This window comes from Vibrio sp. PSi01, from assembly GCF_054960695.1.
The window spans coordinates 1-230,686 of sequence record NZ_JBHNYN010000005.1; the positions used below are offsets into that span (position 1 = coordinate 1).

At 43.6% G+C, this 230,686-nt stretch carries 214 protein-coding genes, 2 tRNA genes and 3 pseudogenes (1 of these 219 cut by a window edge); 75 read left to right on the forward strand and 144 right to left on the reverse strand.

What is annotated here, in order from left to right; genetic code table 11:
• The 4 genes and pseudogenes from ACFI6G_RS09025 to ACFI6G_RS09040 all read right to left on the reverse strand — a co-directional run.
• Positions 1-84 (reverse strand): annotated as a pseudogene (locus tag ACFI6G_RS09025) (flagellin); the annotation flags it as partial.
• A gap of 296 nt (positions 85-380) precedes the next feature.
• Positions 381-1,514: a flagellin gene (locus ACFI6G_RS09030; protein WP_010436622.1), complete on the reverse strand. Its 1,134-nt coding sequence runs from the start codon at positions 1,512-1,514 to the stop codon at positions 381-383.
• 121 nt (positions 1,515-1,635) lie between these two features.
• Positions 1,636-2,559, reverse strand: a complete 924-nt coding sequence (locus ACFI6G_RS09035; protein WP_462710253.1) for a Dyp-type peroxidase — start codon at positions 2,557-2,559, stop codon at positions 1,636-1,638.
• A gap of 65 nt (positions 2,560-2,624) precedes the next feature.
• Positions 2,625-3,086 (reverse strand): DUF2919 domain-containing protein, encoded by a 462-nt coding sequence (locus ACFI6G_RS09040; RefSeq protein ID WP_016796163.1) that lies wholly within the window; start codon positions 3,084-3,086, stop codon positions 2,625-2,627.
• Positions 3,087-3,195: 109 nt separating this feature from the next.
• Here ACFI6G_RS09040 and ACFI6G_RS09045 point away from each other — a divergent pair, with 109 nt between their 5' ends.
• Together ACFI6G_RS09045 and ACFI6G_RS09050 are read left to right on the forward strand one after the other, a co-directional pair.
• Positions 3,196-3,540: a DUF2956 domain-containing protein gene (locus ACFI6G_RS09045; RefSeq protein ID WP_010436613.1), complete on the forward strand. Its 345-nt coding sequence runs from the start codon at positions 3,196-3,198 to the stop codon at positions 3,538-3,540.
• A 12-nt stretch (positions 3,541-3,552) separates the two neighbouring features.
• Positions 3,553-3,885, forward strand: coding sequence for a DUF4156 domain-containing protein (locus tag ACFI6G_RS09050; protein ID WP_010436610.1), 333 nt, complete (start codon positions 3,553-3,555; stop codon positions 3,883-3,885).
• 80 nt (positions 3,886-3,965) lie between these two features.
• Here the strand turns inward: ACFI6G_RS09050 and ACFI6G_RS09055 are convergent, their stop codons facing one another.
• Positions 3,966-4,253, reverse strand: coding sequence for a winged helix-turn-helix domain-containing protein (locus ACFI6G_RS09055; RefSeq protein ID WP_004741665.1), 288 nt, complete (start codon positions 4,251-4,253; stop codon positions 3,966-3,968).
• Between the two features lie 205 nt (positions 4,254-4,458).
• Here ACFI6G_RS09055 and ACFI6G_RS09060 point away from each other — a divergent pair, with 205 nt between their 5' ends.
• The 4 genes from ACFI6G_RS09060 (at position 4,459) to ACFI6G_RS09075 (ending at position 6,980) form a co-directional block, all read left to right on the forward strand.
• The gene (locus ACFI6G_RS09060; protein ID WP_010436602.1) at positions 4,459-4,806 is read left to right on the forward strand and encodes an ArsC family reductase; all 348 of its coding nucleotides are present in this window, start codon (positions 4,459-4,461) and stop codon (positions 4,804-4,806) included.
• A gap of 99 nt (positions 4,807-4,905) precedes the next feature.
• Complete coding sequence (gene dapE / locus ACFI6G_RS09065; RefSeq protein ID WP_016787736.1) at positions 4,906-6,042, forward strand: succinyl-diaminopimelate desuccinylase; 1,137 nt, start codon at positions 4,906-4,908, stop codon at positions 6,040-6,042.
• Between the two features lie 45 nt (positions 6,043-6,087).
• Positions 6,088-6,762 (forward strand): M15 family metallopeptidase, encoded by a 675-nt coding sequence (locus ACFI6G_RS09070; protein WP_016787737.1) that lies wholly within the window; start codon positions 6,088-6,090, stop codon positions 6,760-6,762.
• A gap of 8 nt (positions 6,763-6,770) precedes the next feature.
• Entirely contained in the window at positions 6,771-6,980 is a 210-nt protein-coding gene (locus ACFI6G_RS09075; protein WP_010436593.1) for a DUF2897 family protein, read from the forward strand.
• Positions 6,981-7,135: 155 nt separating this feature from the next.
• On the opposite strand, the gene bamC is transcribed toward ACFI6G_RS09075, so the two are convergent.
• Both bamC and dapA read right to left on the reverse strand, forming a co-directional pair.
• On the reverse strand, positions 7,136-8,182 hold the full coding sequence (bamC, locus tag ACFI6G_RS09080; RefSeq protein WP_016767915.1) for an outer membrane protein assembly factor BamC: 1,047 nt from the start codon (positions 8,180-8,182) through the stop codon (positions 7,136-7,138).
• 49 nt (positions 8,183-8,231) lie between these two features.
• The gene (gene dapA / locus ACFI6G_RS09085) at positions 8,232-9,110 is read right to left on the reverse strand and encodes a 4-hydroxy-tetrahydrodipicolinate synthase (RefSeq protein ID WP_010436589.1); all 879 of its coding nucleotides are present in this window, start codon (positions 9,108-9,110) and stop codon (positions 8,232-8,234) included.
• Positions 9,111-9,482: 372 nt separating this feature from the next.
• Here dapA and ACFI6G_RS09090 point away from each other — a divergent pair, with 372 nt between their 5' ends.
• On the forward strand, positions 9,483-10,025 hold the full coding sequence (locus ACFI6G_RS09090) for a glycine cleavage system transcriptional repressor (protein ID WP_010436587.1): 543 nt from the start codon (positions 9,483-9,485) through the stop codon (positions 10,023-10,025).
• Between the two features lie 12 nt (positions 10,026-10,037).
• Complete coding sequence (gene bcp / locus ACFI6G_RS09095) at positions 10,038-10,508, forward strand: thioredoxin-dependent thiol peroxidase (RefSeq protein WP_010436585.1); 471 nt, start codon at positions 10,038-10,040, stop codon at positions 10,506-10,508.
• 104 nt (positions 10,509-10,612) lie between these two features.
• Here the strand turns inward: bcp and ACFI6G_RS09100 are convergent, their stop codons facing one another.
• Positions 10,613-11,689, reverse strand: a complete 1,077-nt coding sequence (locus ACFI6G_RS09100; protein ID WP_010436584.1) for an AI-2E family transporter — start codon at positions 11,687-11,689, stop codon at positions 10,613-10,615.
• The gene (locus ACFI6G_RS09105; RefSeq protein ID WP_010436581.1) at positions 11,682-11,921 is read right to left on the reverse strand and encodes a sulfurtransferase TusA family protein; all 240 of its coding nucleotides are present in this window, start codon (positions 11,919-11,921) and stop codon (positions 11,682-11,684) included. The genes ACFI6G_RS09100 and ACFI6G_RS09105 overlap by 8 nt, the downstream gene beginning before the upstream one ends.
• A 178-nt stretch (positions 11,922-12,099) precedes the next feature.
• Between ACFI6G_RS09105 and bepA the strand changes: the two genes are divergently transcribed.
• The 4 genes from bepA (at position 12,100) to ACFI6G_RS09125 (ending at position 15,059) form a co-directional block, all read left to right on the forward strand.
• Positions 12,100-13,554 carry a beta-barrel assembly-enhancing protease gene (gene bepA, locus ACFI6G_RS09110; protein WP_016789590.1) on the forward strand — a complete coding sequence of 485 codons (1,455 nt, stop codon included), beginning with the start codon at positions 12,100-12,102 and terminating at the stop codon, positions 13,552-13,554.
• A gap of 120 nt (positions 13,555-13,674) precedes the next feature.
• Positions 13,675-14,025, forward strand: a complete 351-nt coding sequence (arsC, locus tag ACFI6G_RS09115) for an arsenate reductase (glutaredoxin) (RefSeq protein WP_010436575.1) — start codon at positions 13,675-13,677, stop codon at positions 14,023-14,025.
• 6 nt (positions 14,026-14,031) lie between these two features.
• On the forward strand, positions 14,032-14,625 hold the full coding sequence (gene wrbA, locus ACFI6G_RS09120) for an NAD(P)H:quinone oxidoreductase (protein ID WP_010436572.1): 594 nt from the start codon (positions 14,032-14,034) through the stop codon (positions 14,623-14,625).
• Complete coding sequence (locus ACFI6G_RS09125; RefSeq protein ID WP_016767573.1) at positions 14,622-15,059, forward strand: DUF2069 domain-containing protein; 438 nt, start codon at positions 14,622-14,624, stop codon at positions 15,057-15,059. Before wrbA ends, ACFI6G_RS09125 begins: the two co-directional genes overlap by 4 nt.
• A gap of 130 nt (positions 15,060-15,189) precedes the next feature.
• On the opposite strand, the gene ACFI6G_RS09130 is transcribed toward ACFI6G_RS09125, so the two are convergent.
• Entirely contained in the window at positions 15,190-16,455 is a 1,266-nt protein-coding gene (locus ACFI6G_RS09130; RefSeq protein WP_010436567.1) for a DUF2066 domain-containing protein, read from the reverse strand.
• Between the two features lie 277 nt (positions 16,456-16,732).
• Here ACFI6G_RS09130 and ACFI6G_RS09135 point away from each other — a divergent pair, with 277 nt between their 5' ends.
• Positions 16,733-17,971, forward strand: coding sequence for a uracil-xanthine permease family protein (locus ACFI6G_RS09135; RefSeq protein ID WP_010436565.1), 1,239 nt, complete (start codon positions 16,733-16,735; stop codon positions 17,969-17,971).
• Between the two features lie 141 nt (positions 17,972-18,112).
• Here ACFI6G_RS09135 and upp read toward each other — a convergent pair whose 3' ends face one another.
• Entirely contained in the window at positions 18,113-18,739 is a 627-nt protein-coding gene (gene upp, locus ACFI6G_RS09140; RefSeq protein WP_010436563.1) for a uracil phosphoribosyltransferase, read from the reverse strand.
• Positions 18,740-18,908: 169 nt separating this feature from the next.
• Here upp and purM point away from each other — a divergent pair, with 169 nt between their 5' ends.
• Together purM and purN are read left to right on the forward strand one after the other, a co-directional pair.
• Positions 18,909-19,949, forward strand: coding sequence for a phosphoribosylformylglycinamidine cyclo-ligase (purM, locus tag ACFI6G_RS09145; protein ID WP_010436562.1), 1,041 nt, complete (start codon positions 18,909-18,911; stop codon positions 19,947-19,949).
• A 132-nt stretch (positions 19,950-20,081) separates the two neighbouring features.
• Entirely contained in the window at positions 20,082-20,756 is a 675-nt protein-coding gene (gene purN / locus ACFI6G_RS09150; RefSeq protein WP_010436560.1) for a phosphoribosylglycinamide formyltransferase, read from the forward strand.
• Between the two features lie 100 nt (positions 20,757-20,856).
• Here purN and ACFI6G_RS09155 read toward each other — a convergent pair whose 3' ends face one another.
• Both ACFI6G_RS09155 and lpcA read right to left on the reverse strand, forming a co-directional pair.
• Complete coding sequence (locus tag ACFI6G_RS09155; protein WP_010436557.1) at positions 20,857-21,702, reverse strand: class II glutamine amidotransferase; 846 nt, start codon at positions 21,700-21,702, stop codon at positions 20,857-20,859.
• A 64-nt stretch (positions 21,703-21,766) separates the two neighbouring features.
• Positions 21,767-22,342, reverse strand: coding sequence for a D-sedoheptulose 7-phosphate isomerase (lpcA, locus tag ACFI6G_RS09160; RefSeq protein WP_010436554.1), 576 nt, complete (start codon positions 22,340-22,342; stop codon positions 21,767-21,769).
• Positions 22,343-22,670: 328 nt separating this feature from the next.
• Here lpcA and fadE point away from each other — a divergent pair, with 328 nt between their 5' ends.
• A complete protein-coding gene (gene fadE, locus ACFI6G_RS09165) occupies positions 22,671-25,136 on the forward strand; it encodes an acyl-CoA dehydrogenase FadE (RefSeq protein WP_065101113.1) in 2,466 nt (821 codons plus the stop codon).
• A gap of 197 nt (positions 25,137-25,333) precedes the next feature.
• On the opposite strand, the gene ACFI6G_RS09170 is transcribed toward fadE, so the two are convergent.
• Both ACFI6G_RS09170 and dnaQ read right to left on the reverse strand, forming a co-directional pair.
• On the reverse strand, positions 25,334-26,581 hold the full coding sequence (locus ACFI6G_RS09170) for a TIGR03503 family protein (RefSeq protein ID WP_016767576.1): 1,248 nt from the start codon (positions 26,579-26,581) through the stop codon (positions 25,334-25,336).
• A 9-nt stretch (positions 26,582-26,590) separates the two neighbouring features.
• On the reverse strand, positions 26,591-27,358 hold the full coding sequence (dnaQ, locus tag ACFI6G_RS09175) for a DNA polymerase III subunit epsilon (RefSeq protein ID WP_010436546.1): 768 nt from the start codon (positions 27,356-27,358) through the stop codon (positions 26,591-26,593).
• Positions 27,359-27,414: 56 nt separating this feature from the next.
• On the opposite strand from dnaQ, the gene rnhA reads away from it, so the two are divergent.
• Positions 27,415-27,879 (forward strand): ribonuclease HI, encoded by a 465-nt coding sequence (gene rnhA / locus ACFI6G_RS09180; protein ID WP_010436543.1) that lies wholly within the window; start codon positions 27,415-27,417, stop codon positions 27,877-27,879.
• A gap of 116 nt (positions 27,880-27,995) precedes the next feature.
• On the opposite strand, the gene ACFI6G_RS09185 is transcribed toward rnhA, so the two are convergent.
• Entirely contained in the window at positions 27,996-28,778 is a 783-nt protein-coding gene (locus ACFI6G_RS09185; RefSeq protein WP_010436540.1) for a class I SAM-dependent methyltransferase, read from the reverse strand.
• A 53-nt stretch (positions 28,779-28,831) separates the two neighbouring features.
• On the opposite strand from ACFI6G_RS09185, the gene gloB reads away from it, so the two are divergent.
• The 3 genes from gloB (at position 28,832) to ACFI6G_RS09200 (ending at position 31,915) form a co-directional block, all read left to right on the forward strand.
• A complete protein-coding gene (gene gloB / locus ACFI6G_RS09190; protein WP_010436538.1) occupies positions 28,832-29,590 on the forward strand; it encodes a hydroxyacylglutathione hydrolase in 759 nt (252 codons plus the stop codon).
• A gap of 70 nt (positions 29,591-29,660) precedes the next feature.
• Positions 29,661-31,232: a LysM peptidoglycan-binding domain-containing protein gene (locus ACFI6G_RS09195; RefSeq protein WP_010436536.1), complete on the forward strand. Its 1,572-nt coding sequence runs from the start codon at positions 29,661-29,663 to the stop codon at positions 31,230-31,232.
• Positions 31,229-31,915 carry a YIP1 family protein gene (locus ACFI6G_RS09200; RefSeq protein WP_010436533.1) on the forward strand — a complete coding sequence of 229 codons (687 nt, stop codon included), beginning with the start codon at positions 31,229-31,231 and terminating at the stop codon, positions 31,913-31,915. The genes ACFI6G_RS09195 and ACFI6G_RS09200 overlap by 4 nt, the downstream gene beginning before the upstream one ends.
• A 110-nt stretch (positions 31,916-32,025) precedes the next feature.
• On the opposite strand, the gene ACFI6G_RS09205 is transcribed toward ACFI6G_RS09200, so the two are convergent.
• The 21 genes from ACFI6G_RS09205 to rpsB form a co-directional block, all read right to left on the reverse strand.
• Complete coding sequence (locus ACFI6G_RS09205; RefSeq protein WP_010436530.1) at positions 32,026-32,868, reverse strand: endonuclease/exonuclease/phosphatase family protein; 843 nt, start codon at positions 32,866-32,868, stop codon at positions 32,026-32,028.
• Between the two features lie 59 nt (positions 32,869-32,927).
• A complete protein-coding gene (gene glnB, locus ACFI6G_RS09210; RefSeq protein WP_004738609.1) occupies positions 32,928-33,266 on the reverse strand; it encodes a nitrogen regulatory protein P-II in 339 nt (112 codons plus the stop codon).
• A 130-nt stretch (positions 33,267-33,396) separates the two neighbouring features.
• The gene (locus ACFI6G_RS09215) at positions 33,397-33,708 is read right to left on the reverse strand and encodes a c-type cytochrome (protein ID WP_010436524.1); all 312 of its coding nucleotides are present in this window, start codon (positions 33,706-33,708) and stop codon (positions 33,397-33,399) included.
• 58 nt (positions 33,709-33,766) lie between these two features.
• On the reverse strand, positions 33,767-35,107 hold the full coding sequence (gene tilS, locus ACFI6G_RS09220; protein ID WP_372020349.1) for a tRNA lysidine(34) synthetase TilS: 1,341 nt from the start codon (positions 35,105-35,107) through the stop codon (positions 33,767-33,769).
• A gap of 124 nt (positions 35,108-35,231) precedes the next feature.
• On the reverse strand, positions 35,232-36,191 hold the full coding sequence (accA, locus tag ACFI6G_RS09225; RefSeq protein WP_010436520.1) for an acetyl-CoA carboxylase carboxyl transferase subunit alpha: 960 nt from the start codon (positions 36,189-36,191) through the stop codon (positions 35,232-35,234).
• Between the two features lie 45 nt (positions 36,192-36,236).
• On the reverse strand, positions 36,237-39,716 hold the full coding sequence (gene dnaE, locus ACFI6G_RS09230) for a DNA polymerase III subunit alpha (protein ID WP_010436518.1): 3,480 nt from the start codon (positions 39,714-39,716) through the stop codon (positions 36,237-36,239).
• 161 nt (positions 39,717-39,877) lie between these two features.
• The gene (gene rnhB, locus ACFI6G_RS09235) at positions 39,878-40,498 is read right to left on the reverse strand and encodes a ribonuclease HII (RefSeq protein ID WP_016785005.1); all 621 of its coding nucleotides are present in this window, start codon (positions 40,496-40,498) and stop codon (positions 39,878-39,880) included.
• 36 nt (positions 40,499-40,534) lie between these two features.
• A complete protein-coding gene (gene lpxB / locus ACFI6G_RS09240) occupies positions 40,535-41,731 on the reverse strand; it encodes a lipid-A-disaccharide synthase (RefSeq protein ID WP_010436514.1) in 1,197 nt (398 codons plus the stop codon).
• 128 nt (positions 41,732-41,859) lie between these two features.
• Positions 41,860-42,648: an acyl-ACP--UDP-N-acetylglucosamine O-acyltransferase gene (lpxA, locus tag ACFI6G_RS09245; RefSeq protein WP_010436512.1), complete on the reverse strand. Its 789-nt coding sequence runs from the start codon at positions 42,646-42,648 to the stop codon at positions 41,860-41,862.
• 1 nt (position 42,649) lies between these two features.
• The gene (fabZ, locus tag ACFI6G_RS09250) at positions 42,650-43,102 is read right to left on the reverse strand and encodes a 3-hydroxyacyl-ACP dehydratase FabZ (protein ID WP_009847408.1); all 453 of its coding nucleotides are present in this window, start codon (positions 43,100-43,102) and stop codon (positions 42,650-42,652) included.
• A 91-nt stretch (positions 43,103-43,193) separates the two neighbouring features.
• Positions 43,194-44,225 (reverse strand): UDP-3-O-(3-hydroxymyristoyl)glucosamine N-acyltransferase, encoded by a 1,032-nt coding sequence (gene lpxD / locus ACFI6G_RS09255; protein WP_010436510.1) that lies wholly within the window; start codon positions 44,223-44,225, stop codon positions 43,194-43,196.
• Positions 44,226-44,231: 6 nt separating this feature from the next.
• Positions 44,232-44,732, reverse strand: a complete 501-nt coding sequence (locus ACFI6G_RS09260; RefSeq protein ID WP_016767578.1) for an OmpH family outer membrane protein — start codon at positions 44,730-44,732, stop codon at positions 44,232-44,234.
• 27 nt (positions 44,733-44,759) lie between these two features.
• Positions 44,760-47,165 (reverse strand): outer membrane protein assembly factor BamA, encoded by a 2,406-nt coding sequence (bamA, locus tag ACFI6G_RS09265; RefSeq protein ID WP_010436504.1) that lies wholly within the window; start codon positions 47,163-47,165, stop codon positions 44,760-44,762.
• 48 nt (positions 47,166-47,213) lie between these two features.
• The gene (rseP, locus tag ACFI6G_RS09270; protein ID WP_065101114.1) at positions 47,214-48,572 is read right to left on the reverse strand and encodes a sigma E protease regulator RseP; all 1,359 of its coding nucleotides are present in this window, start codon (positions 48,570-48,572) and stop codon (positions 47,214-47,216) included.
• Positions 48,569-49,777: a 1-deoxy-D-xylulose-5-phosphate reductoisomerase gene (gene ispC, locus ACFI6G_RS09275; RefSeq protein WP_010436498.1), complete on the reverse strand. Its 1,209-nt coding sequence runs from the start codon at positions 49,775-49,777 to the stop codon at positions 48,569-48,571. The genes rseP and ispC overlap by 4 nt, the downstream gene beginning before the upstream one ends.
• Positions 49,778-49,828: 51 nt before the next feature.
• Complete coding sequence (locus tag ACFI6G_RS09280; RefSeq protein ID WP_016787751.1) at positions 49,829-50,671, reverse strand: phosphatidate cytidylyltransferase; 843 nt, start codon at positions 50,669-50,671, stop codon at positions 49,829-49,831.
• Between the two features lie 15 nt (positions 50,672-50,686).
• On the reverse strand, positions 50,687-51,439 hold the full coding sequence (locus ACFI6G_RS09285) for an isoprenyl transferase (protein WP_010436491.1): 753 nt from the start codon (positions 51,437-51,439) through the stop codon (positions 50,687-50,689).
• A 98-nt stretch (positions 51,440-51,537) separates the two neighbouring features.
• Positions 51,538-52,095, reverse strand: coding sequence for a ribosome recycling factor (gene frr, locus ACFI6G_RS09290; protein ID WP_009847417.1), 558 nt, complete (start codon positions 52,093-52,095; stop codon positions 51,538-51,540).
• Positions 52,096-52,193: 98 nt separating this feature from the next.
• A complete protein-coding gene (pyrH, locus tag ACFI6G_RS09295; protein ID WP_009847418.1) occupies positions 52,194-52,925 on the reverse strand; it encodes a UMP kinase in 732 nt (243 codons plus the stop codon).
• Between the two features lie 158 nt (positions 52,926-53,083).
• Positions 53,084-53,929 carry a translation elongation factor Ts gene (gene tsf / locus ACFI6G_RS09300; protein WP_010436487.1) on the reverse strand — a complete coding sequence of 282 codons (846 nt, stop codon included), beginning with the start codon at positions 53,927-53,929 and terminating at the stop codon, positions 53,084-53,086.
• A 138-nt stretch (positions 53,930-54,067) separates the two neighbouring features.
• On the reverse strand, positions 54,068-54,799 hold the full coding sequence (gene rpsB, locus ACFI6G_RS09305; RefSeq protein WP_009847420.1) for a 30S ribosomal protein S2: 732 nt from the start codon (positions 54,797-54,799) through the stop codon (positions 54,068-54,070).
• 457 nt (positions 54,800-55,256) lie between these two features.
• On the opposite strand from rpsB, the gene map reads away from it, so the two are divergent.
• The 3 genes from map (at position 55,257) to ACFI6G_RS09320 (ending at position 59,460) form a co-directional block, all read left to right on the forward strand.
• On the forward strand, positions 55,257-56,135 hold the full coding sequence (gene map, locus ACFI6G_RS09310; protein WP_010436481.1) for a type I methionyl aminopeptidase: 879 nt from the start codon (positions 55,257-55,259) through the stop codon (positions 56,133-56,135).
• A 137-nt stretch (positions 56,136-56,272) separates the two neighbouring features.
• Positions 56,273-58,894 (forward strand): bifunctional uridylyltransferase/uridylyl-removing protein GlnD, encoded by a 2,622-nt coding sequence (gene glnD, locus ACFI6G_RS09315; protein WP_010436479.1) that lies wholly within the window; start codon positions 56,273-56,275, stop codon positions 58,892-58,894.
• 182 nt (positions 58,895-59,076) lie between these two features.
• Positions 59,077-59,460 (forward strand): DUF3461 family protein, encoded by a 384-nt coding sequence (locus ACFI6G_RS09320; RefSeq protein WP_010436477.1) that lies wholly within the window; start codon positions 59,077-59,079, stop codon positions 59,458-59,460.
• A 121-nt stretch (positions 59,461-59,581) separates the two neighbouring features.
• Here ACFI6G_RS09320 and truC read toward each other — a convergent pair whose 3' ends face one another.
• Both truC and ACFI6G_RS09330 read right to left on the reverse strand, forming a co-directional pair.
• Positions 59,582-60,331 (reverse strand): tRNA pseudouridine(65) synthase TruC, encoded by a 750-nt coding sequence (gene truC, locus ACFI6G_RS09325; RefSeq protein WP_016784999.1) that lies wholly within the window; start codon positions 60,329-60,331, stop codon positions 59,582-59,584.
• On the reverse strand, positions 60,331-60,645 hold the full coding sequence (locus ACFI6G_RS09330; RefSeq protein ID WP_016784998.1) for a YqcC family protein: 315 nt from the start codon (positions 60,643-60,645) through the stop codon (positions 60,331-60,333). The genes truC and ACFI6G_RS09330 overlap by 1 nt, the downstream gene beginning before the upstream one ends.
• A gap of 87 nt (positions 60,646-60,732) precedes the next feature.
• Between ACFI6G_RS09330 and ACFI6G_RS09335 the strand changes: the two genes are divergently transcribed.
• Together ACFI6G_RS09335 and ACFI6G_RS09340 are read left to right on the forward strand one after the other, a co-directional pair.
• Complete coding sequence (locus ACFI6G_RS09335; RefSeq protein WP_010436470.1) at positions 60,733-61,776, forward strand: DUF3549 family protein; 1,044 nt, start codon at positions 60,733-60,735, stop codon at positions 61,774-61,776.
• 84 nt (positions 61,777-61,860) lie between these two features.
• Entirely contained in the window at positions 61,861-62,169 is a 309-nt protein-coding gene (locus ACFI6G_RS09340) for a DUF3301 domain-containing protein (protein ID WP_016786808.1), read from the forward strand.
• Here ACFI6G_RS09340 and ACFI6G_RS09345 read toward each other — a convergent pair.
• Entirely contained in the window at positions 62,135-62,653 is a 519-nt protein-coding gene (locus ACFI6G_RS09345) for a GNAT family N-acetyltransferase (protein ID WP_010436467.1), read from the reverse strand. The genes ACFI6G_RS09340 and ACFI6G_RS09345 overlap by 35 nt on opposite strands.
• Before the next feature lie 776 nt (positions 62,654-63,429).
• Here ACFI6G_RS09345 and ACFI6G_RS09350 point away from each other — a divergent pair.
• The 3 genes from ACFI6G_RS09350 (at position 63,430) to ACFI6G_RS09360 (ending at position 65,074) form a co-directional block, all read left to right on the forward strand.
• Positions 63,430-63,717, forward strand: a complete 288-nt coding sequence (locus ACFI6G_RS09350; protein ID WP_065101115.1) for a hypothetical protein — start codon at positions 63,430-63,432, stop codon at positions 63,715-63,717.
• Positions 63,718-63,771: 54 nt separating this feature from the next.
• A complete protein-coding gene (locus ACFI6G_RS09355; RefSeq protein WP_010436462.1) occupies positions 63,772-64,215 on the forward strand; it encodes a YaiI/YqxD family protein in 444 nt (147 codons plus the stop codon).
• Positions 64,216-64,333: 118 nt separating this feature from the next.
• Positions 64,334-65,074, forward strand: coding sequence for a MipA/OmpV family protein (locus ACFI6G_RS09360; RefSeq protein ID WP_462710254.1), 741 nt, complete (start codon positions 64,334-64,336; stop codon positions 65,072-65,074).
• Between the two features lie 105 nt (positions 65,075-65,179).
• Here the strand turns inward: ACFI6G_RS09360 and ACFI6G_RS09365 are convergent, their stop codons facing one another.
• The 3 genes from ACFI6G_RS09365 to ACFI6G_RS09375 form a co-directional block, all read right to left on the reverse strand.
• Entirely contained in the window at positions 65,180-66,766 is a 1,587-nt protein-coding gene (locus ACFI6G_RS09365; protein WP_010436458.1) for an AbgT family transporter, read from the reverse strand.
• Positions 66,767-67,154: 388 nt separating this feature from the next.
• A complete protein-coding gene (gene ykgO, locus ACFI6G_RS09370; protein ID WP_010436457.1) occupies positions 67,155-67,280 on the reverse strand; it encodes a type B 50S ribosomal protein L36 in 126 nt (41 codons plus the stop codon).
• Positions 67,280-67,540 (reverse strand): type B 50S ribosomal protein L31, encoded by a 261-nt coding sequence (locus tag ACFI6G_RS09375; RefSeq protein ID WP_010436456.1) that lies wholly within the window; start codon positions 67,538-67,540, stop codon positions 67,280-67,282. The genes ykgO and ACFI6G_RS09375 overlap by 1 nt, the downstream gene beginning before the upstream one ends.
• A 123-nt stretch (positions 67,541-67,663) precedes the next feature.
• Here ACFI6G_RS09375 and tsaA point away from each other — a divergent pair, with 123 nt between their 5' ends.
• The 6 genes from tsaA (at position 67,664) to ACFI6G_RS09405 (ending at position 72,213) form a co-directional block, all read left to right on the forward strand.
• Positions 67,664-68,359, forward strand: a complete 696-nt coding sequence (tsaA, locus tag ACFI6G_RS09380) for a tRNA (N6-threonylcarbamoyladenosine(37)-N6)-methyltransferase TrmO (RefSeq protein WP_016767588.1) — start codon at positions 67,664-67,666, stop codon at positions 68,357-68,359.
• Positions 68,360-68,460: 101 nt separating this feature from the next.
• Positions 68,461-70,179 (forward strand): proline--tRNA ligase, encoded by a 1,719-nt coding sequence (locus ACFI6G_RS09385; RefSeq protein WP_016767589.1) that lies wholly within the window; start codon positions 68,461-68,463, stop codon positions 70,177-70,179.
• 185 nt (positions 70,180-70,364) lie between these two features.
• On the forward strand, positions 70,365-71,060 hold the full coding sequence (locus tag ACFI6G_RS09390; RefSeq protein ID WP_065101117.1) for a tellurite resistance TerB family protein: 696 nt from the start codon (positions 70,365-70,367) through the stop codon (positions 71,058-71,060).
• 186 nt (positions 71,061-71,246) lie between these two features.
• Entirely contained in the window at positions 71,247-71,450 is a 204-nt protein-coding gene (locus ACFI6G_RS09395) for a YaeP family protein (protein WP_016767591.1), read from the forward strand.
• A 1-nt stretch (position 71,451) separates the two neighbouring features.
• A complete protein-coding gene (locus ACFI6G_RS09400; RefSeq protein WP_016767592.1) occupies positions 71,452-71,643 on the forward strand; it encodes a DUF4250 domain-containing protein in 192 nt (63 codons plus the stop codon).
• 243 nt (positions 71,644-71,886) lie between these two features.
• Positions 71,887-72,213 carry a hypothetical protein gene (locus ACFI6G_RS09405; RefSeq protein WP_010436435.1) on the forward strand — a complete coding sequence of 109 codons (327 nt, stop codon included), beginning with the start codon at positions 71,887-71,889 and terminating at the stop codon, positions 72,211-72,213.
• Between the two features lie 505 nt (positions 72,214-72,718).
• Here the strand turns inward: ACFI6G_RS09405 and glyA are convergent.
• Entirely contained in the window at positions 72,719-73,969 is a 1,251-nt protein-coding gene (gene glyA / locus ACFI6G_RS09410) for a serine hydroxymethyltransferase (protein ID WP_010436432.1), read from the reverse strand.
• A gap of 347 nt (positions 73,970-74,316) precedes the next feature.
• On the opposite strand from glyA, the gene ACFI6G_RS09415 reads away from it, so the two are divergent.
• Positions 74,317-74,919, forward strand: a complete 603-nt coding sequence (locus ACFI6G_RS09415; protein WP_016791316.1) for a YitT family protein — start codon at positions 74,317-74,319, stop codon at positions 74,917-74,919.
• Between the two features lie 182 nt (positions 74,920-75,101).
• Here ACFI6G_RS09415 and treC read toward each other — a convergent pair whose 3' ends face one another.
• The 5 genes from treC to gmhB form a co-directional block, all read right to left on the reverse strand.
• Entirely contained in the window at positions 75,102-76,787 is a 1,686-nt protein-coding gene (gene treC, locus ACFI6G_RS09420; protein ID WP_016784985.1) for an alpha,alpha-phosphotrehalase, read from the reverse strand.
• Positions 76,788-76,928: 141 nt separating this feature from the next.
• On the reverse strand, positions 76,929-78,353 hold the full coding sequence (gene treB / locus ACFI6G_RS09425) for a PTS trehalose transporter subunit IIBC (protein WP_016784983.1): 1,425 nt from the start codon (positions 78,351-78,353) through the stop codon (positions 76,929-76,931).
• 204 nt (positions 78,354-78,557) lie between these two features.
• On the reverse strand, positions 78,558-79,502 hold the full coding sequence (gene treR, locus ACFI6G_RS09430) for a trehalose operon repressor TreR (protein WP_016787758.1): 945 nt from the start codon (positions 79,500-79,502) through the stop codon (positions 78,558-78,560).
• A gap of 91 nt (positions 79,503-79,593) precedes the next feature.
• Entirely contained in the window at positions 79,594-79,914 is a 321-nt protein-coding gene (locus tag ACFI6G_RS09435; protein WP_462710255.1) for an MliC family protein, read from the reverse strand.
• A gap of 80 nt (positions 79,915-79,994) precedes the next feature.
• Entirely contained in the window at positions 79,995-80,546 is a 552-nt protein-coding gene (gene gmhB / locus ACFI6G_RS09440; protein ID WP_032544876.1) for a D-glycero-beta-D-manno-heptose 1,7-bisphosphate 7-phosphatase, read from the reverse strand.
• A gap of 240 nt (positions 80,547-80,786) precedes the next feature.
• Here gmhB and metN point away from each other — a divergent pair, with 240 nt between their 5' ends.
• The 3 genes from metN (at position 80,787) to ACFI6G_RS09455 (ending at position 83,370) form a co-directional block, all read left to right on the forward strand.
• The gene (gene metN, locus ACFI6G_RS09445) at positions 80,787-81,821 is read left to right on the forward strand and encodes a methionine ABC transporter ATP-binding protein MetN (RefSeq protein ID WP_372035349.1); all 1,035 of its coding nucleotides are present in this window, start codon (positions 80,787-80,789) and stop codon (positions 81,819-81,821) included.
• Complete coding sequence (locus ACFI6G_RS09450; RefSeq protein WP_004734372.1) at positions 81,811-82,494, forward strand: methionine ABC transporter permease; 684 nt, start codon at positions 81,811-81,813, stop codon at positions 82,492-82,494. Before metN ends, ACFI6G_RS09450 begins: the two co-directional genes overlap by 11 nt.
• Positions 82,495-82,560: 66 nt before the next feature.
• Complete coding sequence (locus ACFI6G_RS09455) at positions 82,561-83,370, forward strand: MetQ/NlpA family lipoprotein (RefSeq protein WP_010436416.1); 810 nt, start codon at positions 82,561-82,563, stop codon at positions 83,368-83,370.
• Positions 83,371-83,460: 90 nt separating this feature from the next.
• Here ACFI6G_RS09455 and ACFI6G_RS09460 read toward each other — a convergent pair.
• The 3 genes and pseudogenes from ACFI6G_RS09460 to syd all read right to left on the reverse strand — a co-directional run bounded on the left by ACFI6G_RS09460 (position 83,461) and on the right by syd (position 86,400).
• A pseudogene (locus ACFI6G_RS09460) lies at positions 83,461-84,664 on the reverse strand (carbohydrate porin).
• A 409-nt stretch (positions 84,665-85,073) separates the two neighbouring features.
• Positions 85,074-85,850 carry a Zn-ribbon-containing protein gene (locus ACFI6G_RS09465; protein WP_010436409.1) on the reverse strand — a complete coding sequence of 259 codons (777 nt, stop codon included), beginning with the start codon at positions 85,848-85,850 and terminating at the stop codon, positions 85,074-85,076.
• A 4-nt stretch (positions 85,851-85,854) separates the two neighbouring features.
• Positions 85,855-86,400 (reverse strand): SecY-interacting protein, encoded by a 546-nt coding sequence (gene syd, locus ACFI6G_RS09470; protein WP_462710256.1) that lies wholly within the window; start codon positions 86,398-86,400, stop codon positions 85,855-85,857.
• A 131-nt stretch (positions 86,401-86,531) separates the two neighbouring features.
• On the opposite strand from syd, the gene queF reads away from it, so the two are divergent.
• From queF to xni, 5 genes are all read left to right on the forward strand, one after another.
• The gene (gene queF, locus ACFI6G_RS09475; RefSeq protein ID WP_016767598.1) at positions 86,532-87,377 is read left to right on the forward strand and encodes an NADPH-dependent 7-cyano-7-deazaguanine reductase QueF; all 846 of its coding nucleotides are present in this window, start codon (positions 86,532-86,534) and stop codon (positions 87,375-87,377) included.
• A gap of 58 nt (positions 87,378-87,435) precedes the next feature.
• The gene (locus ACFI6G_RS09480) at positions 87,436-89,694 is read left to right on the forward strand and encodes a tetratricopeptide repeat protein (RefSeq protein WP_010436402.1); all 2,259 of its coding nucleotides are present in this window, start codon (positions 87,436-87,438) and stop codon (positions 89,692-89,694) included.
• A gap of 118 nt (positions 89,695-89,812) precedes the next feature.
• Entirely contained in the window at positions 89,813-91,378 is a 1,566-nt protein-coding gene (locus ACFI6G_RS09485; protein ID WP_016767599.1) for a GGDEF domain-containing protein, read from the forward strand.
• 312 nt (positions 91,379-91,690) lie between these two features.
• Complete coding sequence (gene ppnN / locus ACFI6G_RS09490; RefSeq protein WP_010436397.1) at positions 91,691-93,055, forward strand: nucleotide 5'-monophosphate nucleosidase PpnN; 1,365 nt, start codon at positions 91,691-91,693, stop codon at positions 93,053-93,055.
• Positions 93,056-93,200: 145 nt separating this feature from the next.
• Positions 93,201-93,974: a flap endonuclease Xni gene (gene xni, locus ACFI6G_RS09495; RefSeq protein ID WP_010436394.1), complete on the forward strand. Its 774-nt coding sequence runs from the start codon at positions 93,201-93,203 to the stop codon at positions 93,972-93,974.
• 81 nt (positions 93,975-94,055) lie between these two features.
• Here the strand turns inward: xni and rlmM are convergent, their stop codons facing one another.
• The 7 genes from rlmM to pomA form a co-directional block, all read right to left on the reverse strand.
• Positions 94,056-95,147, reverse strand: a complete 1,092-nt coding sequence (gene rlmM / locus ACFI6G_RS09500; RefSeq protein WP_010436393.1) for a 23S rRNA (cytidine(2498)-2'-O)-methyltransferase RlmM — start codon at positions 95,145-95,147, stop codon at positions 94,056-94,058.
• Positions 95,144-95,542, reverse strand: coding sequence for a DUF423 domain-containing protein (locus tag ACFI6G_RS09505; RefSeq protein WP_010436391.1), 399 nt, complete (start codon positions 95,540-95,542; stop codon positions 95,144-95,146). Before ACFI6G_RS09505 ends, rlmM begins: the two co-directional genes overlap by 4 nt.
• A complete protein-coding gene (locus ACFI6G_RS09510) occupies positions 95,532-96,155 on the reverse strand; it encodes an alpha/beta fold hydrolase (RefSeq protein ID WP_016784972.1) in 624 nt (207 codons plus the stop codon). The genes ACFI6G_RS09505 and ACFI6G_RS09510 overlap by 11 nt, the downstream gene beginning before the upstream one ends.
• Entirely contained in the window at positions 96,148-97,056 is a 909-nt protein-coding gene (locus ACFI6G_RS09515; protein ID WP_010436387.1) for a transcriptional regulator GcvA, read from the reverse strand. The genes ACFI6G_RS09510 and ACFI6G_RS09515 overlap by 8 nt, the downstream gene beginning before the upstream one ends.
• Before the next feature lie 661 nt (positions 97,057-97,717).
• The gene (gene thiI / locus ACFI6G_RS09520) at positions 97,718-99,166 is read right to left on the reverse strand and encodes a tRNA uracil 4-sulfurtransferase ThiI (RefSeq protein ID WP_016767601.1); all 1,449 of its coding nucleotides are present in this window, start codon (positions 99,164-99,166) and stop codon (positions 97,718-97,720) included.
• 318 nt (positions 99,167-99,484) lie between these two features.
• Positions 99,485-100,432, reverse strand: coding sequence for a flagellar motor protein MotB (locus ACFI6G_RS09525; protein ID WP_016767602.1), 948 nt, complete (start codon positions 100,430-100,432; stop codon positions 99,485-99,487).
• A gap of 12 nt (positions 100,433-100,444) precedes the next feature.
• Positions 100,445-101,209 (reverse strand): flagellar motor protein PomA, encoded by a 765-nt coding sequence (pomA, locus tag ACFI6G_RS09530; RefSeq protein WP_004734406.1) that lies wholly within the window; start codon positions 101,207-101,209, stop codon positions 100,445-100,447.
• Positions 101,210-101,507: 298 nt separating this feature from the next.
• Here pomA and xseB point away from each other — a divergent pair, with 298 nt between their 5' ends.
• The 3 genes from xseB to dxs are packed head-to-tail and all read left to right on the forward strand — an operon-like array spanning position 101,508 to position 104,560.
• Complete coding sequence (gene xseB / locus ACFI6G_RS09535; RefSeq protein WP_010436379.1) at positions 101,508-101,750, forward strand: exodeoxyribonuclease VII small subunit; 243 nt, start codon at positions 101,508-101,510, stop codon at positions 101,748-101,750.
• Positions 101,751-101,770: 20 nt separating this feature from the next.
• The gene (gene ispA, locus ACFI6G_RS09540; RefSeq protein WP_010436376.1) at positions 101,771-102,655 is read left to right on the forward strand and encodes a (2E,6E)-farnesyl diphosphate synthase; all 885 of its coding nucleotides are present in this window, start codon (positions 101,771-101,773) and stop codon (positions 102,653-102,655) included.
• A 21-nt stretch (positions 102,656-102,676) separates the two neighbouring features.
• A complete protein-coding gene (gene dxs, locus ACFI6G_RS09545) occupies positions 102,677-104,560 on the forward strand; it encodes a 1-deoxy-D-xylulose-5-phosphate synthase (RefSeq protein ID WP_065099640.1) in 1,884 nt (627 codons plus the stop codon).
• Positions 104,561-104,693: 133 nt separating this feature from the next.
• On the opposite strand, the gene ACFI6G_RS09550 is transcribed toward dxs, so the two are convergent.
• The 15 genes from ACFI6G_RS09550 to ACFI6G_RS09620 all read right to left on the reverse strand — a co-directional run bounded on the left by ACFI6G_RS09550 (position 104,694) and on the right by ACFI6G_RS09620 (position 118,083).
• On the reverse strand, positions 104,694-105,053 hold the full coding sequence (locus tag ACFI6G_RS09550; RefSeq protein ID WP_016767605.1) for a putative quinol monooxygenase: 360 nt from the start codon (positions 105,051-105,053) through the stop codon (positions 104,694-104,696).
• A 50-nt stretch (positions 105,054-105,103) separates the two neighbouring features.
• A complete protein-coding gene (gene pgpA, locus ACFI6G_RS09555; protein ID WP_010436368.1) occupies positions 105,104-105,610 on the reverse strand; it encodes a phosphatidylglycerophosphatase A in 507 nt (168 codons plus the stop codon).
• Complete coding sequence (gene thiL / locus ACFI6G_RS09560; RefSeq protein WP_010436366.1) at positions 105,610-106,584, reverse strand: thiamine-phosphate kinase; 975 nt, start codon at positions 106,582-106,584, stop codon at positions 105,610-105,612. Before thiL ends, pgpA begins: the two co-directional genes overlap by 1 nt.
• 291 nt (positions 106,585-106,875) lie before the next feature.
• Positions 106,876-107,343: a transcription antitermination factor NusB gene (gene nusB, locus ACFI6G_RS09565; protein WP_004734399.1), complete on the reverse strand. Its 468-nt coding sequence runs from the start codon at positions 107,341-107,343 to the stop codon at positions 106,876-106,878.
• Positions 107,343-107,813, reverse strand: a complete 471-nt coding sequence (gene ribH / locus ACFI6G_RS09570; protein WP_004734398.1) for a 6,7-dimethyl-8-ribityllumazine synthase — start codon at positions 107,811-107,813, stop codon at positions 107,343-107,345. The genes nusB and ribH overlap by 1 nt, the downstream gene beginning before the upstream one ends.
• 294 nt (positions 107,814-108,107) lie before the next feature.
• Entirely contained in the window at positions 108,108-109,217 is a 1,110-nt protein-coding gene (ribBA, locus tag ACFI6G_RS09575) for a bifunctional 3,4-dihydroxy-2-butanone-4-phosphate synthase/GTP cyclohydrolase II (protein WP_016790437.1), read from the reverse strand.
• Between the two features lie 108 nt (positions 109,218-109,325).
• Positions 109,326-109,982 carry a riboflavin synthase gene (locus tag ACFI6G_RS09580; protein ID WP_004734396.1) on the reverse strand — a complete coding sequence of 219 codons (657 nt, stop codon included), beginning with the start codon at positions 109,980-109,982 and terminating at the stop codon, positions 109,326-109,328.
• A 46-nt stretch (positions 109,983-110,028) separates the two neighbouring features.
• Positions 110,029-111,117: a bifunctional diaminohydroxyphosphoribosylaminopyrimidine deaminase/5-amino-6-(5-phosphoribosylamino)uracil reductase RibD gene (gene ribD / locus ACFI6G_RS09585; protein ID WP_462710257.1), complete on the reverse strand. Its 1,089-nt coding sequence runs from the start codon at positions 111,115-111,117 to the stop codon at positions 110,029-110,031.
• A gap of 40 nt (positions 111,118-111,157) precedes the next feature.
• A complete protein-coding gene (nrdR, locus tag ACFI6G_RS09590) occupies positions 111,158-111,607 on the reverse strand; it encodes a transcriptional regulator NrdR (protein WP_004734394.1) in 450 nt (149 codons plus the stop codon).
• Positions 111,608-111,763: 156 nt separating this feature from the next.
• Positions 111,764-113,014, reverse strand: coding sequence for a glutamate-5-semialdehyde dehydrogenase (locus tag ACFI6G_RS09595; protein ID WP_010436356.1), 1,251 nt, complete (start codon positions 113,012-113,014; stop codon positions 111,764-111,766).
• A 92-nt stretch (positions 113,015-113,106) separates the two neighbouring features.
• Positions 113,107-114,291, reverse strand: a complete 1,185-nt coding sequence (gene proB, locus ACFI6G_RS09600) for a glutamate 5-kinase (RefSeq protein WP_171343695.1) — start codon at positions 114,289-114,291, stop codon at positions 113,107-113,109.
• A gap of 76 nt (positions 114,292-114,367) precedes the next feature.
• The gene (gene crl / locus ACFI6G_RS09605; RefSeq protein ID WP_010436351.1) at positions 114,368-114,757 is read right to left on the reverse strand and encodes a sigma factor-binding protein Crl; all 390 of its coding nucleotides are present in this window, start codon (positions 114,755-114,757) and stop codon (positions 114,368-114,370) included.
• 144 nt (positions 114,758-114,901) lie between these two features.
• Entirely contained in the window at positions 114,902-116,155 is a 1,254-nt protein-coding gene (gene frsA, locus ACFI6G_RS09610; protein WP_010436349.1) for an esterase FrsA, read from the reverse strand.
• Between the two features lie 89 nt (positions 116,156-116,244).
• Positions 116,245-116,709, reverse strand: a complete 465-nt coding sequence (gpt, locus tag ACFI6G_RS09615; protein WP_010436346.1) for a xanthine phosphoribosyltransferase — start codon at positions 116,707-116,709, stop codon at positions 116,245-116,247.
• Between the two features lie 84 nt (positions 116,710-116,793).
• Entirely contained in the window at positions 116,794-118,083 is a 1,290-nt protein-coding gene (locus tag ACFI6G_RS09620) for an NCS2 family permease (protein ID WP_010436344.1), read from the reverse strand.
• Between the two features lie 1,087 nt (positions 118,084-119,170).
• On the opposite strand from ACFI6G_RS09620, the gene ACFI6G_RS09625 reads away from it, so the two are divergent.
• Entirely contained in the window at positions 119,171-120,643 is a 1,473-nt protein-coding gene (locus ACFI6G_RS09625; protein WP_102418152.1) for an aminoacyl-histidine dipeptidase, read from the forward strand.
• Between the two features lie 136 nt (positions 120,644-120,779).
• On the opposite strand, the gene ACFI6G_RS09630 is transcribed toward ACFI6G_RS09625, so the two are convergent.
• A complete protein-coding gene (locus ACFI6G_RS09630; protein WP_010436340.1) occupies positions 120,780-121,319 on the reverse strand; it encodes a DUF3332 domain-containing protein in 540 nt (179 codons plus the stop codon).
• 270 nt (positions 121,320-121,589) lie between these two features.
• Here ACFI6G_RS09630 and ACFI6G_RS09635 point away from each other — a divergent pair, with 270 nt between their 5' ends.
• Positions 121,590-122,636, forward strand: a complete 1,047-nt coding sequence (locus ACFI6G_RS09635) for a succinylglutamate desuccinylase/aspartoacylase family protein (RefSeq protein WP_010436338.1) — start codon at positions 121,590-121,592, stop codon at positions 122,634-122,636.
• Positions 122,637-122,809: 173 nt separating this feature from the next.
• Here the strand turns inward: ACFI6G_RS09635 and ACFI6G_RS09640 are convergent, their stop codons facing one another.
• On the reverse strand, positions 122,810-123,124 hold the full coding sequence (locus ACFI6G_RS09640) for a DUF3622 domain-containing protein (protein ID WP_010436335.1): 315 nt from the start codon (positions 123,122-123,124) through the stop codon (positions 122,810-122,812).
• Between the two features lie 355 nt (positions 123,125-123,479).
• On the opposite strand from ACFI6G_RS09640, the gene ACFI6G_RS09645 reads away from it, so the two are divergent.
• On the forward strand, positions 123,480-124,490 hold the full coding sequence (locus ACFI6G_RS09645) for an adenosine deaminase (protein ID WP_462710258.1): 1,011 nt from the start codon (positions 123,480-123,482) through the stop codon (positions 124,488-124,490).
• Between the two features lie 77 nt (positions 124,491-124,567).
• On the opposite strand, the gene ACFI6G_RS09650 is transcribed toward ACFI6G_RS09645, so the two are convergent.
• Entirely contained in the window at positions 124,568-125,752 is a 1,185-nt protein-coding gene (locus ACFI6G_RS09650) for an NnrS family protein (protein WP_016791372.1), read from the reverse strand.
• Between the two features lie 305 nt (positions 125,753-126,057).
• Here ACFI6G_RS09650 and ACFI6G_RS09655 point away from each other — a divergent pair, with 305 nt between their 5' ends.
• The gene (locus ACFI6G_RS09655) at positions 126,058-126,612 is read left to right on the forward strand and encodes a gamma-glutamylcyclotransferase family protein (protein WP_010436312.1); all 555 of its coding nucleotides are present in this window, start codon (positions 126,058-126,060) and stop codon (positions 126,610-126,612) included.
• Positions 126,613-126,692: 80 nt separating this feature from the next.
• On the opposite strand, the pseudogene ACFI6G_RS09660 reads toward ACFI6G_RS09655, so the two are convergent.
• Positions 126,693-127,014 (reverse strand): annotated as a pseudogene (locus ACFI6G_RS09660) (tRNA-binding protein).
• Positions 127,015-127,212: 198 nt separating this feature from the next.
• Between ACFI6G_RS09660 and ACFI6G_RS09665 the strand changes: the two are divergent.
• Positions 127,213-128,211, forward strand: coding sequence for a substrate-binding domain-containing protein (locus ACFI6G_RS09665; RefSeq protein WP_010436305.1), 999 nt, complete (start codon positions 127,213-127,215; stop codon positions 128,209-128,211).
• A gap of 133 nt (positions 128,212-128,344) precedes the next feature.
• Here the strand turns inward: ACFI6G_RS09665 and galM are convergent, their stop codons facing one another.
• From galM to galE, 4 genes are all read right to left on the reverse strand, one after another.
• Positions 128,345-129,424, reverse strand: coding sequence for a galactose-1-epimerase (galM, locus tag ACFI6G_RS09670; protein WP_010436301.1), 1,080 nt, complete (start codon positions 129,422-129,424; stop codon positions 128,345-128,347).
• A 121-nt stretch (positions 129,425-129,545) separates the two neighbouring features.
• Positions 129,546-130,706 carry a galactokinase gene (galK, locus tag ACFI6G_RS09675; RefSeq protein ID WP_372260701.1) on the reverse strand — a complete coding sequence of 387 codons (1,161 nt, stop codon included), beginning with the start codon at positions 130,704-130,706 and terminating at the stop codon, positions 129,546-129,548.
• A gap of 189 nt (positions 130,707-130,895) precedes the next feature.
• Positions 130,896-131,951 (reverse strand): UDP-glucose--hexose-1-phosphate uridylyltransferase, encoded by a 1,056-nt coding sequence (locus ACFI6G_RS09680; RefSeq protein WP_016787772.1) that lies wholly within the window; start codon positions 131,949-131,951, stop codon positions 130,896-130,898.
• 248 nt (positions 131,952-132,199) lie between these two features.
• Positions 132,200-133,210: a UDP-glucose 4-epimerase GalE gene (galE, locus tag ACFI6G_RS09685; protein WP_010436291.1), complete on the reverse strand. Its 1,011-nt coding sequence runs from the start codon at positions 133,208-133,210 to the stop codon at positions 132,200-132,202.
• A gap of 393 nt (positions 133,211-133,603) precedes the next feature.
• On the opposite strand from galE, the gene ebgR reads away from it, so the two are divergent.
• Complete coding sequence (ebgR, locus tag ACFI6G_RS09690) at positions 133,604-134,587, forward strand: transcriptional regulator EbgR (RefSeq protein WP_102418431.1); 984 nt, start codon at positions 133,604-133,606, stop codon at positions 134,585-134,587.
• A 706-nt stretch (positions 134,588-135,293) separates the two neighbouring features.
• Here the strand turns inward: ebgR and ACFI6G_RS09695 are convergent.
• The 4 genes from ACFI6G_RS09695 to ACFI6G_RS09710 all read right to left on the reverse strand — a co-directional run bounded on the left by ACFI6G_RS09695 (position 135,294) and on the right by ACFI6G_RS09710 (position 141,766).
• Entirely contained in the window at positions 135,294-138,410 is a 3,117-nt protein-coding gene (locus ACFI6G_RS09695) for a beta-galactosidase (protein WP_102418430.1), read from the reverse strand.
• Positions 138,411-138,581: 171 nt separating this feature from the next.
• The gene (locus ACFI6G_RS09700; RefSeq protein ID WP_016786422.1) at positions 138,582-139,808 is read right to left on the reverse strand and encodes an ABC transporter substrate-binding protein; all 1,227 of its coding nucleotides are present in this window, start codon (positions 139,806-139,808) and stop codon (positions 138,582-138,584) included.
• Positions 139,809-139,994: 186 nt separating this feature from the next.
• Positions 139,995-140,846, reverse strand: a complete 852-nt coding sequence (locus ACFI6G_RS09705) for a carbohydrate ABC transporter permease (protein WP_010436280.1) — start codon at positions 140,844-140,846, stop codon at positions 139,995-139,997.
• Entirely contained in the window at positions 140,846-141,766 is a 921-nt protein-coding gene (locus tag ACFI6G_RS09710) for a carbohydrate ABC transporter permease (RefSeq protein WP_010436277.1), read from the reverse strand. Before ACFI6G_RS09710 ends, ACFI6G_RS09705 begins: the two co-directional genes overlap by 1 nt.
• Positions 141,767-142,062: 296 nt before the next feature.
• Here ACFI6G_RS09710 and ACFI6G_RS09715 point away from each other — a divergent pair, with 296 nt between their 5' ends.
• Both ACFI6G_RS09715 and ACFI6G_RS09720 read left to right on the forward strand, forming a co-directional pair.
• Positions 142,063-143,145, forward strand: coding sequence for an ABC transporter ATP-binding protein (locus tag ACFI6G_RS09715; RefSeq protein WP_010436275.1), 1,083 nt, complete (start codon positions 142,063-142,065; stop codon positions 143,143-143,145).
• 281 nt (positions 143,146-143,426) lie between these two features.
• Complete coding sequence (locus tag ACFI6G_RS09720) at positions 143,427-144,767, forward strand: MATE family efflux transporter (RefSeq protein ID WP_065099643.1); 1,341 nt, start codon at positions 143,427-143,429, stop codon at positions 144,765-144,767.
• 97 nt (positions 144,768-144,864) lie between these two features.
• Here ACFI6G_RS09720 and ACFI6G_RS09725 read toward each other — a convergent pair whose 3' ends face one another.
• Together ACFI6G_RS09725 and ACFI6G_RS09730 are read right to left on the reverse strand one after the other, a co-directional pair.
• Positions 144,865-146,559 carry a solute:sodium symporter family transporter gene (locus tag ACFI6G_RS09725; protein ID WP_010436271.1) on the reverse strand — a complete coding sequence of 565 codons (1,695 nt, stop codon included), beginning with the start codon at positions 146,557-146,559 and terminating at the stop codon, positions 144,865-144,867.
• 100 nt (positions 146,560-146,659) lie between these two features.
• Positions 146,660-148,762 carry an alpha-galactosidase gene (locus tag ACFI6G_RS09730; RefSeq protein WP_016789369.1) on the reverse strand — a complete coding sequence of 701 codons (2,103 nt, stop codon included), beginning with the start codon at positions 148,760-148,762 and terminating at the stop codon, positions 146,660-146,662.
• Positions 148,763-149,010: 248 nt separating this feature from the next.
• On the opposite strand from ACFI6G_RS09730, the gene ACFI6G_RS09735 reads away from it, so the two are divergent.
• Positions 149,011-150,078 (forward strand): LacI family DNA-binding transcriptional regulator, encoded by a 1,068-nt coding sequence (locus tag ACFI6G_RS09735; RefSeq protein ID WP_010436267.1) that lies wholly within the window; start codon positions 149,011-149,013, stop codon positions 150,076-150,078.
• Positions 150,079-150,321: 243 nt separating this feature from the next.
• Here ACFI6G_RS09735 and ACFI6G_RS09740 read toward each other — a convergent pair whose 3' ends face one another.
• The gene (locus ACFI6G_RS09740; protein WP_016798322.1) at positions 150,322-151,236 is read right to left on the reverse strand and encodes a LysR family transcriptional regulator; all 915 of its coding nucleotides are present in this window, start codon (positions 151,234-151,236) and stop codon (positions 150,322-150,324) included.
• A 101-nt stretch (positions 151,237-151,337) separates the two neighbouring features.
• On the opposite strand from ACFI6G_RS09740, the gene chrA reads away from it, so the two are divergent.
• Positions 151,338-152,480 (forward strand): chromate efflux transporter, encoded by a 1,143-nt coding sequence (chrA, locus tag ACFI6G_RS09745; protein WP_016789368.1) that lies wholly within the window; start codon positions 151,338-151,340, stop codon positions 152,478-152,480.
• Between the two features lie 41 nt (positions 152,481-152,521).
• Here chrA and ACFI6G_RS09750 read toward each other — a convergent pair whose 3' ends face one another.
• The 18 genes from ACFI6G_RS09750 to ACFI6G_RS09835 are packed head-to-tail and all read right to left on the reverse strand — an operon-like array spanning position 152,522 to position 168,593.
• Entirely contained in the window at positions 152,522-153,241 is a 720-nt protein-coding gene (locus ACFI6G_RS09750; protein WP_010436262.1) for a class I SAM-dependent methyltransferase, read from the reverse strand.
• Between the two features lie 9 nt (positions 153,242-153,250).
• On the reverse strand, positions 153,251-154,180 hold the full coding sequence (locus ACFI6G_RS09755) for a glycosyltransferase family 2 protein (protein WP_010436260.1): 930 nt from the start codon (positions 154,178-154,180) through the stop codon (positions 153,251-153,253).
• A complete protein-coding gene (locus ACFI6G_RS09760; protein WP_462710259.1) occupies positions 154,177-155,940 on the reverse strand; it encodes a hypothetical protein in 1,764 nt (587 codons plus the stop codon). Before ACFI6G_RS09760 ends, ACFI6G_RS09755 begins: the two co-directional genes overlap by 4 nt.
• A 33-nt stretch (positions 155,941-155,973) precedes the next feature.
• Positions 155,974-156,978, reverse strand: coding sequence for a tetratricopeptide repeat protein (locus ACFI6G_RS09765; protein WP_462710260.1), 1,005 nt, complete (start codon positions 156,976-156,978; stop codon positions 155,974-155,976).
• A complete protein-coding gene (locus tag ACFI6G_RS09770; protein ID WP_016767627.1) occupies positions 156,975-157,946 on the reverse strand; it encodes a type II secretion system F family protein in 972 nt (323 codons plus the stop codon). The genes ACFI6G_RS09765 and ACFI6G_RS09770 overlap by 4 nt, the downstream gene beginning before the upstream one ends.
• Positions 157,947-157,949: 3 nt before the next feature.
• A complete protein-coding gene (locus ACFI6G_RS09775) occupies positions 157,950-158,915 on the reverse strand; it encodes a type II secretion system F family protein (protein WP_010436253.1) in 966 nt (321 codons plus the stop codon).
• 9 nt (positions 158,916-158,924) lie between these two features.
• Positions 158,925-160,376, reverse strand: a complete 1,452-nt coding sequence (locus ACFI6G_RS09780; RefSeq protein ID WP_010436252.1) for a CpaF family protein — start codon at positions 160,374-160,376, stop codon at positions 158,925-158,927.
• Between the two features lie 33 nt (positions 160,377-160,409).
• On the reverse strand, positions 160,410-161,624 hold the full coding sequence (locus ACFI6G_RS09785; protein WP_010436251.1) for an AAA family ATPase: 1,215 nt from the start codon (positions 161,622-161,624) through the stop codon (positions 160,410-160,412).
• 23 nt (positions 161,625-161,647) lie between these two features.
• A complete protein-coding gene (locus tag ACFI6G_RS09790; RefSeq protein WP_010436249.1) occupies positions 161,648-162,139 on the reverse strand; it encodes a TadE/TadG family type IV pilus assembly protein in 492 nt (163 codons plus the stop codon).
• A complete protein-coding gene (locus tag ACFI6G_RS09795; RefSeq protein WP_010436248.1) occupies positions 162,139-162,567 on the reverse strand; it encodes a TadE/TadG family type IV pilus assembly protein in 429 nt (142 codons plus the stop codon). Before ACFI6G_RS09795 ends, ACFI6G_RS09790 begins: the two co-directional genes overlap by 1 nt.
• A 2-nt stretch (positions 162,568-162,569) precedes the next feature.
• On the reverse strand, positions 162,570-163,838 hold the full coding sequence (locus ACFI6G_RS09800) for a Tad domain-containing protein (protein WP_010436247.1): 1,269 nt from the start codon (positions 163,836-163,838) through the stop codon (positions 162,570-162,572).
• A 16-nt stretch (positions 163,839-163,854) separates the two neighbouring features.
• Positions 163,855-164,124, reverse strand: coding sequence for a hypothetical protein (locus tag ACFI6G_RS09805; RefSeq protein WP_010436246.1), 270 nt, complete (start codon positions 164,122-164,124; stop codon positions 163,855-163,857).
• Positions 164,114-165,568 (reverse strand): type II and III secretion system protein family protein, encoded by a 1,455-nt coding sequence (locus ACFI6G_RS09810; RefSeq protein ID WP_010436245.1) that lies wholly within the window; start codon positions 165,566-165,568, stop codon positions 164,114-164,116. Before ACFI6G_RS09810 ends, ACFI6G_RS09805 begins: the two co-directional genes overlap by 11 nt.
• A gap of 8 nt (positions 165,569-165,576) precedes the next feature.
• Positions 165,577-166,326: a Flp pilus assembly protein CpaB gene (cpaB, locus tag ACFI6G_RS09815; protein ID WP_010436244.1), complete on the reverse strand. Its 750-nt coding sequence runs from the start codon at positions 166,324-166,326 to the stop codon at positions 165,577-165,579.
• Positions 166,319-167,668, reverse strand: coding sequence for a P-loop NTPase family protein (locus ACFI6G_RS09820; protein ID WP_462710261.1), 1,350 nt, complete (start codon positions 167,666-167,668; stop codon positions 166,319-166,321). The genes cpaB and ACFI6G_RS09820 overlap by 8 nt, the downstream gene beginning before the upstream one ends.
• 37 nt (positions 167,669-167,705) lie before the next feature.
• On the reverse strand, positions 167,706-168,236 hold the full coding sequence (locus ACFI6G_RS09825; RefSeq protein ID WP_010436242.1) for an A24 family peptidase: 531 nt from the start codon (positions 168,234-168,236) through the stop codon (positions 167,706-167,708).
• A 9-nt stretch (positions 168,237-168,245) separates the two neighbouring features.
• On the reverse strand, positions 168,246-168,398 hold the full coding sequence (locus ACFI6G_RS09830; protein ID WP_139130251.1) for an LITAF-like zinc ribbon domain-containing protein: 153 nt from the start codon (positions 168,396-168,398) through the stop codon (positions 168,246-168,248).
• A 6-nt stretch (positions 168,399-168,404) separates the two neighbouring features.
• On the reverse strand, positions 168,405-168,593 hold the full coding sequence (locus ACFI6G_RS09835) for a Flp family type IVb pilin (RefSeq protein WP_010436241.1): 189 nt from the start codon (positions 168,591-168,593) through the stop codon (positions 168,405-168,407).
• Between the two features lie 195 nt (positions 168,594-168,788).
• Here ACFI6G_RS09835 and ACFI6G_RS09840 point away from each other — a divergent pair, with 195 nt between their 5' ends.
• The 3 genes from ACFI6G_RS09840 (at position 168,789) to ACFI6G_RS09850 (ending at position 171,600) form a co-directional block, all read left to right on the forward strand.
• The gene (locus ACFI6G_RS09840; protein ID WP_016789363.1) at positions 168,789-169,532 is read left to right on the forward strand and encodes a helix-turn-helix domain-containing protein; all 744 of its coding nucleotides are present in this window, start codon (positions 168,789-168,791) and stop codon (positions 169,530-169,532) included.
• 88 nt (positions 169,533-169,620) lie between these two features.
• Entirely contained in the window at positions 169,621-171,309 is a 1,689-nt protein-coding gene (locus tag ACFI6G_RS09845; protein ID WP_065100275.1) for an AMP-binding protein, read from the forward strand.
• Positions 171,310-171,456: 147 nt separating this feature from the next.
• On the forward strand, positions 171,457-171,600 hold the full coding sequence (locus ACFI6G_RS09850) for a hypothetical protein (protein ID WP_016790418.1): 144 nt from the start codon (positions 171,457-171,459) through the stop codon (positions 171,598-171,600).
• Positions 171,601-171,655: 55 nt separating this feature from the next.
• Here ACFI6G_RS09850 and ACFI6G_RS09855 read toward each other — a convergent pair whose 3' ends face one another.
• On the reverse strand, positions 171,656-171,862 hold the full coding sequence (locus ACFI6G_RS09855) for a DUF1127 domain-containing protein (RefSeq protein WP_010436235.1): 207 nt from the start codon (positions 171,860-171,862) through the stop codon (positions 171,656-171,658).
• Between the two features lie 103 nt (positions 171,863-171,965).
• Between ACFI6G_RS09855 and ACFI6G_RS09860 the strand changes: the two genes are divergently transcribed.
• From ACFI6G_RS09860 to ACFI6G_RS09890, 7 genes are all read left to right on the forward strand, one after another.
• Positions 171,966-172,922 (forward strand): LysR substrate-binding domain-containing protein, encoded by a 957-nt coding sequence (locus ACFI6G_RS09860; protein WP_016796734.1) that lies wholly within the window; start codon positions 171,966-171,968, stop codon positions 172,920-172,922.
• A gap of 39 nt (positions 172,923-172,961) precedes the next feature.
• Positions 172,962-173,177 (forward strand): VF530 family protein, encoded by a 216-nt coding sequence (locus ACFI6G_RS09865; RefSeq protein WP_010436225.1) that lies wholly within the window; start codon positions 172,962-172,964, stop codon positions 173,175-173,177.
• Between the two features lie 231 nt (positions 173,178-173,408).
• Positions 173,409-174,047: a helix-turn-helix domain-containing protein gene (locus ACFI6G_RS09870; protein ID WP_010436223.1), complete on the forward strand. Its 639-nt coding sequence runs from the start codon at positions 173,409-173,411 to the stop codon at positions 174,045-174,047.
• Between the two features lie 190 nt (positions 174,048-174,237).
• Positions 174,238-174,822 carry a hypothetical protein gene (locus tag ACFI6G_RS09875; protein WP_010436221.1) on the forward strand — a complete coding sequence of 195 codons (585 nt, stop codon included), beginning with the start codon at positions 174,238-174,240 and terminating at the stop codon, positions 174,820-174,822.
• An 89-nt stretch (positions 174,823-174,911) separates the two neighbouring features.
• The gene (locus ACFI6G_RS09880) at positions 174,912-175,592 is read left to right on the forward strand and encodes a fimbrial biogenesis chaperone (RefSeq protein ID WP_010436219.1); all 681 of its coding nucleotides are present in this window, start codon (positions 174,912-174,914) and stop codon (positions 175,590-175,592) included.
• Between the two features lie 10 nt (positions 175,593-175,602).
• Entirely contained in the window at positions 175,603-177,993 is a 2,391-nt protein-coding gene (locus tag ACFI6G_RS09885; RefSeq protein ID WP_372035330.1) for a fimbria/pilus outer membrane usher protein, read from the forward strand.
• A gap of 3 nt (positions 177,994-177,996) precedes the next feature.
• Positions 177,997-178,848 carry a hypothetical protein gene (locus ACFI6G_RS09890; RefSeq protein ID WP_016787787.1) on the forward strand — a complete coding sequence of 284 codons (852 nt, stop codon included), beginning with the start codon at positions 177,997-177,999 and terminating at the stop codon, positions 178,846-178,848.
• Positions 178,849-179,090: 242 nt separating this feature from the next.
• On the opposite strand, the gene fusA is transcribed toward ACFI6G_RS09890, so the two are convergent.
• A complete protein-coding gene (gene fusA, locus ACFI6G_RS09895) occupies positions 179,091-181,178 on the reverse strand; it encodes an elongation factor G (RefSeq protein ID WP_010436214.1) in 2,088 nt (695 codons plus the stop codon).
• Between the two features lie 234 nt (positions 181,179-181,412).
• Positions 181,413-182,792 (reverse strand): DNA repair protein RadA, encoded by a 1,380-nt coding sequence (gene radA / locus ACFI6G_RS09900; protein ID WP_010436213.1) that lies wholly within the window; start codon positions 182,790-182,792, stop codon positions 181,413-181,415.
• Between the two features lie 161 nt (positions 182,793-182,953).
• Here radA and ACFI6G_RS09905 point away from each other — a divergent pair, with 161 nt between their 5' ends.
• On the forward strand, positions 182,954-185,302 hold the full coding sequence (locus ACFI6G_RS09905; RefSeq protein WP_010436212.1) for a PilZ domain-containing protein: 2,349 nt from the start codon (positions 182,954-182,956) through the stop codon (positions 185,300-185,302).
• Positions 185,303-185,408: 106 nt separating this feature from the next.
• On the opposite strand, the gene serB is transcribed toward ACFI6G_RS09905, so the two are convergent.
• Positions 185,409-186,389, reverse strand: a complete 981-nt coding sequence (gene serB / locus ACFI6G_RS09910; protein WP_010436210.1) for a phosphoserine phosphatase — start codon at positions 186,387-186,389, stop codon at positions 185,409-185,411.
• Between the two features lie 108 nt (positions 186,390-186,497).
• Between serB and ACFI6G_RS09915 the strand changes: the two genes are divergently transcribed.
• The gene (locus ACFI6G_RS09915; protein ID WP_010436208.1) at positions 186,498-187,109 is read left to right on the forward strand and encodes a YtjB family periplasmic protein; all 612 of its coding nucleotides are present in this window, start codon (positions 186,498-186,500) and stop codon (positions 187,107-187,109) included.
• Positions 187,110-187,236: 127 nt separating this feature from the next.
• On the opposite strand, the gene deoD is transcribed toward ACFI6G_RS09915, so the two are convergent.
• The 12 genes from deoD to ubiT form a co-directional block, all read right to left on the reverse strand.
• Positions 187,237-187,956: a purine-nucleoside phosphorylase gene (deoD, locus tag ACFI6G_RS09920; RefSeq protein WP_010436206.1), complete on the reverse strand. Its 720-nt coding sequence runs from the start codon at positions 187,954-187,956 to the stop codon at positions 187,237-187,239.
• Between the two features lie 63 nt (positions 187,957-188,019).
• Positions 188,020-189,240, reverse strand: coding sequence for a phosphopentomutase (locus tag ACFI6G_RS09925; RefSeq protein WP_016798219.1), 1,221 nt, complete (start codon positions 189,238-189,240; stop codon positions 188,020-188,022).
• A gap of 76 nt (positions 189,241-189,316) precedes the next feature.
• Positions 189,317-190,645: a thymidine phosphorylase gene (gene deoA, locus ACFI6G_RS09930; RefSeq protein WP_016789356.1), complete on the reverse strand. Its 1,329-nt coding sequence runs from the start codon at positions 190,643-190,645 to the stop codon at positions 189,317-189,319.
• Positions 190,646-190,755: 110 nt separating this feature from the next.
• Positions 190,756-191,532: a deoxyribose-phosphate aldolase gene (gene deoC / locus ACFI6G_RS09935; RefSeq protein WP_010436196.1), complete on the reverse strand. Its 777-nt coding sequence runs from the start codon at positions 191,530-191,532 to the stop codon at positions 190,756-190,758.
• Positions 191,533-192,052: 520 nt separating this feature from the next.
• Entirely contained in the window at positions 192,053-193,315 is a 1,263-nt protein-coding gene (locus ACFI6G_RS09940; protein WP_010436193.1) for a NupC/NupG family nucleoside CNT transporter, read from the reverse strand.
• Positions 193,316-193,519: 204 nt separating this feature from the next.
• Positions 193,520-194,401, reverse strand: a complete 882-nt coding sequence (locus ACFI6G_RS09945; protein WP_102392497.1) for a TatD family hydrolase — start codon at positions 194,399-194,401, stop codon at positions 193,520-193,522.
• Positions 194,331-194,486 carry a DUF5363 domain-containing protein gene (locus ACFI6G_RS09950; protein WP_228006017.1) on the reverse strand — a complete coding sequence of 52 codons (156 nt, stop codon included), beginning with the start codon at positions 194,484-194,486 and terminating at the stop codon, positions 194,331-194,333. Before ACFI6G_RS09950 ends, ACFI6G_RS09945 begins: the two co-directional genes overlap by 71 nt.
• A gap of 104 nt (positions 194,487-194,590) precedes the next feature.
• The gene (prfC, locus tag ACFI6G_RS09955) at positions 194,591-196,171 is read right to left on the reverse strand and encodes a peptide chain release factor 3 (protein WP_010436189.1); all 1,581 of its coding nucleotides are present in this window, start codon (positions 196,169-196,171) and stop codon (positions 194,591-194,593) included.
• Positions 196,172-196,343: 172 nt separating this feature from the next.
• Positions 196,344-196,799, reverse strand: coding sequence for a ribosomal protein S18-alanine N-acetyltransferase (gene rimI, locus ACFI6G_RS09960; RefSeq protein WP_010436187.1), 456 nt, complete (start codon positions 196,797-196,799; stop codon positions 196,344-196,346).
• Positions 196,792-197,190: a DNA polymerase III subunit psi gene (locus tag ACFI6G_RS09965; RefSeq protein ID WP_010436184.1), complete on the reverse strand. Its 399-nt coding sequence runs from the start codon at positions 197,188-197,190 to the stop codon at positions 196,792-196,794. Before ACFI6G_RS09965 ends, rimI begins: the two co-directional genes overlap by 8 nt.
• A 159-nt stretch (positions 197,191-197,349) precedes the next feature.
• Entirely contained in the window at positions 197,350-197,853 is a 504-nt protein-coding gene (locus ACFI6G_RS09970) for a GNAT family N-acetyltransferase (RefSeq protein WP_010436181.1), read from the reverse strand.
• A complete protein-coding gene (ubiT, locus tag ACFI6G_RS09975; protein ID WP_022570642.1) occupies positions 197,837-198,364 on the reverse strand; it encodes a ubiquinone anaerobic biosynthesis accessory factor UbiT in 528 nt (175 codons plus the stop codon). The genes ACFI6G_RS09970 and ubiT overlap by 17 nt, the downstream gene beginning before the upstream one ends.
• 258 nt (positions 198,365-198,622) lie before the next feature.
• Here ubiT and ACFI6G_RS09980 point away from each other — a divergent pair, with 258 nt between their 5' ends.
• The 3 genes from ACFI6G_RS09980 to ACFI6G_RS09990 all read left to right on the forward strand — a co-directional run bounded on the left by ACFI6G_RS09980 (position 198,623) and on the right by ACFI6G_RS09990 (position 202,750).
• Entirely contained in the window at positions 198,623-200,662 is a 2,040-nt protein-coding gene (locus tag ACFI6G_RS09980; RefSeq protein ID WP_462710262.1) for a sensor domain-containing protein, read from the forward strand.
• Positions 200,663-200,839: 177 nt separating this feature from the next.
• Positions 200,840-201,853 (forward strand): ubiquinone anaerobic biosynthesis protein UbiU, encoded by a 1,014-nt coding sequence (gene ubiU / locus ACFI6G_RS09985; RefSeq protein ID WP_016767827.1) that lies wholly within the window; start codon positions 200,840-200,842, stop codon positions 201,851-201,853.
• An 18-nt stretch (positions 201,854-201,871) separates the two neighbouring features.
• Complete coding sequence (locus ACFI6G_RS09990; protein ID WP_016767826.1) at positions 201,872-202,750, forward strand: U32 family peptidase; 879 nt, start codon at positions 201,872-201,874, stop codon at positions 202,748-202,750.
• A gap of 86 nt (positions 202,751-202,836) precedes the next feature.
• Here the strand turns inward: ACFI6G_RS09990 and ACFI6G_RS09995 are convergent, their stop codons facing one another.
• The 17 genes from ACFI6G_RS09995 to rlmE form a co-directional block, all read right to left on the reverse strand.
• Positions 202,837-204,174 carry an MATE family efflux transporter gene (locus tag ACFI6G_RS09995; RefSeq protein ID WP_010436152.1) on the reverse strand — a complete coding sequence of 446 codons (1,338 nt, stop codon included), beginning with the start codon at positions 204,172-204,174 and terminating at the stop codon, positions 202,837-202,839.
• A gap of 87 nt (positions 204,175-204,261) precedes the next feature.
• Positions 204,262-204,669 carry a MarR family winged helix-turn-helix transcriptional regulator gene (locus tag ACFI6G_RS10000; RefSeq protein ID WP_010436149.1) on the reverse strand — a complete coding sequence of 136 codons (408 nt, stop codon included), beginning with the start codon at positions 204,667-204,669 and terminating at the stop codon, positions 204,262-204,264.
• 140 nt (positions 204,670-204,809) lie between these two features.
• Positions 204,810-205,742, reverse strand: coding sequence for a lipoprotein NlpI (nlpI, locus tag ACFI6G_RS10005; RefSeq protein WP_016791874.1), 933 nt, complete (start codon positions 205,740-205,742; stop codon positions 204,810-204,812).
• 124 nt (positions 205,743-205,866) lie between these two features.
• On the reverse strand, positions 205,867-207,987 hold the full coding sequence (gene pnp / locus ACFI6G_RS10010) for a polyribonucleotide nucleotidyltransferase (RefSeq protein WP_010436145.1): 2,121 nt from the start codon (positions 207,985-207,987) through the stop codon (positions 205,867-205,869).
• A 379-nt stretch (positions 207,988-208,366) separates the two neighbouring features.
• On the reverse strand, positions 208,367-208,636 hold the full coding sequence (gene rpsO / locus ACFI6G_RS10015; RefSeq protein ID WP_010436144.1) for a 30S ribosomal protein S15: 270 nt from the start codon (positions 208,634-208,636) through the stop codon (positions 208,367-208,369).
• Positions 208,637-208,854: 218 nt separating this feature from the next.
• The gene (truB, locus tag ACFI6G_RS10020; protein WP_010436141.1) at positions 208,855-209,808 is read right to left on the reverse strand and encodes a tRNA pseudouridine(55) synthase TruB; all 954 of its coding nucleotides are present in this window, start codon (positions 209,806-209,808) and stop codon (positions 208,855-208,857) included.
• On the reverse strand, positions 209,808-210,221 hold the full coding sequence (gene rbfA, locus ACFI6G_RS10025) for a 30S ribosome-binding factor RbfA (protein WP_010436137.1): 414 nt from the start codon (positions 210,219-210,221) through the stop codon (positions 209,808-209,810). Before rbfA ends, truB begins: the two co-directional genes overlap by 1 nt.
• A gap of 134 nt (positions 210,222-210,355) precedes the next feature.
• Complete coding sequence (infB, locus tag ACFI6G_RS10030; protein WP_010436135.1) at positions 210,356-213,046, reverse strand: translation initiation factor IF-2; 2,691 nt, start codon at positions 213,044-213,046, stop codon at positions 210,356-210,358.
• Between the two features lie 22 nt (positions 213,047-213,068).
• Positions 213,069-214,556, reverse strand: coding sequence for a transcription termination factor NusA (nusA, locus tag ACFI6G_RS10035; protein ID WP_010436132.1), 1,488 nt, complete (start codon positions 214,554-214,556; stop codon positions 213,069-213,071).
• A 35-nt stretch (positions 214,557-214,591) separates the two neighbouring features.
• Positions 214,592-215,047, reverse strand: a complete 456-nt coding sequence (gene rimP, locus ACFI6G_RS10040; RefSeq protein ID WP_004738265.1) for a ribosome maturation factor RimP — start codon at positions 215,045-215,047, stop codon at positions 214,592-214,594.
• 234 nt (positions 215,048-215,281) lie between these two features.
• Positions 215,282-215,358 (reverse strand) — tRNA-Met (locus tag ACFI6G_RS10045).
• 53 nt (positions 215,359-215,411) lie between these two features.
• Positions 215,412-215,496 (reverse strand) — tRNA-Leu (locus ACFI6G_RS10050).
• A 16-nt stretch (positions 215,497-215,512) separates the two neighbouring features.
• On the reverse strand, positions 215,513-215,845 hold the full coding sequence (gene secG, locus ACFI6G_RS10055) for a preprotein translocase subunit SecG (RefSeq protein ID WP_010436124.1): 333 nt from the start codon (positions 215,843-215,845) through the stop codon (positions 215,513-215,515).
• Positions 215,846-216,122: 277 nt separating this feature from the next.
• Entirely contained in the window at positions 216,123-217,463 is a 1,341-nt protein-coding gene (gene glmM, locus ACFI6G_RS10060; protein ID WP_016767299.1) for a phosphoglucosamine mutase, read from the reverse strand.
• A 21-nt stretch (positions 217,464-217,484) separates the two neighbouring features.
• Complete coding sequence (gene folP / locus ACFI6G_RS10065) at positions 217,485-218,315, reverse strand: dihydropteroate synthase (RefSeq protein WP_016767298.1); 831 nt, start codon at positions 218,313-218,315, stop codon at positions 217,485-217,487.
• A gap of 88 nt (positions 218,316-218,403) precedes the next feature.
• The gene (gene ftsH, locus ACFI6G_RS10070) at positions 218,404-220,368 is read right to left on the reverse strand and encodes an ATP-dependent zinc metalloprotease FtsH (RefSeq protein WP_016767297.1); all 1,965 of its coding nucleotides are present in this window, start codon (positions 220,366-220,368) and stop codon (positions 218,404-218,406) included.
• 107 nt (positions 220,369-220,475) lie between these two features.
• Complete coding sequence (gene rlmE, locus ACFI6G_RS10075) at positions 220,476-221,105, reverse strand: 23S rRNA (uridine(2552)-2'-O)-methyltransferase RlmE (RefSeq protein WP_010436116.1); 630 nt, start codon at positions 221,103-221,105, stop codon at positions 220,476-220,478.
• A 114-nt stretch (positions 221,106-221,219) separates the two neighbouring features.
• Here rlmE and yhbY point away from each other — a divergent pair, with 114 nt between their 5' ends.
• Positions 221,220-221,516 carry a ribosome assembly RNA-binding protein YhbY gene (gene yhbY, locus ACFI6G_RS10080; RefSeq protein WP_004734509.1) on the forward strand — a complete coding sequence of 99 codons (297 nt, stop codon included), beginning with the start codon at positions 221,220-221,222 and terminating at the stop codon, positions 221,514-221,516.
• Positions 221,517-221,650: 134 nt separating this feature from the next.
• On the opposite strand, the gene greA is transcribed toward yhbY, so the two are convergent.
• Positions 221,651-222,124, reverse strand: coding sequence for a transcription elongation factor GreA (gene greA, locus ACFI6G_RS10085; RefSeq protein WP_010436111.1), 474 nt, complete (start codon positions 222,122-222,124; stop codon positions 221,651-221,653).
• A gap of 513 nt (positions 222,125-222,637) precedes the next feature.
• Between greA and ACFI6G_RS10090 the strand changes: the two genes are divergently transcribed.
• Together ACFI6G_RS10090 and dacB are read left to right on the forward strand one after the other, a co-directional pair.
• Positions 222,638-223,690 (forward strand): porin, encoded by a 1,053-nt coding sequence (locus ACFI6G_RS10090; RefSeq protein WP_010436108.1) that lies wholly within the window; start codon positions 222,638-222,640, stop codon positions 223,688-223,690.
• A gap of 114 nt (positions 223,691-223,804) precedes the next feature.
• Positions 223,805-225,238, forward strand: a complete 1,434-nt coding sequence (gene dacB / locus ACFI6G_RS10095; RefSeq protein WP_102392501.1) for a serine-type D-Ala-D-Ala carboxypeptidase — start codon at positions 223,805-223,807, stop codon at positions 225,236-225,238.
• Positions 225,239-225,364: 126 nt separating this feature from the next.
• Here the strand turns inward: dacB and ACFI6G_RS10100 are convergent, their stop codons facing one another.
• Complete coding sequence (locus tag ACFI6G_RS10100) at positions 225,365-226,210, reverse strand: magnesium transporter (protein WP_016790778.1); 846 nt, start codon at positions 226,208-226,210, stop codon at positions 225,365-225,367.
• A 424-nt stretch (positions 226,211-226,634) separates the two neighbouring features.
• Positions 226,635-227,822: a tyrosine--tRNA ligase gene (tyrS, locus tag ACFI6G_RS10105; RefSeq protein WP_004734518.1), complete on the reverse strand. Its 1,188-nt coding sequence runs from the start codon at positions 227,820-227,822 to the stop codon at positions 226,635-226,637.
• A 129-nt stretch (positions 227,823-227,951) separates the two neighbouring features.
• Between tyrS and ACFI6G_RS10110 the strand changes: the two genes are divergently transcribed.
• Positions 227,952-229,241, forward strand: a complete 1,290-nt coding sequence (locus tag ACFI6G_RS10110; protein WP_010436072.1) for a peptidoglycan DD-metalloendopeptidase family protein — start codon at positions 227,952-227,954, stop codon at positions 229,239-229,241.
• A 72-nt stretch (positions 229,242-229,313) separates the two neighbouring features.
• On the opposite strand, the gene ACFI6G_RS10115 is transcribed toward ACFI6G_RS10110, so the two are convergent.
• Positions 229,314-230,686: the 3' end of an efflux RND transporter permease subunit gene (locus ACFI6G_RS10115; RefSeq protein WP_462710263.1), read on the reverse strand. It continues 1,741 nt past the right edge of the window; 1,373 of the gene's 3,114 nt are visible here — the last part of the coding sequence; its start codon lies off the right edge, out of view — the gene reads right to left on this strand; its stop codon occupies positions 229,314-229,316.

The window sequence follows — 230,686 nt, forward strand, 5'->3', positions numbered from 1 at the left end:
CGATGTTTGTTGTGCGCTATTAGCATTGTTTAGGTAACGTTGCGCTGTCATCGCTGAAACGTTTGTATTTACATTCACTGCCATGGTGATTTCTCCAATTGATTTTCCGGTATAGCGGTTTCCGACGTCTCGGAAAACCAAGTAGTTATCTCTAAGTTACTATTAATAACGGCGTGAGTGCTGAAACCTTTAGAAAAAAAACAACAAAATTAAAGAAATAGCGATAAAGGAGAAGAAAGCGTGACTAGTCGTGAAATTATCAAAAAAAGATAAAAAAAACGCTAAAGTTGTCGAGGAGTCAGTCGGGCAAAAAGTTGTGTTTTTATTAACCAAAGGGCTTTGGTTAATAAAAACACCGTTATAAAATTAAACTTAATTTATTAGCCTAGCAGCGTTAAAGCTAGATTGGGAGCTTGCTTAGCTTGAGCCAAAATAGTGGTGCTGACTTGTTGTAGTATTTGTTGCTTAAGCATCTGAGTGCTTTCTTTGGCGTAGTCGGTATCTTTAATACGACTATTTGATGTCGCCAAGTTCTCATGAACATTTTCAAGGTTATTGATAGCATGATCAAAGCGATTTTGCATTGCGCCGAGTTCGGAACGATGGCTATCTACATACTTCATCGCTGTATCTAAAATAGAGACTGCACGCTGAGCACCACCTACATCAGTCACATTGATGTCATCGACTGACTCGTAATAACCCGCCGACATCGAAAGCTCACTGGCTAACGAACCTGAGAAAGAGATCGTGCCTGCCGTGTCTTCGCCAGACATATAGATCTGAAGCTGCCCTTCATCATTGACGGAAGCAGAGACGAGATCCGTTTGACCATTAATATAAGTCGCCAACTCTTCGATATCGTCGCCTTCTTTCGCGTTGATGGTGATCTCTTGTGGCTGACCAAAACGGTCAGTAAATGACATTGTCATATCATTCTGATCGGGCTTCACTTCCCATAAGTCACTTGCCATGCCGTTGGCAACATAGCTAAAACCACCCATGTTGATGTCGTCAGTACGCATGCTTTTTAAACCGATCTGCACAGCCTCACCTGAACTGCCACCGATTTGAAATGAAGAGCTACCAAAGCTACCGTTAAGAAGTTTTTTACCACCAAATGAGGTGGTTTCTGCAATTCGATTTAACTCATCATTTAAGGCGGTCACTTCCTCTTGGATCGCGGTTCGTTCCGATTGGCTATTCGAGCCGTTACTCGCTTGTAGTGACAAATCCCGCATGCGCTGCATGATATTGGTGGTTTCATTCATCGCCCCTTCTGCGGTCTGCATAATGGAAATACCGTCGTTAGCATTTCGAACAGCAACATCAATGCCACTCATCTGTGTTTCTAATCGATTCGAAATTTGCAAGCCAGCCGCATCGTCTTTTGCACTATTAATACGGCTCCCTGAAGCCAAGCGCTCCAAAGATTGGTTCAGCATGTTGTTGGCATTAGAGAGGTTTCTCTGGGCCACCAGCGCTGAGACATTCGTATTAACAGTTATAGCCATAGACCTTCACTTACAAAAAGATGAATAAAAATCACGATTGCTCTTATATCGACCAGTTCATATAAAGCTTTAATAAAAAAGGAGCCCTGAGGCTCCTTTTCTTTACTGCATACGAGGTTATTTACTTAATCGTTAATGCACTCAACATATCAGTCGAAGGCGCAAAGTAGTAAGCGCCTGTCACTGCTTTAGTGAAACGAAGCAGTTGGTCTGTTTTACCATCTGTCGCGCCGTACATACTCTCTAACATCGCATCAAAGTTATGACGAACATTACAGTAAGCAATGAACAGTAAACCATGATCGCCCGTAGCGGTTCCGTAAGGTAGGCTATGGCGAACAATCTTAAGGCCTTTACCTTCTTCTTTGATATCAACACGGCCTACGTGAGACGCAGCAGAAACATCATCAAGTTCAATTGAATCAGGCTTAGTTCGACCAATCACTTTCTCTTGTGCCGACACATTCAATCTATTCCAAGCTGGCAGGTTGTGTACAAAACGTTGCACCATCACATAACTACCACCAGCAAATTCACCTTCAGGAACAATCGCTACTTCAGCGCGCTGTGCGTCTTTCGGGTTTTCAGTACCATCAACAAAATCAGTCATATCACGAGAATCGAGAAAGCGGTAACCGTAGGTTTCATCAACGACTTCAACGTCCGCAGCGACTTCAGATAGTAATTTGCGTAGGATAAAGAAGTGCAGATCATGTCGATTTGAATGACAGTGAATAAGAACATCAGACAATGTGCTCGGTGCAGTGATATCACCCTCACCAAGCGCAGGAAAATCAATTAAGTCAGAAGGCGCAGCTTGCTCGAACTTATCCCAAAAAGCCTTTGAGAACGCAACCGATGCAGTTAAGTACGCATCTGGTTGAGTTTGATTAAGCTCGGCGATTAGATTCGGAAGCTTTTGAAGTTCCGCTAATACATTAGCAGCGTTAGCATTCACTTTTAATTGAACGTAAAGAGCGAAAGGCCCAGCTTCTGGCAAGATAGCACTTTGAATTTGAGACTGCTCATTTGAGATGTTAAGCATAGATTAATCCTTTCATTTTTAGCTTCTAAGTATAATTGTGAACGGGACAAATGTTTTGATGAGAATCAGTCTTCGTGCTCGACCGCTTTAAAGCAATCTTTAGCGGTATGACTATTGGTTAGATAAAGTGCTAACCACAGGAGTAACAATAAAGTTACCCCATTCGACCAACGAAACCATCCGTTGTCCAAATAGATTAAATAAAGGGTATGTGCTCCCTGTGCCAAAATAGCGATCATGGTAACCCAACGCCCCCATGACACCACTTTGTTCAAGCGTTTTCTATCTGGTGATCTCAACCCAAACAACCACATAATAAGTAAACTAGGAATGCTCAATGCGATCCCAACGTAGAACATGTGGTGATCTGGATAAATAATTTCGAGGATATCAGTTCCCGACTCTCTGCTAGCGCCAGCAACGATGAAAACAACCAAAGCTTTCGCCAGAAATAACCAACCCAACCATAATAAGATTGGGGCTTTCAAAAAACCGTTCTTATCGTATTGTTCTATGGAGTACCGCACAAATCTCACTTTCACTTAGTTTCAAACCAACACTTTAACGCAAATCATTCATACTTAACTAGGTTTGCGTTATCTTATTAGCTAATCCGCTTTAATTATCGAACTCAGTATGAAAAAGAAAACTAATACGCCGTCTGTTGAATCTCAACAAGAAGCTATGAAGATAGCCAAAGCAACTCAAAAGCCAGCTCAAACCAAAGAACAAACCAAGCTGATCGCTCAAGGTATCGAAAAAGGCATCGCACTCTATAAAAAACAACAAAAAGAGCGCAGTCGCCAAGCAGATAAAGCCAAGAAACGCATACAGAAAGAAAAGCAGACTCAACAAGCTAATCTAGATGAAGAGAACAGTGTAGATACCAGTGTTGAAACAACATCAAACCACGCCAGTAAATTGCCGTGGCTACTATTAATCATAAGCTGGATAGGCTTCGCGATTTATTTGATGAAATAACAGGATAAACGTATGAAAAAGGAATGGGTTGCTTTGGCTATGAGTGGAACCCTTTTGGGATGCACGACACCGACTTCATCTCCTCACAATGAAGCGGACAAAGTACAAATGGATTTCCACGGCCTTATCAATATTGAGCAGTGCGAGTATAAAGGTGAGGTCACGGGTAGCGAAGGCCACTGGTATAGTTACCTCTTTTTCCCGAACGACACCTTGATTCAGGGCGCCATGAATGAACTCAAATCGAATACGATTGAGCTAGGCGCAGATACGGTGATATTTACACTTCCCCAAGACTTTAGCACTTCTGTCACGATGCTTGGCACAGCCTATCTGTGTGAGTAAGAAAATAGACAGATAAGTAAACCAGCATATCTGTATGCTCTGATTTTGCGACGCCCAAAAGAAAGCCAGCTTTCGCTGGCTTATGCACTAAATCCAAGGCTTGTCGCTATATCGCCTTTACGTTCTAGAACCCACTGACTATCAAACGGCCCCCAGTCGGATAACTGGTAATAACCATCATTATGACGTCGCCCATCTTGAACAAACATAAGTTCGATACCGATCCCCGGTAGCGCCTTGAGTACATCTTGAATCGTACGACGAGGCCAACCCGTTTTTTCGATGAGTTTAGGCACATTTGGCCTATCAAGGCTTTCCACTAACAATGCTAAATATAGCCGCCTTGCAAAAACAGGACTCAACTCCATTGACACCTCCTATATATGTGCAGCTCAATTATTTCTTTTTTCGCTGACAACATGTTGAGGCTGATCAATAAGTCTCCAATAGTGACATTTTCTTACTGTTTTTTTTCACTCTATGAAATATTCCTCACTCTATTTTGTCTGAATTGCCGCTTCCTGATAGGATTCAACTCATAACAATGAAATAAAATCACCCAAAGGAAGAATAATGACTATCACTATGTTTGGTATCCCAAATTGCGACACCATTAAAAAAGCAAAGAAATGGCTCGAAGCTGAAGGTATCGAGTTCGAATTTCACGATTATCGCAAGCAAGGCATCACAGAAGAGCTAGTAACAAGCTTCTGCTCAGAGCTTGGTTGGGAACTTGTGCTGAACAAACGTGGTACGACTTATCGCCAACTTTCACAAGAACAGAAAGAGACGTTAACGGAAGACAAAGCCGTGTCTCTGCTTGTTGAGCAACCGGCAATGATTAAGCGCCCAATCCTAAAAGTGGACGGTAAGCTTCACATCGGATTTAAAGCTGACCAATACGCCGCTATTTTTGCTTAGAGCACCGCATTTATATCGAAAGACAACCGGACGTTGATCACTGATGCAACGCCCTAAAAATTAATGACTATACGTTTTATTTAAACAAGGAATTCAAGGATGACAGATAGCCCAACTTTGGCTCTGGCAAAAGATCTCATTAGCCGCCAATCAGTAACGCCTGAAGACGCAGGTTGCCAAGACTTAATGATTGAACGCTTAAAAGCGCTCGGCTTTGAAATCGAAGTGATGGTATTTGAAGATACCACTAACTTTTGGGCTCGCCGTGGCACAGAAGCACCTCTGTTTGCTTTTGCTGGTCACACAGACGTTGTGCCAGCAGGTCCAATTGAACAATGGAACACCAAGCCATTTGAGCCGACTATAGTCGACGGTTTCCTTCACGGCCGTGGCGCAGCAGACATGAAAGGTTCCCTGGCTTCAATGATCGTTGCCGTAGAGCAATTCATAGCTAAGCACCCTGATCACACAGGCTCAATCGGCTTCCTTATCACATCAGATGAAGAAGGCCCTTTCATCAACGGTACGGTACGAGTTGTTGAAACGCTGATGGCGCGTGGTGAGAACATCGACATGTGTATTGTGGGTGAACCATCGAGCACCGAATACGTGGGTGATGTCGTAAAGAACGGCCGTCGCGGTTCTATCACTGGCGATCTAACGATTAAAGGTACACAAGGCCATGTTGCCTACCCTCACCTAGCGAACAACCCCGTACACAGTTCTCTGCTTGCAATCAATGAGTTGGCAACGACTGAGTGGGACAAAGGTAATGATTACTTCCCACCAACTAGCTTCCAAATTCCGAACGTAAGCGCAGGTACGGGCGCATCGAACGTCATTCCTGGCGAGTTTAACGTTCAATTTAACCTGCGTTTTAGTACAGAATTAAACAACGACATCATCGTTGAACGCATCACATCAATACTCGATAAATACGATTTCGAATACGACCTAAAGTGGACATTCAATGGCGACCCGTTCTTAACAGACGCTGGCTCGTTGCTTGATGCTATCGTGGATGCAGTTGGTTACGTGAACGACGTGAAACCCGCACTATTGACTACCGGTGGTACATCTGACGGACGCTTTATTGCGCGCATGAAAGGGCAAGTGGTAGAACTAGGTCCGGTTAATGCAACCATTCACAAGGTTAACGAATGCGTGAAAGTGGCTGATTTAGAGAAGCTCACTGATATGTACGAAAGAACATTAGTGAATCTTTTCGCCAAATAGTGTTTCACCAGAGATTCATAGCATCCCATTATTGAGAGACGCGTTATGACACCAGAGCAGCTTACCGGACAATCAGATTCTCATCTGGAACCTAACCTGATTGGCACCAAGACATTCTTGGTTCACAGTGATGTCAAAGATGATCTGAACAATTTGATTGAAGCTGCTCAACTTGCTGGTTTTAAAATGGAGATTGCCAGTGGCTTTCGCGACTATGAAAGGCAATCTCTGATTTGGAATCGTAAGTTTTCTGGTCAAGCGCCGATATTAGACTCAGAAAGCCAACCACTTGATGCTTCAACACTCAGTGAACAACAAAAGTTGTCGGCGATCCTAAGATGGTCTGCGCTTCCCGGAGCGAGTCGTCACCATTGGGGTTGTGATTTCGATGTCTTTGCTCGTAATCACTTACCTGAAGATATACAGCTGCAATTAGAGCCATGGGAATACCTTACTGGCCACCAGCAAGTGTTTTATCAATGGTTATCTGTTCATGCATCTCAGTTTGGATTCTTCTTTCCGTACAACCAAGACCTTGGCGGTGTGGCGATTGAACCGTGGCATATTAGCCACCGTAAGGTATCAGACTCGTGCTTATCACAGTTATCACCTACTTTACTTGGCAAGCAACTCCAATCTAAGCCAATATTAGGGTATGAGATTATTATGGAGCAGCTAGACGCAATCTATGCACGCTTCGTAGCAAATATCAATCATTAGGAGCGCTTATGTTGGAGTGGCTTACAAACCCTTGGGTTATCATCATCATCGTGGTTAGCGTTGTGGTAGGTAATATTGCTGCGCTCAAACAGACCGCCAATATGGATCTGACAGGTCGTAACAAAACAGAGAAAGACTTAGATAAGCTCAATCAATTAGATAAGCTTAACCAAGAGAAAACTCAAAAAGATGAGTCAACCGACAACAAAAACGCTTAATGTTGTTACTCTGATGGGCCAACCTAATTAGCGGAAAAATCGCTGCTGATTGCTCAACGAATATAAAAAAGAGGACACATTGTGTCCTCTTTTTTATTGGTTTTAGCTAATCATAGAGCTGATATGACTCAGCTCTATGATTTATTTTGTCGTGCTTACTCAGCTTTCGCTTCTTTGTCATCTTTGGTTTGGTCAGCAATATGCGCGAGTACCGGAACCATTGACTTAAGCAGCTCTTCTTCTACTGGTTTACCTGACGCATCCGTCACGTTGATCGACGTACGGTTGCCAAGGTCACCAAATAGGAAGTTGTATGTACCTGGCGCCAAATCGATAGGCTGTAGGCCAATTTCTTCCCAGAATTCATCATCTGGTGCAGCGTACTTCGCCTTTACCGTACCCTGAGATTGATTACGTTCTTCAAGCTCAAAGCCCATCGTCGGTAACAAGGTAGGCAGACGCTGCCAGAATACGTTGTATGGTGTACGAGCAATGATCACAGGGAAACCGCTGCGGTCAGCACCCATTGAAATTGGAATACGCTTCACCAACTCTTGCGCTTTCAGCGCAGCTTCAGCACGAAGGTTTTCATCGTACTTAGCCATGACTAAGTTGGTTAAAAACGCGTTATAACGCTCTTTATTGGTTGCGGTTACTGGTTTCTCTTCAATACCTTCACGCCAATCAATTAGGTTGATCTTGAAGCCATGGCGGTTATTTGTTTGGAAACGAGCGATAGAGTAGCGACTGCCAATCTCTACATCTTCATCTTCAGAAACCCAAGTTACCCAATCGGTCTCAATCTCATTCTCTGATTGTTCACGAATACCAATACCACGTTGAGCCAGCATATCTACTGCTGTTTGCCACACTCGGTCTGCTTCTTCAGCACGAAGAAGCCATAGCGTCACTTCACCGTTTTGACGCTCGGCACGAGCGCCCGGGATCAGCTCAAGAACCTGCTGTGGTGGACGAATATCCACTTTACGACCGGTACCACCACTAAACTCACCGCTTGGGATGTCAAAGTTTGGGTAAAATTGAGGTTGAGCATCTTCAGGCAATTGCCACTGTGAAAACTCAGGTGTTTCTAAGTATTCGAAATCATCTTTGGCTTGGCGACGTTGAGTCGGGCTGCCAGAACATGCTGTAAGAACGAAAACAGCCAGTGACCCAATCACTAGCTGGTGAGAATACTTCATTTATACTCCTAAATGCCGAAGGTTCGCTTCGGCATCACTTCATACGTTTTTAGTAAATGCACGCTTCAGTCATTGCTTGAGCAACAACAGGTTGAGCTGGCTCTGACAGTTCAGTCAGCGGTAGACGTAAGCCACCTTCAGCAATCAGACCCATTTTGTGAACCGCCCATTTTACGGGAATAGGGTTAGACTCAACGAACAGGTTCTTATGTAGAGGCATCAAACGCTCATTGATCGCTTCTGCTTCTTCAAACTTACCTTCTTTCGCTAGCTTGAACATGGTTGCCATATCAGCGGCTGCAACATTATTGGTTACAGAGATCACGCCATCGCCGCCACGCTTAACAAATTCTAAGCCAGTTAAGTCATCACCACTTAGTAAGATAAAATCTTCGCCACAAAGTTCACGGTGAATTGCAATTCTGTCGAGATCACCCGTCGCATCTTTCAGTGCAACGATATTTTCGATCTCAGAAAGACGAGCAACGGTTTCTGGTAACAAGTCTACAGCAGTACGACCCGGTACATTATATAGAATCTGTGGAACGTCGCTTACTTCAGCAATCGCTTTGTAGTGTTGATACAAACCTTCTTGAGTCGGCTTGTTGTAGTAAGGCGTTACGCTCAGGCAACCAGCAATACCAGAACCATTTAATAAACGGCTGAATAACACTGACTCGTGAGTTGCGTTTGCGCCTGTTCCTGCAATAACAGGAATACGACCATCTGCAAATTCAACGATCTTATTGACAACTTTGACATGCTCTTCAATAGTGAGTGTTGAAGACTCACCAGTTGTGCCAACCGCAACCAGACCATCACTACCTGCAGCAATATGGTGCTCAACTAGCTTTTTAAGGCTGTCGAAATCCACTTCACCATCTGTGTTAAATGGCGTAACTAGCGCAACTATACTTCCTGAAAACATGTCTATCTCCCTTAATTTATTCTTTTTGCATGTTACTGTAAGCCAATCAATAAACACAAGACATTAAAGTGGCTTACTGGCAACATCTGCATTAAATATTGTTGTATGTTTGAGGTAAGACGACTTCTAACGGCGTTCTACCTATAAATTTGGCTAACCTTTATTCAATCTAGCGGATGCCGCATCGCTGGATGTCAGTAACAGGTAAGCTGTTTCTTCTTGTTCGTTTCTTGTTTTCACACACTAGATATTCCTATCCTATACAGCACGCGAGAAGCAAAACGCCTCATAAAAAGCCCCGCTCGCACGCTTATTCCTCGTGTTAACTGTGCTAACATGCAGCATCAATGGAATATATAGAGACGTGATTTTATGACTCAACATCTAGTAATCACAGCTGTGGGCACTGATCGCCCAGGTGTATGCAACCAAGTGGTTCATTTGGTCACCCAATCAGGCTGTAACATTATTGATAGCCGTATCGCCCTATTTGGCGAAGAGTTTACGCTTATCATGCTACTGTCTGGAAAGGCAAACAATATTACCCGGGTTGAAACCACCCTGCCTTTGCTTGGCCAAGAGCACGACTTGATTACGATTATGAAGCGAACCTCGCCTCATGATGTGATTGAGAACTCCTACACGTTAGAAGTTTTCGTTGAGTCAGATGACAAACTCGGACTGACCGAGCAGTTCACTCAGTTCTTCGCAGACCGTGATATCGGCCTCGACTCGCTTAGCGCACAAACCATCAACAAATCCAAGATTCAGCTCGATAACGACCAATTCCATATCTCTATTACCGCTTCTGTGCAATCAGAATGTAATTTGATGCAGCTACAAGAAGAATTCAATTCGCTGTGTCAGAGCCTATCAGTTCAAGGCTCGCTCAACTTTATCAAAAACAGTTTTTAAAAAGGAAATATCATGAATACGCTAACGGCTGGTGTTCCAGCACCTGCTTTTTCTCTTCCAGATCAAGATGGCAATATCGTATCTCTTGGTGACTTCAAAGGTAAAAAAGTCCTTTTCTACTTTTACCCAAAAGCAATGACCCCTGGTTGTATTGTGCAAGCTGAAGGCCTGCGTGATATCAAAGCACAGCTTGATGACCTAAATGTGGTTGTTTTAGGTGTGAGTGTTGATCCAGTCAAACGCCTACCAAACTTCGTTGAGAAGAAATCTCTGAACTTCACTCTGTTATCAGATGAAGATCACAGCGTTGCTGAGCAGTTCGGGGTTTGGGGCGAGAAGAAATTTATGGGCAAGGTTTATGATGGCCTACATCGTATTAGCTTCCTCATTGATGAAGAAGGTCAGATTGAACACGTCTTTAATAAGTTCAAAACTAAAACTCACCACGAAGTGGTTTTAGATTACTTCAATCAAGAAGCTTAAGGTCAATTTGAGTGCGTTAATTATTTAGGTTTCCCACTCAAATTAAACGAATGCAAAAAAGGCCGAACATCATAGATGTTCGGCCTTTTTCTATAATAAATCAGTTATTTTTGATGCTCAGGCTCATCTTCTAAAGCATGGCTTGGCAGAGCGTTCCAAACCGCTTTCACTAAGGTCGCCAGTGGTATGGCAAAGAATACCCCCCAGAAACCCCATAATCCGCCAAACACTAATACTGCAACAATGATCGCGACCGGGTGAAGGTTCACTGCTTCAGAGAACAGAACCGGAACCAACACGTTACCATCTAGCGCTTGAATGATGCCGTACGCAAGTAACAGCCAGTAGAACTGAGGTTCAAGCCCCCATTGGAACAAGCCAACAATTGCGACAGGAACGGTCACAGCAGCAGCGCCGATATATGGAATCAAAACCGAAAAACCGACTGCGACCGCTAGCAGTGCTGAATAACGTAAATCTAGAATTGCGAAGGTTACGTAACTGACACCACCGACAATTAGAATTTCTAACACTTTACCGCGAATGTAATTTGAGATTTGCTGGTTCATCTCTACCCAAACCTTAGTCGCTAGACGGCGGTTCTTAGGTAATACACCACTTGCCATGCTGATCATTTCTTCTTTATCCTTGAGCAAGAAGAAGATCAAAAGCGGTACAAGAATCAAGTAAACCGCAAGTGTCGCTAAACTCACAAGAGATGCTAAAGAACCTTTCACTACGCTTTCACCGAAACCTAGCGCTTTGTTCTTTGCGTTAGACATAATCGATTCAACAATCTGTAGGTTGGCTAATTCAGGGTAGCGTTCGGGAATCGTCGCAATGAACTTTTGCAAACTACCATACATGCTCGGAATATCATTAATAAGGTTGCCCACTTGCTCCCAAATCGTTGGTACTAAACCAAACAGTGCCAGCAGCATCAGGCTAAAGAACATCATGATCACCAACATCACCGATGGTGTTCTTGGCACACCAAGTCTTTGAAGTTGGGTAACGGGCCACTCAAGTAAGTAAGCCAAAACAATAGCAACCAATAATGGCGCAATGAGATGACCAAAGAAGTAGATCGTAATAAAGCCGAATAGAATGATGGCAACCAAACTGACAGCATGTGGATCAGAGAAACGTCGTTTATACCAACGATTGACCATTTCAAGCATCTGACTGCGATTCCTTTTTAGTGATGAGGAGATGGTGGTAATTAGAACAAACCTCTGTCATGACAACATAAGCTTGCTTAGACAAAAAAGTAACAATATCTTTCATCGAGCTGTTATCAGAAACATAAATTGACAATGATTGGCCTACTTCTAACTTTACACTGTGACGCTTGGCTAATAATAACGCCATTGGGCATCGCTCTTGGCGTAAATCTAGAATATTAGGTGTCATTCTTGGGCTCGATGCTTATTATAAGGGTCGTATTGTAATCTGTTTTTGAAAACGCGCCATCATTCATTCATCTTCCTTTATGATAGCGCACGTACTTGGCAAAGGTTAAATCAGATAAAGAACCAATTTGCATTGCACTTGTCTTACTGTCAGAAGAAACGGAGTATTACTGACTAATATGTTTAAACGCGCTCGTTCAATTGCTTGCTTATGCATCGCAGCTACATTAAGCACCCCAACGTTGGCAAACACCAACAGTTTGGAGCTTCCAGATATTGGCACCGCGGCTGGTGGCACACTCACTATCGATCAAGAACTAATTTATGGTGATGCCTACATGCGCATCATCAGAAGCAGTCAGCCTATCGTCAACGACCCGGTTCTAAATCAATATATTGATACTCTAGGCCACCGCCTTGTCGCGAACGCGAACGATGTAAAGACACCTTTTCAATTCTTTATGATCCGTGACCGCAACATTAACGCGTTCGCTTTCTTTGGTGGCTATGTAGCATTGCATTCAGGTCTGTTCCTACATGCACAATCTGAAAGTGAGTTAGCTTCAGTATTAGCGCACGAAATCGCGCACGTTACTCAGCGTCACTTAGCACGTAGTATGGAAGATCAAGCTCGTCGTTCCCCAGCGACCATCGCAGCACTTGCGGCCTCGGTATTATTGGCAATTGCAGCTCCTGAAGCGGGTATTGCAGCTCTAACAGCAACGACTGCAGGCAACATGCAAAGCCAAATAAACTACACACGTAGTAATGAAAAAGAAGCGGACCGATTTGGTATCAACACACTTGCAAAAGCTGGGTTCGATGTAAACGCTATGCCGCGTTTCTTTGGCCGTTTAGCCGATGAATATCGCTATGCGAGTACACCACCACCAATGCTATTAACTCACCCATTGCCAGAAGATCGAATCACAGATTCACGAGCTCGTGCTCGTAGCTATCCACCACTAAAACTGGCGCCTTCGTTGGATTACCATCTAGCAAGAGCCCGCATTGTTGCACGCTACGCGGGTATCAATAATGATGCTGCTCTCGATTGGTTTGAACGTAAGCTGAAAAAAGCGCCGAAAGCGTTGGTTCCATCATTAGAATACGGCCAAGCACTGGTTTACCTTGATTCTAACAAATTAGATAAAGCAGCGCCGATTTTAACCAAGCTCATCAACAGCGATCCAACAAACCTATTTTATTTAGATGCGATTTCAGATCTGCATATCGAGCAAAAAAAGCCTGAAATTGCGATTAAAGAACTCAAGTCAGCACTGGTTCGTCAACCGAATAACTCAGTACTGACCATTAACTACGCCAATGCGCTAATTGAAAATGAAGAACTTCAAGAAGCCGTTCGCGTATTACAGCGTTACACGCATGACAACCCGAACGACACCAATGGCTGGCATCTGCTTTCAAAGGTAAACATTAACCTAGGTAACAGCGATGAAGACCTTGCCGCTCGTGCAGAGATTTTGGCATTGCAAGCTAACTGGAACAAAGCGATTCAGTACTATACGCAAGCAAGCCAAATCGCAGAACTCGGTAGCCTAAAACAAGCGCGTTACGATGCTCGAATTGACCAATTAATGATTCAGCGTGAACGTTTCTTATCGCTACAGTAAATCGCTCAACTCGCTGCAAGTAAACGCAAAACGAAAACGAAAGCTCAACGGATACAGTGAAGAAGCCACTCGAATGGCTTCTCCTGAAAATCAAACCAAAAATAATAATGAGGAAGAACCATGTCTGTCGTGATTTATCATAATCCACGTTGCTCAAAGAGCCGTCAAACTCTCGAACTGCTTGAAGCTAACGGTATACAACCAGAAGTTATCAAGTATCTAGACACGCCTTTAACTGTCGAGCAGCTGAAAGTACTTTTCACTCAACTGGGTTTTGACAGTGTTCGCGAAATGATGCGCACCAAAGAAACTGACTACAAACAAGCAAACTTGGCTGATACATCAGTGACTGATGAGGAGCTTTTCTCTGCAATGGCCAAGAATCCAAAACTGTTTGAGCGCCCTGTGGTTGTCGCGAACAACAAAGCAAAGATTGGTCGTCCACCAGAACAAGTATTAGAGATTTTGTAAGCCAATATGAGCATCAACATCCTTGTTCTCTACTACAGTCGCCACGGCAATACTCAAGCTCTAGCAAGACAGATTGCACGAGGGGTTGAATCCATCCCGAACTGCGAAGCCATGCTAAGAACGGTGAACGACGTGTACACAGTAGAAGAGCAGCCTGATTCGCGCTATCAACCAACAGATCCTATTGCGACCTTGCAAGATCTCCGTTCTTGCGATGGTTTAGCACTAGGTAGTCCAGTATGGTTTGGCAATATGGCTGGGCCAATGAAGCACTTTTGGGATAGCACAACATCACTATGGATCAATGGCGATCTTATAGACAAACCTGGTTGCGTATTTACCTCATCTTCATCACTGCATGGGGGTCAAGAGACGACACAGCAAAGCATGATGTTGCCTCTGCTTCATCATGGCATGTTATTAGTGGGTATCCCCTACTCAGAGCCAGTACTACACACCACTCAAACCGGCGGCACACCTTACGGTGCAAGCAGTACTGGAGAGAGCGCTTCTTTAAGCAAAGAAGAGATTGAGTTGGCGCAGAACCTAGGCAAACGCTTAGCACGTATCGCCATAAACCAGAAGGGAATTTCTCAATGATGTATATGCCAGAGAAGGCTATGTCTCCCAAAACCAAGTTATTTCGCTACCTTGCGCTAACGGGTAACTTGTCACTTTTATTCTGGGTAGTCGCTTGGCAGATGACACTTTCGCCGCACCCTCATCTAAGTAATATAACGCTTGCGATTGCTTGGGCTATACCACTGTTACTGCCATTACCAGGCATTCTAGCAGGCAAACCTTATACGCATGCTTGGGCGAATTTCGTCTTAATGCTCTACTTCCTACACGCATTAACTATTTTGTATATAGACGGTGGTGAGCGATTATTAGCGGCTGTAGAACTACTCCTGACTACCTTAGGGTTCGCGGGTAATATCTTATTTACTCGTTTTAGAGCAAAAGAGTTGGGCATCAAGCTCAAGCGTCTTTCTGAAGTAGAAAAGAAAGAGAAAGCTAAGTTCGAGCAATAACTTAGGTTCGGTTACCTTTAGCTAGTACAAGTAGAAAAAGCAACAATAAACAAACAAAAAGCCCTGCGAGATTTCTCTTGCAGGGCTTTTTCATGAATGCATTTCAATCCGCAATGTCAGTAGACCATTACTAGCGAACCCATTCGTATACTAGACTTGGCTTAGCATGTACTGGCGCAACAACTGTTAGCTCTTCCGAGCCAGACGTATTCGTTAGCTCAGCATCCGCTTTAGCTGATAACTTACTACCTTTGATGACTTGAACACTTGGGTCTGCTTCGTTAACCGTCGCTTCTGCGCCATCGTTCAGGGTCGTATCAGTAATAGCTGCTGAATCATCGCCTACAGACATGGCGTTGTCTTGCGTTTCAAATTCAGGGCTCACTTCAGGTTCAATGTAAGATTCTTCAACCTTTGCGACTTGGCGAATGCTTTCCACTTCTTGCTCAAACTCTTGTTGAGTCGACAATAAGTGAATTCGGAACGTCACTTCGTTGTTTTGAATCTTGAGAATATCTAAACTTGCAACTGAATTTAGACGCTTAAGTGCGTTCTCCAGTTGGAAGAAATCCTGCGCGTTATTCAAGCTAATAAACTGCGTTAATATTGATTCCGAAGATTCACTGGCTACGGTAACCGCACTTTTACCTGCGTAGTAGTTGCTGATTTGGTCGACTAGCTTCTTAGAAGTCGTAGCGCTGTTACCCGACACTGAACCGCTCACTGGCGATGTTGGTGCGCTCGTCAATTGACTCGGCTTTTGATCGTACAAAGTCCAACGTAAACCTGAAGATTGAGCCTTAATCACCAACACAGCATCAACAGGGTAACGCTGACTCGCTTTACTGATTGGCGTAACAAAGCTGCCCCACAAATCAGAAGTCGCAATACCTGTAATATCATCAAAGTCACCCACAGGTAGCGTTAGAGGCAAGCCGCGCTCTTTTGCGTTAGCTTGTAAACCTGCCGCTAATTGTGAGTTGGAGTGTTCCCACACAATATTTTTGTCGTAGTTGTCTTCTTCTACGAGCCAAACAAGAATGTTTGAACGAGTATCAGGCCAGTACGGTAACTGCGCTTGGGTCAATAGAGAACGGATTTGAGCACCGTTAAAACGCATGCGCAATGTTGATTGGTCATTGCTCTCGCCAAAACTCATTTGAGACATGTACTGCGAACTCTTACGCATCGCCTTTTGAATGGTTTCGTTCGATGCAACATCAGTTTGGCCAGTCGCACGTATCAATACCTGCTCCATACCGGTATTTCTTGCCACTTGTTCTGGCTGCTTGTTTTCAGCGTTAATCGCAACTTCAGCACTAAAAATATCTACTTGAGTTAATGCATAACTCGGAGAGGCTAATAGTGCCATTAACAAAAATGCTATGTAGCGCATACTGATCCTAATATTCAAATCTTGTGCCTAGATGATAAGCAACTATGGATTGGGGGGCAAGGTCGATAGCGCCCACTGTGTTTAATAACCACAAAATATCACCTGACCATGATAAATCGTTCACTTGTAAACTGTATTTCTTCTTATTTTGATAGCAACAAACATCACTAAGATAAATAAATTTGATCTATTTGGTATAGCAATCGATTGCTAAGTGATAGAATCCTGCGAATTTTATTTTCCACTTTTCATATAACGACCAATTTAAGGACTTCACATGAAAAATGCTTTGCAAGGTGCGCAAATGCTGTTTGTAGCTTTTGGTGCACTTGTATTAGTGCCGCTACTAACTGGGCTTGATCCTAACGTTGCACTCTTTGGCGCGGGTATCGGTACTCTTTTATTCCAACTGATTACACGCCGCTCAGTGCCAATCTTCTTAGCATCTTCTTTTGCATTCATCGCACCTATCATGTTTGGTATTCAAACTTGGGGCATTGGCGCAACAATGGGCGGCCTAATGGCTGCGGGTGTTGTGTATGTCTTAATGGGCGCATTGATTAAAGTTCGAGGTGTTGCTTTCATCCATAAACTACTTCCACCAGTCGTGGTTGGCCCTGTAATCATGGTGATCGGCTTAGGTCTTGCACCCGTTGCAGTAAACATGGCGTTAGGCAAAACCGGTGATGGTGCTGTGCAACTTATCGATGCTGATGCAGCATTATGGATCTCTTCTATTTCACTACTAGTGACGATTGTCATCAGTGTTTTCTCGAAAGGCTTCCTTAAACTACTGCCTATCTTTGGTGGTATTGTAGCGGGTTATGTAACGAGCTTAGTATACGGAGTCGTTGATTTTACCCCTGTCACTCAAGCAGCCTGGTTAGCACTACCTAACTTCACAGCACCAGAATTTAACATCAACGCTATCTTCTTTATGGTGTTTGTTGCTATCGCACCAGCCGTAGAGCACGTAGGGGACATGCTTGCTATCTCTAACGTAACCGGTAAAGACTACCTTAAAAAGCCAGGTTTACACCGTACTATCACAGGCGACGGCGTGGCTACAATCGCAGCTTCTATGCTGGGCGCTCCGCCAAACACAACCTACAGTGAAGTAACAGGTGCAGTAATGCTGACGAAAGCATTCAACCCAGTGATCATGACTTGGGCTGCTGTTACTGCTATCGTTCTTGCATTGGTTGGTAAGCTAGGCGCACTACTTCAAACGATTCCGGTTCCTGTAATGGGTGGCATCATGATTCTACTGTTTGGCTCTATCGCAACAGTGGGCCTTAACACACTCATCAAGAACAACGTTGACCTGCATAAATCACGTAACCTTGTGATTGTGGGTATTACTTTAGTCTTTGGTATTGGCGGTATGGCCTTTGGTATTGGTGACTTCAGCCTACAAGGCGTAAGCTTGTGCGGTATCGTGGCGATTCTACTTAACCTAGTACTTCCAGAAGAGCTAGGTGACAATACTGTGGTAGACAAAGCTCAAATCGATTAATCCATCGGTAGTGCTAGATTCAAAAGAATCACAAACCAACAAGATCAAAAAAGGGAGAGCGTCGAATGCTCTCCCTCTTTTATTAATACGGCTAATTCAGCGAGTTAAGAAACGGTTTGAGTCACTTAAGCTGAAACCGAATTACTTAGTACCGAAGATTTTATCACCAGCATCGCCAAGACCAGGAACAATGTAGCCCTTGTCGTTTAGCTTCTCATCGATTGCAGCTGTGTAAAGCTCAACATCTGGGTGCGCTTTTTCTAGAGCCGCGATACCTTCAGGTGCAGCAACAAGGACAAGCACTTTAAAGACTTTACAGCCTTGCTCTTTTAGTAGATCAAGAGTTGCAATCATAGAACCGCCAGTCGCTAACATTGGATCAACAACTAGAGCAATACGCTCATCAATGTTAGATGCTAACTTGTTGAAGTACGGTACAGGTTCTAGTGTTTCTTCATCACGGTAGATACCAACTACACTAATACGAGCACTTGGCATGTGCTCAAGTACACCATCCATCATACCTAAACCAGCACGTAGGATTGGTACTACTGTTACTTTCTTACCCTTGATTTGGTCAACTTCTACTGGGCCATTCCAACCATTAATGGTTACTCGCTCAGTTTCGAAATCAGATGTCGCTTCATACGTTAGAAGGCTACCCACTTCTGTTGCTAGCTCGCGAAAACGCTTAGTGCTAATCTCACCTTCACGCATCAGGCCAATTTTATGTTTTACTAGCGGGTGTTTCACTTCAACAACTTTCATTTCCAACTCCGGCAATATTTAAACAAACCTGTAGATTATACACGAACTGTGTGGTTATTTCAGAATCTTTATTCTAATAAAAAAAACCGCGCAAACGTTTGCTCTTCGTAATCAAGCCCTGTTAGAATAGCGCCGTTTTCACATCCAACTTAAGTTCGAGGACTATCCCGTGAGTGGTAATACTTCTTCTCTAAGCTACAAAGACGCTGGTGTTGATATCGACGCAGGTAATGCACTAGTAGACCGTATTAAAGGTGCAGTTAAACGCACTCGTCGCCCTGAAGTGATGGGCGGTATTGGTGGCTTTGGCGCCCTATGTGAACTTCCAACGAAATACAAAGAGCCAGTACTGGTTTCAGGTACTGATGGTGTTGGTACTAAACTTCGCCTTGCTTTGGATCTGAAAAAACACGACACCATTGGTATCGACCTAGTGGCAATGTGTGTGAACGACCTAATCGTTCAAGGTGGTGAGCCGTTATTCTTCTTAGACTACTACGCAACAGGTAAGCTAGATGTAGATACAGCTGCAGACGTTGTTTCTGGTATTGCTGAAGGCTGTGTTCAAGCTGGTTGTGCACTAATCGGTGGTGAAACGGCTGAAATGCCAGGTATGTACGAAGGTGACGACTATGACGTAGCTGGCTTCTGTGTTGGTGTTGTAGAAAAAGCTGACATCATCGATGGCACTAAAGTAGCAGCAGGCGACGCACTTATTGCTGTTGGCTCAAGTGGTCCACACTCAAACGGTTATTCTCTAATTCGTAAAGTTCTAGAAGTTTCTGGTGCTGATAAGAGTGAAGAACTAGAAGGCCGCACAATCGGTGAGCACCTACTAGAACCAACTAAGATTTACATTAAGTCAGCGCTTAAGATGATTGCTGAGCATGACATTCATGCTATCTCGCACATCACAGGCGGTGGTTTTTGGGAAAATATCCCACGCGTACTTCCTGAAGGCACTAAAGCAGTGATTGATGGCAAGAGCTGGGAATGGCCTGCTATCTTCAATTGGCTACAAGAGAAAGGTAACGTGGAAACATTTGAAATGTACCGCACTTTCAACTGTGGTGTAGGCCTAGTTGTGGCTCTACCTAAAGATCAAGCTGAAGCAGCTGTTGAACTACTGAAAGCTGAAGGCGAAAACGCTTGGGTTATCGGTGAGATCGCAAACGCTGAAGCTGGTGAAGAGCAAGTAGAAATCAAATAAGTGATGTATTCACTTATTTAGTTAATCAATGAGGACCTAATGGTCCTCATTTTGCTATTTGGCCCGCAGAAAACCTTAGTTTATGTAGGTAAATTGTAAACAGTCCTGTTAACTAATCGTATGACCCACTCTATGAAAAATAATCACTCAAATAAAACCAGTCACTCTAAGAAAAACATCGTTGTTTTAGTTTCAGGAAGCGGAAGTAACTTACAGGCAATTTTAGATGCCTGCGATAACAATATGATTGATGCTTCTGTTAAAGCTGTGTTCTCAAACAAAGCAGAGGCTTTTGGGTTAGAGCGAGCAAAGGCCGCAGGTGTTAACGCACATTCTGTTAATCCAAAAAACTTTGGTTCACGCGAAGAGTTTGATCATGAATTGATGGTTCAAATCGATGCTTACCAACCCGATTTGATCGTGCTCGCGGGCTACATGCGTATTCTAAGTTCAGAGTTTGTTCGCCATTACGCAGGGAAAATGATCAACATCCACCCTTCTCTACTTCCTAAATACCCCGGCTTACACACCCATCAGCGCGCTATTGATGCGCAAGATAAAGAGCACGGTACAAGTGTTCACTTTGTAACAGAAGAACTCGATGGCGGACCTGTGATCTTACAAGCTAAGGTACCAGTTTTTGAAGACGATGATGCTGACATGTTAGCAAGCCGAGTCCTCACCCAAGAGCACTGTATTTATCCGATGGTCTGCAAATGGTTCGCTGAAGATCGTTTATTAATGGTAAACGGGCAAGCGATCTTAGACGGTATAGCATTGGGCAAGCACGGTTACGCAGAAGAGTAGTTCGTCAAAAACTAAATCAAATAAAAAGGCCGCTTACTGATCTTTTGGTTCAGTAAGCGGCCTCTCTTTTGTTCAGAGCAAATAATACTACCCGGAGGTTTTAGCTCAATGGCTCAGTCGGTGCTTGGCTCGCAACTTTTTTAGGTGCGTAAGCAACATCTTCTAACGCTTGATGGTTGTTACCTATCAGCTCACCAAAATGAAACAGCGCATATTCGCCAGGCTTCATTCTAAACCACTCCTCATTGCATGTAAGAGGTTGAGTTGCCACTACGGTAACTATATCGTTCGGCGTGGTCTCTTCTTGGAAGTTAATCTCAACGTCTTCATCAATTAAGCTCGCGTTGCCAAAAGGCGCGCGTCTTGTTATCCAGTACAAATGATTGGTACAGTACGTCATCACATACTCACCATCACTCAACAACATGTTGAAGACACCTTTATCTCGTAACTGGTCACAACACTCAGCAACAAAGCGAAACATGCCTTCCATGTCTTGAGGCGGTTCAGGAAAGCGATCCTCGAGCTGTTTTAATAACCAACAAAAAGAGAGCTCACTGTCCGTCTCACCTACCGGTCTGAAACGACCACTGATAAGATCATCGTAGTCTGTTAACTGACCATTGTGAGCAAAAGTCCAGTATCTTCCCCAAAGTTCGCGGGTAAAAGGGTGAGTATTTTCAAGATTAACCCCACCACGGTTGGCTTGACGAATATGACTGACAACAGCCTGGCTTTTAATTGGGTAGTTTTGAACCAACTCTGCGATCTTAGATTCACAGCTAGGGTTAGGATCTTTAAAAGTACGAAAACCCTTTCCCTCATAAAAAGTGATACCCCATCCATCACGGTGTGGACCTGTGTTACCTCCACGCTGCATCAGACCAGTAAAACTAAAACAAATATCAGTTGGCACATTCGCGCTCATACCGAGCAATTCACACATGGTTTAATCTACTCCCTATTAAAACCAGCAGAGCCTAAGCTGTGCTTTAAATCTCTGTAAACGACTATTCCATTTCTTTTTCAACAAGTTGAATCACAATATGAATAATCTTAATGTGAACTTCTTGAATGCGATCTGCGTAACCAAAATGTGGAACTCGGATTTCGATGTCTGCACAACCTGCCATTTTACCGCCATCTTTACCTGTTAGGGCGATGGTTTTCATGCCTTTCGCTTGAGCAGCTTCAATCGCTTTTAAAATGTTGCCAGAGTTACCAGAAGTCGACAAACCAAACAGCACATCACCTTTACGGCCTACCGCTTCTACATAGCGAGAAAATACGTGGTCGTAACCAAAATCATTACTCACGCAAGATAAATGGCTAGGATCTGAAATCGCAATACCAGCATAACCTGGGCGGTTCTCACGGTATCGACCAGTAAGCTCTTCCGCGAAGTGCATGGCATCACAGTGTGAGCCACCGTTACCACAAGAAAGCACTTTGCCTTCTTGTTTGAATGAGTCGGCAATCAGTTTTGCAGCCGCTTCAATTTGAGCGATGTTGTGGTCATCACTCAAGAACTTGTTAAGAACGTCAGCAGCTTCGTTCAATTCACTTTTGATTAGGTCTTGGTACATAAGGCTTATCTCTTATATTTTGTTACGCAACTTAAAGTACGTGAAATGAGAGCTGAGGGTTTTTCCCTCTTTTAACTGAGTTTACCCACAAACATGAAATAGTGTCGACACTTAAGCCCAAAGATTGCCACCTTTATTAACCAGTCACTGTCGATCCGCCCAAATATTCACCACCAACCTCTCACAATTAGAATTTTAACTCTATTCAGATCGCTTTTTATCCAATTTAGAGTTTTACAAATATTTAATATTTTGTTTACACTTAACTGGTTAGACCTCTTACCTAAAACTTAATAACAATAAGTGATCTCTGAAAAGGAAATCGATCATGAACATATTGCTCTCCCTACTCGGCATGACCGTCATCTTAGGCGTCTGTCTTTACCATAGAGTTAGTCTGGTGCGTGCATTAGTTGTACTAACCTGCGCGATGATAGCACTCACACTGTTTGGCGGCGTCGCGATTACTGGTTGGCTTTGTTACCTATTAGCGGTAGCGATTTTTGCTGTACCGACTATTCGTCAAACCCTAGTAAGCCAAAAGGCGCTTTCTCTATTTAAGAAAGTTCTACCAGCAATGTCTCAGACAGAAAAAGAAGCACTAGAAGCTGGTACGGTATGGTGGGAAGCAGAACTGTTCAAAGGCAAGCCTGAGTGGAAGAAACTTCAGAACATTGCTGATCCGAGACTCTCTGAAGCGGAACAAGCGTTTTTAGATGGTCCAGTAAACACCGTGTGTGAAATGGTCAATGATTACCAAGTCACTCATGAGCTTGCTGATTTGCCACCAGAAGTATGGCAATACCTGAAAGACCATAAATTCTTCGCCATGATCATCAAGAAAAAATACGGTGGCTTAGAGTTCTCAGCTTACGCTCAATCTTTGGTTCTACAAAAGCTAACTGGCGTTTCTAGTGTATTGTCATCGACGGTTGGCGTACCTAACTCATTAGGCCCAGGCGAGCTGTTACAACACTACGGAACAGAAGAACAAAGAAACCACTACCTCCCACGTTTGGCAGAAGGTAAAGAGATCCCGTGTTTTGCCCTAACTAGCCCAGAAGCTGGTTCAGATGCCGGTTCAATCCCTGATTACGGCATTGTATGTAAAGGAGATTGGCAAGGCGAAGAAGTACTTGGAATGCGTTTAACATGGAACAAGCGTTATATCACTCTTGCTCCTGTCGCAACCGTTTTAGGGTTAGCCTTTAAACTACGTGACCCTGATGGTCTGCTTGGAGATAAACAAGATCTTGGTATTACTTGTGCGTTGATTCCAACGGATTTAAAAGGCGTCGAGATTGGCAACCGTCACTTTCCGCTTAACGTTCCGTTCCAAAATGGCCCAACGAAAGGCGACGACCTTTTTGTGCCTATCGACTTCATCATTGGTGGTCAGAAAATGGCAGGTCAAGGCTGGCGCATGCTGGTTGAGTGTTTGTCGGTTGGCCGTGGTATCACACTGCCTTCAAACTCGACAGGTGGCATTAAATCTGCGGCATTAGCTACAGGCGCTTACGCTCGCATTCGTCGTCAATTCAAGCAACCTATCGGCCGTATGGAAGGGGTTGAAGAACCACTGGCACGTCTAGCAGGAAACGCCTATGTAATGGATGCGGCAAGTAACCTAACCGTCGCAGGTATCGACCTTGGCGAAAAGCCTTCGGTTATCTCTGCAATCGTTAAGTATCATTGTACCCACCGTGGCCAACGCAGCATCATTGATGCGATGGATATCGTCGGCGGTAAGGGCATTTGTTTAGGTCCATCCAACTTTTTAGCGCGTGGCTACCAAGGTTCGCCTATCGCCATAACAGTTGAAGGTGCAAACATCCTGACTCGTTCAATGATCATCTACGGCCAAGGGGCGATTCGTTGTCACCCTTACGTACTTAACGAAATGGAAGCCGCTTATTCTGAAAGCAGCGATGCGCTTGATAAGTTTGATTCAGCGTTAGCAGGGCACGTTAGCTTTACTATGAGCAACCTAGTCCGCAGCTTGTGGTTTGGTTTAACCGATGGTCGTGGTTCAGATGCACCAACACCATTAAATAAAACAGATAAACAGACACAGCGCTACTACCAACAGCTTAACCGCTACAGTGCCAACCTAGCGCTACTTTCTGACATCTCAATGGCCGTTTTAGGGGGGTCATTGAAACGCAGAGAACGCCTATCAGCAAGACTGGGTGATATCCTGAGCCAACTCTACTTAGGTTCAGCAACACTGAAACGCTTTGAAAGCGAAGGCAGCCACGCTGAAGATCTACCGCTAGTACATTGGGGTATGCAAGACAGCCTAAGACAGACAGAAGTCGCTATTGATGAGTTTTTAGCAAACTTCCCTAGCCCTGTGATTGGTCGTTTACTTCGCGTTGTATTGATGCCATTTGGCCGTATTCGTCGCGCACCAAACGACAAGCTAGATAGCCAAGTAGCGCATATTATTCAAACGCCGAGCGAAACACGTTCACGTATCGGCCGTGGTCAATACTTAGAAGCAACTGAACATAACCCAGTAGGTAAGATTGAGAAAGCACTCGAAGTGATTCTTCAAGCTGAGCCACTGTTCGATAAAGTTTGTAAAGAAACGCATCAAAAACGCGCTTTCTTACGACTAGACCTTGTCGCTCAATTAGGGCTTGAGAAAGGCATCTTAACGGAGAAAGAAGCTGCGTTGCTTGTCAGTGCAGAGGAACACAGACTGTATACAATTAACGTTGACGATTTCTCTCCAGAAAAGCTTGCTTCAAAATCACAGTACCCAGATCAATCAATTGAGAACGTTGCCTAGCATCGATAACCAAGACTAAACGAGACATTAAAATCGAACGGGTAGCTGAAGCAAACAAGCAATAAAAAACGGGACTCTTATGAGTCCCGTTTTTTTAATAACGACTATGATTCTTTACAATACCAACGCAAATCGGCCTTACACCAATGATTTATATGCCAATGCTCATACTTACAAAGACCATATAGCTTGTAAGCTTACTTAGGTGCCTTTAACTGCATTTCTGGTTGAGCCTTTTTCTTCACTTTCACCTTTCGAACCACAAACCAAACCAACAAACCCAATAGAATCGCGATCACATTGCCCACAGCTATAATGATCATACTACGTTGCCTGTCATCTTCTCGCTTCTGAAGTATCATTAATTCTGCTGCGATACGCTTTTGCTCCTCAAGCGCTTCTGCTTGAAGGCGTCGTGACTCCGCTAAATCGATATCTTCAACAACGCTGTACGATTGCTCAGTAATTGGGAAAATCAGCGGACGCTGGCTTGAAGCATCAGTGGCATAAACCATCCCCGACCAGTTATAAATACCCAGTTCACCAGCGTAAGGTACCTCTAGAGACACTTTCATTGCATCAACCATAGCTTGGCCTTGTCTGTACATAACAAACTCATCAGGAGCCTTGTGCTCAACATGAACCGCCAAAGAGCTGGGCGCGACCATGCCTTGCTCGCCGGACACAACGATAGTATGAGGTAAACCCTCTTTGCGAGACTGGATAAAAGTAGTGGTAATGGGGGTTGGATACACGAGTACTTCTTGTTCTTGCGCTCGCAAAAACACGCCATTGCCAGAGGTTATACGAGCTCGGTATTTACCCGGTTCAATATCAATAGGTAACGATACTGTGAATACGCCATCTCCGGCTTTTTCGTCTAAACCTGTACCGTCGTCGGCAAACTCTCCCATCACAACAGGGACCGGGCGCGCCTCTCTCACTAAAGACTCTTCGTTTTCGACAAACTTAGTAAACGTCACCTTGAGCTTCACGCGATCCAGAAAATCACGCAGAACAAGAGGTTTGCCATCTGAGGTCAAACGAGCGGTGAACTTGATGTGTTCGGTTTGATACAACTTATTTGGAAATTCGTTGGCATCCAAAACCAAATGAGACAATAGTTTAATGTTGTTCTTAGGTGAGACTTTACCTATCGCTTGCCAAGGGCCTGGCATTGGCTTATCAATAGAGACAATGTCCATAGATGATTCTTCGTACCAACGGACGTTATCAGCATTGCGCCAAGAGTAGTATTTCTTGCCATCAGGGCGAACCAAAACGACGGGTTTAGAGTTATCGGCTCGATAAATCACAAAGGTGACTTGTTCAATACTGGGATCAACGCGAAAACGGTTATCCAATAAACTCATTACGGATTCCGTTGCTGCATGTAAGCTAAAGCTTAACAGCAATAAGTAACCGGTAGCCAATACCCTTAACATACTTTCTCCCTACTGACGCCAAAGGCAGCTTCCGCTTTTCTCGACGAGGTCTAAACGATTTTGATGCGCTTCTACTTCATCGGCCGTAGCTCGTAAAACCTTTAGGGATTTTCGACCACTTTCTACTCTTCGTATACTTTCGGCTTCGCCTTCTTGTTGGCCAGCGTTAAATTGTAGCGAAGTTTGCCCACCCGTCATCAATAAGTAGACGTCGGCTAGGATCTCCGCATCGAGCAATGCGCCGTGGAGAGTACGGTGCGAGTTATCAATACCGTAACGGTCACATAAGATATCTAGGTTGTTTCTTTTACCTGGGAATATCTTCTTCGCCATTGCCAAGGTATCGGTGACTTTGCAGTAGTCATCCGTTTTACCTATCGCTGGATTAAGCTTCTCAAACTCATAGTCCATAAAACCCGTATCGAAGGGCGCATTATGAGCCACCAGCTCCGCACCTTTGATAAAGTCGAGAAACTCTTTATGTATATCTTGGTATTCAGGCTTATCAATCAAGAATTCATCGGTAATACCATGAACGCCAATCGCCTCTTCTTGAATCGCACGATCGGGCTTGATGTACACGTGGAAATGACGCCCGGTCAACCTACGGTTGATGATCTCTACTGCACCAATTTCAACGATGCGGTGGCCCATATAGTGAGGACCACCTTCTGTATTCATACCTGTGGTTTCGGTATCGAGTACAACAATGCGCTTATTTTCGTTCGAACTGTTTTTTTCGTTCGTGCTTTGTTCTGGAGTGCTACTGGTATTCATAAGGATAACTGTGTCAGACTATGCCGATAATGTGCTTGAGGTAATAGTATCAAATCATGACGAAACAAGTTGAAATTTTCACTGATGGTTCTTGTTTAGGTAACCCTGGTCCGGGTGGCTATGGTATCGTACTTCGCTACAAAAAAGTCGAAAAGACACTAGCAGAAGGCTTCACGCTAACAACCAATAACCGTATGGAAATGCTCGCCGCTGTTGTTGCTCTCCAAACCCTCAAAGAGCCTTGCTCTGTGATTTTGACCACCGATAGCCAATACGTACGCCAAGGTATCACACAGTGGATTCACAACTGGAAAAAGCGAGATTGGAAAACAGCTGATAAGAAACCTGTTAAAAACGCCGATCTTTGGCAAAGGCTTGATAAAGAAACTGCTCGTCACACCGTTGATTGGCGCTGGGTAAAAGGACATGCGGGACACAGAGAAAACGAAATGTGTGATGACCTAGCGCGAACTGCGGCTGAGAATCCAACTCAAGAGGATACTGGTTATCAACCAAGCTAATTATCTTAGTTCAATTCGATGTAACATTTGAACCAAGATAGTTTCTCGAACTGATTGATAACTTATTAAAGAAATTGATAATTTCTTAGCCCAATGAATAGATGAAAAGCCGACCTCTAGTCGGCTTTTTCTGTATTTAGCGGGTATGAAGCTTTGGCTGAATCCATTGTACGACGCGTATTGGTTCTAAAGCTCGCTCCAACAGGAGAAAAACGTCGTTTAAGGTGCCAATGAGGCTTAATCGGTTTGAGCGGATAAGTACGCTTGCGAGCAACAATAAAGTATTGGCTTCCCGCAAAGGATGCACAACCGCCCAAGCTATTCTCTAACCACGTCCACATCGCCTGATATTTACTCATCGGAAACAGCGCGTAGGTATCACAGTGGATCACTTCATAATTTAGTACACCTAACCAGTCTTTAACTCGACTTGGCGTATACATGCGCCCACTCCAAGGTAAACTGTTTCTTCGCCAAGGTAGTAAACTCGCAAGCCCAGTAAGACTAAACGGATTAAAGCCTGTGATGATAATATAGCCATCGTCCATCATCACTCGGTCAACTTCTCTCAATAACCTATGTGGGTCATTGCTATAATCTAATTGATGACTGAGCACCACAACATCAAAACTTTTCTCTAAAAAGGGTAAATTATAGCCATCCGCTATCACATTATGTAATGGGTTCTGGATATCTAGGTTTACTTGATGTTGAATGTTGCATGTGCAGCTAGAAATCTCACTACTGAGGCCGCCGAGCTTGAGCATGTGGTAACCAAAAAGCTTTGGACACCACTCATCGAGTCGAGTTTGAATTGATTCTCTCAACCAGTCCCCATTGTGCAACTGTGCCCAAGTGTAAGGACGCTCAAACTTCTTTCTGCTACGCGCTGGCTTCATCAATAATCTATCTCACTTATTCTGTCTCACTAAAAGTGACTGGAGATCCAATAATGTTACATATCAAAAGCATACCTGCATTTAACGATAATTACATCTGGCTGATTGAAAATAGCGATCGCCGTTGTGCTGTCGTCGACCCTGGTGATGCGGCTCCAGTATTAGAGTACTTGGCACATCATGAGCTAACTTTAGATGCAATCTTGATTACACACCACCACCATGATCACATTGGTGGCGTTCCAGAATTAGTAAGGCAACACCCTGGCGTTGATGTAGTGGGCCCAAAGAACGAACCGATCCCAACGTTGACTCACCCTGTCGACGATGGTGACCAGTTAGAGCTGTTTGGCGAAGTCTTTCTAGTACTTGGGCTCAGTGGACACACCGCAGGTCACATCGGTTATGTCGGTGATGCTAAGTTATTTTGTGGCGATGTATTGTTCTCAGCGGGTTGTGGTCGAATCATGGAAGGCACACCACAACAAATGTTTGACGCGCTGAATAAGATCACGGCACTTCCTCAAGAAACGGAAGTCTATTGTGCACACGAGTACACAGCAGCTAATGTCGCTTTCGCACTTGCCGTTGAACCTGATAACCAACATTTGCAGCAATATCGAGACCAAGTAAACCGACTGCGCGCTCAGAATAAGTCGACCATCCCCACAAATTTGAGACAAGAGAAGTTTGTGAACCCTTTCTTACGTTACACAGAGCCAAGTGTAGTTAAATCAGTATCTAATCGTACCGAGCAGACCGATCCTTTATCAGTCTTTACCGCTTTACGTGCGTGGAAGAACGAATTTTAACAAATCCATACTTGTCACTCATAGGGAGTGGCAAGTATTATCAGCAGCCGTTTATTAAAAAGGCTGTAACATGCGAGTTAAGTACAGCTGGGCTTTGGTATTACTACTTTCTGGTTGCCAATTAACTCAGTCAGAGAATCCAGACCAAGCTTCCGAGCAAACCAACACATCTCCTACTAAAGAAGTTTCTCAAACGAACGTTTCATCAGAAGCGACCAAAGAAGAATCCAAAGTTGAAGCACCTATCGTTACTCCACAAACACAAGAAGATGTTTGGAAACGCATTGCGATGCAACTTGAAATGGAAGTACCCGACGAAAAGAAAGTCGACTACTACCGAACTTGGTATCTAAAACACCCTAGTCACCTCAAAACCGTCTCACAACGTGCTGAACCTTTTCTTTATCTGATTACGACGAAGATTGAAGAAAAAGGGTTGCCATTAGAATTGGCGTTGTTGCCAGTTGTAGAAAGTTCTTTTGATGCGTTTGCCTACTCTCATGGCAGTGCTGCAGGACTATGGCAATTCATTTCTGGCACCGGCAAAGACTATGGGCTAGAACAGAACTTCTGGTATGACGGTCGTCGTGACGTAGCCGCTTCTACCGATGCGGCATTGGATTTCCTTTCGGACCTAAATAGACGCTTTGATGGCGATTGGAACCATGCGATTGCGGCCTACAATAGTGGTGGCGGTCGAGTAAACAGCGCAATTCGTAAGAACAAGAAACTAGGTAAACCAATCGACTTCTTCTCTCTAGATTTACCAAAAGAGACCAGCAGCTATGTTCCTAAGCTACTCGCGCTGGCTGATGTAATCGCAAATCAAGAGAAATATGGAATTGATATTCCAGCTATTCCTAACAAACCCGTATTAACTCTGGTGAACCCAGATGAACAGCTCGATCTCGCGATTGCTGCTAGCTACGCAGGTATTCCAGTTAAAGAACTGCAAGGCTACAATCCGGCTTATAACCAGTGGGCGACGGCACCAGAAAAACATCAGCAATTATTGCTTCCTCTAAGCTCTGTTGAAAAGTTCAACAAAGAAGTGGCAGCTAATAAAGGCAAAGGTATGAAATTGGTGCGCTATAAAGTGCAATCTGGCGATAGCATCAGCGTACTGGCGAGTAAATACAGCACCACCAGTAAAGTGATTCGCTCTGCAAACGGGATGAGCAACAACAATATCCGTATTGGTCAGCACCTGCTTATCCCAACCTCAACCAAAGACGACAAAACATATGCACTAAGCGCTTCAAACCGCCTAGCAAACACACAGTCGAAGAGTCGCGGCCAATATAAGCTCAGTCATACAGTAAAAAGTGGTGACAGCTTATGGACGATTGCGCGCGCAAACAAAGTCTCTCACCAATCGCTGGCTAAGTGGAATGGTATGGGGCCACGCGACACACTTCGAGTTGGTCAAGAACTGGTCATCTGGAAGAATAGTTCAGACGGCTCTATCATACGCACTGTCTTCTATAACGTAAGATCAGGTGACACAGTCAGCGGTATTGCATCAAAGTTCAAAGTAAAAAGTGCAGATGTTGTAAAATGGAACACTTTGCAGAACAAGAAATACCTACAGCCAGGACAAAAACTGAAGCTGTATGTTGATGTAACTAAGGTAAGTGTATGAACCCGTCAAGCAACCCACTCGTCATGCTGTTGGATATTTTCCGTTCACCAACGGCTTGTTTCTTAGCGCTTTATCAACGAAGTGCTTGGGGATGGCAACCCTACGTCGTATTAATACTCAGCCCATTTTTATTTTGGGGTGCCTATTTTTCAAATGTAGATTTTGCATGGTTAAGTTCAGAATTGTCACAGCAACTGGCTGAAACTAATCCTGACCAATTGGCATTACTTGACAGCAATACTCTACTCGCGAGCGAAATCATCAGTGATGTATTTGGCCGTACACTAAGCATTGCTCTGTTGGCATTCTGGTTTAACCTCGCAACAAAGCCAAGCCAACATCAGCATAGTTACTGGAGATGGTTTGCCGCTTCATCGGTTGTGATGTTCCCTGCGGTTTTAGGTGATGTAGCAAGCTACGCAAGCCTACTCCTCAAACATGGACAGGTGATGAGCTACGCCGCTGACTTGAACAGCTTAAACGGCTTAATCAAGTTACCACTAACCAATGACTGGTCACAGTTCGCGAGCTCATTACCGCTTTTGTTACCTTGGTACATCGTGCTAGGTTATGCCGCAGTGCTGACGTGGACTGAATTTGAACGCGGACAAGCACTGGTCATCTCTGGTTTGCCATGGGTTGGTTACTACCTAATCTGGGCTCTCTACATTTTAATATTCTAAGCTTGAGTCGATAAAATAAAGGCTAGAGGATACTCACTAGTCTATTTGTTTCATTAGCTAATTATTAAAAGTAACCACTGTGCAAATAGCTAATTGCCATTGGCTTGTTACTATCTAGCCTTAAAGGTCACTCGCATTGGGTTATGATCAGAAGCGTCCGTAATGGGCGCTTTTGCTTTTTCTACCTCTAACCCTCGATAGAACACGTGGTCAAGCACCAAACCTGTCATAAACTGAGTTCGGTTATCAGGGTCAAAAACAACCTCGGTCAGACCAACTTTTTCCAACGCCTCTTTCAATACCGCAAAGCGAGCTTCGCTCCAGCTGTTAAAATCGCCAGCAAAAATGACTGGTCCGCGATATTTTTGCAGGTTATCGGTTAGGCTTTTAAGCTGAGCTTTATAATCTTCGGTGCCAAACGTAAAGTTCACGGCATGGATATTAATGACGGCAAGCTCTTCTCCATTACTTAACTGATAGCGAGACCAAAGTGCAGATTTAGGCAGTTGAAGCCAAGGCTCTTCATGAGTATATGCACAAGCTTCGATCGGTAAATGGGTCGCTAGACTAAGCACACCCGCACTTTGTTCAAAAACTTCAAACGCATTAACACGAGTACTTCCCCACTGTCCGCTTGTCACCCATTGACTAAGCTCTTTAGTCATACGTGCTTCTTGTAACAACACTAAATCACTTCCCTCCGTCAATTGATTCAGTTCATTCTGCCAGTTATTGCGGTTTTGCTTGTAGATATTCCACACAATTAGGCTCAATCCGTCTGAAACATCAATCGATTTAGGTAGTGAATTTTGATAGCAACTATAGGTATCGTTACTGGTGCTATAAGAGGAAGTAACCAGATTAGGTTTTTGAGGAATAACGAAGATAAGATGAAAACTAGCAACAACAAGTGTTATCAAAACTGCGATAACAATGATGGTTTTCTTAAACATACAACACCCACCAGAAATGAAAAAGGAGCGATAAGCGCTCCTTTTAGGGTAATCGTTTTTTATACAGCGTCTTCGTCTTCTTCGCCAGTACGAATACGTACCACACGTTCAACATCAGTAATGAAGATCTTACCGTCACCAATCTTACCGGTTTGAGCCGTTTCGATAATGGTATCTACGCATTGATCCGCAACTTCATCAGTCACGACAATTTCTAATTTCACTTTTGGCAAAAAGTCGACCATATACTCTGCGCCACGGTATAGCTCAGTATGACCTTTCTGACGTCCGAAACCTTTTACTTCAGATACAGTCATACCTGTAATGCCAACTTCTGCAAGTGCTTCACGTACATCATCAAGCTTAAATGGCTTGATAATCGCTTCAATCTTTTTCATGTTCATCCCTTAAACTGTACGAATAGCTCATTATCGGTTAGCTATTGTAAACATTCAATGAAAAAAGCCAGAGCTTTAAAGCTCTGGCTCGAAATTTATCATCTTGTTTAATTAGCGCTTTGAGGAAACTTTATTTAAGGCTTGCATAGTAAGCAGCTAGGTTCGCGATATCATCATCACTTAACATTGAAGCTTGAGCTTGCATTACAGCTGCTAAGCCGCCATTACGTTGCTTTGTTTTGTACGCGTTAATTGATGACACAATATACTGTTCATTCTGTCCCTTGAGGTTCGGGTAACCGGGGATGACAGCGATTCCATCTGCACCATGACATGCTGCACAGATTGCGGCTTTAGCTTGACCTGCGGCAACATCCCCTGCCAGAGCATTACCACTCAATAGTCCAAATCCAATAACTAATCCTAGTGTAATTTTCTTCATTGCATATTCCATTAATTATTTTTATTAAAGTAACGTCAAATTGTGACACAAACTTTTTTTACTTGCTCCAAAGCGCTTCACAATCTTGACCTTCGTAGTTTTTATCTACGAATAAGCCTAAAACTGCGATCACTCGATCACCATCCATTAATATTGGTGTTCGACGTCGTAACCAACTTGGTACCTGATACTCTTGAAAGAGCTTCTTAAGCTTTCTGCTATGCCCGCGTCCAACAGGGTGAGCCGATAATCCTTCCGGATTAAAAATCACCCTTAGTGTTACGCTTTTATCCGACAAACTAAAGCTTTGCAAATCACGGTTGCTAGATACGCCCTCACTCATCGCTGAACTTAAGTGTAGCTCCCCTAAACCATCAGGCAGAACTAAGCTACCTTCCGCTGAAATATCACTTTGCCAGCTCGACAAATCTTGGGTGTCTTGTACCAAATAGAGCTGGTTATTAAAACGCCTAATCTCAACATCATTCAACACCAGCTTAGGATTGGCATCTGCCTGAGCACAGGCTACCTCATCCCAAATAAGTTTTAGCTGCTTTTGGCTCGGCATAGGTTGATTGCAATGGTTCAACCACATTCTTAGCAAGCGTGCGCGCAGTAAATCAGAATGCTGAGATAAGGCCTCAATGCTTAGGCTTAGGCTCTTATTGCCCCTCAAAGCTTGCTGAAAGTGAGACTCAAGCAGTTCATCGAGTAGCAACTCTTGTTCTGCGCACAGTTGAGCGCTGCGACTGACCGACTCTCGAAAACTAGGCCATCGTTCAATTAATGTCGGCGTAACTTGGTGACGAATAAAATTACGGTCATAGCGCAGGTCTTGATTACTCTCATCTTCGACCCAAGTTAAACCCATATTATGAGCTGATGTTTCAATATCTGAGCGGGTCACCGACAGCAGAGGACGAAGCATGAAAGCTTTCCCAAACGGCATAATCTTCGCCATAGAAGAGAGTCCTTTTGGGCCACTTCCACGTTTTAACGCTAACAAGAAAGTCTCAAGTTGGTCATCAATGTGCTGACCCGTGACTAACACATCACCCGATCTGACATGCTGCTCAAAAGCTTTATATCGAGCGTCTCGCGCAAGCTTTTCAACGCTCTCGCCACTATTAAGATCTAATGATACTCGCTCTACAGCCAAAGATACCGACAACACATCACACCATGCTTGGCATCGTTCTACCCAGTAGTCGGCGTTTTCGCTTAGGCCATGGTGAACATGTACCGCACGACACTCAATGTCATGCGTTTGCGCGTACTGTGCCGCTAACTCTAACAAAACTCGAGAATCAACACCGCCACTGAAAGCCACGATCAATCTACTAGGCTTAAGTGCGCTTTGATGAAGTGCCGATGTAAAGGTTTTGATTAAGTGAGTCATGAGCGAGTGAACCATGAGAGTAGGTTTGACGGGGGTATGTTCTAATAATAAAAAAGGGTTGGCACTGAGTCCAACCCTTTCATCATCTTGTTACTTGAAGCTGCCTCATTTCAAGGCACGCTTATCAGCAGTAACCGTAGCTCATTAGACGCTGGTAACGACGCTCAAGAAGCGCTTCATTATCAAACTGCTCTAGCTCTTCTAGTTGTTTGACTAGCATGTCTTTCATGTTCTGAGCAGTTTGTACTGGATCGCGGTGCGCGCCACCTAGAGGCTCAGGAATGATTTCGTCGATAAGTTCAAGCTCTTTAAGACGAGGAGCAACTAGACCCATTGCTTCTGCAGCTTGTGGCGCTTTATCTGAATCACGCCATAGGATTGAAGCACAGCCTTCTGGAGATATTACTGAGTACGTAGAGTACTGAAGCATGTTCACGTAATCACCAACGCCGATCGCTAGTGCACCACCAGAACCGCCTTCACCGACAACGTTACAGATAACTGGTACAGATAGACCAGCCATTACCTTTAGATTTTTTGCGATAGCTTCAGATTGGCCACGCTCTTCAGCACCAACACCAGGGTATGCACCCGCCGTGTCGATGAAAGTAATAATTGGCATGTTGAAACGCTCAGCCGTTTCCATTAAGCGAAGAGCCTTACGGTAACCCTCAGGCTTTGGCATACCAAAGTTACGGATCACTTTTTCTTTGGTCTCGCGACCTTTTTGATGACCAATAACCATAACAGGACGGCCATTTAGACGAGCCATACCACCCACAATTGCTTTATCGTCAGCGTAAGCGCGATCACCCGCCATCTCTTCAAATTCTGTGAATGCATGCTCTAGGTAATCTTTGGTATAAGGACGTTGAGGGTGGCGAGCAAGTTGAGCCACCTGCCACGCACCTAAGTCACTAAAGATTTTCTGTTTAAGCTCTAAGCTTTTTTTCTCTAGTTGTTCGATTTCTTTGTCTAGATCTACCGCTGCGTCACCACCGTGACGAGAAACGTCACGTAGCGCTTCGATTTTTGCTTCAAGTTCAGCGATAGGCTTTTCAAATTCTAGAAAGTTCAGGCTCATCTATGAATCCTTGTTGATTCAGCTCCACGTTAGCGAAGCTAAATTTTAGTTAAATTCGAGTTCTACTTGGCTATTTCCAAGCAGCTGTTTTAATTCGTCTAGTAATGTATCACTTGGCGTCACACGCCATTCTGTGCCCAATGTTAACCGCGCTCTAGCGTCGGCACGTTGGTAGTATACATTGACTGGGACCGTTCCGGCTCTATAAGGTTCTAAGATTTGACCAAAGCGTTCAAAAAATTGACCATTAATCTGGGATTGATCGATAGATATCGATACCCCACGAGCATATTTTTCACGGGCGCTTCCTAAGTCCATGACCTCGCGCGCGGACATTTTAAGCCCACCGTTGAAGTCATCAAAGCTGACCTGTCCAGAAACGACCACAATTTTGTCTTTTTCGAGCAATTCTGCGTAGCGATCGAGTGCATCAGAGAACAACATCACTTCCATTCGGCCAGATCGGTCATCAAGTGTCATTAAACCGATTCGTGTACCGCGTTTCGTGGTCATGACCCTAGCAGCAATGACCAAGCCTGCAATCGTTAATGATTGGTCACGACGCGTTGGCGTAGCATCTTTCAAACGACAGCTGGTGTATTTTGCTAACTCTTTGATGTAAGCATTCACCGGGTGACCCGTTAAATACAAACCCAGTGTTTCTCGCTCACCTTCAAGCCAAACTTTTTCAGGCCATTTAGGTACTTGAGTATACTTGTGTTCAACCTCTTCTGGAGCATCAGTCAACACACCAAACATGTCGGATTGACCAAACGACTCAGCATGGTGATGTTGGCTTGCAGCCTTAACTGCATCTTTCAATGACGCCATCATCGCAGCACGGTGAGGACCTAATCTATCTAAGGCTCCAGATAGAATCAACTTTTCGATAACACGTTTGTTAACCTTCTTCAGATCAAGACGCGCACAGAAGTCGAATAAATCTTTAAAGTAACCGCCCTTATTGCGCGCTTCAATAATCGCTTCAATAGGGCCTTCACCCACCCCTTTTATCGCACCAATACCATAAACAATCGCTCCGTCTTCATCGACATTGAATCGGTATAGGCCTGAATTGATATCAGGTGGAAGAAGCTTAAGCTTCATACGGAAACACTCATCAACAAGGCCAATAACCTTCTCCGTGTTGTCCATATCTGCGGTCATTACCGCCGCCATAAATTCCGCTGGGTAGTGCGTTTTCAGCCATAGTGTTTGATAAGAAACCAATGCGTAGGCAGCCGAGTGAGATTTGTTGAAGCCGTAGCCCGCAAACTTCTCTACCAAGTCAAAGATCTTCATGGCCAATTCGCCATCAACACCGTTAGCTTCAGCACCCTCTTTAAAGGTACCGCGCTGTTTTGCCATCTCTTCAGGCTTTTTCTTACCCATCGCACGACGCAGCATATCGGCTCCACCAAGCGTATAACCCGCCAGAATCTGAGCGATTTGCATTACCTGTTCTTGATACAGGATGATGCCGTAAGTCGGTTCTAATGTTTCTTTTAACGACTCGTGTTGCCACGTTTCATCGGGGTAAGATACTGCTTCTCGTCCATGTTTACGGTCGATAAAGTTATCTACCATACCTGATTGAAGAGGGCCCGGACGGAACAAGGCCACTAATGCGATGATATCTTCAAAACAGTCGGGCTGTAGACGCTTGATCAGGTCTTTCATACCGCGAGATTCCAGCTGGAATACCGCCGTCGTTTCAGAATTTTGTAATAAGTTAAACGACGCTTGGTCATCAAGAGGAATCGACTCGATACGAACCGGATCTTTACCCTCTTTTGCCAAACGTGGATTCACTAAGCCCAATGCCCAATCGATAATAGTTAAGGTACGCAACCCCAAGAAGTCAAACTTAACCAAGCCAGCGGTTTCTACGTCATTCTTATCGAATTGCGTTACTGGGAAGTTACCTTCCGCATCGGCATAAATAGGTGCAAAGTCAGTAATCGTGGTGGGTGAGATTACAACCCCCCCAGCGTGCTTACCAGCGTTTCGTGTACAACCTTCTAGAATTCGACATTTATCAATCAGCTCACGAACTTCTTCATCACCATCATAGAGTTCAGGTAATGCGGGTTCAGCGAGGAAGGCTTTCTCTAGCGTCATACCCGGGTCAGGCGGAACTAGCTTAGAAATTCGGTCAACAAAGCCAAATGGGTGGCCTAACACACGACCTACATCTCGAATTACCGCTTTCGCTGCCATGGTACCGAAGGTGATGATCTGCGAAACAGCATCACGGCCATACATTTCTGCAACGTGATCAATGACTTGGTCACGCTTATCCATACAGAAATCGATATCAAAATCGGGCATCGATACACGTTCTGGGTTCAAGAAACGTTCAAAAAGTAGATCGTATTCAAGTGGGTCAAGATCGGTGATATCCAATGCATAAGCCACCAAAGAACCAGCACCAGAACCACGGCCTGGACCAACAGGTACATCGTTGTCTTTGGACCACTGGATGAACTCCATAACAATCAAGAAGTAGCCTGGGAACCCCATGTTATTGACAACTTCAAGTTCAATTTTGAGGCGCTCATCGTACTCTGGCCTACGCTCTGCTCGGATTTTTTCGTCAGGGAATAGAAACTCTAAACGACGCTCAAGACCTTCTTCTGACTTCTTAATCAGGAAGTCTTCAATCGCTAAACCTTCGGTTGGGAAGTTAGGCAAGAAGTATTCGCCAAGGCGAACGGTTACATTACAACGCTTAGCAATCTCGACACTGTTTTCCAGAGCTTCAGGGATATCAGAGAACAACTCGCACATCTCTTCTTCGCTACGAAGGTATTGCTGTGCGCTGTAGTTTTTTGGTCGACGTGGATCAACCATTGTAAAACCGTCGTGGATCGCTACGCGGATTTCGTGAGCGTCAAAAAGATCTTCGGTTAGGAACACCACTTCATTCGTCGCAACAACAGGCAAATCTTCTTGTTCTGCCAGTTCTAATGCAAAGTGTAGGTAAGACTCTTCATCCGGACGCCCGGTACGAATAAGCTCAAGGTAAAAACGATCTGCGAAATACGTTTTGTAAAACTCAACGCTGCTCGCGACAAGTTCACGGTTACCTTTCAGTAACGCTTTGCCAATCTCACCATCTTTGGCACCCGATAAAATAATCAGGCCTTCTGCATGCTCAATTAACCATTCTTTATCGAGAACAGGTTGATGCTGTACATGACCACGAAGATAGGCCTTCGAGATCAATAAAGTAAGGTTGTTGTAACCCTTGTTATCCGTGGCCAGTATTGTCAACTTTGTTAACTCGTCACCAAATTCTGGAGACTGCATAACGAAGTCCGCACCAATAATAGGTTTAACCCCACACCCATGGGCAGTACCGTAAAACTTAACCAAGCCACAAAGGTTGGTAAAGTCGGTAAGTGCTAGAGCAGGCATACCCATTTCAGCTACTTTTTTTACTAATGGTGGCACCTTAGATAGGCCATCCACCATCGAAAAGTCACTGTGTACGCGTAGGTGAACAAATTTTGGATCTGACATTATTTTTCCTGAGTTCTAGGCTCAAGCCTAGGATTACAACTGTGTGTATTCTATTTTTTCCTGCCGCAAATAGGCAACTTTATTCGCTGCTACGTTTAAATCAATACGAAGCCCTAATCAATATAAAGCTCGAACCAATTTAAAGCGTTGGCCAAAGCACGTTAATCGATACCTAAAATACGTTTTACTGGTTTGAAGCTCTTACGGTAATGTTCGGTTACGCCGTGTTTTTCAATTGCTTCGAAATGCGCTTTAGTTGGGTAACCTTTATGTTTAGCGAAACCAAATTCGGGATGGATCTTATCAAGTTCTTCCATCTCTTGATCACGGACCACTTTAGCAATAATAGACGCCGCACTGATTTCAGCGACTCGTAAGTCACCCTTTACAATAGCCATACCGTCCATCGGCAGTTCAGGAACACGGTTACCATCGATTAATGCCATATCGGGCTGAATATTAAGTCCGGCAATGGCACGCTGCATCGCTACCATGGTTGCTTGCAGAATATTAAGTTCATCAATCTCTTGAGGAGAACAGCGACCAACAGACCACGCCAACGCTTTTTCTTTGATTTCAGGAAGTAAAGCAAGGCGTTTTTTTTCAGACAGTTTTTTGGAGTCGTTCAAGCCTTCAATTGGATTATTTGGATCAAGAATAACCGCAGCCGTCACTACATCACCAACCAATGGCCCACGCCCCACTTCATCCACACCAGCAAACAACTGGTAACCCTCAGGATACTCAAAAGGAGGAAGTTCTTTTTTCTCTTTTACTGCCATAATTATTCTCTTAGTGCTCTATAAAACTATCAACGCTTACGCTTCAACAAATGGCTTATTAATAAGGTTCAAGACTGCATTGGCTGCTTGCTTGTCCGCGCCTTTACGAATCCAATGATGCATCTCAGTAAAGCGTTCGATCAACGCAGTATTGTCCGCTGAGAGCATTTTATCGACAGACGGAAACAAAAAGTCTGGGTGACACTCTTCAAGAATATGTTCTTTCACTATCTCTTCACCTGCCAAAATATTCGGCAATGAGACGAACTCGGTAATCGATAATTTCTTAACAATGTATCCCGTCAGTTTATTTACTTTGTAGCCAACGACCATCGGGCGCTTCAGTAACATACACTCAAGAGCAACAGTACCTGAGGCAAGCAGCACAGAATCAGCAGCGGTAATTACGTTTCTCGCGGTATCATCCACTAACGAGAATTCAAGTTCAGGTGCTGTCGATTGCCAAATGTCGGTAAACTGTTTTTTACGCTGTTCGTTAACAAGCGCAACAACAAAATTGATATCAGGGTATTTCTGCTTAATGCGTTGGCACGTTTCGATAAATGGTTGAGCAATCAAACTCATCTCACCACCACGGCTACCCGGCAATACCGCTAGCCACTGCTTATCTTGATCTAAACCTAAAAGCTCTCGAGCTTCCTGCTTATTTGGGTCCAGAGGGATAGCGTCTGCCAAGGTATGGCCAACAAATTCACAGGCAACATTATATTTATCGTAGAACGCTTTTTCGAATGGCAAGAAAGCAAGGACTAAATCAGTTGCTTTATCGATTTTAAAGATACGCTTAGGACGCCAAGCCCAAACTGAAGGGCTAACATAATGAACCGTTTTAATTCCAGCTTTCTTCAGATCTAACTCAAGTCTCAGGTTGAAGTCAGGAGCATCAATACCAACAAAGACATCTGGTGGGTTCTGTGTGAAATACTTAACCAGTTCTGCTTTCACTTTTAACAAGCGAGGTAAACGACCCAATACTTCAACTAACCCCATTACGGCAAGCTCTTCCATTTCGAAAAGAGATTCACAACCCAGAGCCTTCATCTTTGGTCCACCGATACCTACGAACTCAGCATTCGGATACTGGGATTTTATTGCTTTGATGAAACCTTCACCTAGCGTGTCTCCGGAGAGCTCTCCCACAACAATACCGACTCGCAGTGGTTCATTCGAAACAAAGTTAGAGCTATCAGTATGCGCATCTTGTTGTGCCATAATTTTCAATTCCCTTCTTGCCTAAAACAAAAAAGATCGCCTAACAAGTAGCGATCTTTTTGTTATACCAATCTGATGAAGTAATGATTGTCATACTCATGTTGACTGGTACATAACCACATCAAGTATTAACGAATAATACCGCGCTCAGAGTTCTCTAGCATTTCTAACATCGGAGTTATAGAAGTAAACTCTTTCGCCATTTCAACTAAAGCCACTTTCGCTTCTTCAAGTGTTTTGCCTGAGCGGTATAACTCTTTGTACGCTTTTTGTAATGCTCGGATTTCCGGTTTCTCAAACCCATTTCGCTTCAAGCCCACTAGGTTAAGACCAAATGGAGCAGCATGGTTGCCCTGCGCAAGCACGTACGGCAGTACATCTTGAACAACAGCAGAGCAGCCGCCAATATAAGCGTAAGCGCCGATTGAACAGAATGGGTGAATAGCAGAAAGCGCCATAACGCCAGCGTAATCGCCTACGGTTACGTGGCCACCAAGAATCGCATTGTTACCAATATGAGTATGGTTACCAACAATTACATCGTGCGCTACGTGAGCATTGACACAAAGTAGGTTGTCATCACCAATCACTGTGGTTGCTTTATCTTGAGTTGTACCACGGTGGATCTGAACTGCTTCACGGATCACATTACGATCACCGATCACAACAGTTGTGTCTTCACCGCCGTATTTCTTATCTTGGTTTTCTTCACCAATCACTGCGTGTGGGAAGATTCGATTTTGCTTACCAATTGTTGTGTGACCTTTGATCACAACATGTGACATCACTTCTGTGTCATCGCCAATAGTCACATTACCAGCAATGTAAGTGAAAGGCCCAACCGTCACGTTAGCACCGATTGTCACATCACCTTCGATTACTGCTGCCGGGTGAATTTTCGCTGTTTCATGAATCATATTAAAACTCTCTACGAGCACATTTAAGTTCAGCTGAACATACTACGACGCCGTCTACTTTAGCTACACCATTAAATGATGCGATACCACGACGCTCTTTTAAAAACTCAACTTCGATAACTAACTGGTCACCTGGCACTACAGGTTTACGGAATTTTGCTTTATCGACACTTGCAAAGTAGTAAAGCTCATTGCCAGAAGGAGCACCAAAGGATTTAAATGCCAAAAGACCTGTAGCTTGTGCCATTGCTTCTAAGATCAACACGCCTGGGAATACAGGAAGTTGTGGGAAGTGGCCTGTGAACTGAGGTTCGTTAACAGAGACATTCTTAATTGCAGTCAGTGTTTTTTCTTTTTCAAAGCTAGTCACACGATCAACCATTAAGAATGGGTAGCGATGAGGTAATAGTTCCTGAATTTCAGTAATGTTCATCGTTGTCTGTTCAGTAGTCAAAGTCGTATTCCTATATATTCTTTATTTAATTAGAAGGATTATAAACGAAAAAGACTCGCTGTTCGCGAGCCTTTTATTAGAAATGCTGGAATTATGATTCCGCGCTCTTCTCAATAAGTTTTTCAACGGTTTTCAAACGCTTGTTCATTTCATCAATACGATGTACACGCGTTGCTGTTTTACGCCAATCTTTGTTTGGCTGTAAAGGAATACCAGAAGAGTACATGCCTTTCTCAGTGATGCTACGCATTACCATCCCCATACCAGTGATTGTAACGCCGTCAACGATTTCAATGTGACCATTAATCACGCAGCCACCACCAATGATACAGTACTTACCTATCGTTGTGCTGCCAGCGACAATAGTACCACCGGCAAGGGCAGAACCATATCCGATGTGAACGTTGTGAGCAATTTGAAGTTGGTTATCTAAGATAACATTATCTTCAATCACAGTATCGTCCAAAGCACCACGGTCGATGGTTGTACACGCGCCAATTTCTACGCGATTACCAATACGAACTGAACCGACTTGCGGAATCTTAACCCACTCGCCTTTCTCGTTTGCATAACCAAAGCCATCAGAGCCAACGACAGTGCTTGATTGGATCAAACACGCATCGCCAATAACAACCTCATGATAAATGCTTACATTCGCCCACAACTTAGTGCCGGAGCCAACCTTTGCGTTTTTACCAATAAAGCAACCTGCACCGATGACTACATCATCACCAAGTACAACGCCTGATTCAATCACTGCGTTTGCACCAATAGACACATTTTGTCCAATGGTCGCATCGCCTGAAATTGAAGCAGAATCAGCAATAGCCGCAGCTGGTGCTGGAGTAGTGTCAAGCGCTTGAGCCACTTTAGCAAAAGCAACGTAAGGGTCATTAACCACAATAACGTTGGTCTTACAAAGTTCACGCTCAGTCTCTTTGACCATAATAGCGGATGCCTTACAGTCACCTAAGTGCTTGCTGTACTTAACGTTAGAAAGGAACGTAATGTTACCTTCTTGCGCTTTATCCATAGGAGCGACTGCTGAGACGGTAATACTACCGTCTCCATGTAGCTCTCCACCGGTAATCGTTGCCAATTCGGCTAAAGTCAGGTTCTTCATAAAAACTTATTTCAGTGCTTTAATTACTTTCTCAGAGATGTTGTATTCTGGCTTACCATACTGCAGAGCTTGAATATCAACAATCATGTCGTAGCCTTCTTTCTCTGCAACTTTAGTTACAGCATCTTGAATCACTTTGAAAAGCTTCTGCTTCTCTTGCGCTTCACGACGTTGGCTTGCTTTTTCTAGTGCTTGAGCTTTGATTTTGTACTTACTGTCTAGTTGACCTACTTCGATACGTAGCTTCTCAACTTCGTCAGGACCTAACAGTTCGCCATCACGCTTAAGCTTTTCGATCTTAGTCTTAGCTTGTGCTTGAATACTTTGTAGTTCAGCCGCTTTGTCTTTGAACTCTTCCTGCATTTTTTGAAGAACAACTTCACGCTGAGGTAGAGCCTGGAATACTTGTGCAGTGTTTACATAACCCACTTTTTGCGCAGCTTCAGCCGCTGTTGCAAAGAAAGAAGAGCTAAGAACTACAAGGCCTAAACCTGCTGCTTTAATCATATTTTTCAAAATATTGTCCTTTAAATATTAGAAGGTTCTACCGATGGTGAATGTGAAGAACTCTTCATCATCACCTTCGTAAACTTTAATTGGTTTCGCTAGAGAGAAAACCAGTGGGCCCATTGGTGACATCCATTGAAGAGCGGCACCATAAGATGAGCGATAATTACTTGGATCAGAGTAATCGTAGTAATACTGACTGCCACTGTTAGGTGCGCCTCGGTCTACGAATTCTGTATCCCATACACTTGCCATGTCGAAGAAAACACTGGTGCGAATTTGACTACGCGCTTCATCAGAAGCAAACGGCGTTGGTACGATTAGCTCTAAACTAGCCAAAGCAACCGCATTACCACCTACTGAATCATCCGTAGCTGTGTCGTAAGTAGGGTTGTTACCCGTACTGCTTCCGTAAACGGCTTTCGGACCTGCCGAGTTAGAACCAAAACCACGTAGCGTAGTGAAACCACCTGCATAATAGTTCTCGTAGAATGGGAACAAGTTATCGTTACCATCCGTCTGACCATAACCATTACCATAGCCTAATCGGCCACGCATCAATAGTGTGAACTCATGCTTTTTGGTCAGCGGGATGTAATGTTTTACATCATACTGCGCTTTGAAGTACTGAGCATCAGACCCTGGTACCGTCATTTTAGCGAAAGCACGTTGGTGGTTACCCTCGGTTGGGAAGAAACCACGGTTCAAGTTATTACGTGTCCAAGAAATATTGATGTCGAAATCATCGGTCAAGATGTGTTCGTCACCATATTGGTCAATACTTCTCGCAAACTGTTCAACTTGAATATAGGTCGGAACGTTACCGATCTTGTTGTGTGTATAGCCGATACCAAACTCGATACGGTTCAGCTCATCGACAGGGAAGCCCCATGTTAGGCTAGTACCATAACTTTGGTTGGTATAGTCGACGATACCCGCTTCAGATGCTTCGAACTCGTTGTAGAAGATCTTACCGCCTAAACTCACACCATCAAGGTTCCAGTATGGGTCACGGTAGTCTAAGCTCACGTTCTTCTGGTAATCGTTCATCATGGCACTAACGCCAACACGGTTACCTGAACCCGCAAAGTTATCTTGTTGCAAACCGACTTGGAAACTCACGCCTGACTCAGTACCGTAACCAACACCAAAGTTGATGCTGCCTGAGTTAGCTTCTTTAACGTTGTAAACCAAATCAACTTGGTCGTCACTACCTGGGACACGTACGGTTTGTACATCCACAGTTTCAAAGTAACCTAAACGGTTCAGGCGGCTCTTACCGGTATCAATTGACTTAGAGTTAAGCCAGCTTCCTTCCATTTGACGCATCTCACGACGTAACACTTCATCTTTGGTTGAGTTGTTACCCGTAAAACGAATATCACGAACGTAGATACGACTACCCGCTTCTACATTGATCACTAACGAAACTTCTTTCGTTTCATCATCAAATTCTGGAATAGTGCGAACTTGTGGATAGGCATAGCCTGATTCACCAAGAATTCGTTTAACGTTTTCTTCAAGTGAAGTCACCGAAGAACCGTTATAAACATCGCCATCTTCAAATGGGACTAATGCGTCGAAATCTGCTTCACGACCGATCAACTCACCACGGAAAGCGACATCTTTAACGATATAGGCCTCACCTTCATCAATACCGAGCGTGATATAAACGCCTTTTTTGTCTGGTGAGATCGCTACCTGAGTAGAATCGACCTTGAATTTAAGGTAACCACGGTCAAGATAGTAAGATTTCAGAGCTTCAATATCGCCAGCCAATACTTGCTTTTGGTATTTTTCATCCGCAAGAAAGTTCCACCATGCAACATCGACATTCAAGTTGAAACGACTGAGCAAATCAGCATCAGAGAACACTTCATTACCAATAAAGTTGATTTGCTGAATTTTAGCGGACACGCCTTCAGTAAACACAAATTTAAGGTCAGAACGGTTACGCGGCAAAGGCGTAACAACTGCTTTTACGGTTGCGTTGTATTTACCAACACTGTAATAAAAGTCTTCGAGGCCTTTCTCAATGTTACTCAGTGTTGTACGGTCAAGCGCTTCACCTTCACGAACACCAGACGCATCTAGGTTCTGTTGAAGCTGCTCTTCTTTGATCGCTTTATTTCCTGAAAACGAGATACTTGCAATGGTTGGCCGCTCTTTAACTTGAACAACTAAAACACCTTCATCACGAAGTACTTTAACGTCCTCAAAGTTACCTGAAGCATATAATGCGCGAATGATCTCAGATACATCGCCTTCATCTACTTCATCACCAATACGTACTGGCATTTTCAGTAGAGCTGCACCTAGTGCAACACGCTGTAAACCTTCGATCTTGATATCTTGAACCACAAAGTTTTGTGCTCCGTTCGCAGCCACACTAGTGGCCAATAGACTTGCGAACAGAATTTGCTTAATCGCCATACTTATTCTAATTATTCCTTGCTACTACCAATGCCTGTAAGAAACCATTTACAGGCGAGTAAAATCGTTAAATATTGCCAGAGCCATCAAAGAGAAGAGGATTGCCCCTCCCACTCTGTACCCCATCTCCTGAACTTTTTCAGGGACCGGTTTACGAGTAACGGCTTCAATAGCGAAAAAGAGCAAATGTCCGCCATCAAGCATAGGCAGCGGAACCAAATTAATAATACCTAAGTTCACACTAATCAAAGCCAAAAAGCCTAGGAAATAAACCAAACCATAATCGGCGGTTGTCCCTGCACCTTTGGCAATTGAAATAGGACCACTCAAGTTGTTTAAGCCAACATCACCAACGATAAGCTTTTTAAGCATTATCAGCGTCAAACCAATAATTTGACCTGTTTTATCAAATGCTTTTCCTACAGAATCAATTACACCAAATTGTAACTCAAAGCGATAATCTTCTGGCCATTCTGCGACTTCTGGAGCAATACCCGCATAGCCAATTACAGAACCATCAGAAAGCTCCCGGCTTTTTGGCGTCATAACCAATGACTGCTCAGCACCATTTCTCAACACAACAAGGTCTAATGACGTCATCGGGTTTGCACGAATTAACTCGACTACCGACTGCCACTGTTCAATGGGCTGCCCATCAATCTCAACAATTTTATCACCGGCTTCTAACCCTGCCGAGTATGCCGCACCGTCGTCAATCACTTGAGCAAGCGTTGTCGATATTTCTGGCGAATACGGTCTAAAACCAAGCGTTGTCATTGCAGATTCAGTTTCTGGGTTAAACGACCAGTCTGAGATATCCAATGTCATCTGTTGTTCGAAGCCGATATCATCTTGAGAAGCGACAGTTACAGTCATGGATTGATCACCAATGTGTGATATCAAACCCATATTAACAGATTCCCAATCTGCGGTTTTGATTCCTGAAACTGATTTAAGTTCCATTCCACTTTCAATTCCGGCTTGTGCGGCAATAGATTGCGGGGCGACTTCGCCGATTACGGGTTTAACCGCAGGCACACCAATCAAAAATACCAACCAGTACGCAAACACAGCAAAGATAAAATTAAATGCAGGACCGGCACCGACTATCGCAGTTCTTTTCCACAATGGCTTCTTATCAAAAGCGTATTGTTGTTCATCTTCAGAAAGGTCATCAACACGACCATCAAGCATCTTAACGTAGCCGCCCAATGGAATAACTGACAAGCTGTACTCTGTGCCATCACGGCCAACTTTGCTCCAGATTGATTTACCAAAACCAATCGAGAATTTTTCAACTTTCACACCACAGCGACGAGCAACCCAGAAGTGTCCAAACTCATGAACAGCGACCAGAATGCCAAGCGCTACAATAAAAGATGCGAAGTTCCACAGAATTCCACTCATGTAAGCTGCTCTTTAATAAATTGAATGGCTATTAGACGAGACATATTATCGAGCTCGAGAAGGCTTTCCAAGCTATCTAAGCCCTCAGAGTTATGTTGTTCACATACTTTGCTCATAACATGCTCGTTAATGATAGCAATATCGGTAAACTTCACCTGATTATTCAAGAAAGCATCAACTGCAATTTCGTTTGCCGCATTAATTGCAGTTGTTGCATGCTGACCTAAGTAGCAAGCTTCAATCGCTAATCTTAAGCAAGGGTAACGAGTTAAATCAGGCTCTAAGAATGTCAGCTCACCAACCTTAGTAAAGTCCAACGGCTTAACACCGGCTTCAGTACGTTCAGGATAAGACATGGTTAGAGCGATCGGCGTCGCCATATCGGGTTCGCCCATTTGAGCCAATACTGAACCATCTTTGTACTGAACCATAGAATGAATAACAGACTGAGGGTGAATAATAACTTTGAGTTGTTCTTGAGAAGCATTGAATAGCCATTTCGCTTCAATGTACTCTAGGCCCTTATTCATCATAGTTGCTGAATCAACAGAGATCTTAGGCCCCATAGACCAGTTAGGGTGCGCAATAGCTCGTTCAGGAGTCACTGATTCGAGTTCTGCGACATCGGTATAGCGGAAAGGGCCACCAGAGCCGGTCAAAAGAATATGATTGATACCGTTCTCTTCTAGGTTACAACGACCTAGATTGGTTTGTACGTTTTGTGGTAGGCATTGAAAAATAGCATTATGTTCACTATCTACAGGAAGTAGCTCGGCCCCGTACTTTTCTACAGCGTCGATAAACAGCTGACCTGACATCACCAAAGCTTCTTTGTTGGCAAGTAGGATACGCTTACCGGCTTTAACCGCAGACATCGTAGGAAGCAAACCTGCCGCACCGACAATAGCAGCCATAACTGTGTCGACTTCCTCTAAAGAAGCGACCTGACACATACCTTCCGGACCTGAAAGTACTGTAACGTTAGGGTAATTTTCGGACAACATGCCTGTCAGCTGAGATGCAGCATCAGGACAAGCCATAGCAACATAGCTTGGTTGCCACTTTTCAACTAACGCCAGCATCTTTTCAACGTTCGAGCCTGCAGCCAGTGCAACGACCGAATAAAGTTCTGGATTTTGCTCAACGACTTTTAGTGTACTTGCACCAATTGAGCCGGTAGCGCCAAGGATAGTTAGATTTCGCATCACATATGACCGTAGAAATGTAATAAAGGGCAGAAACACTGCCCTTTTTTATTAGAATGCTAAATAAAGCAGAGCAAAGACAGGGAATGCAGCCGTTAAGCTATCTATTCTATCAAGTATACCACCATGACCAGGAATCAGATTACTACTGTCTTTCACTCCGGAAACACGCTTAAACATGCTTTCTACAAGGTCACCAAGAACAGAGATAACAACGGTCACTAGGGTAATAATAATCATGTGAAGAGGGCTGGTGAATTGGATATCAAACAAATCAGCAAAGATCCAAGCCACGATCACCGCAGTAATAATGCCACCAATAAGACCTTCAATCGTCTTATTCGGACTTACCGCAGGTGCCATTTTTCGCTTACCAAAACTCTTTCCTGAAAAATAAGCCCCGCTGTCTGCTGCCCAAACAAGCAAACAAACAAACATTACCAATTTTGCACCGTGGTAAGGGTCAACATCGATGCCGTTAGCGCGCAGGATAACCACACTCCAGAAGAATGGCAGTAAAGTCAATACACCAAAAGCATGACGAAGGAAAGAAGAGTCTTTCCATGCTGGCATCGACTTAGGATAAGTCACTGCCATACCACTTGCGATTACCCACCAAATAGAACCAATAGTTAATATTGCGTAATGGGCGCTAGATAAGTCATTAAGGCTAAATGCATCAAAAGGGATAAAAGCAAAACTTGCCGCACTGACCACAACCGTTGGAATCAAGGCTAAATAACGCGACTTGCTTTCAACAAACTGAGTCCACTCCCAAAATCCCAAGAGCGAGATGACCGCTAATGAAAAAATAAACGTAGGAAGTGACAACTCGAAAATACCTAGAATAACTAGGGGAGCTAAAATCAACGCCGTAATAATTCGTTGTTTCAAACCAAAAAATCCTTATTAACTGTCCATCAGAGCTTTGATCTGTTCACCGGTGCATCCGAAACGACGCTCACGGTTTACAAACCAAGTCACAGCTTCTACTAAGCTGTCTTCATTAAAGTCTGGCCAGAATTGTTCAGTGAAATACATTTCAGCGTAAGCCAATTGCCAAAGCATAAAGTTACTAATGCGACACTCGCCACTAGTACGAATTAATAGGTCAACTTCCGGAATATCGGCCATAGTCAGGTGTTGTGTAATCATAGCTTCATCAATGTCTTCTACATTAATATCACCAGACTTTACCTGTTGAGCAATAGAAGTCATTGCTTGCTGGATATCCCACTTGCCACCGTAGTTGGCCGCAATATTAATAACCATGCCAGTATTGGTGCGAGTCAAAGCTTCCGCTTCTTCGATCTTCTTTTGGAGTCGATCATTGAAACGACTTTTGTCACCAATAACACGAAGCTGTAGATTGTTTTTATGAAGTTTTTTTACTTCACTCGAAAGGACTGAAATAAACAGTTCCATCAAGATACCGACTTCTTCTTCAGGACGACGCCAGTTCTCGCTACTAAACGCAAAAAGTGTAACGGCTTTAATGCCAAGTCTGGCTGCAGAAGAGATGGTTTTGCGAACGGCTTTAACACCGTTTTTATGACCAAAAACGCGAGGCTTGCCCTTAGCTTTTGCCCAGCGACCATTACCATCCATAATGATAGCAATGTGTTTAGGAAGAGAGTCTGTGAACGCTTGAGAATTATGCATAAAAGAGTGAATCAAATTCTAATAGTCGAACAGAGTAGCATAAAAAAACGCTGAACCGTGAGTACAGCGTTTTTCCGGAAAGAAAAGAATATGGAAAATTAAACTTCCATCAACTCTTTTTCTTTAACTGCTAAAACTTCGTCTACGTTCTTAACCGCAGCGTCAGTTAGCTTTTGAATTTCGTCTTGTGCTTTACGATCTTCGTCTTCAGAGATTTCTTTATCTTTAAGAAGCGCTTTTAGATCGCCATTCGCGTCGCGACGGATGTTACGGATAGCAACACGGCCACCTTCAGCTTCGCCACGAACAATTTTAACTAGGTCTTTACGACGCTCTTCCGTTAGCGGTGGAAGTGGTACACGGATAACCGTACCTGCAGACATAGGGTTTAGGCCTAGGTCAGAAGTCATGATTGCTTTTTCAACGAGAGGAGTCAGTGTTTTATCAAACACTGTAATTGCTAGTGTACGTGCGTCTTCAGCAATAACGTTAGCTACTTGAGTCAAAGGTGTTGGCGCACCGTAGTACTCAACGGTAAGGCCAGAAAGTAGGCTCGGGTGAGCACGGCCTGTACGAATTTTTTGTAGGCTGTTCTTTAGTGCATCAACACTTTTTACCATGCGCTCTTGAGCGTCTTTTTTGATTTCGTTAATCACAATTTCACCTTGATTATGTTCTTTCTTCAAGAAAGCTTTTTATTTGGAGTGATAAGGATAAGCTTACCAAAGCACAAGGCTTCAGTAAGCCCGAAAAATTAGTCAGCGTCGCTGATTAACGTACCTTCAGTTTCACCCATAACCACGCGACGTAGTGCGCCTGGCTTATTCATGTTAAATACACGGATTGGCATTTTGTGATCACGTGCTAGCGTAAATGCAGCCAAGTCCATTACTTTCAATTCTTTCTCAAGAATCGTGTTGTAAGACAAAGTATCATACAGCTCTGCGTCTGGGTTTGCTACTGGGTCAGCAGTAAATACACCATCTACTTTTGTCGCTTTTAGAACTACGTCAGCTTCGATTTCGATACCACGTAGACATGCAGCTGAGTCAGTAGTGAAGAATGGGTTACCAGTACCTGCAGAGAAGATCACAACGCGACCTTGACGTAGTTGGCTGATTGCATCTGCCCAGTTGTAGTCGTCACACACCCCTTTAAGCGGGATAGCTGACATTACACGCGCATTTACATAAGCACGGTGCAGAGCGTCACGCATTGCAAGGCCGTTCATTACCGTTGCAAGCATACCCATGTGGTCACCAACAACGCGGTTCATGCCTGCTTCAGCAAGGCCTGCACCACGGAAAAGGTTACCGCCACCGATAACAACACCTACTTGAACACCTAGTTCAACCAATTCTTTTACTTCTTGAGCCATACGATCAAGGATCGTAGGGTCAATACCAAAACCTTCTTCGCCTTGTAGTGCTTCACCGCTAAGTTTTAACAGAATACGTTGATACGCCGGTTTAGGGTTCGTAGTCATGGAGTTTACCTTCCAAAGAGTTGATGATTAACAGTCATGGATAAAAACTGATTAGCTCAGTTCGTATTCATAACAGCTAACAAAGCAAAAAAATTGTTCATTATTCATAAAAAGACCGCAGCATTTGCCACGGTCTTTTTCAAACAATACGCTAAGGATTAACCTTTTTGTACCGCAGCAACTTCGTCAGCGAAGCTCATTTCAGCCGCTTTCTCGATGCCTTCACCAACTTCTAGACGTACGAAGTCAGATACTGAAGCGCCTTTCTCTTTCAGGATAGCGCCAACAGTTTGCTTAGGCTCCATGATGAAAGCTTGACCAGTTAGAGAGATTTCGCCCGTGAATTTCTTCATACGGCCAACAACCATTTTCTCTGCGATTTCAGCTGGTTTGCCTTCGTTCATAGCGATTTCAACTTGAACTGCTTTTTCTTTCTCAACTACGTCTGCAGGTACGTCTTCTGGGTTTAGGAACTCAGGACGTGATGCAGCAACGTGCATTGCAACGTGCTTAAGCGTTTCAGCTTCGCCTTCACCAGCAACAACAACACCGATTTTCTCGCCGTGACGGTAAGAAGCTAGTGCAACACCTTCAACGAATTGTACGCGACGGATGTTGATGTTTTCACCGATCTTAGTTACTAGTGCAATACGCGCTTCTTCAAATTTAGCTTGAAGAGCAGCGATTTCTAGACGTTCTGCTAGAGCAACTTCAGCAACTTCGTTAGCGAATGCAAGGAAACCTGCATCTTTAGCTACGAAATCAGTTTGGCAGTTAACTTCAAGAAGAGCAGCTGCGCCGTTTGCTTCTTTGATGATGATTGCGCCTTCAGCAGCAACGTTACCAGCTTTTTTAGCTGCTTTCGCTGCGCCAGATTTACGCATGTTTTCAATTGCTAGCTCGATGTCGCCTTCAGCAGCAACAAGTGCTTTTTTACATTCCATCATGCCCGCAGCTGTGCGTTCACGAAGTTCTTTAACTAGAGCTGCAGTTACAGTTGCCATTCTCTATTCCTCAGTAAATTCTAAAAAAGATAAAAAACAGGGGCCTAATTAATTGGCCCCTGATATTGACTGTATTCAGTCCGTTAAGCCACCGATTATGACCGCTTAATATGAACTAAATATGGCTCAGAGCCGCTATTATTCAGCTTCTACAAAACCGTCTTTTTCAGCAGCTACAGCAGCAACATCTTTGTTACGACCTTCTTTAACCGCGTCTGCAGCAGCGTTTAGGTAAAGCTGTACTGCACGGATTGCATCATCGTTACCTGGGATAACGAAGTCAACGCCGTCTGGGTTAGAGTTAGTATCAACTACAGCGTAAACTGGGATACCTAGGTTGTTTGCTTCTTTAACTGCGATGTGTTCGTGATCAGCATCGATTACGAATAGAGCGTCTGGAAGGCCGCCCATGTTCTTAATACCACCAAGAGATTTCTCTAGCTTCTCCATTTCACGAGTACGCATTAGAGCTTCTTTCTTAGTAAGCTTGTCGAAAGTACCGTCTTGAGCTTGCGCTTCAAGTTCTTTCAGACGCTTGATAGACTGACGAACAGTTTTGTAGTTCGTTAGCATACCGCCTAACCAGCGGTTGTTAACGTAGAACTGGTTGCTGTTGATAGCAGCTTCTTTAACAGCTTCAGATGCAGCGCGCTTAGTACCAACAAAAAGAACTTTACCTTTCTTCTCGCCAACTTTAGCAATTTCAGCTAGAGCGTCGTTGAACATTGGTACAGTTTTTTCTAGGTTGATGATATGTACTTTGTTACGAGCACCAAAGATGAATGGCTTCATTTTTGGGTTCCAGTAACGAGTTTGGTGACCGAAGTGAACACCAGCTTTCAGCATATCGCGCATTGATACAGTTGCCATTTTAAAATCCTCTATGGGGTTAGGCCTCCACATCCCCCATGAATCCGACCCCTAACAACTAACCACTTTTCAGCCGTTATCTATGTTGTTGAGGCACCCCGGAACATGTGTCGGAATGTGTGTGATTTAAAGAAATAAGTTAGTGGACACAAAGCTTGTTTCGCCAAGTGGAGAAAACAGTCCTGATGTCCGGCGCGCTTTATACCATATTTTGTCTATCTATGGCTAGAAAAAATTCTAAAAATGGCGACTGCTATACTGAACCGTGGCGGCGAATTTCCTCTGTAAAATAGTGTCCTATTCAGATCACGCTGCACCATTAAACCGAACATTATCCACTCAGATTGAGCAGTATCCACCAACATTGTACGGACATGGTAATGTTGCGCTAAAATGCTGCACTGATAGAATAGCCCCAATATGCACACTTAGGTGCTACCAAATTAAGAGATATGCAATGGCTGTAAAAATTAAAACTGCTGAAGAAATCGAAAAAATGCGCGTTGCCGGCAAACTGGCCGCTGAAATTCTAGAGATGATTGAACCTCACATCCAAGTAGGTACAACGACAGAAGAACTGAACAAAATCTGTCACGAGTACGCTCTAGAAAGAGGCGCATACTCAGCACCACTTGATTACCACGGTTTCCCTAAGTCAATCTGTACGTCTATCAACCACATCGTGTGTCACGGCATTCCAGCATCACAAGATGAGACAGGTAGCACAGGTCAATTCAAACCTGCAGTATTGAAAGATGGCGATATTCTAAACGTTGATATCACTGTGATTGTTCCTGATGATGAAAATGCAGACCTAAGCGTTCGTCCACAAGGTTACCACGGTGACACATCTAAGATGTTCCTTGTTGGTGAGGTTTCACCGGCAAACAAGCGTCTATGTATGGTTGCTCAAGAAGCACTTTACGAAGGTATGCGTCAAGTTAAGCCTGGTGTTCAGCTTGGCCAAATCGGTACTGCTATCGAGAAGTACATCAAGACAAACAACAAGAACAACCCACGTGCTAAGTTCTCTATTGTTAAAGATTACTGTGGCCACGGCATCGGTTCTGAGTTCCACGAAGATCCACAAGTGGTTCACTACAAAAACAACGACCGCACTGTGCTAAAAGCTGGCATGTGTTTCACTATCGAACCAATGATCAACGCTGGTAAATTCGGCTGTCGTCTCGATGACGAAGATAGCTGGACAGTTTACACCGCTGACAGCAAGAACTCGGCACAGTGGGAACACACATTAGTTGTGACTGATACAGGTTGTGAAGTACTAACCCTGCGCAGCGATGATACTATTCCACGTATCATGAAGAACGCTTAGTTCATTAAACTGAACGCATCGGCCTTTTAAAAATATCCTCGCATTGTCGAGGATATTTTTTTCCGCTCAATTTCGATTTTCCACCAGCTTCTGGTAAATTGTTTACTATTCTCATTTGCTTGCACGGATAGCAAACTATGCCTTATCAATGCCCTCTTACGTTCAATGATGAACAAATTGAAATCTGCGAATTAAAAAATCAGCTCGAAATCTTCACGCAGTATCAAAAAAATGAATTTCTAAATCATCATCCAGTTACTGATTTAGTACTATTGCGATCCAAATACATGGATTTGCTTCTCAGTCGATTATGGGAACATTTAGGCTTTAATAAACTGCCACATATTTCCCTTGTCGCAGTGGGTGGATATGGTCGAGGTGAACTTCACCCGTTATCGGACATTGATATTCTCATTGTCTCGCAAAAAACGCTTCCACCAGCTCTTGGTGAAAAGGTCAGTCAATTCATTACTCTACTTTGGGATTTAAAGCTCGAAGTTGGCCATGCTGTGCGAACTATTGCTGAGTGTCTTGATATCGGCACCGATGATTTAACCGTCGCGACTAACCTACAAGAGTCACGCTTACTTTGTGGCAGCGAAGACACCTTCCAAGAACTGAAACTAAAGATTCATTCCGATTCATTTTGGCCTAGTGAGACTTTTTACAAAGCTAAAATTCAAGAACAAAGAGAGCGTCATGCTCGCTACCACGACACCACTTACAATCTAGAGCCAGATATCAAATCAACTCCAGGCGGCTTAAGAGATATTCACACACTGAGTTGGGTAGCTCGTCGACATTTTGGTGCGACATCGTTACTAGAAATGAGTAAATACGGCTTTCTTACCGATGCTGAATATCGCGAGCTCGTTGAGTGCCAAGATTTTTTATGGCGTGTTCGCTTTGCATTGCATATTGAACTGCGCCGTTACGACAACCGTTTAACGTTCGCACATCAAGCTCAAGTCGCTGAGCATCTAGGTTATACTGGTGAAGGAAACCGTGGCGTCGAGATGATGATGAAAGAGTTCTACCGAACACTTCGTCGTGTAGCAGAGCTCAATAAGATGCTACTTAAACTGTTCGATCAAGCGATCATCAATGGCGGTGAGACCCAAGAAGCTGAAATTCTTGATGACGATTTCCAGCGTCGAGGTTCACTGATAGAGGCGCGTAAGCCTGCACTGTTCCAAGCACGGCCAGAAACGATTCTCGATATGTTTATCCATATTGCCAATGACTCTTCCATCGAAGGAGTAAGCCCACCAACACTGCGACAACTGCGCACAGCGCGCCGTCGACTGAACCGATTCTTACATACCATCCCTGAAGCTCGTGACAAGTTCATGGCATTGGTTCGCCACCCAAATGCTCTGCACAAAGCCTTTAGCTTGATGCACAAGCTAGGCGTCTTATCGGCATACTTACCACAGTGGAGCCAAATTGTTGGTCAGATGCAATTTGACCTATTCCATGCTTACACCGTTGATGAGCACAGTATTCGTCTGCTCAAGCACATTAACCGTTTCAGCCAGATAGAAAACCACGACAAGCACCCTATTTGTTGTGAAGTGTACCCACGAGTTCAGAAGAAAGAACTACTGATTCTGGCGGCTATCTTCCATGACATAGGTAAAGGCCGCGGTGGAGACCACTCAGAAATTGGGGCAGTAGAAGCTTACTCTTTCTGTATTGAACATGGGCTATCTAAACCCGAGGCTAAGCAAGTGTCGTGGTTGGTACAAAACCACCTGTTGATGTCTGTCACTGCACAACGCCGTGATATCCACGATCCCGATGTTATCGCCGAATTTGCCAAAAAAGTACGTGATGAAGAATCACTTGAGCTTTTGGTTTGTCTAACCGTCGCCGATATCTGCGCCACTAACCCTGAGCTCTGGAACAGTTGGAAACGTACCCTACTAGCGGAATTATTCCATTCAACACAAAGAGCACTGCGCCGTGGTTTAGAAAATCCGGTTGATGTCAGAGACCGTATTCGCCACAACCAACAAATGGCCTCCGCCCTGTTACGTAAAGAAGGCTTCACCGCTCGCGAAATCGAAGTGCTTTGGCAACGTTTCAAGGCCGACTACTTCTTGCGTCATACCCACAAGCAAATCGCTTGGCATTGTGAGCACTTACTTCGCTTGGAAGATCCAAGCCAACCCTTGGTATTGATAAGCAAAAAAGCCACTCGTGGTGGTACTGAAGTGTTTGTCTACTGCAAAGACCAGGCTGCACTGTTTGCGACCGTCGTTGCTGAACTCGATCGACGTAACTTTAACGTCCACGACGCACAAGTTATGGTCAGCAAAGATGGCCATGTTTTAGACACCTTTATCGTTCTAGACCAGCATGGCAAAGCTATTGATGAGGCAAGACACAAAGCCGTTGCCAAACATTTGGTTCATGTCCTCGCTGATGGTCGCCCAACTAAGATCAAAACACGTCGTACACCTCGAAATTTACAGCATTTCAAAGTCAAGACTTTAGTCGAATTCTTACCAACAAAGAGCAAAAAACACACTTTGATGGAACTCAGAGCACTGGATACCCCTGGGTTATTGGCTGAAGTAGGTGCGACCTTTGCTGAGTTAGACATCAATTTACATGGCGCAAAAATCACGACTATCGGCGAACGAGCGGAAGATTTATTTATTCTGACCAGTGACGCTGGAGGAAGGCTTTCAGAGGAACAGGAACAAGCGTTAAGAGAAAGATTAACCGAGCATGTTTCGGAACTCGCACCTTAGAAAGCTAATTCAATGCCAAGAGTAGGCTTAATAGCCAAATTAATGTGGGTAAAGATAGAGAGCGATCTTGCCCACAACTTACAATCAATTCCCAGATATCAACTATCTAGCGCGTGATTAGGCTGCTACATTGATTAGGTCAATTTCATAAAAGTATTACATTCATAAACTAGAGGTCGCTTATGTATCCAAACCTCACTGGCTTAGGTATCCACGAACCTAAACAGATTGAACGTTATTCCCTTCGCCAAGAAGCCCACAAAGATATTCTAAAGATTTACTTTTGTAAGCAGAAAGGCGAATTGTTCGCGAAAAGCGTTAAGTTTAAATACCCACGACAGGTCAAAAGTGTGCTTGTTAGTGGTGGCAACAATCAATACAAAGAAGTGACGGAGATAAACCGCAACCTCACCCTTGTGATTGATGAGCTAAACAAGATCACCAAACCTACGCCAACCACTGAGGTCGATGTGAAGCAGAAGATCCTCACTGATTTACGTCACTTAGAGAAAGTAGTATCGAGTAAGATCTCAGAGATCGAAGCTGATCTAGCAAAGTTAAAATGATCCCGCTATTAGCAACTAGATTCTAGTAAGTCGATTCCAATTACACAGATATTAGAAAGGGCTGATATTACTATCAGCCCTTTGTTTTATGCTTTCTACGTTTACTTGGACGCGTGTACTTTTACTTAGGCGAACATGCTTCAGCATTCACTAAGTTGGTATCCCACTCAAAAGTTTCAAACAACCTTAACCACGTTTCATCTAGGTTAGCCTTCATCACTAACTCCTTCTTTGTAAAAGGGTGGATGAAGCGTAGTTCAGAAGCATGCAGTAACAAACGGTGAGAGTCTAAATCATCACGAAACAGACGGTTATGCTTACCATCACCATGCGAAGTATCACCCACGATTGGGTGTCTTAGGTGAGCCATATGACGACGCAACTGATGCTTGCGACCTGTCTTTGGCATCATCTCAACCAAGCAATAACGACTGGTTGGGAAGCGGCCTGTTGAATACGGCACTTCAACTTTCGCTAACGGCTCGTAAACGGTAATAGCCTCTTGTGGTTCTTTATCTTCTTTCACGAACTTGTCTGCGATCTTATCCAACTCGACCTTGAGTGCGTAGTCGAGCGTATCGCCCTCTTCTATCCAGCCACGCACAATCGCATGATAAGTCTTTTGCATCTCATGGTTGGCGAACATCGGCATGACTTCAGAGGCAACCTCACTCGACAATGCAAACACCAAAACACCGGATGTAGGTCGGTCTAAACGATGCAAAGGAAATACATGCTGACCAATTTGGTCACGCAGTGTTTGCATAACAAATTGAGTCTCGTGTTTATCCAACCATGAGCGATGTACTAGCATACCTGCAGGCTTATTCACCGCGACAAAATACTCATCTTGATAAATGATCTCTAACATTACGCGCATACCTCATCAATGCTCAGAATCGTCACTAGCAGTTCAGCTTTGTCTGCCTTATTTTTCCACACTTCACTAAAATAAGGATGAATCGCAAAGCCTTTCGGTAGACTTATTTGGGCATCCATCATTGCGTTGATCTTAACGATAAAGATCCACTGCAACCACTCTTCCGGTTGTAGCGAATCAACCGCGAAAGGTTCAATGCTCGCAAGCGCCTCATCCGAGGGTGGAAACGTGCTCCACAGAGAACATTGGCGCATTTGTTGTTCTAATTGTTGAAGTAAAAGAGGTAACTTTGTGGCAGCTGTCATTTTTCACCAAGTTATTTATCTAGTGACCTTGAAATTGGGGCATAGAGTACCATCTATTTAGGAAAGAAAGTTAGGAGCTTTATTACTATGGAAACCATTCACACGCTCACTCAGTTGCTAAAGAATAGCGGTTGCCAATATGATATCTACGATCTAGGTCGTCGTATCCAAAAGATCGACAACAACCTATTCTCTGATGTTGAGCAGGGGAAACAGCCGTACCCATTTCCACTGCAGAAACAAGCTCACTTAGCGATTAGCTACTGGAACGAACACAAGCAACCTTGGATTTGGTTCCTAAAATTTAAACTGGATGAAAGAGGCCTATTGCATCAAGGAGATGTGGGTAACTTCCTAAAGTTTGTTATTGAAGCAATGGGCACTCGTTTGAACGGCGAGATCACCGAAGAGCAACAACAAAAGCTGTCTAACAACCCATATACCTTCAAGCCTTCTGAAGACAAGATGGCCGTGTTCCATAGCCAAGTAAGATCAGGTTTAGATCTTGCGACGAGCCAATACTACGAACACGCTCAACATTACTTCACAGGTGAACTCGGTTGGGACAACTGGAAAACGGTTGGCTTGCAGGGTATCACAGATATGTGTGCTCGCTTAGGCAGCCAGCAAAACGGTGTCACTATTCGTAAGGCTCTTCATAAACTGCCATCAGAGCCTCTTTATGCAACACTAGGAGCGCTTGAGCATACGCAAATCAATGACAAGCTAGCTCAACGCTTGCAAGAGATGGCAGAGAATGAAATCTCAAGTAAAGAACCGGATCTGTTTTTACTTTCAGCATTAGTTCGTGCCCTTTCAGGTGCAGAGCAAAATACAACGAATGCTGTGATTACCCAAGTTTTGGCTAGCCCACGTTTAAGTCATCAAGAAGTATTAATTGGTTTAGCTGGTCGAAGTTGGAGTGCCCTACAAGATCCAACTATTGCTGAGCAATTTTTGCTGCGTCTCGCACAAACAGGTAATCAAAACCTATTCAATCAGCTATTTGCAGATTTAGTGATGATTCCGACACTAAGAATGGTATTTTTACCATTGTTGAACTCGAATCCATCACCAGAGCTTGCTAATGCATTGGTTGAATTGCAACAAGCAACTAAAGCTCAACAGTAGACTAACTAAAGAGTAGATCTACTCAATAGCTCCTAACACTAAAGTCACAATTGGAAGAAAGAGATAAAAGGAAGTATGGATTAAATGATAGATAACTTATTGGCTATTTTGTTTCTGTGCTTCTTTTGCTTTCTGTTTTGGCAGCAACGCAGGCAATCTGAGTTAGCAAAAACAGCCATTGCGAGAAAGTGTAAAGAACTCGATTTGCAATTATTAAGTGTCGCCTTTAGTGGTCATAAACTGAAGATGCGCCATGAGCTCACCACCATTTGGCGCTGGCATACTGTGTACCATTTTGAGTTTTCGGCGTTAGGTGACGACCTGTACCAAGGAAAACTAACCATGGTAGGTTTCCGCTCTATGCGGTTTGAGCTACAGCCTCATAGAATGTAACGTCGCAATACGCGGTATAGCTATATTCATGATAAGGACCAAACATATCTTGTTTGGTCTCTTTGAATGCAAAGCCTAACTTTTCTAATAATTTAATGGATGGGTTATGACCAACATTTACAGTTGCAACCACATTCGTTAAGTGCTCTTCAAAACAAGCCAAACTAAAAAAGGGTTTTAGCGCTTCACTCGCCAGTCCTTGATGCCAGTACTCTTTGTCCAGAATAAAACCCAGTTCGTGTTTTCCATCCGCAGATGAAATAAACAAGTGCCCAAGGTATTCGCGAGTTTGATTGTGGATAATAGCCCGACAAAAGCCGACGTTATCGTTCAATATTTCTTGGAATAAGTGCTTCGCAGAAGCAATAGAGTGCGGCCCATTCATTTCAGCACGATTAATGGGGCAACAATTCAACTTAATAAAGTCATGTTCTAACTGCTCGGTATAAGGTACCAACAGCGTTCTTGAGGTTGCAATCGTCATAAAACACTCCTTGTGTTGACCATTAGCAGAAAAGCAGATGTGACGCTTTAAGATAAAACTATTAGATAAAAAGCGCTCAGATAACAAAGCACCGAAATAAATAAAGGCCCAGAAAAGAAAAGCCCCGACACCGAAGTGTCAGGGCTAGGGTCTTACTCGCAGCAGTCCGGCTACTAATTAATGCTCCATGCATCATCCATAATAGTGGCTGTAATCCTTCAGCTCTTTCCTTTACTTCGCCGTCCTAGCGGTGTCCAATCTTCCTGAAAGCTAACAATCCTAGTTAGCGCACATCACTTGTTCCGTGAGCGGTGTCCTTTACATCGTCCTGATGCTAATCCAACCCTTTATCCTAAAGGTGTCCATTGTCATTCCGTTGCAGCTAACTTCCTGTTAACTGTCTGTATCCCTACAATGTCCTTACGCTCCATGCTTGATCACTCAATCCTAAGTAACCAAATCTTCATCCTGAAGATAACCAAATCCTTGGTGCTTTCCTGTTCCGTGTCAGAATCCTTCCGACAAGGTTTAATTTACGCGATTTAAGATTTCGGACAATAGATTTTCATCACACTTTTAATCCAACCAAGTTGTTAATTAAATAAAACACTTAAAATTCAAAATCTTAATCATATGCATATCAATCTCTCTAGCGATATATTCGTGTTATCTCACAGCCTTTGTAAGAGATCTCTCACAAGCTATAGGCGCTTTTATGATTCGCTATCGCGCACTGGAGCGAGTAAAATGAAAAAATACTAAAAATGGAGGTCAACATGCTCACAAAAGATGTGTCTGAAGAGTTAAAATCGGTGCTTGAAGGACTGCAAGCCCAAGGGAAAGAGCCGACAGTTGCTTTAGTTAAAGCTCGTATGAGCACATCAATTCCAATGCCCGCTTTGATCACGACGATCAAAAGCTGGAAAACGGCCAATCGCGTCCCTAAAGTGGAAGTCGCGACACAAGAAGCGCCAGCACTCGATCGTGTTAGCCAACTAGAAAAGCAAATTGTAGAACTTACCGCTCGCGTTGCCATGCTTGAAGCCAAGTTAACTGAGCAATAAGCTAACTGAGCAATAAGTTAACTGATAAATAAGCTAATAGAGAAATAGAACACTATGAAGATATGGGTTGATGCGGACGCTTGTCCTAAGGTTATCCGAGAAACAATCGTACGCGCAGCTGAGCGAACAGGTGTGGAATGTACCTTCGTGGCAAACCACTTGGTACCCGTTCCTAAACGCAACAACATTCACTCAATTCAAGTACCAAGCGGGTTTGATATTGCAGATGATGAAATCGTAAAACGCACTGCACCCGGTGATTTAGTGATTACCTCCGATATCCCTCTCGCCGATGAAGTGATCACCAAAGGTGCACTTGCTTTAAGTTCTCGCGGCGAGCTTTACACCAAAGAGACCATTAAAGCGCGTCTTAACATTCGTGACTTTATGGATACTATGCGTTCAAGTGGTATTCAAACTGGCGGACCAAGCACCCTTTCTCAAACCGACCGTCGTGAGTTCGCAAACCACCTCGATCGCCTATTAGCAAAACGCTAACCACAGCTTTCTAATGGCGGCAGCTTTAGAAGTCGCCTCTTACATCGCTGTAGCCCAGATGAAATTTTAATCGACATACTCCGTTCTTGATATTTATTACAATAACGGAGTATTGCTTATGATTCGTCGAATCGCCCTCTCGCTATCCATTGTTTTTGGCAGCACCCAACTTTCTTTTGCTGATGAAGACTTTGCTGATCAAGAGTACGGAATCATCGGAGGCAGCATCACCTATGGTGAAAGTGTTTTCTCGACTAAAAGTACCCCTCAATTTGGCGCGACACCCAACCTATTCTATTCAGGTCCAAAAGGCTTTATCGATGGTAGCTTAGCCAATTGGCAACTGCTGCCTTACGTGGGGCTATCTGGAAATTGGCGCTTTGCTGAGGTGTCAGACACTTTTGTGGACCTACCTAACGGCATTCAAGACAGAGATGGTAATGGAGAGCTGGGGATAACCTTAGGAACAGTAGGTGCACGCCTCACCTACTTACACGATGTAACTTCAGAACATGATGGCTACGAAGTTCAGCTTCACTTAGGCAGAACGTTAGAAACCTGGACGCAGCCATTCACCATTACGCCCTACCTAGAAGTCGATTATCGAGACAAGAAACTGTCCAATCACCTGTATGGTATTTCTAACACCGAGTCATCAGCTTCGGGACTAAACCAATTTGATGCGGGCTCAACCTTTGTCTATCAAGCAGGGTTAATCGGGCTTTATGAGTTCACGCCAACTTGGATTGGTATCGCTCGAGCAGACCTAATTCATCATGACAGCGACAGCGCGTTGATACAACGAGACGTGGGCTGGTCATTCGAACTAGGCGTTACCTATCGGTTTGCGGGATTGTAAGTTTACTGACTCAAACAAAAAGAGCCTGCATTGATGCAGGCTCTTGGGTATCTCGTCTTTTATTCAGTTAATAAGCGAATTGAAATGTTCGCCTATCACTGTTCACTAAGGCGTGTAGTACGTTGCAGCGCCTGGACCTACTGGTAGACCGAATACGAATACCCATAGGTAGAACAAGATGCTCCAACCAAACATGAATACCATTGAGTAAGGCAACATTGTCGCGATCAGTGTACCGATACCTAGGTTCTTCATGTAGCGAGTTGCTACGGCAAGGATAAGACCGAAGTAGCTCATCATTGGTGTAATGATGTTGGTTGTTGAATCACCGATACGGTAAGCCGCTTGGATCGTTTCAGGTGCGTAGCCTACTAGCATTAGCATTGGAACGAAGATTGGCGCTGTTACTGCCCACTGTGCAGAAGCTGAACCGATCATCAGGTTAATGAAACCACACATTAGGATGAATGCGAAGAACAACATTGGACCCGTTAGGCCGATATCCTGAAGGAATGTTGCGCCGCCTACAGCAACCACTTGACCAAAGTTCGTCCACTTAAAGAAAGCAACAAACTGTGCAGCAAAGAATACAAGAACGATGTACATGCCCATTGAAGACATCGACGTTGCCATTGCATTAATCACATCACGGTCATTCTTCATTGAACCGGTAATTTTGCCGTAAACAAAACCAGGAATAGCAAAGAATACAAAGATAAACGCGACGATACTTTTCAGGAATGGAGAGCCTGAAATCGTGCCCGCCTCTGAACGTAGAACACCGTCAGCAGGAACAACAGTCCAAGCTAAAAGCGCACTCACGATTAATACAGCGACACCCGCCAATCTAAGGCCTTTCTTCTCAATAGCAGTAAGCTTACCCATTGAGTCATTTGAAAGATCTTCAGACGCGTCTTCGACATTGTATTTACCCAGTTTAGGTTCAACAATCTTCTCTGTTACCAATGCACCGGCAATCGAGATAAAGAAGGTCGAAATAAACATGAAGTACCAGTTTGATTCAGGGCCAACAGAGTAAGATGGATCAAGCATTTGTGCTGCTGTTTCTGTGATACCAGAAAGCAGTGGATCAACCGTACCGATAAGTAGATTTGCAGAATAACCACCAGATACACCAGCAAATGCTGCCGCTAGACCTGCTAATGGGTGACGACCCAATGAGTGGAAAAGCATTGCTGCAAGAGGGATAAGTACTACGTAACCCAGCTCTGAAGCCGTGTTAGAGATAATACCGGCAAATACCACGGTTACAGTAACCATGCGCTGAGATGCGCCCATTACCATGCCGCGCATTGCCGCAGATAATAGACCTGAGTGTTCAGCAATCGCAACACCTAGCATTGCAACAAGTACAGTACCAAGTGGCGCAAAGCCAACAAAGTTCGAAACTAGATTCGTTACGATGAGTTGTAAGCCTTCAGCATTAAGTAAGCTTACAACGTGGATCATACCATCAGCAGCACGACCACTAGCACCTTCAGGGCGAGGGTCCATGACAGACACTTCAAAGTAACCAGCAATACCTGAAGAAACTAGGATTGCGACACAGAAGATAGCAAAAAGAGTGATTGGGTGGGGTAAAAGGTTCCCCAAATATTCAACGCTGTCTAAAAAGCGTGTGAAAATAGGTTTTTTTGGTGCGTTGTTTTTTATTGAAGCAGATGAACTCATCTGTTCCCTCCTTGTGTAGTGATTCCTGTGCAATTGTGACAAAGATGTTCAAATTGCCAGCGAAGGGTACGCGACAAAAATATCAATTAGAAATTCAAAATGTTACAAAGTGTGTAACAAACGACGACTTTTAACTCTATTTGAACAATTAATTAGCAAATAAATCTATATTAAACACAAAAACTAGATTTATAATTCACAACAATGCATTCACTAGAAATATAACTCACAATATAACCCATTGATTCACTTGAAAATAAAATACATCGTACGTTAAATACACAATCGATATCCGGTTAAGTTCCTCTCGAAGGAAAAGAAAAACAGACAAATGAATGAAGTTTGACTTTTCCCTCGTTTTTACACACATGTCACATCATATTGACGGTTATTTTTGAACCGCTTTAAATCTTGGATTGGATTTACAGATCACATAGTGACGCCCTCTACGCTTAACTATCTGGCAATCAGGGTGACGGCTTTTCGCACTTTTAAGTGATTTAACAACTTTCATTATTTAGCTCCCTTACCTAATTGACCAAAGCGACGAGTAAAATTAGCAACACGTCCCTCTTTATGTAGCACTCTCTGTTTACCCGTATAGAAAGGATGTGATTTTGAGGACACTTCAATAGTGAAATAAGGGTAAGTATTACCATCTTCCCATTCGATAGTACGCTCTGTTTTCAAGGTGGAGCCAATCAAGAAGTACTCATCAACATTGGTGTCGTGGAACACCACTGTGCGGTAGCCCGGGTGGATATTCGGTTTCATTGTATTTCCCTAAATAATTAAATTGATATGTTATAACATAACAAATGATAATTATTATCAAAAGAAAAACAAGCGATTTTATGATATTTTCCCGCCATAGATCGTAATCAGAGACGTCCACTCATGTACTCCATTGAACCTATTGGCTTTATAGAGTCTCCCTATAAAGAGAAGTTCGCAGTGCCAAGGCAACCTAGATTGGTACCAACATCCACCTCAAGAGTCAGGCTGGTTGACGCAGCAAACTGTCTTGAGTCTGTTCGGGATATTGAGCAATTTAGCCATGTGTGGTTGTTGTTTCTGTTCGATAAGAACCTTGAAGCGGGCTGGAAACCAACTGTGAGGCCGCCTCGACTTGGCGGCAATGAACGTATCGGTGTTTTCGCATCACGTGCGACATTCAGACCGAATGGGATTGGTATGTCCGCGGTTGAGCTCAAAGGTGTCTATCAAGAAAAAGGACAAACTTGGTTGGACTTGGGCAGCGTCGATCTCGTTGACGGTACGCCTATCATCGACATCAAACCTTATATCTCCTACTCGGATTCAATTCCCGATGCACTAGGAGGGTTTGCCGCCGATGAACCTGAAGTGTTAGATGTGAACTTCTCTCAGCAAGCCCAAAGTAAGCTGTCTGGTCACCCGCAGGCACGCCATATCATTCAAGTGATCAAAGAAGTGCTTGGTCAAGATCCGCGACCTGCCTATAAAAAAGGCAAGCCAGACAGTAAGGAATATGCGGTAAATTTGTTCGATCTTAACGTGAAATTCGTTGTTGAGGCGCTTTTCATCAATGTAACTGACATTGAACGCTTTTGAGATTCCAAATAGGCTGATATTATATACGGCTATATCAGATTTGCTGTCGTCACTCACTGCAGCAAATTTTCTTTTATCAATGATGAAACGGATACCATAGAATGCGTACCAGTAACTACCTTCTTTCTACTCTGAAAGAGACTCCAAACGACGCAGAAGTTATCAGCCACCAGCTGATGCTACGTGCAGGTATGATCCGTAAGCTAGCTTCAGGTTTATATACTTGGCTACCTACTGGTCTACGTGTACTGCGTAAAGTCGAAAATATCGTTCGCCAAGAGATCGATAATGCAGGTGCCGTTGAAATCTTGATGCCCGTAGTTCAGCCGTTTGAGCTTTGGGAAGAGACTGGCCGTTCTGAAAAGATGGGTCCTGAGCTACTTCGTTTCACAGACCGTCACTCTCGTCCATTCGTTCTTAGCCCAACAGCTGAAGAAGTAGTGACAAGCCTAGTACGTAACGAGATCAGCTCTTACAAACAGCTCCCTCTAAACCTGTACCAAATCCAGACTAAATTCCGTGATGAACGCCGCCCTCGTTTTGGCGTAATGCGTGCACGTGAGTTCTCTATGATGGATGCATACAGCTTTGATATCGACAAAGAAGGCTTAGAAAAGTCTTACCAAGCGATGCACGATGCTTACTGTAAAGCATTCGACCGCATGGGCCTTGAATACCGCCCGGTATTAGCAGACTCTGGCGCAATCGGCGGCAGCGGCTCTCAAGAGTTCCACGTTCTTGCTGAAAGCGGCGAAGACCTAATCGCATTCTCTTCTGAATCTGATTACGCAGCGAACATCGAGAAAGCAGAAGCACTAGCTCCTACTGAAGAAGTTGCAGCGCCTACTCAAGAGATGGAATTGGTTGATACGCCAAACGCAAAAACAATCGCAGAACTTGTAGAGCAGCACGGTCTAGCAATCGAGAAGACAGTTAAGACTCTATTCGTTAAAGCATCTGATGAAGTAGAAGCAGATATTATTGCTCTAATCATCCGTGGTGACCACGAGCTTAACGAAGTGAAAGCAGAAAACCTTCCACAGGTTGCTTCTCCACTAGAGATGGCTTCTGAAGAAGAAATCCGCGCACTTGTTGGGGCTGGTCCTGGTTCACTTGGCCCTGTTGGCCTAGAGCTACCATTCATCGTTGACCGCTCTGTTGCCGTAATGAGCGACTTTGGCGCTGGCGCAAACGTAGACGGTAAGCACTACTTTGGTATCAACTGGGGTCGTGACGTAGAGCTTGCTCAAGTTGAAGACCTACGTAACGTTGTTGAAGGCGACCTAAGCCCATGTGGTCAAGGTACTATCCAACTTAAGCGCGGCATCGAGGTTGGTCATATCTTCCAACTAGGTAATACTTACTCTAAAGCAATGAACTGTAACGTGCTTGGTCCTGATGGTAAGAGCGTAATCCTAGAAATGGGTTGTTACGGTATCGGTGTTTCACGTGTTGTTGCATCTGCTATCGAGCAAAACCACGATAAATTCGGTATCACTTGGCCAGACGCACTAGCGCCGTTCCAAGTTGCTATCGTACCAATGAACATGCATAAATCTGAGCGCGTTAAAGAAGCAGCAGAAAAGCTATACGCTGAATTAACAGCTATGGGTATCGAAGTACTATTCGATGACCGTAAAGAGCGTCCAGGTGTTATGTTTAAAGATATCGAGCTAGTGGGTATTCCTCACACTATCGTTATCGGTGATCGCAGCATGGACGAAGGTAACTTCGAATACAAAAACCGTCGTACTGGTGATAAAGAAGCTATCGCTATGGACACGGTTATCGAGCACCTTAAGGCTCAACTAGCTAAGTAATCCGATTACTCACTAGATAAATATTGAAAGGCTGCTATTAGGTGGCCTTTTTTGTGCCTGTCGTTTCACTTCAAACTCCCTTCTATTGATCAATAGAGCAAATTACATAAGTTAATCACCAGTTCATCTTTAAGCCCGTATATTGGTTTTAACGACTCTTTAGTACATTTATATTGGAGGTATCGATGGATATCAAAAGCTTACTTAACCATGCACTTAAGTCAGATCTCGTAAAACAAGGTACTCAAAAGCTTTCCCAAGGATCTTCGAGTTTAAGTAGTCTTTCTAAAAGCTGTAATAGCAATGACAAGAGTATCAACAAAAACATACTTGGGGCTTTCGGGGCGGGCGCTGTTAGTGGTGGACTCTTAGGTGTGCTAATGGGTTCTAAGAAAACCAAGAAAATGGGCAAGAAAGCGACTGGGATTGGCGGCGCAGCAGCACTGGGCGCTTTGGCTTATAAAGTCTACAATGACTACCAATCCAAACAAGGTCAGACACCCAATGTCGAACAGGCTCAGTTTGATGAAAATGATGCAAATCACAGCGTGCTGATTCTAAGATCGATGATTGCTGCGTCCAAAGCCGATGGTCATATCGATGAAGAGGAGATGGCAAAGATCGAGCAAGCGGTCGAAAATATGGGCGCCGATTATCAACTGACTAAATTGGTGTCTGAAGAGCTGCACAAACCCCTCGCTCCAAGTGAAATTGCTCAGCTCGCTATTTCACCTCAACAAGCGAGTGAGATCTACTTAGCCTCTTTGATTGTGGCTGATGAGCAGAACTTCATGGAGAAATCTTACCTCAAAGAGCTAGCCAAGCAACTCAACCTGGCTGATGAAGTGATTTATCAGCTTGAACAACAAATCTCTGATTAAGCGGTAAATATCAGGCTAATCGATAAGTATCTGGTTAAACAACAAGCTAGCAAAGTGATATATTTAGCATCAACAAATGAGATATTGAGCAAGGACAAATTAACTCTGATCTTCATCAGTTCCACTTTGTTTTTGTCTACCTCTATGTGTATATTGAGATAAGTTATCATTTGGTTAGGTATAAAAATGAAAGTATACGATTGTTGTGATTTGGTGCGTGAACTGTACTCTCAAATTGGCAGTGGCGACCAAGGCTATATCCCTAAAGCGGTTACCTGCGCGGTAAAAACATTAAACGACCTTGCTGCGGATGAGTCTCTTCCTAAAGATGCTCGTGATCGTGCAGCATTTGCTGCGGCAAACCTGCTGATCTCAGATTTCGAGGACTAACATGAACCTCGCTAATTTTGCAAAGATGGATCCAGTGATGTTAATGAGCATCGTCAACATGAAGCTACGTGACGACTTCGGTGGTGATTTGGATCGAGTGGTTAACTTCTACGAAATCGATAAGGCAGCCTTGATCGCTAAACTTGCGTCTGCTGGTTTTGAGTATTTTCCAGAAGCAAAACAGTTTCGATAGTCATTTAAAACAAGCTTTATTTCGAAAGACCAACCTTTGTGTTGGTCTTTTTTGTTTGAGGTACGTAATAGACCAATACCAATACCAATACCAATAAACCTATTATAAATTATCTGTTTGCACCTATACTTTTATATCTTAGAGTCAGCCAACGCTCCTTGAATCAAAGTGTGTTGTTGTATAGGCTACCAAGAACAGCATATAAAACTCATCACTAAATTTGATGATATCGAAGGACTAACAATGAAAAGACTCGGACTATTAGCCGTTATTGCAGCCGCACTTACTGCCGGTTGCTCTTCAAACTCTCAACAAGACAACTTTCGTGAAGCGTCTTTTGAGCTGTGTAATACTGAAGTCGATATCTACTCTGTAAGCCATGATGAGAGAATTCGTATCGTCTGCTCAGATGGTTCTAAATTCGCTTTAAACAGCGAAGATACACTAGAAGTCATGCGTGATATCAACATCGACTACTGTGATGGCGAAGGCTTAGGTAAGTTTAATGAAAGCCGCAGCTACTACTCGTTTAGATGTAAATCAGGCACTTTACTGAGCATCAAAAAGTAAATCCGAGACCAACAAACAACAAACAACAAAGGGTTGATGTACGAACATCAGCCCTTTTTAGTACCTGCCATTGATTCCCCAGATAACTAACCTTCAAATACAAAAAAGGCCCCACAAGGGACCTTTAATACCGTCAATCTATTTTCAAAGTAGTTGTTTGAAATTCTAGAAGAGCATGCGGAGCTTACGGATGTAAATGAGCATACTCGACAACGGCTTTATTACTTTCGAATACAAAAAAGGCCCCTAACAAGGAGCCTCTAATATCAATATTTTTCAAAGTAGTTGTTTGAAATTCTAGGAGAGCACGCGGAGCTTACGGATGTAAGTGAGCATACTCGACAACGGCTTTATTACTTACGAATACAAAAAAGGCCCCTAACAAGGAGCCTCTAATATCAATATTTTTCAAAGTAGTTGTTTGAAATTCTAGGAGAGCACGCGGAGCTTACGGATGTAAGTGAGCATGCTCGACAACGAAGTTCAAATTACTACGAAGAAAAAATTAAGCGTAAACCGGTAGACGCTTACAGATCTCTAATACTTTCGCTTTAGTTGCTTCGATAACAGACTCATCGCCCATGTTATCAAGGATGTCACACATCCAGCCAGCAAGAGCTTTCGCGTCTGCTTCTGAGAAACCGCGACGAGTGATAGAAGGAGAACCGATACGGATACCAGACGTAACGAACGGGCTACGTGGATCGTTTGGTACTGAGTTCTTGTTAACTGTAATGTTAGCTGAACCTAGTGCTGCGTCTGCTTCTTTACCTGTGATGTCTTTGTCGATAAGGTCAACTAGGAACAGGTGGTTCTCTGTAGAACCTGAAACGATGTTGTAACCGCGTGCTAGGAATTCAGCAACCATTGCTTTTGCGTTAGCAACAACGCGAGCTTGGTATTCTTTGAACTCTGGCTCTAGTGCTTCTTTGAACGCTACTGCTTTACCAGCGATAACGTGCATTAAAGGACCACCTTGGCCGCCAGGGAATACTGCTGAGTTTAGCTTTTTGTAAAGATCTTCGCCTTCGTTAGAAAGGATAAGACCACCACGAGGACCAGCAAGCGTTTTGTGCGTTGTTGTTGTAACAACGTGAGCGTGTGGAACTGGGTTTGGATAAACACCGGCAGCGATTAGACCCGCAACGTGAGCCATATCTACGAAGAAGTAAGCACCTACTTTGTCAGCGATTTCACGCATGCGCGCCCAATCACAAACTTGAGAATAAGCTGAGAAACCACCGATGATCATCTTAGGTTTGTGCTCGATTGCGAGAGCTTCCATCTCTTCGTAATCGATTTGGCCAGCTTCATCAATACCGTAAGGGATGATGTTGTAAAGCTTACCAGAGAAGTTTACTGGAGAACCGTGCGTTAGGTGACCACCGTGCGCTAGGCTCATACCTAGAACGGTATCGCCAGCATTCAATAGCGCCATGTATACAGCGTTGTTAGCTTGAGAACCTGAGTGAGGTTGTACGTTCGCGTATTGAGCGCCAAAAAGTTCACATGCACGTTCGATTGCTAGAGTTTCAACTTTATCTACGAACTCACAACCGCCGTAGTAACGCTTACCAGGGTAGCCTTCAGCGTATTTGTTTGTAAGTTGAGAACCTTGAGCTTCCATTACACGTGGGCTTGTGTAGTTTTCTGAAGCGATAAGTTCGATGTGCTCTTCCTGACGAAGAGTTTCTTCTTGGATAGCTGCGAATAGGTCCGCATCGTAATCAGCAATGTTCATGTCACGCTTAAGCATCTGTATCTCCTGACTCAGATTGTACTGAAAGTTTCAAAAAAACCACACAACGACCGAAAGCAAACGTTTCCGTCACCGTTTTGATGTGACGCATTCTACATAATTTGATCTAGGTCATAAAGAGCTAATTGCAATTTTATCATGCAGTTTTTTCATAATCACAAATAAGATTCATCATGGTTATTAAGCTTATCCAACCAAAGATGACGCTTACTGTCAATTTTACGCTTTACACCCTGTAAAACGCAGATTACATAGGTTTACCTTAATTTTGCACCTCAAGCTACCGAAAGCTAAGGTTTTTATCTACTATGCACGCCTTTATTGGTTAGGTAATTATAAAAACGATGGAAAAACACTCACGTAAAGAAGATTGGGTAGCGATTCTTACTGGCACGTTTTTAGTGGCGTTAGGCGTATTCTTTTTACAATCAGCAAACCTGCTTACCGGTGGTACTACAGGCTTGGCTCTGCTTTTGAGTCAATTTACGCCGGTAACCTTTGGTATTTTGTACTTTATTGCTAATTGTCCATTCTACTTATTAGCATGGAAACGATTTGGCCGTCACTTTGCGATTAGCAGTGCCATCTCAGGCGCTTTAGTGTCTGTATTTGCCGATCATTTATATCTAGTGATTTCATTAGACGTACATAATGAAATTTACTGTGCCGTCGCTGGCGGCTTATTAATGGGCTTAGGCATGTTGATTTTGTTTCGTCATCGCTCAAGCTTGGGTGGCTTCAACGTATTATGTTTGTTCATCCAAGACCGCTACGGTATCTCAGTAGGCAAAACCCAAATGGCCATTGATGCCTGTATTCTGTTTGCATCCTTCTTCTTCGTATCGCCTTGGGTAATTACAGTATCTGTATTAGGCACAGCGGTATTGAACATTGTATTAGCCATGAACCATAAGCCAACTCGCTACTCAGTGAACTACGCGTCTTAACTCTTATAACTTGCTCTACGTTGCTAATACCTGATGCTTTCGATTCTAAACTATTTAGGCAGAGACACTATAATCAATACATCACTAAAACAAAAAGGCTTTGGGGAGCACTCCAAAGCCTTTGTTGAAACCTAGATCTCTAGGGGGAACGGAGAATTAGGTTAATTGAAATCGTAACGAGACTAAGCTTCGATCAAGAGGATACGCGTCTCGTAAGGTCGCAGCACTTGATGATGAGACGCAGCTAAACTCTCGCTTACTTGATAATTAGACAACAAGCTTTCAGCCTTCAGCATCTCAAAACGTTCAGGTAAAACACACTCCGCCTCTTCACCATAATAGTTATTAAGACAAACCAAAGTCTGACTATCGCTTTCACGTACATATGCAAAAATAGATGGATGCTCAGGCAATAAATCTTGATAGCTACCACCCGTAATCACTGGTACTTGTTTACGCAACTCAATCAAACTCTTGTAGAAGTAAAATACAGAGTCTTTATCTTCCAATGCTTGTTCGGCGTTGATCTCAATGTAGTTATTCGCAACATCAAGCCATGGCTGAGCTTGTGAAAATCCTGCGTAAGTTTTATCGTTCCATTGCATTGGCGTACGAGAGTTATCACGAGATTTCTGCGCTAAGATCGCCATCATATCTTCATGAGCCACACCATCACGATTAACCATGATATCGTACATATTAGTACTCTCGACATCACGATACTGGCTAATTTCAGTATAGCCAGGGTTGGTCATACCAATCTCTTCACCTTGATAGATATACGGTGTGCCTTGCATCATGTGGACTGACGCAGCAAGCATCTTGGCTGATTCAACGCGATATTGCTGGTCGTTACCCAAGCGGCTCACGACTCTTGGTTGATCGTGGTTACACCAGAATAGTGCGCCCCAACCTTTGCCGTTCAAACCGGTTTGCCAGTGATTGAAGATCGACTTGAGCTGTAAGAAATCAAACGGTGCATTAGTCCACTTCTCACCATTGGTGTAATCGACCTTAAGGTGGTGGAAGTTAAACACCATTGATAGCTCGCTGTTATCAACATTTGAATATTGCTGACAATGTTCCAACGTGGTTGAAGACATCTCGCCGACGGTCACGCTGCCGTATTTCTGGAATACCGCTTCGCTGATCTCTTTCAGGTATTCGTGCACACGTGGACCATCAGTGTAAAAACGACGACCATCACCGATATCATCGTTAGGGAAGTCTTGCTGTTTAGAAATCAGGTTGATCACATCCAAGCGGAAGCCATCAACGCCCTTCTCAGCCCAGAAGCTGATGACGTCTTTCACTTCTTCGCGTACAACCGGGTTCTCCCAGTTAAGGTCGGCCTGCTCTTTCGCGAATAGGTGTAGGAAATACTGCCCCGTCGCTTCATCCATTTCCCATGCATTACCACCGAACTTAGACTGCCAGTTGGTTGGTGCTTGACCGTTTACAGGATCTTTCCAGATGTAGTAGTCGCGGTATGGGCTGTTTTTGTCACCCAGTGCCGACTGAAACCATGCGTGCTCTGTAGAGGTGTGGTTTACAACGATATCCATCACGATACGAATACCACGTTGGTGCGCTTCAGCCAGCAATAAGTCGAAGTCTTCCATGGTGCCGAATTGCGGGTTAATCGCGTAGTAATCTGAAATATCGTAGCCGTTATCGATCATTGGGGATGCGTAAACTGGGGTTAACCAAATTGCATCCACATTTAAGTGTTTAAGATAATCCAGTTTTGAAATGATCCCTTTGATATCGCCAGTACCTTTACTGCCACTATCACAAAAGCTCTTTGGGTAGATTTGATAGATGGTTGCGGTTTTCCACCAACTTTCATCATGCTCAGTCATCGCCATCTCTAACACTCACTTACCAGAAAATATAAAATAAAAATCACCATGTGAATCATGGTTGAATAGCCGTTATAACTAAAAGAAAAAGCTATAACTAAGAGCAAAAGCGATGTCTCACTTTGGAGTCATCGCTTATTTAATGCATTACGCGTTGGCGGTTTCTAGCTCGCCTTTCATCTGTGCTCGTTTATAGAAGAACAGTGTTAACGTAACGGGTAGTACAATCGCCACTAGCATCGCAACTAAGTAAATCGACCAATATTGAGGTTGAATCGATAAGATGCCCGGCAAGCCACCAACACCGATACCATTCGCCATCACACCTGCACTACCACAGATTGCAGCCGCTGCGGCACTGCCGATCATTGCGCTCAACATAGGGAATTTGTATTTAAGGTTGATGCCGTACATCGCAGGTTCCGTTACACCTAGGTAAGCAGAGATTGCTGCTGGTACCGAGATGTCTCGTTCACCTTCACGTTTACTCAAAATAATGATGCCGACAACCGCTGAAGCTTGTGCAATGTTTGATAGTGCAATCAAAGGCCAGATTGGTGTGCCACCTAAGTCTTGCATCAGTTGTAAGTCCACAGCGTTGGTTGTGTGGTGAATACCCGTAATAACCAAAGGTGCGTATAGGAAGCCAAATACCACTGAACCAAGAATCGCGAAGTCACCAGTCATTGCCACTTTAGCCGCGAAAGCCACACCATCACCTAACATACGACCAAATGGGCCAATAAAGGCGTGAGCTAGAATCACAGATAAGATGATCGAGACAAATGGCACAACAACTAGATACAGATAAGAAGGTACAATGCGCTTAAGGTTGCTCTCGATGAAGGCCAAAGCCACACCCGCTAACATCGCAGGGATCACCTGAGCTTGATAACCGACCTTCTCTATCACGAACAAGCCAAAGTCCCATACCTCAGGTACCGATTTACCTATCATGTAAGCGTTCATCAACTGTGGAGAAACCAAGGTGACACCGAGCGTGATACCCAAAATAGGCGTTCCGCCGAGTTTCTTAACCGTTGCCCAACACACACCAACCGGTAGGAAGAAGAAAATAGCTTCGCCAATCAACCATAAGAAAGAGTGAACGGTTGCCCAGAATTGGCTGATCTCAACCAAGGCTTTGCCGTCGAACATGCGAATGTCACCAATCACATTACGGAAACCAAGAATCAAACCACCAGTAATAATGGCAGGCAGCAGTGGTACGAAAATTTCGGCTAAATGGGAGATACCACGCTCAAGGAAGTTCATGTTCTGGCGAGCAGCCAACTTCGCCTCATCTTTTGATGATGCATCTTTACCAGTTTGCTCAATCAAAAGTGCGTACACCTCATCAACTTCGGTGCCAATCACGACTTGGAATTGACCTGCGTTAGTAAAGCAGCCTTTTACCAGTTTAAGCTTCTCTAACTCTGCTTTGTTCGCTTGTTCCGTATCGTTCAATACAAAACGCAGCCGAGTTAGACAATGGCTGACACTCGCAATATTCTCTTTGCCACCGACTAACTCGATAAGACGCGCAACGTCTTGCTTCGCTATCTTACTCATACTACCCCACCCTGGTTTCATTCAATTACTCTTCTAAACCATGCAGCTATAACCACTTCGATTTAGATTGATGGGAACATTCCCAATTACGGTTATTATAATGCCCACATGAATGATAAATTAAAATGGGAACAGTCCCATTAATTGAAAGAGATCACACTCTAATTTTAATCTAAGCGGTTCAATTTCGCTTGATTGAGTGGATTATAGAATCGGAGATTGAGTGTGATGAGAGATCTCTGAATTGCCTAAAAGCTGAGAGATCAATAGATTAGCGGCCAATTTACCTGCAGATTGATACCCAGGATCAATGCTAAATACTCGAGGGAACAAGAAAGAGAGAAGATCATTGCCACCGACACCAGTCACCACCACATCTTCACGTTGTAACTCTTGCAAACGCTTGATTACGCCAAGAGCCAATGTATCACTCGCACAGACAATGGCTTGAGTCGTAGGAACAAGCACCTCATCCACCAACTGATAAGCGCTTTCATGATGAAGTTGACCAGTACGATAGTTCGCAATTGAACCTGTATTTTCACACCACTCGAGATAAGCCTTAAGACGCAGTTCACCGGTTGATTTGTCGCTAGGATCAACGCCAATGAAACCAACCTCAGAGATCCCCTGATCTGCTAAATGCGTTAACGCACTATTGATCACCTGTCGGTTATCATAGTTAATCGACGTCACATTCTCAGTATCCAAAGCAATCACCACCGCTTTGTTTCCCCAAGCTTCAATCGCAGGAATATCACAGTCAGTAAAACCAAACACGATAATACCATCTACATTGCGACGCTTGAGAACCTGAAGGTGTTCGTTAGCTTTATCTCTATCTAGCTGACTTTCCATGATCACGACATCGTAATCCGCTCGATACAATTCTGCCAACATGGTGCTAACTGCTTTGTTTTCAGAGGGAGAATCTAAACGAGAGATGATCACGCCGATGACTTTTTGACTGCCACCGCGCATGGATTGCGCAGACTTTGAAGGCGTGTACCCAGATTCTTGAATTACTCTTTCCACCCTTTCTCGGGTTTCAGGTTTCACTTTTGGATCATTGGTCAGAACACGAGATACGGTTGACTTACCAACACCGGACAGCTTAGCAATATCGAGAATAGTGAGTTTTTTGCTCATAAAAAGTCTAACGTTAAAGGAAAGAGAAGAAAAAGTGAGGGTAGGTTTCCTCACTTAACTGTTTGTAAAATATAGCAGTTCTTACTATGACTTACTTTTGGCAATTACGATAGACCACACGGCCTAGTTCTAGACGTGCGTCGTCACCTTTCGTGCGCAAAGTGATGCTGCTAATCATCTCTGAGGTGCCATCGTCTAGAATGTATTTGGTTCCTGAGCCTGCCGGTACTTGAGTCAATTGGTACTCGTTATCAGGTAAACGCAGTACTGCTTTTTCATTACTAAGGTAAGCCACATCAAACGAGACGTCAGACTCACATTGATAAGTCACGAATTGATTATCAGGGGCTGCTGATTTAGAGCACCCGACCAATGCTACCGTACATAGAGATGCTACCAACATAGCTTTCATACTTCGTTCCTCATCTTTATATAGTCAATGACACTTAGTTTAGACTCAGGTTAGAAAAACCTTAGTGATAAATAGAACGTTTAACCTTTCAAGAAAGCGGGTACGTCTTTAATGCTATCAAGTACTACGCTGGCTAACGCTTCACCTTTTTCAGTGACTGGCTTACCGGTCCTTACCAACACTCTAGTGCCAACACCTGCCGCTTCTGCAGCCATCATATCTTCAGCTTTGTCGCCGATCATGACTGAGTTAGCCATATCAATCTTAAGAAAGTCACGAGCAGAAATGAACATACCTGGTTTTGGTTTACGGCACTCACAATCTTGCTTGTAGTCGCCTAAGCCTTGTTCAGCATGATGCGGACAGTAATAGATGCCATCAAGCTCAACGCCGTTATCAACAAAGTTCCAATCCATCCACTGCGTTAAAGAAAGAAAACGGTCTTCGCTAAACATACCACGAGCAATGCCTGACTGGTTGGTCACTAGCACCAATAAATAGCCCATATCTTTAAACGCTTTCGCCGCTTCAAACACACCATCGATGTATTCAAAGTCATGCTCATCATGTACGTAGCCATGATCAACGTTAATCACACCATCACGATCTAAAAAAACAGCAGGTTTAGACAAAATTTTGTTCTCTATCAACTCTCTATTAATCATTAATTATTACACGCTTTATTTGCTTCATCACTATCTATTTAGTTTTGCGTTCGTTAACGATTTGTTTCCAGCTTAGCCATACAATCGGCGTTTAGCCATCTAGACGTAAAAATATCTATTGACTTAGATCATAGAACACCATAGCATCGTCTGTAAATCGAGCGAGCTATCGACATATTATTCTGTTCTACCGGCACGGGTTTCTCTATGATTAAAGTGAATCAAGTCAATAAGATTTTTTATCAAGGCACTAAAGAAATCAATGCCTTAATTGATATCAACCTCCATATTCCTCAAGGTCAAATCTTTGGAGTCATCGGCTCTTCAGGTGCAGGCAAAAGTACTCTTATCCGCTGTGTAAACATGTTGGAAGCCCCAACGTCGGGTGAAGTGATTGTTGACGGAATCGACCTGACAAAACTCAACAAATCAGAACTTAGCGTAGCACGTCGTAACATCGGCATGATATTCCAGCACTTCAACTTGCTGTCTTCTCGCACTGTATTTAACAATGTAGCACTGCCTTTAGAACTTGCAGGTAAAGATAAAGCAGCAATTGAAGCAAAAGTCAGTGAGCTACTTGAGTTGGTTGGTCTTGCTGATAAGCGCGATACCTACCCTGCAAACCTAAGTGGTGGTCAAAAGCAGCGTGTCGCGATTGCTCGCGCACTGGCATCTGACCCAAAAGTACTGCTTTGTGATGAGGCGACCAGTGCTTTGGATCCAGCCACGACTCAATCTATCCTTGAGCTACTGCGTGAAATCAACCGTAAATTAAGCATCACTATTTTACTGATTACTCACGAAATGGACGTGGTTAAAAGCATTTGTCACGAAGTCGCAATCATCGGCGGCGGCGAACTAGTAGAAAAAGGGACCGTAGGTGAAATATTTGCTCACCCTAAAACAGAGCTAGCACATCAGTTTATTCGCTCAACACTGGACCTGACGATTCCTGAAGATTACCAAGCGCGTTTACATGAGACTCGAGTAAACAGCAGTTACCCATTGGTACGTCTTGAGTTTACAGGAGCAACCGTTGATGCACCGTTAATGACGCAAATCGCTCGTAAATTCAATATCGATGTTAGCATCCTAAGCTCAGATCTTGATTACGCTGGCGGCGTAAAGTTCGGCATGATGGTAGCTGAACTGTTCGGTAATGAAGCAGATGATAATGCTGCTATACAATTCCTACGCGACAACAATGTAAAAGTAGAGGTGCTTGGTTATGTCCTTTAGTTTCAACGAGATTGCTGACTGGATCAGCCTTAACGGTAACCTTCTACTAGGCGCAACAGGCGAAACGCTTTACATGGTTGCAGTCGCAGGCATCGTTGGCTTTGCCGTCGGTATCCCATTAGGCGTGATTCTACACACGACTAAAAAAGGTGGTTTGCTAGAGAACACCAAACTAAACAAAATTTTGGGTGCGGTTGTGAACGTAGGTCGTTCAGTGCCTTTCTTAGTGTTGATGGTTGCTATTATCCCACTGACTAAGATGCTGATTGGTACCTTCATCGGAACAACAGCAGCGATTGTTCCACTGACGATCGGCGCTATACCTTTTGTTGCTAGACTTATCGAAAGTGCACTACTTGAAGTGCCCACAGGTCTAGTGGAAGCCGCTCAGTCCATGGGCGCAACACCGACTCAAATCATCAACAAGGTTCTGCTTCCAGAAGCACTACCGACTATCATCAACTCAGTAACGATTACACTCGTGACTCTGGTGAGCTATTCAGCAATGGCCGGTACTGTAGGTGGCGGCGGTCTAGGTGATGTCGCGATTCGTTACGGATTTCACCGTTACGATGTGACCATCATGGCAGTGACAGTAGTGATGTTGATTGTGCTTGTACAAATTATTCAATCAATCGGTGATTCATTAGTTCGCCGCGTTGACCACAGATAAAGGCTCACGATTAAAGATTAGAGTCATCGAAACCAAATTAGATAGATTTATTAAAAGGAGATTATTATGAAATTTAACCTTAAAGGTTTACTTACTATCGCAGCAGCGGCATCAGCGTTAGTACTAGCAGGTTGTGGCGATAAAGAAGTGGATACTTCTAAAGTAAAAGTTGGCGTAATGGCAGGTGCAGAAGCACAAGTTGCTGAAGTTGCAGCTAAAGTGGCGAAAGAAAAGTACGGACTAGATGTTGAACTAGTGACTTTCACAGATTACGTAACACCAAATGCAGCTCTAGATGACGGCTCTATCGACATCAATGCATTCCAACACGCACCGTATCTAGATCAGCAAGTTGCTGACCGTGGCTACAAACTGACTATCGCTGGTAACACGTTTGTTTACCCAATCGCGGGTTACTCTAAAGAAGTGAAATCTGTTGACGAAATCCAAGACGGCGCGCGCATTGCTGTACCAAACGATCCAACTAACCTAGGTCGTTCTCTGCTGCTTCTTGAGCAACAAGGTCTACTTGAGCTTCGTGAAGGTGCAGGCCTTCTAGCGACAGTTCGTGACATCGTTAAGAACCCTAAGAATCTTACAATTGTTGAACTAGACGCAGCACAACTGCCGCGTTCTCTTGATGATGTAGCTTTGTCTATCATCAACACAACTTACGCAAGTTCTATCAACCTGACTCCACAAAAAGATGGTGTATTCGTTGAAGACAAAGACTCTCCTTACGTGAATCTAATCGTTTCTCGTGAAGACAATCTAAACGCAGAAAACGTACAAAACTTCGTTAAAGCTTACCAAACTGAAGAAGTGTACAACGCAGCTTCTGACATCTTCCAAGGTGGTGTGGTTAAAGGTTGGTAATCAACTAAACTACAGCGCGGTATAGATACCCGAAGGGCTGATATAACATCAGCCCCTTTTTATTGGTTACGATTTACAAGAAAATTCGACTTACCACCAAGCTTCCACTTGCATGCCAACACTCATTTCACTGTTCTTACCTTCACCGAAAGCATTATCATTTTCAGCATCATTTAGGTAAGTCGCAAAGATACGAAATTCAGGACGTGACCAGAAACCCACTTGCGGTACCCAAGCTTGAGCGACAGTGAACTTGCCGCCCGCGCCGTCTTGGTTATCAATAGTTTCAACAAAGCCACCAATTTCAAGAATGGTACGCATGCGCTTGTCCCACTTATAAAGCGGTCGTATTACTGCACTGAACGACTCATCATCACTGTTATTCGCACCAACCCCCGATGACGCGGCATAACGAACCGTGTGGCCAAATTCGATGTTCTCACCGATAGCAAGCACACCCCAGTTAATCAATCGAAAGCCGTCAGCATCATTGTTGTTTGCATCACGAACAATGCCCTTACCTGTACCAAAGGTTGTCATCTGCTCTGCATAACCAGAGTTAGCAACTTGAAGAATGGTTTTGTTGAAGCCACCCGCTAGGTTTTGATTTAGGCTGGCCGTCAGCATCACACTATCATCCGCGTCCACCGTTTGACCCTGCTTTTCATTGGCGAAGTTCATATCAATACCGACCTCAAGATCCGCATTGTTCCACAATGGAATACCCGCATAACGTATATCAGCAATCATGGCTGTGGTCTCTTTGCCATCAAACACATCGCCCGTAACCGTGTCTTGAATCAAAGCCACCGATAATTTACCAGGGCCCATATTGATGTGTTCAACACCAGCACCAATACCACTTACATCCCAGTAGTAATTATCAACGATGTGTACATCATGGCGTTGGTAGTAGCGCTCACCGGCCCAAATACCAATACCTTTATCTTCAAAAAGCCCTACAGCTTGAACATTGAGTTGAACTACATCCACGCTTTTATCCGCAGCGTTCTCATCTTGGCCTTGCCAGTACGACAACATGGAATCAACTAAAAATGAAACGTCGTCCTCTGCATACACTTCTTTTCTAAAACCAAACTCGCCATATAGGTCATTTTCGTTGCCGAGTCGGCCTACTTTACTCACCTCCCATTTGCTATTTGAACCGCCTTCATTACTCAAGCCAACCCCCGCGCATGTAGCCATTAAACTCCAATGGTGTGGTTTCGTCAGCGTATAAATTAGGTGCAAGTAAGACAGTAGAGAGTGCAGCAGCAATAGGTAACAGTTTCATCGTCCATTCCTTTCAGATCTTGAATCAGATTATTTTATTATAAATGGGAACATTCCCATGGGATCGATCCCATTTATATTGGGAAGAATATAAATTGAAAGAGAACTGATTGATTATTGTGATCAGGCTAACTATTGAGATGACTGAAAGTTGATGGGTGTAGGATTATTTAAATGAATACATTGGCACTACAGAAAGAGCTGAATATCACGCTCTGCTCGTATTAAAAGGAGAAAGAGATAAACAATGAGGAGTAAGAAAAATAGAGCTAAGGTAAGTCATGAGGCCACAGTACCGAACATGAAGCAAGGTACTGAATTTTTAATATAGAAATGATAAAAATGAATATCGGAGCACTTAATTAGCACTCCGACACCTAAAATATGACGCTTAAATATACACTAGAAGGTTACTTTAGGTGATCCCAAGAGATGTTTGACACCAGTCGGCAGTCATCACACTTGAAATAGAAAATATCGTGGATCGGTGCATCTAGCAGCCATTCACCACCACACTGCGGGCATTTCCGCTCTTTCTCGGCCTTTAAACTAATGCCCCCCACACGGTACAAGTAGTAATAAGTTGGGATCTTCGTGAGATATTCAATGCGCCCTCTCAAGCCCCAACCGCGTTTGAACAATACGCTTTTGGTATCACTGATCTCCGCTAGCGTTGCGTGTTCTGCACGGCAACCACCGCCCATTTGTACTTCATCACAAGCTTGCCATTCTGTCTGCCATTTCAGTACGGCTTTATGGTCACCATTGAATGTTGGTGGGTTGCGATATAAAGGGATTGGCAGCAAGCTATCACCACTGCGCAGCGGCGAACAGGTATGAACGAATGTCGTGTATAACACCTGCCAACTTGGCGTTTCATCTTCTGCAACTTCTTCGGAATTAAGATCTCGACCCAACAAACGCATTTTAGGCGCAAGAAGGCTCGCGTTAGACAAGCGCTCAAAACACACTTTTACGAAGTCTGAGTGATTACGCGGATGTAAACTGTCTTGCTCAGGACACACAACGCGAACATAGAATTCACCGTCGCCCATCACGATTGGAAACTCACGACCTAACACTTGTCCGTTATAACGAAGTGCATCCATCAAGCCATTAACCGCCTTATCGACAGCGCTGACCGTTGTGTTATCAAAACACTCAAATTGAAGCTCTAATACGTACATCTATTTATACCGCAGGTTGTAGCTTGTCTAAGAATTCTGCCAATGTCTCGGCCAATACATCACGATTTTTAGTGCCTAAGCGTTCTAGAATCACGTTACCCGTTAAGTTACAGATAGAGATAACATCCAGTTCAGCGTCTGTTGCAGCAATAAATACGGTCGGCTTAAGTTTTAAACGGCGTTGAGTCACAAGGTGACCCAGAATATTCTCTTGTAGGCATTCGAAGTCTTCATCACTCCAAATCTGCAATAGAGTCAATTCATTGCCATCAAACGTCGCGTTCATATCAGCACTGTATTGCGCACCATAGAAGGTTTTGATGTCTTCATGCAGGGTTAATTCAATGCCAGTTTCAACATTGGTAAAATCAGCAAATTGCTCACGTGGATAGCTTTTCCATAACACGACGTAGCCACTCTTTTCTTCTACGCATGGCGATACGATATCCACAAGCTCCTCGTTACGGGGTAAGCTCTGGTGTTGCTTTTGCCACGTATCAACGTATCGCTGACTAAAAGAAAACAGTGCGTCTTGAGCACGTTGAGTCATGAAAATCTCCTAAACACAAAATAATAAATAGAATCCGAGCCCTTTCCGCACCGATTAAGCGATGACTTAATGACAGGGTAATGGGGATTCAGTAAAATCGATCCCATTCTAATCGAATTTGAAACGAAAGTATGAGCAAATATTCTGACGCAAAAGAGCTAGCGGGTTTAACCCTAGGCCAAAAAACTGAGTACTCTAACCAATACGATGCAAGTTTATTGCAACCAGTACCTCGTAGCCTGAATCGTGATGATCTTGCGCTAAACGGCGAGCTGCCTTTTGTTGGTCATGATATTTGGACGATGTACGAGCTTTCATGGCTTAACACCAATGGCCTGCCACAAGTGGCTGTCGGTGAAGTTTTCATCCCAGCAACTAGCCCAAATTTAATTGAATCAAAATCTTTCAAGCTTTATTTGAACAGCTACAACCAGACTCAATTCGAAAACTGGGACCAAGTCACTGAACGTCTTACTCAAGATTTGTCTGCATGTGCAGGCGAAACGGTGATTGTAAATGTAAATTCAGTAACGGATTACACCAACCAGCCTATCGTGACGATGGAAGGCGATTGTATCGACAATCAAAACATCCAAATCAACAGCTACGATTTTGAAGCGTCACTGCTAGAAGGAGCTGCTAGCGAGCAAAATGTTGAGGAAACACTGCACAGCCACCTATTGAAGTCGAACTGTTTAATCACCAATCAACCCGATTGGGGCAGCGTTGAGATCGCATATTCAGGTAAGCAAATTGACCGTGAAGCACTGCTGCGCTATTTAGTTTCTTTCCGTGAACACAACGAGTTCCACGAACAATGTGTTGAACGTATCTTTACGGATATCATGAAATACTGCGCACCATCGAAACTCACCGTATTTGCACGTTACACGCGTCGTGGTGGCTTGGATATCAATCCATACCGTTCAACAGAGCAAGATAGACCAAGCCACAATAAGCGTATGGCCCGCCAGTAATTAGGCTGGAACCACCCACACTTATTTGAACCTACCCAATCTTTAAAGGGATATTGAAATGCGTTGGTTATACGTTTTTAGCCTATTTATTTTAAGCTTAAGCACATCGGTTAATGCGTCGGTTTATTCTTCGGCGCTGCTTAATGAAGCCAATAACTTGGTTGAGATAGAGCCGAGCCAAGCAAAACAAATGGCGAACAGCTACCTAACGCTACGTATCCTTTCAGACCAAAGCGAGAAAAGCCCATCGGCTATTTCTCGCGAAGAGACAGACTCTTCGATCAGAACCCCAAACAGCAGTATTGATGCCTACAAGATATTAGCGAAAGCAGAATACAACCTTGGTAATATTCATATTGCGATTCAACATATCGACAAAGCATTTGAGCTTGCGAAAACCTATAAGCTTGAGTACCTAAAACTGGATCTTGAGATCCTAAAAGTACGCTTACTTTGGCTGAGTGACAGGAAATCAGCCAAAGCAAAAACAGAGCTGGCGAGTATCGAAGCAAACCTAGAATCGGTGAATAAAACCTTGCGTTTAACAGAAGGTATTACCTATCGTTTGATCATGCTGAAAGCTGATATTGCCTCTTATGACAATAAGGTCGATGAAGCCGAGAAGTTCTACCAAGAAGCGAAAACCTACCTCGATCAGCGTTACTCAGAAAAAGTGACTATCGACTACCACATCGCGGTCGGTGAATTTTATCTAACCCATAAAGAGTACAACCACGCACTATCTGAGTTGTTGTATGGCTACTGGAAATCCGTAGAAGGTAATCTGAGCTCACGCTTAGCAAAAGTAAACCGCCTGCTTGCTCAGCTTTTCTTTGAACGCCAAGTGTTAGATAAAGCTCTCGAGCACTTATCTCAAGCTGCTGATTTCTATGATAACTTTGAAAACTCACCTGTTTTAGCACAAGTGCTTAAAAAAATGGGTGATGTATACTTCTTTCAAGGAAAATATAACCTTGCGTTAGTGCATTTCTTCAACGTTTTGGACCATGAAAGCACCGACCGAGATATCCAACAAGTCATTGATATTCGTCTGAGTTTATCAGCTACCTACTTACGCCTTTATAACTACCCTCTTGCAGAACAATACCTAACACGCGCTCTTGAGCTGTTGGAGTACACAGATATTCCAAAACTGGAAGGCCGCGCTGCGCTGCTGTCGGCAGGGTTAGCTTATCATCTACAAGAGAGCGATGACGTAATCAAGCATGCGACACGTGCACTTGAAATTTCACGTCAGATAGAAAATATGCACCTGTCACAGCGTTCGTATTACTTACTGTCCTTAGGCTATGAACAAGCAGGTCGTCCTCAACAAGCATTAGCGAATCTCAAGCAGTACAACAGTTTAGTTTCTTTAGAGCAGCAAAAACTAAATCGTGTAGGTGAGGATGCATTCCGTCAGCAGAAAGAGTTTGCTGAACAAACTTTGCACTACGCTGGTCAAGCGCAAGAATTAGAAAGGTATAAGTTAGAGCATCGTAAATTCCAAAAGATATCCTTCGCCCTATTTCTGTTCAGCATCGTCCTATTCTTCTTTGTACTACGCAGAGGCTACCTCATCCAAACCTTAGCTAAAGAAGTGGATTCGCTGCGTACTGATCTTTTTACGCACTCACGTTCAAAGCTTCCGAACCTAAGAATGCTCAATGCTAAGCTCTCAAATTCGTTAGAGCAAACCAGCCAAACCTTCGAGCAATGGCAGCTTGGGGAGTTGATTTATGAACCATTAAACGACCGCTTACGCTTCGTTATGATTGACTTACCTTTCCTGCGCAACATGTATACGCAAAATGGTTATAAAGCGGGCTTAGAGCTCGAAGATGCTTTCGGTGATTTCTTAAAATCAAAACTGGAAGGCCCAGCTCGCGTCTATCATTTCTCAGATGCGAACTTGCTTTATATAGAGCCAAATTCAGATCGTGATTCATCACCAGAAGCGATGTTCCTAAAGATTCAATCGTGGGTAAATGACTTCGAGCCAGAACGTAATATCAACCGAACGATTCGAATGGGCATCGCTGACTACCCGTTTTTACCACGAGCTTACACCGCTATTAATGACCAAGAGCTATTAGATGTATTGTTGATGTCGACCAACCTAGCGCGTGAAATCAGCTTGAAAGAACGCACTAGCCAATGGGTATACCTCAAAGCTATCGATAACGCACCAGCGGCAAGCCTTGCAACTGGTAACATACGAGAAGCTTGTAAACATGCCATTAATCAAGGGTTAATAAAAATACAATCGTCGTACCAGAATGAGGACAACATCAAAAAAATGCTAAAAGATGACTGAATTGCGAGCGGTTAAGACTTGCAAGTCGTGACCTTATTTTTAGTTTTGTTATTATCGATGCAACGGAATTTCATCTAAATGATCGTGATCGATCTACGCGGCGCTAATTAATACATCTATGGGCATTCTTGAAAAAGACATTCAGGCGCAACTCCACCAACTGAAATTTCAGTTGGAGCAAGTTCGCTTGACGCAAAGAGACACCTCGTTCAAATTTATTAGAGAGCAAAAAGTTCTTAAGCGCATCGTCACATCTTTAAGTGATGCGTGCGTTGGTAGTAACAGTTATTTAGATGAAAACCTCATTGCCCTTAGGGAAGAGCTAGAAAAGCAAAAAGACATCAGCTCGATGATCCCTAAATTGGCAGTCATAGAAAGAATGCTCAAGCAGAAGACGTTGGCTATGGATAAACAGAACGGATATCTGGATGATAGCATTAAGCACAGTGGAGAAACGCTACAACGCATAACTGGCCTACCAGCACCGTTGAAACGTGATCTACGAAACTTACTTAGCTTCTCCGAATGCAATGGCAGTCAGAAAGTCGACCACGCCATGAAACTCCTCGGTATTTACGAGCGTGCCATAAAGATCATGGCGAACAACTCTCGTACTCATTTTGCCGACGCTGCGCAATCGCCTGAACAAGAACTCCTTGCCGACTTATCAAACGAATTACAACATCTGATCACCGAACTCGATTTTGAGGGTGAATCGGGTGAGCTACTTACCGATATTCGAGCCAAACTACTGCTTGGTGTTTCTACACAAAACCTCCTTGAGCTGACGCTTCAAATTCTCAAGCTAGTCATAGAGGGCACCAATCTAGAGCGTAAAAAGTCTGAACAGTTTATTGACCAGCTTAATTCTTCACTCGCGTCTAGCATCAAAACCGCAGATCAAAATGCAGACCAAAGCCAAAGCTACTTTAAGCATCGCCAAGGCCTGAACTCTGAGCTAAATGAGCTTGTCATCAAGAGCCAGAGTTCTGTAGATAAAGCAACGGACATTGATAACTTAAAGCAGACGATTAATCCTTTGCTTAGTGAAATCGCCTCTCTTTCTGAAAGATTGAATCATGCAGAGCAAAAAGAACAAGCTCTGATAGAGAGAATGAATTACGGGAAAACTCAGTTAGACTCGCTCTATGAAGTGACTCAAGACTATCGAAAGCGTTTAGAAGATCAGGCTCAGCGTATGTTGCTTGACCCGCTCACCAAGGTCTACAATCGTACCGCCTTTACCGATCGCTTAGAACTTGAATACCGCCGTTGGATTCGCGCGCAACACTCACTGCGTGTTGTACTGCTCGACATCGACAATTTCAAAGCCATCAATGATAGTTTTGGTTATACAGCGGGTGACAAAGCACTCAAAATTATCGCAAGAACCATCACCAAAGAGACCGGCGCTACCGATAGTGTGGCTCGTTTTTCTGGTGAGGAATTTATCTTGTTATTACCAGAGCAAACGGATGAATATTGCCACCAGGTAATTCAAAACATCCAGACTCAAGTCAGCCGTTTACCCTTTAAGTTCCGTGACCAACAAATCACGATTACTTTGTGTGCAGCAAGTACTCAATTCAAAGAGTCAGATACACCTGAAGAAGTACTAGAGCGACTCAATAAAACGCTAAACAAAGCCAAACAACGTGGTACTAACCAATTGGTTTGGAATTAAACTAGGCCTGATTTAATTTATTTCTTTTTTTCAAATACTTATCACATACCAATTCCCTCAATGTTTGCTAAGCTTATGATTAACATTCGCTTAACAAGCATTCTTGACAAGTCATGCTGTTTATAAGATCTTAAGCAACTCGATATTAGCCCTTAAGCAATTCCATACAATCCATAAAGCAACGCTGTCGTAACCGTTTCGTCTGGTTAACTCTTCTCACCTTTAACCAAACACTTTCAACGTTTGCTTCTCACTCTCGAGCCAGAGGGTCACTTCAAAAGTCGCCTCTGCTCTTCTCAACAAGGAGGCACTATGATCACTCATATCAGCCCTGCCGGTAGCATGGATTTACTCTCTCAACTTGAAGTTGAGCGTCTTAAAAAAACCGCATCTAGTGATCTGTACCAACTGTATCGTAACTGTACGTTAGCGGTACTGAACTCGGGTAGCCACACCGACAACTCCAAAGAATTGCTCGACAAGTATCAGTCATTTGATGTTGAAGTGGTGCGTCGTGAGCGTGGTATCAAGCTCGAACTAAGCAACCCACCAGAGCATGCCTTTGTCGACGGTGAAATCATCAAGGGTATTCAAGAACATCTATTCTCAGTGCTGCGTGACATTGTCTACGTCAACATGCACTTGGCCGATAACCAAAGGCTTAACCTCACCAACGCAACTCACATCACCAATCTTGTGTTTGGTATTTTGAGAAACGCAGGAGCACTCACACCCGGCATTGAGCCGAACCTGATCGTGTGCTGGGGTGGGCACTCAATTAATGCCACTGAATACCAATATACTCGCGAAGTCGGTAATGAACTTGGCCTACGTGAACTCAACATCTGTACGGGTTGTGGACCAGGTGCGATGGAAGGGCCAATGAAAGGTGCGGCTATTGGTCACGCTAAGCAGCGCTATACTGAACATCGTTATTTAGGGTTAACTGAACCATCAATCATTGCGGCTGAGCCGCCAAACCCGATAGTGAACGAACTGGTGATCATGCCCGATATCGAGAAACGTCTTGAAGCGTTTGTTCGTATGGCACATGGCATCATAATCTTCCCTGGAGGCCCAGGAACCGCCGAAGAACTGCTGTACATCCTAGGTATCATGATGCACCCAAACAACGCAGACCAACCGATGCCTATCGTTCTAACTGGCTCTAAAGAGAGCGAGGCTTACTTCCGTTCAATTGATAAGTTCATTGGTGAAACATTGGGTGAAGAAGCGCAAAAGCACTATGAAATTGTCATTGATGATCCAGCACGTGCTGCGAAAATTATGAAGCAAGCAATGCCAGATGTACGCTCTCACCGCAAAGAAACAGGCGATGCTTACAGCTACAACTGGTCACTGCATATTGAGCCTGAGTTCCAACTCCCCTTCGACCCTACTCACGAATCTATGGCGGCACTCGATCTGCACATGGATCAGAAAACAGAGAGCCTTGCTGCGAATTTACGTAAAGCGTTCTCAGGTATTGTGGCAGGTAACGTCAAAGCCGAAGGTATTCTGGAGATTGAGAAGCATGGGCCATTCCTCATTGATGGCGACAAAGAGTTGATGACTAAGATGGATCAACTGCTAAATGATTTTGTTGAACAAGATCGAATGAAACTGCCGGGTGGTACCGACTACGTTCCTTGTTATAAAATTGCGCCAAGCAGCTGATGATAATATCTGACTGATAACAAAGCCGTAAGCATAAAGCTAAACAAGTCATGACGTTTACGTCACCAGCGTTTCAACTCACCAAGTGATACGTTACTATAAGGGGCTAGCAGCCCCTTATTTATTGCCTATTTAGTGGAAACTTATGTCTATCCATCTTGTTATTATCGATGCCTTGAACCTAATCCGACGCGTTCACTCAGTTCAGCCGGATCCAACCGATATAGCAAGAACCATCACTACCACGACTCGTACTCTTAATAAGATTCTTGCGGAGTCTAAACCAACTCACATCATCGCGGTATTCGATCACCACTTACAAGATCGGGGCTGGCGTGCAGAAGTCCTTCCTGCCTATAAACAAAACCGAAAGCCAATGCCTGAGCCATTACTGAAAGGCCTCGATGCTATCCAACAAGCTTGGTGGGAATTAGGTATTGATTCGCTGTTATCTGATGGCGATGAAGCTGATGACTTAGTAGCAACACTCGCAAAAAAAGTGGCTGACCATGGTGAAAAAGTTACGATAATCTCTACCGATAAAGGTTACTGCCAACTGTTATCACCTACACTACAGATCCGCGATTACTTCCAACATCGCTGGTTAGATAAGCCCTTTATCGAAGCTGAGTTCGGCGTAAAACCAGAGCAACTTGCAGATTACTGGGGATTAACGGGCGTTAGTTCAAGCCAAGTACCTGGGATCCCAGGCGTGGGACCAAAAGCAGCCAAAGAGATCTTAACGACTTATCCCGATATTGAAGCCGCATTCCTAGCTGAAGATTTACCTAAAAAATATCGTAAGAAGTTCGATGAACACATCGAATCCGCACGAGTGTGCAAGTTGGTTTCAGCTCTAAAAACTGATATAGATTTGGGCTTCAATCTTCAAGACATTCGCTACGAAGCTCATTCTTAACTCCCGATAATGCGATGAGCAGATACAAAAAATGCCCCTTAAAGGAGCATTTTCTTTATCACTGACATACTAATGAAAATATTAGTACGGTGAGATATTCGAAAGCGACTGAATGTGAACCGTGATCTCTTCGCGATCATGGTAAAGGTGCTTCGCCTGCATCTTGAATTTAACTTTGTTATCAATCAGAAACTGTTTTAGGTTCTCGATATCTTGCAGTACTTCATCGTAACGGCCTTTCATTGGCAGTTTAAGGTTGAACAGTGCTTCTTTCGCCCAGCCTTTGATAATCCACTCACCCATCAAGTGAGCAACACGAGCTGGCTTCTCAACCATATCACAGATAATCCAAGTCACGTTCTTACGGTCAGGTTCGAATTTAAAGCCATCTACCATGTGGTGCTTAATTTGCCCCGTTTCCATAAGGCTATCTGCCATCATACCGTTATCAACACAGTGAACAAACATAGAACGCTTAACCAATTGGTAAGTCCAACCACCTGGACACGCACCTAGATCTACGCCCCACATGCCCGGAGCCAGACGCTCGTCCCACTCATCACGAGGGATGAATACGTGGAATGCTTCTTCTAGCTTCAATGTAGAACGGCTTGGTGCATCTGATGGGAATTTCAAACGAGGAATGCCCATGAAGAACTGTGAGTTGTTGGTTGGGTAAGAGTAACCAATAAAACAGTGACCCGGAGCGATAAAACATAAGTGCAGCACAGGCTTTTTAACATTGTCTTTCGCTGTCATCAGGCCTTTACCACGCATAGCTTGACGCATTGGCACAGTAAACTTTCGGCAGAATTTCAAAAGCTCTTTCGCTTCATTGGTGTCTGGCGTTTCAATTCGGATATCGCCACAACGTGGAAAACCTTCTTTCTCAGAAAGCGCCTCAAGAATTGGAGAGATACGGTCATCGGTTGGCAGGTCTTTGATTTCAACCGCTACCGCGATCATTTGACGAGCAAAGATCAGAGATTGGAAGTCGACCTCTTTGATCAACTTATCTGCTTCACCTGCTTGATAGCATTCGAACAATACAAAGCCTGTATTGTTCTTTAGGCGAGGAAAACCAAACACTTCCAGTTGTGTTGCCTTGTCTTGAATTTCGCCAGCACATTCTTTTTCAAAACCAGAGCGACAATAAAGTAGTACGTGTTTCACTGAGTTACCTCTTTTATATTCAAAGCAGCGAAGGAGAAGACTCCCCAACCAATGATAAATAGTAGACCACCGAACGGTGTTATAGGGCCAAACCATTTTATTCCTGTCAGTGCTAACCCATAAAGGCTGCCACTAAAACAAAGGATGCCGATGATAAAGCAAATTGCCGCAATGAAAAAATATTTTTGTGATTTAGCGCCAAGTTTCATCTGTAACAGAGCGCCACACGCCAATATCGCCAGAGTATGGATAAACTGGTACTGAACGCCAGTCTCAAACACGCCTAGCTGATACTCAGATAAAATAGCTTTCAGGCCGTGAGCGGCGAAGGCACCTAGCATTACGGCTATTGCACCAGAGATACCTGTAAAGGTGAGTAAATACTTACTTCTCATTAAGCACCTCTTTGATAAACGCCGATAGTTTCTCAACGGTTAAAGCTATGTTTTGCTGTTCGGTGTAGCCAGAACTCTTACGAGGCTTAAAACTGTGGTCGCCATCGGGAATAAATTCAACACGAATAGAACCAGACAGTTCAAAATCAGCAAACTCTTCACGCTTACCGAAGGTGTCACGTTCACCTTGTAAAATTAAACAAGGTTTCTCTAACTCAGCAAGATGCTCACCTTTGTACTTCTCAGGCTTACCTGGAGGGTGGAAAGGAAAGCCTAAACACGCCATTGCTGCCACCTTATCAACTTCAGACAAATGGCTCGCCATGCGTCCTCCCATCGATTTTCCGCCAATAACAAGCTTACCAGCATCAACCTGCTCAATAATCTCTTGGTAAGCTTCAAGCAGCTTAGGCGCTCTGTCAGGTGGACGACGCTTGCCATCTTCAGCACGTTTAATCATGTAAGGGAAATTAAAACGGATAACTCGTATCCCTTTAAAGGCCAACCCTTTTGCCACCGACTGCATGAATTCATGCTCCATACCTGCGCCTGCGCCATGTGCAAAGATAAAGGTGATTGGATTGTCTTCACCATCAATGATGACGTTATTCATCGAGTAAATCCTCTTGTTCACTTTGCGCTTTCGCCAGCATCCAGTCGCGGAAGGTGGCGATACGGCCCATGTCAGCTTGTTTTTCATGACAAACCACATAGAAGGCATTCTTGCTCACCAACACTTCGTCAAAAGGCGCAATCAAACGACCCGCCTCTATTTCAGGCTGGGCTAATACATTATTACCCAATGCAATGCCTTGGCCGTGAGCCGCAGCCTGCAACACCATGGTTGAGTGACTAAAGATAGGACCGTGATTGACGTTCACGCCATCGATGCCATTTTGCTTAGCAAACTGCTTCCAATCCTTTCGAGAAGTATCATGCAGTAACGTATGACATGCCAAATCACTGAGCGTTTCTAACGGCTTGCTCCCAAGCAACACCGAAGGTGAGCATAAAGGAATTAAATATTCTTGATAAAGCTTATCGGCCCTAAGTCCCGACCAATTACCTCGACCATAATAAATAGCTACGTCTACGTCATCGGTCAGCGAGCCTTCGTCCATATCAACGGCTTTGATTCGCACATCAATATCAGGCTCTTGTTGATTAAAGTCAGCAAGTCTTGGCACTAACCATTGAATCGCAAAGCTTGGAGGTAAGCTGATGGTCAATGCGCCCTTCTCACTTCGCTCAAGCACTTTATCCGTCGCTTCAGCCAGTGATGTGAAAATATCTTTGATATCCAAGAAGTAGCTTTGCCCTTCTTCAGTAAGCAACAAAGAACGATTTCTTCGACGAAAAAGCTTCAAAGACAAGAATTCTTCAAGCGCTTTGATCTGATGACTGACGGCAGCTTGAGTAACAAACAACTCTTCTGCAGCACGCGTAAAACTCAAGTGTCGAGCCGCGGCTTCAAACACTCTTAACGAGTTTAATGGGGGTAATCGACGAGACATAGTTACTCTCTAAATAAGCATTAGTTTTTTTTATCTGAAACATTATAATTTGTCCATTGCCTAGCGGCCAGAGAAATTCTATATTTCATCCCGCAGCAGCTAGCCTGAACGGCTTGATTCTCTCTAGAATCAATTGGTTTAGCTCCTGCGATGTTGTGTTTGCAAACTCGTTCTTTTCGAGTTGGGTAGAGTTCTACCAAATGTTTTGTTGCAGTTCTATACTGGAACGAGGCATGTACTTCCTGTATTTATTTTGACCTGTCTGTCAAATTTGTTTGCACCGCCTTATGGGCGGTGTTTTTTTATGTGCAAAGAAAAGTAGCAACAAGTTTATCAATAGCTGTGCTAATTAATCTTTATTATTTTTCATCATTAATCACAGAATTAAACAAGCACTCAAATAATCAACTGAACACATACAAATCGAATCATTGAATCGCACTAAAAACTAACAGAATCCTTCAAGATACTCATATTTTCAGCGTCACAAAAACCCGCTTCAAGCCCAACAATTTAACATATGAAATCAGAGCATATAGATCGCGCACCAAACTCTCGACTATGCCTCAGTACTGTAGAGCATTCTCAATAGAAATAAAAAAGCCGCTTACTTTTCAGTAAGCGGCTTTGCAAAGTATTCAGCAATTCGGTTAGCACACCACTATGGGCGGTAAACCTTAACGTTATGGAAACCTTGCTCTTGTAGGTAAAGTGCCTGTAGACGGCTCATGACACCACGGTCACAGTACAGCAAATATTCTTTCGCTTGGTCTAGGTCGCCAAACTGAGTTGAAAGCTTGAAGAACGGGATGTGCTTAATTTCAACACCATCGATCTCTAGTGGGCTTTCGTCTTCCTCGTCTGGGCTGCGGATATCTAGAACGACAGCGTGCTCGGCAACGGCTTGAACTTGTTCAACTTCAGGAGCTTGCTCTTGACTCTCTTTCTCGATGTCACGGATATCCATAATACGAGCGTTCTCGATCACTTGATCCAGGACTTCAAAGTTAAACTTAGCTTCTTCCGCTTCTAGTTTACCTTTCTTCGCTTTCACTGTTGGCTTCTTAGAAATAACACCACAGTACTCTGGCATTACTTTCGCGAAGTCTTCAGTACCAATCTTACGAGATAGGTCGATAATGTCTTCTTTGTCCCAGTTGATAAGTGGACGAAGAATCAACGTATCGGTCACGTTGTCGATGTGGCGAAGGTTAGTTAGCGTTTGGCTAGAAACCTGGCCAAGCGCCTCACCGGTTACTAGCGCTTCAATACCCAAGCGTTCTGCAACCATACCACCAGCGCGCATGAACATACGCTTAAGAACCACGCCCATTTGGCCGTCTTCAACGTTCTCAAGAATCTCTGCGACTACAGGTTCAAAATCGATAGAGATGAACTTCACCTTGGCCGATGAGCCGTATTTGTCCCATAGATAGTGAGAAACTTGCTTAACGCCAATTTCGTGTGCTGGACCACCTAGGTTAAAGAAGCAGTAATGCACTTTCGAACCACGTTTGATGTGCAAGTAGCTTGAAACGCCAGAATCGAAACCGCCAGAGATCAAGCTCAGTAGGTCTTCTTGAGTACCTAGAGGGAAACCGCCTAGGCCTTTATGACGTTCAATCACTTGGTTTAGCTTGCCGTTCTCGACTTCAACCTTAACGGTAATATCTGGGTTTTTCAGTTTTACTTTTGCTGAGTCTACCGCTTGGTTTAGACCACCACCTACGTAACGCTCTAGCTCGATAGAGGTAAAATCATGTTTACCGCGACGCTTAGCTCGCACAGAGAAAGTCTTACCTTCAATAAGACCACGGCTGCGCTCAAGAACTTGCTCGTAAATATCGTGCAGGTCTTTAAATTCTGATTGCTGAACTTCAAGGGAGTGATGAATACCCGGAGTTTGCGTCAATACTTCGAGTGTTTCTTTAAAGTATTTGTCGCTCTCAGACGTCACTTCGATGTAGTCACGACGGTTGAAAACAGCCACAGACTCAGTACGACGCTGAAGAATAGTGCGAATATTACGTTCTAGAATCTTTGTGAAGCGCTTACGCACCGATTCACTTTTTACAAAAATTTCCGGGTGGGGCTTAACAATAAATTTCATAGTACTTTCACGCCAATAAGGTTCACAATTTTAATAGGTTCATCACCACGTAAAAGGTCATTTCACATAGTTATTGAAGCAATAGTAGATCAATATTAAATCTAAGGGCGCGGATTATACATGAGAAAAGGAAACAAGGAAAAGAGTGCGTGCTTTAGCGCCAGTAATAAATACGCACCTTATTAAAAATAGCATCTCTGTTCACCATCGTAGTGTCATAGGTACACAAATTTGAACTCAGTTAATCATGACGAATTAAAATAAAAAGCCCAACCTCATCATAAGGTTGGGCTTTCTAAATCATATGAGCACGCGATATTATTGAGTAACCACTGGAACTTCTTCGCTGTATAGTGGCTCGCCCTGCATGATGCTGATCTCTACGCGGCGGTTTAGGCTGCGTTGCCATTCCGTATCATTCGGCTCTACAGGCTCAGTATCAGCCATACCACGAACTCTCAAGCGTTGATGAGAGAACCCACGAACCTTCTCCATCTCTTGAGCAACAGATACGGCTCGCTGAGATGACAGATCCCAATTCGAGCGATACAGCTCAGAATCAAGCCTTTGGTTATCAGTGTGCCCTGAGATTCGAACAATACCCGGAACATCTTTCACCAGTTCAGCCACCTGTCTCACCAAAGGTCGGAACTTCGGCTGTAGGAAAGCAGAACCCGATGGGAATGCACCCTTCTCACGAATTCGAATCACAATCTGTTGGCCAAGGTTTTCCACCTCAATCGCGCCTTGGTCGATTTCTCGCTCCAACGCCTTCTTGATGCTTTCCATCAAGGTTTCCATCTCTTGCGATTGAGCTTCAGCTTGTTGTTGCTGTTGGTCTGACTCAGAGTTTTGATTGTCGTGAGTCGAAACCTCTGGCGACTTGCCTCCGGTCATCTTGCCTTGGTCACGCATGGTGCCGCCAGCACGCTCAGATTCACCTTCATGAAACTCCAGCGTCTGCTGAGTAATATCGATGGTTTGCTGCATGATCACATCAATCGGTGTTGGTTCTGGACGACCAGGGCGAAACTCTTGTGCAATGATGCTGGTCCCTTTCGGGATGTCTTTCACTTCTAAACGGTTTTGTACACCAAACGCAAACTTCATCGAGCCCGCGATCTGTTTGAACTTCAGTACGTCCATCTCAGAGAATGAGAGCAGCAGTACGAAGAAACACATCAGCAGTGACATCAAGTCAGCAAATGTCCCCATCCATTGAGGTAACCCCGGAGGAGGACATTTACATGGATTTTCTTCATCCATCTTCAATTCCTCTTACGCGGGTTCACCATCAATCGTGCGCTTACCTTCGTTTAGGTAGCTCTTCAGGTAACCATCGATAACACGTGGGTTCTGGCCATCTTGAATCGCTAAAACACCATCCATCACCAGACGACGGTTTAGTGTTTCTTGGTCACGACGCAGCGCAAGCTTGTCGGCAATAGGGAAGAACACCATGTTCGAAAGGATTGCACCATAAAGCGTAGTTAAGAGTGCAACCGCCATCGCAGGACCGATCGCTTTAGGATCATCCATGTTCGAAAGCATGGCTACCAGACCAACTAAGGTACCAATCATACCCATCGCAGGGGCAACATCACCGAATGCAGAGAACACTTTCGCGCCCTGCTCGTGACGTTCTGTCGTTAATGCGATGTCTTTTTGCAGTGCTGCACGCACCACATCACCATCATGGCCATCCACCAATAAGTCGATACCCTTTTGCATGAAACTGTTGCTGATTTCCATCTCTTCAAGTGCCAAGAAGCCACCTTTACGTGCAGCATCTGCCATCTCTACAACTTTAGCGATAAGATCTTCAGGCTCATCGGCTTTAAACATAAATGCTTTGCCGGCAATTTTAGTCGCACCAAAGAACTGTCCCATAGTGAACTTCATCAGAACAACAAACGTTGAACCACCCACCACGATCAAAATGGATGTCGTGTCATAGAACATCCCGAGGCTTCCACCTAGGATCATTGCCATGATTACAAAGGCAAATCCACCAATCAAACCTATTAGGGTTGCTAAATCCACTGAGCACTCCTCATGCTTTTTTGTAGCTCTACGTCGACGATAATCTTTTTATCGGCCAGACTATAAGATCTTTTAGTAAATTCTTGGCTTAAGTATCACACTTTTCGTTTTTGAGTCACTACTATTCGCAGACTTTACCCCTATACGTAGCGCATAAACTCGATAAAGCTAAGGTTATTCAATCAAAGTGAGTTCAAGCCCCTTAAAAACGAACTTTCTAGCAAAATTCCTTTGTTACATTTGACCATATCAGCGGCCTAGGGTAACGTTCGTTCATCTTTCCAAACGCAGATTTATTATGGCTACTAAGAAACCTGAAAATATGAGCTTTGAAGCGGCAATCGAAGAGCTTGATGGCTTGGTTGATCAACTAGAAAATGGTGATCTAGCTTTAGATGATGCGCTGAAAAAATTCGAACGAGGTATCTCCCTCGCTCGAGCCGGTCAAAGTAAACTAAACGATGCAGAACAACGCGTTAGCATCTTACTGCAAAACGATCAAAATGCAGAACTTAGCGACTTTAACCCACAACCTGAATAACAAATTGTATGAGATCCCCTATGATCGAGACGTTATTGTCTTATCAAGCACGTAATAACGAGCAACTGAACCTTTGGCTTGATCGCCTGCCACACCAAAATCAAAATCTTATCAACGCAATGCGTTATGGATTGCTTTTAGGCGGCAAACGTGCGCGTCCATTTCTTGTCTACATTACAGGGGAAATGCTCGGGTGCACGGCTGAAGAGCTCGATACTCCAGCTTCTGCAATCGAATGTATTCATGCCTACTCTCTGATTCACGACGACCTTCCGGCGATGGATGACGATGAACTGCGCCGTGGTCATCAGACTTGTCACATCAAATTTGATGAAGCGACCGCTATTTTAACTGGCGATGCACTACAAACTCTCGCGTTTACTATACTTGCGGAAGGCACGTTAAGTGCTGATGGGGAAAGCAATCGCGTTCGAATGATTCAACGCTTAGCTGAAGCCTCTGGTGCTCAAGGTATGTGTATTGGTCAGGCGCTTGATATTGAAGCCGAAAACCGCGCTGTTACGCTAGAAGAATTAGAAGAAGTTCACCGAAATAAAACGGGCGCTTTAATGAAGAGTGCCATTCGATTAGGTGCACTCGCTGCTGGTGAAAAAGCGTTAGAAGTAATGCCTCAATTAGATAGGTACGCAGATGCCATCGGGTTAGCCTTCCAAGTTCAAGATGATATTTTGGATATCACCAGCGACACGGAAACTTTGGGTAAGCCACAGGGTTCTGACCAAGAATTGAACAAAAGCACCTACCCTTCTTTGTTAGGTTTAGAGGGCGCTCAAGAAAAAGCGCAAACTCTGCTACAGGAAGCGCTTCAAGCTTTGGCTGCAATCCCATACAATACCCAGTCACTCGAAGAGTTCGCCCGATACGTCATCGAGCGCAAGAACTAAGACAATAAGCGCGCATTACCTATGACTCTTGATATATCAAAGTACCCAACTCTTGCTTTGGCTGATAAGCCAGAGGATTTGCGTCTACTTCCGAAAGAGACGCTAACACAGCTTTGTGATGAATTACGCACCTATCTTCTTAACTCAGTGAGCCAGTCAAGTGGCCACTTAGCGTCAGGCTTAGGTACAGTAGAGCTAACAGTGGCTCTGCACTATGTGTATAACACTCCTTTTGACCAATTGGTTTGGGATGTTGGCCACCAAGCATACCCGCACAAAATTCTTACTGGTCGTCGCGACCGCTTGTCGACTATTCGTCAAAAAGATGGATTGCACCCATTCCCATGGCGACAAGAGAGCGAATACGACACCCTTTCTGTCGGTCACTCTTCAACATCGATCAGTGCCGCACTTGGTATGGCGATCAGTGCTAAGAAGGAAGGTAAGGATCGTAAAGTTGTCAGTGTCATTGGTGATGGCGCGATTACCGCAGGTATGGCTTTCGAAGCCATGAACCATGCGGGTGATATTCACAATGACATGTTGGTTATCCTTAATGATAACGAGATGTCGATCTCTGAAAATGTAGGAGCTCTAAACAACCACCTAGCTCAAGTTCTTTCTGGCAGTCTTTACACGTCAATTCGTGAGGGTGGCAAGAAAGTGCTATCAGGCGTTCCGCCGATAAAAGAGTTGGTCCGTCGTACAGAAGAACATCTAAAAGGTATGGTTGTCCCTGGCACTATGTTTGAAGAGTTAGGTTTCAACTACATTGGTCCAATCGATGGTCACGATGTGAATGAGTTGATTAAAACGCTCAAGAACATGCGAGATCTTAAAGGTCCTCAGTTCTTACATATCATGACGAAGAAAGGCAAAGGCTACGAGCCAGCTGAGAAAGATCCAATTGGTTATCACGGCGTACCTAAATTCGACCCTGCACATTCGAGTCTGCCGAAGAGCACCAGCTCTAAACCAACTTTCTCTAAGATTTTTGGCGATTTCTTGTGTGATATGGCTGCTCAAGACCCTAAGCTAATGGCGATCACACCAGCAATGCGTGAAGGTTCTGGTATGGTTCGTTTCTCTAAAGAATACCCAGAGCAGTACTTTGATGTAGCGATTGCTGAGCAGCATGCTGTGACGCTAGCAACCGGTATGGCGATTGCCGGTGATAAGCCGATTGTCGCTATCTACTCGACTTTCCTACAACGTGGCTACGATCAACTGATCCACGATGTGGCTATCATGGATCTACCGGTTATGTTTGCTATTGACCGTGCGGGTCTTGTCGGTGCCGATGGTCAAACACACCAAGGTGCGTTCGATCTAAGCTTTATGCGCTGCATTCCAAACATGGTGATCATGGCACCAAGCGACGAAAACGAATGTCGCCAAATGCTTTACACTGGTCATCAGCACATAGGGCCAAGTGCCGTTCGTTACCCTCGCGGTAATGGTATGGGTACTGAGATTCAAAGTGAGTTTACCGCTCTTGAGATTGGTAAAGGTCGTATCGTTCGCGAAAGCGAAAAAGCAAAAGATGGCTCGAAAGTCGCAATCCTAAGCTTCGGTACTTTCCTGGAGAGTGCGCTTCAAACGGCTGACGCTATCGATGCGACGGTTACAGACATGCGCTTTGTGAAGCCACTCGATAAAACACTAATCAAACAACTTGCTGCTGACCACGATGTACTTGTGACAATCGAAGAAAACGCGATTGCAGGTGGTGCAGGCGCGGGTGTGATTGAATTCTTGATGCAAGAGAAGCTACTGATGCCAGTATTAAACCTTGGCTTACCAGACAAGTTTATTGCTCAAGGCACTCAAGGTGAACTGCACGAAGAGCTTGGCTTAGATGCCAAAGGTATAGAGAAGTCTATCTCTGACTACCTTGCTAAATAGCTTTCATCAGCAAGCAGCATAAGTAACAAAGCAAAAAAAGGTTGGCCCTAAGGCCAACCTTTTTAGTATCTGCTAACTCATTAACTATTCACTGTTTAGTTGTTAGTTATTAGCTATTGGCTATTAAACCAGCTTAGCAACATGGCTTAAGCACCGGTGCGTCATAGTTCTCTGGTTCATCAGAGTAGATAGCAACGTTGAAGTTCTCAACCAAGCCGGTTTCTTCAACACACTGCTCTTGGAAGAACTGTTGAATTTCACGACGTTGACAGTGTGCTTCGAATGCTTCGTTATCAGCCCAGATCTCATTGAATGCAATAGGGAAACTTTCACCTTCTGCAAATGGGCTGTTGATGTGACGAGTCACTGTATATTGAATACAACCGTCTTCACGCATTGTGTTTGGCTCTAGTGATTTCAGAACTTCAAACAACTCGTTCAATTTGCCTTTTTTAGGCTGAAATTGAGCAACACAGTAAACCTTCTTAGACATTGTTATTCCTTGTTTTTATCTATTATTGTTAGTGCTTTGAATATTAATTCTTAAACGAGCCAGCCAGCAAAATGAGCCACAGCATACAAGGCAACAGCCGCCATAATGCCCGCAACAATATCATCAATCATGATACCTAAGCCGCCATGTACTCGCTGATCTAACCAACCAATTGGCCAAGGTTTCACCATATCGAAAAAACGAAACAAGACAAAACCAGTGAACAGCCATTTCCAATCATCTGTAGGGATATTCAATAAAGGCACTAAGCCCATGGTGATCCAAAAGCCTGCGAATTCATCCCACACGATAGAGCCGTGATCGTGCACTCCCATATCATCAGATGTCACTTGACAAATTTTGATACCAATAATGCAGCTTACAACCACTACCGCAACATAAGCAGGAAAAGGGAGCTGAACCAATAATAGGTACAACGGAATCGACGCAAGCGTACCCATAGTTCCAGGAATAATCGGCGATAAGCCACTACCAAAACCGGTTGCCAATAAATGCCAAGGGTTTTTAAGAGAAATAAGAGAAAGTGGGTTTGTCATCAATTAGCCTTAAAGTGATCGTAACCAGTTAAGTTCCAACTTAGTGGTTCACCATTATTGTGTAGTTCAAAATATTCTACAGGTCTTATCTGGCCAATGCAGGTGACTTTTGTTCCTGTGTGCGACAAAGCACTTTCCAATGAACCTTTATTTTCTTCAGGCACAGTAAAGCAAAGTTCGTACTCTTCACCACTGGTCAGCGCATACTGCTGAGCTGAAGTAATATCACAAGCGAACTGACGTAACTCTGGAGAGAGGGGCAGCGTGCTTACATCAATACTCGCACCAACCTGAGAACGTTTGAGGATATGTTTTAAATCAGCAATAACACCATCAGAGATATCGATAGCCGATGAAGCAAGGTTAACTAGAGCTTGACCCGCCAATATTCGCGGAGTGCTCAGGTAGTGCCTCTCTTCAAGCTCTAGCGCATAAGGCTTCACTTTGTTCTTTTCGGGGTTCAGTAACACGTCTAACCCAGCTTTGCTGTCCCCTAGATTACCCGTCACGTAAATCCAGTCGCCCACTTTAGCGTTATCTCTGCGCAACGCTCGACCTTCTGGCACAAAGCCTTGTACAGTCAACGTCAAACTTAGCGGCCCTTTGGTTGTATCACCGCCGATTAGCTGAATACCAAAGTAGTCTGCAAGTTTGAAAAAGGAATCACAAAATGGGGCAAGCCATTCTTCATCGACTTCTGGCATAGTTAAAGCAAATGAAACCCAAGCAGGCGTCGCACCCATAGCGGCAAGGTCGCTAATGTTCGAAGCTAACGCTTTATGCGCCACCCATGCAGGATTCGCTTCGGCTAAAAAGTGCGTACCTGCAACTAAAGTGTCGGTGCTGATTGCGATCTCTACATTGCTTGGCGCTTTGACCAAAGCACAGTCATCGCCCGCTGCCAGATGTACGTCTTTACGTTGTGGTTGTCGATTTACAAAATATTTTTCAATCAGGTTAAACTCGCCAGACATCACATGCCCTATCTTTAGTCTTAATACAAATCACCGTAATTATACCAATCACCGTAAGTAAGTGTTCAAAATTAGCGTAGGGAAAAGGCTTGAGAACAAGGCAGCTCTTTTCGACAAGAAGTTTCGATAAGTAGTTATTCTACAATTAAAAATTGTAACGCAGTTATCGAGCGTTTTAGCAAGCTAGGGTGACCAGTTATTTACTACGATTGGTATTATTGATATTACAGAAGTTTAGTTACAAAAAAGGCCAGCATGAGAGCTGACCTTTATATTCAATATACGCACGTGTTATTTCTTACGAACGTGCGGCGCTGCTTTATCAAGCACACCGTTAACAAACTTATGGCTGTCTTCTGCTGCGAATACTTTCGCAAGCTCGATAGCTTCGTTGATAACCACTTTGTATGGTACATCTTCGCGACGAGTCATCTCGTACATAGCTAAACGTAGAAGCGCTAGTTCCATCAAATCCAGATCTTGCATAGGACGAGATACGAATGGACGCAGCTTGCTATCAAGTTCCATGTGGCTAAGAGCAACACCAGTTAGTAGGTCGCGGAAGTATGCAACGTCTGTTTCTGGCATAGCTAGAGCAGGTTCTGCGGCATGATGCTCTTCTTCATCATACTTACCACCAGATAAGAACTGTTCTTCAACGGTAGCAATATTTTCTTTAGTAATTTGCCAAGAATAAATTGCTTGTAGAGCAAATTGACGTGCGTTACGACGTGCGGCTGGTTTCACACTGGCCCCCATTAGGAATCGATTTCAGAAAGAACGTTGATCATCTCAAGTGCGCTAAGTGCTGCTTCTGCACCCTTATTACCAGCCTTGGTTCCTGCGCGTTCAATAGCTTGATCGATCGTATCAACAGTAAGAACACCAAACGCTACTGGAAGAGAAAATTCCAGAGACACTTGTGCCAAACCTTTATTACATTCACTACAAACATAGTCAAAGTGAGGTGTACCGCCACGGATTACTGTACCAAGAGATACAATCGCATCGAACTTACCCGTTTTTGCAACGCGCTGCGCTACAAGTGGAAGTTCTACTGCACCTGGGCAGCGAACAACAGTAATGTTGTCTTCGCTTACTTGTCCATGACGCTTTAAAGTATCGATTGCACCAGAAAGTAAACTTTCGTTAATAAAACTGTTGAAACGAGCAATAACGATAGCAATTTTTGCATTTGGCGCTGGGAAGCCACCCTCGATCACTTTCATAAGCCTTCCTTTAACTATTTTCATCAAGTGAGAATCGCCGGATTCTAGCACAAAACTGTGAGCAATATCTAATGCTAATTTAGCAGAGCAGACACCGGAGATGTAAAGATGATAGTGCAGCGTCGCTCCCAACCATATGGGAACAGCAAGAAGAAAAGCTCACTCGCAGATCACAGAGTAAATCAAGCTTCTCTACTTTGCTCTTTTGGCATGTTCAACAGCCAAAAGAGCAACTGAAATCATCGGTAAATTATGCCGCTAAAACGGAGAAACATGTGTTCACCGGCACATGATTTATTCGCAAACGTACTCAACAACGTTAAGACCAAAACCACCCAATGCGTGGTAACGCTTAGTGCTTGAAGAAAGCAGACGCATATCGTGAACGCCTAGATCTTGAAGGATCTGAGAACCCACACCAACACGACGAGAAGTACCTTGCTTCTTGGCCATGGTTGGTTGTTCGTTCTTATCTTGCGCTTCAAATGTCTTCACTTTGTGAATCAAAGAGTCAGACGACTCTTCGTTGCCCAGAATAACTAACACACCGCCTTCGTCGCCAATGCGCTTCATTGCTTTATCTAGCGACCAGCTACGTTCCGTTCCACGGTCTGAATGAAGTAGATCGGTAAACGTGTCATGCAGGTGAACTCGTACTAGTGGAGCGCCTACAGACAAGTCGCCCTTTTGCATTGCGTAGTGGATCTGGTTATCAATAGTGTCACGGTAAGTCACAAGTTCAAAGTCACCAAACTCTGTTGGCAAATGGCATTGTGCTACACGTTCAATCGTAGTTTCCGTGTTGTTACGGTATTCAATCAAGTCAGCAATCGTACCCAACTTGATACCATGCTTTTCAGCAAACACTTCAAGGTCAGGACGACGTGCCATGGTGCCATCGTCATTTAGGATCTCAACAATAACCGAAGCTGGCTCACAACCCGCTAGGCGAGCTAGATCACAACCCGCTTCAGTATGGCCAGCGCGAGTTAATACACCACCTTCTTGAGCTGTCAGTGGGAAGATATGCCCGGGTTGAACAAGGTCAGCGGCTTTCGCATCTTTTGCCACAGCCGCTTGAACGGTAACGGCGCGATCTGATGCAGAAATCCCCGTAGTTACACCCTCAGCAGCTTCAATCGAAACCGTAAAGTTGGTTGTGTATTGAGCATTATTATCTTGAACCATAGGCGCTAGACCCATACGGTTTGAACGCTCTTTGGTCAACGTTAGACAAATTAAGCCACGGCCGTACATCGCCATGAAGTTAATCGCTTCAGGCGTCACATGTTCTGCTGCCATGATTAGATCGCCTTCATTTTCGCGATCTTCATCATCCATCAGGATAACCATTTTTCCTAGGCGAATGTCTTCAATAATTTCTTGAGGAGTACTAATTGGCATTGTTCTATATCCTTTGAAATGGTTCTGCTTCCTAGAACCGACACTATTTAAACCTGATGATATTGCTTCGCTTTACAAAGTCTCGCTTAACACACTTTGTACCAACGATTAGGCAAAACCATTCTGCTGTAAGAATTCCATCGTCAATCGAGATTCAGGCTCAGACTCTTGCTGCTGGCCTTGCAGTAGACGCTCCATATAACGCGCTAATACATCGACTTCTAGATTCACTTTACGACCAACATTGAATTGATCGATGGTCGTTTCTGAAGAGGTGTGAGGAACGATAGTCAGCTTAAAGGCATTTTTGCGTAAATCGTTCACCGTTAGGCTAATACCATCAACAGTGACTGAACCTTTTTGAGCTACGTACTTTGAGATCTCTGCTGGCATTTCAACCCAGAACTCAATTGCACGACCGACTTGGTTACGCTCAACAATCTCACCCACACCATCAACGTGACCCGATACAATATGACCACCAAAACGGGTAGTCGGTAGCATTGCTTTCTCTAGGTTGACCTTATCGCCGGCTTGGTAATCCACAAAGCCCGTTTTTTTCAGGGTCTCAAGCGAAAGGTCTGCACTGTAGCTGTGGTCGTTATACTCAACAACCGTCAAACAAACACCATTGGTAGCGATACTGTCGCCTAACTTAACGTCAGCCATATCAAGATTACCAACATTAACCGTTACGGTGATGTCTTCTCCGCGGGGAGTGATTGCACTCAATGTACCTACGGCTTCTACAATTCCTGTAAACATTTTAAAACTCTTTTTGTTGTCAACGACACATATGTAGTTGGAGTGACTATTTCGAGAGTGGTTTCGCCGCTCTTGGTTTAGCTACGATACGAATATCCACACCAACCTGTCGAACATCTTTAATTTCTAGGTCAATCACATCAGACATTGAAGTGAGCCCTAATGCACCCATCAAACCTCGTCCGTCACTGCCCATAAGTTTAGGTGCTAAATAGAGGATTAGCTCATCCACCAGCTGTTCTTCAATCAAGCTTTTTGCCAATGTCGCGCCCGCTTCGACCCAAATATGGTCGATATGATTCGCAGGTAATTGACGCATCAAATCGTGTAAATCAAGCTGACCAGCATCCGTTGTTCCGACCTCAATATCAGCGGAGGTTTCAGCAACTCTCAATACCGAAGTTGGAGTCTGGAATAACTTGAGCTCAGGATACAGCTGATTTTGGCGATCAAGAATCACGCGAATCGGCTGACGCAACTCGTCTTCAGCGTAATGATCTTTGATACTACTTGGTAACTCAGTCCAGCGAACATTCAATGACGCGTTGTCTTCAATCACCGTTTGGCTGGTTGATAACACCGCGCCTGATTTGGCTCGGTAGTTCTGAACGTCACGACGCGCTTCTGACGACGTGATCCACTGGCTTTGACCATTTTCCAATGCCGTTTGGCCATCTAGGCTAGCCGCCATTTTTAACTGTACGAATGGCATGCCCGTTTGCATACGCTTGATAAATGCAGGATTTAAATCGAGAGCATCTTGCTCTAACAAGCCTATCTCAACCTCAATACCCGCATCACGTAGCATCTTGATGCCACGCCCTGCGACTTTAGGGTTTGGGTCCTGCATGGCGCAAATCACTTTTGAAACTTGAGCCTTAATCAAACCTTCCGCACAAGGCGGCGTTCGACCATAATGCGAACAAGGTTCTAGCGTAACGTAAGCCGTTGCACCTTTTGCCTTATCACCCGCCATTCGCATAGCGTGCACTTCAGCATGAGGTTCGCCCGCTTTGGCATGAAAACCTTCACCAACGATCTGACCATCGGCTTGTACGATGACACAGCCTACATTTGGGTTTGGCGCAGTGGTGTAAATGCCGCGTTTCGCTAATTGAATAGCGCGCGACATCATTTGAAAATCTAGGGGAGTAAAATTAGACATAACTGAGGGGTTAGTCCTCTAATTTAGCGATTTCTTCGCCAAACTCTCGGATGTCTTCAAAGCTGCGGTAAACAGAGGCAAAACGGATGTACGCCACTTTATCCAATTCTTTCAATTGGCCCATCACAAGATTACCAATCATCTCGCTTGGTACTTCACGCTCACCAGTTGCACGGAGTTGTGACTTAATAGTACTGATCGCAAGTTCGATCGCATCAGCACTCACTGGGCGTTTTTCTAGGGCACGCTGAACACCACCTACCATTTTATCTTCATTAAATGGTTCGCGGTTTCCATTCGACTTAATGACTTTAGGCATCACAAGCTCTGCCGATTCGAAAGTAGTAAAACGTTCACTACATGCAAGGCATTGACGGCGACGACGAACCTGATGGCCATCGGCTACCAGTCTTGAATCGATTACTTTAGTGTCGTTCTCTGAACAAAAAGGACAATGCATATCACCTCCAAATAATTGAATATCAGTGTAACGGAATTGCCAAACGTTAGGAAAGAAAAAGGGCCAATTAAGGCCCTTTTGTGTGGTGATTCATTGATTATTGTTACTCGATCGCCATTTCAAAAATGAGCTGATGAGTAAAATTAACGACCAGCGTTAACCGCGAACTAAATAGTTCGCTTTGCCTACCCATTTGTAGCTTGTCAGCTCTTCTAAACCCATTGGGCCACGAGCATGCAATTTCTGAGTAGACACTGCTACTTCAGCACCCAGACCAAACTGTGCGCCATCAGTAAAACGTGTTGATGCATTCACATAAACCGCAGCAGAACCGACTGAGTTAATAAAGCGCTCTGAGCTTTCTAGACTATTCGTCATGATCGCGTCTGAGTGGCTCGCGTTGTGGACGCGCATGTGGTCAATCGCTTCTGCCACATCCGCGACGACTTTCACGCCTAACGTATAGCTTAACCATTCAGTGTCAAAGTCGCCTTCAACCGCATCACGTTGGTCTTCAAAACCCGCTAGCAGCGATTTTGCACTAGTGTCAGCAACCAAAGTAACCTTGCCGGCTAAACGCTGTGTTAGCTGCGCTAAGAAAGCTTCAGCAACCGCTTCGTGCACTAATAATGTATCTAGCGAGTTACAGGCAGATGGGCGTTGAACTTTAGAGTTTTCAACAACATCAACGGATTTCTCAAGGTCAGCGCTTTCATCAACAAAAATATGGCTAATACCGAAACCACCGATGATCACTGGAATCGTGCTGTTCTCTTTACACATCTTGTGCAAGCCAGCGCCGCCGCGAGGAATGATCATATCCACGTAATCATCCAGTTTAAGCAGTTGAGAAACGAGCTCACGATCAGGTTTTTCGATGTACTGAACTGAAGCGGCTGGAAGCTCCGCTTTCTCTAATGCAGACTGGATAACTTTAACCAGCTCCATGTTTGAGAAGAATGTCTCTTTACCACCACGTAAGATACTTGCGTTACCTGTTTTTAGACACAGTGCCGCAATATCGATAGTTACGTTTGGACGCGCTTCGTAAATAACACCAACCACGCCAAGTGGTACACGACGACGAGACAGTGACATACCGTTTTCCAGTACCTTACTGTCCATTTCGCTGCCAACTGGATCATTCAGGCTAATTACGTTACGTACATCGTTAGCGATACCTTTTAGACGCTCTTCATTCAGCAATAGACGATCAAGCAATGCGTCAGTTAAACCCGCTTCACGACCAAGTTCGATGTCTTTTGCGTTCGCTTCTAAAATCGTTGCTGCGTTTGCTTCTAACTCATCAGCGATGATCGCCAATGCCTTGTTCTTTTGCGCCGTTGAAGCGGTCGCTAGGTGGAAAGCAGCGTCTTTTGCTGCGATACCCATGTTAGTTAAATCCACGTTTAACTCTCCCTAAGTTCTGTCTGTCTTTGGATGTAAAAAGGCGCTTTACGATTATGTATATTCGCAGTGCATCGCCTTATCATCACGAGCTACTCTTGAATCACTACCATGTCATCACGGTGAATAACTTCTGATCCGTAGTCATAACCCAGTATCTCACCAATATCTTTACTGTGTTTACCTGCGATTTTCGCTAAGTCTTGGCTCGAGTAGCTAGCGATACCACGCGCCACTACCTTGCCTTTGATGTCTGTAACTTGGGTAACTTCACCACGAGAAAACTCGCCTTGAACTCGAATGACCCCTTTCGCCAACAGGCTGCTACCTTTAGTGTTCACAGCATTAACGGCGCCATCATCAACCACAATATCACCGGCAGATGCAGGGCCAGCTAAAATCCAGCGTTTGCGGTTTTCAAGCGCTTCTTCTAGAGGCAAAAAACGAGTACCTTGTGGATTGTCACTCAACGAGTCAAACACCACATTTTCAGCACTACCCGCCGCAATAATCACTTCAATACCGGCACGACGAGCAATATCAGCCGCCTGCAGTTTAGTCGCCATACCGCCGGTACCTAACGTAGTACCACTTCCGCCTGCGATCTTGCGTAATGTGTCATCAATGGTTTTCACTTCTTTGATGAGCTCTGCATTCGGATCTTTGCGAGGGTCTGCCGTAAATAGGCCTTTTTGATCGGTTAATAGCAGAAGCTTATCGGCTCCACATAAAATACCAACCAGTGCCGACAAGTTATCGTTGTCGCCCACTTTAATTTCGTTAGTTGCTACTGCATCGTTTTCATTAACCACCGGAATAATATCGTGTTCAACGAGTGCGTTGATCGTGTCGCGAGCATTAAGAAAACGCTCGCGATCATCGAGATCAGCACGAGTCAGTAGCATCTGGCCAATTTTAAGGCCATAGATAGCAAACAAAGACTCCCAAACTTGAATCAACTGGCTTTGCCCAACTGCCGCAAGCAACTGTTTGCTCGCCATCGAGTTGGGAAGTGCGGGGTAACTAAGGTGCTCACGCCCAGCAGCAATTGCGCCAGACGAAACCATAACCACAGAGTGGCCTTGTTTTTTTAATTCAGCACATTGACGAACCAGCTCAACCATGTGAGCACGATCTAATGCCAATGTTCCACCAGTTAAGACACTGGTACCCAGTTTAACAACGACAGTTTTACTCTGTGTTGTTGTCCCGCTTTGATGATTTGTTGTCATGAAGTCTTTTATAGATAAAACAAATAAGAGGTGATGTTTTAGCAATCAACAGGGGAATTCACAAGCAGAAAAGGTGCGAAATCGCACCTTTTTACTTTATAGAGAAGAGTAACCTTTAAAATCAGACGAATTCGACAGACTCTTCGTCGAATTGAACGCTGATTTCAAACTTATTTTGAAGTTCGTCAACCAGCTTTTGGTGGAAAGCTTCTTGAGTGCGAGACACTTCAGCTACCGCCTTCTTCGGCAATGGTAAGCAATCCCAATTGCCATCGATGTTGTACTTGCCGATGTTGTATTTCGCCGAATATCCCTCTTCCGACTTATCCAACTCTAACCACCAACCCCAAAACTCACGTTCTTCTGGTGATTTTTTATCGTTCACACACACAGATAAACAATCAAAAATATAATGACCTTCTTCTGATTGTGGTTCTCTTAAGTAAGGCCCAATCGCCTTTAAAACATTCAACAAACGATAATGCGTAGGTTGTTGTGTCACTTCTGACATATTGAATCTCCATTTTCAATGTTAAGAATGACGTTACTCAGACTGCAATACGTAGAAAGTACGCAATTGGATTTTATAAATTACCTCTGAGTATCAGGTACTTAGTTTGTACACTTTTCATGCTTAACTAATTTAGGAGAAATGTCATCTAAATAATTCATCCTCAAGCCATTTTATCGCCAATTCGAGGGATTGCTCATAACCCTGTGTAATTGATTTAGCTTTGATTTTCTTCGCTTTGCCGTAATCACTGTAAATAGCAACCAGTTGATTATCCATTGGTGGTGAAACAGGGTCTCCTTCTAAGGCTAGTGCCAAGATAGGAACGCTGGTTTTACTGTTCGACAGCAAGCCTTGTACCTTGAGTGACCAAGCCATCAGTTGCCCAGAAAGACTATTGATATCTACCGCACCTTTACCGAGACGCGAAGCTAACACATCTAAATGCATTTTAGGCATCTGTTTCAATTTGTCTGCATGAACAAAGATATCGTGAATTGGCGCGCCTAAAGAGATACACGCTTTGAGCTTATGTTGCTCTAGGAAAGATAATCTCACCATCGCATTGCCACCAAAACGGAAGCCAAACAAGCCGACCTTGTGGTGATCGACCCATGGGATGTTAGGCAGTTCATTGAGCACAGCTTGGTGAAGGCAAGACGAGTCTTCAGTTAAAGGCCAATGCGCACTGTGCCCTATCGACGGCATATCGACCGTCAACATAGCAATGTTTTTAGGGGCTAGGTAATCTCTAAACAAGCGCCACATATCGGTTTGCAAACTGTCTAGTCCAGCGCTCACAATCACAACAGGCTGAGGTTTATCTGTTTTGGTGAGATGCAAGTTCGCCTTAATTTTCTTATTCTGATACGGCACTTCAAGTTGCTTAACGATCAGCTTGGTATGCTTGATGGCTTCAGAATAAGCCGCGTTCGCTAGCACTTGAGCCTGAGCTGCCAAATTGTCGTTCTTGAGATGTGGGTAACCCGCTATGCTAAAACATAACGATGCTGAAAACAGCTCTTCAGCCATCTCTTCACCGTTCTTTTCATTAGAGCGATTTTGATGCTGCATACCAAGCTTAGTCCACTCGTATGCCCAGTTACCGCTGCGATAACCCATGACGGTATCTAACCACTCGTCCGTCGTGCGAGAATTATCTGACGACGCAATTCGAGCTAACACCGCTTCTTGCTCTATTGGGTTAACGCCTTGCCATACCCACTGAAGACGCCTTAAATTTCGATACCATGATGAATTTTGCTGTTTACGCTTCTCATCCAATAGCTCTTCTGAGCTTGGCATGTAGCGCGTCAGCATTGAGGTTTCTTTAGCCTGCTTATGCTTTACAAACAAGGTTTCCGAAAGGTTCGAGCTCGTTTCTTCTGATTCAGACATAGGGACACTTAATAAGAAATGGTTGTCACTAATAATATAAAAAAAAATGACCCTATAAAGGGTCATTTCTCAAAAAACTAAGTTTACGCTTATTTTGACTTGCGATTTACTGGCTCAACGAAGCTTAAGCTAGTATCCCAAGGCTGCTCAATCCAAGTGTCTTGAGCGATATCAACGATGTACTCATCTAGTAAATGTGCGCCAGATGGTTTTGCACAAACTGCGATTAGTTTCGCTTTCGGGTACATTTCGCGAAGTTTACGTGCAGTGTCACCACTATCAACAAGGTCTTCAACGATAAGGAAGCCTTCGCCGTCACCCTCAGGTGCTTTAACTACCGTCATATCACGTTGGTGATCGTGGTCGTAGCTAGAAATACAAATCGTATCTACGTGACGAATACCTAGCTCACGGGCCAAGATTGCACCAGGAACTAAGCCACCACGGCTTACTGCCCAGATGCCTTTCCACTGTTCTGCTGGCATTTGCTTTTCTGCTAGTTGGCGGCAGTAAGTCTGCATGTTGTCCCAAGTGATAACGAATTTGTTGCTCATAGTATAAAACCTAATAATTTTGTCATGTTATTAGAGGCTATGCGAAACATAGCCTCTTCAACGATTAAGCAGAAATCTAGACGATTAAGCGAAAATATATTTAAGAATAAAGATAGCCGACATTACCCACACTGCAGGTGAAACGTCACGACCTTTACCACTTAGCAGCTTAATTGCAGCGTAAGCGATGAAACCTAGTGAGATACCCTCAGCAATAGAGTACGTCAGCGGCATTAGCAAACATGTTACCACGACTGGTGCAGCTTCCGTAAGATCACGCCAATCAATGCCAACTAGACCAGACATCATTAGAATTGCTACATAAAACAGCGCACCAGATGTTGCGTAAGCCGGGATCATGCCTGCAAGCGGCGAGAAGAAAAGAGCCAGTAAGAATAAGATACCAACAACAACTGCTGTTAGGCCGGTACGACCACCCTCAGCAACACCAGCAACACTTTCTACGTAAGAGGTTGTGTTTGATGTACCTAATAATGCACCGATAGACGTTGCTGTAGAGTCAGCGAGTAGTGCTTTATTCAAGCGTGGTAGTTTGCCGTCTTCTTTAATTAGGTTTGCTTTTGTTGCAACACCAACCAAAGTACCGGCAGTATCGAATAAATCGACAAACAAGAATGCAAATACCACTGAAATCATACCGATTTCGAATACAGCAGAGAAATCAAGCTGCATGAATGTAGGTGCTAGGCTTGGCGGTGTAGACATGATACCGCCATATTGAACGTCGCCAATTGCGATACCAATCGCTGTGATTGCTAAAATAGCAATCATTACTGCGCCTTTAACACCACGATGAACGAGAGCAATAGTAAGGAAAAAACCCAGTGCGCCTAGAATAGGAGCAACCGCGGTAATATCGCCCAGTGAAACCTTAGTTGCTGGGTTAGAAACCACGATGCCAGCATTGCTAAGTGCAATGAACGCTAAGAAAAGGCCTATACCTGCAGAGATACCAACACGCAGAGACATAGGGATCGAGTTAATAATCCATTCACGAATCTTAAAGATACTTAAGAAAATGAAGATTACGCCTGATACGAAAACTGCTGCCAGAGCAACTTGCCACGTATAACCCATACCCATTACAACAGCGTAGGTAAAGAATGCGTTCAACCCCATGCCTGGAGCTTGAGCAATTGGGTAGTTAGCAACAAAGCCCATAATGAAACAGCCAATAGCAGCCGCTAAACAGGTTGCTACAAATACAGCGCCATGGTCCATCCCAGCGTCAGCTAGAATCATTGGGTTTACAAAAATGATGTAAGCCATTGTTAGGAAGGTTGTTAGACCTGCGATGATTTCAGTGCGCACATTGGTGCCATTTTCACTGAGTTTGAATAGCTTTTCGAACATTATCGAATCCTATAAGGGTAAAAAGTAAACGGTTGCGTAATCGATTGGCTGTGGATTATAAAGTTATCAAATAACAAATTCCAGATAGAATTAAGGCTCTAATTAATATTTATCCGAATGGCGTATGAAACAAAGCGATTAAAAACATAAACTGAATAATTAAATAATCATTAAAAACAAAGATTTAAAACAAAACAAAACAAAAAAAACAACAATTATACTTGATTACTTTTTCGACCATCGATTATTTTCATTGAGAATCTAGCCATCAAATTCTCAAATGAAACCCACAAGAGTTGTGTATTTTTCAACAGGATTCGTAATAAGGCGTGAATTGATCGTTTGGCGTTTAAAAAATAACCGCAACGAATGACAGAGAAATAATGAATGAATGAAAGTGGTTGGGAACAAGATAGGCGATAAAGTAGCAGGCAAAAAAAACGCCACTCAAAAATGAGTGGCGGTAGAATCAGTCAACCAAAGGGTTGTAAAAGAATTCCAATATATAGGGGTGAACAAACTGTTCAAGTTACAAGCAGCTGGTATTAGTAACCAAAGCTTGTTGGGTATGCAAAGTTGCTAGTGTAAACAGAGCTGTTAAGCCAGAACATTGCAGATGGTAAACCTTTCATAACTATCACCTTAATAAATCAATAAAAACGAATTTGATTTCTCGGTTCCCTGGAGGCGATAAAACGGACTCATCCTTTGAGCATTTACTCTTCACTTAAGAAGTTGGTTATTAATATACCTCAAAGAAAAAAGATTACAAGTTTTTCCTGCTCCACATCACACTTTTAGCTGCTTATGGTTATTTTACAAACTAAATCTCGTAATTAAATTACACAACAGAACTAAATAAACGTTTGCCTGAATTAATTATAAGCATCAAGACACTTACTTATGATCAAATGAACAATCTAGCTTTCAAAATTTGAGGAGTCTGGGGCTTAGAAGCGCTACTCGTCAAAACGCGCAAGTGGTATGCTGTTGCCATCAAAACAGACCCATATTTTAGATTTTTGTTCTAACTTTCCATCCATCCAAATCCTAAATATATGGTTATCAAATAAAAAAGGAGTCATCCGTGTCTGAATTCCATTCTGAGATCAGTAAATTGTCCCCTGCCCCTATTTGGCAGTTTTTCGATAAGATTTGTTCAATCCCACACCCTTCAAAGCACGAAGAAGAGCTTGCTCAATACATTATTGCTTGGGCAACAGAGCAAGGCCTAGATGTGCGTCGCGATCCAACGGGCAACGTATTCATCAAGAAGCCAGCGACACAGGGCATGGAAAACAAGAAAGGTGTCGTGCTACAAGCTCACATCGATATGGTTCCACAAAAGAACGAAGACACAGTTCATGACTTCGCTAAAGACCCAATCCAACCGTACATTGATGGTGAATGGGTTACTGCAAAAGGCACAACACTTGGTGCCGACAATGGTATGGGCATGGCTTCTTGTTTGGCCGTTCTTGCTTCAAACGAAATCCAACACGGCCCTATCGAAGTTCTACTAACCGTAGATGAAGAAGCGGGTATGACTGGTGCTTTCGGTCTTGAAGCGGGTTGGTTAGAAGGCGATATCCTTCTTAATACCGATTCAGAGCAAGAAGGCGAAGTGTACATGGGTTGTGCTGGCGGTATCGACGGTGCAATGACTTTCGACATCACTCGTGATGCAGTCCCTGATAATTTCGTTACACGTAAGCTAACGCTAAAAGGCCTTAAAGGCGGTCACTCTGGTTGTGATATTCACACGGGTCGTGCAAACGCAAACAAATTACTTGCTCGTTTCCTAGCGGGTCACGCAAAAGATCTAGACCTTCGTATCATAGAGTTCAAAGGTGGTAGCCTTCGTAACGCTATCCCTCGTGAAGGCTTCGTAACGGTTGCAGTACCGGCTGAAAACCAAGAGAAACTGGCTTCGCTATACAACTACTACACTGAGCTTCTATCTACAGAGCTGGGTAAAATCGAAGACAGCATCGTAACATTCAACGAAGAAGTAACCGTTGAAATGGGTACTCTTACTCAAGCAGAACAAGCTCGCTTTATCGCGACACTTAACGCATGTCCAAACGGCGTGATTCGTATGAGTGACGAGATTGAAGGTGTTGTTGAAACGTCTCTAAACGTAGGTGTTATCACAACAGAAGAGAACTCAATCACAGTGCTTTGCCTGATCCGTTCTTTGATCGATTCAGGTCGTAGCCAAGTAGAAAGCATGCTGCACTCTGTTGCTGAGTTAGCAGGCGCTAACATCTCGTTCTCTGGTGCTTACCCAGGTTGGAAACCAGACGCAGATTCAGAAATTATGCATATCTTCCGCGACATGTACGAAGGTATCTACGGTCACAAGCCAAACATCATGGTTATCCATGCAGGTCTTGAGTGTGGTCTATTCAAAGAACCTTACCCGAATATGGATATGGTTTCTTTCGGCCCAACAATCAAGTTCCCACACTCTCCTGATGAGAAAGTGAAGATCGACACAGTTGAGCTATTCTGGAACCAAATGGTTGCACTGCTTGAAGCAATCCCAGAAAAAGCATAATTCGATAATATATATACTCAATAGATGCTGCTTACAGTAAGCACCGTTTATTCAAAACAAAATAAAACAGGTACTCAATGAGTACCTGTTTCTGTATCTAATCTTTGTAATCGACTATTTGTGACTAAACAAGCAATTAAGCGCGTGTAGCCGCGTAGCTCTCTAGCTCATCAATTGAAGTTTGTGCCACAACTTCACCATCGATGAAGTACGTCACCATCTCGCCATCGCGAACACCGATTAATGTAGCACGCTCACCAGATTGGTATGTAATATCCATTTGGATAGTGTTTTCATCGATCTGCTGCATTTGACCTTTTTCGATCATATCAGCACTTGTGATAGGACCTACCGGCGCTTCCGTTAGAGACGGATCCAGTTGATGGTTAATATCAAGGTAAGTATCCATCTTAGTATCAAAGATATGCGGGGTACCAGTTAGAGGGTTACTACCCGTCCAGAACTCTAGCGAGTTGAACACTAAGTAATCGGCAGCAATAGTTAGACCGTAAGCTGGTGCTAACAATAAGTTTAAACCACCACGAGCATAACGGTTATCAACAGCTTTAAGGTTGAATTTCATTAAGTACCCCGTCACTGCGTTGCTACCAACGCAGCCAGATAAAGCAACTGATACCACCGCCAGAGCTACGACTTTTGAAATTGTTTTCTTCATTTTTATCTCGATATTTGAATTTGGCCACCAAAAATGGCGATGGATAATAGCAGCCATCACATTCTGAATTATCAGATTAAAATCAATAAATTGTCAAAAAAATCACAAATTGAAACACCCAAAATTATCGCAAATTAAAAATTGAAACCAATAACCACCCCCCTCCATAAAAAAGTTTTGTCGTCACAGTAAAGCGATTGATTCGTACTAAAAATCAACGATTGCTACATTCCGTGTTAACGAATTATCACTATGTTGAGAACAACCTAAATGGCAAGACTAAAACCTAATCAACCATTCGAATTACTTGGTTATACTGTTCAGCCAGGACAACGAAAAGAGATTGAACTACAGGCAGCTCAGCTTTACACGCACTCTCCACTTTCGATCCCGATTGAGATCATCCACGGTCGCCAAGCAGGCCCAACACTAATGGTAAACGCTGCTATTCACGGTGATGAGCTAAACGGTGTTGAGATTGCACGACAGTTAACTAACGCAATAGAACCTAATAAACTGAAAGGTACATTAATTGTTGTGCCGATCGTAAACGTATTTGGCTTCATTCATAAATCTCGTTACTTACCAGACCGTCGCGACCTAAACCGTTGCTTCCCAGGTAGTGAGAAAGGCTCATTGACATCACGCATCGCTTACACCTTCTTCGAAAACGTAGCGAAGCACTGTGATTACATTTTGGATCTACATACAGGTGCTATTCACCGTACTAACCTGCCACAGATTCGTGCAAACCTATCAAATCCAGAAACATTACGAATTGCGAAAGCGTTCGCAACGCCAGTAATCATTGATTCACCTTTGCGTGATGGTTCACTGCGTAGCGAAGCTGAAAAACTGGGCATCCCGGTACTGACTTATGAAGGTGGTGAAGCGCTGCGTTTTGATCCTTTAGCGATTCGTGCAGGCTATCTAGGCGTTCATCAAGTGATGAAAGAAATAGGCATGTTGCGCCCTAACCGTAAGAAGTTGCCAGAGCCAGTATTGAGCAAATCCACCAGCTGGATCCGCGCTGAATCAGACGGCATCTTGCGTAATATGGTAAGACTTGGTGAGCAAGTTGAGGCTGGGCAAACTCTAGCTTACATCAGCTCTCCTTTGGGCCACGAAGAAGGCCAAGTGATCACAACCAAAGGTGGTATTGTGATTGGCCAGCAAACGCTGCCTCTTGTCAACGAAGGTGATGCAGTATTCCACATTGCTTACTTCAAACAAGACGATGAAGAAGTAGGCCAATCAGTAGAAAGCTACATTGAAGAAGTAGCAGAAGACGATTGGCTAACCACACTGAACAACTGATTAAAGCTTGATAGAGCGACGTTAAAAGCGATAAATAAAAACCGTCGCTCTTAGGCAAAATAGAAACGAACTCCACAAACGAAAAAGCCCCAATATAGTCACCTATATTGGGGCTTTTTTTATAAGTCCCTTATCTTAAAATTAAGGGACCTATAAGTTAATCGTGCACCGAATTACTCAGCGTCTTCCTCTTCTGCACGAGCTTTAGCGCGTGCTTCACGAGCTTGCTCAGCTTTAAGCTCTTTAGTGTGACGTAGTTCGTCACGCTCTTTACGCTGCTCTGATTTACGCTCGTTACGTTCTGCTTGGTTTGCGATGAAAGATGCTAGTTCTTTCTCTGCCCACTCTTGTGCTAGAGCTTCAGTTTCGAAACCAGACTCACGCTTAGATACTGTAGTACTGCGAGATGTTACTTGACGAGTAATCTCTGCACACCAACCGTTGCGTTTTTCTGTAAGGCGGATATCAAATTTTTTGTTCTTAGACATGTTCTATTTTTTCCTAAGGGAGATCATTACGGGATCGGTCAACTTTGATAACTCCATCTAAGTGGGTATCTTTTAACACCATCCCTTGGTAAGCGCGGTATTAGAGCACAAATCAACACATATTGCTGCAAATATTTGCAGCGGATCACACTCTAGTGCGGTAAATCGTTTGCGAGTCATTTCAATTCGTTCATAACTCCAAAATAGCTTCCAATTTACGGGGCACTTTCTCGATAACGAGCAAATGAACTATGCTCAAATAGAGATAAATGAAAGAGATAGCCTATAGACTCGGATCTCACCATCGAAACATCTCACCTACTCCGCCCATAATTACAATAGCGAAGGGGTTGCTATGGATAGCTTTATAAAAAATTTACCTAAAGTTGAACTGCACTTACATATTGAAGGTTCGTTAGAACCAGAACTGATGTTCAAACTCGCCAAGCGTAATAACATTTCAATTCCCTTTGAAAACCCAGACCAAGTAAGGGACGCGTACCAATTTCACAATCTTCAGTCCTTTCTCGATATCTATTACCAAGGCGCTAACGTACTCATTCATGAACAAGACTTCTACGACCTGACATGGGCTTATCTACTGAAGTGCCAGCAAGATAATGTGGTTCATACCGAAATATTCTTCGACCCTCAGACTCACACTGAACGCGGCATTGCCTTTGAAGTCATAGTCGGTGGGATCACTCGAGCTTTGAATCAAGCAGAGCAAGAACTTGGCATCAGCAGCCAACTGATCATGTGCTTTCTGCGTCACCTTGATGAAGACAGCGCTTTTGAAACGCTCAAACAAGCACTTCCCTATAAAGATAAGATCATTGCCGTTGGGCTAGATTCATCAGAACAGGGCAACCCGCCAGAGAAATTTAAACATGTATTCCAAGAAGCTATCAACCAAGGCTTCCTGACCGTCGCACACGCCGGAGAAGAAGGCCCAGCACAAAATATTATCGACGCACTGAGCTTGTTAAGCATTACCCGAATTGATCATGGCGTTCGCTGTGTTGAAGATGAAAAATTGATGGAACAGCTAATCGCTAAACGCACACCGCTGACGGTCTGCCCACTATCGAATACCAAGCTCAAAGTCTTCGACACCATGCAAGAGCACAACATCGTCGAGTTGCTGAGAAGAGAGCTATGCGTCACCATCAATTCCGATGATCCCGCTTACTTCGGCGGGTATATGAATGATAACTTCCTCGCCGTCGCCAATGCTCACATGGTGACGAAAAACGAATTAGCACAGTTCAGTATTAACGCCATCGAAGCCAGTTTCATCTCACCTCACGCCAAAGAAGCTCTCATTGCACAAGTGCGCCAATATCTTGCTGAAAATATTCACTAAAAAATGGACCTATGCTGCGATCAAAAAAAGGGAAGCTCAATGTTTCCCTTTCAAAATGAGTTCGAAAATCAATACGCTTAGCCTGGGTGACCATCCACTCTTGGGGTTAACAGCATCATGCCAAACTTCCAGATAAATAGACCAAACGCTAACGTCCACAAACCTGCGCTGATGTTCACAATTTCAAACAAGTAGGCAGGGAAGAAAGTCACGCCTAAACTGCGAACGAGTGCTGCGATAAAAATAGCAGAGAACGCCAAAGCCATACTCTGCCCTTTATAGATAGCACGACCAGTATGCCCCATCGTCACACGCGTAATCATCGCTAGAATTAATCCACTCAGACCGCCAATAGCAAACAGGTGCAGCATGTTATGGCTTGCGAACGGGTTGTCTAACAAACCTCTCAGCAACAAACTCAAGGGAATACATAAGTAAGCCGCATGCAGTGACCACACCAAAGGTTCAGATAATGTCGTCCACGGTTTCCAGCGAATGAAGCGTACCAATTGAGCTGCTCCCGCAAATACCATCAATTGATTGCCAATTTGAGCAAAAGTTAATGGGAAGAAGCTCAACACAAATAAACCAACCAAAGGTAGATTCGCTAGCCATTCCAACCAAACCAGTGGCTGAGCTTTTTCAAACTTAAATCGACGCGCCGTAAAGAATGGAATCACTCGTCCACCCATTACAGACAGCAACAACGTAAACCACCACAACATCGCGTGCCATACTGCAGACGATGGGAATGGAGGCATGCCCTTTATCGTTGCGTAACTGGTAAAGTTCGCCACAATAGCCAATATAAACAACGGAACAAAGAACAAGTTCTTCCAGCCTTTTGACTTCACAACTCGGAAACCAATTTCGTAAGCGGCAAAGATCAAAAACAGCGCCTCAACCGATGAGATCAGCCACAAAGGTGCAGGAGTCCAAAATAGAAGGCGAGGTGCAAGCCATAATCCCACTAAGGCAGCCAATCGATAATGCTTAGTGCCATTGACTCCCGTCCACGTTTGCACCGCCGTTAAAACAAAGCCGACAACAATCGCCATAGCAAAGCCAAACAACATTTCATGTACGTGCCACCAAAGCGCAGGGACTTTTAAAATCTCCGGCTGACCATTTTGGAACATGACAACCCAAGCCACGATAGCGATAACGGCATAGAGACTGCCCAAAAAGAAGAAAGGTCGGAAGCCTAAACGCAGATAGGCTGGAATTGCGTCTTCTACACTTTTATCTGTGATATTTAACAAACTCGTTCCTCATTTCAGATAACGGCCAAGAATGGCTTATATGGAATTAGTATAAATAGCCAAATTCATGATGCAGTCATCATTACTGTTATTTTTATTTAAGTAATGCACGAAACGCGCCAAAGGTATAAACCCAATAAAAACAATCATAAACGCGTAAAAAACACAAAAAAAAGAGTCAATTAAACACACCAATACATGTTAATTAGACACGAAAGTGTTAAAAATAATAACTACTGACATTTAGTTACTTGGAACATATAGTAAGACTAGTCTCAAATTCAAAAGAACAGACAGGGAACGCGATGTATATTTTCGGTTACGGTAGCTTAATCAACTCCTCTTCACGTCAACTAACAGGTCAAACTGGACAGGCCATTCCTGCAATTGTGCATGGCTTAGTGCGCCATTGGAGTAAAATTGATGACAGTTACGTGTTGTCCCCCCTCATAGTCAATCCAGGAGATGGTCAAGTGAATGGAGTATTGCTTGAGGTTGATGATATTACACTGGCTGATTTTGATCGCCGTGAACGCGGTTATCACCGAATCGAACTCAAAGCCGATCAGATAGAGAGCAACACTGAGTTCAAGCAGGATCAATCGATTTGGGTATACATCAAAAACGAAATTGAAGCGCCTTGCGAGAACAGTCCTATCGTTCAAACCTATGTCGATACGGTATTAGCAGGATGTTTAGAGGTGTCTGAAAGCTTTGCGGCGCACTTTGTTAAACACACACAAGGTTGGCATCACCCATTAGAAAATGATCGCCACCAGCCTAAATACGGCAACCTTGCAGGAGTTTCCGATCATCACCATAGTGTAATTGATGGCTTGATACTGACCGTACGCGGCTAGTTAATATACATAGCTAATTGCTCGACAAAGCTAGCTAATTTAGGTTGGTGAACACATTGACTCACCAACCTAAAGCGAGCTTAAACGACACGAATACCCGCTGGCATCACACGTTCTGGTGTCAGCAGTACACTTTCAGATTCACCTTCCGTTTCTGCACATAACAACATGCACTCAGAGGTGTGGCCTCTCATCTTCGCTTTCGCTAAGTTACACAATACAACCACTGGTTTGCACATTAACTCTTCTTCGGTGTAGTAAGGGACAAGGCTGGTTACCGTTTGTAGCGTCTTCTACTTGCACAATGTAAAGCTTGTCTGCGTTTTCATGACGCACAACCTCAATGATCTTACCCACACGCATTTCTAACTTAGCAAAGTCACCATAAGAGACAGTATCCATTTCTCACTTCCTATATTGATTGGTTTCCACTCATTAAAAATATTTACTAAAATTAAGTAAAATGTAAATGTTTACACTAGCATTAATCCTAATAGTTACAAGCGGTAAAGATCGCATTAATGGAAGTAAAATGAGAGTTTCATTGCCTTACCTTCATTGTCGGTGTTAAATAGATACAGCAATGAATAGAGGTAAAAGATGGCAACAATTAAAGATGTAGCAAAGGAAGCTGGTGTTTCAGTTGCAACCGTATCTCGAGTCGTAAACAAGTCTCCGAAGGCAAGTGCAAATTCAATTGAGTCTGTAACTAAAGCCATGACAAAACTCGGCTATCGTCCGAATGCCAATGCTCGTGCGCTTGTAAGCCAAAGCACGAACACGGTTGGTGTGTTAGTGGGTGATATCTCCGATCCCTTTTTTGGCACCTTAGTTAAGGCTGTTGATAATGTCGCACGCGAAAACGGTAAACATATCCTTGTCGGCAATGGTTCTCACGATCGTGAAGAAGAGAGACAAGCCATTGAGTTGCTGATCAATAGTCGCTGTGATGCCTTGGTGATCCATTCCAAGGGATTAACGGATGAAGAACTCATCGCCTACGCAAAAGAAGTAAAAGGCTTAGTGTTGATCAACCGTTATATTGCCGAAATCGCCGAGCGTTGTATTTTCTTAGACAATAAGAAAGGCGCTTACCTTGCTACAGAATATTTGATTCGTCATGGTCACAAGAACATCGCATGTATCGCTTCATCACACAGCATTGAAGATGCCGATGAACGAGTGCAAGGCTATCTAGCTGCACTCTCTGATTACAAAATCGCGCTGTCTGAAAGCTACATTGAATACGCCGCTCCAACCAGTGACGGTGGCGAGTACGCAATGACCAACCTATTGACCAAATCTCTCCCGATTACAGGCCTTGTGGCTTACAACGATTACATGGCGGCTGGTGCGTTATCTGTACTTGATGAAAACGGTATTCAAGCACCAGATAAAGTATCGATTGTTGGTTTTGATGACGGCTTAATTGCGCGTTATGTACACCCTAAGCTAACTACGATTCGCTACCCTATTCAGATGATGGCAGAGAAAGCCACTCGCCTAGCGCTTGTGCTAGCTAAAGGTCGAGGTACCTCTTCCGAGCCTATGATGTTCTCTCCTACTTTAGTGCGCCGAAATTCGGTAGAAAAAATCTAAATTTTAGTCAACTCATCAAACAAAAAAAAGCCCTAACAGAAGCAGTTCTGTTAGGGCTTTCTCACCATACTCTTCCCAACAATAATCCCTTTGTTGGAGCCAATTAGCATAAACCGTTTTGAGCTAGAATGGACTAGTTTGAATAATCCCCCGAAAATTCAAACTGGTAACAAGTTCGATAGTGGTATTCCTGTTCAGGCCTAAGAATACAACTTTCTTGCTTCCACTCTGGGTGGTTAGGTGAGTCTGGTAAGAACTGGGTTTCCAATGCAATACCTGCATAGTCTTCATAAGTGCCACCGTTTCGATTGGGTGTTCCACCCAACCAATTTCCGGTATACAGCTGTATAGCTGGCTTAGTAGAAAAGACTTTCAAGGTGACAAGTGCATCAGGCGACGTCACTGTAGCTGCGCATTTATCGCGCTTACAGCCATCCGCTAAAAGAAAAGAGTGATCATAACCTTTGGCCGCTTTTTGTTGTTCATCCCCAAGCAAACGTTCAGAGATCATCATAGGCTGACTGAAGTCAAAGCTAGTCGATTTCACCGCCTTTAAATTGCCTAATGGGATACCAACAGCGTTAGTTGGTAAATATTGTGAAGCATTGATACTAACAATATGAGACAGACAATCGTGACCGTTATTCGCCCCTAGTAGATTAAAGTATGCGTGATTCGTTAGGTTAACCACGGTTGGCTTATCAGCGGTTGCAGAGTAGTTAATGGAAACTCGATTATCTTCGGTTATGTCATAACGCACCGATACATTCAAATTCCCCGGAAACCCTTGGTCTCCATCAGTAGACTCTAGAGTAAACACCACTGACGTTTCTGTTTGCTCGGTAATATTCCAACGACGTTTATCAAAACCATCAGGACCACCATGCAAGGTATTGCCCGCTTGGTTGGTTTCCAACTTGTAGTTCTGGCCGTCAATTTTGAAACGACCATTGGCAATGCGGTTAGCATAACGACCAACCGTTGTGCCCATATAACTGGCTTGTTTCTCGAAGTTCTCCATTGAGTTTACACCTAACAAAACTTCACGTTTGTTTCCTTTGACTGGCAGGATACAACTCAACCACGTTGCACCAATATCCATGAAGGTGACTTGCATGCCATGCTTGTTGGACAAAGTAACTAACTGAGCAGGTTGACCATCATAGGCTGCCGTTTGTGTCATGGATTGATGCAAATTCTGCTCTGAGGTCATTCTAAATTCCTTTCTAGTGCCAGCAAAAAACCTCTACATTAGGTAAAGGATTTACTATTTGGCCTACCATGATCTTTTTACTCGGTAGACCTTCGCTTTTGAGCATTAAGTCTCTAAACAGCTAGATTACTTCAACAAGACCCGCTCCGTCTTTAGCTTGGCACACATAAATAGATTCTTTTAGCCCCGTCGCCACTTGATATTTCTGTTCAACGGCTGTTTTAATTTCACCAACCAATGCAGGTGGAACCAATGCCACGATACAACCGCCAAAACCGCCGCCAGTCATACGTACACCACCTTGCTCACCGATCACTTCTTTAACCATATCAACCAACGTGTCGATCTCTTTCACTGTGATTTCAAAATCGTCTCGCATTGAAGCATGAGATTCTGCCATCAACTCGCCCATACGCTTCATATCATGAGTACGTAAAGCTTGAGCCGCTTCAACGGTACGGTCATTTTCAGTAATCACGTGACGAGCACGTTTCGCGACCATTTCATCTAACTCAGACTCTTTCGCTTTGAATTGTTCAATGGTCACATCACGCAGTGCCGGAACACCAAAGATGCGCGCCGCTTCTTCACATTGCTCACGACGCGTGTTGTATTCGCTGTCGACTAAGCCGCGTTTTTTGTTTGAGTTAATGATAACCACAGCCATATCTTCTGGCATAGAGACAGCCGTTGTTTCTAGGCTACGACAGTCCAACAGCATCGCGTGGTTTGCACGACCTTCTGCAGAGATCATTTGGTCCATGATGCCGCAGTTACAACCAACGAATTCGTTTTCGGCTTGCTGACCATTCAGAGCGACTTCCGCTTGACTAATCTCTAGGTTGTAAAGCACCTTGAATGTCTGACCGATGACCACTTCCAGAGCCGCAGAAGAACTTAAACCCGCACCTTGGGGCACGTTGCCGGTTACAGAGATGTCGGCACCTGTAAATTCAAAGCCACGCCCCATTAGGCACTTCACCACACCACGAATGTAGTTAGCCCACATTTTGTCTTGTTGGAATGTAATCTCTTGAGTTAAATCGAACTCATCTACTGCATTACCGTAGTCTACTGATACTACACGCACGATGTTGTCGTCACGCTTAGCCGCTGCGACTACCGTTTGGTAGTTAATGGCACACGGTAGAACAAAACCATCGTTGTAGTCGGTATGCTCACCAATCAGGTTCACACGACCTGGAGCTTGAATTATGTGAGTCGCTTGGTAACCAAGGACTTGCTCAAAAGATGCTTTCACGTTTTGGATCAGATCAGACATAAGTAAACTCTCTGCTTAACTCTTTAATCAATTGGTTATGGCCCCTTTACGACACCACTTTAATTCTTTTAGATTCCCGACTTCTTCGTTCCTCACTCTCGGGATTGACGCTAAACGTTTCAATGAAACTGTCATTCCAGGATCGACGGACGAGATATCAGAAATCTCGCTCGTTATCTACGAAGTAGGCTATTCCTGCTCTTTGTAGTGAACGTCACTCAAATCACGAAGACGTTGCGCGGCTTGTTCTGCGGTTAAATCACGCTGAGATTCCGCCAACATTTCGTAGCCCACCATGAACTTACGAACCGAAGCACTACGTAACAGTGGCGGGTAGAACAACGCATGCAGTTGCCAGTGATCGATGTCCGTACCTTCTTCGAAGAACGGTGCATAGTGCCAGCCCATTGAGTAAGGGAATGAACATTGGAACAAGTTATCGTAACGACTGGTCAGCTTCTTAATCGCAAGCGCTAAATCATTACGTTGTTCGTCAGTCAGTTCACTCATACGGCGAATGTGTGTTTTTGGTAGCAACATAGTTTCAAATGGCCACGCTGCCCAGTAAGGCACTACGGCAATCCAATGTTCAGTTTCAACCACAGTACGTGAGCCGTCTTTCATTTCAGCTTCAACGTAATCGACTAACAGGTTCGAACCTTGTTGCTCGAAGTACTCTTTCAGTAGCTTTTCTTTACGTTCAATCTCGTTTGGCAGAAAGCTGTTCGCCCAAATTTGACCGTGTGGGTGAGGCTGAGAACAACCCATGGTCTCGCCTTTGTTTTCGAAAGCTTGAACCCATAGGTAATCTTTACCTAGCTCTTCAATCTGCTCGTTCCAGGTATCAATCACACCACGGATTTTATTAACTGGTAACTCTGGCAGCGTTTTGCTGTGGTCCGGAGAGAAACAGATAACGCGGCTCAACCCGCGAACACCTTGAGTCTTGAATAGAGGGTTTTCAGACTCTGGAGCGTCAGGTGAATCAGGCATCAACGCCGCGAAATCGTTACTGAATACGTAAGTACCATCATAATCTGGGTTTTCGTCACCCGAGATACGCGTATTGGTCGGGCACAAGAAACACTCTTTCTCATACGCTGGAAGTTGCGCAGTCGATGGCTTTTCATCTTGGCCGCTCCACGGACGCTTTGCTCGGTGCGGTGATACTAAGATCCACTGACCCGTTAATGGGTTATAACGACGATGTGGGTGGTCTACTGGGTTAAATTCAACTTTTGACATGTTTAGGTTGCTCTCAAATTTTGTGTCTTGGTCAATTCACCAAGATGAATAATTCTTCTACAAGGAGATTCCCTATCACGCTCGTTCCTCGCTGTAGGGAATGACGTTCAGAAATCGTAGTTTTAAAATTCGTCATTCCAGAATAGAGGGACGAGTTATCTGGAATCTCTCTTTTCTCATCTATTACCTTTGCATTCCCCAATGAAATTGGAGTTGCAGCTAGGCAGCTTCAATCACACAGGCTAAGGCTAGTAGCCATTCGGGTTATTCGACTGCCAATTCCACGTATCCGCCGTCATTTCCATCACGCTGCGCGTCGCCTTCCAGCCAAGCTCTCGCTCTGCTTTTTTAGTACTTGCCCAACATTCGGCAATATCACCTGCGCGGCGTGGGCATAGTTCATAAGGAACTAGCTTGCCCGATGCTTGTGCGAAGGCTTCAACCATCTCGAGTACACTTGAGCCTTTGCCCGTACCTAGGTTGTAAATGTGTAAGCCCGCTTTCTCGCCCACCACTTTTAGCGCTGCGACATGGCCATCCGCTAAATCCATTACATGAATATAGTCACGAACGCCTGTGCCATCGACTGTTGGGTAATCGTTTCCAAAAACAGCCAATTTTTCACGGCGACCAACGGCTACTTGAGCAATAAACGGCATCAGATTATTTGGGATACCTTGTGGGTCTTCACCCATGGTGCCTGATGTATGTGCACCAACAGGGTTAAAGTAGCGCAGTAACGTCACGCTCCAGTCGTTTTCAGCGTTGAATAGATCGCTCAAGCACTCTTCCACCATGTATTTACTGCGACCATAAGGGTTAGTTGTCGCGCCAGTTGGTGAAGTTTCAGTAATCGGCACCACTTCTGGATCACCGTAAACAGTAGCCGAAGAACTAAACACGATGCTTTTCACGCCTGCTTTTTTCATGCTTCGAGCTAACACCAGTGAACCATTTACGTTGTTATCGTAGTACTCCAAAGGCTTAGCCACCGACTCCCCTACCGCTTTCAGACCAGCAAAATGAATCACGGCTTGGATATCATTCTCTGAAAACACGCTATCTAGAAAAGATTGGTCACGAATGTCGCCAAGATAAAACGTTGGTCGCTTGCCAGTTAACGATTCGATTCGTTCCAGCACTAGCTCTTTGCTATTGCAAAGGTTATCAACAATGATCGGCTCCATACCTGCCTGTATCATTTGAATGCATGTATGACTTCCGATGTAACCCATGCCGCCCGTAACCAGTACTTTCACAATCAACCTCTCTTTGTCGTCATTCGTGGGCTAACTCGAACTGATATTCAGCTCAGTAGCACCGTATGTCAGAAATAGTAGCAGCCATTTTAACTATAATTCTGTGATCAAAACCACGAAGTGTAAACGTTTACACTAAGTTTAATCATTGGTACAGAATAAGACATAGAGATAACGCATAGATATTAACCTCTAAACCATTGAATCTTAATAATATAATTATAGATAGTTAGGTTTTAGACATCACAAATGAGTTGAGCATTTATTTTACTAAAAGTTAATGCAATGACGTCTAGTTTGATTACAATAGGTTTGTAGAATAAAGAGGTGCATTGCTTTTTTACTAAATACCAATTTCAAAGCAGCGCAATATTCCAATAACAGGAAGTGAGTATGGCAACGTTAAAAGATATCGCGACTGAAGCGAATGTATCATTGGCTACAGTTTCAAGGGTTCTCAATGAAGATCCAACATTAAGCGTCAAGGAAGAGACCAAAAGGCGTATCTTTGAAATTGCAGAGAAGTTGGAATACAAAACCAGCAGTTCACGAAAAACCGTTAGCAGTAAAAAACAAAACCATCACTTTCTAGCACTGTATAACTACAAGCAAGAAGTTGAAGTTAACGACCCTTACTACCTATCGATCCGCCATGGGATTGAAACCCAATGTAAAAAGGTGGAAGTTAAGCTAACCAACTGTTATGAGAGCAAAATACAGATTAACTCAACGCCAATCACAGGTGTTTTGTTAGTAGGAAGAATGACACCGGAGGTTATCGAACAAGCCAAAAAGCTAAGCGATAATATCTGTTATGTCGATTTCACTGATCACTCTGAACCTTATGACTCTGTCGATATCGACCTGGCTTTGATCAGCAAAGAGATCACCAACTTCTTTATCAACCAAGGCTATCAACGCATTGGTTTTATTGGCGGACAAGATAACGTCAACACTCCTGATATTCGCGAAGTAGCCTTTGCTGAATACGGTAGCCTTAAGAACGTTGTCAGTGAGCAAGACATCTACCGTGGTGACTTCTCTAGCTCATCAGGTTACAAGCTTGCAAAACAGATGCTCGCGACTGACGACTACCCTAAAGCCATGTTTATTGCATCAGATTCCATCGCTATTGGCGTTTTACGAGCGATACATGAACACGGATTGCGCATTCCTGAAGATATTGCGCTGATCAGTGTAAATGACATCCCAACCGCTAAGTTTACTTTCCCATCTTTATCAACGGTTCGTATCCATTCTGAACTGATGGGAATTCAAGCTGTTAACCTTCTGATAGAGAAAGCGCGCGACGGCCGAACCATCCCATTACGCGTCTATGTACCAAGCAAAATTAAGCTGCGTGACACAACAAAATAGTTATAAATATCAAATAAATAAACCAAAGCCACCTTTATTTAAGGTGGCCTTTTTTTGCTCATCACATATATCAATCGACACATATCCTCCTCTTTAACCTGCTGCATAAATCAACCAATAGCATTCTTTTAAGTGGATCACACAGCACCGCAAAAAGACCATAAAAACGTGATTAAGTTAAAATAAAACCTTCCAATAATTCAGTAAATACTTTACTAATAATTATATCAAACCAAAAGTACTCGTATTCACTAAGAACCTATTATGCATAAGAAAAAAATGCAAAAACGTTTTAGAGAGAACGGTTCAGCTACTTTCAACTATTGCATGGCCAATGGAAGGCCACAGCGATCTTAAATACGCAGATGAAGGTTTCCTATTACCAATTGATGTGCCTTTCGTACCATAAGACAACCCAACTGGCACAGACATCATGAGACATCATGAACGTAACCTTCTACAACGCGGGCGGTATCTTGATCTTCCTTGGCTACGCATGGTAGAGGTACGGTCAATACGAGAAAAGCTTATCTCCAGAAGAGAACAAACTAGAAGCAAAACCTGAACCGGTGAACGCTTAGTTTTACCCTACATTCTGATTGAATACTTAAGGTACTCCCATTTGGTGAGTACCTTTTTTATGACTAAATAACAAGCTCTTAGACTATTTGGCCTACCATGATCCTTTTACTCTATTCACTGTACGTTAGCCTATGTCACCACAATGGAAGCGCACCTGATAATGGTAATGCTCTTTCAATAATTTGAACTCATCATGGACACTGGGCGTCCATGAGTCATCGCCACCGACGCCCATATGGAAGCCATCCACATAAACAAACAGCTGTTCTTGTTCTGTTAAGTCACAAGTATGCTTTGCCTTCTGTAACTGCTGTAACCCAAAACGACTGACTGAGAAATGGAAGTCTCCTTGCAATTCAAATGCTCCCATTTTTGCGTCACGAACATCACAACGCAAGCCACAATCAGAAGGAAAAATATACGGGGTATGCATTCGTTCAATGCTCTGCTGATATCGCCCCATATGGGCTGACATTTTTCGGTCTGGGTAGTTTTCGTGTGGCCCACGACCAAACCATTCCACACCATCAGGCACATGGTTCAAAGCAAACTCAAAACCGACTCGTGGCAGAGAAGGCAAACCTTTCGCCGCTTGAACATGCACTTCAATGTTCACTTCACCATCAGCAAACAGTTGATATTGCCACGTAGAGAGCAAACGTACTTGCCCCTCAACTAAGTGGGCAATTCTTGCAGTCACTGACACCGAGTTTTGCTGAGTAGAACATGAAAATTCGATGCATTCTGGAGTGAGCTTGTCTAACTTCATCGCCTGCCAGCGGGCTATCCATGAATTAGGATCGACTCGATTTGCTTCACTGACACCGATATCGTTGTCTAATGGTGCACGATAAAAGTTATCTCGAAGGCCACTAGCAAGTTGTTCCACCCCTTTGACTTTCCAGCTCTCTAATGTCCCAGATAATCTGTCGAACTCTACTTGATAAGCATCTCCAATCACCGTCAGCAGCGCATCGGTTTCAGTCACTTTTGGTGGAAATTGAGAGAGGTTGGCATCCAACATCAATTGCGGCTGAGTGGGTAAGGTAAGCTGTTCAATCGCCGTCACATGACCTTTATTCGCCCATGCAGTATTGGTGTTTAATACCACTTCTAGATTGAGGTAATTTAGCGCGTTGGCCGTATGAGGAATAGTCACACCATTAAGTTCTATCTGGACACTCTCGTCCGCATCAACCATCAATTCGATACAACCATCGCACGTGACCACACCATTCTGGGTAACCGTCCAATTCAACGTTTCAACCCTGCTGGTCACAAATAGGTGTTCGCTGTGTACTTCAATCACCAGTGGTGATGCAGACACCAGCTTGAACTGATAAAACTGTTGCGCCTTTTTCACTTCATGCAGCGTTGGATGTACCGTTCTGTCTGGGAATACCAAACCATTAATGCAGAACTGGCGATCATTAATCTCGTCGCCGAAATCACCACCATAGCCCCAATATTGTGTGCCGCTCGAATCGGTTTTGGTGATCCCTTGATCGACCCAATCCCAGATAAATCCGCCCTGTAATCTTGGGTTGTCTCTAAACGCCTGCCAGTATTTATCAAAGCTACCCAGACTGTTCCCCATTGCATGGGCGTACTCACAGAGAATAAGAGGACGGTGCTCGTTTGGTAGAGCGATCGCTTTGCGAATACCCACGCGAGGTGTCACTTCAGGTTGACTCTCAACCACAGGTAAATCCCAATCAACCCGCGCATACATAGGACATAAAATATCGGTCGCTGCTGTATCAGCACCGCCACCTTCATACTGAACGGGACGTGTTGGATCAGCTTGCTTCACCCATTGATACATCGCATGGTGATTACGACCAATCCCCGACTCATTACCCAACGACCAAATGATCACGCTGGCGTGGTTTTTATCGCGTTCCACTAGCCTTGTCATTCGTCTCATGTACGCATTCAACCACGACGAATCATTAGACAGTCGACACATCGGAAACTGACCATGGGTTTCCACATTCGCTTCATCTACCAGATACAGGCCATACTCATCACACAGTTCATACCATAATGGGTGATTAGGATAATGAGCGGTTCTAACGGCATTGAAGTTATTTTGTTTGAGCAGTTTGATGTCTTGAATCATCCCTTCACGCGTCATGGTGTGCCCCAATTCAGGGTGATGTTCATGGCGATTCACACCACGAATCAGCAACGACTTACCGTTAACTTTGAGCAAACTATCGGTAATTTCAACACATCGAAATCCGACATCGTAAGCCTCACAATCGACAAGCTCATCATGTTTATTGAGCAATGACACCACACAACGATACAGATAAGGTGACTCGGCACTCCACTTGTTCGGATTCACGACCGAAAAGCAGTGCTCTGCGACTTCAGACCAAGGCCCTTTCTCATCCACAACTCGCTCACCAAAGCCCACGATTTGAGGTTCACAAACCAACTGTCCTTGAGCATCATAAAGTTCAGCTTTCAGCTTATCGAAGCCTTCTACATCATTGCTGTGCTTGGTTATTTGCGTAGAAATATTTAAAACCGCATCGCGATAGCAAGCATCTAGCTGAGTCTCAATACCAACATCCTCGATTGCGACCTTGGGCTTTCTCAATAAAGTCACATCACGGAAGATGCCGCTGAGCCACCACATATCTTGGTCTTCAAGATAGGAACCATCAGACCAACGCAGCACCATGACAGCTAGCGTGTTCTCGCCTGCTTGTAAGTATTCAGACACGTCAAATTCAGCCGGTAATCGACTGTCTTGCGAATAGCCAACCCACTTGCCGTTGCACCACAAATGAAATGCAGAATTCACGCCATCAAAGGTCAGCCTATGGGTATCTAATAGCTCCGGTTCCGTGCAGTTAAAATGCGTGCGGTAGAGTCCTGTCGGATTATCGCTAGGGACGAAGGGAGGGTTATCAGCGAAAGGATATTTCACATTGGTATAGATCGGTTTATCAAAGCCTTGCATCTGCCAGTTGCTTGGCACCGCGATCGACTTCCATGAGGAATCATCAAAATGTTCAGAGACAAACTCTTCGCAGACCAACTCCGGCGAATCGAACAGCTGAAACTTCCAAACCCCATTGAGAGACAAGGTGCGTGACGAGTTCTTCCCCACAGCCTCTGCCAACGAGGTGTAACCATTCAAAGGAGCATGAGCCTCAACAACGTTATGATGAGTGATGTGTTGGTTTTCCCATTCGCGGGCAGAGATGATCTGAGAGAAAGTTCTCATTAAGTGTTCCTTACGATAAACCGAATATAGTGAATCATTGCAAGTAGTACTAGGCAGGTTGTAATGGGTGCCTCTAGTGCTCAAAACGAGGAACACTAATCAAATAACACTAACAATGACAAACTGAAAAGGAAAAGAGCCGCAGCAAGAGTCGCTGCGGCAGATAACGTATTACTTAAAGGTACGCTTGCTCACCTTATCGAGTTTCTTCAAGATTTTTTCGATTCGGTCTGGGTGAACCATAAACTCTTGGAAGCCTTTCATGCCCTCTTTGGCCATCGCGGGATCGGTATCACGGTCATAAAACTGAGCCGTACCTTCGGTAGAAGAGAGCATCGCAACGCCTTTGTCCAAGAACGGATCAGATTTCGCTTTGGCTTTGTTGTTAGTTGGGATTTGCAACAGCATCTCATTGATTAGCTGCTGATTTTCTGCACGTGCAACAAACTCTAAGAACTTACGCGCGTCTTCTTTGTTCTTCGCTTTTGAAGGAATATGTAGCGTATCCATTGGTGCATCTTCAGACATAGGTACGCTTGAGTCGATCACAGGGAATTGGAAGAAATCCATTTTCCCATCCAACTCTTCAGGGAAGTTTGGCGTGATAAAGTTACCCATTAGGTACATCGCCGCCTTGCCGTTATACAAGAACGGTTGAGCTTCCTGCCAAGAATAAGAGGCGTGGTTTTCTAGGTAGTAACCCGGTTCAACAAGTTCAGCCCAATTAGCAAAGGTTTTCTTAACACGTTCATCAGAATAAGACACCTTGCCTTCCATCAACTGAATATGAAAATCCAAGCCGTTAGTACGCATGTTGATGTAATCAAACCAACCTGCCGCGGTCCAAAGATACTTAGTACCGATCGCAAACGGCGCCACACCATTTTCTTTAAGTGTTGCAGACGCAGATTTCAAATCTTCCCACGTTTTCGGTTCTGCAATTCCATATTGCTCAAAGATGTCTTTACGGTAGTAGATGCCCCATTGGTAATACGTGTATGGCACACCAAACTGCTTACCTTGCACTGTCATCGCAGGAGCGGCAGCCGCAAAGTCTTGCTTCATGTTGTTGTCTGTCCAAATATCGCTCACATCTTCGAACAGACCACGGTCAACAAAGGCTTTCATTCGGTTACCCGCATACCAGAAAACCACATCAGGCGGCGAAGTGACCAACCAATTACGAATCGTTGTTTTGTACGACTCGTGATCGTACAAATTGTACTTCACCGTAATGTCGGGGTTTTCTTTTTCAAAGCGATTGATGATCTCACCCCACGCTTCTTTCGGCGCTGGATCGGAAGCATCAGAGTTGATGACTAAGGTTCCTGCAAACGCGGTTGTAGAAACGGAGGCGGCAAGCACTGCTGTGGCAGCGATATGTTTCACGTATTTCATATTGAGGTCCTTGTTATGGAGCTAAGCTCTCTAAGTCCAATTCTTATAGTTTTGTCTTGTAGGGTTTTCGTGCCTTTTTTACTCTTATAGTGAATCCAAGTTGGATCTATTCAGTTAAGGCGGCTAACGTCGAGCCACCTTACTTGATTCTGTTTAAGTCTCCTTTCACCATTCTAGAAGAACGTTTTATCCTTTCGTTGCTCCCAATGTTAGGCCTGCAATAAAGTGTTTCTGCATAGTAAAAAACAGAACCACTGGTGGAATGGCTGCCACTACCGCACCAGCAGACATAAATTGCCAAGATGCTAACCATTGGCCTTGCAGTGAACTAAGACCAGCAGTCACAGGGCGGACTTCGTCGCTCTGAACCAATACCAACGCCCAGAAAAAGTCATTCCAAATAAAGGTAAACACCAAGACTGCTAACGCCGCTAATGCAGGGCGAACCAGAGGCAGTACCACGTGCCAAAATATTTTCCACTCACTGACTCCTTCAACTCGTGCTGCTTCAATCAAAGCATCGGGAATACCAACAATAAAGTTACGCATGAACAAAGTGCAAAAACCGGCTTGGAAAGCGATATGGAAGAAAATCAGCGCCCAATGAGTATCGTATAAACCCAATCCAATGGTTAAATCACGCACTGGAATCATCAAAATTTGGAACGGAACAAAGTTGCCCGCGATAAACATCGCAAAGATCCAAACATTGGCTTTGAAGTTGTATTTCGCCAAGGCGTACCCAGCCAAAGTCGAAAGAGCGACAGCACCTGCGACCGCTGGCAATGTAATAATCAAACTATTGATTAAGTACTGCCCCATCGAGGTCGAGGTAAAAACTTGGGTGTAGTTCTCAATGAACTGAATCTCGTTCGGCCACCCCCAGTAGTTACCCTTATTGATATCATCCATCGAGCGAATCGATGTCATCATCACAGCAATAAGTGGCAGTAACCACATCACTATCGAGATAGGTAGCGCGACTCGGTAACTGATATTAGTAAAGCGACCGGCTTTTTGAATTGGTTGCGGGAACATTATTTTTCACTCCTTAACATGCGCCACAAGAAGTAAGCGATATAGACATCCATGATCAGAAACAGCACCACGGAAACCGCGGCTCCGTAACCCATTCGATAGTTAAAGATCGACTCTTCATACATTTGATACGCCAGTACCGTCGAGCTTCCCCAAGGTCCACCCGCCGTCATGGTTGCCACTAAATCGAAAGAACGCAGGGCACCAATCACCGTCACCACAACAGCAATAAATGTCGCCGGTCTTAATTGCGGCAATACCACATACCACAACATCCGCCACTTCTTCGCCCCATCAAGGCGAGCGGCTTCTAGCTGTTCTGGATCTAGGTTATTCAAACCCGTTAAATACAAGATCATGCAGTAGGAGATTTGTGGCCATAAACCAGCGGCAATAATTCCATAAGTCACATAATCTTCATCGGCGAGAATCGAAATAGGTTCAATACCAAACGCACCTAATGCAATGTTAAAAAGACCAAATGACGGGTCATAGAACCAAGCAAATACAAGGCCGACCACCACTTGAGAAATAACAAACGGGAAGAAAAATAGGGATTTGACGACACGAATACCTCTCACTTGTTGGTTTAGAAAAAGGGCAATCGCCAAGCCACAAGGTGGCGCAAGCATAAAGAAGATCAACCAAAGGAAGTTATTCGTTAGAGAAGTGTAGAAAGCCTCGGAATCAAACAGTTCACGATAGTTTTCCAGCCCTACCCACTCTTTTTCACCTAGCCCATCCCATTCAAAGAAGCTAAGCCAAATACTGTCCAAGATTGGATAGATAACGTAGAGAGAGAAGATAGCGATAGCCGGGGCTAAGAACAGCCAAGGCGACACCTTAGAGCTTATGCGTCTTTTCTTCTTCGCTGACGGGGTGCGATTTTGTGGGTATATCGTTTTCACAGATTGCTCCATTTCCCGAAATTCCTTGTCTTCAAAGCTTCATTTACTATTTGGTCAATTTCCACCTAGATTTCTAAATTTCATCTAGCAACTCAGCATTTATAATGATTACGTTCAAATATTAGGCTTATTGATAACATTACGCACAGTTATGTTTTATTTTTGTAAACGTTTCCACAAAAAACACTACAGATCGTTAAATTTATATGACTCGGATCAATAAATCATGCGAGGCATCTAACAAATTTCTGATGAAAGCGTATGTTTTAAAGGCAAAGTGATGTAGTCCAACGAAGCAAGGAGAGAGCATGGCTGATATCAGCTTAAAACAGGTCATCAAACGATATGGTGATGTTCAAACGATCCATGGTGTTGATCTAGAAATAAATAATGGCGAGTTCGTCGTATTCGTTGGTCCGTCTGGTTGTGGTAAATCAACCCTCTTACGCTTAGTTGCTGGCTTGGAAGAGATTACTGAAGGTGAGATCCATATCGGTGATGATCTTGTAAACGATGTCGATCCTGCCGAACGTGGTGTCGCAATGGTATTTCAGTCTTATGCCCTTTATCCGCACATGACTGTTGAAGAAAACATGGGCTTTGGCCTGAAAATGAACGGGGTCGCCAAGGAAGTCGTCGAGAAACAGGTCACGGGCGCAGCAAAAACGCTTCAGTTGGAACCTTTATTGAAACGTAAACCTAAAGAATTGTCAGGTGGACAACGTCAACGTGTTGCTATTGGTCGAGCAATTGTTCGTAACCCGAGAGTGTTCTTATTCGACGAACCTTTGTCTAACCTAGATGCAGAACTCCGTGTCGATATGCGCTTACAAATCGCCAAATTACATCAAGATCTGCAAAATACCATGATCTATGTAACGCACGATCAAGTGGAAGCCATGACGCTTGCCGACAAAATAGTCGTACTTAGAGATGGCCGAGTTGAACAAGTTGGTTCGCCACTCGAACTGTATCACTCTCCTCAAAATGAGTTTGTGGCCGGCTTTATTGGCTCCCCGAAAATGAACTTCTTACCTTGTTTGGTCAATAACATCTCTGAGACTCATGCTCAACTGACCGTAAATGGCTCGAGTAAAATTACTCTACCACTGCCAAGTGATGGCCTTGCAGAAGGGCAAAAACTCACTCTCGGTATTCGACCTGAACATTTAGAGATTAATGGCGAGTCGGATATCACCATTGAGTTCCAGAGTGAGGTCGTAGAAAGGCTAGGCAACAGCACTTATATGTTTGGTCAGTCTTGTGGTGTAGACAGCTTTAAAGTTCATCTGCCCGGAGATCAAGAGGTCACTCGCTATCAGTCTCTCAATCTAAATTTCTCATCAAAAGATTGTCATCTGTTTGATGCTGAAGGGCAGAGAATTAATTAAGCGTTTAAAAACGGTAAAGCTAGCTGATGTTGCTCGCTTTACCGCTTCATTTCAAACTCACTTCTTGTGCCACTTTTTAGTCGTTAAACGCTTCCACTTTATTCCTCTTTACCTTATGAAACATCTCTCAAAAGTTTCATAACTCACACTTAAATGTTGGCCTCTGAAGGCTTATTCGAACTTTATTTACCCTTAATAGCTATCCGGACATTAATTTGATAGTCGTTTACTAAATAATCGCTAAACTATAGTGTCGCCTACCCCCTTTTGAGAAAACCTAAATGCCTACTGCTGATTCCACCCTAAATAAACGCATGGGAATCGTTGCGCTCACCTGGCCAATTTTTATCGAAGTTCTTTTAAGAACAGCCCTCAACACCAGTGATGTCTTCATGCTATCTGGATACTCAGACAAAGCCGTGTCTGCCGTTGGTGTTATCTCTCAGATATCTTTTTTCCTGATCATCGTCTCGACCATGGTCAGTAGTGGAACTGGCATATTAATCGCGCAATACAACGGTGCTTCTCGCGACGAAGAGAGCGCTCATGTGGGTGTGGCGAGTATTGTATTAGCCATCATTACAGGCCTGTTACTGAGCATTATCGCCATTCTTGGCGCTGAGTATTTTATCCCTCTTTATCAACTTGAAGCTCAAGTGGAACAATACGCTCAAGAGTACCTATTTATCAGCGGTGCTCTCACCTTTAACGTGACGATTGGCGTTGTGCTAACGACGATTCTGCGCAGTCATGGCTACTCTAAGTCACCGATGATCATCAACTTAATAGCAGGTGTTATTAACGTACTGGGTAACTATTGCGTGTTGTACCAACCTTTTGGCCTACCAGTGTACGGTGTACAAGGCGTTGCTGCATCAACGGTCATTAGCCAAATGATTGGCCTATTGATCTTAATCGGTGTTGTAAGAAATAAAGGAATAGACTTACCTCTTAAGCAGTTCAAATTCGTACCTAAAGCTATCTATCAAAAAATCATTAAGATCGGCTCAATGAATGCGGGTGAGGTACTGTCTTACAACATGGCGCAAATCACAATTACCTTCTTCATAGTGCAGATGGGAACCTCGTCATTGGCGGCGTTCACCTATGCACAAAACATCGCACGTCTCTCTTTTGCGTTTGCTTTAGCTATCGGCCAAGGGAGCCAAATTCAAACAGGCTACTACATTGGAAAGGGCTGGATAGATGAAATTACGAGCCGGGTACAACGCTACTTTGTGGTTGGCTTCATCGCCTCAACTAGCATAACTTGTATGGTCTATATTTTCCGTTTTGAGATCCTAGATCTATTCACTCAAGATCCTGAAATCATCGCCCTTGCTGCATTACTTATTGCCGGGTCAATCTTGTTAGAAGCTGGCCGTGTTTTTAACCTGATCTTCATCTCATGTCTAAAAGCGACAGGCGACATTAAGTTCCCTGTAAAGATGGGAGTATTGAGCATGTGGGGCATTGGGGTTGCAATGAGCTATTTGCTTGGTGTGCACTGGGGCTACGGTGTATTTGGTGCCTGGATGGCTATCGCGATGGACGAATGGTTCCGAGGAATCATCATGGCGTATCGTTGGCGAGCAAAGAAATGGATTCGATTCTCATTCTAGAACATGAGTTTAGCGTTACATTTATCTTCATCAGATAGACAAACGCCGCTCCTATTTTCAAGGAGCGGCGTTTTCGTTTTTAATGAATCGAACTCACCTACGCGGTCGCAAGTGCTTTCTTACGCTTTGCTAAGCGTGCTGCAATACCAAACAGCATCACAATGCCGCACACACCGTAGACTTGCATGATGGTTGGATCATCCGAGACAAAACCAACATCAGAGAACATCACGTACGCACCTAATACCATGTAGAGAATGATAGCCGAAGCTTCGAAACGGAACGCCCAAGGCGTAACATCAATGTTTTCATTTACAGGCATCACATAATCATCTTCACGTGGCATAAAGTAACCAATAATGAACATCAGCGCCGTACATACAACAAACAGAATCGCCAATTGGTGTAAGAAGTGAATAGGTGTTTTGAACACTAACTGCATCGCAGCGTATGAACTTACAAATACCACCAATGCCACTTTAGCCGCTAGAGCTGGCACACGTTTAGAGATGTAACCCACAAACACGATAGTGAAAATTGGCACACTGAAGAAGCCCGCTACCATTTGTAGGTATTGGAACAAACCTTCTGGTGCGTACATGATGAATGGTGCGATACATACCGAGATAATCGCGATCACAACGCCGAAGATACGGCCTTTACCCACCAACTCTTCATCCGTTTTGCCTTGGCCAAACAAAGGCTTGTAGACATTCAATGCAAAGAGAGTGGTCGAACTGTTAAGCACACCATTAAACGTACTTAGGATGGCGCCAAACATCACCGCAACGAAGAAACCGACTAATGGTTTAGGCAATACTTCGTTTACCAAGCGCGTGTACATGGTGTCTGGATTACCAGCATCTGCGCCAAACATGTGGAATGCAATAATGCCAGGAATTATTAGGAACAGCGGAGAGATAACCTTAATTGCACCAGCAAGGATTACTCCTTTCTGACCTTCTTTTAAGTTCTTAGCACCCAATGCACGCTGGATGATTGATTGATCCGTCCCCCAGTAGTAAAGGTTCACAAGTAGAAGACCGGTAAACAAGGTTGAGAACGGCAGTGGATCGGTCTCAGTACCGACCGATTGCAGTTTCTCTGGCGCAGCGTACAACAGCGTATCTAAGCCAGCCCCAAAACTGCCATCACCTAGAGCCATCAAGCCAAAAACAGGGATCATCAAGCCGCCAATAATAAGACCAACACCATTAATAGTATCGGCAATCACAACCGCTTTGAGTCCACCATAAATCGCGTAAAAGAAACCAAGTAGACCGATCGTCGCTGAAATTAAGGCTATCGAGCTGAATTCTGAAATATTAAGCAGAGCTTGAACATCAAAGATCTCACCGAGAACAACGGCACCGGCATAAAGTGTGGTTGGCAAGATATTGATGACGTACTGGCACAAGAAAAGTAACGTCACAAACTTCTTCACCGACATGTCGTAACGACTCTCTAAGAAGTCTGGAATCGTCGTGATCCCTTGCTTGAGGTAACGCGGTACTAACATCAGAGCGATGATCACTAAGGTGACACCAGACGCTACTTCCCAACCCATGACACTCATGTTGTGGGTATAGGCTTGTGCGCTCATGCCAACAAAGCTAGTCGCGCTCAAGTTGGTTAAAATTAGGGAGCTGGCAATCAAACCACCGGTTAAGCTTCTTCCACCGAGAAAGAAACCGTCTTGTGAGGTGTTCTTGTCATTTTTAACTTTGTTGTAGGTAAACGCGACAACAAAACCAGTAAATAACAAGAATGACAGCAGAACTGTAATAGACATTTTGTTTTCCTTAAGTTTAGTTATTGCGGCAGCAATTCCTCGCTGCCGATTATATTTTTATATTTAGAATTTTATTTGTAGGGGACTCAGAGTTAGCGCTTCATATCTTTTTCAGATGAACAATCAAGGCTGACTCTGGGTCTAGAATCGGTAAGGTCAATCCAATCTCCTTGAGGTTATCGCCACTCAGGGTTAACGTTTTGTCGAGCCATTGAGGGCGTTGTTTCATCAACTGGAAACTGGTTTTTGGCATGTCCACTAACTTCACTTGATACATCGCGTTATCTTCCACACAGCTAATACGAAGTGGAGAAGGCAGAGCATATTCAGGCATCGCTAATTGGCACACGGTAATCAGCATTTCATCGTCATTTTCAACGCCATAAATGTTCTGATTTTTGTCCGAAGGATCCATTCGGAAACTGCGGCCTGAATGCAAAACATGACGAAATTGCTTATGCAGTGAAATGTAATGTGAGAATGCTTGTTTCTCTTCCGGTGATTCTTTAACAGGGTCAAGCTCAACACCCATGTGCCCCATGAGTGCAGTTACACCACGCATATTGATGCTGTGACGACGGTTGGTTGAGTGGCATTCTGCTGGGCCAATGTGCGCCCCCATCACTTCTGGTGGGAAGAAGTAACTCATGCCTTTCTGAATGGCTTGGCGCTCTAAGGCATCATTACAATCCGATGCCCAGAAACGATGGGTTCGTTTTAGAATTTCAAAATCGATACGGCCGCCGCCCGAAGAACAAGATTCAATCTCGACTTCTGGGTGCGCTAGATTCAACTCATCAACAAGGCGATATAGCGCTTTAGTTTGACCATGCACCGCAGCCTTACCTTGATGCCCAGGTTGAACCAACTCTCGGTTCATATCCCACTTTAAATAAGTGATGTTGTACCGAGTCAGCAGCGCATTGAGGCGTTCATACAAATAGTTAAAACACGCTTCATTTTGTAGGTCTAACACATACTGCCAACGGCCAGATGGTTGATGATACCCTTGTAAACCAAGCACCCAATCAGGATGATTTAGGTAAAGATTAGAATCTTGGCTTACCATCTCAGGTTCAACCCAAAGGCCAAACTCCATACCCTGTTGGTTTACATGTTCAATCACAGGCTCTAAGCCATTTGGATATTTCACCTCATCCAAATACCAGTCGCCAAGTGCGGTACGTTCACCATCACGCCCCACAAACCAACCATCATCAATAATGAAACGTTCAACGCCCATCACGCCCGCTTCCGTTGCCATCTTCATGATGTATTCAGGTTTATGGTCGAAGTAGATCCCCTCCCAAGTATTTAAATGTACAGGGCGAGGCTTATCGGTAGGGAATTGAATAATATTGTCACGAACAAACTGCTGGAAACGCTGAGCAATACCGTTCAAACCAGAATTGCTGTAACAGCCATAGAGCCAAGGTGTTTGGTAAGTACTCTCAGGTTCTAGAATCGATTCACCCGCAAGCAATAACTCTCCTGCTTGTACAAAACGTCGACCATCACTGCGGACATCAGCACGCATTTGATGGTTTCCACTCCAACCTAAATGGAAGCCCCAAACCAAACCATTTTGCTCTGAGAAACCTTGCGTACCTGCAAACATTCCTGGGAAGTTTTCATGTGAAGTACGTCCGCGACGGTTTTCTTGCATGAAGCCACCGTGTTCAAAGCGCTGGCGTTGCGTTTGAAACTCATGACACCAGCGGCCATGGAACGTCATAAGCTCATTAGCATGATTCGGCAATGGCAGCGTTGAAGAAAGTTTATTCAGGCAGTATTTATTACTGCCTTTATTGGTGACGGTTACACGCTTTTGGACGACGTCAGATTCGAAATCCAGTTTGATCTCAACCTGGAGCTCCAATAGAGCAATCTTGTCTTCAAGGAAAAAACTCACTTCTTGCTCTTGAACATCGTAACGAACGGTCTTAAACACGGGTGCCCAATCAAGCCCTTCTCTATGACCTTCAATGCCCGGAGCGTTAAAGTGTCCACTGCCCAACTCAGGGCAAAGAGAAAGTGGCACATCCACATCCAGTCGCGCTTGGGAAATCGGTCTCTCTGTCGAAAGCAGAAGATCTTCATCAATATTTGCGATCTTTGCTCCCCAATGCAAAACCTCTGGAACACGCCCTGATTTAATGATCAAACTATGATTTTTACTCTTTAAGTGAATAAATTCGTTCATTACTAATCTCTATTGTTTTCGTAAACATAATATAAAAATAATAGTGAACTCATAACGCCAAATTAGTATCTAAAATCGACAAAAACGTGATTTAAATTGGCTTTAACATTCGAAAAATTTGCACAAGATCGACTGTTTACGGAAACATTTTTAATGTTTTAAAAGACATTTATTTGAGAGTGCGCAGAGTTTAGTTTGGTAAATTTCGGTAGGCTTATTTCACCCTAAAATATTCGATGAGTAGAGCGATGAGTATCACCTTTAAAGACGTAGCAAAACTGGCAGGGGTATCCACCCAAACAGTATCTCGAGTAACCAATGGCTCACAAGACGTCGCGGAATCCACCCGCAATAAGGTTAACGCCGCCATAAAGCAACTTGGCTATGTGCCCAATAAAGGAGCTCAAATGCTCAGTCGAGCCAAGTCCACCAGCGTTGGCTTAGTCACTCTCGATATGGCCTTACACGGTGCCGCAATGATCGCAAATGGTGTGCGAATGCAGGCTCACGATATGAGTTATGGCGTTGCTTTCTCTGTTGTTTCCGAGCCCAATCTCGCGAATACCCGAGAGGCAATTCGTGAACTGATAGCCCAACAAGTCGACAGCATCATTCTCAATGTGCCTTTAAAGAGTGCCGATGCAGAATTGTTAGTGGATCAATATCAACACCTCAACCTCATTTTCATTGATGTTCCTTCTAACAGCCAAGTGAACTATGTTTGTGGTGACCATGCGGAGGGAGCAAAACTGGCGGCTCAACATCTACTTGAGAGCGGACGAACGGACTTTTTGTTGATCACAGGTCCGAACGAATCCAGCGCCTCAAAGATTCGTCATCAAAGTTGGTTAGCCGCGTTATCAGATGCAGATAGTAAGGTGAAGTATCAATATCAAGGAAACTGGCAAGCAGAAAGTGGTTATCTTGGCGTTCGAGAAGCTGTCGCTAAACAAACCCGATTTGATGCCGTGCTAGTCGCAAGTGACCAAATGGCGTTAGGAGTATTACGCGCGCTACAAGAACTGCAAATCAAAGTGCCCGAAAAAGTCGCGGTCGTCGGCTTTGATGGCATCGAAGACAGCGCTTTTTTTAACCCGCCACTCACCACAATCAAACAAGACTTTACCACGATAGGTCGACAAGCTGTGGTTATTGCAGAGAAGCTCAGCGCGAACTCACAAGATGCCCTATTACAGCAACATATTGAAACTCAACTGATTCACAGAGAGAGTAGCCAATCTAAAGTCACTGCTCACTATGAAAAACAACAGATAGAACAACTATTGAGTAAAATTCACAGCTTACTGCCTGAATAGATGTCAGGGAAAAGAAAAAGCGCTAGGGGGAGCTAGCGCTTCAAGACCAACTAAGTCCGTTTAGCCTGGTAGTTTTTTAAGCTATATCATAAGGATATAACCATTTTTTTACTTAGGTAAATCAAAAAGCCTATTCTTTACGACTGCTTTGAGTCGTAAATTAAGTATAGTCGGATTCTTATAATAAATCGGATTTTTCTAAAATTAATTTATATAAAATTGAAGACTACCCTGCACTATAGACTATTCGGAAATCACAGAAGAGATCGCATTCACAATCAATTTTCTAAGTCGCTTATTTTTATCATCTAAATGTTTAGCCTTTCTATAAACAAGCTGTATATCAAAATCCGGAACATCAATAGGTGGTTTCACCGCCAGCAAAGTTTCTTCGCTGCGCGCGACTAGCTTGGGGACAATACACAACAATTCTCTCCCACGAATCAATCGCTTTACTGTTAAAAAATTACTTGAGGCTATAGCGACCTGTCGACTAAAACCCACTTCTGCCAGTCGACTATCAACGCCCGTTTTTAAATCACCAGAAGGCGACACAAGAGCATGCTCCACAGAAACAAATTGCTCTAAAGACATAGGTAAATCAATAGACAAGACCGATTTATCAAACAAGCAAACATGTTCCTCAGTGTATAAATGCTTTGTTCGATAATGCTTTGGTACCTGACCAAAACTACCGATCGCAATGTCGAGTTTGGCATCTTCAAAAAGTTGTTGATAGTTGCTCCGGTTTACATTGAACAACGCGACTTGGGAGTAAGGAGAAGATTGCTTAATAAGGTCAAACACTATTGGAGCGAACATCTGCTCAGCATAATCAGTGAGACCAATCTTCCAAGTCCCTTTATAAGTCGCGGCATCAAATGATTTAGACAGCAGTACCTCTGACTGAATGGTATTGAGTAAAGTCTCTACCGTACTGGATAATTCGATGGCTCGATCGGTCGCCTCCATCCTGCTACCAACACGCTCAAACAAAGGGTCATCAAACAACTTTCGAAGCCGTTGTAAACTATGACTCATTGCTGACTGGCTGACATAACAACGTTCAGCTGCCTTGCTAACGCTATTGGTTTTATACAGCGCCTGTAATGCAATCAACAAGTTAAGGTCGATCCCTTTCCAGTTAAAATCAGCCATAAAACAAAACCTATATTATTCATAGTTATAATTAAAACAATTAATTTGAATCATAGTTTAACTCCACCTAAATTACGCTAAACATTTATCTGGAATCGATCATGCTTTCAATTTTTAAAACCTTTTTCTGGCTTGGCTGGATTAGCTTCGGTGGACCAGCGGCGCATATTGGCTACTTCCGTAAAACATTTGTTGAGAAACTGAATTGGTTGTCCGACGAAGAGTACGGGCAAATAGTCGCACTCAGTCAGTTTCTACCGGGCCCAGGTTCAAGCCAAGTTGGCTTTGCGGTTGGCTACAAAAAAGGGGGCTTGACTGGTGCGATAGCTGCTTTTATCGGCTTCACATCCCCATCGGTCATTCTGATGCTGATATTGGCTTTAGTGAGCAACCAACTATTGGAAGCGCCGTTGTTCAACTCAATCATCCACGGACTAAAGCTGCTCGCAGTTGTGGTTGTAGCTGACGCCACTTTCGGCATGTATAAAAACTTTTGCCAATCAAAGATAGCAACAGCATTGTGTGTGATTACAGCGATTGTCCTGCTGTTAATTCCAGGGATCTGGCCGCAAATTTTCGTACTTCTGTTTGCAGCTATCATTGGCAGCACGTTTTTGACTTCACAAGAGTTAAAGACAGTCCCATCGACACATAAGATATCCATAACGCCGCTTGTTATTTTTGTAGCGCTATTGGTTGGTTTACCTCTGTTCAGTGCATATTCTCAAGGCATCGAAGTGTTTGGGTTATTTTACCAAGCAGGCAGCTTAGTCTTCGGTGGCGGTCACGTGGTTCTTCCGTTGCTACAGAATGGTATTGGCGACCAACTGTCTCAAGATACCTTCCTAACAGGCTATGCTGCTGCGCAAGCGGTTCCCGGCCCGATGTTTACGTTAGCTACTTACCTCGGTTATGTGTTAATGCCATCAGCACCGATTACAGGTGCACTGCTCGCAACAATTGCCGTGTTCTTACCGGGCTTCTTATTGCTACTCGGTGTACTGAAGAACTGGCAGGCAATTGCGAGTAAACCTTTGGTGGCTGGTGCTCTTACCGGTGTGAATGCAGCAGTTGTTGGTCTATTACTTGCAGCCCTGTATCAACCTATCTTCACCAGCGCAGTAAGTAGTGGCTTAGATTTCGCATTGATCATTGTTGGTGTTTGGCTATTGAAAACCGTGAAGATGCCGATTGTAGGTTTAGTTGGGATATTCATGTTATTTGGTGCCGCTACTGGCCTGTAATATTAAACAGGAAGTAGGAAGCTAACTGCTAGCTTCCTACTCTAATGCTTAGAAACAATTTTAATTCCATGAAAATTGAAGAATAAATTACAATCGATAAGGGGGGCAAAACTCAACGGCCAAAACGAGTTTTGATTGTCAGGAAGGTAATAGTTTAAAAAGGCAATTAAGTTATTACATGGATTAACATGTTCTCTCGCCATTATGTAATCGTAATTCCAGCCCTTTTTTAAACCGTGTTTTCTTGTCGTCATATAACGCCCGATCTTCCAAGCGATTCCTGGATCGGTAGGAATCAAAATAGACAGAGTTCCCCCTGGTTTTAACACTCTTAACCACTCTTTGATCACCAAATGAGGCTCGTATAGGTGCTCCAATATATGAGTTGCGATCACGCGATCAAAACTGTTACTTTCAAAATCTAACTCACAAGCATTAGTTACGTTAAAAGTGAGTTTGTCATAAGAATTGATATGGCTGAGTTGCTTATCTGCTACTTCTAGTGCTGATGCATCACCATCACTAACAATGTATTCATCGAAGGTGTGTTTAACATGCAATAAGTGTTCACCAGTTCCAGAACCTACCTCTAATACTTTGGGGAAATGCTTATCTTCTCCGAATGGTCTTTCACACGCGATATGACCTGCCCTCATCACATACCCCGTGGTATTACGCTCATAAACTCGTTCATCGTATTCATCACTGAAACGAGATAAATAATCGAGCCAATCGTTATCTTCATCCTTGCTTATTCTCATACCAGAATCCTATTCCAATGGTTTGTTATTACTGCATCTTAATATAGAAAGAATTCGCATCTCTCGCCGACCTCGTGACACATTGTCGAGTATCAATCCACAGAAAAAAGACATCACCGAAATTAATGCAATCGAGCTAGACAAAATCGCAGTTGGCACCCTTTCTACTAGTCCGGTATCAACAAAATCTAAAATAACGGGAATTCCCAAGCTCAATGAGATGACACAAAGCAACATAGACAATACGCCAAAGAAAAACATCGGCTTAACATCTCTCAATAAGAACAAGATAAAGTTGAGGATCTTCAGACCATCACTCAATGTATTCAATTTGCTAGCGGTTCCTTCCGGCCTAGATTGGTACTGAGTTGAGACTTCTTTAATGGACATATTATGATGTAATGCATGCACGGTGAGTTCGGTTTCAATTTGAAAACCATCACTAAAAATCGGGACTGATTTCACAAACCGGCGACTCATAATCCGATACCCCGAAAAAACATCACTTAATTGGGCGTTAAATCCCTGATTGATAAGTGAAGAGAACATTTTATTGCCGAATATATGTCCTTTAGGATACGCACCTGAAGAGCGCTCTCGGCTTCCAATAATCATATCGAGCTTTTCATTATTTAATTGCTCGATCAAAGCCGGACATATAGACGCATCGTAAGTGTCATCACCATCAGCCATCACGTAAATATCAGCCTCAACATCAGAGAACATGCGCCTAACGACTTCTCCCTTCCCTTGACGAGACTCATGTCGAACAACAGCACCGGCTTGCATCGCCTCCTCTATCGTGTTGTCAGTTGAATTGTTGTCATACACATAAATAGTAGAATTAGGTAAAGCTTGTTGAAAAGAAATGACCGTTTTTCCGACCGCGCCAGCTTCGTTATAGCACGGGAGTAACACAGCAATGGTTTGGTTTTTCATGAACTCCCCCTAACTCTAAAGACTCGATAACCGCTTTCAATGTTGTCGTGTACAACCTCCAACCAAGTTGGAGTATCTGAGCTGTATAATTTATTGATAAACGCCTCCTCTCCCGCCGCCCCCTTTAGAATCAACAAATGAGGATCATTGCCAACAACAATAATATCTACGCTTTTATCTATAATTTTCCTTTCAACTAACCCGAGATCTTCCTCTAGCATTACCTCAATAAGAAACCTATTCCCGACAATATTTCGATGATAAGGAGCGGCAATAATACTGTTATTTGTCTTTGCTAATACAGGAGCTCCAGTTTCTATTCCAGAGAGGATTGTTTGTGAGTTTATATCGTTATCTTTTAGTACTTTATAGATATTCAGCGATTCTTTCTCTTCATCAAGAGTAGTTGTAATTTCCTCTGATGGCGACAAAGCGAGAATGACAAATGCTACAGCTAACGGTGCGCCAGAAAAAATAACTGTAGCTTTTAAGATTGAAGAGCGAATGTAACCTGACAACTGCAGAACAACATATGCTTGAAGAGGTGCAGCTAACACAAAGCACAGTCTCATAACCCTAATCTGCCAAAAAATAGCAAGGGCTAGATTAAACATAAAAATGAGATACAAAATTGTGCAATGGTCGTTTTTATTCTTAAAAAGTGGGTACAACGTGGCTGGAACAACGAGTAAAGCATAATTCTCTATGGAGAAAAAACCGTGACTCATGATGTATCTAGCGATCGATTTTGCTTCTGTAACTTGGTCAAGCCAATACAATTTTAGTAGTGGGGAGTAATCAATAAATAAAGCACTACTGAGTGAAGGGTAAAGCACTGCAACTAGAATTAAAAATAAAACAGCAAGAAAAAAGAATAACAAAGCCCTTTGAAATAGGCTCTTACCTTCATTCATTATTCGATGGTAAACATTTACAAATAGCCAGCCACAAAAGAAAAGAATGATGAGAACAAATGATATTTCGTCGTACTTAAAAACAAAAAACTCATCGTAAGGCCGATTTAATAAAATTGCAAAAATTCCAAACAAAGCGGAACTCGCATACAACTTAGAAACATAACTAAGCCACTCGTGGCGTACAAGACCGCAATACACGGTGTAAATAGCGAAGAAAATCATAAATAACAATATATTATCTAAACCTGTCCACAACGATAAAGACAGGATAATTGATTGAGCATAAACACGCCATGAATGATTCACCTGGCTATGATTCACAGGTGTTAAAGCTAAAAATAGGGCTGCAAAGATAAGCTGAATATTATGATGATCAATAGAACCCGGTAAGAAGTGAATAATTGAAGGGGAGGAGATAGCAAACATCATGCTAATAAAACGATATTTGTCGCCAAATAAATGTTCACTTAAATAAAAGCATGACAATGCAAAAATCAGTAAATAAAGTAATGGAACAATCGATATTGAAATCGTATACGCAACACTATCATCGGCGACTAGTAATAGTGGAAAAGCGACTAGCGATAACATTAGGTCAGGAAAACGAGACCAATGGATTATATTACCATCAGCGGGATTAAAGTTACTCATCGGTTCAAGATACCAATGACCGTTCTTCATCCACTCTTGAAACTGAACAAAACGCATATAATCGTCATTATCATTCAGGTTTAATATTGAAACGCTTTCCCACTTGTAAATAAATATCGCGATGGCGCAAACTAGCCAAATTGCAGAAATAACAACGATATCTTTGTTAAAATTCTCATTTCTAGGCAACATGAATATCCTTTTCATTGAGCCAAAGTCAAATCATTACTGTTCCATCTCTCTCACTTCTGCTAACGCTCTGTTTAAATTTTCATTTGCTACTTTGTAATAAGATGATTTTTTATCGATAGCTTGTTGTAAATATGGAATCGCCAGATCAGGCTTTCCTTGTAATATCAGGAAATATCCAACATTATTCAACGCTTCCGGTGCATCCATATGCCTCATGAACACGTTGGTTGCCTTCTTAATATCCCCAGAAGCTAAATAAATAAGCGCCAGATTATTCTGAGCTTTTTCATTATTTGGCTCTAACTCTAAAGCTGAACGCGTGTACTGATACGCTTCCTTATAATTACCGTACATGTAATGAGAGTAGCCCATATTCAACAAAGCTTTGACTGAGCTTTTATCTATCGTCAGTGATTTTTTAAAGTACTCTTGTGCAATCTGATGCTTCCCGTCAACATCTTCCAGTACACCAACCCCCATATAAGCCAATGCAGGAGACATACTATCGACCTTCAAACTAGTTACTTCACTTTGACTCAACGCTTGGTAGTTTTTAATCGTTTCACTGCTTTTTAATCGCACTTGATCTGAGTTGATCGCTTTAAAGAAATAGCTTCGCCCTTCATCTGTGCGGCGCTGTTTCGTATATAAAACTCCCAACTGCTCCAATACTTCTGTATGGGCAGGATTAAAATCTAATGCAGCTAGGTAGGCTTTCTCGGCCAGTGCATAGTTACCTCGAGACGAATGTATTCGGCCAATAGTGAACAAAGTTTTATCATGAAATTCTTTTTCTGGAAAAGATAACGAACGTATATATTCATATAATGCCAAATCTATGTTGTTATCTCGAAGAGCAATATCACCACGCATTATTGCTTCTTTCTCATTAAGAGGTGGATCATCACTCGTTAAAGTATCTATTGGCTTCCCGGAATACAGCTCAGCATCAAACTGGTTTGTAGGCTCATCAGAAGAGGCGCACCCAAGCAGTAATATGGGTAACAGAAAAATAAGAAATTTATTATTAAAAATCATAAGCTTGCTCCCGGCGCACTTAGCGCATCCATTACGATCAATAGTCCTGGGCCAAGTGCAACAATGAAAAAGCAAGGCCAAATAAATATCAGCATGGGGAATAACATTTTAGTCGGTATTTTTGCCGCGATTTCCTCAGCGGCTTGCTGACGCTTATCTCTAAAATCTTCCGTATAATCACGGAGTGTTTGCGCTAAACTCCCACCCATTCTCGATGCGTGAGAAAGCAAAGAAACCAAACCTTCTAATTCTACTAAACCGGTTCGTTCGATAAACTGTCTAAGCGCATCAGGCATAGTGACACCCGCTTGGATTTTGGCAAACACAGTCTCTAACTCATCCGCTAAATCAGGCTGAGAAACATAAAGCTCTGACGCCACACGTCCCAGAGCAGCATTAAAACCAAGTCCAGATTCAGTACACACTACGAGAAGGTCAAGTGCATCAGGTACGCCATTTCTAATTTTTTTCTGACGTTCTTTTTGTAGTTTACTTAGAATAATATTGGGTGTGAAAGTCCCAAGAAAAACACAAGTCATTATGAGTAAATTATTGTAACTACCACCTAGTGATATGTAATAAACCATAAAAGCAGCGACAATCCCTATCAAACTAGATAAGACTTTCAACGCGTAAAAAACAGATAACGCCCTTTTTTCGTGGAACCCAGCGTGCATCAACTTTTCTGAGTAGGTTTCATTATCCTTTTTATTCCCTTTACCAATAAAAGGACTCAGTGACTCTAACGTATTTGAAAAATCATATGGTTTTCTTGAATGAGTACCACTCTCTTCTGATATCTGTTTTAGCTTCTTATCCAAAGGGGAGCTAGCGCCTAAAAGCAAGAATCCAATCGTTAATGTGAGCAAAACAGTTGTGAGTAGAATCATCAAGTAGATGACCATCTGAGAACTTACTCCAAAACTTGCGAGCATCTGCTTCCATACTTCAATATTTAATAGTTCCATGAGCTAAATCTCTATACTGATGATCTTTTTAATCCATAACGCTCCTATCGCTAAAAGCACAATACCGACACTTACCATCGAAACACCTCGCGGATCTTTATAAAGAGGTTCGATATATTCAGGGCTAGCTATCTTTAAGGCAAAAAATAGACCGAATGGGGATAGCGTTAGGATCCAAGCTGACAAACGACTTTCAGCAGACAGTGTTTTTATTTTCCTTTCTAACTTGAAGCGAGCTCTTAGTACTTCGGATACCTTTTGTAGATTCTCTGACAGATTCCCCCCGGTCTCTTTTTGCAGCATCACCGCACTAGAAAAAGCTAACATTGAAACCGTCGGCACGCGCTCTGCCATCTGCAAAATCGCTAACCGTAAATCATAACCATAGTTAAGCAGGTTATAGGTGTTTTTGAACTCTACGCCAATGGGATCAGGCAGTTCCTCACCTACTTCATTAAAAGACTGAACAAGTGGTTGTCCGGCTTGCAATGCCCGTCGGATAATATCTAACGCTTCCGGAAGTTGTTCTTCAAATCGAGCCATTCTGTAGGTCACTCGATTTTGCACAAATAGATAGGCGATAACCCAAACAAAAATGAAGGCTGCAACGCTAATAAACCATACTTGGTTTGTCATCATCGATATCAGTGAGAGTAATACACCACACAGGAAAACGGTAAACAAGAATCGACTTAGCGTTATCTTCATACCCGCTAACTCCAACATTCTTTTTAATCCAGCAAAGAAAGGGATAATTGTCAGCTTGCGGTCTATCGGAGATAAGTCTTTGTTATAATGTTCTTTAAGTAATGACAAACTCTCTTCATCAATATTACGTTGCGTCTCTTTCAAGCGACGAGATAACTCTTTATGCTTCGCTTTTTTCCCCGCAGCCGGTAATAACAAAGCCTGCGAAATAAAAAGTACTGCGATAAATAACAGGGCTAATGAAACACTTACATTATCCATAATCCCTCCTTAATTATGAGTCTCAGTAAAGAGCTCAAAGGGCAGTTCGAGACCACGTTTTACCAACTGATCGTGGTATTGAGGAACGACACCCGTAGCAGTGAAATAGCCGATAATGTTTCCGTCTTCGTCAATACCTTTACGTTGAAAACGGAAAATTTCCGACATCGTAATCACTTCACCTTCCATACCGTTGATTTCTTGGATACTAACCATACGGCGCTTACCATCTTCTTGTCGCTCCATTTGAACGACAAGATGAATAGCAGAAGCAATTTGAGCTCTTAAGTTTTTGGTCGATATATTCCACCCCGCCATTGAAAACATGTTCTCAACACGGCTTAAGGCGTCACGAGGAGTATTCGCATGAATAGTAGCAAGTGAGCCATCATGACCAGTGTTCATAGCAGCTAACATATCCACCGCTTCACTACCACGTACTTCCCCAACCACGATTCGATCAGGACGCATACGTAAGGTGTTTTTGACCAATTCACGTTGACTGATTTCTCCCTTCCCTTCTAAGTTAGCAGGGCGGGTCTCTAAACGAATAACATGTGGCTGTTGAAGTTGTAATTCCGCAGAGTCTTCAATGGTAATAATGCGCTGATCACGTGGAATGAACCCAGAAAAGATATTGAGTGTTGTGGTTTTTCCTGAGCCGGTCCCACCCGAAATAAGTATATTCAACTCTCCCTTGACCGCCGCCTCGACGAACTTGGCCATTTGGGGAGAAACTGAGTCATAGCCAATTAAATTATCCATCGTCAAACGATCAACAGCAAAACGACGGATTGACACAGAAGGGCCATCAAGTGCTAAAGGGGGGATAATCGCATTTACCCTAGAACCATCGATAAGTCGAGCATCTACCATAGGTGATGCTTCATCTATGCGGCGTCCAACTTGGCTTACGATTCTGTCGATGATATTTCTTAAATGGCGATCATCAAGAAACGTATAAGGCGTTTTTTCTAGCTTACCTCGACGTTCCACATAAACACTTTTAGGTCCGTTTACCAATATATCAGATACAGTTTGGTCGGCTAGCAGTGGCTCTAATGGACCAAGACCAAAGACCTCATCCTCAATCTGCTTAATGACTCTTTTTCGTCCTTCAGCACTTAGAGCATGGCTACCGTCCTCAGCCATTAATTGCACAATAGCCTCATGCAGATCTACCTTCGCTCGCTCTTTCTCCAAACTCGATAACAAGCCAAGATCTAAGGTTTCAAGAAGTTGTTTGTGAAAGAAGTGCTTTATAGAAAGCTCGTGCTCCAATACTTTCCGAGCTTCATCAATGGCTTTTTCTTTCTCTACATTCGCATTTGATTTTTGAGTTTGGTTAGACACATCAACACTAGATAAATGCTCAACAGAATTGACACCTTCGGAATCATGCGAAACCTGTTCTACTTTTTTTTCAAACTCTGGGTTTACATTTTTTCGTTTAAAAAACATCACAATCCCTCGTGTTTACTTTTTATCAACGTGTTATGAAAACAACTTTTTCAACCACCCTTTTTCTTCTTGCTCTGGTGGTGAAAGAATGTGAGACAAGTCGATGATAGAGCGAGTAATAGAGCTTTTCTTTCTCGATTGAACTAACGGTTGGCCTAGATTGGCACTCTCTAACGCCACTTTAAAATCATTAGGCATAAGGTGTATGTCATGTTTGCCTACCGCTTGTTCAATGTCTTTTAACTTGATTGAATGTCGCTTTTCATACCGGTTGATAATGACTTCGATTGAATCGCCTTGTAGGCCATATTCAAATTTCAGAGACTTAATTAACCTGCTGGTATTTTTTACTGATACTAAGCTTTGCTGCAAAACCAACAGTACTTTGGTTGCTGGTGATATTGCTGATGCAAACACATGATCTAAACCTCGAGAAAGATCGATGATCACATAAGGGTAAAAACGACGTAGTATCGGAAGCAATCGACCTATTTTCTGTGCTTGTTCAAAGTCATCCGCGTTGTTTTCATGTTTAAAGCTTAGAATATGTAGACCAGATTCGTGTTTATTTACTAACGCTCCCAAAGACATTTCATCCAAGTCATTCGAACTATTAATTGCATCAGAAACACTATAAGTAGGCACAATATTTAAATAATCGGGTATCACGCCAAATTGAAGGTCGATGTCGAGCAAAAGAACTTCACCTGGATGCTGACTGGCCATTTCAATAGCAGTATTCAACGCTAGGGTCGTTGCCCCCATCCCTCCCTTAGTATTCAGAAATAGGATGAATTCACCGTAGCTCGAATTTTCGAGTTTTTCAGAAGCCGTTTTTTTCAATAAAGGGAGCAAATCCGAGAGAGTCACGTTATGAGATAAAAAGTCTGAAGCCCCTAAACGCAAAGCGATTTTCAAAGAACCATTATCGCTTTCATCACCAAGCACCACTAATGACAAATCCTTGTCTTCTAGTGATAAATCATACCCCTGAAGCTCCACCATCTTTTGAGCCCAATTCCCATGAGCTTCGACAAAAATAAGCTCAGGAACGTCTGCACTTTTCAAGTACTCCTCTCCCATTGCTGCTAGAGAAAATGACGTCACGTGCACATTTCGACATTTATGCAGCTCTTGGCTCATATGTGAATGAAAACCATCAGTACTGTAAATTAACCAAACCTTAAGGTTTGTTCTTAAACGCGTAATATCGTTCTCATTAGGCGTTATTTTAACCGCTTCCCCCATACCGCTACTCCCGTAATAAATAACTATGGACACCGATTCCTTTTTTCAGAGTCAGCCCTAACCACACCCAAACTTTCAGCGGGTAATATTGTTTCAAATGAGGGAGCGGCCAAATAGCCACCTGCACCTAAAAAACTTAAATTATCAATAAGTTGAATTCCATACCCCGTAGCCCGAGCACGAACAAATTTAATGTTGCTAAACCCTGGATTAGTATCGTAACCGGACGAAATTTCACTGCCATTAATATCTAAATAAGCAACTTCTAGATTTGCATTAGTAAATCCAATAAGCGGCAGTTCAGCCACAACCATTCCTGCAATATTATCTCTATCTTCAACATAGCAAACAGTTGCTAGCCTTGCGGCTTTCCTCGTCGCTTCACTGACCATTTGCAACGAAAATACATAGGCCCCTAGCGCTAAAATGAGAAACACCAATAAAAAAACAAACCATGAGACGATTGTAAATTCAATAATGGCAATCCCTTTTATTCCTGTTTTAAATTTTTTCATCACAGCACCCTCATCACCGAAGTGACGCTCAGCGGAATAGAAAAACTTGCTGAAGAAAAAGGGATAGATAAAAACTGCGGTATGTAGTCATACGTAACACTCACCCGCACGTAACTATCACCTGAAGGTGGACTAATAGTTACGTCAGCTGTTGTTAAAGTAGATAACAGTGCTGTGCCTATGCTGTTCTGACCGTAAACCACCACATTTTGTATTTCTGACGTTGGCGCGATCGTTCCACCTATAGTTCCGTAAACTTCACTAACGGCGTAACGAGCACCATTTTGCACAGACTTTGAGATAACATTGTAATGAATCAGAATATTGCCGAACTCAAGCACTAAGATCAGAAAAAACAACAGTACAGGTGTCGCAATGACCATCTCAATGGCAGCAAAACCGCGATTAGATTTATTAAAAAATTTCATAATCAGGACTCTCCACTGTTAGGGTCTTTGTACAAAACAATTTTGTAAGCCCCTTCTGTAGTTGACTCTGTACTACCTGATCCGCTCGTAACACTGCAAGAATGTATAAACTCACCAAAAACGGCTGGTGTTCCCGAGTTATTGGTTGGTGCTTTTTGCAATAAAAAGAAACAGCCAATTTTGCTCACTGTAAAGTCGGTCGTACCACCACTTTTTCCAGAGCAATCAACCATTGGTATCGGTAGAATACGGCGCCAAGCCACACCATTGGAAGCACATCCCGAACCGTTATTCGCAATGCATGTATTTGTATCTGATTCATATTGAGCAAAGGTATAACTGCCATCAGAATCGATCTCACCAGTATTGGCATCAATCGTTATTTCATCAGTTGGTTCTGTGGTCACATAATCAGAAGGGTAATCGGATGCTGACAAACCACCACCATAATCACCAAAACGAGTATTCAAACCATCGCCAGTAGGGCCAACCGTGCCACCGGGCTTCGTCGTGATATCTTCACCGATTTCGACTGGGTAACTATAGTTTCCGCCCAACCCTTCTTTTACCGCTTTACCACCTGAACCAAAATCTAATAAGTGATAGTTACCATTTCCCATTTCAGATAGATTTTTATCTCCCACTTTTAATGCATGAACGGTCCCAACTTCATAACCAAATACACTCGTTATAGCTGCACCAGTTTCATCATGAAATCCATCTTCTGGATCAATATCGTTATCAGACGTACCATCACCAATACAAACACCAATCGGCACAACATTATTTACAACACGAAATCCTGAACTTGGTCCAGCAACGGCACTCGCCGAGACAGATTTCTCTAAACCAAACATCTGTATAAAGAACTCATCCATATCCAATGAATCCACTCGAACCCGAACATAGACATCATCATCAGCACCAAAAGTGGCAGTCCCAGTAAAGTCTTGAGGATCATTTGAATAATCAATACTTATAGATGCCGTACTAAAATCAAATTCATGATTTCCCGTTGATGTCGCCATGGCATTCAGTGCCGTACCTATTTCCGCGTCGACAGCATCTTTATCTTTGCTGTTGTCTAATATGGTTGCGGCAGCCAACGCTGCAGAATCAACTGCATTTTGTAAGCGTGTTTTATTCACAACCATATGGTTTATATCGACAGCTAACGCTGACACCGCTAAGAAAACTAACAAGGCAGCAGTAATCATTATCACGACTAAACCTTTCTGTTTTTTAGGGCTTTGTGATACTCGATACAACATGTGAGTACCTCCAGATTTAATTAAACTCTTCTAAGATCTGGCTACTACTTCCTGACAGATCGCTTTCACCTCTGCCTACATATCTGTCGTAACCAGTCTGCATCCGCTCCCCTGTACCGTCAGGTACTACGAGTAAGTTCTCTTGGGTCGCATTAGGGTTATACGTTTGTTCTGTTTTCACCAGCGCTACCGAATGCCCCAATCGAACATCATTCGCACAGCCAACTAATACCATTACGAGAAAGACCATCATTGTTCTAATCATATCTATCTCCTTATAAATCATGCCCAAATGAGCCTTCGCTACCACCATCTGTCGAAGGGATATCTTGTGATGCTTGAGATTCGCCTGAGTCAGAACCAGATGGCTCTGCAATGTAAGCACTCCTACCTAACAAGTAATATTCCAAGTCATTCGGATTAACAAAAGCATCAGTTGGTAAGGTCACTTTGCTTCGATCGATTGGCTTGGCGAGTCTTGGGGTCACCAAAATAACTAACTCAGTTTCTCCAGACACATACTCTTGACTATTAAAGAGCTGACCTAATATAGGGACATCACCAATACCCGGCATTTTATTACTGATATCTCTGACATTTTCACTGAGCAAACCAGCAATACCGATAGTCTGACCGTCGGCTAACTCAAGCGTCGACGACGCACTTCTTCGAGTTATCGGAGGAATAAAATAAGTAGCATTTGTCGTGCCTGGGTCAATGGTTAACGAACTACTATTCGCAATTTCACTTACATCGACAGCTAGGTTAAGGTTTATTTTCTTGTCGCTGAGCACTGTCGGTATAAATTTCAACCCTACACCATATTCTTTGTATTCAATCGTAATACCATCGTCATCTGGGACGGGAATCGGAAACTCCCCCCCAGCTAAAAACTCGGCCTTTGATCCACTTAATGCGGTTAGATTCGGTTCAGCCAAGACCTTGGCAACACCATTTTGTTTGGCTACATCCAATGCAAAGGTAAACAAAGTATTACTATCAATAAACGACCCCAAAATGCCGTAATCGGTTGAAATAGGAATATCAAAAATAGGCGTTGCTCCTATCACTCCTGCTGGAACTGAAGAGGCACCCCAAGAAAAATTCGACCCACTCGTTTGAAAGAAATGAAAGTTCGCATCGAATTTTCTCACTAAGCTTCTTTGAACCTCTGCCACCGTAACTTCCAACATAACTTGTTGCGCGCCACCTATCGACATCAAATTAATAACACCCGTTGTAGCAACTTGCTCGCTACCACTTTCCTTTGATTCATCAGCACTTTGACCTGAGGAATACGTTTCGGCAATTCTCATCGCAACATTCATTTGCTGTTGATTACTAACCTGACCACTCAACAACAAACGATTCTGTGCGCTGTGCACCTCAATAGTTTCATCAGGAAGAAACTCATATAATTTCGCTTTTAGGCTGTTGAGATCGTGAGTGACCTCGATATCAATAGATTCGATCAACTGACCTCTTGAATCCCATGCCATTAAGTTGGTAGCACCCAACTTCTTCCCGATTAAAAACAGCTCATTGGATTTCAACATCACAATGTCCAGAACATCAGGATCACCAAGCGATACTTTGCTGGCTTTCCCTGATAGAACCACGTGTGCCGATTTATGATGAGGAACCGTTACGGTTTTTCCAGTTTGAAGAGCAGCAAAGCTCAGTGTAGAAAAACAAACTAGGCTCAAAATACACGTTATTATTATTTTCATATATCACCTCAATCCTTGACGCGAACGCTAGATGCTTGTGTACCTTTAATGATAGTTACGCTAGGTCTAGGTACGTATCGACGAACAACCTTCTTCTCAATTTCGTGAGGATTTCTCAATGTAAGCTGAATGCTGCCTTTACTCTTTGCAGTTAGTAATTTCTCGGCGTCTTTTGGGGAGACCTCTAACGTTACGGCTCGCACAATAATAGGGCTGTTTTCTTTTGTTTTTGCCGTTTGGTCTACCGCAAGTACTTTGATATCCTTGAGTACAGTTTGGGTAGATGCTGAATTTTTGCTATAAGAAACGGTATTTAGGATATCAACCTTGTTCCCTGGCAATAGGAAACCCGCAACACCAATAACATCATCAACTCGAATGGTCACAGCTCGCTTATTTTCAGGGATTAACGCAGCTAACGTAGAGCCCTCACCAGGGACAGTAAAACGCATTCTATGAAGTATTTCTCCAGCATAAATCGTATTGGCGACGACCTTACCTACCAGCTCAGTAGCATCGGAATAGTTGTTTTCATTAATCCAATCGACTTCCATGAGCTTAGTGTTTAAAAATTGCTCTTCAATAACCGTTCCGGCTTCGATTTCTTGGGACGCAACCACAATCGGATGACGCTCCACAGTTTCAACTTCAACGGTTGGCTTAACTTGGTTGTCCATCCACTGTTTAGCAAAAAATACAGCAGCTAAACCAAATACTACGGACAATAAAAACAGTAGGAAAACTTGACTCTTATTCATTATTTTCGTCCTCGGGTCCATCAGAGGTAAAATAGACTTTCCATGCCATAGAAAGAATATCGAAGGTAATCACAGGCGGGAGTTGTTCGAACGAAAGAATGTCTTTGCTGATACCAACGAGATCTTTCGGTAAACAAGGAAAAAGTGGGATTTTGTAAAGCGTGTGCATTTGGGACAAACGCTCAAAGAATCCATCTTGAAGCGCAACCTCTTTTTCAGAAACGATGCTCATCCATAAAGCTTCATAATCTCTCTGATTCAGAGGCTTGAATTGAATTTTGTAACCTAAACGACGTAAGAATGCAGGGTCGCTTATTTTTTCGGGATTTAAGTTGGTAGAAAAGGCTAGCGTTAGCACAAACGGCATCGTTATTTGCTGACCGTTAGGTAGAGATAAATAATCGAAAGAGTATTCCATAGGTACAATCCAACGATTAAGCAAAGTATCAACGGGCATAGGCTGACGACCAAGGTCATCAATCACAAAAATCCCATTGTTTGCCATCATCTGTACAGGTGCTAACCAAACGCGACTATTCTCCGAGTGATTGACCTCAAGCATATCCATGGTGAGCTCTCCCCCAACCTGAATATTTGGCCTTTCACAATTAAGCCAACGTTTATCATATTGATCTTTAAGAGAGATAACTTTATCACTACCATTACTATCCAGCGGCTTATGATGCTGTGCAGAGAACACTTTAATAATGTTACCTAGAGCATAGACCGCGTAAGGTATAAAAACAGATGTACGTAAAGCGTTCACAATCCGGCTCGCGACAAATGTTTTTCCGGTTCCGGCATGCCCATATAACAACAAAGCACGCCCAGAATTTATTGCAGGCCCTAGCACTGAAATCATCTTATCTACACCATAAACATCGCTTAATGCCACTTCAACATGCGGTCTAGTTACCAACTCAGCTCTCAGATCTTGTTGTTTTACTACCTCTGTATATTGGGTAAGCGAAACCGGTGCGGGACCTAAATAGGCATCCCGTTTGAAAGATAAATCTGCTTCCTCAAGCCCTTTGTCAGAAAGAGAATAGCGAACATGGCTATGTGAGACTGACGCAAAAGAAATGTCCGAAGTCGGTTGAAACACCTCTATTAATGACTTTTTCCGCAAAACAGCTAAAGCACTTTCCACAATATGAGTAACAACACACAAATAATTAGATAGATCTAAAACATCCGATTTAGGATAAGCAGATAAATGTTTAAGTACGAGATTTTCAATTACGACTTCAGGAACACCCAACATATCAATAGATGTAGGAACGATTGGGGCTGAAATTTGAGGCTTCAAAGTTGTTGGATCAGTATGCCCTATAATATCCATATATTATTCCTCTCCATGAAGCGAACCAACAACAGATTCAAGTAAAGTAGCTATACATCGCTAACCCTATGACAACAGATGGTGCAAAAGGCATCGTCACTTTATTTGAGTATCGAATATGCAAGCCAGCAGTTTTGTCTACGACAGGTGCAGCACCACCAAGCACTATTAGCTTATTTTCAAAATAACCTTTGATACTAAGACTGCTCGAATTAGAAAAGTTATATAGCAGATAGAAAGCGCCTATAACTCCAGAAGAAACCAAAATAAAGTATGAAGCATCCAGTAACTGTCCCCACCCAAGATACATCCCTACAATACCTAATAACTTCACATCCCCTGCAGACATCGCTCTAAAAAAATAAAGAAGCAAACCGGCACCGAAAAACACAACGGCTCCAGATAGTGACATTAGAAAAACATCTAAAGTGTAATTGCTGTTAAACATTGATAGTAAATATACAAATATAAACATAATCAATATTTTGTTTGGTATACGATGCTTATCAACATCGTATACCGAAACTGCAATTAACAACGCCCAAAAAACAGAAGGCTCATTAATCATATAGTATATTTACACACTCGATATTATACTTTGGAATTTACTCAACAAAGCTGACGACATTCCAAAAAAAACTAACGCGATAAAGATAACAAGTGAGGCCGCACCGATCACATACTCGACCGTCGTTAATCCTCTCTGTTGTCTCACTATTTTTCTATTCATGAGGTATTAACCACCAGTAGTCGTACCAACATTGGCTACAATAGCATTCAGTTTGGTCGACAATGTGTTTCCTAAACCTGAAAATACCGTTGTTAAGCCTAATACCAATAATGCTGCTCCGATTACGTACTCGATAACAGTCAACCCTTCTTCATCTTTCATGAATTCTTTACAATTATTCAAAAACTTATCCATGAGAACCTCTCCTTGATTTACATATCAGGCTTTGTTTACCTGTAAACTAAATCTAGAGGTGAGTTATATATTAGGTTAGGATTTTTTTGCCATTTACTTGCACTTTTTTGTGGTACTTCTAATCTATTTTATATGCATAGAAATTTATCGTTTTATAAAATTAAAATTTAAATATGAAATAGAGTTGATATTTATATGAAATCAATAACACCTTTATTATCGGATAGAGATAGTGAGTTCAATTCCATTATTATAAAAAAAATCAGTCATTACTTCTCTATTGACAATTTTGGACAAGATATATCTATAATCAGTAACTTAGAGGTCAGGTTAGTATTCTTTATACTAAACAGAACGGATAAACTTCAATTACTTACAATGGCCCTATCTATTTGTGAAAACCTAAACAAACGAATCGTTATTATTTGCTCAGACGCTTTACCTAATATCGTTCGAAATCATAAGAATATATTTTTCATTATTGAAACAAACAGTAATCATCTGACCAGTACCTTTGAGCAACTTAAGCACAAAACGCAACATATCTTCGAGACCCATTTCGATCTCGACAGGGACATGAACAACAACAATCAACTGCCAGCCAAACTGTTTACTTCAGAAGTCGTCAACTTTGTTATGGACAACATAAACAAAGAGATCAGAGAAAAAGAAATTGCAGAAAAATGTCACTGTTCAACGACCTACTTTTCTAAAAAGTTTCATCTACACTTTGGAGTAAGCTTTAGGGACTTCGTGTGCGATAAACGAATCCTACTAGCAAAAAAATTGATTGAGGCAGATACCGAATCAAAAATAGCCGTTATCGCTTATCAATGTGGATACAAAGATGTCTCGTATTTCTCAAGAATCTTTAAGAAAAGAACAGGTGTGACACCTGCGAGCTATAGGCGTGCCTGCATGGATAACATAAAACGCTAATTTTACTCCCTAAAAGAAAAAATCATGGTACATTTAACATGATTTTAACAAAAAAATAATAACTTAGCGAAAAACATGGAGTTAGACAATGATTCAGCCTAACGAGTTTAGCCAAGAAAAAGCAACAGCTCTCCCTACACCCAATGACATGATTTTAAGATGGGCAGAAGAACGTCCAGATGAAGTCTACTTAAAACAAATAATTAACCGCCAATTTGTTGAGTTCACTTATAAAGAAGTGGCCGACAAAGCACTAAAACTGGCATCAGCATTAGAGGGACTCGGAGCTCAACCCGGTGACCGAGTCGCTCTCGTGTCTAAAAACTGTGCAGAGTGGTTTATCTGTGACCTTGCCATGATGTTAGGAGATTTTGTCAGCGTCCCAATCTTTCCTACTGCTGGCACAGACACCATTCAGTATTGTATTGAGCACAGTGAAAGTAAGATTGTGATTACAGGCAAACTTGATGATCCTGCGGCAACTCAAAAAGTACTCGATGACAATCCGAACTTAGTGAGCATTTCGCTACCATACGATAGCGCTGCGAAGTGCCAACACACTTTTGAACAGCTCATCGATACACACGAGCCATCAACCAAACGTCCTCAACATCACGATGATAAGCTAATGTCACTTGTCTATACGTCTGGTACATCAGGACTACCAAAAGGTGCTATGCTCACCTACGGCGCCTTTACGTGGTCTGTACAAAGGTTGATCGATCATATTGGTATTCAACCTGGCGATCGTTTGTTTTCTTATCTGCCGCTCGCCCATATCACAGAACGCGTTTATATCTTTGGCTCTTCAGTAGCCGGTGGTGTGGTCACCGCTTTCCCAGAGTCGTTAGACACATTTATTGATGATGTGAAAATGCACCGACCAACCTTGTTTATTTCAGTGCCTCGTTTATGGACTCTGTTCCAACAACGAATTCAAGATAAGTTACCGCAGAAAAAACTGAACTTTTTACTTAAAATCCCGTTTGTTAATAACATCATTAAGAAGAAACTGGCTGATGGTCTGGGGTTAGACCAAGCTCGCGTTCTTGGCTGTGGTTCAGCTCCGGTATCACCAGCTCTACTTGCATGGTATGAGAGTGTTGGCCTACACATTACCGAAGCTTGGGGAATGACTGAGTCTTTCGCCTACAGCACGATTAACTACCCGTTTAGAGCAGACAAAATTGGCACTGTAGGTAATGCTGGTCCGGGCATTGAACTCAAAATTGCAGAAGACGAAGAGATTTTAGTTCGAAGCAAAGGCATGTTCTCTGGTTATTACAAAAATGACATTGCAACTCAAGAATCTTTTAACTCAGAAGGTTGGCTTCATACGGGTGATATTGGTGATATTGACAGCGAAGGCTATTTAACGATTCGTGGGCGTAAGAAAGATACCTTTAAAACCGCGAAAGGCAAGTTTGTCGCTCCTGTACCAATCGAAAATAAACTCTTTGAGTACAGCCGCGTGGAGATGATGTGTTTGATAGGCTTAGGCTTACCTGGCCCTATCCTGCTCGTAGTGCCGCATGACTTCCCTAATTTTGATCGGGCTCGTTACGAAAGAACAAGCAAACGCGTCATTGAAAAAATGAACGAACAGTTAGCTTCGCATGAGAAGATCAAAGGCGTACTGATGATTAAAGAACCGTGGAGTATTGAGAATGGCGTGTTAACACCAACGCTTAAAATCAAACGACATATCCTTGAGCAGAAATATCATGAGATCGGTCATAACTGGCCGAAAGATAAATTAGTGGTTTGGGAAGAATAGTCAAAATCGAGAAGGAGCCATTTTGGCTCCTTTTTTGTAAGCTTACATTATAAGTACTTAGTACAATCAACAGAATCACTACTCTTGCAATCTAAACCGACGTCATTTCTCATTAGATGACTTAACGATTACGAGCAAACAAGTTGGATGGAAATAGATATCTTTGATATAAGCATGACACCTGGCGTACAAGTTAACTTATGTTTTGATCCTAGCTCACCGAGGAAAGAGCGTATTGCGGCGTTTACTGAATGGCTACATGAAGAAGTTTCTGATATCTCAAAGATCTAGCGTTGGTTTTGGTGTAACTCTTCCTAAGAAGAAAGAGTTCGTCTGATCATCTGAATCACTCCCAAAATGACTTTCTCACCTCTTCATTAGCCTGACCTCGGGTAATACCAACATCTTCAAGTAAATGATCTGACAGTTCAGCTAGGTGCTTTCTCGTTCTACGGTTCTGAAAATAAAGTCTAAATTTAGAATAGAATTCCTTAACTGATAATGATGAAAACAATGCTTGATGACGATTTGTTCTCGCAGTTATCGTGTTCATAACCTTTCTCCTATTGATTCACCGCTTTGTTATGGTCAATAATCGACCAACAACACACTCGCGACAAACGATAGATACTGGCATTCAGTTAAGGAAAACTAATGTGAGAGAGCGAACCCCACCTTTCCAAGGGATCTACTATTTTTATACTGCAGCTGAAACAGGCAGTTTTAAACTCGCGGCTGAAAAGCTGTTTGTCACGGCAGCTGCCGTCAGCCAACAAATTCGTCAACTTGAAGAGTGGTTAGGTGCAGACTTGTTTATTCGTCAGCACCGAAAAATAGTATTAACCCATGAAGGCGAAATACTGTACCTGCAAGCGAAGAAAGGCTTTGCCCATATTCAAGATGGAGTAAGACGAATTAACCAAGATCCAAACCCTACTCAGCTGTCGATTTCTACCGTACCTTCCTTTGCTCAGCATTGGCTAGTACCGAGAATTGGCGACTTTCGCGATCGCCACCCTGATCTATCCATGTTAATTGAGCCGACTAACAAGCTAGTCACGTTTGAAGATTCTAATATCGATATCTGCGTTCGATATGGTCATGGAAATTACCCAAATATCGAATCACGCTGGTTGATGGACGAAGTAATTTATCCTGTCTGCCATCCTATTTACCAAGAAACGCATGGAATTCATTGTATAGATGACCTTCACAAAGCCGAACTGATTGAAGATCGCTGGCCAGATATGGATTGGAGTCTCTGGTTACAAGTAGCCGGGGTAAAAGCTGGCCGCACATCATTACAATTTGATGGTTCGCATTTCGTTTTAGAGGGTGCGCTATCTGTTCAAGGAGTCGCCCTTGTTAAGCACAGTTTGGTGTATCGCTATCTACAAGAAAGGAAATTAGTTCGGATAGGTAACATCGCACTTCGGCCTAAATACAATTACTATTTATGTGCACCCGCTGGTTACTTTAACCGTGAAAAGATAAAACGTTTTGAAGCATGGATGCAAAGCCAGGTTCAGCTATTTAGTTATAAAGGGCGGGAGGAGCTTTCTATTATCGATACCGACTACCAGTTGAAATGGTCGGATAATTCACCTGATTAACCTGATATACTTAGCCCAAATAAATGGCGAGAACATCTCATGACACAAGAAAACAACCCACTTCACGGGATCACCTTACAAAAACTACTGACTGAATTAGTTGAACATTACGGTTGGGAAGAACTGAGTTATATGGTGAACATCAACTGTTTTAAAAAAGATCCGAGTATCAAATCTAGCTTAAAGTTTTTGCGTAAAACGGACTGGGCACGTACCAAGGTAGAGCAAATTTACGTACAGTTGAAAACCAATTAATTACCTTTAACACAGCGCACTAATTATGGTACGAAAGTATGAGTAATTAGTGTTCGCTCCAAGCTAAAACTTAATTTTCTATTAAAAATCAAACGCTAAGCAAATATCACGTTAGAGTTATTGAATAATATTCAATAAATACTACTATTATTTAACCTAAGATAGCGATATCAAACACCCTAGCTTACGGATAATTATAGACTTTATGTTTGAATAAATAGAGAGGTCATCATGGAAGCTGGTTCTGAACTCGGTTTGGACATTCATGTACTTACCCGTAATAACTCATACTTACGGGTGATAAAAGACCTACTTGGTTTATCTCTTCCTAATGCTCAAATAACCCATGCTCAGTGCTTCATGCAAATACCCAAACTAGCACCTGAAACTGTAGTTTTATTTGATATTCAGACTATGCCTTGCCCCAAAAGATACGGGTTTATTCTCCATGAACGACACGAGTTCTGGTTAGCGGTAAATGTCAATGACAATACATCGACAATATGGCTAGAAAAAGGTTTTTCGGGACAAGTAGGTCAAAATTTCGAATTCATATCGAAGGCAATACTCTCTGTTTATCAAGAAGATATATGGTTTCCTAGAGCTATTCTAAATAAGCTTGTCTCTTTTTATCAAAATAATGAACCAAGCTTTGAATCTGCTTGCGAAAATTTAGTTAATTATAAAGAGTTAACAAAAAAAGAAAGGGATACTTGCTCATTGATCCTAAAAGGGCTGTCAAACTCTCAGATAGCATCTCAGCAACACGTCAGTATCAACACAGTGAAGACTCACTCATCAAACTTACTTCGTAAATTACACTTACGCTCCAGGTATGAACTTCTTGCTCAGGTAAAAAGCTTTAATTAGATTCCATATAGCAAGGTCACAAGAAATTAGTAAGATCACAAGAAAAGTGGAATATAACAAAACTCATTCTAAACTCACCCTATGTAAGCGATATTTTTCACTCTATGTGATGAGGTTTGGCACTTTGTTCCCTCGTAACCTTTAAAGGTGATGCACGGGTATGCATCTTAAATCAACGAGGGATTGAGTTATGAAAAAGTTACTTCTTGCTACTGCTGTAGCAGCCGCTTCACTTTCTTTTGGCGCTTCTGCGGTTCAATTTAACAATGCGGTGGACTTTACGACACTGAGTAAAACGGACCAAAAAACGATTCGAATCGAAGGGCGAGTTCCGAAACGCTGTCTATTACGAATAGGCAAAAAAGACGTGAAGAATAACGTTCTACGCAAAGCGAACAAAGTACACGAGGATTCATGGTCAAATGGATTCAACAATAAAGAAGTATTAGTGGGTAACTTACGTGCATGGTGTAATTACGGTACTGATTTGGAATTTTCAGTAACGGCTTACCAGCTAAACGGTGTAACCAAGCACAATATGAGTGAGAAAATTGACTACCAAGTGAAAATTGGTTCAGAATCGGTCGCGGATACCGCAAGCGACCACGGCTTGGAAATGACGGCGTCGCCAATACCATCATTGGGCGAACACTTGGTGAACAGCATCAACAAACATCCAATTTATGTTCAACCTGAAGATTCAGGCTTTGCACGAGCAGGTAAATACAAAGGTAAAATTAAAGTGAGTCTTGCTGCGGCAGGTCCAGCAAGCTAAAAGCCGATGACACTTTAAGGATGATGTCTTTTAGACAAATAAAACTTGGCTCGGTTATCGAGCCAAGTTTATTTTATGGAGAAATATCAATGACTAGGATTATAACTCTTCTATTTTCTTTATTTTTCAGCTCAGCCCTTTTCGCGTACGAAGTCAGTCCAATCTATCTAGAACTCGATGATGTTGGTCGAAATGCACAAGGCTTGTACAAAGTGACTAATGTGGAAGAAGAACCAATCCTTCTAGAAGTAAATGTCTACCAAACTGATTTTTCTACTGGCGAAGAAATTTTAACACCAACGGAAGATGAGTTTCTCGTCCTCCCACCTCAAGCTAAAATTGACGGGCTAAAGTCTCAGACTTTCCGCGTACGTTACATGCCAACAGGGCCAATAAAACAAACTGTCACTTACCGTATCGTCTTTTCACAAATTGAACTAGAAAATCAAATAGAGGAAGATGAGGACAGTTCTATTTCCATGTTGCTAGAGTTTGCAACTTTGGTTTTTGTCTCTCCCACATCCAGTAAATCGATTCCAACCACGACAGTTCAAAACAGCCAGGTCGCTATCCGCAACGATGGGAAACGAGTACTGAATATGAATGGTATGGAGTTTAGCTTCTCTGGTGGCAAAGCAAACAAAACAGTTGATTGGGAAGTATTAAGTAAAAAGACAAGCGCTTATTTAATGCCAGGAACGACCGTCAAGTACACTTTACCAAGTGAATTAGGGCAACCAAAGAAAGTTTCTGTTAAAACAATCGATTAACGAGACTTTCGTGAAGAATCTCATTTTATGCCTCACATTAGTCACAGCCATACAAACCGCGTTTGCGCAAAGTTGGTTATTCCCATTTCCCCTGACTTGGGGTGAGAACACTATAGGTGAAGTGAATGCGTATTCTGATGGTATGACTGTTGGCTCTATTAACGTGGAACAGCTTGCTCAGTCAACTCAAAAGCTGATCAACCCTGAGACACTGACAGCGTTACGAAATTTATCCGAAGAATACATTACGATCAAACAACTGAACCATATGGGCATCAGTGCAACCTTCAACTCTTCCGATCAAAATATTAATTTAGTCATTGATGAAAAGGCTGCAGCTGAGTTCTTGCTGTCGTTTGGTAGCAAGTATGAACCGGCTAAATATTCAGAAAGCACTTTTTGGACAATACAGAATACACTGAATGCGAGTACGGACTACTCCTTATTCAGCGACTCTAATACAGAGGACACGCAAACGTGGCTTGGTGAGTGGTTATTAAAAGCCAATATTGGTGGCGTTCGAGGCGCCAATCTTGACATTTCCGGTTTTGTTAGCGGTGGTAACGATATCAACTCTGATGTGTATCGTGGCGAAGCTCGTCTTTTCTTTGATGAACCTAATACCCCTTTTCGACTAACCTTTGGTGATGTAACCCAAGCAAGTGCTGGACACCTTCCTAGTACACCTCTCGGAGGCATTGCTTTTGAACGTTTGTATCAAGACTTACAACCTACCCGAAATATCCAAAATGGAGGAACTCAACCACTGGTATTGAATGAGAGCGCTGATGTCGAAGTCTATATTAACGACGTTTTTCTCACTGAAATTCGCTTACCCCCGGGGCGATATACACTTGACGACTTGCCTCTCGTTTCTGGTACCAATGACGTTCGATTGGATATAAGTTATCAATCAGGTAGGACCGATACCATCGTTTATAGCCAGTTCTTTAACTCACGTTTGTTACGTGAAGGCATTTCTGATTTTGGCTTCTACTCTGGTTTAACGTCGACGATTGAAGATAACAACTTTAAGTATGACGACGAGCAATGGGTAACTTCTGGCTATTACGACTATGGTGTCAGCGATACCTTAACAATTGGCGGAAACGCTCTGTATCACCCCGAAGGGCAACAAGTCGGCATAATTGCAACAATTGGTTCTGATTGGGGGAACTTGGGGGGTCGAGCCTCTGCACAAAACAACAAGCCCAGTAATGATACAGGTAGTATCTACAGCTTAGATTACTCCCACCAATTATGGGGAACAGACAGTTACGGCTCCCCAAACTTTCGTCTTGGAAGTGAGTATCAAGATAATTATTTTGCATTGCCTTGGCAGATTACGGATGCAAATACTGGGCTCCGCGTCTTTTCAAACTACGTTTTCAGTATTACGGATAACCTTAGTTTAATCCTGAGTGGTGACTACCGTGACTTTGAAGAGTCAGAGGTGCAATGGCAGGCTTCTACGGAAATTGCTTGGCAATTTTACAATCTAGCACTTTCTGCAGGTGTAGAAAAAGAAGAGAACCCAAATGAAAACATTGACGAAACTCGGTTTACTTTTTCTGCAGATTGGGATTGGAACTCTGACAATGGAGAATACAATGCAAATATATCCTACTCCAATGAACCAGATACCTATCGAGCTCAATTTCAACGCCCTTCAGAGGACTATACAGGCAGTTACGGCTATGCGGTGACAGCAGAAGGCGATACTGATTCTCAAGCTTACTCAGTCGAAGGTAATTATGTGGCAAACCGTTTTATCACAGATGCTAAGGTTTCTCACCTAGCATTTGATAGCTCAGCAAGTTACCAAACCGCTTCTTTACGAGCAAGTACAGCGCTTACGTTGGCTGACGGTAACTTAGCTTGGTCACGACCTCTCAATGGACCAGTGGCAATTATTGCCGTCCATGACTCGTTAGATGCTGATGTAGAAATAAATGCGGTTGCAGACGATCCTGCAGAATCGATATCTACCTATACTATCAGTAATGCCGTTCAGTTGTCTGGAGGCCACCAACTGTCCACTGTCTACATTGATGCGCCAGATGCACCTATAGGGTATGACTTTGGCGACCACGAGTACAACATTACGCCAGGAACACAAACGGGCCATCTAATAAAAATCGGTTCTGCAGCATCGAAAACCATCATAGGTAAGATTGAGATCGGGCAAAACAAACCATTAAAACTCATCCAAGGTCAGTTGGTTGGACAACAGAAAACGTATGAATTTTTTACTAATCGATCAGGCAGGTTCGTTGTGGAAGGCGTTGCGCCGGGCAACTACACCATCGTCATAGATGGTTTTATCCCAACAAAATTAAACGTCCCAGAAATCAATGACAACCTGATTTACTTACCAACTTTACTCATTAAAGAGGGATAAACCATGAAACACTTACTTAAGCTCTCAGTGTTCGGTTTAGCCATGTTATCTCAACCACTTTGGGCCGAATGCAATGGCAAATGGACACTAAACGTCGACAGAAGCAATATTGAATTTAAGCGAGATTTGGGCGCTTATATTCCTGCTTATCTAGAGTTGTCGCGTGATATTCAGAGCTGTCGATTCCCGATGGCCCTAGTATCGATCAACAATAAACAATCTAGCTACTTAAGTTCAATCGGAGCGAATTTGCCCCTGACAATTCTAGACAAAAACTTTCGTCAATTGAGTCACTTTCCTAGCAAGGGCTTTCAACTACCTCTGGATAATAGCCAAAGGACGAAGTTTTGGATAAAAGTTCCAGAGGCTAAAGTAGCTGCGTCAGGTAACTACACCGGACTTCTTGAAGCCTCTATTTCCCTAAATAGAAAACGAGAGACAAAAAATGCCAAAGTGAAACTCAACGTCCCTGCGTTTGTAGCTTTCAACTCCGTTCCTAACGCACCAAACCTTCAACGCTCAGGTAGCTCAGGTTATCGCTTCCAGCTTGGTGATCTTGAATCTAACCGCACCTATCGCTCCGATTTTGATCTTCTTTCAAACTCGAATGTAAGGTTAGTCGTAAAGCAGAAATATGGTGAATTAAAGCAGAAGTCGGAACCCAATATCTCGATCCCATATACGTTGCGATTTAATAACGCCTTGGTAAACCAGAAGTCAATTTTTACCTTCTCAAACAATGATGAAACCAAACGTTGGGGGGTTCCCCTTGAAGTAATGCTAGGTAACATCGACTTTGCGAGAGCTGGTAAATATCAAGATACGATAACGGTTGAAGTAAAGGCTATGCCATAGAGGCACGTGATAAGCAAACTTACGGTTTAATCAGTGGACAAAGGAAAATACCTCCAAACTGTAACGAACACCGTATATGACTTTATTACTATCCAACGAAAAGGAACTGATGCATTCCCAGTAATTTTAAGTGTTTGGATATAGACACTTAAGATAGGAGAACAACATTGGTTTAGTTGATAACAAAAAGCCCCGCAAGCTTTCACTTGCGGGGCTTTTTAGCTAATTTAGAAAAGGGCTAATTACTTACCAGCTTCTTTTTCTGCTTTAACTTTTGCAATCACTTCGTCAGCAACGTTAGTTGGACATGGTGCGTATTGTGCGAATTCCATAGAGAATTGGCCACGACCAGAAGTGATAGTACGTAGGTGACCGATGTAGCCGAACATCTCAGAAAGAGGTACGTCAGCTTTAATACGAACACCAGTAACGCCAGCTTGTTGATCTTTGATCATGCCACGACGACGGTTAAGGTCACCGATAACATCACCAACGTGATCGTCTGGAGTAAACACGTCAACGTTCATGATAGGCTCAAGAAGTTGCGCGCCAGCTTTAGGCATAGATTGACGGAATGCACCTTTCGCTGCGATTTCAAATGCGATTGCAGATGAATCGACTGCGTGGAAACCACCATCGAAAAGTTCAACTTCAACGTCTAGCGTAGGGAAGCCAGCTAGTACGCCGTTATCCATCATGCCAGCAAAGCCTTTCTCAACTGCAGGCCAGAACTCTTTAGGAACGTTACCGCCCACAACTACAGAGTTGAACTTGAAGCCTGAACCAGGTTCACCTGGTTTGATACGGTAATCGATCTTACCGAATTGACCAGAACCACCAGATTGCTTCTTGTGCGTGTAGCTATCTTCAATTGCTTGAGTGATAGTTTCACGGTAAGCAACTTGAGGAGCACCTACAGTTAGGTCAACGCCGTATGTACGCTTAAGGATATCTACCTTGATGTCTAGGTGAAGCTCACCCATACCTTTCAGGATAGTTTCGCCAGTCTCTTCGTCAGTTTCAACTTGGAAAGATGGATCTTCTGCAACCATTTTACCGATCGCGATACCCATTTTCTCAGAACCGCCTTTATCTTTTGGAGATACAGCGATAGAGATTACTGGAGTTGGGAAGACCATTGGCTCAAGCGTAACTTGATCTTTAGGATCACATAGAGTGTGACCAGTTTGAACGTTCTTCATACCAACGATCGCAATGATGTCACCAGCTTGTGCGCTAGTTAGTTCGTTACGGTCATCTGCTTGCATCTCAACCATACGGCCAACACGCTCAGTCTTACCAGTAAATGAGTTAAGGATCGTGTCACCTTTGTTCAATTTACCAGAGTAAATACGAACGAAAGTTAGAGCACCGAAACGGTCATCCATGATTTTGAATGCAAGAGCTTTGAATGTTTCGTCAGTAGAAACGATAGCGTGTTCGCCAGTTTCTTCGCCGTTTTCATCCATTAGAGGTTGAGGATCAACTTCAGTTGGTGCTGGTAGGTAATCTACTACAGCATCAAGGATAAGTTGCATACCTTTGTTCTTGAACGCAGAACCACAGAACGTTGGGAAGAATGCGATATCACGAGTACCTTTACGGATACAACGCTTGATATCTTCAACAGAAGGCTCTTCACCTTCCATGTAAGCTTCCATTAGGTCGTCGTCTTGCTCTACAGCAGTTTCGATTAGCTCTTCACGGTATTGCTCAACGTCATCAACCATGTCCGCAGGAACATCAGTGATTTCGTAGTTTTCAGGAAGACCAGTGTCATCCCAAACGTATGCTTTACGGCTTAGTAGGTCTACAACACCAACGAACTCGTCTTCACGGCCGATTGGTAGAACCATAATTAGAGGAGTAGCACCTAGAACGTTTTTAACTTGGTCAACAACGTTGTAGAAATCTGCACCCATACGGTCTAGTTTGTTAACGAAGATCAGACGAGATACTTCTGATTCGTTAGCGTAGCGCCAGTTAGTTTCTGATTGAGGTTCAACACCACCAGAACCACAGAATACACCGATACCGCCATCAAGAACTTTAAGAGAACGGTATACTTCAACTGTGAAGTCAACGTGTCCAGGAGTATCGATAACGTTTAGACGGTGATCGTTCCAAAAACAGCTTACAGCTGCTGATTGGATAGTAATACCGCGCTCAGCTTCCTGTTCCATGAAGTCAGTCGTTGATTCGCCATCATGTACTTCACCAGTCTTGTGGATTTGACCAGTTAGCTTAAGGATACGCTCAGTGGTAGTTGTTTTACCCGCATCAACGTGCGCGAAAATACCAATGTTTCTGTATTTCGATAAATCTGCCATTGTCTTACTCTGTTAATAGGATATAAAATGCGCGCAGAGTATATCACAATCTGTGAAGACTGATAGCTTTGCATGCATTTGGGACTAAAAAACTTTGCCTTTTTCTAACATGTAGAAAAAGGCAATCTGTAGAAACAATCTAAGTGATTGTTAAGTTTAGTGCTAACTTAAAGCGCAATTAGCGCTCAAGTTAAACTGATTTTCTGCTGTATAGAGTAGCTGAAGTGGGCTCAATTACAACTCATCAAAAGCATTAATTGCTTCTGATAATTTTTTCACACCGTGGATCTGCATTCCTGGAATGCCACCTTTCGGCATGTTCGCTGCCGGTACAATCGCTTTCTTGAAACCGTGTTTAAAGGCTTCATTAAGACGTTCTTGCCCACTTGGTACCGGTCGAATCTCACCCGCTAAGCCTACCTCGCCAAATACCACCACATCTTTTGGCAATGCGCGGTCTCTGAAACTCGAAAGTAATGCCATCACTAAAGCAAGATCAGCACTGGTTTCGGTTACTTTAACACCACCGACGACATTCACAAACACATCTTGGTCAGCCATTTGTAAGCCCCCGTGTTTATGCAGCACCGCTAATAACAACGAAAGTCTGTTTTGTTCTAAACCAACTGCAACACGGCGCGGATTTGCCAGCTGGGAATAATCCACCAGTGCCTGGATTTCAACAAGAAGTGGACGTGTCCCTTCCCATACCACCATAACAGAACTACCTGACGTTTCTTCTTCGCCTCGAGATAGGAAAATAGCCGATGGATTACTGACTTCTTTAAGGCCTTGGCCTGTCATTGCAAACACACCCAACTCATTGACCGCACCAAAACGGTTTTTGTGACTACGCAGAGTTCTGAATCGACTATCTGTTCCGCCATCGAGCAGTACAGAACAATCGATAATGTGTTCAAGCACTTTTGGTCCCGCCAACGTACCATCTTTAGTGACGTGCCCAACTAAGAACACAGCAACGTTATTCTGCTTCGCGTATCGCGTTAACGCCGTTGCCGACTCACGAACCTGGGCAACACTGCCCGGTGAAGATTGAACATCAGCTACATGCATAACTTGGATTGAGTCGATGACCATGATCTTTGGCTGTTCTTTTTCAGCAACCTGGCAGATCTTATCAACGTTGGTCTCAGAGAGCATCTTTAGGTGCTCTTTTGGCAACCCAAGTCTAGAAGCGCGCATTGCAACCTGCTGTAGGGATTCTTCGCCGGTTACATAAAGTGTCGGTAATTGAGAAGAGAGCTGACACATGGTCTGCAATAACAGCGTTGATTTACCTGCCCCAGGGTTACCACCAATCAGGATCGCAGCGCCAGGAACAACACCACCACCGAGTACGCGATCGAGTTCTTTGAAACCACTGCTAAAACGTGGCACTTCTTGTAGATTAATTTCAGATAATGTCTGAACGCTCGATTCTGTTACAGAACCAGCATAACCAGATAATCTTTCATTGCGCGCTACCTGAGGTGAAGCGGCTAACCTAACTTCTGTAATCGTGTTCCAAGCACCACATGCGTTGCACTGCCCTTGCCAACGTGGAAAGTCAGCGCCACAGTCATTACACACATAAGCTCGTTTTGCCTTAGCCATAAAACCTCAATAATTTGCTTGGTAACTGGTAAATGTTACTATTTTGTGACCTTGTTGACCGTACGCATTAAAATAAACGTTGCAGTCATACCACTTATACTTAAAGATCGATTGAAACTAGCCGATAACATCAATGCACCGTCCATTCTAACAAGAAAAATATGCAGCAATCTGAAATTCTATCTGTAGCAGAACGACTTATCCCGGCTTACCACGCCGAAGATTTCGAATTCCTTCTTTCACAAATGACAGAAGGCGAATCGCCGTCTCTAAAGCTACTCGTTAAAATGGAACTGAATCGTATCATGGCTCCGTGTACAAAGAGCATTGATTTACGCGGGCGTATTGATAATGAATGTCGCCAGTTCACGCTAGACGGCCGTAAACACTGGCTTGATGACATCGCTTTGAATGCTTACCAACGCGGCACTAAAAAGTTTAAAGGTTACACAGAGGGCACGTGGGAGTTGGTAATGACACCACGAACTCAGCCACTTCGCAGTGTTGTTAATATCTCCTCTCAAAATAAACATGACATCACCAATGCGAATAGTCCATATGAAGCAGAAGCGATTAACTTGGGCTACGATTTAAAACGTCAAGAAAACAGACTCAAGATCAGTTCACAGGTTGAAGTGACAACATCTAAAGGTCAAAGCCTACATGGTGTGACAGTTGATATATCTCCGTCAGGCGCAAAATTCAAAGTACCAAGCACCTTTCGATACAATCTTGGTGAAATCATTAGTGTTAAATTCACAGAGTTGGTTGAGAAATCTCTAGAGATCGATGTTAACAAAGCCATTGAATTCCGTGTTTTGGGCATTGATGAATCTTATGAAAACAATGCTGTCAAATTTTTAAGAACCATCAAAGTAAGCGACAACAATATTTTAGCTCGCTTACTCGATGAATCTTTAAATAGTTCAAGTAAAAAAACCAGCCATGAGAACCAAGATAGGGTTATTCGAACTCGTACCCGAGGTATCGAACACACCTACTTAAAACACACCTGTAACCTTCCCCTATTTTTCAGTGGTAGCGAACTAAAACTGGCTCTGCTCACGGATAACAACCATCCATTGTGGCAATACTGGCACGACGAACGAAACCAGCAAGCTTTGGGTACCTTATTCAACGAACAAAGAATGAACTTGCTGGCCAAGCCAGGAGTAAAGGGAACCAGTAACGTTATCTACTCTTTTACTCACGAGCATCAAAATAAGACTTTATTCTACTCGATGATGCTACCGGAGGCCTCTCGCGAACAACGACAACTGTTCTGGCACATCGGTGGTAAGCGTAAAAGCTGGAAAGCGTTCAAGTTCTCTGTCTTTGAGCTATCAGAGACTGAGCGACAATCTTTAGCTAAGCACTCGGATACGCTCGCTCAAAGCTCAGAGCAACTGACGCATTGCGGTATATTGCAAGAGATCGGCGATCACGAAAGCGCTGCGGATTACCTACTGAGTGAAAAACCTCGCATTCCAAGCAGTGAACTGAACCGTTTCCGTCACCCACGTACCGTTGTTGGAAATATTCAAAGTATCTACTTTGACTCTCAAACTCGTCGTAAAGAACCGAGATACAAATTTAAATCTCCTTTGCAACTGGCCTCACAAGATGGCACAACAGCGAATGGACACACTTTGGATATCTCGAAACGTGGACTCAGTATTACTCTTGAGCATCCAATGGTACTCAAGACTAGTGACTCTGTATTAGTGAACTTTAATGAGCTTCAACTCTATGACAAAAATTTGCCATTAAGCACAGTTCCATACCACGTTATTCGAGTAAGTCCTAACGGTCGCAACGTACAATTAGTGATCGAAGAAAACGCGAAGACTATGCGAACCATCGCATTCCTTAACGGGCTTATCGATCAAAACCAAAGCAAACTGATTAAGAAAAAAGAGATACTACCAACGCATTCGTTGCTTGAATCACTGCACAACATTTTGCTGAGCAAGATGGTGAGCAGTCCAATATTCATTGATAAACCAAGCTCAACACTGCGCTGTAAGATCATTGGTGTGAATTTCCCATTGAATAAGCATCTAGCCTTGCTCGCAAAGCTTGGACACAATCAAAAGTTCTCACTCGAACCTATTTTCAAAGGGCACTCTAACTCGCTACTGGCTGAGCCACTAAAAAGGATTGAAGGGGCAGAACCTAAACACCATGACGTCTACATTGCTGCGGTTAAGTTTGGTGACAAGATCCAATCCGTACATACGAAACTGGTCAAAGATTTCACGTCTGCAAAAGAGCGAATCTTATTCATTAAGAAGGCACAGCACTTAGGTGACGTATACGTATTGCGAGTCACGACAGCTCCCATCTTTAATCCACTCACCAGTTTATTCCAATCGGATTTAGAAGAACTTGCACGAATCAGCATGCACCAGGCGAAGAAATTAGAAAATGAGGTCACCGCTTTTATCGGTTATGGTGAGATAGAAGATATTACCGATGAAGTATTGATCCGATTAGAGTTAACACGTTAAACACTGACGTTACACTTAATTTAAAAATCAAAAAGCAGGCGGAAAGCCTGCTTTTTTTGTATCTACTCTGCTATTGCCAAAAACGACCAATAGCGCTGAGAAAACCCTAAGGTTTGGCTTGCCAGCTAATCTTTTGCTGCTTAGCTAATACACCCGACAAGATACAAAGCACACCACCTAAACCGGCGTAACGCACTGCGGTTTGAGCTTGCTGCTCTACCTTGGGTTTTGCATGGTAAGCTATCCCTAAGCCCGCAGAGCCCATCATCACCAAGTCGTTAGCACCATCACCCACAGCAACCGTGTTATGCAGTTCAAGTTCATACTCTTCCGCTAGCTCAACTAAGATATCCGCTTTAGTCTGCGCCGAAACAACATCACCTAAAACTTCACCCGTCAATTTACCATTAACGATTTCGAGGGTGTTTGACTGAGCGTGGTGAAGATCAAGTGTATCTTTTAGGTAATCTGAGAAGTAAGTAAAGCCACCGGATGCGATAGCAGTTTTCCAGCCAAGTTTATTGAGCGTATTAACAAGTTCAACAAGGTCTGGCATGAATGGCAGAGATTGACGCACTTGCTCAAGAATCGCTTCATCAGCACCTTTAAGTGCTCCAACCCTCTGGCGAAGGCTCTGTTCAAAATCGAGCTCACCTTGCATTGCGCGCTCTGTAATTTCAGAGACTAACTCCCCCACTCCAGCTAACTTAGCGATCTCATCAATACATTCAATTTGAATCGCTGTGGAGTCCATATCCATCACAATCAAACCTGGCTTAGATAAGTCTGGGACCTCGCTAAGGCAAGCATAATCAAGCTTTAGAGCCTGTAGGATTTCTTCATGTAGCGGCGTTAAATTTCCAGACATCAATGCCACTTCGTATTTACCCACTTTCCAAGTATCTAGAATAGTGTTGTAAGTGCCAGTAAAGAAATCGATGTCATCGAAAGATTGTGGTGATAAGTACTCGCCAAATACGATCCAATTGGCTTTAGCTTTAGCGAGTTGAGAAGCGAAACGAGTCTCGGGAAGTCGAGTTAATAATGTCGTATGCCTTTTAATCGGCAGATATTTCTGAGCGTCCATGTGTATGATTCCTAATTAACTATGCTAAACGTTAACCTATTGCAATTTGAAAACGCAAGTCTCAATATGTCTTAATCATAACATTTGTTATTTCAGGCTTCGTTAAACATGAATGAATCATTGTTCTCAATACGTAACGCTTTACGAATGTTAGCCCTCATTTTGTTGGCTACCATGTTCGTCGTGACGATTAAAAATACGGTCGTGATCAGTAAAGGCAACGAGAAAATCCAAGCAAAACAACTAGAGACACTAACCAAGGTTCTTATCTCTCAGGCATCACTTTCTGCTAGTAAGATGATCACGCAACAAGACCAAGAACGACTGCTTGAACTCACTAATCAGCTGTCTCAAGATCGACTGGTATTCGATACCACCATCTACGATGCAGAGGGTATTCGACTGGCATCGAGCGAAAAAGCACTCTCGGTACGCGAAGTTCTTGGCTTAGACACGCCACTTTCAACAGCAAGTATCGGCAGGCAGCAGTTAGTCGAACCTATCTACTCACCAGAAAAAACGATCATCGGTTTTATTCGTGTGACGTTTGAAACGGGGAAAATGACGGCGATTTCTGATCACCACTATCGAAAAAGCGATCGTTATATGATCGGTATGGTCTTAATGGGCTTCGTCAGTGGTGTGCTGTTCATTATGCTGATTCGCAGAAGACAAACGAAATCTGGCGAGAACTTACTGCTTAAGAATGTAAGCTCTTAACGGCTTAAAGGGATCCAATAAAAAGCCCCGACGCTCAGGCAGCGACGGGGCTTTTTGTTATCTAGTGTCTAAACAAATCATTGAGAATAACGACTAACGCTACATTGGCCCTTAAGCCACCAAAGATTTACTCTTGGTCACCAAGAAGCACAGAATCCAGTGCAATTATCATCATGTCGTTGAAAGTTGTTTGACGTTCGTCTGATGTCGTTTGCTCACCCGTTTTGATGTGATCAGAAACAGTACAAATAGTCAGAGCTTTTGCGCCGTATTCAGCACATACGCCATAGATACCCGCCGCTTCCATCTCTACGCCGACGATGCCGTACTTGTCCATAACTTCGAACATTTCAGGGTCTGGCGTATAGAACAGCTCAGCCGAGAATAGGTTGCCCACTTTTACGTCGACACCGCGAGCTTTGGCTGCATCTTCTGCCGCGCGCACCATTTTGTAATCTGCGATAGCCGCGAAGTCATGACCTTTAAAGCGAATACGGTTCACTTTTGAGTCGGTACACGCGCCCATGCCAATCACCACATCACGCACTTTGATATCTTCACTCACTGCACCACAACTGCCGACACGAATGATCTTTTTCACACCAAAGTCTTTGATCAGCTCAGTCGCGTAAATAGAACAAGATGGAATGCCCATACCGTGCCCCATGACTGACACCTTACGACCTTTGTAAGTACCGGTGTAACCAAACATATTACGAACATCACACACCTGAACCACTTCTTCTAAGAAGGTTTCAGCAATGTATTTAGCGCGTAGCGGATCGCCTGGCATTAGAACTACGTCAGCGAAATCACCCATTTCAGCATTAATATGTGGAGTAGCCATTGAAAATATCCTTAATCTCAAAACAAAAAAGAAGAGAGAGGTTTCCCTCTCTCTAGCTAACTATTATAAAAAGCTTGTACCGTATCCCATTGGCGATGTGCCAAAGTATGACGCTAAGCTTTGACCGATATCAGCGAAAGTATCACGACGGCCTAGAGAGCCTGCTGGAACCTTGTTACCGTAAACGATCACTGGGATATGTTCACGAGTATGGTCTGAACCCGGCCACGTTGGGTCACAACCGTGGTCTGCCGTTAGGATAAGTACGTCATCTTCTTTCATCATATCGATGATTTCATTGATGCGACCATCGAAGTACTCAAGTGCCGCTGCGTAACCTGCAACATCACGACGGTGGCCGTATGCTGAGTCGAAATCAACGAAGTTAGTGAACACGATAGTGTTGTCGCCCGCTTCAGTGATCGCTTCTTTGGTTGCTTCAAATAGCGCTGGAATACCTGTTGCCTTAGTTTTCTGAGTGATACCACAACCTGCGTAGATATCAGAGATCTTACCGATTGAGTGAACGTTGCCGCCCTTCTCATCAACAAGTTTCTGAAGGATAGTTGCCGCTGGCGGCTCCACAGAAAGATCGCGACGGTTACCAGTACGTTCAAATTGACCTTTACCCGCACCAATAAACGGACGAGCGATAACACGACCAATGTTGTAGTCAGCTAGCTCTTCACGAGCGATCTGACAAAGGTCTAATAGGTTTTGTAGGCCGAATGTCTCTTCATGACAAGCGATCTGGAAGACAGAGTCTGCAGAAGTGTAGAAGATTGGCAAGCCAGTCTTCATGTGCTCTTCACCTAGGTTATCTAGGATTTCCGTACCCGATGAGTGGCAGTTTCCTAAGAATCCAGACAAACCAGCACGCTCAAGAATTCGGTCAGTCAGTTCCTTTGGAAAGCTGTTCTCTTTGTCGGTGAAGTAGCCCCAGTCAAACAATACCGGTACACCTGCGATTTCCCAGTGACCTGATGGCGTATCTTTACCAGAAGACAGCTCAGCAGCGTGACCGTACGCGCCAATGATATCTGCGTCTGCATCCATACCAGGAGCAAAGCGACCTGTAGACTCTTTGTGAGCCATCGCTAAACCTAGCTTAGACAGGTTTGGCAGCGTTAGTGGACCTTTACGATCCGCGTTGTCTGCAAGGCCTTGATCACAATGGTCAGCAATGTGACCCATTGTATCCGAACCTACATCGCCAAATGTATCTGCATCCGCTGTTTCACCGATACCGAATGAATCTAAAACTAAAATAAATGCTCTTTTCATTTTCTTCACCAACTTATTGCTCTTTGCACCAGAACTCTGTTTATCGGTATACGCGATGTATACCGATACCTGTTATTTACACGTCTTCAGAACGAATCTGACGGTAAACGTCTGGCGTTGCTGTATATTCTCCGCCCACAGTGATTGCATGTTGTAATGCCGTCGCAGCTTCTTGCCACTGTTGTTCATTGCGAGCATGAATCATTGCTAATGGTTTATCGTCGCTTGCTACTTCGCCAAGGCGAATGAAGCTATCAAAACCGACTGCGTAATCAATGCTGTCTGTTGCTACGCGGCGACCACCGCCCATACCAACGACAGCCATACCAATTGCACGCGTATCCATCGCTGATACTACACCGCTTTCGAGTGCGTACACTGGTTTAACAATTTCTGCTTTTTCTAGGTAGTTATCGTAGTTCGTTACGAAATCTGCAGGACCACCAAGGCCCGCTACCATCTTACCGAAGCATTCTGCTGCTTTACCGTTATCCAGTACTGCCATCAGTTTTTCACGCGCTTCATCGGAATCTTTAGCTAGATTACCCAGCACCAACATTTCCGCACACGACGCTAGTGTGATTTCCAACAAACGTGGATTACGGTATTCGCCAGTTAGGAATTGAACCGCTTCACGTACTTCGACTGCGTTACCCGCTGAAGAAGCCAGAACTTGGTTCATATCCGTTAGGATTGCTGTTGTTTTAGTGCCAGCACCGTTTGCTACTGCAACGATAGATTTCGCTAGTTCTTCAGAGGCTTCATACGTAGGCATAAATGCGCCTGAACCTACTTTTACGTCCATCACTAAAGAATCAAGGCCGGCTGCCAGTTTCTTCGAGAGGATTGAAGCTGTGATTAGCGAGATGTTATCTACTGTTGCCGTGATATCACGAGTCGCATAAACGCGCTTATCAGCCGGTGCTAGGTCGCCCGTTTGGCCGATGATCGCCACACCAGCATCTTTGGTTACTGCACCAAATACATCGTTGGTTGGCGTAATATTATAACCAGGGATAGATTCTAATTTATCTAGTGTACCGCCAGTGTGGCCTAAACCACGACCAGAGATCATAGGAACGAAACCGCCACATGCTGCCACCATAGGGCCAAGCATCAGGGAAGTTACGTCACCAACACCACCAGTAGAGTGTTTATCAACGATTGGGCCATCAAAGTTCATGTGGCTCCAATCAATCACCATGCCTGAATCACGCATTGCACATGTTAGTGCGATGCGTTCTGGCATCGTCATTTCATTAAAAAAGATAGCCATTGCGAATGCAGCAATCTGGCCTTCAGAAACCGTGTTTTTAGCGACACCTTGGATGAAGAAGTTAATTTCTTCAGTGGTTAGTACTTCGTTATCACGTTTTCTGCGAATAATTTCTTGAGGTAGATACATTAGTGCCTCCCAAACTCTAGTGAGTATGGTGTGTAGGGAAAGAGGTAATATGGAGTGACTTAACGCCACTCCATCAAACAGACTAAATCTTGTTACACCCGATTGGGATATTAGTATGCTGCTGGATCAGCAGTTTGGTCTGTCACTTCTAATGTATTAAGAAGGTTAGTTAGTAGGCTTGAAGCACCAAAACGGTAGTGCATGTTGTCTGCCCACTCAGCGCCTAGTAGCTCATCAGCCATTGCTAGGTATAGTGCTGCATCTTCAGCAGTACGAACGCCACCAGCAGGTTTGAAACCAACTGTTTTAGCAACGCCCATGTCACGAATAACTTCAAGCATCATGCGCGCGTACTCTGGAGTCGCGTTTACTGGCACTTTACCTGTTGAAGTTTTGATGAAGTCTGCACCAGCTTCGATACAGATTTGAGAAGCTTTCTTTATCAGTGCTTCTTCTTTCAGTTCACCTGTTTCGATGATCACTTTAAGCGTGATGTCACCACAAGCAGCTTTACATTGCTTAACTAGCTCAAAGCCAACTTCTTCGTTGCCAGCAATAAGAGCACGGTATGGGAATACTACGTCAACTTCATCTGCGCCGTACGCTACTGCTGCTTTTGTTTCTGCAACAGCAATTTCGATGTCGTCATTACCATGAGGGAAGTTAGTTACAGTCGCAATGCGTACTTCTGGAGTACCTTGCTCACGCAACGCTTTCTTAGCTGCTGGGATAAAGCGAGGGTAAATACAGATTGCAGCTGTGTTGCCTACTGCAGTCTTCGCGTCATGACAAAGCGCCACTACTTTCTCAGTAGTATCGTCGTCATTTAGCGTAGTTAGGTCCATAAGTTTAAGTGCACGTAGAGCTGCTGCTTTTAAATCGCTCATTTCTATCTCCGATCAATATATTCAAATAGTTAACTACTTCGCCCTCCATCCAGTATAGATGGATATTTTAGTAATGCTCAGTAGCCACAAATGAACGGACTTGGTTCCCTGAAGACTTGATAACTTTCGCTATCAATTGCAATCCTTGTCACCGCACAGTACCAGTTTGGTCTATGGCACAACAAATCAGTCATGTTGTGTCTAACATCTATAGCGTATCGCTAAGTTTGGCTTTATCCCAGAAAAATAACGTCGAGTTGATTTCGTGGTTACGTTCTTGCCAACAGAGACATCCTATCCCTTTAGCTTATACATTATAGGTATCCATCAATAAATTGTAGTGCTCCTTAGAACGCAAACGGTTTGTATCTCAAAAAAACATTCTAGACCCAATATCGAATTCAAACACATGTTCATCTTCATGCTTAAAAATGCAGGGCCTAAAAACAAAAAAGCCCCGCAGCAATTTCTTGCTACGGGGCGATATTATTATGGCGTCTATATATCGATTTCTAACGAATTAGAAAGACAGGAAGAAGCCAGCAATTGTTGCTGCCATCAGGTTAGATAGAGTACCAGCAATAACCGCTTTAACACCCATACGAGCGATGTCGTGGCGACGGCTTGGTGCAATACCACCTAGACCACCTAGAAGAATCGCAATTGAAGAAAGGTTTGCGAAACCACATAGAGCGAATGAGATAATTGCTTGAGTCTTAACAGACATCACTTGACCAGTCGCTTCAACGATTTGAGCGTTGTCACCGATGTATGGTACGAAGTTTAAGTATGCAACGAATTCGTTAACAACTGTCTTCTGACCAATGAAAGAACCAGCGATAGTCGCTTCTTCCCATGGTACACCAATGATGAATGCTAGTGGTGCGAATATCCAACCTAGAAGAAGTTCTAGAGTTAGGTTTTCCATACCAAACCAACCACCGATGCCACCTAGGATACCGTTGATTAGAGCAATTAGACCGATGAATGCTAGTAGCATTGCACCAACGTTAAGAGCTAGTTGTAGACCAACTGATGCACCACCAGCTGCTGCGTCGATAACGTTAGCTGGTTTGTCATCGCCACCGTCCATTTCGTCAGCGATGTTATCGTCTGGCGTATCTGTCTCAGGTTTGATGATTTTAGCGAATAGTAGGCCACCAGGTGCTGCCATGAATGACGCGGCAACTAGGTACTCTAGAGGAACGCCCATAGATGCGTAACCTGCTAGTACACCACCAGCTACAGAAGCCAAACCACCACACATTACTGCGAATAGTTCAGAGTTAGTCATTTTAGGAACAAATGGACGAACAACTAGAGGCGCTTCCGTTTGACCAACGAAGATGTTTGCAGCTGCAGACATAGACTCGGCGCGAGAAGTACCTAGAGCTTTCTGAAGACCACCACCTAGAACTTTGATTACAACCTGCATTACACCAATGTAGTAAAGTACAGAGATAAGTGCAGAGAAGAAAATCAGAGTTGGTAGTACTTGGAAAGCAAAGATGAAACCGATACCGTCAACTGAGAAGTTAACTAGGCTGCCGAATAGGAAACCAGTACCGTCTTTACCGTAGTCGATCACGTTTGCTACACCAGCAGAGAAACCTGCAAGTAGATCACGACCCCAAGGGATGTAAAGTACGAATGCACCAAGTGCGAATTGGATAGCGAAAGCGCCACCCACTGTTCTTAGATTAATAGCTTTGCGGTTGTCAGATAGTAGTACTGCGATTGCAATCAGTACGACCATACCGACTAGGCTCATAAACAGGCTCATAGTTTATGACTTCCTTATTAGTTATTTATTGGCGTGTTACAAAATGGGGCTATAAAGCGGAGGCAATTATACTCATGCGACCACTAATAAAGTAATGCCGTCCTCACACTTTCGTACAAGATTCATGTACCATTCATACACAAATGTGAACCAAATCACACGCCCAGTGCAATTTACGCAAACGATAAACAAAAACCTTCGATTTTATTCACATATACCGAATGCGCGATGGCTATTCTGCCAAATCTGCGTTGCAACCGATTGCTTTGTCTCTTTTCTAATCAAAAAAAGTTCATTCAATATCGTAACTAAATATTTGGAATGATTAATATTTCCCTGGTTTCCATACGTTGGCATGTCCGGAGAATCGGTTTCCAATACCAAGTATTCTAGGGGCAGTTTAGCGATGGTTGTGCGCGTTTTTTGCGCTCTTGGGTAAGTTATCGTTCCACCGACGCCAATATAGAAACCAAGCTTGATCCACTCCAAAGCCTGCTGTTCACTCCCGGAAAAGCCGTGAATAACACCACCTAAGGTGAATTTGTACTGCTTTATTAGCTCAATAAGGCGGTTGTAAGACTTCCTCTCATGAATGATCAAAGGCAACTCAAATACCTTCGCTAGTTCCATTTGTTGGATGAAAAATCGCTCTTGTTTCTCCCTCTCAACGTCCACAAAAAAGTCGAGTCCACACTCCCCAATAGCAACACATTGGCTCGGTTTTGAGGAGAGTAATTGACGAAGTTCTGAAAACTGAACCTCAACAGCTTGCTCTAAAAAGTAAGGATGAAATCCTAAAGCGTAATAAATATTGGGGTTAGATTTAGCGATTTTATCGAGTTTCGACCAGTTACTTTGGCCAATAGAAGGAATAAGAATCTTCTCAACTTGTGCCTGTTTTGCTTCTTTAAGGTAGCTATCAATGCTTTGCTCGGGTGCAGATCCCTGATCAATTCCAATATTTTGGCAAAAGACGTCAAAATCCGCATGGCAATGAGTATCAAACAGCGGAGATTCACTTAATGGAGGAGTCATCTTCCCTACTCTCTGTCTGTTTTTCTTGGGGATCACGGCGATAAGCCACACAGCTACGCTTATTTTCAGGTGTTAAGCCAAGATCTTTACACCACATGTCGTATCTTCTAATCCAAACTTTTACCCAACCAAACATATTCACCCTCAAACCTCAGCCTTTAACAAAAATAAAACGCATTAAAAAACGCCTACTGCAGAACAATAGACGTTTTTGATTAGCTCGAATAGATCGCGAAGAAATTAGTGCTCGCGCGTTGCTCGGAATTGAACGTCAGGGAAACGTTCAGAAGCTAGGTTCAAGTTCACCATAGTCGGTGCAATGTAAGACAGGTTGTCACCGCCATCTAACGCGAGGTTAGATTGGTTCTTACGTTTGAATTCTTCTAGTTTCTTAGCGTCATCACACTCAACCCAGCGAGCTGTTGCAACGTTAACGCCTTCGTAGATAGCTTCTACGTTATATTCCGCTTTCAAGCGCGCTACAACCACGTCGAACTGAAGTACACCAACCGCACCAACGATCAAATCATTGTTTTGCATAGGACGGAATACTTGTACTGCGCCCTCTTCTGAAAGCTGAACCAGGCCTTTGAGAAGTTGCTTCTGCTTCAGAGGATCACGTAGACGAATACGACGGAACAACTCAGGCGCGAAGTTTGGAATACCTGCAAACTTCAAGCTTTCGCCTTGAGTAAAGGTATCGCCAATCTGGATTGTGCCATGGTTATGCAGACCAATAATGTCACCAGCGTATGCTTTTTCAGCACGCGCACGGTCGCCCGCCATGAAGGTTACCGCATCCGAAATACTTACGTTCTTACCAGTACGAACATGGTTCATCTTCATGCCTTGGTCGTAAGTACCTGATACGATACGCATGAATGCGATACGGTCACGGTGTTTTGGATCCATGTTTGCTTGGATCTTAAACACGAAACCAGAGAATTTCTCTTCTGTCGCTTCTACATCACGCTCATTCGCTTGGCGCGTTTGAGGTGCAGGAGCCCACTTCGTTAGACCATCAAGCATGTGGTCCACACCAAAGTTACCCAATGCAGTACCGAAGTAAACAGGTGTTAGCTCACCAGCAAGGAACAGTTCATGATCAAACTCCGGACAAGCACCAATAACAAGCTCTAGTTCTTCACGTACGCTTTCCGCAAGATCAGCACCTACCGCTTCATCTAGCTCAGGGTTGTCCAAACCTTTAATGATGCGAACTTCTTGAATCTCATGACCGTGGCCAGATTCGTACAAGATCGTTTCGTCACGGTGAATATGGTAAACACCTTTAAACTCTTTACCACAACCGATTGGCCATGAGATTGGAGCACAGGCCATACCTAGCTCGCTTTCCACTTCATCAAGCACTTCCATCGGGTCACGAACATCACGGTCAAGTTTGTTCATAAACGTTACGATTGGAGTATCACGAAGACGTGTTACTTCCATCAGCTTACGAGTACGGTCTTCGACACCTTTAGCAGCATCGATAACCATCAAACAAGAATCAACCGCTGTTAGCGTACGGTACGTATCTTCCGAGAAATCTTCGTGTCCTGGAGTATCGAGTAGGTTTACTAGGCAATCATTGTATGGGAATTGCATTACAGACGTAGTTACCGAGATACCACGTTCTTTTTCCATCTCCATCCAGTCAGATTTAGCGTGCTGGTTAGAGCCACGGCCTTTTACGGTACCCGCTTTTTGAATCGCGTTTCCGAATAAAAGAACTTTTTCAGTAATCGTGGTTTTACCCGCATCCGGGTGAGAGATAATCGCAAACGTTCTACGTTTGCTCACTTCTTGTTGGAAAGACATAGTCGCCCTTTGCTGATCTAAAGCGTAAAAAGGGCAAGTAGATAATACTTGCCCTTGAATTCTGTGTGCGGATTATACAGAAAGCGTATCACTTTCTAAAGGGTCAGTTTACACCCTATTTTTTGGCTAATTTTGTGATTAGCTATCTAGTTAGCGAAAAGACGTAACATGACTAGCTAAAAGACATAAAAAGATAGCTCATAATGATGGCATCTTCGTTGCCTTGTTTAGTTGGATAGTAATTACGACGGCGATCAACTTCGTTGAAGCCTGCCTTTTCGTAAAGATTAAACGCGTTCACATTACTTTCGCGAACTTCCAGCCAAGCGCTTTCAGCATCAGCTTGTTCACATATATCAAGGAAATGTTCAGTTAGTGCCTTACCATAACCTTTGCCTTGCTTGCTTGGGTCTACCGCAATATTAAGCAGCGTCACTTCACCAACAATATTTTGAGCGAAGAAATAGCCCACCACTTGTCCATCAACTTCAAGGACATGATGACAAGCGCCTCGGCTCTCAAGATCCCGGATCATAGTTTCAGACCATGGATGGGAGTGTGCGGCCTGTTCTATCTGCCAAATTGCGTCTAGATGTTGTTGTGAAGTCGGTAAAAATTGATTAGTCATAAGCACAGATTTGTTGCCATAAGTCGCGACGATGTTGGTTATTACCATTAATGTCAGACAGTAATGGAGATTGAAGTGTTTTAGCCTTCAGCTCTTGAGTCGACTCGCAACCAGCAAACCACACCCACTCAACCGCCCCGAAATCCACAGAAGATAGGTGCTGAGGCTGAATATGTAATGCTTGAGATAAGTCGAGCTTGATACTTTTGAGTACTCGCTCAAACATCACAGCAAGATCTTCCTGAGGTTTTTCAGGCGAAACCAACAGTAACTTGCAATCGTTCGAGAGCGAAGTCAATTCAGATTCATAGCCCGCCAAACGCTCTGGGTGGCTAAGCTCCCATTGGCTAATGCCCATCTCTTGCAGGTATTGTGCGTGTGTTTGTGACATATCTAGCGGTGTAACCTTAGGTTGATAGTGGGCGACTTATTAGAGCGGAGTTAAAAACGAGCTCATCAGAGTTGGGCTGATACTAACAAAAAATAAAGGAGCATCAAGCTCCTTTATTTAGTCTAAATCAGTTTGCATCATATTACGTGAGAAATGGACTTATAAGTCGTTGAACTCAGGACTGTAAGCAATCTCACCAGCATGTCCTGCAAGCGCACCTTCAACTAACTCGATAGCTTGAAAGGCTCCCTCAGGCACATCCCAAGTGCAGCTCAAACCAAACTCACTCGCCGCCTTAAAACCAAAACGACCGTAGTAAGCAGGATCACCAAGCACAACGCAGGCTGGGTAACCAAAATCAACCAAAGTAGAGAAAGCATCTTCAACTAATGACTTGGCGATACCTTGATTGCGATATTCTTCTTTCACCGCAAGAGGCGCAAGGCCCTGCCAATTATGATCGTGACCATTTAGGGTTATAGGGCTAAACATCAGATGACCAATCACCTCACCCTCGTCTGAACAGGCCACCAACGATAGTGTTAAATGACTATTCTCACGCAGGCTCATAACTAAATTAGCTTCTGCATCTGTTTCAAAAACAGATTTCAATAAACGATCAATGACAAGTATATCTGCCGGTGCTTCAGTTCGAATAAGCATTCATTACCTCACTTTGTGTATCTGGAGATTGTACCCCCTTCTGCACAAAATCAGCTAATTGATTTAACAAAGTTTTCATAGGTGTCGGTAATAAGTCCAAATCGACGCTATCCATCAAGTTTTTGACTTCTAAACCAAGTTCAGTATCACCTTCAATAGATAACCTACGCTGGAAGAAAAGCGTATCTGGGTCTTCTTTACGGCCAGCAATGAGTACAAGATCGTTAAGATTGCCGCTAAAGCTTACATCTTCATCAACATCTTTATCAGCTACAACTAGTTGCTCATTTTTGTAGCTAATACACCAACTTAACCCCATATCTTTTATTGAGACTTTAAGCCACTTGTCTTCTAAGAACTCAAAGTCACCGTCCTCTAAAGCTTCTTTAAAGACATTTTTCAGAGCTTCCAATAAGGCTCTTTTTTGTACTGTTTTAGGCAATAACTGGACTGGAGATCGCAAAATTGATGCGGCATTTTGAACTAGTTGAGTGCGAATCTTGTTTATCACGTGACTTATCCGTAACTTTGTCAATAATATGGAATGCATCATAAATGATGTTGAGATCTCAGTTACTGTTATGTATCAAATTAACTTCTGTTTGATACTCGACCTTTAATATCCTGAAAATCACAGTTATAGTAACTCAGGTAATGAGAATTACAGCGGATCGCTGCACTCACAGGTAAATATCGATAGTCACACAAAAATTAATAAATATTTATCGATAGTGAATATTCAAGCTCTTGGAGAATTGGTAGTACTTTGATGCCTCCCCAGCAACTACAACATTGGTTTACCCAGCTAACTGCAAACAGTCCGTTCTTTTTTGCAGTACTTGATGCCCAACACAACTATTTTATGGTGAATGAGCGTTACTGCTATATTGCTGGTTTAAGTCAAACCGAGCTTGCTGGGATGAATGACCGCCAAACATTGGGTGAGCAATTCTACCAACATCTTAAGCCGTATTATGAGCGAGCATTCAATGGCGAGGCGATTGAGGCTGAAGTCACTCTCAACGAAACTGACCTCGATACCAGCTTGCACTTTAGCCTCTCCCCTCTAATTAACGGCAAAAAAACCGACTACATCGTCTTTCATGCCTTCGATACCTCAGAAAACCAGGTACTTGTTCGTTCTTTAGAAGAATCCGAAGCAAAATTTCACAAGCTATCTCAACTGCTACCTGATGGGTTACTTCTTGTCGAAAATGATTACATCCTGTCGTCAAACCCGGCCGCAGCAAGGTTACTTGGATTTAACTCGACCACTGAATTGATTGGCGAAGAATTAGGTCGCCTATTTATCGATGAACAAACCAAAACAGTCTTCAACAATAGCCTTAGTTCTATTATTTCAGAGTCTGGTTTAGTTTGCTTAACGGGTGCCCGATGTGGTTTTGAACGTAAGGTTCAATTACATATCGACTCAACTTCTGTCCTTGGTAGTAATACCCAACTTGTCCTGATCCAAGACGCACAAGAAACCACAAAACAATTTACACCCGCTAACAGTGAAGATGCTTACATTGATGCACTGACTAAACTCTATAACCGAGTAGGGTTTACCAAGCGCCTTGAGCAGTTCATTCACAATGAAACTCCAGTTGTGATGCTCTATTTGGACATAGATAATTTCAAGAATATCAATGATTCACTTGGCCATCACATCGGTGACAAAGTGATTAAAGAGGTCGCTTCACGATTAAAACGTTTATTGCCTCGCCAAGCAGTTATTGGCCACTTGGGCGGTGATGAATTTGGTGTAATTCTGCCAGAGCCCGAACACCCTCGAACACCTGAAACGCTCTCTGAGAAGATCATTTCCCTGATCAATCAACCCTTCGATCTTCACCATTTTAGTAAACGCTTAGCCTGCTCTATTGGTAGTGTGAGCTTCCCTCAAGATGGTACAGACGCACGTATCTTGCTGCAAAACGCCGACACAGCTATGTACGAAGCCAAAGATCGTGGTCGTAACCGCCTGATTAAGTTCAACGAACAAATGAACAAAGAAGCGCGTATGCGGCTGTGGCTTGAGATTGAACTGCAGAAAGCACTTCAGCAAAATGGACTTGAGGTTTGGTATCAACCAAAGGTCAATGCCCGTGACTTCACCATCAACGGCGCTGAAGCACTAGTACGTTGGAAGCATCCTGTAGAAGGTTATATTAGCCCTGCGGCATTCATCCCTGTAGCGGAACGTGCTGGTCTTATCGAGCAACTTGGTCGCGTGGTTATGCGTGAAGTATTTGCGACGGTTAAGCGCTGGAAAATGCAAGGTATCCTACCTGGCCGCGTAGCGATCAACCTTTCACCAGAGCAATTCGGCAACCCAAAACTGATTGATTACGTTGAAAAACTACTACGCTCTACAGAATTAGATCCTAGTGCCATTACCTTTGAGCTCACAGAAAGTGCCGTAATGAGTGACAGTGATCACACACTGCAAATGCTGAATGCGATTAAGAAACTAGGCTTTGCTCTGTCTATCGATGATTTTGGTACCGGTTATTCTTCTCTGTCTTACTTGGCTCGCTTCCCAATTGATGAGCTTAAGATAGACCGCGCCTTCATTTCTGATATCGATACACTACCAAAGCAAATCACAGTAATCGAAAACATCATCAACCTTGGTAAATCTCTCGATTTAACTGTGGTTGCGGAAGGTGTCGAAACCAGTGAACAAGCGACGCTACTGTCGAACCTCAACTGTAGCTCCATTCAGGGATTTCATTTCTACCGTCCTCAGCCAAAACAAGATGTTGAAGAGCTATTTGCTCAGAATCGCCGTCACAAAAACTAGTTAAGTGATTCGACTTAATTCTCCCTCATAAGCTAAAACACAAAAAACGGTCACCAGTCAGTACCTCAAACGGAGTAAAAGCAGATTTATCCATCTAAACCTGCCTTACATCAATTCCGTCATTCATAATTCTTCATAAAATGCTCGCCTCAACTTAATTCTACTGGTAGTGAGCAAATGGAACTCTTATGCCCAGCAGGTAACCTACCTGCTTTGAAAACCGCCATTGATTGCGGTGCGGATGCTGTCTATATCGGATTTAAAGACGATACCAATGCCCGACACTTTGCAGGTCTTAATTTTGCGGGTAAGAAGCTCGATCGTGCCGTGCAATACGTGCATGACCGCAACAAGAAAATTCACGTTGCCTTAAATACTTTTGCTCACCCAAATGGCTTCGAACGATGGACTAACGCCGTAGACAACGCCGCAGCACTGGGGGTTGATGCGCTGATCATTGCAGACATCGCGGTGCTCGAATACGCGGCCAATAAATACCCTGACTTAGAACTGCACCTATCAGTTCAAGCCTCTGCAACCAATGCGGCGGCTATCGACTTCTACCACAAGAACTTCAATGTAAAGCGTGTGGTATTGCCTCGCGTATTGTCGATTCATCAGGTCAAACAGCTTTCTCGTAATATCACTTCTGACGTTGACCTTGAAGTATTCGCCTTTGGTAGCTTGTGCATCATGGCAGAAGGCCGTTGTTACCTCTCTTCCTACATGACAGGCGAATCACCCAATACAGTTGGTGCTTGTTCTCCAGCTAAATACGTTCGCTGGCAAGAAACAGAAACCGGCCTAGAGTCTCGCTTGAATGAAATCCTTATCGATAAGTATGAAGCAGGTGAGAACGCAGGTTACCCAACGCTGTGTAAGGGTCGTTTTGAAGCGGATATCGATGGTGAACGTAAGCGCTATCACGCACTTGAAGAGCCGACTAGTCTAAACACGCTATCCATGTTGCCTGAGCTTTTCGCGGCCAATGTTGCCTCAGTGAAGATTGAAGGTCGCCAACGCAGCCCTGCTTATGTTGAACAAGTGACTCGTACTTGGCGCGCTGCTATCGATCGCTACTTAGCGAATCCTGAACAATACCAAGTAGAACAAGCTTGGAACGCGACACTGGCAAATGTATCTGAAGGTACACAAACCACGCTTGGCGCTTATCACCGTAAATGGCAATAGAGCCAAATGGAGAACTCAATGAAATACGCATTAGGCCCTCTACTTTATTTTTGGCCAAAACAAGATGTTGAAAGCTTCTATGAGCAAGCGAAATCAAGCTCTGCCGACATCATCTACCTAGGTGAAGCCGTGTGTTCAAAGCGTCGTGAGATGAAAGCAAAACACTGGATGGATATTGCCAAAGAGCTGTCGGCTTCAGGCAAGCAAGTCGTACTTTCCACCATGGCATTGCTAGAAGCACCAAGCGAAGTCAACATCATGAAGAAGTACATTGATAACGGTGACTTTGCGATCGAAGCCAACGACGTGTCTGCGATTCAATTAGCAAGCGAAAGCAAAGTGCCTTTTGTGGTTGGCCCGGCGGTTAATACCTACAACGCACGCACTCTGAACCTGTTCTTGAAACAAGGTATGACGCGTTGGTGTATGCCTGTTGAGCTTTCTCGCGAATGGCTAAGCAACGTAATGACACAGTGCGAAGATCTTAATATCCGTAATAAGTTCGAAGTAGAAGTATTTAGCCACGGCTACCTACCACTTGCTTACTCAGCGCGTTGCTTTACCGCTCGCGCGGAAAACAAAGCCAAAGACGATTGCGAAACTTGTTGTATCAAATACCCAACAGGGCTACAAGTCGAAAGCCAAGAAGGCCAGTCGGTATTTAACCTTAACGGCATTCAGACACAATCGGGCTACTGCTACAACCTAGTTAACGATCTACCGAACATGCATGACCTAGTCGATGTGGTTCGTTTAAGCCCACTCGGCATCGATACCTTCTCTGAAATTAATAACTTCAGAGCGAACGAGCAAGGTCAAAAACCGATGAAAATTGAAAGCCGCCAATGCAACGGTTACTGGCATCAACTCGCAGGTTTAGACGTTAAGAACATCTAGTTCCTTAAATTAGAATAATCAGTAACAGATACAAAAAAGGTCTAGCATTCGCTAGACCTTTTATCATTCAGTTTAAGAAAAACGATCTACGCCGTCGCGGTTTCCAGCGGCGCAGCATCGAGCTTCTTTACGTCTTTGTAGAGCATGATCATAACAACTACACTTAACGCGATATTGGACAATGGATACGCAATCCAGATCCCCGGCACACCGTACAACTTAGGCATAATATACAAGAAAGGTAATTGGATAAGCATGTTACCTATCGTCACAAACATCGCCTTGCTGCCCTTGTTCACAGCTTGATAGTAAGCACCCGCTACTACTAAGAAGCCATCAAGAGCCAGTGCAAACATGTGTAGTCGAATACCCAACACGGTGTACTCAACTAGCTGAGGTTCATCTGAGTTAAATACTGACACAAACTCACGTGGGAACGCGTTCAAAAGTAGCACGAACGCAACACCGATCAATACTGAACTCATCATCGCAATCTTAAGTAACTTACGAATGTTCGCTTGATTACGCGCACCATGGTTGTAACTCACTAATGGTTGCATGCCGTTTGCGATGCCTTCAGCAGTGAGGTAGTAAACCGTCACGATGTAGCCCAAAATCGCATAAGCACCAATCATCAACTGGTCGCCATACTGGGAGAACAACGCATTGTGCAGCGCCACCATCATCGAACCATAAGCGTACATAAAGAAGCTTGATGTACCAATCGAGAAGATTTGTGGAATCACATCAAGTTTCAGTCTCAATTCATTCCAGCGTAAACGAAGGTTTGCTCGATGCGAGAAAAAGTAAGCTAAGCCAAGTGCAGTCACTACAAACTGGGCAATCGCTGTTGCTAATGCTGCGCCCATCAACTCCCAACCATATAGAGCGATGAACAGGTAATCGAGTACGATATTAATTACTGCGCCAACGATCATCAGTATCGTTGCTAGATTAGGGCTGTCGTCGTTACGCAGTAAAAACGGCATCGCGATCGAACCCAAAGTGAAGACACTAGCACCAATCAGGATGTGTAAATATTGCAGGCCGAGTTCGTACACACGTCCTTCTGCACCCTGCCAAAATAAGAAATTGTCGGCGAACAAAAACAACACTGCAGAAACAATAGGCGTTATCGCTAGCAACAAGGTTAAACCTGTTGCTAAGATCTGCTTAGCGCCTTGAGTATCTTTTTCACCTTGGTGAATCGAGACAAGCGCCCCCGTACCCACGCCTACTAGCATACCAATACCGAGGATCGACCCAATAACAGGCCACGCGACGTTAATACCCGCAAGTCCATCGGCACCTACATAACGACCAATGAAAATGCCATCTACCACTTGGTAAAGGCCATTAACTAACATAGCTGCTACGGTAGGAATTGTGTATCGCCAGAATTGACGACTAATTGAGTTACTCATTTCTTACTCTACTTTCATTAGTGAGCCACCTATCAATATGACGCGACTCAAAATTAGTTAACAAGACTAACTAAATATCTAAATTGTTTACTTCAAAGCTTTGTATAACAGCTGGTTTAATTGTAAGGATTCCTGTTCAGACAAACGACTTTCTAATATTTGTGCCATTACCTGGTAGATCTTACTCTCTTCTTCCAACCCCACTTCTGCCTTATCGGTCAAAATGACCAATTTAGATCTCGCATCCTCAAGCGAAGCTTTGCGTTCGACGAGGCCTTTTCTTTCTAACCTTTGAACCATGGTAGTCGCTGAAGGTTTAGTAACCTGCATCTCAACCGCAAGATCTGTTAGCCTAATAGGTTCTGGCGACGCCTGAATGACCTTCAAATAATCGTACTCATTGAAGCTCAATTGACAGATAGGATCTTCATTAACTTGAGTTCGCCATATCTTAGAGGCGAAGCGTTCAATCTTTTCTAAATTCTGGTTCAGCATACTTACCCAATCAAAGCATTGCATTTAGTTAGCAAGGCTAACTATTTTAATGCTGTGTAATTAAAAAGCAATCGAAATGAAATAGGACATATAAAAAAACCGCTGACAGGCAGCGGCTTCTTAAATTTCTAATATGTATTTTATTTAGCTTTGGCTTCAGCTTCTGCCAGTTTAGCGGCTGCTAGTTTAGACTGCGCCAAATGTTCGGCTTTAAGCGTGCTAAAGATACGGCTTAACTCTAGGAATGAATAGCGATGTTCAACGTATTCATATACGTTAAAAGATACCGCTAGCTTATACAAAGAGATTGCATTCGCGTAATCACCATTCATGTGGTAGCGCTTAGCAAGGTAGAAGTAAGTCTCTGTTAGGCGCTGTGCAAGTAACGTGTTATCACGAGTACCCGTTAAGATCGCCTTAAAAGCCTGCTCTTCAGTAATATCGTCAAGCATGATCGCAACTAATACCCATCCCCACTGCTCATCACGGCTCTCGTAACGCTTTTGCAAATCAAGCTTGGCTTGCTCTGGAGTGAGTTCATGCTGAATGATGTAAAGCCACAGAGCGCGAAACGGATCGCTAGGATCATCGGCGTAGTGCTTCATCATCTCTTCATTGGCTAAATCATAGCGCTCGCCATAGTAGAGTGCGATAGAGCGATTTCGTTCTGCATATGAGTTTGCAGGATCAAGCTCTAACGTCGAATCAAAAGACTCATAAGCGGCATCAAACTCCCCTACTTGCGTAAAGTAAACACCCAAAAGGTTGAAGATATCAGGTTGAGCGGGGTTCAAAGAAAGAGACTGATTGAAATCAAGACGTGCTAAATCACGCAGGCCAACGCTGTCGTAGTAGTTACCACGTTCAAACAGCATTTTAGCTCGAACTTCATCGTTCAGATCTGGGCGCTGTAATAACTGACTAAGGCGTGCAATTTGAACTTCTTGTTGAACACTTGGTTGCAGTGGCACTGCCATTGGTGGATAAACCCAACGAGAGGTGTTATCTGATGTTGTCGCACAACCAGTTAGTACAAGCAGTAAACACATACTCGCGGTTTGAAACCATTTCACAAATAATTACTCCTGTTATGACCGCAATAAAAAAGGGGAGCGATATGCTCCCCTTTATAACATGCTTTTTTACCAATGGGTTAGAAATCACTAAAAAGCGATATTCCCATCAATACGCTAAGAATTACTCAGCAGCAGGTGCTTCGCCTTCAGCTGGTGTTTCAACTGCTTCTTTCATGCTTAGACGTACACGGCCTTGACGGTCAATTTCAAGAACCTTAACAGGTACTTCTTGACCTTCAGTTAGGTAGTCAGACACTTTCTCAACGCGCTTGTCAGCGATTTGAGAGATGTGTACTAGACCATCTTTACCTGGAAGGATAGTAACGAATGCACCAAAGTCAGCTAGACGAGCAACTTTACCTTGGTAAATGCGGCCAACTTCAACTTCAGCAGTGATCTCTTCGATACGACGGATAGCTTCTTTAGCAGCTGCGCCTTCAGTAGCAGCAATCTTAATTGTGCCATCGTCTTCGATTTCGATTGTAGTACCTGTTTCTTCACAAAGAGCACGGATAACTGCGCCACCTTTACCGATAACATCTTTGATCTTATCAGAGCTGATTTTCATTGTGTGGATACGTGGAGCGAATTCAGAGATATCTTCACGAGCACCAGAGATAGCTTCATCCATTACAGAAAGGATGTGCTTACGTGCACCTTGCGCTTGGTTAAGAGCAATTTGCATGATCTCTTTAGTGATACCTTCGATCTTGATGTCCATTTGAAGTGCAGTGATACCAGCATTAGTACCTGCTACTTTAAAGTCCATGTCGCCTAGGTGATCTTCGTCGCCAAGAATGTCAGAAAGAACAACGAAATCGTCGCCTTCTTTAACAAGACCCATTGCGATACCCGCAACAGAAGCTTTGATTGGAACACCAGCATCCATAAGCGCTAGAGATGTACCACATACAGAAGCCATTGAAGAAGAACCGTTAGATTCTGTGATTTCCGATACAACACGAACTGTGTATGGGAATTCATCAACAGAAGGCATTACAGCTTGGATACCACGTTTAGCAAGCTTACCGTGACCAATTTCACGACGCTTAGGAGAACCAACGAAACCAGTTTCACCTACACAGTATGGAGGGAAGTTGTAGTGTAGAAGGAAGTTGTCTTTCTTCTCACCCATTAGGCTATCGATGATTTGTGCATCACGTTGTGTACCAAGCGTTGCAGTAACAAGTGCTTGAGTTTCACCACGAGTGAATAGAGAAGAACCGTGTGTACGTGGAAGAACACCAGTACGTACGTCTAGCGCACGAACCATGTCTTTTTCACGGCCATCGATACGTGGGTTGCCAGCAATGATGCGGCTACGTACTACGTTTTTCTCTAGAGAACCAAGCATGCCGCGGATTTCGCGCTCATCTAGGTTTTCGTCTTGTGCAATTAGAGTTTCAACAACGTCGTTCTTAATTGCGCCAACTTGCTCGTAACGAGCCATTTTCTCAGTGATCTGGTACGCGTCAGATAGACGAGTTTCAGCTTGCTCAGCAACTTTAGCTTTAAGCTCAGTGTTAACTGCTGGCGCTTCCCAGTTCCAAGATGGAGTTGCAACTTCAGCAGCAAACTCGTTGATCGCTTTAATTACAACTTGTTGTTGGTCGTGACCGAAAACAACAGCTGAAAGCATCTCTTCTTCAGATAGGTTATCTGCTTCAGATTCAACCATTAGCACTGCGCCTTCTGTACCAGACACAACTAGGTCTAGTTTAGAGTTTTCAAGCTCAGTATTTGATGGGTTAAGAACAAGTTCGCCATCGATGTGGCCAACACGTGCAGCACCGATAGGACCATTGAATGGTGCACCAGAGATAGCAAGTGCAGCAGACGTTGCGATCATAGTGATCATGTCTGGGTTTACGTCAGGGTTGATAGATACAACCGTAGCGATAACTTGAACTTCGTTTTTGAACGCACTTGGGAAAAGTGGGCGAATTGGACGGTCAATCAGACGAGCTGTTAGTGTTTCGCCTTCAGAAGGACGACCTTCACGCTTAAAGAAGCCACCAGGGATTTTACCCGCAGCGTATGTACGCTCTTGGTAGTTAACTGTTAGAGGGAAGAAATCTTGACCTGCAACAGCTTCTTTCTTAGCAACAACAGAAACGAATACTGATGTATCGTCCATAGTTGCCATTACAGCAGCAGTAGCTTGACGTGCGATTACGCCCGTTTCTAGAGTAACGGTGTGATTACCGTACTGGAACGATTTTACAACTGGTTTTTCAAACATTGTATATCCTTAGCTCTAAAGTCATGACTTTAGATTAAGTGAATAATGACTCAAGATATTACCAATCGCGACTAGTGAAAAGGGACTCGAGATAGTGCTTCTTTGTATGAATTCATACGCCGAATTAGGACCAAATCCGCCTTTGAATAGTCGCGACCTATTGGCCGACATCTGTGACTGTAATCTCTTGAGAAGGTTGATTGCCAAACGTGAAAACGCTATAGGCGGGCGTAGTATAAACTATTTTTATTAGGAGATATATTTCCTATCAGAAAAAGCCAGGTGATATTCTAAGCATCCGGTCTGCCATTTTCTTACAGGCACAAAAAAAGGAGCATAAATGCTCCTTTTCTTCAAACTGTCTTTGCAGACATCGCTATTAACGACGTAGGCCTAGACGCTTGATTAGATCTTGGTAACGAGCAAGGTTTTTGCCTTTCAAGTAATCAAGAAGCTTACGACGGCTAGAAACCATACGTAGTAGACCACGACGGCTGTGGTGATCGTGCTTGTGTGCTTTGAAGTGACCTTGTAGGTGGTTGATAGAAGCAGTAAGTAGTGCTACTTGTACTTCTGGTGAACCTGTGTCGCCTTCAGATTGTGCGTATTCTGCAACGATTGCTGCTTTAGTTTCTGCATTCAGAGACATAATTCTCTCCTGATAAGAGTAAGTTTATATTTGTAGCAGCCAATCTCTGATTCAGCCGCTACGCGAGCCGAGGATTATAGGGAAGTTTATGAATTGGTGCAATAACAATCGAACGCCTTAAAACGAAAAAAGCGAACCACTGAATGAAAGGGCTCGCTTTCTTTATCAATTGTTGGCCCTTAAGGACGAACGACTAATATTCTGACTCGATTTAAACGCTACGCTTGTGGCTCTTCATCTCTGAAAACCACCAAGCGCTTAGGTGCAACTCGGCCATCTTCTGCAATCTGAGCAACGCCAACAAACAGCTTTTCTTCACCACTTGTCATACGAACCGTGCCTTCAGTTGGTGCACCAGAAACCTGAACTGGCATGCCGTGCTGAACTAGGTCAGTCAGTTCCGCGTTCAAATTCACTTCTGGTAAGTCTTCTACGGCAGTGTCCATTGGCATCAGAAGTGGATCAAGCAGCTCTTTTGGTGCAATTTCTTGCGCTTGTGCTTGCTCTAGGATCTCGTTTAACTGCTCCAAAGTCACCATACGTTCATAAGGGTACTTTGCTACACCAGTACGACGAAGCATTGTCACGTGAGCACCACAACCTAGCATTTCACCAAGGTCATCGGTAATTGTGCGAATGTAAGTGCCTTTCGAACAATGCACTTCCATTTCAACTTCATCACCTTCAAAGCGAAGCAATTCAATAGAGTACACAGTGATCTTACGAGACTCTCGAGGTACTTCAATACCTGCGCGAGCGTATTCGTACAAAGGCTTACCTTGATACTTCAATGCCGAGAACATTGATGGGATCTGGTCGGTTTCACCCTTAAAGCTTGCAATGCAACGTTCAAGTTGTTCTTGAGTCACATTCACTTCACGAGTTTCAACCACTTCACCATCAGAGTCAGAGGTGTTGGTACGCTCACCAAGCTTAGCGATTACTACGTAGCGCTTATCAGAATCTAGAAGAAACTGAGAAAACTTCGTTGCTTCACCAAGACAAATTGGCAGCATGCCAGTCGCAAGAGGATCCAGAGCACCTGTGTGCCCTGCCTTCTCTGCAAAGTAAATACGCTTTACTTTTTGCAGTGCATCATTAGATGAAATACCAGTAGGCTTATCTAACAGAATTACCCCGTTAATAGGGCGACCTTTACGACGGCGAGCCATTACTCTTCGTCCTTAGACTGAATTTCGTCAGTGCGGCCAGCTTCTTGCTGCTTACGCTTATCGTCGCTTAGAACTTCACTCACTAGGTTAGACATACGCATGCCTTCTACCAATGTGTTGTCGTAAGTAAAACGTACTTCAGGCGTTAGACGGTGGCGAATGCGCTTACCAAGAGCCATACGAACTGGCACTTCATGCTCTTTAAGAGCAGCAAGGCACGATTCAGGCGTTTGCTCGCCGATACATAGGAAAGTAACGAATACTTTTGCGTATGCAAGGTCACGAGACACTTCTACGTCTGAGATCGTTACCATACCAATACGTGAGTCACGAACTTCACGTTGTAGGATAAGGGCAAGCTCTTTTTGAAGCTGCTGAGACACACGCTGTGTGCGGCTAAATTCTTTTGACATTTTCTTTTCTCACTTAGAAAGATGGGGGGCTTGGTAATTACCAGCCCCCCATGGTGTATTCAACAACCGATTACTTATTACCATTACTAGTAATGTTAGTAACCTTAGTCAATATGTCGAGTCGTACTGACTGATTAGTCTAGAGTACGTTTAACTTCAACAATTTCGAATACTTCGATCTGGTCACCAACGCGAACGTCGTTGTAGTTCTTAACGCCGACACCACACTCGTAACCATTTTTAACTTCTTGAACGTCATCTTTAAAGCGACGAAGTGACTCTAGTTCACCTTCGTAGATAACAACGTTTTCACGAAGTACACGGATTGGGTTGCTACGCTTAATTGTACCTTCAGTAACAATACAACCAGCGATTGCGCCAAGCTTAGGTGACTTAAATACGTCACGAACTTGTGCAAGACCAATGATCTCTTGACGGAATTCAGGAGCAAGCATACCGCCCATCGCCTGTTTAACTTCGTCAATCAGTTGGTAGATGATTGAGTAGTAACGTAGATCTAGGTTTTCGTTCTGAACCGTACTACGCGCAGTTGCGTCAGCACGAACGTTGAAACCAAGGATGATAGCGTTAGAAGCCGCTGCAAGCGTTGCATCAGTTTCAGTAATACCACCAACACCAGAGCCTACGATGTTCACTTTAACTTCGTCAGTTGACAGTTTCAGTAGAGAATCAGCAATCGCTTCTACAGAACCTTGAACGTCAGCTTTAAGTACAACGTTAAGTTCAGCAACTTCACCAGCCGTCATGTTCGCGAACATGTTCTCTAGTTTCGCTTTTTGTTGGCGAGCTAGTTTAACATCACGGAATTTACCTTGACGGTAGTTTGCAACTTCACGCGCTTTACGCTCATCACGTACAACAGTCGCTTCGTCACCTGAAGCAGGAACGCCAGAAAGACCTAGAATTTCTACAGGGATAGATGGACCTGCAGTTTCAATGTCTTTACCGTTTTCATCACGCATTGCACGAACACGACCGTACTCTTGACCACAAAGAACGATATCGCCTTTGTTTAGAGTACCAGACTGTACTAGTACTGTTGCAACTGGACCACGACCTTTATCAAGACGAGATTCAACAACAACACCAGATGCCATGCCTTCTTTAACTGCTGTAAGCTCAAGAACTTCAGACTGAAGAAGGATTGCTTCTAGAAGACCATCGATGTTTGTACCCTGTTTTGCAGAGATGTGAACGAAGATGTTCTCGCCGCCCCATTCTTCAGGGATAACGTCGTATTGAGCTAGCTCATTCTTAACGTTGTCTGGGTTTGCACCCTCTTTATCGATCTTGTTCACAGCAACAATCAGAGGAACACCTGCCGCTTTCGCGTGCTGGATTGCTTCGATTGTTTGTGGCATTACGCCATCGTCTGCTGCTACTACTAGGACAACGATATCTGTCGCTTGAGCACCACGAGCACGCATAGCGGTAAACGCCGCGTGTCCAGGAGTATCAAGGAACGTGATCATGCCGTTATCAGTATCTACGTGGTAAGCACCAATGTGCTGCGTGATACCGCCAGCTTCGCCAGAAGCAACGTGTGCTTTACGAATGTAATCAAGTGTTGAAGTTTTACCGTGGTCAACGTGACCCATGATAGTAACAACAGGAGCACGACCCTCAGCCGTTGCATTGTTGTCACGGTCAGCTAGTACCGCTTCTTCAAGTTCGTTTTCTTTACGTAGGATAACCTTGTGGCCCATTTCTTCAGCAACAAGTTGTGCTGTTTCTTGGTCAATCACTTGGTTGATAGTCGCCATAGCGCCCATCTTCATCATTACTTTGATAACTTCAGTTGCTTTAACTGACATTTTGCTCGCCAGTTCAGAAACAACGATAGTTTCGCCGATAGCAACGTCAGATTTAGCAACCGTCGCTGACTTATCGAAGCCTTGCTGCATTGAAGTTGGTTTAGCAAGCTTACCTTTACCGCCACGACCACGTTGGTTACGACCGCCACGGTTGTTTGCTGGTTGGTTAGCAGGAGCTGCTTTCTTCTTGCGACGACGAGGTGCTTTCTCGTCTTTCTTATCTGCCGCATCTTCAGCTTCACGAGCGTAAGTAGAAGTAGTCACATGGTAATCCGCAGATTTCTCTTGCTCTTTCTTCTTCTTCTCTTCTTCAGACCAACGTTCTTGGTTCTCTTCAGCTAACTTACGAGCTTCTTCAACAAGCTTAGCTGCTTCAGCTTCTGCTTTACGAGTTGCTTCTTGCTCTTGACGAGCTTTAAGTTCATCCGCTTCTTTTTTCGCTTGTGCGTTAGCGTCTGCATTTTTTGAATTCATGTCTTTTTTAGCCTTTTCAGCTTGTGCGCGTTGAGCCTTCTCTTCAGCATCACGTTTTGCATCCGCTTCACGTGTTACTTTTTCTTCGGCTTCGCGCTGTGCTTTCTCTGCAGCATCACGTTTCGCTTGCTCTTCAGCATCGCGTTGTGCTTTCTCTTCCGCTTCACGATTAGCTAGTTCCTCAGCTTCACGTTTCGCTTCATCTTCAATAGTGCTGCGCTTCACGTAAGTACGTTTTTTACGTACCTCTACTTGAACATCCTTACTCTTACCGCCTCCAGCAGCAACACTTAACGTGCTGCGGGTCTTGCGCTGAAGAGTTAAACGAGTCGGTTCTGTTTCACCAGAAGTATCACCATGCTCCTTTTTTAGGTGCGTTAGCAATGTTTGCTTCTCTGAATCAGTCACTTGATCCGACCCTGATTTCTTCATGCCTGCATCAGCAAGTTGTTCAATTAAGCGGTCAACTGGCGTACCAATCTCTTCACTCAGTGCTTTAACTGTTAATTGTGTCATACCGCTTTCTCTCCTTGCTGAATTATTCTTCGTCGCCGAACCAACAGATGTTACGCGCAGCCATAATTAGCTCGCCTGCACGCTCTGCAGTTAGGTCTTCGATGCCTTCTAGTTCATCAACGCCTTGGTCAGCTAGGTCTTCCAATGTCGCAACGCCTTTTGCTGCTAGCTTGTAAGCCATTTCACGCTCAAGACCTTCAAGTGCAAGTAAGTCTTCAGCAGGCTCAACACCGTCGAAAGTTTCTTCTTTCGCTAGCGCTAGAGTAGTCAGTGCGTCTTTTGCGCGGTTACGTAGTTCTTCAACGATACCTTCGTCTAGACCGTCTACTTCAAGAAGCTCGTTCACAGGAACGTATGCTACTTCTTCAAGCGTAGAGAAGCCTTCTTCAACAAGCATTTGAGCAAAGTCTTCTTCGATGTCTAGGTGCTTCATGAAGTTTTCAATAGAAGCAACAGCTTCTTCTTGGTGCTTCTTCTCAAGATCAGCAACAGTCATCACGTTCAGTTCCCAACCAGTTAGTTGAGAAGCTAGACGTACGTTTTGACCACTACGTCCAATCGCTTGTGCTAGGTTATCCGCTTCAACAGCGATATCCATAGAGTGTGCATCTTCATCAACGATGATAGATGCAACGTCAGCAGGAGCCATAGCGTTGATTACGAATTGAGCCGGGTTATCGTCCCAAAGAACGATATCGATACGCTCACCGCCAAGATCGTTAGAAACAGCTTGTACACGAGCACCACGCATACCAACACACGCACCAACAGGATCGATACGTTTGTCGTTTGTTTTCACAGCGATTTTAGCACGAGAACCAGCGTCACGTGCAGCACCTTTAAGTTCAATTAGCTCTTCACCAATCTCAGGCACTTCAACACGGAATAACTCAGCTAGCATTTCTGGCTTCGAACGAGTAACAAAAAGCTGGAAACCACGAGCTTCTGGTTTAACTGCGTAAAGAAGACCACGAACACGGTCACCTGGACGGAAGTTTTCACGAGGAAGTTGGTCATCACGAAGGATTACCGCTTCAGCGTTGTTACCTAGGTCTAGAATAACGGTATCACGGTTAACTTTCTTAACTGCACCAGTTACTAGCTCGCCTTCGTTATCAATAAACTGTTCAACGATTTGAGCGCGTTCAGCTTCACGTACTTTCTGTACGATAACTTGCTTAGCCGTTTGAGTCGTAATACGGTCAAACGTTACTGATTCGATATCATCTTCAATGAAACCGCCAAGTTCGATCTCTGGGTCATCGTACTTTGCAGCTTCAATAGAGATTTCTTTTGTTGGGAATTCAACTTCCTCAACAGCTTCCCAACGACGGAAAGTTTCGAAATCACCCGTTTTACGGTCGATTTCAACACGAACTTCGATTTCTAATTCGCTTTTCTTTTTTGTTGCCGTTGCAAGCGCGATTTCAAGCGCTTCAAAAATACGCTCACGAGGAACTGCTTTCTCATTAGAAACAGCTTCTACTACCGCCAAAATTTCTTTGTTCATTAATCTAGCCTCTTAAGCTCTTCTCTCTAGGAGAACTAAAATTTAGGGATCAGGTTAGCTTTCGCAATATTGCTAAGGACGAATTCTTCTTCTTGTCCTTCAACCAATACTTTTACTGTCTCGCCTTCGATAGATTGGATATCACCTTTCCATTTACGACGGTTGCCGACAGCCATTTTCAAAACGATGCTTACCTCGTGACCAATAAATTGTTGGTAATGCTCTGCTTTGAACAGTGGTCTCTCTAAACCTGGTGAAGACACTTCAAGGTTATAAGCCACTGAAATTGGATCTTCAACGTCCATTACGGCACTTACTTGGTGACTAACTTCAGCGCAATCATCTACATTGATACCATTTGGTGAATCGATGTAAATACGTAGCGTTGAGTGCTCACCAGCACGAATAAATTCTAATCCAACTAACTCATAACCCGATGCTGCTACTGGAGCGTCAAGCATTTCAGTAAGTTGTCTTTCTAAACCAGTCATTTAACCACTCCAGAAACAAAAAAAGGGCTCAAAGCCCAATTTAAATTCCAAGCAAACATTATCTAAACGCATTTACAAATGCTTAGATAACAAAAAACCCCGTATAAGCCGGGGTTTTTGTTGCTGGACCCTTATATGTTAAGTGCCATCATATTTGATATCACACTTAACTCACAGTGAGGTTCACACTGTGCAAACTTGCTACCAATACAAGCTATATAATAGCATTGAAATTGGTTGCGGGAGCCGGATTTGAACCGACGACCTTCGGGTTATGAGCCCGACGAGCTACCAAACTGCTCCATCCCGCGTCCGACTTGCGAGCATTATACGCCCAACAAGATGTTTTACAAGTTTGTAAACATGGTGCCGAGAGAGGGACTCGAACCCTCACACCCTAAGGCACTAGCACCTCATGCTAGCGTGTCTACCAATTTCACCATCTCGGCATCAAATCTTTACAGCTTATTGTGGAATTTCGTCGCCTTGCGCCGGAATTTCACTCGCTGCATCATCAGCTTGCTGAATTACCTGACCTTGAGTCGGGTCAATCCATTGTGACTCAGTCTTATGTGTAGACATATTACCAAGCACTAAGCTAAGGATAAAAAATGTAGTTGCAAAAACTGCAGTCATTCGGGTAAGGAAATTTCCTGAGCCACCAGCACCAAACACAGTGTTTGAAGCGCCAGCACCGAAAGAGGCTCCCATATCTGCGCCTTTACCTTGTTGAATCAACACTAGGCCAATTACACCAAGCGCTGCCAACAGGTAAATCACAAGTAGAACTGTAAACATTTTTCCACCTATGTTCCTAATTGTTGAGCCAGCGCCGTTCAAAAAACTATTTTTAAGAACAAGGCTAGCGACCTCCTAACTGAAGGCCGAGCAATACTAGCGAATGAGGCGATGGCTGACAAGGAGAATTTGCTAAAAAATAAGCCTTTACCAAGTGAGTGGTCAAAAAAAGGTCAAAAGCGACACAAAACTCATTTTCGCCTCTTTTGACCGTTCTGTAACTCAACCAATCCTAATAACAGGTACATATCATTGCACCTGCTAAATAAAGACTAAATTAGCAGTTTGCTTTTACTGCATCAGCAATTTTAAGTGCCGAAGATTGAACTAACTCAGCGTCTTCGCCTTCTACCATTACGCGCAATAGTGGCTCTGTGCCAGATTTACGTAATAGCACACGGCCTTTCTCGCCAAGTTCCGCTTCCACTTCAACCACAGTCGCTTTAACCGCCTCTGCTTCTAGTGGGTTTGAATCTCCGCTGAAGCGAACATTTTCTAGGACTTGAGGGTATAACGTCATACCTTGAGAAAGTTCATTCAATGTCATTTCACTATCGACTACCGAAGCCAGAACTTGCAGAGCAGCAACAATAGCATCGCCCGTCGTTACTTTGTCTAACAGGATAACGTGACCCGAATTTTCTGCACCGATCTTCCAGCCTTTAGCAAGAAGTTGCTCCATTACGTAACGGTCACCAACAGCAGCGCGAACAAACGGAATACCTAACTGCTTAAGGCCGTTTTCCATACCAAGGTTCGTCATTAGTGTACCAACTACGCCACCTTTCAATTCACCACGACGCAGTGCATCACGAGCAATGATGTAAGCGATCTGGTCGCCATCAACCTTGTTCCCTAGCTCATCAACCATGATGATACGATCACCATCACCATCAAAACCAAGGCCTAATGCTGCATTTTCTGCAAGCACTTTCGCTTGCAGAGCACGTACATCCGTTGCGCCTACTTCGTGGTTGATGTTAGTACCATTTGGCTCAACACCAATCGCAATAACTTCAGCTCCTAGCTCTCTGAATACAGCGGGAGCAATGTGGTAAGTCGCACCATGGGCACAATCAACAACAATCTTCATTCCTGCAAGCGTCATCTGATTTGGGAACGTGCTTTTACAAAACTCAATATAACGGCCAGCCGCATCGTTTAAACGTACCGCCTTACCAAGTTCAAATGAATCAACACATTCGATGTCTTTATCCAGTTCCGCTTCAATCGCTAGCTCGATATCGTCTGGCAATTTAGTCCCCTCTGAAGAGAAAAACTTGATGCCATTATCGTAGTAAGGATTATGCGATGCAGAGATAACAATCCCCGCCTCAGCACGGAAAGTTTGCGTTAGATAAGCAACAGCCGGTGTCGGCATTGGCCCCGTAAACGTAGCCTGAAGACCCGCAGCAGCTAAGCCAGCTTCTAAAGCAGACTCAAGCATGTAGCCAGAGATGCGAGTATCTTTACCGATAATCACTTTCTTTGTGCCTTGTTTAGCAAGAACACGACCCGCAGCCCAGCCAAGCTTCAGAACAAAATCAGGTGTAATCGGGTACTGGCCTACTTTGCCACGCACACCATCAGTGCCGAAGTAACGTCTTTTATCAGACATGTTGATTTTCCTTAATTATGATTAGTGATTGTTATTCATCACTTCGATTATCTTCATCGCTTCCAACGTATCTTCGACGTCATGAACACGAATAATTTGTGCACCTTTCATTGCTGCAATGGTCGCACAAGTAACACTGGCGACCATGCAGTCCGCAGGAGCTTTGTCTAATAGCTTAAAAATCATCGATTTTCTCGACATCCCCGCCAAGACAGGTAACCCAAGCGTGTGAAATTTTTCAAGGTGCGCTAATAGGCGGTAATTATGCTCAATGGTTTTACCAAAACCAAAACCGGGATCCAGAATCAACTGCTCTTTTGATATCCCTACAGCCTCACAAGCTTCAACCCTTTCTTGTAAGAAAGCTTCTACATCCGTTAGAACATCGTCGTAACTAGGATTCGCTTGCATAGTTCTTGGCTGACCTTTCATGTGCATCAGGCAAACCGGAACCTTCGCATCAGCGGCAGCTTCTAAAGCACCGGGCTCTTGTAAAGCTCGCACATCATTGATCAAATCAGCACCAGCTTCAACCGCTTGACGCATCACTTCAGCTTTACTGGTATCGATAGAAATCCAGACATCAAATCTAGCTCGAATAGCTTTAATAGCAGGAATAACTCGAGATAATTCTTCTTCTAAGGCAACCTCAGGAGCGCCAGGACGAGTCGACTCACCACCAATGTCAATGATGCTAACACCAGCTTGAATCATTCGTTCAGCTTGTAACAAAGCATTGTCTAATGAACTAAATTTACCACCATCAGAGAAAGAGTCAGGCGTGACATTGAGAATACCCATTACATGTGGGCGGTCTAAAACGAGCGTTTTATTGTGTGCTTTTAATATCATGGAAGGCTGGTCTTAAAGGTAAAAACATCTTGGGCTAGAAACAGAAAAACCCTGAGCGTACTCAGGGTTTTAATTTAAAGCTTAGCGATTAAGAATCTTTGTTTTGAGCATCATCTGATTCAGATTTAACTTCTTCAACTTTCGATTCTTCAGCTTTTGGTTCGGCTGCTTCTTCTGATTTCGCTTCAGGTTTAGCTTCTTCCTTTGCAGGTTCTGCTTTCGCCTGGTCACCCCAACCAGCAGGCTCGCGAATGTCGTCTTTACGTTCCATCAGGTCATCAATCTGACCAGCATCAATCGTTTCAAACTTCATTAGTGCATCTTTCATCGAGTGCATGATATCCATGTTCTCTTCGAGAATTTGCTTCGCACGAGCGTAGTTGCGGTCGATTAAGATACGAATTTCTTCATCGATCAACTTAGTTGTATCGTCAGAAACATGTTTCGCTTGGCTCATGCCACGACCTAGGAAAACTTCGCCTTCTTCTTCAGCATATAAAAGAGGACCCAGTTTTTCAGAGAAGCCCCACTGCGTGACCATCTTACGAGCAATATCAGTTGCACGTTCGATATCGTTAGACGCACCAGTCGAAACTTTGTCTTTACCGTAGATAAGTTCTTCAGCAAGACGACCACCGTACAAGCTAGAGATCATTGATTCTAGATGTTGGCGAGACATACTTACGCGGTCTTGCTCAGGTAGGTACATAGTTACACCAAGCGCGCGACCACGTGGAATGATTGAAACCTTGTACACTGGATCGTGTTCTGGTACCAAACGACCAACAATTGCGTGACCCGCTTCGTGGTAAGCCGTTGACTCTTTCACTTCTTCAGACATCACCATCGAACGGCGCTCAGCACCCATCATGATTTTGTCTTTCGCAAGTTCAAACTCGACCATCGAAACATTTCGCTTGTTACCACGAGCAGCAAACAGCGCCGCTTCGTTCACAAGGTTGGCAAGATCTGCACCAGAGAAGCCTGGAGTACCACGAGCAATCAGAGATGGTTCAACATCACCCGACAGTGGAACTTTACGCATGTGTACTTTAAGAATCTGTTCACGACCACGTACATCAGGCAGACCAACCACAACTTGGCGGTCAAAACGACCAGGACGAAGTAATGCAGGGTCTAGTACGTCTGGACGGTTAGTTGCAGCGATAACGATAATACCTTCGTTACCTTCGAAACCATCCATCTCAACCAGCATTTGGTTAAGTGTTTGTTCACGTTCATCGTGACCACCACCAACACCAGCACCACGTTGACGACCTACAGCATCGATTTCATCGATAAAGATGATACAAGGTGCTGCTTTTTTCGCTTGCTCGAACATGTCACGCACACGAGATGCACCAACACCAACAAACATTTCAACGAAATCAGAACCTGAGATAGTAAAGAACGGTACTTTCGCTTCACCAGCAATTGCTTTTGCAAGCAACGTTTTACCAGTACCAGGAGGACCAACCAACAGGATACCAGTAGGAATCTTACCACCTAGCTTTTGGAAACGACTAGGGTCGCGAAGGTAATCAACCAGCTCTTTAACGTCTTCTTTTGCTTCGTCACAACCAGCAACATCCGCAAACATCGTTTTAATTTGTTCTTCGCTCATCATACGAGCTTTGCTCTTACCAAAAGACATAGCGCCTTTACCGCCGCCACCGCCTTGCATTTGACGCATGAAGAAAATCCACACACCAATTAGTAAGATCATAGGGAACCAAGAGATGAAGATAGTGCCGAGTAAGCTCTGCTCTTCAGGTGGTGTACCCTGAACTTTTACGTTTTGATTAATTAAGTCATCAAGTAGCTTTTGATCATAAACAGGCATGTAAGTTACATACTTAGAACCACCGCCACGACGTGTGAAGGTAATTTCGCTGTTATTGAACTGTGCGTCTTGAATCTGGCCTTGGCCAACTTCCTGTACAAACGTGGTGTAATCTACTGCTCTGCCGTTGCTTTCCCCAGGGCCGAAGCTCTGGAATACCGACATCAACACTACCGCGATAACAAGCCACAGAATTAAATTTTTTGCCATGTCACTCAAGGTGTAAGCCTCTCGATAACTAATTGTAATTAAAGGTAGGGTACTACAGTTTGTAACCTGTAGCCATGTTGTTAACTCTCACTCTTGGAAGAGAATCGTTAACCTTTGTAACCAGTGGCTACGATGAACACTTCACGAGATCGAGCTCGAGAAGAGTCGGGTTTTCTAACTTTGACTGTTTTAAACATCTCACGGACGTCCTTAACATATTGGTCAAAGCCTTCGCCTTGGAATACTTTTACAACAAAACTACCATTGGTAGCTAGAACTTGTCGACACATATCCAAAGCTAATTCAACTAAATACATAGCTCTTGGCTGATCTACAGAATTATTGCCTGCTATATTAGGTGCCATATCAGACATCACCACATCAACCATGTTGGGTTGTATACGTTCCAATAAGGCATCTAGAACAGCTTCTTCCCGGAAATCACCTTGTAAAAAGCTAACTCCGGCAATCGGGTCCATTGGTAACAAGTCACACGCGATGATTTGTCCGTTGTCGCCAATAATCTTAGCAGCATATTGAGACCAACCGCCAGGCGCTGCGCCCAGATCCACAATGGTCATCCCAGGAGACAGCAATTTATCTTTAGATTGAATCTCTTCCATTTTGAAATAAGCACGTGAACGATAACCTTTCTTTCTTGCTTCGTTTGCGTACTTGTCGTCGAAGTGTTCCTTCAACCAACGACCTGAACTGGCCGAGTGTTTCTGTTTGCTCATTGGATACCTAAATTGGAGGAAAGTACTAATTGCTGAATAAATTATAGTCTTCAGCTTTAGATGGCGTTAAAATAGGTTTTTTCAACCCTAATACTAAATAAAATTGGCCGCGTAATGAACCTAAGTACCAAACAAAAGCAGCATCTAAAGGGCCTAGCTCACAGTTTAAAACCTGTAGTGCTAATGGGCGCAAATGGACTTACTGAAGCTGTTCTAGCGGAAATCGAATTAGCTCTAGACCACCACGAACTGATCAAGATTAAAGTTGCATCAGAAGACCGTGAGACTAAGCAACTGATTATCGATGCAATTGTACGTGAATCTAAAGCTGAAAAAGTACAAACTATCGGTAAAGTTCTTGTACTGTTCCGTCAGTCAGAAGCACGTAAAATCGAGATTCCACGCAAATAAGCTAGTTTGACTTCAAGCTAGCTCCGCAATAACGCAATAAGAAAGCCATAGTGCTTATCTTTTAGTGTAGCGTGAGAAACGAAAAAGGTCGCATTAAGCGACCTTTTTACTTATCAGAAACAAAGCAAATTCAATTAGATGTATTCTACTTTGTCGATTTCGAAGTCTTTATCACCGCCAGGGGTAGAAATATGAACTTCGTCACCTTCCATCTTACCGATCAAACCGCGAGCAATAGGTGATTTAACTGAAATACGACCGGTTTTGATATCGGCTTCATCTTCAGAAACAATTTGGTAACGGAATTCATCATCAGTATCCACATCAACCAAAGTCACTGTCGTACCAAAGATGATCTTACCTGTGTTATCCATCTGGGTTACATCGATGATCTGAGCCAGTGATAATTTGTATTCGATATCTCGAATTTGAGCTTCACAGATACCCTGCTCTTCACGAGCTGCGTGGTATTCAGCATTCTCTTTCAAGTCACCTAGTTCACGTGCTTCACCAATAGCTGCTGAGATAACAGGGCGTAGCTTAAGTAGGCGATCTAATTCGTCACGTAGCTGCTGAGCGCCACGTACTGTCATTGGAACCTTTTCCATTTTTTACCTCTATGCCAAAGCTTTCTTTGACCAACATAAATTCACCCAACATCTTTATTAGGTGATAGAAACAAAACAATTTGGCTTAGTGTAAACAAACTTGATAGCTAAATCACCTTTATTCCACTTTGCGTTATAAAAGCTTTATCTAGGTCTAAATTACAGACATCACAGAAATGAATAATAACCTCCTCATCAATAAATCACCGACCAAATACCTAAAAAAAACAAAAACAAACCAAATAAATACAGATCACACTTTTATAAAAAAACATTAAAAACAAAAACTTAAACAACAGTAAATATAATAAAACAGTGTTCACAATTTTTATTGATATCATTTTACTAACTAGCTATGGAACTTTAGGGGTAAAAAGTAACTCATGGATTGCACTGGCATTTTTTAGACTTCTGTTCTAATCATGGTTATGAAGCTTGATTAATACAGGCAATACACAAAAGGGTTCAAATCCTTGATAAAACTTCTATGGACAGTAATTAGGAAATAATAACATGAACAAGACTATGATCGCGCTTGCTGTATCTGCTGCAGCTCTTGCTACTAACGCTGTAGCAGCCGACGGTAAACAAGCTGGTGGTATTGACGGTACTTCTGTATACAGCTCAAACGGCACTTCTCTAGAGATCGGTGGTCGTGCGGAAGCTCGTCTATCTCTAAAAGATGGCAAAGCTGAAGACAAAACTCGTGTACGTCTTAACTTCCTAGGTAAAGTTGAAATCCAAGACGGCCTATACGGTGTTGGTTTCTACGAAGGCGAATTCACAACGGCTGAAAACGGCGGTTCTACTGATAACAACGACGGCGACATCACTAACCGTTACACATACGCTGGTATCGGCGGTGACTTCGGTGAAGTTACTTACGGTAAAAACGACGGTGCGCTAGGCGTAATCACAGACTTCACGGATATCATGTCTTACCACGGTAACTCTGCTGCAATGAAAATTGCTGTAGCAGATCGTTCAGACAACATGGTTTCATACAAAGGTCAATTCCAAGACCTAGGCGTAAAAGCAAGCTACCGTTTTGCTGACCGTCAAGAAGGTGTTGTTAATGGTTGTAACATCGGTGAGTACTGTGACAACGACGCTGATGGCTACTCTCTATCTGGTATCTACGCTATCGGCGACTCTGGCTTTAAGCTAGGTGCTGGTTACGCAGACCAAGCTGACCAAAACGAATACATGCTAGCAGCTTCTTTCCGTACTGAAGCGCTATACTTTGCTGGTACGTTCACAGATGGTGAACTAGCGAAGAAAGACGGTGACTACACAGGTTACGAATTCGCAACTGCTTACACGCTAGATAAGACTGCATTCACGCTAACGTACAACAACGCAGAAACAGATGGTGATACATCTGCTGACAACGTTGCAATCGATGCTACTTACTACTTCAAGCCTAACTTCCGTACGTACATTTCGTACAACTTCAACCTTATCTCTGAAGGTGACAAGTTCGGTAATGCTGACGGTGTAAACTTTGGCGCAACTAAAGTACAAGCTGAAGACGAGCTAGCTCTAGGTCTACGTTACGACTTCTAATTCTGATTATCTAATTGATTAATTAGTTAATTGAGAATCAAAACGCCCGCTCTCTAGCGGGCGTTTTTTATATCTGTATACTAAAAACATCAGCCATCCAAGAAAAAATCTTCTATGCGCCTTCTATCCACTCTACTTCTATGTGGCTTATCACTTGGTAGTTACTCACTTACCACTTTCGCCTACGCCCCTTTAAATAAACTGCCTGATGGCAGTAGCACAAGTCTAATCTTGGAATCCTTGAGTGGTGATTCAAATGAAATAAGCATCAACATTGATGGTTTTTATCCACCAGCCAGCACCTTAAAACTGGTCACCGCTTTGGCAGCAAAGTTGGAATTGGGGGATGACTTTCACTATACGACCAGCATAGCTCGTTCTAATAAAGATGTTGTGATCTCATTCAGCGGTGACCCAACGCTACAACGAGAGCAGTTAAAAAGGCTTTTAGCTCAATATGCTAAATCACAATCTAAAACTATTAACGGTAACCTGTATCTCGATAACTCAGCTTATACGGGCTATCAACGAGCGGTGGGGTGGCCTTGGGACATTCTAGGCGTTTGTTACAGCGCACCTTCTAGCGCGATGACGTTAGACAGTAACTGCGCACAAGCCTCTATTTATACAAAAGATAACGGCAGCACTCGAGTCTATATTCCCGCCCACTATCCGATAGACGTGACAACCACCGCAACCACCGTAACTAGCTCAGGGCAGAAGGCGACACAATGCGACTTAGAGCTCATTACCACTCCAGACAACGCTTACAAGCTCTCTGGTTGCTTAGTAGAGCGTAAGAAGCCACTACCACTCAAGTTTGCGATTCAAAACCCCGAGCTTTATACCTATCAAGTCGTGACCTCACTGCTTAAAGAGCTGAAAATTCAAGTTAAAGGCGATGTGATTGTTGGTAAAAAAGCTAAAGCAGGCAAAACTACGTTAGTCGCGAGCCACCATTCTGAAAAGCTTCCTGAACTGCTCGATACCATGTTGAAGAAATCAGACAACCTAATCGCAGACAACCTGACCAAAACACTGGGTGCAACGTTTTATGTCCAGCCTGGTAGTTTCAATAACGGCACCGAAGCGATAAAACAGATATTACTGACCAAGGCCAACATTGACCTAAACAAAGCACAGTTGGTTGATGGCTCAGGGTTATCGAGGAATAATCGCATGACCTCGCAAGCTATGGCTCAGGTTCTGCGTTACATCTGGGATAACGACAAACAGCTCAACCTGATTGAGGCTATGCCTATATCTGGCACTAATGGAACGCTCAAGTACCGTCAGAGTATGAGAAAAGCACCAATCCAAGGTAATATTATTGCGAAAAGTGGGTCTTTGTACGGTAGCTACAACATGGCAGGTTTTGGTTTAGATAAAGCGGGCAATCCAAACTCTCTGTTTGTACAGTTTGTCCGTGATTACTTCCCTAAAGAGCAAGATCCAGAAAAACCTGTAGAAGCACCAATCACCCAGTTTGAACGAGCTTTCTACAAAGGTGTGGTCGAATTCAGTCAAACACAAAGCAAATCTAAGTAATGTTTAGCTCTCTGTAAGCTTCTACTTAAACAATAAAAATGGCGCTGAAGATCGTATGATCTTCAGCGCCATTTTTGTTTCTAAGGTGTTTTTAGCTATTTTTATAGGTGCCTATTTTTATAGGAGCTAAGCGATACCGAGGAATGAGTTAACGACTGTAAAATAAATCCACATCCCTGAAATATCGACAATCGAAGCTAGTACAGGGCTCACCAATACTGCAGGATCTAACTTGAATAACCTTGCGACAATCGGCAATCCACCCCCAAGCACCGTTGAGATCGTCACCTGAATAAACAGCGCTACCGCAATCGCTAATGCAATCATATTGATGTCATGACCACCTGTCGATTGGTTGTCACTAAACAGTAAGATGCGACCTATCATCACCACTGCAATCGCTAAAGCTAAACAGATAGCAACTCTAAACTCTTTCCATAGAACGTTAGCCCATTGACGTTTCTTCAGTTCACCAGTAGCTAAAGCTCTGATCACCAAAGTCGCGGCTTGTGTTCCGGTGTTACCACCCGCAGCAGCGATCACCGGCATATAGATAGCCAAAAGTACTAGCTGACTGAGGATGTCTTCATACTGGGCAATGATAAGCCCTGAGACGATTCCCAATAGTGCTAACGCAATAATCCAACCAATACGCTGCCTAACGTGGCTAAGCACTCCAGTTGAAAGGTAACCTTGTTGAGGTTCAACCTCTGAGTAGATCAGCCCTAGTTGGTGAGCTAGATGTCGAGAGCGTTTCTCAAAGCCCTGTTCTTCTAGCTCACTAAGTAAAGTCTGAATAATACTGAGAGAGCATTGCCCAAGTACTAACACCGCATCTTCAAGTGGCATACGGTTCAAAAGGTTAATTTGTTGCTCACGTCCGTACTGTTGAAAGGCATTAGATACAGCTTGGATGTCTTTCTCTGAGTACAGAGCTTCAATAGATAAAAAAGTGTTGTTCATTACCGTCATGGCGAATCTCCCGATTGGCAAAGGTAACGACCATCAAAACAAATAGCTTATAGCGAGTACACCAAGAGCATTTAACTCGTGTATCAAGAGCGTATAGCCCGTATATCAGGAGCGTATAGCTAAGCGCACCAAGAGCTTAAAGCGCTAATGTGTCTACTTGTTAGAATCTAGTGTGTGGAAAAGAATGAGGGGGAAAACAAAGATACCCTACCTGAACGGCAGGACAATAGATCAATACCGAGACAGGTTATTCTTCTCCATTCAAACTAGGAGGATGGTCGGTATTGTTCATAAAAATCTCCAGAATTACTGTCAATATGACAGCGCGCATAGTGTAGCAATGCACGTTCAAAAACTTCGTCAACTTTGTGTCAATAAAAAAGGCATCCGTGGATGCCTTTTGTTCAATTATTGATGTGCATTATTACTTAATAGTAATACGAGCAAACTTACGCTTACCTACTTGGTAAACTGCAGTACCTGCTTCAGGTACGAATTTGCTGTCTTCAATCTTCTCGCCTTCAAGCTTAGCAGCACCTTGCTTGATCATACGCATCGCATCAGAAGTAGAGTTTACAAGACCCGCTTCTTTTAGAACGTTAGCAATCGGTAAGCCTGCTTCGAATTCGAATTCAGGCATTTCGTCTGGTACTTGATTCTTAGCAAAACGGTTAACGAACTCTTGCTCAGCCGCTTCTGCATCCGCTTCACTGTGGAAACGAGCAATGATCTCTTTCGCTAGCAGTACTTTAACGTCACGAGGGTTTTTGCCCGCCTCAACGCCAGCTTTCAGTTCCGCAACTTCTTCAAGTGGACGGAAAGACAGTAGCTCGTAGTAGCTCCACATTAGATCGTCAGAGATAGACATGATCTTACCAAACATCTCGCTTGGTGCTTCGCTAATACCGATGTAGTTGTGCGCAGACTTAGACATCTTCTTAACGCCGTCTAGACCTACAAGTAATGGCATCATCAGTACCGCTTGTGGTTTTTGACCTGCTGCTTTTTGCAGCTCACGACCCATTAGAAGGTTAAACTTCTGGTCAGTACCACCAAGCTCAACATCACTCTCTAGTGCAACAGAGTCGTGACCTTGTAGAAGTGGGTACATGAATTCGTGGATTGCGATCGGTTGACCACCAGCGTAACGCTTTTTAAAGTCATCACGCTCAAGCATACGAGCAACAGTTTGGTTAGAAGCAAGACGAATCATACCTTCAGCGCCAAGCTCAGATAGCCACTCAGAGTTGAAACGAATTTGCGTTTTCGCAGGGTCTAGAATCTTGAATACTTGCTCTTTGTAAGTTTCAGCATTCTTCAATACGTCTTCACGGCTTAGCGGTGGACGCGTTGAGTTCTTACCCGATGGGTCACCAACCATTGCAGTGAAATCACCGATAAGGAATGTCACTTCATGACCAAGCTCTTGGAAAGCACGAAGCTTGTTAAAGATAACCGTATGGCCTAGGTGGATATCTGGAGCAGTTGGATCGGCACCCAGTTTAATGCGTAAAGGACGACCTTCTTTTAATTTAGCAATCAGTTCGTCTTCTGGAATCAGTTCTTCTACGCCACGTTTGATCTCGGCTAGTGCAGCTTCAATACTCGCCATTCTTGTTCACTCCCACAGATTTGGCAAAAATATAATAATTAGACATCTTACTTGAATAGCGATGTATTTTGAAACCAGTTACACTATTCCGTCGTCTATTTTCATAATATTTACTGAACGAACCGGAACATGTTGTCTATTTTTGCACGCCTTCCTATTTTGCACCGGGCTTTTATCGCATTTTTTAGTGCCGTAATTTTCGTCGCGATTTTCTTACTACCCGATGTCAGCAGTTTACGTGACGATACGGGCGCTTTAGTGGTGGGGAAACATTACCCACTCACGATCAATGCATCGGCGCTTGTGAGTTCGAGTGATGCTCCGCCAACAGCTGTGCTTAGCTGGGAGAGATATACCGTTCGTTCAGGTGAAAGTACCTCGGTTTTATTCGAGCGAATTGGCCTCTCATACCGCCTGTTAATCACCCTACTCAATACCAACAATGATATTAAGAAACAGCTATCAAATCTAAGACCTGGCGACGTATTACAGTTCGGCTTCGATGAAAACAACGACCTTATTCAATTAAAACGACAACTTAGTGCGTTTGAAAGCTTTAAGATCACTAAGTCTGGTGATTCATTCTCCTCTAGCCTCGACAAAAAAGAAGTGGCCTACCAATACAATTATGCCGAAGCCAACATCACCTCTAACTTTTGGAATGCAGGCGTCAGTGCAGGCCTAACTGCAAACCAAATTATGGAATTGGCGGGGATCTTCGGTTGGGATATCGATTTTGCATTGGATATTCGTAAAAATGACAGCTTCAAAATCTTGTATCAAGAGAAAGTAGTAGAAGGTGAAGTGATTGGCCGCGGTAAGATTATGGCGGCTGTATTCAAAAACCAAGGTGATTCGTTTACTGCGGTATTGGATGATAAGAGTGGCAACTATTTCGATGAGAACGGTCGCGCAATGAAGAAAGCCTTTCTACGCTCACCGATTGATTTCCGTCGTGTAACATCGAATTTTAACCCAAACAGAAAACACCCAGTAACAGGCAAGGTTCGAGCTCATCGAGGTACAGACTACGCAGCCCCTGTAGGTACACCTATCTGGGCGGCCGGTGACGGCATCGTTCAGAAATCAGGTTACAACCAATTTAATGGTAACTACGTGTTCATTCGACACAGCAACACCTACATCACCAAGTACCTGCACATGAAGCGACGCATGGTTAAGGCTGGCCAGCGCGTAAAACAAGGCCAAACCATTGGTACCTTGGGTGGTACAGGTCGAGTGACGGGCCCGCACTTACACTATGAATTTTTGGTCAATGGTGTACATAAAAATGCGCGAACCGTGAAATTGCCTCAATCTAAGTCGTTAACAGGTAAAGCAAAAGCAACATTTATTGCGAACTCAGAGATTCGACTGAATAACCTTGAGCGATACGGCCAGTTGCTCGCGACTAATTAGGTTAAGAACCCTATAAGCCAACGAAAAGAGCGCCCACCAAGGCGCTCTTTTTTATTTCCGTCGAACCTGTACTTATCGTTCATCGTCGTTGCTTTGGAGTATATCGGGTTTATTATCTCGCCCTAGCATCAGCAAACAGGGCGTCAGCACCAAGGTTAGTACCGTTGCAAATGCCAAACCTCCAGCAATAGCCGTAGCGAGTTGCGACCACCATTGCGTGCTCGGTGCACCAAACTCAATTTTTTGGTTAATCAAATCGATGTTCATCTCCAACACCATAGGCATCAAGCCTAAAATGGTGGTAACCGTGGTCAGCATTACTGGCCTTAAACGCTGAACTCCCGTTCTGAGAATCGCATCTCGCTTCTCCAAGCCGCGCTTTATCAGTTGGTTATAGGTATCAATCAACACGATATTGTTGTTTACCACAATTCCGGCCAATGCAATCACCCCAATACCAGACATCACTATACCAAACGGACGTTGGAAGATAAGCAAACCAACAAACACGCCAACCGTTGAGAACAACACCGCGCTAAGAATCAAAAATGCTTGGTAGAAGCTATTAAATTGAGTAATCAGAATCAAAGCCATTACCGCCAAAGCGACTAAGAAAGCACTTTGTAAGAAAGCAGAAGAATTTTCTTGCTCTTCATTTTGACCTCGGATACGGAACTCAACGCTACTCGGTAAGCCCAACTCGCTTAACGCTTGCTCGATCTTCGGCAGTTCAAGCGCAAGGTTATAGCCCTCTTCCATATCCGCCATGATATTCACCACACGCTTTCCATCAAGACGCTTAATCGTGTCTTGCTTGTGGTCGGGAATAATCTGCGCGAAGTTGGTAATCGGAACAAGACCAGCCGGTGTTTTGACTCTTAACTGGTCAAAGCGGCCAATGTCTCTCTTATCATTCGGATAACGCACTAAGATATCGACCTCTTCTGATGAATCATCAGGAAGGTAATCACCGATCTTTAATCCATTAGTCACAAACTGAACGGTATTACCCACCAAGGTAGCATCAGCCGAAAAACGCGCAGCATCATCTCGGCGAATATCCACCTTCCAGTCGATCCCGTCTTTGCTTGCAGTGTCGCTGATATTGGTCAGTGCTTGATTACCATCCGCCCAGTTTCTGACGATCTTTGCCGCTTGATTAAGCTGCTCTGGCGTCTTGGCCGAAAGCTCAATCACTAAGTCATTCTCAACCGGAGGCCCTGCATCTGGAAACTTATATTCAATCTCAACACCAGCGTATTGATCGGTTTGCACCTTTAACTCTTCAATGATCGCCTTAACACTGCGGCGGTATTGCCAATCAACGGGAGTAATCGATATCAAACCAATCTGGTCATCACCGCCAGTACGTGTGTAAACCGTGTCAAACTCATCATGATTGAGCATCTTTCGTTCAATATCGCGCATGATCAAATCTTTTTCTT

Coding starts and splice junctions, on each gene's coding strand:
- accA (WP_010436520.1), bottom strand. CDS start 36,191: ATGAGCCTGAACTTTCTAGAATTTGAAAAGCCTATCGCTGAACTTGAA.
- ACFI6G_RS09185 (WP_010436540.1), bottom strand. CDS start 28,778: ATGAAGCCAGCGCGTAGCAGAAAGAAGTTTGAGCGTCCTTACACTTGG.
- ACFI6G_RS09665 (WP_010436305.1), top strand. CDS start 127,213: ATGGCAACAATTAAAGATGTAGCAAAGGAAGCTGGTGTTTCAGTTGCA.
- ACFI6G_RS09050 (WP_010436610.1), top strand. CDS start 3,553: ATGAAAAAGGAATGGGTTGCTTTGGCTATGAGTGGAACCCTTTTGGGA.
- ACFI6G_RS09795 (WP_010436248.1), bottom strand. CDS start 162,567: ATGAAATTTTTTAATAAATCTAATCGCGGTTTTGCTGCCATTGAGATG.
- bepA (WP_016789590.1), top strand. CDS start 12,100: ATGTTTAAACGCGCTCGTTCAATTGCTTGCTTATGCATCGCAGCTACA.
- rbfA (WP_010436137.1), bottom strand. CDS start 210,221: ATGTCAAAAGAATTTAGCCGCACACAGCGTGTGTCTCAGCAGCTTCAA.
- ACFI6G_RS09755 (WP_010436260.1), bottom strand. CDS start 154,180: ATGAAAAACCAAACCATTGCTGTGTTACTCCCGTGCTATAACGAAGCT.
- ACFI6G_RS09865 (WP_010436225.1), top strand. CDS start 172,962: ATGACACAAGAAAACAACCCACTTCACGGGATCACCTTACAAAAACTA.
- ispC (WP_010436498.1), bottom strand. CDS start 49,777: ATGCGAAATCTAACTATCCTTGGCGCTACCGGCTCAATTGGTGCAAGT.
- galK (WP_372260701.1), bottom strand. CDS start 130,706: ATGTCTGATCTGATCCAAAACGTGAAAGCATCTTTTGAGCAAGTCCTT.
- chrA (WP_016789368.1), top strand. CDS start 151,338: ATGCTTTCAATTTTTAAAACCTTTTTCTGGCTTGGCTGGATTAGCTTC.
- ACFI6G_RS09260 (WP_016767578.1), bottom strand. CDS start 44,732: ATGATTAAAGCAGCAGGTTTAGGCCTTGTAGTTCTTAGCTCTTCTTTC.
- lpxD (WP_010436510.1), bottom strand. CDS start 44,225: ATGAAGAACCTGACTTTAGCCGAATTGGCAACGATTACCGGTGGAGAG.
- ACFI6G_RS09980 (WP_462710262.1), top strand. CDS start 198,623: ATGCCTCCCCAGCAACTACAACATTGGTTTACCCAGCTAACTGCAAAC.
- ACFI6G_RS09850 (WP_016790418.1), top strand. CDS start 171,457: ATGGAAATAGATATCTTTGATATAAGCATGACACCTGGCGTACAAGTT.
- rnhA (WP_010436543.1), top strand. CDS start 27,415: ATGACGAAACAAGTTGAAATTTTCACTGATGGTTCTTGTTTAGGTAAC.
- secG (WP_010436124.1), bottom strand. CDS start 215,845: ATGTTTACAGTTCTACTTGTGATTTACCTGTTGGCAGCGCTTGGTGTA.
- ACFI6G_RS09135 (WP_010436565.1), top strand. CDS start 16,733: ATGAAAAATGCTTTGCAAGGTGCGCAAATGCTGTTTGTAGCTTTTGGT.
- ACFI6G_RS09415 (WP_016791316.1), top strand. CDS start 74,317: ATGGAAAAACACTCACGTAAAGAAGATTGGGTAGCGATTCTTACTGGC.
- ACFI6G_RS09480 (WP_010436402.1), top strand. CDS start 87,436: ATGCGTTGGTTATACGTTTTTAGCCTATTTATTTTAAGCTTAAGCACA.
- thiI (WP_016767601.1), bottom strand. CDS start 99,166: ATGAAATTTATTGTTAAGCCCCACCCGGAAATTTTTGTAAAAAGTGAA.
- dacB (WP_102392501.1), top strand. CDS start 223,805: ATGCGCCTTCTATCCACTCTACTTCTATGTGGCTTATCACTTGGTAGT.
- deoA (WP_016789356.1), bottom strand. CDS start 190,645: ATGTATCTACCTCAAGAAATTATTCGCAGAAAACGTGATAACGAAGTA.
- deoD (WP_010436206.1), bottom strand. CDS start 187,956: ATGGCTACTCCACATATTAATGCTGAAATGGGTGATTTCGCTGACGTA.
- ACFI6G_RS09170 (WP_016767576.1), bottom strand. CDS start 26,581: ATGTTAAGGGTATTGGCTACCGGTTACTTATTGCTGTTAAGCTTTAGC.
- ykgO (WP_010436457.1), bottom strand. CDS start 67,280: ATGAAAGTTGTTAAATCACTTAAAAGTGCGAAAAGCCGTCACCCTGAT.
- ACFI6G_RS09845 (WP_065100275.1), top strand. CDS start 169,621: ATGATTCAGCCTAACGAGTTTAGCCAAGAAAAAGCAACAGCTCTCCCT.
- dnaQ (WP_010436546.1), bottom strand. CDS start 27,358: ATGAATACCAGTAGCACTCCAGAACAAAGCACGAACGAAAAAAACAGT.
- ACFI6G_RS09455 (WP_010436416.1), top strand. CDS start 82,561: ATGAAATTTAACCTTAAAGGTTTACTTACTATCGCAGCAGCGGCATCA.
- ribH (WP_004734398.1), bottom strand. CDS start 107,813: ATGAAAGTGATCGAGGGTGGCTTCCCAGCGCCAAATGCAAAAATTGCT.
- ACFI6G_RS09335 (WP_010436470.1), top strand. CDS start 60,733: ATGGAAACCATTCACACGCTCACTCAGTTGCTAAAGAATAGCGGTTGC.
- ACFI6G_RS09400 (WP_016767592.1), top strand. CDS start 71,452: ATGAACCTCGCTAATTTTGCAAAGATGGATCCAGTGATGTTAATGAGC.
- treB (WP_016784983.1), bottom strand. CDS start 78,353: ATGAGTAAGATAGCGAAGCAAGACGTTGCGCGTCTTATCGAGTTAGTC.
- ACFI6G_RS10110 (WP_010436072.1), top strand. CDS start 227,952: ATGTTGTCTATTTTTGCACGCCTTCCTATTTTGCACCGGGCTTTTATC.
- ACFI6G_RS09840 (WP_016789363.1), top strand. CDS start 168,789: ATGAAATCAATAACACCTTTATTATCGGATAGAGATAGTGAGTTCAAT.
- truC (WP_016784999.1), bottom strand. CDS start 60,331: ATGTTAGAGATCATTTATCAAGATGAGTATTTTGTCGCGGTGAATAAG.
- metN (WP_372035349.1), top strand. CDS start 80,787: ATGATTAAAGTGAATCAAGTCAATAAGATTTTTTATCAAGGCACTAAA.
- ACFI6G_RS09990 (WP_016767826.1), top strand. CDS start 201,872: ATGAAATACGCATTAGGCCCTCTACTTTATTTTTGGCCAAAACAAGAT.
- ACFI6G_RS09645 (WP_462710258.1), top strand. CDS start 123,480: ATGGATAGCTTTATAAAAAATTTACCTAAAGTTGAACTGCACTTACAT.
- ACFI6G_RS09330 (WP_016784998.1), bottom strand. CDS start 60,645: ATGACAGCTGCCACAAAGTTACCTCTTTTACTTCAACAATTAGAACAA.
- ACFI6G_RS09130 (WP_010436567.1), bottom strand. CDS start 16,455: ATGCGCTACATAGCATTTTTGTTAATGGCACTATTAGCCTCTCCGAGT.
- ACFI6G_RS09035 (WP_462710253.1), bottom strand. CDS start 2,559: ATGCTTAACATCTCAAATGAGCAGTCTCAAATTCAAAGTGCTATCTTG.
- ACFI6G_RS09215 (WP_010436524.1), bottom strand. CDS start 33,708: ATGAAGAAAATTACACTAGGATTAGTTATTGGATTTGGACTATTGAGT.
- bcp (WP_010436585.1), top strand. CDS start 10,038: ATGAATACGCTAACGGCTGGTGTTCCAGCACCTGCTTTTTCTCTTCCA.
- ACFI6G_RS09320 (WP_010436477.1), top strand. CDS start 59,077: ATGTATCCAAACCTCACTGGCTTAGGTATCCACGAACCTAAACAGATT.
- ACFI6G_RS09365 (WP_010436458.1), bottom strand. CDS start 66,766: ATGAGTTCATCTGCTTCAATAAAAAACAACGCACCAAAAAAACCTATT.
- pgpA (WP_010436368.1), bottom strand. CDS start 105,610: ATGACAAACCCACTTTCTCTTATTTCTCTTAAAAACCCTTGGCATTTA.
- ACFI6G_RS09465 (WP_010436409.1), bottom strand. CDS start 85,850: ATGTACGTATTAGAGCTTCAATTTGAGTGTTTTGATAACACAACGGTC.
- ACFI6G_RS09655 (WP_010436312.1), top strand. CDS start 126,058: ATGTATATTTTCGGTTACGGTAGCTTAATCAACTCCTCTTCACGTCAA.
- ACFI6G_RS09200 (WP_010436533.1), top strand. CDS start 31,229: ATGAACCCGTCAAGCAACCCACTCGTCATGCTGTTGGATATTTTCCGT.
- ACFI6G_RS09825 (WP_010436242.1), bottom strand. CDS start 168,236: ATGATTAATGAGCCTTCTGTTTTTTGGGCGTTGTTAATTGCAGTTTCG.
- fadE (WP_065101113.1), top strand. CDS start 22,671: ATGAACATATTGCTCTCCCTACTCGGCATGACCGTCATCTTAGGCGTC.
- xseB (WP_010436379.1), top strand. CDS start 101,508: ATGGCTACTAAGAAACCTGAAAATATGAGCTTTGAAGCGGCAATCGAA.
- ACFI6G_RS09730 (WP_016789369.1), bottom strand. CDS start 148,762: ATGAACGAATTTATTCACTTAAAGAGTAAAAATCATAGTTTGATCATT.
- ACFI6G_RS09105 (WP_010436581.1), bottom strand. CDS start 11,921: ATGACACCTAATATTCTAGATTTACGCCAAGAGCGATGCCCAATGGCG.
- ACFI6G_RS09450 (WP_004734372.1), top strand. CDS start 81,811: ATGTCCTTTAGTTTCAACGAGATTGCTGACTGGATCAGCCTTAACGGT.
- ACFI6G_RS09870 (WP_010436223.1), top strand. CDS start 173,409: ATGGAAGCTGGTTCTGAACTCGGTTTGGACATTCATGTACTTACCCGT.
- ACFI6G_RS09950 (WP_228006017.1), bottom strand. CDS start 194,486: ATGTTTGGTTGGGTAAAAGTTTGGATTAGAAGATACGACATGTGGTGT.
- folP (WP_016767298.1), bottom strand. CDS start 218,315: ATGATATTAAAAGCACACAATAAAACGCTCGTTTTAGACCGCCCACAT.
- ACFI6G_RS09710 (WP_010436277.1), bottom strand. CDS start 141,766: ATGGAGCAATCTGTGAAAACGATATACCCACAAAATCGCACCCCGTCA.
- ACFI6G_RS09405 (WP_010436435.1), top strand. CDS start 71,887: ATGAAAAGACTCGGACTATTAGCCGTTATTGCAGCCGCACTTACTGCC.
- ACFI6G_RS09580 (WP_004734396.1), bottom strand. CDS start 109,982: ATGTTTACAGGAATTGTAGAAGCCGTAGGTACATTGAGTGCAATCACT.
- ACFI6G_RS09785 (WP_010436251.1), bottom strand. CDS start 161,624: ATGGGGGAAGCGGTTAAAATAACGCCTAATGAGAACGATATTACGCGT.
- ribD (WP_462710257.1), bottom strand. CDS start 111,117: ATGATGTCGCGCGCTATTCAATTAGCGAAACGCGGCATTTACACCACT.
- tsaA (WP_016767588.1), top strand. CDS start 67,664: ATGTACTCCATTGAACCTATTGGCTTTATAGAGTCTCCCTATAAAGAG.
- deoC (WP_010436196.1), bottom strand. CDS start 191,532: ATGAGCGATTTAAAAGCAGCAGCTCTACGTGCACTTAAACTTATGGAC.
- ACFI6G_RS09435 (WP_462710255.1), bottom strand. CDS start 79,914: ATGAAAGCTATGTTGGTAGCATCTCTATGTACGGTAGCATTGGTCGGG.
- fusA (WP_010436214.1), bottom strand. CDS start 181,178: ATGGCAGATTTATCGAAATACAGAAACATTGGTATTTTCGCGCACGTT.
- serB (WP_010436210.1), bottom strand. CDS start 186,389: ATGGACGCTCAGAAATATCTGCCGATTAAAAGGCATACGACATTATTA.
- ACFI6G_RS09695 (WP_102418430.1), bottom strand. CDS start 138,410: ATGAGAACTTTCTCTCAGATCATCTCTGCCCGCGAATGGGAAAACCAA.
- rseP (WP_065101114.1), bottom strand. CDS start 48,572: ATGAGTGGAATTCTGTGGAACTTCGCATCTTTTATTGTAGCGCTTGGC.
- ACFI6G_RS09700 (WP_016786422.1), bottom strand. CDS start 139,808: ATGAAATACGTGAAACATATCGCTGCCACAGCAGTGCTTGCCGCCTCC.
- infB (WP_010436135.1), bottom strand. CDS start 213,046: ATGACACAATTAACAGTTAAAGCACTGAGTGAAGAGATTGGTACGCCA.
- treC (WP_016784985.1), bottom strand. CDS start 76,787: ATGGCGATGACTGAGCATGATGAAAGTTGGTGGAAAACCGCAACCATC.
- thiL (WP_010436366.1), bottom strand. CDS start 106,584: ATGTCTGGCGAGTTTAACCTGATTGAAAAATATTTTGTAAATCGACAA.
- cpaB (WP_010436244.1), bottom strand. CDS start 166,326: ATGAATAAGAGTCAAGTTTTCCTACTGTTTTTATTGTCCGTAGTATTT.
- ACFI6G_RS09780 (WP_010436252.1), bottom strand. CDS start 160,376: ATGTTTTTTAAACGAAAAAATGTAAACCCAGAGTTTGAAAAAAAAGTA.
- ACFI6G_RS09680 (WP_016787772.1), bottom strand. CDS start 131,951: ATGTCAAAAGTTGAATTTAACCCAGTAGACCACCCACATCGTCGTTAT.
- ACFI6G_RS09640 (WP_010436335.1), bottom strand. CDS start 123,124: ATGTCTAAGAACAAAAAATTTGATATCCGCCTTACAGAAAAACGCAAC.
- galM (WP_010436301.1), bottom strand. CDS start 129,424: ATGACCTCAGAGCAGAATTTGCATCAATCCATGACACAAACGGCAGCC.
- nusB (WP_004734399.1), bottom strand. CDS start 107,343: ATGGGGGCCAGTGTGAAACCAGCCGCACGTCGTAACGCACGTCAATTT.
- greA (WP_010436111.1), bottom strand. CDS start 222,124: ATGGAAAAGGTTCCAATGACAGTACGTGGCGCTCAGCAGCTACGTGAC.
- ACFI6G_RS10100 (WP_016790778.1), bottom strand. CDS start 226,210: ATGACGGTAATGAACAACACTTTTTTATCTATTGAAGCTCTGTACTCA.
- ppnN (WP_010436397.1), top strand. CDS start 91,691: ATGATCACTCATATCAGCCCTGCCGGTAGCATGGATTTACTCTCTCAA.
- rpsO (WP_010436144.1), bottom strand. CDS start 208,636: ATGTCTCTGAATGCAGAAACTAAAGCAGCAATCGTTGCAGAATACGCA.
- ACFI6G_RS09790 (WP_010436249.1), bottom strand. CDS start 162,139: ATGAAAAAATTTAAAACAGGAATAAAAGGGATTGCCATTATTGAATTT.
- ribBA (WP_016790437.1), bottom strand. CDS start 109,217: ATGCCAATTAGTACTCCTCAAGAAATTATTGAAGACATTCGCCTAGGA.
- glnD (WP_010436479.1), top strand. CDS start 56,273: ATGCCTTATCAATGCCCTCTTACGTTCAATGATGAACAAATTGAAATC.
- ACFI6G_RS09285 (WP_010436491.1), bottom strand. CDS start 51,439: ATGCATAATTCTCAAGCGTTCACAGACTCTCTTCCTAAACACATTGCT.
- wrbA (WP_010436572.1), top strand. CDS start 14,032: ATGAGCATCAACATCCTTGTTCTCTACTACAGTCGCCACGGCAATACT.
- ACFI6G_RS09390 (WP_065101117.1), top strand. CDS start 70,365: ATGGATATCAAAAGCTTACTTAACCATGCACTTAAGTCAGATCTCGTA.
- tilS (WP_372020349.1), bottom strand. CDS start 35,107: ATGACTCACTTAATCAAAACCTTTACATCGGCACTTCATCAAAGCGCA.
- yhbY (WP_004734509.1), top strand. CDS start 221,220: ATGAACCTAAGTACCAAACAAAAGCAGCATCTAAAGGGCCTAGCTCAC.
- purN (WP_010436560.1), top strand. CDS start 20,082: ATGAAAAATAATCACTCAAATAAAACCAGTCACTCTAAGAAAAACATC.
- rlmE (WP_010436116.1), bottom strand. CDS start 221,105: ATGAGCAAACAGAAACACTCGGCCAGTTCAGGTCGTTGGTTGAAGGAA.
- pnp (WP_010436145.1), bottom strand. CDS start 207,987: ATGTTTGAAAAACCAGTTGTAAAATCGTTCCAGTACGGTAATCACACC.
- ACFI6G_RS09715 (WP_010436275.1), top strand. CDS start 142,063: ATGGCTGATATCAGCTTAAAACAGGTCATCAAACGATATGGTGATGTT.
- truB (WP_010436141.1), bottom strand. CDS start 209,808: ATGGCTCGCCGTCGTAAAGGTCGCCCTATTAACGGGGTAATTCTGTTA.
- ACFI6G_RS09525 (WP_016767602.1), bottom strand. CDS start 100,432: ATGGATGAAGAAAATCCATGTAAATGTCCTCCTCCGGGGTTACCTCAA.
- ACFI6G_RS09905 (WP_010436212.1), top strand. CDS start 182,954: ATGCAGCAATCTGAAATTCTATCTGTAGCAGAACGACTTATCCCGGCT.
- ACFI6G_RS09810 (WP_010436245.1), bottom strand. CDS start 165,568: ATGAAAATAATAATAACGTGTATTTTGAGCCTAGTTTGTTTTTCTACA.
- ACFI6G_RS09830 (WP_139130251.1), bottom strand. CDS start 168,398: ATGAATAGAAAAATAGTGAGACAACAGAGAGGATTAACGACGGTCGAG.
- ACFI6G_RS09775 (WP_010436253.1), bottom strand. CDS start 158,915: ATGGATAATGTAAGTGTTTCATTAGCCCTGTTATTTATCGCAGTACTT.
- nusA (WP_010436132.1), bottom strand. CDS start 214,556: ATGAACAAAGAAATTTTGGCGGTAGTAGAAGCTGTTTCTAATGAGAAA.
- ACFI6G_RS09155 (WP_010436557.1), bottom strand. CDS start 21,702: ATGTGTGAATTGCTCGGTATGAGCGCGAATGTGCCAACTGATATTTGT.
- syd (WP_462710256.1), bottom strand. CDS start 86,400: ATGACTCAACGTGCTCAAGACGCACTGTTTTCTTTTAGTCAGCGATAC.
- ACFI6G_RS09630 (WP_010436340.1), bottom strand. CDS start 121,319: ATGAAGAAAACAATTTCAAAAGTCGTAGCTCTGGCGGTGGTATCAGTT.
- ACFI6G_RS09835 (WP_010436241.1), bottom strand. CDS start 168,593: ATGGATAAGTTTTTGAATAATTGTAAAGAATTCATGAAAGATGAAGAA.
- rimI (WP_010436187.1), bottom strand. CDS start 196,799: ATGACTAATCAATTTTTACCGACTTCACAACAACATCTAGACGCAATT.
- ftsH (WP_016767297.1), bottom strand. CDS start 220,368: ATGGCAAAAAATTTAATTCTGTGGCTTGTTATCGCGGTAGTGTTGATG.
- ispA (WP_010436376.1), top strand. CDS start 101,771: ATGATCGAGACGTTATTGTCTTATCAAGCACGTAATAACGAGCAACTG.
- ebgR (WP_102418431.1), top strand. CDS start 133,604: ATGGCAACGTTAAAAGATATCGCGACTGAAGCGAATGTATCATTGGCT.
- ACFI6G_RS09995 (WP_010436152.1), bottom strand. CDS start 204,174: ATGAGTAACTCAATTAGTCGTCAATTCTGGCGATACACAATTCCTACC.
- ACFI6G_RS09725 (WP_010436271.1), bottom strand. CDS start 146,559: ATGTCTATTACAGTTCTGCTGTCATTCTTGTTATTTACTGGTTTTGTT.
- ACFI6G_RS09360 (WP_462710254.1), top strand. CDS start 64,334: ATGATTCGTCGAATCGCCCTCTCGCTATCCATTGTTTTTGGCAGCACC.
- crl (WP_010436351.1), bottom strand. CDS start 114,757: ATGTCAGAAGTGACACAACAACCTACGCATTATCGTTTGTTGAATGTT.
- tsf (WP_010436487.1), bottom strand. CDS start 53,929: ATGGCAACTGTAACTGCAGCTCTAGTTAAAGAACTTCGTGAACGCACA.
- ACFI6G_RS09485 (WP_016767599.1), top strand. CDS start 89,813: ATGGGCATTCTTGAAAAAGACATTCAGGCGCAACTCCACCAACTGAAA.
- prfC (WP_010436189.1), bottom strand. CDS start 196,171: ATGTCTTTCCAACAAGAAGTGAGCAAACGTAGAACGTTTGCGATTATC.
- ACFI6G_RS09620 (WP_010436344.1), bottom strand. CDS start 118,083: ATGTTCGAAAAGCTATTCAAACTCAGTGAAAATGGCACCAATGTGCGC.
- ACFI6G_RS09915 (WP_010436208.1), top strand. CDS start 186,498: ATGAATGAATCATTGTTCTCAATACGTAACGCTTTACGAATGTTAGCC.
- dapE (WP_016787736.1), top strand. CDS start 4,906: ATGACAGATAGCCCAACTTTGGCTCTGGCAAAAGATCTCATTAGCCGC.
- tyrS (WP_004734518.1), bottom strand. CDS start 227,822: ATGGCGAGTATTGAAGCTGCACTAGCCGAGATCAAACGTGGCGTAGAA.
- rnhB (WP_016785005.1), bottom strand. CDS start 40,498: ATGGCAGTAAAAGAGAAAAAAGAACTTCCTCCTTTTGAGTATCCTGAG.
- ACFI6G_RS09720 (WP_065099643.1), top strand. CDS start 143,427: ATGCCTACTGCTGATTCCACCCTAAATAAACGCATGGGAATCGTTGCG.
- ACFI6G_RS09375 (WP_010436456.1), bottom strand. CDS start 67,540: ATGAAACCGAATATCCACCCGGGCTACCGCACAGTGGTGTTCCACGAC.
- ACFI6G_RS09195 (WP_010436536.1), top strand. CDS start 29,661: ATGCGAGTTAAGTACAGCTGGGCTTTGGTATTACTACTTTCTGGTTGC.
- frsA (WP_010436349.1), bottom strand. CDS start 116,155: ATGTCTGAATCAGAAGAAACGAGCTCGAACCTTTCGGAAACCTTGTTT.
- ACFI6G_RS09890 (WP_016787787.1), top strand. CDS start 177,997: ATGAAACACTTACTTAAGCTCTCAGTGTTCGGTTTAGCCATGTTATCT.
- ACFI6G_RS09880 (WP_010436219.1), top strand. CDS start 174,912: ATGACTAGGATTATAACTCTTCTATTTTCTTTATTTTTCAGCTCAGCC.
- glmM (WP_016767299.1), bottom strand. CDS start 217,463: ATGTCTGATAAAAGACGTTACTTCGGCACTGATGGTGTGCGTGGCAAA.
- ACFI6G_RS09350 (WP_065101115.1), top strand. CDS start 63,430: ATGCTCACAAAAGATGTGTCTGAAGAGTTAAAATCGGTGCTTGAAGGA.
- ACFI6G_RS09760 (WP_462710259.1), bottom strand. CDS start 155,940: ATGTTGCCTAGAAATGAGAATTTTAACAAAGATATCGTTGTTATTTCT.
- lpxB (WP_010436514.1), bottom strand. CDS start 41,731: ATGGCACAACAAGATGCGCATACTGATAGCTCTAACTTTGTTTCGAAT.
- lpxA (WP_010436512.1), bottom strand. CDS start 42,648: ATGATTCATGAAACAGCGAAAATTCACCCGGCAGCAGTAATCGAAGGT.
- ACFI6G_RS09395 (WP_016767591.1), top strand. CDS start 71,247: ATGAAAGTATACGATTGTTGTGATTTGGTGCGTGAACTGTACTCTCAA.
- ACFI6G_RS09740 (WP_016798322.1), bottom strand. CDS start 151,236: ATGGCTGATTTTAACTGGAAAGGGATCGACCTTAACTTGTTGATTGCA.
- ACFI6G_RS09805 (WP_010436246.1), bottom strand. CDS start 164,124: ATGATTTATAAGGAGATAGATATGATTAGAACAATGATGGTCTTTCTC.
- ACFI6G_RS09965 (WP_010436184.1), bottom strand. CDS start 197,190: ATGTCACAAACACACGCACAATACCTGCAAGAGATGGGCATTAGCCAA.
- bamC (WP_016767915.1), bottom strand. CDS start 8,182: ATGAAGTATTCTCACCAGCTAGTGATTGGGTCACTGGCTGTTTTCGTT.
- upp (WP_010436563.1), bottom strand. CDS start 18,739: ATGAAAGTTGTTGAAGTGAAACACCCGCTAGTAAAACATAAAATTGGC.
- ACFI6G_RS09355 (WP_010436462.1), top strand. CDS start 63,772: ATGAAGATATGGGTTGATGCGGACGCTTGTCCTAAGGTTATCCGAGAA.
- ACFI6G_RS09505 (WP_010436391.1), bottom strand. CDS start 95,542: ATGAGAAGTAAGTATTTACTCACCTTTACAGGTATCTCTGGTGCAATA.
- nrdR (WP_004734394.1), bottom strand. CDS start 111,607: ATGCATTGTCCTTTTTGTTCAGAGAACGACACTAAAGTAATCGATTCA.
- dxs (WP_065099640.1), top strand. CDS start 102,677: ATGACTCTTGATATATCAAAGTACCCAACTCTTGCTTTGGCTGATAAG.
- ubiU (WP_016767827.1), top strand. CDS start 200,840: ATGGAACTCTTATGCCCAGCAGGTAACCTACCTGCTTTGAAAACCGCC.
- ACFI6G_RS09100 (WP_010436584.1), bottom strand. CDS start 11,689: ATGCTTGAAATGGTCAATCGTTGGTATAAACGACGTTTCTCTGATCCA.
- ACFI6G_RS09205 (WP_010436530.1), bottom strand. CDS start 32,868: ATGTTTAAGAAAACCATCATTGTTATCGCAGTTTTGATAACACTTGTT.
- xni (WP_010436394.1), top strand. CDS start 93,201: ATGTCTATCCATCTTGTTATTATCGATGCCTTGAACCTAATCCGACGC.
- ACFI6G_RS09090 (WP_010436587.1), top strand. CDS start 9,483: ATGACTCAACATCTAGTAATCACAGCTGTGGGCACTGATCGCCCAGGT.
- ACFI6G_RS09855 (WP_010436235.1), bottom strand. CDS start 171,862: ATGAACACGATAACTGCGAGAACAAATCGTCATCAAGCATTGTTTTCA.
- ACFI6G_RS09765 (WP_462710260.1), bottom strand. CDS start 156,978: ATGATTTTTAATAATAAATTTCTTATTTTTCTGTTACCCATATTACTG.
- lpcA (WP_010436554.1), bottom strand. CDS start 22,342: ATGTACCAAGACCTAATCAAAAGTGAATTGAACGAAGCTGCTGACGTT.
- ACFI6G_RS09735 (WP_010436267.1), top strand. CDS start 149,011: ATGAGTATCACCTTTAAAGACGTAGCAAAACTGGCAGGGGTATCCACC.
- ACFI6G_RS09070 (WP_016787737.1), top strand. CDS start 6,088: ATGACACCAGAGCAGCTTACCGGACAATCAGATTCTCATCTGGAACCT.
- ACFI6G_RS09635 (WP_010436338.1), top strand. CDS start 121,590: ATGGCAAGACTAAAACCTAATCAACCATTCGAATTACTTGGTTATACT.
- ACFI6G_RS09510 (WP_016784972.1), bottom strand. CDS start 96,155: ATGAATAACGTCATCATTGATGGTGAAGACAATCCAATCACCTTTATC.
- treR (WP_016787758.1), bottom strand. CDS start 79,502: ATGAGCAAAAAACTCACTATTCTCGATATTGCTAAGCTGTCCGGTGTT.
- map (WP_010436481.1), top strand. CDS start 55,257: ATGGCTGTAAAAATTAAAACTGCTGAAGAAATCGAAAAAATGCGCGTT.
- ACFI6G_RS09345 (WP_010436467.1), bottom strand. CDS start 62,653: ATGACGATTGCAACCTCAAGAACGCTGTTGGTACCTTATACCGAGCAG.
- arsC (WP_010436575.1), top strand. CDS start 13,675: ATGTCTGTCGTGATTTATCATAATCCACGTTGCTCAAAGAGCCGTCAA.
- dapA (WP_010436589.1), bottom strand. CDS start 9,110: ATGTTTTCAGGAAGTATAGTTGCGCTAGTTACGCCATTTAACACAGAT.
- gpt (WP_010436346.1), bottom strand. CDS start 116,709: ATGAGCAACAAATTCGTTATCACTTGGGACAACATGCAGACTTACTGC.
- ACFI6G_RS10000 (WP_010436149.1), bottom strand. CDS start 204,669: ATGCTGAACCAGAATTTAGAAAAGATTGAACGCTTCGCCTCTAAGATA.
- ACFI6G_RS09075 (WP_010436593.1), top strand. CDS start 6,771: ATGTTGGAGTGGCTTACAAACCCTTGGGTTATCATCATCATCGTGGTT.
- ACFI6G_RS09925 (WP_016798219.1), bottom strand. CDS start 189,240: ATGAAAAGAGCATTTATTTTAGTTTTAGATTCATTCGGTATCGGTGAA.
- ACFI6G_RS09055 (WP_004741665.1), bottom strand. CDS start 4,253: ATGGAGTTGAGTCCTGTTTTTGCAAGGCGGCTATATTTAGCATTGTTA.
- ACFI6G_RS09340 (WP_016786808.1), top strand. CDS start 61,861: ATGATAGATAACTTATTGGCTATTTTGTTTCTGTGCTTCTTTTGCTTT.
- ACFI6G_RS09770 (WP_016767627.1), bottom strand. CDS start 157,946: ATGGAACTATTAAATATTGAAGTATGGAAGCAGATGCTCGCAAGTTTT.
- radA (WP_010436213.1), bottom strand. CDS start 182,792: ATGGCTAAGGCAAAACGAGCTTATGTGTGTAATGACTGTGGCGCTGAC.
- ACFI6G_RS10090 (WP_010436108.1), top strand. CDS start 222,638: ATGAACAAGACTATGATCGCGCTTGCTGTATCTGCTGCAGCTCTTGCT.
- ACFI6G_RS09820 (WP_462710261.1), bottom strand. CDS start 167,668: ATGGATATTATAGGGCATACTGATCCAACAACTTTGAAGCCTCAAATT.
- glyA (WP_010436432.1), bottom strand. CDS start 73,969: ATGCTTAAGCGTGACATGAACATTGCTGATTACGATGCGGACCTATTC.
- dnaE (WP_010436518.1), bottom strand. CDS start 39,716: ATGTCAGATCCAAAATTTGTTCACCTACGCGTACACAGTGACTTTTCG.
- ACFI6G_RS09385 (WP_016767589.1), top strand. CDS start 68,461: ATGCGTACCAGTAACTACCTTCTTTCTACTCTGAAAGAGACTCCAAAC.
- rpsB (WP_009847420.1), bottom strand. CDS start 54,799: ATGGCAACTGTATCAATGCGCGATATGCTGAAAGCTGGTGTTCACTTC.
- queF (WP_016767598.1), top strand. CDS start 86,532: ATGAGCAAATATTCTGACGCAAAAGAGCTAGCGGGTTTAACCCTAGGC.
- glnB (WP_004738609.1), bottom strand. CDS start 33,266: ATGAAAAAGATTGAAGCGATTATCAAGCCATTTAAGCTTGATGATGTA.
- ACFI6G_RS09060 (WP_010436602.1), top strand. CDS start 4,459: ATGACTATCACTATGTTTGGTATCCCAAATTGCGACACCATTAAAAAA.
- ACFI6G_RS09705 (WP_010436280.1), bottom strand. CDS start 140,846: ATGTTCCCGCAACCAATTCAAAAAGCCGGTCGCTTTACTAATATCAGT.
- ACFI6G_RS09125 (WP_016767573.1), top strand. CDS start 14,622: ATGATGTATATGCCAGAGAAGGCTATGTCTCCCAAAACCAAGTTATTT.
- ACFI6G_RS09030 (WP_010436622.1), bottom strand. CDS start 1,514: ATGGCTATAACTGTTAATACGAATGTCTCAGCGCTGGTGGCCCAGAGA.
- ACFI6G_RS09970 (WP_010436181.1), bottom strand. CDS start 197,853: ATGCTTATTCGAACTGAAGCACCGGCAGATATACTTGTCATTGATCGT.
- ACFI6G_RS09800 (WP_010436247.1), bottom strand. CDS start 163,838: ATGTTGTATCGAGTATCACAAAGCCCTAAAAAACAGAAAGGTTTAGTC.
- gloB (WP_010436538.1), top strand. CDS start 28,832: ATGTTACATATCAAAAGCATACCTGCATTTAACGATAATTACATCTGG.
- ACFI6G_RS09550 (WP_016767605.1), bottom strand. CDS start 105,053: ATGTCTAAGAAGGTTTACTGTGTTGCTCAATTTCAGCCTAAAAAAGGC.
- bamA (WP_010436504.1), bottom strand. CDS start 47,165: ATGGCGATTAAGCAAATTCTGTTCGCAAGTCTATTGGCCACTAGTGTG.
- ACFI6G_RS09875 (WP_010436221.1), top strand. CDS start 174,238: ATGAAAAAGTTACTTCTTGCTACTGCTGTAGCAGCCGCTTCACTTTCT.
- ACFI6G_RS09045 (WP_010436613.1), top strand. CDS start 3,196: ATGAAAAAGAAAACTAATACGCCGTCTGTTGAATCTCAACAAGAAGCT.
- pyrH (WP_009847418.1), bottom strand. CDS start 52,925: ATGACTACGAACCCTAAACCGGCGTATCAACGTATTCTGTTAAAACTT.
- ACFI6G_RS09750 (WP_010436262.1), bottom strand. CDS start 153,241: ATGAGAATAAGCAAGGATGAAGATAACGATTGGCTCGATTATTTATCT.
- rimP (WP_004738265.1), bottom strand. CDS start 215,047: ATGACTGGTTTAGAAAGACAACTTACTGAAATGCTTGACGCTCCAGTA.
- ACFI6G_RS09940 (WP_010436193.1), bottom strand. CDS start 193,315: ATGAGCCTGTTTATGAGCCTAGTCGGTATGGTCGTACTGATTGCAATC.
- ACFI6G_RS09515 (WP_010436387.1), bottom strand. CDS start 97,056: ATGTCTCGTCGATTACCCCCATTAAACTCGTTAAGAGTGTTTGAAGCC.